The sequence below is a fragment of the Arthrobacter sp. zg-Y769 genome, from assembly GCF_020907405.1.
Classification (GTDB): domain Bacteria; phylum Actinomycetota; class Actinomycetes; order Actinomycetales; family Micrococcaceae; genus Arthrobacter_B.
This window is the reverse complement of sequence record NZ_JAJJOE010000011.1, coordinates 1-226,256: the sequence shown is the minus strand read 5'-3', so window position 1 is coordinate 226,256 and position 226,256 is coordinate 1. Positions and strand designations below refer to the sequence as shown.

Below are 226,256 nucleotides of genomic sequence, written 5' to 3'. Positions count from 1 at the left end.
CGGGTCCGCCTACCGGGAACTGGGACTGCCGGACGAAAAGCGGCTGTCCGGCCGCGGCGTCAGCTGGTGTGCCACGTGTGACGGCTTCTTCTTCAAGGGCCAGGACATCGCGGTCATCGGCGGCGGCGACTCCGCTTTGGAGGAAGCCCTGTTCCTCACCAAGTTCGCCTCCTCGGTAACGGTGGTGCACCGCCGGGACAGCCTGCGGGCCTCCAAGATCATGCAGGAGCGTGCCCTTTCCCACGAGAAGATCCGCTTCGCGTGGGATTCCGAAGTCGCCGCCATCCGCGGCGAGGACAAGGTCACCGGCCTGGTGCTGCGCAGCACCAAGGACGGCTCCGAGTCGGAGCTCAACGTAACGGGCGTGTTCGTGGCCATCGGCAACGACCCGCGGGTGGACCTGGTCCGCGGCCAGCTTGAGCTCACCGAGGAGGGCACCATCGCTGTCCTGGGGCGTACCTCCAAGACATCCCTTCCGGGCGTCTTCGCCGCCGGCGACGTCATCGATCCGACCTACCGGCAGGCCATCACGGCCTCCGGCTCCGGCTGCGTGGCCGCCGTCGACGTCGAACACTACCTCGCCGATCTGGGCGACTCCATCTCCACCGCGGCGGAGGTCCCCACCCCGCCGGCAGAGGCTGTTTCCGAACACGCAGCCCTCTAGTTCCGTTCCTCGTTTAGGAGAGCAAAAATGAGCAGTGCAAAAGCAGTAACCGATGCTTCCTTCGGTACCGATGTCCTGACCGCAGACAAGCCCGTCATCGTGGACTTCTGGGCAGAATGGTGCGGCCCGTGCCGCATGCTGTCCCCCATCCTGGACGACATTGCCGCACAGTACAGCGACAAGGTGGACGTAGTGAAGGTGAACGTGGATGAAAACCCCGCGATCGCCGCGCAGTACGGCATCACTTCCATCCCGGCGGTTTACGTGTTCCAGGGCGGTGAGGTTGCGGCGACTTCCATCGGCGCCAAGCCGAAGCAGGTCCTGGAGCAGGAATTCGCGGCCTTCCTGAAGTAAACAGCAATGACAGTGCATGGTGAAAGCCTGCGGAGGCTGGATGCCAGCCGGCGCGTGGTGGCGCTTCGTGAAGCGTTGCTGCGCGCCGGTGTCACCTTGTCCTACCTGGCACCGGACGCCGTAAACGATCCAACCATTTTCGATGACCACGTTGACGCCGCGGTCCGCGCCTTCCAACAGAGCCGCGGCCTGATTGTTGACGGCGTTGCCGGTCCGGACACCCAGCGGGCGCTGTCCGAGGCACAGTTCCGCTTCGGAGACCGGACCCTGAACTACGTTGAGGGCGGCCAGCTGCGGGGCGACGACGTCGCCGAGCTCCAGCGCCACCTGTCCCACCTCGGTTTCTACTACGGGCACATCGACGGCAGTTTCGGAGTGCGTACCCGCTACGCGGTAGCCGAGCTGCAGCAGAACCTCGGCCTGCCGGGCACCGGCGTGTGCGACGGCGACACCATGCGGTCCATGTCCCGGGTGAACCGTGCCATCTCCCCCAGCCAGGCGTTCGCCCTGCGCGACTACGAACGGCTGGACCGCTCCACCGCGGCCCTGCGCGGACGCGTTGTGTCCGTGAACGTCGGCCGTGCCCGGCTGGCGTCCCCGCACTCCACCGAGCGGCTCACCGGAGACCCGTTGACCGAGGAACTGGTCACCACCGACATCGTGGGGCGCGTGGAACGCATCCTCCGGGAGTTCGGCGCCCGGCTGGTGCCGACCGACCCGGCCCGCGAACCGGGATCCCGGCGGAACACTCCCAGCCTGAACCTGGATATCCACTGCGACTGGCTCGACCAGCAGGCCGCCTCCGGCATGGCGGCCTACTATTGGGGTCTGCCGGGCACCGGAGAGGCACGCTCCCCCATCGGCCACCGGGCCGCCATCCTGCTGATGAAGGAACTCGGCGCCCGCACCGACGTGGACAACCTGGGCGTTCATGCCCGGACCTGGGACACCTTGAAGGTTCCGGGCGTACCCTCCGTGGGGCTGGACCTGGGCTACCTCAGCAACGCGCACGACGCCGAGCGCCTCGCCGATCCTGTCTTCCGCCAGACGGTTGCCGACTCCATCGTGATCGGTATCCAGCGCCTGTACCTCCTTGAGGAGGAGGACCAGCCCACCGGAACCCTCGCCCTGGGCGATGTGCTGAAGTTCAACCCGGCCCAGACCGAAGCAAACCGTCAGGTTTCAGGACTCTAGGCCCGGCCCCGCAATCCCTCCGGAAAAAAGCGGCACCCCAGGTCAAAAGACCAGGGGTGCCGCTTTCTTTTGCCCGGAAGTAACCCGTGCCCGGCTCCCGTTGTCGGTGCGGTTCGGGATGCCTTCGTTCATTCCCACAACGTACTGTGCCGTGTGGCATGCTTCTGCCATGACGGGTCACGGGGTGCCAATGGAGACGAAAGCGCAAATGAGGGATGGCTCCCTCATGTCGCCGAACGATGCGGCCGTCTCGGCAATGCTCTCCGTGGAACCGGAACTTATCGATGTGCTGCCAGCCCTGGAGGCTGTCCCGGGCATGGGCAGGAACACCATCCTTGTCTCCGGGCCGCTGATGCCCTGGCAGGATTATGCTGGTTGCCAACGGTTAGCGGTTGTCGGTGCGGCATTATTCGAAGGTCTAGCTTCCACCCCGGACGAGGCTGACGCGTTACTGCACTCGGGTGCCATCCAGCTTGGCTCCTGCCATGAATACGGTGCCGTAGGTTCGCTGACCGGTGTCTGCTCCGCCTCAATGCCCGTGCTGGTTGTGCAGGACCGGGTATCCGGCAGGACTGCCACGTGCAGGATGAACGAAGGCCCGGGGACGCAGGCCCTGACGTTCGGGTCCCGCGGGTCGGCGGTCAATGCCAATCTGGCCGGAATCAGGGACCGGGTGGCTCCTGCCCTCGGCCGGATTCTGCGACAAGCTCCGCTGCCGCTCCTGCCGGTCATGACCCGCGCATTAGCCATGGGCGATGAACTCCACGGACGGCAGACCGCGGCGGCCCTCCTGTTCCGGAACGCCATCCTGGAACGCGTCCTCCAGAGTCCGGCCGCCGACCCGGACACGTCCGCTTTGCTGGCCTATCTCAACACTGCGGAATTCCACTTCCTGCACGTAGCCATGGCGGCAGGGAAGGTTATTGCGGACGCGGCGGAAGGGGTGGCAGGCAGCTCAATCGTCACGGCCATGGCGATGAATGAGAAGGAGTTCGCCATCCGCGTTTCCGGCGTTCCCGGCCACTGGTTCCGGGCACCGCTGCCGCCCATCTCCGGGTTCCCCGGAAAAATCATGGCACCGTGGACACCGGATGACCTGGGCTACAGCGGAGGCGACAGCCTGATTATGGAAACACTGGGACTGGGCGGTGCTGCAGCTGCAGCAGCACCCTCCTTGAGTCCCGTTTCGGTGGGAAGCCCTCGCCGGATGATGGAGCTGACAACATCCCTCTACGCGGTTGCATTGCGGGAGCATCCGCTGCTGCGGATTCCGGCGCTGGGCGGGCGCGGGATCCCCTGCGGCATGGATGCTGCCGCCATTGCGCGACTCCGCCTCGTACCGCCGGTACATATCGGAGCCACCCTACGCGGCGGCGGGCTGGCGGGGGCGATCTTTTTCACCCCTCCGCTGCAGCCCTTCGCCGATGCCTGCGAATACCTGCAGCCGACAACATAACTGGTTTCACGTGAAACAACCCGGATACCTTAGTGACGCACGCACCGCGCCTTCTGTCCGCGGATCTGCCGTGCTGTTCCGTCACGGGCTGGTGTGGCTGCTATTGTCGGGCGCCGACCCGGGTGTGCTGTCGGGGTGGATGGCCATAAAGAGCGAGTAATGGGCGCTGCCCTCGGGCGGCGTTTCCGCTTCAAATTCATCCAACAGATTCTGGACGCGTTCGACGAGCCTTGCATGACCTTCATCGGTCAGGCGGATGCCTAGCCGGGAAATTGTGACCTGCTCGGATGCGGGGACCTGTCCTACCTCGGACACAAACGCGCCAATCATCGCGCCGCGCATACGGAGATCCCGGCCGTCCAGGTTCAACTGCCACGACTTACCCGTCGCGCGGTACGGGATCTCATATGCGCCGCTCGGTCCGGACCGCGCCTCCTGCGGTTCCAGGAAACCTGCTGAGACAAGCTTGCGCACGTGATAAAGCACCGTCGCCGGGTTGGCGTCGAGCCTGGTCGCAATCTCCTTGTTGGTCAGCTGCTCTTTGCGGCACAGGCGCAGAATGCGCACCCGTATCGCCGACGCCAGGGCTTTCGCCTCTTCCTCGTTCGCTGACCGCCGAGGGGCCTGACCGCTCTCGTCTGTCATGGATGCAGACTACCAGAGCGACCTATTGACAAATATCAATCGATTGGCGAGAGTCAACCGCATGACAACAGACCATGGTGCCGGAGACCAGGCACACGCCGGGGTTCTACGGGATCACGACTTCCGCTTCCTGTTCTATTCCACTTCCCTGAGCCAGTTAGGGACGCAGATCTCCGGGCTCGCGCTGCCACTGGTGGCAGTGGTTTCCCTGGCAGCGACGGAGTTCGAAGTGGGGCTGTTGTCCGCCATGAGCACCGTTGCGTTCCTGTTGATTGGTTTGCCCGCCGGTGTCTGGGTTGATCGGCTGCGGTACCGGCGGATACTCGTCTGGTCGGATCTGATCCGAGCGGTGGTCCTGCTAACTGTTCCGACCGCCTGGTGGCTTGGAGCCCTGACCGTCTGGCAGCTCTACGCGGTGGCCCTGGTCATGGGTGTCTTCAGCGTCTTCTTCGACGTGGCCTACCAGAGTTACCTCCCGCTCCTCATAGGGCGGGACCGTCTGGTCGAAGGAAATGCCAAGTTGGAGACGGTGCGCTCAGTTGCCCAGCTTGGCGGCCCGGTTGCGGCCGGCCAGCTCATCGCCTGGCTGACGGCGCCCGTTGCCCTGGCCCTGGATGCCGTCGCTATGGGTTTGTCCGCGCTGTTCGTTGGACGCATGCGTTACCAGCAGCCCAAGCCGGCGCGAGAGTCCCGGTCATCGTTGACAGCGGACATCGCTGAAGGCCTTCGTTTCGTTCTTGGCAACCCCCTGCTGCGGGCGATCGCCGGTTCCACGGCATTGTTCAACCTCGCCTTCGCGGCCTACATGGCCATGCTGGTGTTCTTCCTGCCGCGTGAGATCGGGCTGGGTGCCCACCAGATCGGAATCGTTTTCTCGGTTCTGGGAGCTGGCGGCCTAGCCGGTGCCCTCGCCACACGGCGGCTGACCCTGTGGCTGGGTGAAGGGCCAGCCATATGGTTATCCATCGCTGCAACCGCGCCTTTTGCACTGCTGCTGCCGGCCGCCGACGGCGGTTGGTCGGTCTGGCTGGGCGCCGCCGGGCTCGGCGTAGCCAGCTTTGGCGTGGTGGTTTACAACGTGACACAGGTCAGCTTCCGCCAGCGGCTGACCCCGGATCGCCTGCTGGGCCGCATGAACGCCACCATGCGCTTCCTCGTATGGGGAACGCAGCCAATCGGGGCGCTGCTGGGCGGCATACTCGGGCAATTGTACGGAGCAGAGGCTGCCCTGTGGATTGCCGGGGCAGCCACCTGTGTGGCCTTCCTGCCTGTCGCCTTGTCGCCCCTGCGCAGGATGCGTCACTTGCCGGACGGGCAAGCAGCAGTAGCCAGCCCTCCTCCTGCGTAACGTCCGGTACGCCTCTTCCGGACATAGCCGCACCCGGCAGGCATCCCCAGTGCAGTGACCGACAGGGCTCAGTCCCTGGCACGGATCCGGAGGGGGAGGACTCTTATTGTTCCCACGACCGGCAGTAGTGAGTGTTCGGCCAACCCGGCGCACGCGCTCCACGCCGCGGCGCCAGCATCCAGCGAGGGCTCCGCCACCGGCGTGCTCTACGCGCCGTCGGCGTTTACCCTCACCCGTACATCCGTTCACGGCCTCTGGCCGGCACACCTCCTGGGCCGGGAGTTCCGACGCTGCAACGGCAATACTCGGTATCTCGGTATCTGAGGACATGAGGATCTGAGGATCTGAAGCCGGACTATCCACTCGGGGAAGCGGTTCGCCTGCAGGAAGCGTGGAGGGCCGCTGGCGCTCCCGTTCTACCCGGTACAGGTGCGTGCAACAGTTCGTCCCAACACTGCCTATGACCGCCGTCCATCAACCCGATTCACAAGGTTTCGCCCCGCTGTGAGCGTGCCGGCGACGCTGCCCACGGCGGGCAGACCAGTCTACGACTTCCCCATGGGCGGCCCGTAGACGAGCTTCTACAGCCGGGGCATGGGTAGCCCGGCCTGGCAGGCGGAGGGGCTTCCAGGGCGCCTGCAGGAGAAGGGAGGGAGCCGTCAGGGGCAGGTCGTTAGCCACGCGGGCCGTTCACGAGGACCGGCGGGTGAACTGCGTTTCACGTGAAACAGCTCGCGCAGCCGAGCAACGGCGGCCCGCTGCATGGTCCCGCCATAGGTCCTCGGTTAGAGGCTGGTCGGGTAAAGACTGGAGACGGAAGGTCAGGTGGGTTGCGGGTGGCTTGCGCCTGGTCGGAGGTGGAGGCGGGCGCTTCATTACCTATCAGGAAATGGTGACCGCGTCCCACCTCCTGCTCCTCTTTGGAGACCTGGGGCATCCAAGGTCTCTGTTCACCCATCGGAAGCGTCCGCATTCTCACCGGCCATACTCGACCGGCGACAGTGCGCCTGACTGTCCTTGTTCCAGTGAAGCCTTCGATTGATCCGTGAAGCACCTACGCCGGTCTTCTGGCGCACCGGCAGGTACATCAACGTGCCCCGAAGACCGGTGTGCCCACGTCCCTCACCGCTGCCACCTACCCAACGTGCCGCAGACCTGATACCAACCATCGAGTCCGGTGATCTCCACCTTGCGGGACTCATGGCGCTGGATGCCTAGCCGGCGGACCGGCCGAATCCGAGCCGCTGGTGTTTCACGTGAAACGACCTCCGGCTTGTAGGCGGAAGTACCCCGTTGCACATGCCGAGGACTCCCTCAAGCGTCTTGACCCGGGCATACAGTTTCTTGCGGCTCTGTCTCTCGCTCCGACGCCATACCGGAACACGGACAACACACTCACTCGGAGCTGATACGGGCGCCGTTTCACGTGAAACACTGCAGGACGGCACGGACAACCGCGCGGATTCATGTCGTCCCGGAAGCACCGCGGCAAAGGTGCGGCGACATCTGACCCAACACGAACGGATAGGACAGTGCCGGCGAGATGGGCATCAGTTGGTAGTCGACTCCTATGGATTAGCCCAGGAGTAGCGCCTCCAGGAACGCTAGGACTGGAACACCGTCCTATGGGTCGGTTATCCACTAACTGCTCTGCCCGGCTCCGGGATGAACCCCGCAAGGTCATCTTGTGCCCAAGAGTCGACCTGTAGCGATGAAGAGTTCTACGCATGGGTGCGGTCGATCGTATGCTGCACGCGCCCCTCGTGTCTTTAGCGGCCGATTCACGCTGACACGGCGGCGGCCAATCAGTGCACGGATCACTGTTTCACGTGAAACAGGGATTCTCCGTCCACGTGAAACAGAGCCACCGCCAGAGGCACAGCAGCTGACAGGCGTCCTGGCCCCCGCACTGTGCGTGTGGGCGTGAAGATCCAGGGTATGGAACATCTCTAAGAGATCACCCATCTCTGCCTTGCGAAACAACCGTGTCTTGAACTGGCAACGCAGTAAGCCCAGTGAACAACTGCTCCTTGCCGTTTCCTGGCGGGCGGAGGGTGCCATCAGCTAGAGGCTCATCTGTTTACAGGACGGCGGAACAAGAAAATCCTGGCGGCGTGGCAGCCCGCGGAAGGCTGACCTATAAGCGCAGCGGTCACGGAGTGGCTTATCCGCCAGGGTTACCTCGAGCTGCACGCGCTAGCCATCCCTGCCCGCGTTGATCCCCACGACGGTGGTGGAGCCTTTTAGTGGCGCCCGCCGCGGCGATGGGCCTCGTATGCTCTGTGAATAAACGATGTTTCACGTGAAACCGAAGGCATGGAGGCAACATAATCTGTCGGCGGCCAGCCTGTCGGCAAACCGGTGCTCGGATCGCAACAGCTACGTTCGCGGAACAGTCACGGTTTCACGTGAAACAATGCGCGACTTCGTCTTCGTGTACGACCTGCTTATAGAGTCGAACCGCGCCGGCATAGCGATCACCGCGGAGTTCCCGACATGGGGTTACCGTACCGCCCGCTTAGGCTGTGTCCGTTCTACAGCCAGTAAGGGTGGCTGACTTCTGCTAATAGCGTGCCTCGACCCTGCCGCGAGGGTCACTCGCTACTTTCACCAGCGTCGAAAGGATCCCTGGTAGTACTTCCCGAAGTCGAGGTCACCAGCGCCCCCGCCGGGCGAAGTTCTTCATATATCCATGTCATCAACTCCAGCTGGCTCTCACCGGGACGATCAGCGAGGAGGTTCTATGGCCGGCGTTAAGACGCAAAGGGCCGGTGTTTCACGTGAAACACCGACCCCTTCAGCTACACAGTTGGCGCGCGGCGTTACTCACCAGGCGCCGTGAGGACACCCATGATCCGATTCAGATCATCAACACTCGCAAACTCGATGCTCACTTTGCCCTTCCGGGCCCCGAGAGTGATCTTTACGTTCGTGTCGAGCCGGTCAGAGAGTGACGTTGCCAGGTAATCGAGTCGTTCATGCCGGGCACCGATCTTCGGCTTGGCTGCCTTGGCCGGCTTACGCAGGCCGTCGGAGAGGGACACAATCTCCTCCGTGGCCCGGACGGAAAGACCCTCGGCCACGATCTTCTGTGCCAGCTTTTCCATCTCAGCAGGATCGCCGAGCCCAAGCAGAGCGCGTGCGTGGCCCGCGGACAGAATTCCAGCCGCCAGGCGGCGCTGTACCAGCGGGGGAAGCTTCATCAACCGCAGGGTGTTGGTTACCTGCGGCCTTGACCTGCCGATTCGGTCTGCCAACTCTTCGTGCGAGCAGCCGAAGTCATCAAGGAGCTGCTGGTAGGCGGCAGCTTCTTCCAACGGGTTCAGCTGGCTGCGATGCAGGTTCTCCAGCAGGGCGTCCCGCAGGAGGTCTACATCCTGGGTGGACCGGATGATCGCCGGCACGAAGTCCAGCCCGGCCTCACGGGAAGCTCGCCAGCGACGCTCACCCATAACAAGCTCATAGGGGTGCTCCGCGTCGTCTTCGGGAGAAGGCCGCACCACAATTGGCTGCAGCACCCCGATCTCGCGGATGGAATGCACCAGCTCGGCCATATCATCTTCATCGAACACCGACCGTGGCTGCTTGCGGTTCGGGTGGATCGAGTCGATCGGGAGCTCCGCGAAGGTCGCGCCCGGAACCTGGACGAGGCCACTGTCCTCCGGCTCGTCAGTGGATGTTTCACGGGAAACATCCGCCGCTTTGTCCTGCCGGGCATCGACTGGCTGTTCCGACTCGCTGCTGTCACCGGCCGCCGGGAGGGGCGCTGACGCAGCGTCCGGGAGGGCCTCTTCAACCGCGGGAGAGTCCTTTGATGCCTTCCGGGTGCCATCCTGACGCCCAGCACCGCCTGATGAGGCCTTGGCTGCCTGCTTAGCCGCTTTGTTTACCGAAGCCGGGGTGGATTCACCTTCTGCTCCTGCACTGCCTGAGGCACGGGGTTCAGCCGCTGCCGGCTGCTTCGGGTCGTCAATCCCGTCTGCATCCGTACGGGCGTCCGTGCTGCGGGAGGTGGAGCTGCGCGTCGTCGACTTTTTCGCCGGTCCCCGAAGCGCCTCTTTATTGATCCCCGCCCCTCGGCGAGGGCCGGAACCGCCTGCAGGTGTGCGGGGTTCGTCCGCCGCAGCAAAAAACAAATCAGCCGGGCGGCCGGAAGTAACGTTTCCCTGGTTCGAGTTTTCAGTCTCCGCAGGCTCCGCACTGCTAGGAATTAAAGCTCCCAGACCGCGGCCTAAACCACGACGCTTCTCGGCCATGGGTAAGTCCTTCCCTTATGCACACACTTCAAGCTGCACGGATTGATTGTGAGAGTATTCTAAGGCGCGGCGCCGGGCTGGCAGCCGAACCCCGCCGGGGTGTCCCTAAGCGCGCTGGGCTATCTCCGCGGCTGCTTCCAGGTAGGAGAGCGCGCCGGTGGAAGACCGGTCATAGGTTATGACCGTCTGCTGGTAGCTGGGTGCCTCAGAAACGCGGACCGAGCGCGGAACGACGGCGCGCAGCACCTGCTCGGGGAAGTGCTCGCGCACCTCGGCGGCAACCTGCGCGGCGAGGTTGGTTCGGCCGTCGTACATCGTCAGCAGAATCGTGGAGACAACCAACTCCGCGTTCAAATGCTTCTGGATCATCTCAATGTTCTTCAGCAGCTGGCTTAGCCCCTCGAGCGCGTAGTACTCGCACTGGATCGGGATGAGGACTTCCCGTGCCGCAACAAAGGCATTGACGGTCAGCAGGCCCAGGCTGGGCGGGCAGTCGATGAAAATGTAGTCCAGCCGCTCCAACCCCTGCTTTTCCCGTTCAGCGGCGTAGACGTTAATAGCGCGGCTCAGCCGCTGCTCACGCGCAACCAGGGATACCAGTTCAATCTCCGCTCCGGCCAAGTGGATCGTGGCCGGCGCGCAGATGAGGTTGTTGATGTCCGGGCACTGGGCAACCACGTTGGCCAGCGGAAGGTCATCAATCAACACATCGTAGATACTCTCCACATCAGCACGGTGGTCGATGCCGAGGGCGGTCGAGGCGTTGCCCTGCGGGTCGATATCAATGACCAGGACGTTCTGGCCCGCGGTCGCCAGCGCGGCAGCCAGGTTGACCGTGGTGGTGGTTTTCCCGACGCCGCCCTTCTGGTTACTCACAGTCATGATCCGCGTCTGGGGCGGGCGCGGCAGAACGCGGCCGCGCAGCTTTTCACGGCGCCGGTTTTCACTGGCCAGTTCACGCGCCAGCGGGGTGCTCTCGTCCATCAAGTCCATAACATCTACCGATGCCGGCGCGGGAGCGGCTTCATCGGATACACCACCTTCGATAGCTTGGGGGGCCGGCACGAGTGCGGCACTGCTTTCAGTCTTGGCGGGTTCCATCGGCTCAGCCGGAGCCGTTTCACGTGAAACAACTACCGGCAGTTTCGAAGCCGCATTCAATTGCGGCTGTTTTCTGCCGAATGACGCAGACAGGGCAGAACCGAGTGCGGCGAAGGGAGGAATCCGTTTTGCGGCAGAATCACGCGCACTCACCTGGTCATGCTCACTTTCCAACATAAAGCGTTAAGGCATTAGTCCATCTAGACTATCCGCTTCAGGGCCATTCCCCGGGACCGGCGTCGGTGTGTGCATGGAAGCCAGACTGTCAGACGGATCACCCTACGGAGATGCGCACCACGGTTGTGGGTTCCTCGAGCAGGTCTCCGCCGACAGTCAGCACGGCCGTATCCCGTCCGCCCAGCTTGCGGATTGCCTTCGCGGCCTTCTGGACCTCTTCTTCGGCGCTGCGGCCCTTGATGGCCAGGACCGTGCCCCTGCCGTGCAGCAGCGGTACTGTCAGGCCGGCCAGCCCGCCGAGCGCCGACACGGCCCGGGCGGTCGCCACGTCCACGTTTACCTCGTCGACTACCTGCTCGGCCCGTCCGCGGATCACGCGGACATTGCCGAGCCCCAGGTCCGCAATGACCTCGTTGAGCCAAATAACGCGCCGCTCCAGCGGCTCAATCAGGGTCATGGTGAGATCCGGACGGGCGATGGCCAGGCACAGGCCCGGCAGGCCCGCCCCGCTGCCGACATCGGCCACCGTGGCGTTCGCCTCGATCAACTCAGCCACCACGGCGCAGTTGAGTACGTGCCGGCTCCAAAGCCGCGGAACCTCCCGCGGGCCGAGGAGGCCTCGCTCCATCCCCGACGTCGCGAGGTGCTCTACATACCTTTGTGCGAGGTCCAGGCGGTCGCCGAAGATTTTCCGGGCGGCGTCCAGTTCTGCGGGCGTTGTTTCAACCACTTACTTGATATTCCTTGTCTGCACTGCCGGGCGGGATAACTATGAAGCAGGCAGGGAAACGACGATGTGGCGGTCTGCGCCTTCACCCTCGGATTCACTGATCAGTCCAAGTACAGCCACGGCGTCGTGAACAATCTTCCGTTCGTAGGCACTCATGGGAACAAGCGCTACTTCCTGTCCGGTTTCCTTGGCACGTTTGGCAGCGTCCTCGGCAATAGCCTGCAGCTGCCCGCCACGCTCTTCGCGGTAGCCGGTAATGTCCAGGACCAGCCGGGAGCGGTTCTCAGTGGCTGTCAGCACCGACAGCCGCGTAAGTTCCTGCAATGCCTCGAGCACTTCACCGTCAGGGCCCACCAGGGCCTGGAGAGCGGTGTCGTCGCCCTCCTCCGAGACCACGGAGATGTACGTCCGCCCGTTCCGGACCTCAATATCGATGTCACCGTCAATGTCGGCGATATCCAGGAGTTCTTCAAGGTAGTCGGCGGCTACGTCGCCCTCTTCCTCAAGCCGGCCGGTGCGTCCCTGAGCAGGTTCGGAATCCTCCTCGAGCGGAGCTGCGGGATCGAGCGGAGCTACGGGATCATCAATGTGCTCAGTGCTCATTTTCTTTTCCTGTTCTTCCGCTGAGGCTGGGGGCGCTGGCCCTTCGGTGCTGCCGGTACCTCTACGGGCGTTTCACCCTTCTTCTCACCCAGGAGCGGGGCCATCGGCAGACCCTTGCGGGCACGGCGTTCAGCAAGTGCCTTTGCTGCCGGCGAGCCGGGGGTGGGCATCCGGCGGATGACGAAGAACTGCTGTCCCATGGTCCACAGGTTGGTGGTGGTCCAGTAGATGAGCACACCGATGGGGAAGTTGATGCCGCCGACGCCGAAGACGATGGGCAGTACGTAAAGCATCATCTTCTGCTGGCGCATAAAGGGGCTGGCCAGGGCCTCTTCGGACATGTTCTTGGACATGATCTGCTTCTGCGTAATGAACTGCGAAGCGGTCATGGCCAGGATCATGATGATCGAGAGCACTACTACCGAGAGGTGGCCCTCATCGCCGAACCCGTGCAGGAGCGAGGAGGACAGCGGGGCGCCCAGGATGGTGGCCTCGTCGAACTGCTGGATGGCGCTGTGGGACAGCGCGCCCTGGCCTTCGCCCCGGGCGTTCGAGGCGGAGATTCCGTTCAGCACCTGGAACAGGGCAAAGAAGAACGGCATCTGCACAAGCATGGGGAGGCAGGCAGCGAACGGATTGGTCCCGTGCTTCTTGTACAGGGCCATCTGCTCCTGCGTCATTGCCTGACGCGAGAGCTGGTCGGTCTTGCCCTTGTACTTCTGCTGCAGCTTGCGCAGGTCCGGCTGCAGGGACTGCATGCCCCGCTGAGCCTTGATCTGCTTCACGAAGACCGGAATCAACGCTGCGCGGATCACGATCACCAGGCCGATGATGGACAACGTCCACGTCCAGCCGGATGCGGCATCCATCCCGAGGAAAACGAATCCCTCGTGGAAGACCCACATGATCCATGACACTACCCACTTGAAGGGGAACAGTATCGTCTCGAAGAAACCCATTTACTCTCCTCAGGCCGCCGAGCGGCTGTCTTCGTCAGCTGGAATCACGGGGTGATTCAGCACAATGATCCTCGGGACCTTCGTTGAGTCCCAAATCCGGTGTCCATCAGGTACGTGATCCACGCCGCCGCCGTTCCACGGATGGCAGCGGATAAGCCGTCGGAAAGCCAGCCAGGAGCCTTTGACTGCTCCATGGACGGTGACTGCTTCGAGGGCATAGGCGGAACACGATGGGAAAAATCTGCAGACCTGGCCGTAGAGCGGCGAAACGGCCTTGCGGTAGGCCATAAGCAGGCCGATGAGGAGCATGCGCGGGAGGTTCCATAGAAAACGGGCAACAGCAATCAAGGCCCTCAACGGATTTGATCCGGAGTCCCTCATCGCTGGCTCATCCTCCCTCACCTGCATGTCTAAAGCTGCGAAAGTTTGGCTATACAGGCGTTCAAAGCGCTGTGGTAGTCGGCACTGAGCACGGGCCAAGACGCCGAGGCTGAAGCAGGTAGAGCCCGCACCACCACGTCCAAACCCGTTGGGTGGATGGCAAGGCTCTGCGCTGCCGCTTCCCTCAGTCTTCTCTTAACGAGGTTGCGTGTCACCGCGTTCCCGACGGATTTGGCCACAATGAAGCCTATGCGGCTCGGTTGGTCACCCGTTCGAACCGCATATAGCACTACGTTCCGGCGCCCACTTCGGGCACCGGAACGTACAGTACGAGAAAAATCTGCCGATGCCCTTACCCGGTTCCGTACGGCCAGCATTAGGACCACCTGGAATCCGGAGTAAAGCTGCTTAGGGGCAGCATCGACAAACTTTGAGGTTATTTAGGCCGACAGCTCGGTACGGCCCTTGCCACGGCGTGCGGAAAGAATGGCACGGCCGGCACGGGTACGCATGCGAAGGCGGAAGCCGTGCTTCTTGGCACGACGGCGGTTATTCGGCTGAAAAGTCCGCTTGCTCACGGTAGTTACTCCAAGACAATCTTGAGTCGCGCCGGCACTTGTTGCGACAAGGGGGAAGAACAGGCGGCGCTTTTTTCATGTGTCTGTCTGTACTCGCCCGGACCTGGACCCTGATTTCCAGAACCCCTGCAGGGCATGTGTGAGTACAGATAGCAGACACAAAGGACTACTCAACGTTAGGTGAGACAGGGGCACCAGTCAAACCGGGGTAGAAGCGCCGCCTTTTCCACATCGCACGCCGGGCTGTGTACAGGGTTGTGGATAGCCGCGCACCCGGCTGTGCACACAGATCTTTCAACAGCTGTGGACAACTGCTGTGGGTATCCTGACCTGTCCAGGCTTGTGAGACAGCCGACAGGCCCTTGTGCAGGCGGATTTCCAGCTACCACCATGGGAAATCATCCTCTAGGCTTGGCGACGGGTACTTTATCCACTATCTGTGCATAACTCTGTGGATGAAGTGCCGGGATCCCCACCGGGATCCCGAGTTTTCTTAGACAGCCGCAGGGCGTCATGAGGGGTTTTTGTGGGTACGGACGAAATCAACGATGTTGGCAGTTCTTGGCGCAAGGTCATTCGGACCTTGGAGACTGATGACCGGGTTACTCCCCGACAGCGTGGATTCGTGGTGCTTGCGCAGGCCCAGGGCCTGATCGGCACCACCCTTCTGGTCGCAGTACCCAACGAACTGACGCGCGAAGTGCTCCAGACGCAGCTGAAGAACATCCTTGATGAAGTCCTGCGCGGCGTATTCCAGGCAGATATCCAGTGTGCTTTCGTCATTGACTCTGACCTCACACCCGTGGCGGAAGCCGAACCCGAGCCCGAAGAACAGCCGGCGGCACCCAGCCCCGTACCTTCCGGCGAGAGCGGCGCCCCCTCCCCGACGCCTCCGAGCACCAGCCAGGAATTCGGCCGCCTCAATCCCAAGTACGTCTTCGAGACCTTCGTGATCGGTTCATCGAACCGGTTTGCCCACGCAGCGGCCGTTGCCGTGGCGGAAGCTCCCGCGAAGGCCTACAACCCCCTGTTCATTTACGGCGACTCCGGATTGGGCAAGACCCACCTCCTGCATGCCATCGGGCACTACGCACGCCACCTGTACACCGGAATCCGGGTCCGGTACGTGAACTCGGAGGAGTTCACCAACGACTTCATCAACTCCATCCGGTATGACGAAGGCGCCAGCTTCAAGCAGCTCTACCGCAACGTGGACATCCTGCTGATTGACGATATTCAGTTCCTGGCCAACAAAGACGCCACCCAGGAGGAGTTCTTCCACACCTTCAACGCCCTGCACAACCACAACAAGCAGGTCGTCATCACCTCGGACCTGCCCCCCAAGCAGCTTTCCGGCTTCGAAGAACGGATGCGTTCACGGTTCGAATGGGGCCTGCTGACGGATGTGCAGCCGCCGGAGCTCGAAACCCGCATCGCGATTCTGCGGAAGAAGGCAATCGGCGACAGCCTTAGCGCTCCGGACGACGTCCTGGAATACATCGCGTCCAAAATCTCCACGAACATCCGTGAGCTGGAAGGCGCGCTGATCCGCGTCACCGCGTTCGCCAGCCTGAACCGGCAGCAGGTGGATGTCGGTCTGGCAGAAATCGTCCTGAAGGACCTGATTACCGACGACGGCGCCCAGGAGATCACGGCCGCGTCAATCCTCGGGCAGACTGCCGCCTACTTCCAGATCAGCCTCGAAGAGCTCTGCAGCAAATCCAGGACCCGCACCCTGGTTACCGCCCGGCAGATCGCCATGTACCTGTGCCGTGAACTGACGGACATGTCCCTGCCGAAGATCGGCCAGGAACTGGGCGGGCGGGACCACACCACGGTGATCCACGCGGACCGCAAGATCCGGGAACTGATGGCCGAACGCCGGGCGATCTACAACCAGGTCACTGAGTTGACCAACAGGATCAAGCAGCAGCAGCGCGAGGCCTGAACACCGGGGAAAAAGAGCCCCGCAGGGGCTCGAAATTAACATTTGTGGACAAGGGTGTGGATAACCCGGTGGACAACCCCCGGTTACCCACGCTTCCCTGTGGATACGCGGAACCCTTAAAAAGTTTCCAACAGCCCCGGACACGGACGCTGCAGCGCGTCCACAGGTTATCAACAGGCTTAAACAGCAGGGACGCCCCGGCATGAGGGGTTATCCACAGTATCCACAGGAGTTATTAACACTACGGATCTTAAGAAATTGGGTTCCACCAAATAACAACTAAGCTCCGGGACACCTCGAACCACACCGACACATCCACTGAAAAGCTCATTGACCAGAGGGGCAGGCACCACCTGCCCGTTCGCCTCTCCGGGCCCGCTCCGGTGCAGTTCACCACCGGACAGGGCTAAGCTGTCACAGAGTATGGTTGTCATTCGCGTGTAAACCCGTACGGTCCGGTAGCCGGAGCTAAACACCCGTCTACCCGCTCCTACCCGGACCCGTCCGCGGATGCTTCCCCGTTTGACCCACACATAACTCACCCGAGTTCAAGACAAAATCAGTTGTACTGAGAAGTACGTTGCGAAAGGCGGCACCCTTCAGTGAAGTTTCGAGTTGAGCGGGATGTCCTGGCCGAGGCCGTCACGTGGACAGCGCGTTCCCTGTCTCCGCGCCCGCCGGTTCCGGTCCTTTCGGGGCTGCTTATCAAGGCTGAAAACGGTTCCCTGAGCATCGCCAGCTTCGATTACGAGATTTCCGCGCGTCTGCAGATTCCGGCGGATGTCAGCGAAGAGGGGACCATCCTGGTTTCCGGCCGCCTGCTGGCCGAGATCTGCCGGAGCCTTCCTTCGGCTCCGGTTGAAGTGGAGACCGACGGTTCGAAGGTCACACTGACCTGCCGCAACAGCCGGTTCAACCTCGCCACCATGCCTGAAGCCGAATATCCGGAACTGCCTGCCCTTCCCGAGGTGAGCGGCGTCGTCGACGGCGATGCTTTCGCTCAGGCCGTGTCGCAGGTGATCATTGCCGCCAGCCGCGATGACACCCTGCCCATCCTCACGGGTGTGCGGATGGAAATCGAAGATGACCTCATTACCTTCCTTGCCACCGACCGGTACCGCCTGGCCCTGAGGGAACTGTCCTGGAAGCCGGCTACCCCGGGAATTTCCACCAGTGCCCTCGTGAAAGCCAAGACCCTCAACGAAGTGGCCAAGACTCTCGGCGGCGCAGGGGACCTCAACATCGCCCTCTCCGATGACAGCGAACTCATTGGTTTTGAAAGTGGTGGACGGCGCACCACCTCGCTGCTGGTAGACGGCGATTACCCCAAGATCCGCTCTCTTTTCCCTGAAAACACGCCGATCCACGCCACCGTGGAAACCTCGGCGCTGGTGGAAGCCGTACGGCGAGTGTCCCTCGTGGCCGAACGGAACACGCCGGTCCGCCTGGCCTTCACCGATGGTCAGCTCTCCCTCGATGCAGGCACCGGTGAGGACGCCCAGGCATCTGAAGCACTGGAAGCTGCATTGGTAGGCGACGACATCACGGTTGCCTTCAACCCGCACTACCTGAGCGAAGGCCTGAGCGCGTTCCCGAGCAAATATGTCCGCTTCTCCTTCACGACGCCGCCCAAGCCGGCAGTGATTTCCGCCCAGGAAGAGCTCACCGGCGATGACCAGGCCGATTACCGCTACCTGCTGATGCCGGTGCGTCTGCCGAACCAGTAAGTCACCGCCGCCCGCCGGCCCCGGCAAAGCGTGATTGGTCCGGTGGCAGGCGAAGCGGCGGCATGGAAAAAGCGGCGTAACAATGTCGATGTAACACAATTTGACAAGGGCCTGTTGGGCAGTGGGCAGATCATCGGCCGTTTCTGCCAGCCGCTGCACAGGATCGCCGGACAGGCCCGACGAAGAGGAGAGGATCAGAACCCATGTACGTTGACCACCTCTCCCTGACGGGCTACCGCAGCTATCCGCAGCTGGATATCCGGCTCGAACCCGGAGTCACCGTCTTCGTAGGACCCAACGGCACGGGCAAAACCAACATCGTCGAGGCAATCGGCTATCTGGCCACGCTGTCTTCCCACCGGGTGAGCACGGATGCCCCTTTGGTGAACTTCGAGGCCGAACAGGCATTGATCCGGGCCCGCCTGATGCGGGGGTCCCAGGCCACCGGCGTCGAGCTGGAACTGAACCCCGGCCGCGGCAACCGGGCGCGAATCAACCGCGCCAACCCGGTCCGTGCCCGGGACATCCTCGGCCTGTGCCGGACGGTGCTTTTCGCGCCCGAGGACCTGGCGCTGGTCAAGGGCGATCCCGGCAGCCGCCGTCGTTTCCTGGACGAATTGATCGTCTCCCTGGTGCCGCGCCATGCGGCAACGCGCTCCGACTATGAACGCGTGCTGAAGCAACGGAACGCGCTGCTGAAATCTGCACGGGCAGCCGGCCGTGTCACGTCTGCGCACGAGGCCACGCTGGATGTTTGGGACCAGCACATGGCGGTGGCCGGCGCCCAGTTGGTGGCTGCCAGGCTCGAGGCGCTGCAGCGGCTGCAGCCACATCTGCAGGCGGCCTACCGTGACCTGACGGACGGGTCGAAAGCGGCGCGGGCCGTCTACCGGTCCACCCTGCAGGGGACAGTGAACGACGACGGCGCCGTGGAAGACTCCCAGGATCCGGACGAGTTGTATGCCCTGACCGTCCCGGAACTCACCGAGCGGTTCCTGCTGGCCTTTGCCGCCAACCGCAGGCGCGAACTTGAACGCGGGATCTCACTGGTGGGGCCGCACCGGGACGAACTGGAACTGATTCTCGGGCAGGCTCCGGCCAAGGGATACGCCTCCCACGGGGAGACCTGGTCCTTTGCCCTGTCCCTCCGGCTGGGGTCCTACTACCTGCTCACCAGCGACGATCCCACCCCCGGATCCGGACCCATCCTGATCCTGGACGACGTGTTTGCCGAACTGGATGTCCAGCGCCGGCAGCGGCTGGCCGGTATTGTCGCCGGCGCCGAGCAGGTGTTGGTGACCGCTGCCGTGGGAGACGATATTCCGGAGGCACTGGCAGGACGCGTCATCAATGTGGTCCCGGGAGGCGTCAGTGTCCCCGTCTCCTGAGCCCGTGCCTTCGGGCGGGGATCCCGAGGACCGGCCGGACGCGGCGCGGGAGCAGCTGAACCGCATGCGGCAGGCAGCCCAGGCCCGTGGAAACCAGCGCATCCCGGCCACCCGTCGCAAGACCGGCCGAAGCAGGCAGGTCCCCTTTGTGCCCGGAGAATATGTCGGGCGGGATCCGCAGGGCCTGGGCAATGTCTTCACCCGCTTCGTCAATGAACGCGGCTGGAACTCTCCCGTTGCCGTGGGATCCGTGATTTCCCGCTGGGAGGAGCTGGTGGGAAGCGAAGTGAGTGCCCACTGCAAGCCGGAATCGTTTCAGGACACCACAGTGCAGGTCCGGTGCGATTCGACCGCCTGGGCCACCCAGCTTCGGCTCCTGCGGGCCACCCTCATTGCCCGGTTCGACGCCGAACTAGGGTCCGGCGTCGTCACCAAGATCGAGGTCATCGGCCCGGCGGCGCCGAACTGGCGCAAGGGACTGCGGAGCGTTAAGGGTCGGGGACCGCGCGACACCTACGGGTAGGCCGCGGCTTCGTGCGGGTGCGCGCCCGGCGGGAAAGGACCGGACTTCCTGCCCGTGCAGGAGCCGGTTAGGGGCCGGAGAACCCCCGTGCCGGTATCGGTCCCTATCCGGGGCGGTCCGATTCGCTCCAAACCGTCATTAGCGGCCTGTCAGGGGGTGTTTTGGACGGGTTTGTGCCCCGCGGCGCGGTAGAATTGAGAGTGGAGATGCCTGTCCGCTGGGGAGGCTTCAATTTCTGACGAAACAAGAGGAGTCGACAGCACCTGTGGCTAACGACAATGAGATGGACAACTCAGAGGTAACACCAGAGCACCACACCGCACCGGAAAAGGCCACCCCCGTGGAGTACGGTGCGAACGAAATTACGGTTCTGGAAGGCCTCGAGGCAGTCCGCAAGCGCCCGGGCATGTACATCGGTTCCACCGGCCCCCGCGGCCTGCACCACCTGGTGTACGAAGTGGTGGACAACTCCGTCGATGAAGCGCTGGCGGGTTACTGCGACCACATTGAGGTGGTCCTGCAGGCCGACGGCGGCGTGCGCGTTACCGACAACGGCCGCGGCATTCCCGTGGACCTTCATCCCACCGAGGGCATCCCCACTGTCCAGGTCGTTATGACCATCCTGCACGCCGGCGGCAAGTTCGGCGGCGGCGGCTACGCGGTGTCCGGCGGCCTGCACGGCGTCGGCATTTCCGTGGTCAATGCCCTCTCCGAGCGCGTGGAGACCGAGGTACGCCGGCAGGGCTTCGTCTGGCACCAGAGCTTCGCGAACGGCGGGAACCCCGTCGGCGAGCTGCGCAAGGGCGAAGCGACCGAGGAAACGGGCACCACCCAGACGTTCTACCCGGACCCCACGATCTTCGAAACCACCGAGTTCGACTTTGAAACCCTGCGTGCCCGCTTCCAGCAGATGGCGTTCCTAAACAAGGGCCTGCGGATCAAGCTCACCGACGAGCGGACGCTCGAGGAGGAAACCGAGGAAATCGCCGAGACCGGCGAGCAGGATTCCGCTCCCAAGCACCGCACGGTGGACTACCTCTACGAGGACGGGCTGCTCGACTACGTCAAGCACCTGAACTCCTCGAAGAAGGTCGAAGTTGTCCACAACGACGTCATTGCCTTCGAAACCGAGGACTCGGACAAGAAGATGGCCGTGGAAATGGCCATGCAGTGGACCACCGCCTACTCCGAGAGCGTCCACACCTACGCCAACACGATCAACACCCATGAGGGCGGAACCCACGAAGAAGGCTTCCGCGCTGCCATGACGTCCCTGATCAACCGGTATGCCCGCGAGAAAAACATCATCAAGGAAAAGGATGACAACCTCACCGGCGACGACATCCGTGAGGGACTGACCGCCGTTATCTCGGTCAAGCTGGCCGAACCCCAGTTTGAAGGCCAGACCAAAACCAAGCTTGGCAACTCCGAGGTCAAGGGCTTCGTCCAGCGGGTAGTCACCGACCAGCTTGGTGACTGGCTCGAGCGCAACCCCGGCCCGGCCCGCGACGTCATCCGCAAGTCCATCCAGGCTTCCCAGGCCCGTCTGGCGGCCCGCAAGGCCCGTGAATCCACGCGCCGCAAGGGGCTGCTGGAATCGGGCGGCATGCCCGGCAAGCTGAAGGACTGCTCTTCCAAGGATCCGTCCAAGTCGGAAATCTACATTGTGGAGGGCGACTCCGCAGGCGGTTCGGCAGTGCGTGGCCGCAACCCCGAAACACAGGCCATCCTGCCGCTGCGCGGCAAGATCCTGAACGTGGAACGCGCCCGGCTGGACCGTGCCCTCGGCAATGCCGAAGTCCAGGCCATGATCACGGCGTTCGGCGCCGGGATCGGCGAGGACTTCGACGTCGACAAGGCCCGCTACCACAAGATCGTGCTGATGGCCGATGCCGACGTCGACGGCCAGCACATCACCACCCTGCTGCTGACGCTGCTGTTCCGCTACATGCGGCCGCTTATTGAAAACGGCTACGTGTACCTGGCCCAGCCGCCGCTGTACCGCATCAAGTGGTCCAACCACGCCCACGACTACGTCTACAGCGACCGTGAGCGGGATGAGGTCATTACCCGCGGCCTGGCCAACAACCAGCGCCTGCCGAAGGACAACGGCATCCAGCGCTACAAGGGCCTGGGAGAGATGGACTACACCGAGCTCTGGGACACCACCATGGACCCCGACCACCGCACGCTGCTGCAGGTCACCATGGATGACGCCGCCGCCGTGGACTCCGTCTTCTCGGTGCTGATGGGTGAAGACGTCGAGTCCCGCCGAAGCTTCATCCAGCAGAACGCCAAGGACGTGCGCTTCCTGGACATCTAGCGGATTCAGTGCCGGCGACTGGCTGCCGGAGAGCATGGACTTTAGCGACTTAGAAACGGAAGCAGAACTATGAGTGATGAGACTCCCGAGGTAACCGGGGACGAGACTCCCCTGGCCGGGACCGCACTGACAGACCGGGTTGAGCAGATTGACCTGCAGACCGAGATGCAGCGCTCCTACCTTGACTACGCCATGGCCGTCATTGTCGGGCGCGCGCTGCCCGATGTGCGGGACGGACTGAAGCCCGTGCACCGCCGCGTGCTCTACGCGATGTTCGACGGCGGCTACCGCCCGGACCGCTCCTTCAACAAGTGCGCCCGCGTGGTCGGCGAGGTCATGGGCCAGTACCACCCGCACGGCGACTCGGCGATCTACGACGCCCTGGTCCGCCTGATCCAGGACTGGACCATGCGCTACCCGCTGGCCCTGGGCCAGGGTAACTTCGGCTCCCCGGGTAACGACGGCGCTGCGGCACCCCGTTACACGGAAACCAAGATGGCTCCGCTGGCCATGGAGATGGTCCGCGACATCGACGAGGAAACCGTCGATTTCCAGGACAACTACGACGGCCGCAACCAGGAACCCACCATCCTGCCGTCCCGGTTCCCGAACCTCCTGGTCAACGGTTCCTCCGGCATTGCCGTGGGCATGGCCACCAACATCCCGCCGCACAACCTGCGGGAAGTTGTCGACGGCGTCCAGTGGTACCTGCAGAACCCCGATGCCCCGAACGACGAACTGCTCGAAGAGCTGATCCGCCGCGTCAAGGGCCCCGACTTCCCCACCGGCGCGCAGATCCTGGGCCACAAGGGTATCGAGGACGCCTACCGGACCGGACGCGGCTCCATCACCATGCGCGCAGTGGTCAACGTGGAGGAACTCCAGGGCCGCACCTGCCTGGTGGTTACTGAACTTCCCTACCAGGCCAACCCGGACAACCTGGCAGTGAAGATTGCCGAGTTGGTCAAGGACGGCAAGATCACCGGCATCGCCGACATGCGCGACGAAACCTCCGGCCGCACCGGCCAGCGCCTGGTGATCGTGCTCAAGCGCGATGCCGTCGCCAAGGTGGTCCTGAACAACCTGTACAAGCACACCCAGCTGCAGGACAACTTCGGTGCCAACATGCTGGCCATTGTGGACGGAGTGCCCCGCACCCTGAGCCTGGACGCCTTCATCCGGCACTGGGTCACCCACCAGCTCGAAGTCATTGTCCGGCGCACCCGGTACCGGCTGCGCAAGGCCGAAGAAGCCGCACACATCCTGCGCGGCCTGCTCAAGGCACTGGACGCACTGGATGAGGTCATTGCCCTCATCCGCCGCTCCGCGACTGTCGAGGACGCACGGAACGGCCTGATGGGCCTGCTGGAAATCGACGAGATCCAGTCCCAGGCCATCCTGGACATGCAGCTGCGCCGCCTGGCAGCCCTGGAACACCGGAAGATCCAGGACCAGCACGCCAAGCTGGAAGCGGAAATCACCGAATACAACGTCATCCTGGCCTCGGACGAACGCCAGCGGCAGATTGTCAGCGAGGAACTGCAGGAAATCGCCGACAAGTACGGCGATGACCGCCGTACCCACATCCTCATGGGCTATGACGGCGACATGAGCATGGAAGACCTCATTCCCGAAGAGGAAATGGTGGTCACCATCACCCGCGGCGGCTACGTCAAGCGCACCCGCAGCGACAACTACCGGCAGCAGGCCCGCGGCGGCAAGGGGATTAAGGGAGCACAGCTGCGCGGCGACGACGTCGTCGAGCACTTCTTCGTCACCACCACGCACCACTGGCTGCTGTTCTTCACCAACCTGGGCCGGGTCTACCGTGCCAAGGCGTATGAACTGGCCGAAGCCGGCCGCGATGCCAAGGGCCAGCATGTGGCAAACCTCCTGGCCTTCCAGCCGGAGGAACGCATTGCCCAGGTCCTGGCGCTGCCCGATTACGACACCGCTCCGTACCTGGTACTCGCCACCAAGCGCGGGCTCGTCAAGAAGACCAGGCTGGCGGATTACGACACCAACCGGTCCGCCGGCGTCATCGCCATTAACCTGCGCGACGGCGACGAACTGGTCTCGGCCCAGCTGGTTTCCGAAACGGATGACCTGATGCTGGTCTCCCGCATGGGCCAGTCGCTGCGCTTCACCGCCACCGACGACGCGCTGCGCCCGATGGGCCGGGCCACCTCCGGCGTCACCGGCATGAAATTCCGCGAAGACGACGAACTGCTGGCGGCCGACGTCGTCACCGAGGACTCATTTGTCTTCACGGTCACCGAGGGCGGCTACGCCAAGCGCACAAGCTCCGATGAATACCGGGTCCAGGGCCGCGGCGGCCTTGGCATCAAGGTCGGCAAGCTCGCGGAGGAACGCGGCCATCTGGTCGGTGCCATGGTGGTCCAGGAAGAAGACGAAGTCCTGGTGGTGATGCAGGGCGGCAAGGTAGTCCGTTCTTCCGTAACCGGCGTGCCGTCCAAGGGACGGGACACGATGGGCGTTATCTTCGCCAAGCCGGACAAGAATGACCGGATCATCGCCGTTGCCCGGAACTCCGAGCGTGACCTCGCCATCGAAGAGGACGCCGAAGGGGCGGACGGAACTTCCGCGGCGGCTCCGGCAGCCGCCGGTTCCGAACCTGTGGAGCCCGCAGGCGATGAAGTACCGTTGTCTACAGACGAAACGGCTGCGCCCGATGCACAGTCAGCACAAGATGGAGGTAGCGAGTGAGCTCGACCAACCCAGGCCCCAGGTCGTCCTCGGGCGGCGGGCCGCGGGTGAAAACCCCCGCCCGCCCCGCCCAGCGTCCTGGAGGGGGTCAGAGCACCTCGGGTAACCGCCAGCCGCTGGTGAAGCCGGCACCGAAGGCCAAGGCCCGCAAGGCCCGGCTGCTGGTCAGCAAGATCGATCCCTGGTCCGTCCTGAAGATGGCGTTCCTGCTGTCGGTGGCACTCGGCGTCGTCACAGTGGTGGCTGCCATCGTGCTGTGGACCGTGCTGGACCTGACCGGCATCTTTGACCGGGTCAACACGCTGCTGGGAGAGATTGCCGGCAGCGAGTCCGGCGGCTTCGACCTCCGCGACTTCGCCTCGCTGGGACAGGTGGTTTCCTTTGCCACCATCATCGCCGTAGTGAACGTCCTGCTGCTGACGGCACTGTCGATGCTCGCGGCCGTGCTGTACAACATCGCCTCCACCCTGGTGGGCGGCATTGGTGTGACGCTTACGGACGACTAGCGTTTTCCGGTTCCGGAGGTGCTTCAACAGCGTCTCCGGGACCGGAAAACAACTCGATTTGGCGCCGGGCCGAAGGTACGGTAAAGTCATATCTCGGCCCGAAGAGGTTCGGGGCGTATAGCTCAGGCGGTTAGAGCGCTTCGCTGATAACGAAGAGGTCCCAGGTTCAAGTCCTGGTACGCCCACGGAACACCTTGCAAAAGGTGGACCACAACGGCAAGGAGGATTCCGTGAAGAAGTTGCTAGCAGTTACGGCAGCAGCGGCTGCAGGAATCTTCGCTTTCAAGAAGTGGCAGGAAACTGCCGCTGAGAAGACCGTTTGGAAGGAATCGACCGACAAGGTCGACTGATCACCAAATAGTCGCACTGGTCATAACACCGGCAACGGTAGGTTATACTGGATAAGTTCTCATTTCGGGGGCATGGCGCAATTGGTAGCGCACCTGCTTTGCAAGCAGGGGGTTCGGGGTTCGAGTCCCCGTGCCTCCACCGAATACAGAAGGTCCCCGCTCTTTGGAGCGGGGACCTTCTGTGTTTCCGGTGCACCCTAGGAACCGGGACTCCGGTAAGACTCCGCACCGTGAAGGGTCCCCGCCGCGGGCGAGGTGGTGCCACGACACTGCACTAGTGTTGGCCTGTGAATGTTTTCCTTGCGGTAGTAGGCGTGCTGGGCGTCTCCGCATCCGGACCCATTATGGCGGCTACCGCAGCTCCCGCCCTGGCCATCGCCTTCTGGCGCAACGCCATCGGTGCCGTGCTGATGGGTACTCCTGCCATAGTGGGGCGGCGGCGGGACTTCGGGCAGCTCACGGCCCGGGACTACAAGTGGACCGCCCTTGCCGCCGTCGCGCTGGCGCTGCACTTCGCCTGCTTTATCACCTCGCTGCAACTGACGTCCGTGGCAGCTGCCACGGCGCTGGTCTGCCTCCAGGCAGGGTGGATCGCGTTGTTCAACGTCCTGCGGGGCATCAGTGTCCCGCCGGCGGTCCTGGCGGGCCTGGCGGCTGCATTCGCCGGCGTGCTGGTGATTTCGGGGTTCGACCTGGGGCTGTCGCAGGAGGCCCTTATCGGCGACGTGCTGGCAGTGGCCGGCGGTGCCCTTGCCGGCGTCTACACCGTTGCCGGCGGGAAGGCGCGGGAATCGATGTCCACCGGCACCTATACAACCCTCTGCTACGGCGCGTGTGCCGTTCTCCTTCTGGCCTTGTGCGCCGCCTTCCGGCAGCCGGTCGTCGGGTTCCCGCCAGCGGCATGGCTGGGAATCCTCGCAGTGACCGTTGTGGCCCAGATGCTGGGCCATACGGTGTTCAACCACCTGCTGGCGGTGATCAGCCCGCTGGTGGTGTCCATGATCATCCTGCTCGAGATCCCGGGCGCGGCCATTCTGGCAGCCGTCTTCCTGCACGAGCAGCTTCCTGCCGGCACGTATGCAGGCCTGGCGCTGATCCTCGCCGGACTGACAGTGGTTGTCGCAGGGCAAGGCAGGTTCCGCAGACAAGCCGGCCAGGGCGCACGGCCGGTATCTCCCGCTCCGCCTGCCCTGGGCGGAGACGAACTGTAGGTAGGTTCCAAACATAGAAGGAGGGCTCCGCCACAGGCGGAGCCCTCCTTCTATTCGTCCCGGTACGGTCTCGCGCCCGGACGGGTATTGCTACTTGCCGGTGTTGTTCTCCGAATGGGCGCCGGAGGGCTTTGCAGCCTTGGCGTCGCCGGCGGCATCCTTGCTGTGCTTGCCGGCATCGGAGGCCTTCTCGCCGGAACGGGCCGCAGCGCGCTCGGCTGCTTCCTTGATGCTGGCGACGGTCTCCGCAGTGTCGGAGGGAGCAGGTGCAGCGGCGTCCGTGGCCTTCGCAGCGGGCTTGGCTGCCGGCGTCGGCTTGGGTACCTCAACGACGGGCGTGGCGGCCTCGGCCGGCTTGGCCGTTGCAGCGGAGGAAGTACCGGTGCTGGCAGGAGCCGTTGCCGGGGTGGTGGCTGCCGGCTTGGGAGCGGCACCGGTGGTGGCTGCAGGCTTGGGAGCCGGCGTCTTCCACGGATCCTCGACCGGGCGGGAAGCGCGCCAGGCGGCTACGCCGGCCGTCATTGCCGCGGCAATGATGCCGAAGACCAGCCAGCCCTTGCTGCCGCCCTTCTGGTTCTTGCGGGCTTCCTTGGCAGCCTGTGCAGCGGCCTTCTGCGCCCGCTTCAGCGCCTTCTTGTTACCGGTGACCTTCGCTACGGCCGTCTGGACGGGCACGTTGGCCGCGGTCAGGCTGCGCGAAACGTTGTCTGCTGCCACCCCGATGCGCGTGGACAGGGCGGGAATGTAACCGTCAACAACCCGGTCCTTGGCCGTGTTCAGCGCCGGCGTGGCACGGTCCAGGGTGCTCTGGATGCGCGGAGCGGCTTCGTCCACTGCGTGGCTGATGCGCGGTCCAACCTTTTCGAGCCCGCCCTGAATGCGCGGTGTCACGGTAGCTACGCCCTGTGCGATTTCGTCAGCGGCGCGCTTGATGCCGTCCTGGATCTTCGGCGATGCGGTCTCGATCCCCTTCTCAATGCGCGGAACGGCCCAGCCCTTGGCTGCGTCGACCTTGGGTGTAGCCCAATCGCGGGCAGTCACGATGCCTGCTGCGACGTTGGCTTCGAGATCATGGGTGATGCGGTCCTTCTTCAAAACTACCTCCCGGGATAGTTGTCGTTTCAGCCTTAGCCTACGTGTTCCGGCGGGTCTCTGCTATCGAGGGCCCGGACAGGGCGCGGTTTTCACTGTGCGCTGAACACGGCTGATTCCGCCCACGCGTAGAAGTGCCGTGGAACAATGTCCTTATGACTGCTATTCCTACAGCAAAAGCAACCATCCACACTTCCATGGGTGACATCAGTGTCAACCTCTTCGGAAACCACGCCCCCAAGACGGTCAAGAACTTCGTGGGCCTGGCTACCGGCGAAATCGAATGGACCGATCCGGCGACGGGCGAAAAGACCACCCGTCCGCTTTACGACGGAACCATCTTCCACCGCATCATCAAGGACTTCATGATCCAGGGCGGTGACCCCCTGGGCCGCGGCACCGGCGGTCCGGGCTACCAGTTCGACGACGAGATCAACCCCGATCTGGATTTCTCCGCCCCGTACAAGCTGGCCATGGCCAACGCAGGCGTCCAGATGGGCCGCGGCACCAACGGCTCGCAGTTCTTCATCACCTCCGTGCCGACCACGTGGCTGCAGGGCAAGCACACCATCTTCGGTGAGGTTGCCGACGACGAGTCGCGCGCACTGGTTGACCAGCTCAACTCGGTTTCCACGGACGGACGCGACAAGCCGACCGAAGACGTGGTTATCAACAGCATTACCGTCGAACAGCTCTAGTCTGTTCGAAGGTGCCCCGGCCGGACTCTCCGGCCGGGGCCTTTCTTCAATCCGGGAGTCCCAGCAATGTCATATGGTGTGCCGGCCGAGGTGCCGGCTTCGCAGGTGCCCGTGTGTCCCCGCCATCCGGACCGGGTCAGCTATATCCGGTGCCAGCGCTGCGGGCGCCCGGCCTGCCCCGAGTGCCAGCAGAACGCCGCCGTAGGCGTCCAGTGCGTGGACTGCTACAACCAGCAGCGCAAGGCCCAGCCGGCCTACCGGACGCCCTTTGGAGGACGCGCTGCCCCGAACGGTAAACCGGTGGTGACCATCACCATCATGGCGGTCTGTGCCGTGGCCTACGTGCTGCAGCTCATGCTGCCGGAATTCACGCGGACCTTCTTCTACGCACCCGTGCTGACGGATTACCAGCCGTGGCGCCTGCTGACTTCGGCCTTCCTGCATTCCCAGGGCAGCCCCATCCATATTGCCTTCAACCTCTATGCCCTATGGTTCCTGGGCCGCAGCCTGGAACCCCTGTTCGGGCGCGGACGGTTCGCCTTGCTGTACCTGATCTCCGCGCTGGGCGGCTCCGTGGGCGTGATGTACCTGGCGGACCCCGCCGTGGCGGTTGTGGGCGCCTCAGGTGCGGTCTTCGGGCTCTTCGGTGCCTTGTTCGTCGTGATCCGGCAGCGGCGCGGGGAGCTGCGTTCGCTGCTCATCCTGCTGGCGGTAAACCTGGTCCTTGGCTTCGTGGTTCCCGGGATCGCCTGGCAGGCCCACGTAGGCGGCCTGCTGACCGGTGCAGCCTGTGCAGCCATCCTGGCGTATACGCCCCGGGGGAAGCACCGTACGGCCATCCAGTTTGCCGGCCTGGCCGGGGTCGTGCTGGTTCTGGTCGCGGTGGCTGTGTTCTGGCAGCCCCCGGTGGAGATTCTCCCCGGCTAGCCTCACGGGACGCCCCTGGAGGATCGAACCCTGTGCCCGCCGTCCTTGACGGCGGGCACAGGTCTTTAATGCTGGCCGTCGGCCCGGAGGTGCCGGTCCTGGGCGGTCCGCCGCAGCGCAGCTGCCAGGATCCGCAGATCCGCAAAGTTATCCACAGGAATACCCACAGTGTTAATAACCTACAACGATGTAGTTTTGGACCCGGACCGACGATCCACAGGGTTATCCATAGGCTGTGGAGACTTACACACATGTAATTCCACAGGTGTGGATAACCTCCTTCCCTTTGTTTGCAAGGAAGTTGGCAAAGTAACCCACAGAGTTTCCCACACCTGTGGATAACTCCGTGCACAACCTGTGAACAACGTGGAAAACCGGGGATAGCCGCTGTCGGGGCAAACAAAAAGGCTTCCCGGTGCCGAAACGGCACGGGGAAGCCCGGGGCAGGGACGCGGGGGCGGTCAGCGCCAGCGCGTCGTCATCAGGAAGCCCACTATTGCGATGCCGAAGCCCACCAGGATGTTACTGGCTCCGAACGAAGGCACCGGGTACTGCCCCTGGGTGATGTAGTAAGTAATGATCCAAAGCAGACCGAGGATCATCAGGCCGAACATGACCGGTTTGTACCAGACGGGGTTTTCCTTGGGCGTCGACACAGTCTGGGCCGGGGCGGCGGGGCGGGAAGGCTTCTTGCGGGATTTGGACTCAGGCACGGATCCTCCTAGCGGAACCGGCTCTGCAGACGCCGGTGGTTGTAGTCATGGGCTGGGACAACCGCGGCCCGGAGAGAAGTCTCCTTCAACGCACAGACCTGTTAGGGTCATCCCTATTCTGATTATCCTAGCGAATTCCGCGGCCGATCTGTCCGGGGTTCCCTGAGGCCGTGAAATACCGGTACCAGCTCAAGGAGAACGTTGGCTGAGCCACCCGTCACCACCATGCCGCACCGACGCAGGCGCAGCGCTTCCCCACGCCGTGCAGGAGGGAAGGGCCGGATGGCCGTCCAGGTGGCCGGAGAGCTCCTGATAACCCTGGGGATCATCCTGGCGCTGTTTGTGGCGTGGCAGCTCTGGTGGACAAACATTGATTCGAACCGGGCCCAGCAGAAGGCCATTGACGGGCTGTTTGAGGGCTTTGACCTCCCGGCAGCGCCGGCGCCGGCATCCTCGCCCCAGGACTTCGGGGAACCGGTGGTTATGGACCCTTTGAGCGAGGAAGGGGAGACATTCGCCGTCGTCTACGTGCCGCGGTTCGGGGAGGATTACGCTGCTCCGGTGACCAGCGGCGTCGGAACGGCCGTGCTGGATAACCTGGGGCTGGGACATTACCCCGCCACCGCGATGCCCGGGGCCGTGGGCAACTTCGCCGTCGCCGGCCACCGGCAGACCCACGGCAAGGCACTGGACCCTATCCACACCCTCGTGCCCGGAGACCACATCTACGTTCAGACAGCCCAGGGGTATTACGACTATGTCTACCGCAATACCCAGATAGTGCTGCCGGACCGGGTTGATGTGCTCGCGCCCGTCCCCACGGACCCCGCGGCCGTCCCCAGCGAAAGGTTCCTTACCCTCACCAGCTGCAACCCGCGCTTCGGTTCGCAGGAACGCATTATTGCGTATGCACTGCTGGACTCGTGGCAGCCCTTATCCGCGGGGCCGCCCGCGGCCGTTGCCGACGTCGTCGCCGCCAATGCCTCCGGAGGTCGCTAAAATGTACGGATGGTTGTTCCGGCACCTTCCCGGACCCTTGTGGTTCCGGATCCTTCTCTCCGCGGTGCTGATTGCCGCGGCAGTGCTGGCCCTGATGGAGTATGTCTTCCCCTGGCTTGCCGAAACCAGCTTCCTTCCCTCTTTGACGGACTCAACGATTGGCGGTTCCTAGCATCATGAGCACCCGGATTCTGGTGGTCGATAACTACGACAGCTTTGTTTATACGCTGGTGGGCTACCTTCAGGAACTCGGGGCGGAAACCACGGTGATCCGCAATGACGACCTAAGCGTCGAGGCAGCGATCGAGCTGGCTGCCGCCCATGACGGAGTGCTGGTTTCGCCGGGTCCGGGTACGCCGGGCGAAGCCGGAGTCTCGGTGGACCTGATCCGCTGGTGCGGCGCCAACGCTACCCCCATGCTGGGAATCTGCCTGGGCCATCAGGCGCTGGCAGAAGCCTACGGGGGCACGGTCACACACGCGCCCGAGCTGATGCACGGGAAGACCTCGCTCGTGGAACACGGGGGCGGGGACGTTTTTGCGGGACTGCCCAGCCCGCTGACCGCCACCCGCTACCATTCACTGGCTGCCGTTGCCGACAGCATTCCCTCCGAGCTGCGGGTCACGGCCCGGACCGCCAGCGGAATCATCATGGGCCTGCAGCATGCGTCAGCGCCGCTGTCCGGAGTACAGTTCCACCCCGAGTCCGTACTCACCGAGGGTGGCTACCAAATGCTGGGCAACTGGCTCGAGTCAGCCGGGCTGACCGGAGCGGCCGCCCACGCAGCCACCCTGAGCCCGCTGATCACGAGCGCAGCACAGGCAGCCGGACAGCCAGCGCCCGCCCGGGCCTAGTCCGGCCTAGCGCCGTCCCGGCGTGGTGCTTGGCGTACTGGACGGCGACGCGCTAGGTGTCGGGGTAGGAGTCGGAGCCGGTTCCTTGGCCACCGACAGGATCACGGAACTGCCCTGAGCCACGTTCGTGCCGCTGGGAACACTCTGACTGATGACCGTGCCGGGTGCGGCTGCGGCGTCTTCGACCTCAACCACTTTGGGTGCCAGCAGGAGTGTCGGATGGACCAGTGTCACTTTTGCCTGGTCCGCCGTCATACCTATCAGGTTCGGAACCGTTACCTGCCCGGTGGAGATCACAATGTTCACTTCGCTGCCCGCCGGAACTGTCTCGCCAATGGCCGGCTCGGTGCCGAGGACGCGCCCGTCCTCCATGGTGGGGCTGTTGCCTGCGATCGTGGCCCCGCCCTTAAGGCCGAGCCCGCGAAGCTCGTCACGGGCTCCGGATTCCGTCATTCCGACCAGGTCCTGGGGAATGGATACGCTGGAAGGCCCCTTTGAGATGTAGAGCGTGATGCCCTCATCCTTGGGAACATCCGCGCCGCCCGCCGGGGTGGTGCGGATCGCCAGATCCTCGGCCACGGTGTTGCTGAATTCCTCGGTGATCCTTGGCGGCTGGAAACCGGCACTGATGATGGCGTTCATGGCATCGGTCTGCGACTGTCCCTCGATCTGGGGCACAGTGGCCGTAACAGGGGCGGGGGGTTCGGCATTGAGCATGTTCCAGCCGACAAATCCGCCGACGGCGAGAACAAGGGCCACCAGGACGGCAAAGACCGTAATCCATGCCCGCCGGCGGGCTTTTTGCCGGGGCTCGCGGTCTCCCGTGGTGCCGATGTTCAGGGCTGAGTGGTCCTCGTCCTCATCGGGGCTGTCTTCGGTGAGCGAGCCGCCGGCAAGGACCTTGGCCATGGCGCGTGTGCGCGGTTCGTCCCCGGGAGATGATTCCATGGCGGATGTTGCAGGCGCCGCGGGACCGGGAACGGCGATCGCCTGCGTGGCAGCCGTGACCGGGCCGCCGTCGCGAGCTGACAGGAGAGCCTCCCGAAATTCCCGGGCGGTCTGATAACGGTGGTCGCGGTCCTTGGCCAGCCCGCGTTTCAAAACATCGTCCAGGGCGGCGGGAATTTCAGGGTTCAGGCTGCTGGCCGTGACCGGCTGTTCACGGACATGCTGGTAGGCCACGGAAACGGGGCTATCCCCGATGAACGGAGGCCTGCCGGTGAGCAGTTCAAACAACAGGCAGGCGGCGGAGTAAAGGTCGCTGCGGGCGTCGACGGTTTCGCCGCGGGCCTGCTCGGGGGAGAGATACTGGGCAGTCCCGACAACGGCCTGCGTCTGGGTCATGGTCGCGGCTGAATCCGCCATGGCGCGCGCGATGCCGAAGTCCATGACCTTTACACCGCCGTCGGCCGTCACCATGACGTTGGCCGGCTTGATGTCCCGGTGGACGATTCCCGAGCGGTGGCTGTAATCCAGGGCCGCGAGGACCCCGAGGGAATAGTCGATGGACTTTTCGATGGTGAGCTCGTCGGCCTTGAGCAGGTCACGCAGGGTCCGGCCGGGGACGTACTCCATCACGATGTACGGGAGCCGCACATCGTCGCGCGGCGAGGCTGACTCCTGGTCCCCGGTGTCATATACGGACACCACTGAGGGGTGGTTCAAACCGGCCACCGCCCGCGCCTCGCGTCGGAAACGGGACTGGAACAACGGGTCCCGGGCCAGGTCAGGACGCAGCACCTTGATGGCCACGGTCCGGCCCAGGCGAATATCCCGCCCAAGGTAAACGTCGGCCATCCCACCGCGTCCGATCAGTTCACCGACCTCGTACCGCCCGTTCAGGACGTTGTCGGTGTTGAGGGTGGGCTGCCCCCGGAGGAATTCTGCGCTCATGGTCTCTTAGTTACTGCCTGTAGGTCCGGTCATGCTGGCGCCGCCGGACTGGTCCAGCTCGGTGCTGGTGCCGGTGTTGTTCCTGGTGCCGACCCCGTTTGTTCCGGTGGGTGCCTCCGTTGCGGGAGGCGGGGTGGTCTGAGTCGGAGCCGGGGCTGCTTCGGCAGTGTAGTAGGTGACGGACGAACCCTGCGGCACAGTGGAGCCTTCCGTGGGATTGACCCCCACGACGGTGCCCGGTGCTGCATTGGACTGCTGGGTGCCGCCGTTAACCGGCACCAGGCCTGCATCGACGATGCTCTGCCGGGCGGCCGCTTCCGGCTGTCCCGTCAGGGCAGGAACCGAGGCGAGTTCCGGGCCGGTCGAGTAGGTAATGGTGACGGCATCTCCGCGCTCCAGTGAACCCGACGGGTTGATCTCGATAACGATTCCTTCCGGGACGCTGGCATCAGAGACCGGGAGCCGCTGCACCTGGAGGCCCAAAGCGACCAACTCCCCGTACACGTCATTGACGGGCCTGCCGGCATAGGCAGCAGAATCGACAACGATCTCCCTGGGGGTCTCCGACGGGGTCTCCGCGGGTGTCTCAGAGGGGGTAGCCGACGGGGTTTTGGACGGGCTCTTGGACGGTGTGGCACTCTTCGACGGGCTGGCAGCTGAGGAGCTTGCGGCAGGAGCCGGATCCCCATCACCCGCGGTGAGCACAAAGAAGGCCACGACGCCGGCAAGAATCAGTACGAGCAGTGCGATCAGCGGGATAGTCCAGGGGCTGCGGCGCTTTTCCTCTTCGACGTCCGCCGGAGCGCCGTCGTCGTAATCGCCATCGTCTTCGTCGGTCCACTCACGGGACGCGGCCAGCTCACCCGTGCGGACGTCGTCGGCCGCAACCGATGCGCCGGCAACAGTGGGCAGGGCCGACGTCGACGGCGAGGTGTCCACGACACGGGTGACGGAAGTACCGGTGGTGGGTACCGGAGCCGTGACCGCACCGGCGGAGGAACCGAAGAGCAGCATGCCGGGAACGGCTTCCTGCGCTGCGCTGATGTCTCCGCGGCGGATGGCGGCGACGGCCAGGGCCAGCGACTCGGCATCCGCCGGGCGGTCCGCCGGATCCTTTGCCAGCATGGACATGATCAGGGCACGCACCGGTTCCGGAATGGTTTCCGGCAGCGGCGGCGGTGTGTCGTTGACCTGTGCCAGGGCAATCGCGATCTGGGATTCGCCGGAGAAGGGACGGCGGCCGGCCAGGAGTTCGTAGCCAATGACACCAAGCGCGTAGATGTCGCTGGAACCCGTGGCCTGCTGTCCCGTGGCCTGTTCCGGAGCCAGGTACTGGGCGGTGCCCATGACCTGTCCGGTGGCGGTCAGCGGCACCTGGTCGGCGATGCGGGCAATCCCGAAGTCGGTGATCTTGACCTTGCCGTCGGGCATGATGAGCAGGTTGCCCGGCTTGACGTCCCGGTGCACCAGGCCCTGGTTGTGAGCTACGGCCAGCGCGGTGGCGACCTGGCCGATGATCGACAGGGTGCGGTCCGGCGAGAGCACCTTGTCGCGCTCAATGATGGTGGACAGCGGCTGGCCCGGAACGAGTTCCATGACCAGGTACGCGGAACCGTCCTCTTCGCCGTAGTCGAAGACATTGGCAATACCGGGGTGGTTGAGCAGCGCGGTGTGCCGGGCCTCCGCCCGGAAGCGGTTAAGGAAGCCCGGGTCCCCGGTGTACTCCTCCTTGAGGATCTTGATGGCAACAATGCGGCCCAGGACAAGGTCCCGTGCCTTCCAGACCTCGCCCATACCGCCAATGGCAATACGGTCGGTCAGCTGGAATCTGCCGCCTAAGGTGATACCCGATGTAGGCCTCACTTATTCAACACCGCCTCTAGGAGTTTCTGCGCGCTTGGAGTGGTCAATTGGGCACCGGTAGCCAGATCCACGTCTTCCATAACAACGGAAATGGCCACCTGCGGATCGTCGGCCGGTGCGAAGCCGGTGAACCAGGCATTGTCGCCCCGGCCGTCCACCTGGGCCGTGCCGGTCTTGCCGGCCACCTTGAAGCCGGGGACCTGGGCGGACTGGGCGGAGCCGTTGTCCACGACGCCCACCATCCACTCGGTGAGCTGGCGTGCGGTGTCGGGGCTGACGGAAGTGTTCAGTTCGGTCGGCTTCGGTTCGTCGATCACGGACAAATCGGGAGCGCGGACGCTGCGGACCAGGTTGGGGGTCATCTGCACGCCGTCGTTGGCGATGGCTGCGGAAATCATGGCAACCTCCAGCGGGGTGGCGGTGACGCTGCCCTGGCCGATGGAGGCCAGGGCCAGCTGGGCCTCGTCCTCGTTCTCGGGGAAATGGCTGGCCACGACGTCGTTGGGGATCTTGAGGGGGGTATCGAAACCGAACTTCTTGGCCTGTGCCGCAATATTGTCCTGCCCCAGGTCCAGCGCCACCTGGGCGAAGACGGTATTGCAGGACCAGGCGAGGGCAAAGGCAAAATCGGCCTCGGACTGGGCCGAGCAGGCACCCGTGGTGAAGTTCGGAAGGGAGATGTTGGTTCCCGGGAGCGGGAATTCAGGTGGGTTCGGGATTACGGATTCGGCGTCATACTTGCCCGATTCCAAGGCTGCCGCGGTGTCCACGAGTTTGAATACGGACCCGGGAGCCAACAGGGACTGCGTGGCCGGATTGGTGTACGGCGACAGGCCCGGCTGGGATGTGAGGGCCTCCATGTTGGTGCCGAGCACGGCCGTATCGTGCCCCGCCAGGAGATTGGTGTTATATGAGGGCTTGGAGACCATGGCGAGGATATCGCCCGTCTTCGGGTCCATCACCACGATGGACCCCTTCTGGCCGTCAGGAATGAGATCGTAGGCCAGCTGCTGGAGTTCGGGATCAATGGTCAGTTCCACCGAAGCACCCTGGCTCTGGGCACCGGAGAAGAGCTGGACCAGCTTGTCGTTGAACTGCTGGGAGCTGTTGCCGGAGAGCTCCTCGTTCATGGTCATTTCCAGCTGCGTGGTGTTGTTCAGGTTGAAATACCCGGTCAGATGTGAGTAGAGCTCCGGGCTGTTGTAGACCCGCTGGTAATTGAACTGGTCGTTCGAGGGCACGGACTCCGCAATAGCCTTGCCATCCACGAGGATGGAGCCGCGGGGTTCGCCGAAATCCCGATAGAGTGCCCGGTTGTTGTTCGGGTTGGTGTTGAGCTTCTCAGCGGCGAAAAACTGCACGTAGGTCAGCGAACCGAGAATGAGCACGAACATTGCCAGGGCCACTACCCAGCTGTTACGGATGGCCTGGTTCATTCGACTCCTTCCTTAGGGGAACGCCGGGCACGTGCGGAAGCACCCGAACGGGATTCGGACATGGCAGGAACCATGTCCGTGGCGAGCGGGCCGGTGGGCGCGGGCCTGCGGGCAGCCTCGGAGATCAGCAGCAGCAGCGCCACAATGATCCAGTTGGCCAGCAGGGACGATCCGCCCGCGGACATAAACGGGGTAGTCAGGCCGGTCAGCGGGATCAGGCGCGTGACACCCCCGATAACCACGAAGCACTGTACTGCGATGGTGAAGGACAAGCCGCAGGCCAGCAGTTTGCCGAAGCCGTCCTTCGTGCCGAGGGCGGCACGGAAGCCGCGGGACACCAGCAGGACGTACATGAGGACAATCGCGAAGATGCCGATCAGGCCCAGTTCCTCGCCGAGGGCGGCAATAATCATATCGCTGTTCGCGAAGGTCACGAGGTCCGGACGGCCCTGTCCCAGGCCGGTGCCGGTCAGCCCGCCGCTGGCAAGGCCGAAGAGGCCCTGCACCACCTGATAGCTGCCGCCGGTGCCGTTGTAGACCTCGGGGTCGAATGCGTTGAGCCAGCCGTGGATGCGCTGCTCCACATGGCTGAACAGCTGCAGTGCCACGAACCCGCCCGCGGCAATCAGCCCAAGCCCAATCAGGACCCAGCTCACCCGGCTGGTGGCCACGTAAATCATCGCCATGAACAGTCCGAAGAACAGGATCGATGACCCAAGGTCCCGCTGGAACACCAGCACCCCGATGCTCACCAGCCAGGCGGCGAGCATGGGACCCAGGTCCTGCATGCGCGGAAGCTGCAGCGGTCCCACTTTGCGGCCTGCCAGCAGAATGAGGTCACGGTTGGTGGATAGATACCCCGCGAAGAATATAGCCAGGGTGATCTTGGCGATTTCCCCGGGCTGGAACGTGCCGATGCCGACATTGATCCAGATCCGGGCGCCATTGATGGTCAAGCCCAGCGGGGTGAGCGGGAGTAGCAGCAGGATGGCGCTGACAATAAGGGAGATATAGGTGTAGCGGCGGAGGATCCGGTGGTCCTTGATGACAAACAGCACCGCGATGCCCGCGGCCACGGCCACGGTGCTCCACAGCAGCTGTTTGTCCGCAGCATCGTCACCGTTGGTGATGTCCAGGCGGTGGATCATCGCCAGGCCGATGCCGTTCAGGGCAGTGACGATCGGAAGTATGACCGGATCGGCATATTTTGCCCGGAAGCGCAGCACGATATGGAAAATGACAACCAGGGCCATCAGGGTGCCGCCCTGCACCCAGAAGTCCGAATCGAAGGCCCGGTCTTCGTCGAGGCCGACAATCATGTTGGCGCCCACGCCGACCAAAAGGGCAACGAGGAGCAGGAGTGCCTCAATATTCCGGCGCGGCTTGGGCACGGTGAGGACATCGGACATTACTGCTCACCTCCACAGGCGTTGTTCGCCTCGGCGCGCGGGGTGGCCGACCCCTGAGTGGCCGACCCCGGGGTCGGAGAGGCACTTGGCTCCACCGGCGGGCACAATACGGCCTTGGCAGTATCCCGGAGCTCGGTGACGATCTCCTCGGCATGGCCGAGGTCGCGTGCCGGAAGGGTGTCTTCGACCCGGTTGCGGTGATATTCGGAGAGGCTGTCGACCGGAATATCGGAAATGTCCGTGACGTGGGAGAGGCGGATCGGGCCCAGGGTCTGGGAGACGCCGTTGTAGATGGCGACCCGGTTGTCGTAGGACCCGACGTAGTAGCGGGTCTGCGTCCAGGTGTAGCCCAGCCACACGGCGACGGCCAGCAGGAGGGCAACCACGGTCAGGAAGGCAGGCAGCAGCCAGCGCTTCCAGCCGGTCCGGGGCCGGTCCGCAGCCGGATCCTCCTCGGGCAGGCCGGTTTCCGCCTTGTGCGTGAGCATGCGCGCAGCACGACGTTCTGCGGAACGCTTCGTGACGATGGGGATTTCACCGGTTTCGGTGGCCAGGGAAGCCGCGCCAACCAGCACGTGAGGACGGGAAGCCAGATCCTGGCGGATCAACTGGGCACGTTCACGTTCATTCTCGGCGTCATCGGCATCATCCGCGGCGGCAGGATTCTCCGTGCCGTCCCGGGCCGTGCCTTCTTCTGTTTCCGGCGGTGCCGCAGCTGCCACTGCAGCCTTGCGGTATTCGTTCTCCCCCGAGGGTACTTCGGAGAGCGGCGCGGTGGCCTGTGCCGAGCCGGCGTCGAGGTCCTCATCGACTTCGATGACCGCCACCGTGACGTTGTCCGGTGAGCCGCCGGCCAGGGTCAGTTCAACCAGGGTGTCTACGCACTCCTGCAGGTTCGGGGTGCTGCGGAGGACACTCTCGATATCGGAGTCCCGCAGGACGGCCGTGAGCCCGTCGGAACATAGCAGCCAGCGTTCCCCCGGCTCGACGTCGAAAGTAGCCAGGTCCAGCTCGGGGCTGGCATCCACATCGCCGAGCACGCGCATCAGGACGTTCTTGTGCGGGTGGACTTCGGCCTCTTCGGGCCGCAGCCGTCCTTCATCGATAAGCCGCTGCACGAACGTGTGGTCAATGCTGATCTGCTCGAACCGGCCGTCTTTGAGCCGGTACGCGCGGGAGTCGCCGATGTGTGCCAGTGCCAGCTGCTGCTCGTGCAGCAGCAGTGCAGTAACGGTGGTTCCCATGCCGGAAAGCTGGGGGCTGGTGGTCACCAGTTCGGACAGAAGTGAATTAGCCGCCTGGATTTCGTCAGCCAGAACGGTCAGGGCCTCGGTCCCGTGGACGTTGCTGTCCAGGTGGACCAGATCGAGCACGGTCGAAGCGGAGGCTACGTTGCCTCCGGCGTGGCCGCCCATGCCGTCGGCAACCACGGCAAGGTATCGGCCAACGTAAGCGGAGTCGTCATTCTTGAAACGAACCATTCCAACATCGGACCGTGCCGCATATCGAAGTACCAGGGCCACTGTCAGGGCCTCAACTCAATGACCGTCTTACCGATGCGGATGGGGACACCGGGTTCGACGGGCAGTGCCCGGGTAAGTTGGCTTCCACCGAGATAGGTTCCGTTGGTGGAGCCGAGGTCCTCAATGAACCAGCGGCTGCCCTGGGGGAACAGGCGTGCGTGGCGGCCGGAGGCGTAATCGTCCTCCAGGACGAGTGTTGCTTCCTGTGCCCGCCCAAGCAGGATGGGGCTGGCGGCCAGATCCAGGGTGGTGCCGCGCAGCGGGCCTTCTGTGACTACAAGTTCCCGCGGCGCGGCTTTGCTGGGTGCCGGCGCACGCTTTTCGAGGGTGGGGTCCTTACGGATCTGGCGGGCCGTAGGAGTCCCGGTACGGTTACGGCTGCCAACGGCGAGGTCGCGTCGAATGGCGCCGACTACGCTGACCACCATGATCCACAACAGGATCAGGAAGCCGTAGCGCAGGAGTGTTTCAGTCAGTTCGCTGAGCACTAACGTCCCCCGGTCCGGACGGGCAGCAGCCGAAAGACAATTCGGGTGCGCCCCATGGCAATTGTGGATCCGTCGGTAAGCACTGCTTCACCTTGAACTTTCTGACCGTTAACGAAGCTGCCGTTGGTGGACCCCAGATCGATGGCTCGGCTGGCTCCGTTCTCGGTGCGGATCTCCAGATGACGGCGGGAAACGCCTGTGTCGTCCACCAGGATGTCGGCTTCGGAGGAGCGTCCCAGGACCACTGAGGGTGCATTAAGGGTGTAGCGCTGGCCGTCCACGTCCAGGACGGGCTGCATCCGGGCCGAAGGGCCCTGCCTCGGAGTCGGCGGGGAAGGGACCCGGGACTGCCCTGAAGGGGATTTCTCGGTGGACGAATCCACTTCGAGTACCCCTGCCTTAAGCGAGGAATCCCGGGTAAACGAGACCCGCACCGGTCCCTGGAGCGTGTAGGACTGGCTGCGTGCGTGCTTGATGACGACGTCGCACAGTTCTTCAGCCAGGGGTGCGCCCCACTTCTGCGCCTGCGTGAAGTCCGAGGTGGAAAGCCGCACCGTAAAGACATTCGGAGCCAGGGTCCGGCCCTGGCCCAGGACCATGGAGTGCTGGTCCAGTTCCCTGCGGAGCGCGATGGCAAGCTCCAAGGGTTCGACACGGCCGGACGAACCGGTCGCGAATGCACCGCGAACAATCTTTTCAATGCCGCGTTCGACATTGTCGAGTAAGCCCAAGTCCGTCTCCTTCCGTGTCCTGTCCAATGAATTGCTGTGTCTGCCTCACCTGCCACCGACACCGCGTCGCGGGCGGAATTGTCCGCCGGGACTGGTGGATGGCTGGTTCCGGCAGGGCACAGGTACATGCGTCCACTTCGATACTACTGGTGAGCGCAGATAAATGTCTTACCGCGGTCCCGGCGTCGCCCGCGCCGTAGAGCCCCGCGTTCCCGCCGGAAGGCGGACCATGCCGGCCCCGGCCGGGTACGGAGAGCAGCCGGCGTTTCCTTGCAGGAGCGCGGTTTTTCGGCAGCTCCACGAGCCGTTTAGGTGTTTGGCCGAAATGCCGGTATGCTTGATTCTGCTGTTCCCGAGGAAACGCAACGGATGCCGTTGGAGAAGATCGATCTGGATCTTCGAAGATTATCCGCAAAACGTTGCCACGGGAAACCATTTATGCGCGAGTGGCGGAACGGCAGACGCGCTGGCTTCAGGTGCCAGTGTCCGAAAGGGCGTGGGGGTTCAAATCCCCCCTCGCGCACATAGATAGAGAATGACCCCGGCCAGATGGTCCGGGGTCATTCTTTTTTGTCTCCGGGTCCCTGACGGACCCCGCTCCCAGCCCGGCACCAAAGGAGCTGCCGGCTTACGGAGCCCCCTGCATAAGGAAGGGACCGCGCAAAGTATCCGCGCGGTCCCTTCCTTATGCCGGGCCTTCTGGCCCGATGGCTCCCTTAGGCGCCTTCGGCCTTCTTGGCTTCTGCTTCCTTTACGCGCTGGGCTTCGGCACGCACGGCAGCAAAGCTCGCCCGTTCCTCAACCAGCCAGGCCGGCGGCTGGGCCAGCAGGGCCTTGATTTCCTCGGTGGTCAGCGCCTCGGTCATGCCCGCCCGGGTCAGGCCGCCGATGGAGACGTTCAGTTTCTGCGCCACGACGGGGCGCGGGTGCGGGCCGTTGCGGCGCAGCTCGGTGAGCCACTCAGGCGGATTGGACTGCAATTCGTCGAACCGGGCCCGCGAAATAGGCCCGTCCTGGAAGTCCTGCGGCGCTGCGGGCAGGTAGATACCCAGTTTCTTGGCTGCCGTGGCAGGCTTCATGGATTGGGGAGATTTCTCGGTGGTCATATTCCAAGGGTATCCGCCCGCAGTGCCCCCGCCCGGTGGGCTAAGGTGTTCTGATGCCCACAGACACATCAGCACCCCTGCAGGGGGCGACGTCGCGGCCGCTGACCGTGGCTTACGTACCGGGCGTAACGCCGGGCAAATGGATCACCCGCTGGCGGGAACGGCAGGACCGGGAACTGCGGACCTTCCAATGCGAAGAACCCGCGGCGCTGGAGGAACTTGCCTCCGGCCGGGCGGATCTGGCCTTTATCCGTATTCCTGCCGAAGGTTTTGCACGCCCGGACGGCGTGAACATGATTCCGCTTTACGAAGAGCAGCCGGTGGCCGCTGCCTCGAAGGAGCACCCGCTGGCCGCCTTCGATGCAGTTGAGCTTGCGGACCTTGACGGCGAGACCATTCTGGACATCGGCGAAATGGGCGGTGCCGCCGTCGCACTGGAGGTGGCGGCTGCCGGCAGCGGCGTTGTGATCCTGCCCATGTCCGTGGCCCGCCTGCACTCCCGGAAGGACATTGCAGCGCGGCCGGTGAGCGGCGTTCCGGCAACACGGATCGGCATTGCCTGGCTGCAGGAGCGGGACGACGCCGAGATTGAAGAGTTCATCGGCGTGGTGCGCGGACGTACCGCGAACAGCTCCCGCCAGCCTTCCGTCCAGGCCGAGCAGAAGTCCTCGGCGAAAAAGCGGACCAAGGAACGCCAGACCCGGAGCGGGGCCAAACCTGCGGCGAAGTCCTCAGGACGTCCCGGGGGCAAGGGCAAAGGCGCCGGCAAGAGCGGCAAACCGCGCCGCAGCCGCTGAATCACCGGCAGTTGAGTCACCGGTAGCAGCACTGCTGACACCGCCCGGGGCCGGGGGTACCCTTTGGCGGATGCGGATCAAAATGAGCGGCATCCACGTGGTTGACCCGGAGCGTGCCTACGGGTTCTATACCGGCACCCTTGGCCTGGAACCCCTGATGGCCATGCCCGAATACAACTTGTTCATCGTCTGCTCACCCGAGGACCCGGGCGGACCCGGGCTGCTGCTCGAACCCAGCGACAATCCGGTTGCGGAAGCCTACCGGGCGGGGTTGTACGCACAGCATCTCCCGGTACTGGTGCTTGGTGTCCGGGACGTGCAGGCGGAGTACGACCGGCTCAGCGGCCTGGGGGTGGAGTTCATCGGCGAACCGACCCTGGATGCAATGGGTGCGCAGGCTGTTTTCGACGATGGCTGCGGCAACTACATCCAGCTACACCAGGACTGAACAGGCCATGTTGCTGCCCTGACCCGCCCGCAGCATGGGCAGTCCTCCCCATTGCCTTTACGCCAGATGCCGGTAAGTTGTTGCGCCGGCACGGGTGTTGTTCCGGCGCAACAAATCGGCGGGGGACGATGGGACCAACGGCCATATCCGGCTTCAACATAGATGTCGCGGGCTGTTCCGGCTGAGGGCTGAGGCACACCGCAACGGGGCAGAAAGCGTCGCGGAAGTGTGGATCGGAGAGGATCTGGGCTTTGGTATCGGCAGGTCCTTCGTTCTACGGTTCGTCCCTGCCGGGGGAGGGCAGGCGTGAACTGCGGTTGCTGAAATCCACCGATGCGGCATTGATCCTGGCTTCATGGGCGGGGAGGCCGGACACTATTCGGTTATTCCAGCGGACCGGGGCATCCGGCTTGATGCCCAACCCTCATCACTGGTGTGGGACGCCGTCGTCAGGGTAGTCCACACCGCCCTGACGGGAACGGAACTGGACCTGTCAACGGATGTTCCGTCCGCGTGGCTGTATGCCCGCAAAGAATCCGGCCGCGGCTAATCTCCGGAAGTCCTAGAGTTCGCCCAGCCGCGGGCGCAGCCGTGATTCCTCCAGATCCAGCAGGCGCTGCGCCTCCGCCAGCGTCCGGGATGCGTAACGCCCTTCGCGCCGGGCCAGGAGCAACTGGTCCCGTTCGGCCTCCACGACGGCGCGGCGCAGCCGGCGGTACTGCAGCTGCGGCGTCGCCTCCTCGCTCATGCCCAAGGCGCGTACCCGTTCCCAAGCCAGTTCGCTGCGCAGGAAGGTGCTCTGCCGGACCCGTTCCACCACATCCGGGTCAACGTCCTCCCGCGCACCCAGGCATTCCGCCGGTTCTTCCAGAATCGTCAGTCCGGCACCGCTGAGCTCATCCAGGAGTTTGGCCAGTTCCCGCTGGTCTGCCGCGACGTCGCGTCCCTGGACACCCAGGACCCGGATCACCCATGGCAGGGTTCCGCCCTGCAACAGCAGGGTGGCCACAGCCACGGTAAAGGCAATCAGCACCAGCTGTTCGCGGTACGGGGTCTGCTCCGGCAGGGACTGGGCGGCGGCCAGGGTCACCACGCCCCGCATGCCGGACCAGGAAATCACCATGCCGCCGCGCCAGCCCAAACCCTCGCGGTTGAGTTGCTCGACGTCGGCCCGGCGGCGTCGGTAGAGCAGTTCGGCCCGCCGGTGCCGCCGGCGCTGCCGTTCATCGGTCAGCCCGCGCGCCTTGATCCGGTCCAGGCCCAGCCGGAACCGCTGGGTCCGCAGCTCCTGGTGACGGACCTTCAGCCGGAGCAGATAGATCAGCGGAGTCACCCAGGCGAAGCGCAGAAGGATCAGCAGCACCGTGGTTGCCAGGCCGATCAGGACCGCGTCGAGGACGGGAAGGAGGCTGGCGTCGACGTTCTCCACCAGATGACGCAGTTCCAGTCCCATGAGGAGGAAAACACCGTTTTCCAACAGGAACTGGATGGTCCGCCAGTTGATGCTGTCATTGATGCGGGCCTGCGCCGTGAAAGCGGACGCGCTCCGGTGCCCGGTGTACAGCCCGGCAACAACGACGGCCAGGACCCCTGACGCTCCTGCTTCCTCCGCCGGGATGAAGGCAATGAAGGGAACCACGAAGGAGATTGCCGTATCGAGCACCGGATCGTGGAGTTTCGACCGGACATAGACCGTGGCGGCACCAACCAGCAGCCCCACCAGAACGGCAACAACGACGGCGAACCCAAAGTCGCCGATGCCGGCCCAGATGCTGGACAAACCGCCGGCAGAAGCCGCGACGGCCGAGCGCAGCAGCACCAGCGCGGTGGCATCGTTGACCAGTCCCTCCCCTTCGAGGACCGTGACCAGGCGCGGAGGCAGGCCCAGCTTCTTGCCGATCGAGGTGGCGGCAACGGCGTCGGGCGGGCTGACCACGGCGCCCAGCGCCACTGCGGCGGCAAAGTTCAGGTCCGGCAGCAACAGGTAGAGGAGCAGTCCCGTGGCGAACGCCGAAAAAAGGACGAGGAAGACGGACAACGAGGAAATGGCGCCGATGTTGCGGCGGAAGTCCACCACGGGGACGTTTACTGCGGCCGCATACAGCAGCGGGGGCAGCACCCCCATCAGGATCCATTCATGCGGAACGGAGAACTCCGGGACGCCGGGCGTATAGGACAGGGCCAGGCCCACTACCACCAGGACCAGTGGTGCAGCTATCCCGAGACGCCTGGAAAAAGCGGCAACGGTCACGACTACGGCAACGCCTACTACAGCAAACAGACCCAATTCCACACTTCAACATTAACCCCGGCCGGGCTGTGCTCCTGTGGCGGGAGCGGGTTACGTATAGGGGGACCAGCCGGTCAGCGCAGTCATGCCGTCCACGGTGACACCGTAAATCGCGTAGATGGTCACCGGCACCATCAAGGCCCATTCCCGCCAGGATCCGGCCGCGCCGATCAGCGGCAGCGAGAAGGCGCCGCTGCTCCGCCAGAGCTTGCTGACAACCGGAAAACGGACCAGGGAACGCGGGCGCTTGATCCGCAGCGGCCACAGGATCATCACGCCTTGATGGGTGAGGAGGTCACCGACAATATGCACTGCCACCCCCAGGCCCACCGCCACGGGAAGCCAGTCATTGTTTTCCGGGGCATACACGGCAATAAACACCGAGAAGGCCAGGGCGAGGGACCAGCTCCGGACCGGACCGCCGGCAATCTTCAAGGCCTTGAACGCGAATCCCATTAACAGGACGGACAGGATTCCGGCGCCCAGGGCCACTGATCCAAAGATCGGCACATCGGCGGTCACCCTGCCCAGGGCCGTCGCCAGTGCCACGAAGACGGCCAGGCCGAGCAGGGAATGCGTGCCGCGCCGGTGGCCGCCGCTGACGGCCTCCGTGAGCCGGGCGAGGATCTTGGTGAGGGGCGGAAGGGAGTAGGCAATACTCCCGCTGTGGTGATCGAGGTCCGGCAGCAGCGCGGCACCGGCGGTCAGCAGGGCACCGGTGACGACGCCGAGCGGGGTCACCGGATACCAGCCGAACGCGTGCGGAGCGGTGGAGGCGACGGCAACCCAGGCCGCAGCGCCGCTAGCGGCATGGTGGCCACCCATCATGGTTGAAAAGTCCTTCCAGGGGGCGGTGCAGGCGCCAAAGAGTGTATTGAAGCTACCTATTTTTCCACGGTTTCCCCGGGCTGCGGTTCAACCTGGTCCGCAGCTGGGCAGACTTAAGCGACGGCGAAGCCCAAATGGCGCAGAACGGCATCAACGATTTCAGCCGGAGAGTCCGTTATTTCTATGCGGATACCGGATTCCTCCGGAGAAAGCGGCTCCAGGGTGCTTATTTGGGAGGGCAGCAGCGACGGCGGCATAAAGTGGCCGCTCCGCGTTTTCATCCGCTCGGCAAGCACCTCGGTGCTTCCATCCAGATGCACGAAGGTCACCTCCCCGGACGCCTGTGACAGGACGTTGCGGTAGGTGCGTTTCAGGGCGGAACACGTGACGATGGTGCAGCGGCCGTTTTCCGCCTGGGTGCCCATCCAATCGCGGATGGCGTAGAGCCACGGCCAGCGGTCGTCGTCGTCCAGGGGAACGCCGGCGGACATTTTGGCAATGTTAACGGCGGGATGGAATTCGTCGGCCTCGGCGGCAATCCAGCCGAGGCGTTTGGAGAGTAGGTTGGCGATGGTGGTTTTGCCTGAGCCGGCGACACCCATGATGACGAGGTGCTGTGCAGTTGGGGTCATTGATATCTCCTTGGGACGCCCTTGTCGCGCGGATTCGGACCGTTTTGCCGGCCCGGGGGATCTGCGGCAAAGGTATCATCAAAGAGCCGAAGTGCCTACGATTCTTCCCGGTCCTTTGCGTCTGGACGTGGTTTAGTGGAAATGGTGCGTGACCGCCGGAAAACCACTATCGACGCTCGGCCGAAGCGGGGCGAAGGCAGGTGCCAAATATATGCAGTCAGCGGAATATACCCGGAACCCAGCGGGAAAGTTGCGGATATGAATGAACAAGCCGGCCCTCCGGCCGCAGTCCTGAACGCCCGGATCATCGAATCCCTGGGCCAGGACATCGCTTCCGGAGCGCTTGCCCCGGGGGATCGGCTCACGCTTGAGGGGCTGCAGCAGGAGTTCGGCGTTTCCCGCACAGTGGTCCGTGATTGCATGCGGATCCTCGAGTCCATGAACCTGGTGTACTCCAAACGCCGGGTCGGCATTGTGGTTCAGGCACCGGAACTTTGGAACGTGTTCGATCCGCGGATTATCAAGTGGCGGCTTGCCGGTCCGGGCCGGGCCGAGCAGTTCCGGACCCTGACCGAACTGCGGGTGGGAGTGGAACCGGTAGCCGCGGCTGCCGCCGCCCGGCACGCCGGAGCGGATGAACGAACCCGGTTAGTGGAGCTGGCCGGGGAACTCAGGAGGCTCGGCGAGGCGGGGGAGCTGGACGGGTTTCTGCAGTCCGATATCGAGTTCCATACGCTGCTGCTGCGGGCCAGCGGCAACGACATGTTCGCCTCGCTCGAGGAGGTCGTGGCCGAGGTGCTCACCGGGCGCACCCGGCAGGGCATGATGCCGGCGAACCCGACCGAAGCGGCCCTCCGGGGACACCTGCTCGTGGCCGAAGCCGTCGCTGCAGGAAACGGTGCCGCCGCGATGGCGCACATGACGGAACTGTTGGAGGAAGTACGGCAGGCCGTCGTCGGGTAGCTGGCCCCTGCGGGCCCGGTTGTTGGAAACGGCGCTCGGCGCTGATGACAAAGGCCGGCGCACCCCGTCGAAAGGGGATACGCCGGCCCGGTAACCCCAGTCCTAGCGGGTAGCTTCCAGATTGCTGTCCTGCGGGGTAACGACTTCGGCCGTGGCGGCAATGTTCTCGGCATCCACCATCCAGGCGTACTGCTCCAGCTTGGCAATGAAGCCGTGCAGGATGTCGGCGGTGGTCGGATCTTCCTCGTCCACCTGGTCGTGGACGTCGCGCATGGTCTTGACGACGGCGTCCAGCATGGCGACCACGTGGGTCACGGTGTCGCGGGTGTCAACCAGGCCGGCCGGGAACGGGGGCAGGCTGGTGCCGTTGGCTACCGCCACGCTGCGGCCGTCCGGAACGGCTCGGAGGGCACGCATGCGCTCGGCCAGTTCATCGGTGAAGATGCGGGCGTCCTCAATGATCTCGTCAAGCTGCAGGTGCAGGTCCCGGAAGTTCTTTCCCACCACGTTCCAGTGCGCCTGCTTGCCCTGCAGGTGCAGCTCGATCATGTCCACCAGGACGGCCTGCAGGTTGGTGGTCAGCTCTTCAGATGCCTTCATGTTTTCCTCCAATGTTGACGAAAAATGAGTACTGGATTCACTCGCGGAAGAAGTCCGGACATCATCTGCACGGATGGCTTCGGCGGGTGGATTGTTCCCCAGCCTAACCCCGGGGCGCGGCGCGGAACAGAATGCACCGGACCGGGGAAAGCTAATATAAGCAACCTTACTTCCAGTTGAAGTGCCTTGTCCTCCTGTGTACCGTGAGGAAATCGGGGCTAGTGGTAAACGGCCCGGCCAAACGCAGGATTCGCACTACCGGAGGGATCACATGACCACCGTAGAAGAGTCAATTAACGTAGCAGTACCGGTCACCACGGCCTACAACCAGTGGACCCAGTTCGAGTCCTTCCCGCACTTCATGGGCGGGGTTCTCTCCATCACCCAGCTTTCGGACACCACCACCCACTGGGTGACCAAGGTGGCCGGAGTCGAGCGGGAGTTCGACACCGAAATCACCGAACAGCATCCGGATGAACGGGTCGCCTGGAAGAGCACGGACGGAAAGTCCCATGCCGGCGTCGTGACCTTCCACCGCCTGGGCGACGCCGAGACCCGGGTGACCGTCCAGCTGGACTGGGATCCCCAAAACCTTGTCGAGAAGCTGGGCGCCGTTGTTGGTGCCGATGACCGGCAGGTGAAGTCGGACCTGGTGCGGTTCAAGGAGTTCATTGAAAGCCGCGGGTCCGAAACGGGCTCATGGCGGGGGAACGTGGATGCCCCGGGCAACGCGGCGACCGGAACAGCCGGCGAAGCTCCGGCAGGACCGACGTCAACCGACACGTCCCGGCTGGCAGCGGCCCCCGACGTGGATCCGGCAATGGACGATCCGGAATCCGGCGGACCCCGGGCCGGCCTCTAACCACCCGGCAGACAAACGAAGAACTGCGGATGCCCTGCAGGGCATCCGCAGTTCCGGTTTAACCGGTTCCCGCTATCAGGCGGGATCGAGGTTCTTTACCGCGGGACCTTCGAGCAGTGTCCCCTTTGCGGTGAAACGGGAGCCGTGCAGCGGGCAGTCCCAGGACTGTTCAGCGTCGTTCCAGTTCAAGACCCCCTTGAGGTGCGGGCACACGGCCGACACCCGGCTGGTCTTGCCGGCCACGGTGCAGCTACCCACCGGCTTGCCGTTTTCCCGGGACACCACGCCCTGCCCCTCCGGCGGGACCGTGTCCGTGCTGCTGACCAGTCCGGCGGCCCAGCCGGTGAGCATCGAGAGTCCAACCTCGGCGTTGTCCCGCAGGGTGGACGCGGCGTCCAGCGGAGCCACCCGGGGCTTGTACAGCTCGCGGGCCCACGGATTCTCTCCACCGAGAATCTCCGCGCTCAGGGCCAGGGAAGCCGCAACGGCATTGGTCATTCCCCACTTGTTGTAACCGGTCGCCGCGTAGATGTTCGAACCCATCAGCGGCAGCTGCCCCACGTAGGGCAGGCTTCGCGCCGGTGAATAGTCCTGCGCCGACCAGGCAAAACTTGCAGCGCTGCCCACCGCGAAGTGTTCCGCCGTCCAGCCCACCAGGTCATCAACCAGTTCCTGGGTGTGTTTTTTCCGGCCCACCGTGTGTCCGTTGCCCCCGGCGAGCAGGTAGGAGATGCCGTCCGCCTCGGCGGTCCGCAGCGAGCGGGTGGGTGACTCCACCGAAAGGTACATCCCCTGCGGCACCGTTCCCGTAACCGGCAGGGCGACGGCGTAGGAACGCTCGGGCTTCAGGACGGTGAAATAGCCGCCGCGGTCAAGGATCGGGATGCCGGTGGCCAGCACCAGGTGCCGGGCAGTCACTTCGCCCTGGCTGGTTCCGACTTTGATGCCGGTGCCGTCCTCATGGCGGGCTCCGGTGACCCGGACGCCTTCGATCAGGCTGCCGCCGTGGGAGCGGAAGTCCTTGGCCAGGCCTGCGAGCACGTTCATCGGCTGGATCTGTGCCTGGTCGCGAAGCCGCAGTGCCCCCGTGGTTTCAAAGGGCAGTTCGGTTTCCGTGGTGAACTCGACGTCGAGTCCGGCCGCCTGGGCCGCGTCGTGTTCTTTCCGCAGGCTCTTTAGCCCCTGCTCGGTGGTGGCGTAGGTATAGGCATCCCGAACCTCGTAGCCAATGCTGTTTTCATCGCAGAAGCGCAGCAGCCAGCTTTGTCCCTGCCGGTTGGCTTCCACATACTGGCGGGCAATCTCCGCGTTGTGGTGCGATGTGATGCTGGACAGCTGCGTCCCCTGCAGCAGGGAGACCTTGGCAGTGGTGTTGCCGGTGGAAACGGCGCCTACCGTGCGCGCTTCCAGGACGGCCACGCGCTGTCCGCTGCGTGCCAGCAGGGCCGCAGTCGTCAGGCCGGTAAGCCCGGCGCCGACCACCACGGTGTCGTAGGACGCACCGGGATCGTAGGGATCAGTGGGTATAACGGGCGCGGTGTCGAGCCATAGAGATTTCAAGTTATCCTTCCCGCCAAACTGACGAAGTGATGTGGGAGCCGCCCTGCGGTCCCAGGTGGAGCATGCCGCCGTCGACGGCCCGGGAAGCGCCGGTGCCGGAATCCGATCCCGTGACTATTGCCGTTTTCGGCGCAAACACCATTGGTACCCCCTCGTCGAAAGTCAGTATGCTTCCCACCTTGCCCCAATTGTGCAACAGTTTAAAGTCCTGATCACCGAATCCTCCCGGTCCGGTCCTCCGGTGCTGCGGAGCAGAGGAGTCATCATGGCATACCCCAGCTACAGTTCCGGCGGCCTTTCCGCACGCCGGACCAGTGCGCAAAAAGCCGCATTAGCCTTCGGGATTATTTTCCTGCTCCTAGGGGTCCTGGGTTTCATTCCCGGGATTACGGCAAGCTACAGCCAGCTTTACTTCGCGGGTTACGCCTCGGAAGCCGCGCTTCTGGGCATTTTCCAGGTCTCGGTGCTGCACAACGTAGTCCACATGCTGCTGGGATTCGCCGGGCTTGCCCTGGCGCGGAGGCATTCGTCGGCGAAACTCTTTTTACTGGGTGGAGGCATTCTTTACGCCCTGCTCTTCATTTACGGGCTGCTTATCCCGCTGGATTCAGATGCCAACTTCGTCCCTTTCAACACCGCGGACAACTGGCTCCACGCGGTCCTGGCCGTGGTGATGATCCTGCTGGGTATCTTCCTGGGCCGTGAGAGCGAACCCAGCTCGTACCGCAGCAACCCGAATCCCGGCGAAGGGTCAATTCCCAACTAGGAACTCCAGGGCCATCGGCGGGTGCGGCAGCCGGAATGCGCGGTTTGGCCTGCGGCGGCGGAGTGCTGGCAGACTAGGTTTATCGACACGCCCGCACCGGGCGGTTTCGCTGAAAGGAACCTGGATTGTCCGCCGCACTGATGGTCATTGACATGCAGAACGCCTATTTCGAAAGCCCCGCTCTGCAGAAGCATCAGGAACGGTTGGTGGAAAAAACCAACGAGCTCATCGGTTTGGCCAAGGCAGCCGGTGTTCCGGTGCTGATGGTCTGCACCGAACACGAGCGGGATAAGTCCACCTGGACCCTGAGCATGCTGGACGACGACCAGGGCTTCATCTTCAGCGGCAGCGACCAGGCCGACTTCATTCCGGGCCTGGATTATGAGGACCTGCCGCGCCTGGTGAAGACCCGCGACAGCGCCTTTGTAGGCACGGACGTCCTGCTGCGGCTGCGTAACTGGAATGTCGAGACCCTGGTCCTGGCCGGCGTCGCCACCCACAACTGCGTGGCACAGACCGCCGCTGACGCCTTCGCGAACAACTTCCGGGTCCGTTTTGCCCGTGAGGCGCTGGCCTCCACCAATGACGAATATGAAGAAGCCGTCCTGCGCGTGCTCTCGGATGAATACCGTCAGCCGATCGAGAGCAACGCGGATTTGAAGGACTTCTTCAACGCCCGGAAGGGCTAGCCTGCCGGTGCTGGAATCCGCCGTCCGCCTTGATTAGCGTAGGGACATGGACGCACAGGAAATCCAGCACCGGATCCAGGAACTCGTAGCGCAGGAGCAGGCCCTCCGCGAGGAGGATCCCGGTCCTGACCCGGAAAAGCATGCCGCAGAGCTGCGCCGCATCGAGGAACAGATCGACCAGCACTGGGACCTCCTCCGCCAGCGGCGCGCCAAGGCCGACGCCGGGCAGGACCCGGACGAGGCGCAGGAGCGGCCGGTCGGCGAAGTCGAGGGGTACCGCCAATAGCGGTCAGGCTTAGGGCCGGCCGGCGCGGAGACAGCCGGCCCGGCTACCGCCGGCGGCTGCCGGCTGGCTTCGACGTGCCTGCCTCAGCACCCGGATCCTCTCCGCCGGCAACCTGCCGCAGCAGGGTAGCGGCACCAATGCTGCGGCGGAAACCGCTTTCCCCCCTGAACGTTTTCCCAAGGGCCCAGAGAATCAGGCAGCCTTTGCTGAGGGTCTTCAGCAGTCCGGCGTTGCGGGGCGTCAGCGCCATCATGGATGCCACCCCAAACACGCCCCAGCCGATGAGCGGGCCGTTCGGTACCAGGAAAACGGTCTGCCGGCCCAACCGGTCGGTGAAAAAATTGCGAGATGCCATAGTGTTCAGGCGCCTTTCCGGGTTTTAGCCGTGCTCTTTGTGCTCTTTGAGTCCGCCGATTTGGACTTGGCGGACGCCTTCTCTGCGCCGTCGTCATCCTTGGTGCCCTTGGTGCCCTTGGTGTCGGATGCACCCTTTTTGCCGCGGTTCTTCTCTACGCTGCGCCGCAGGGCCTCCATGAGGTCCAGGACCTTGCCGCCCTCGTCCTCTTCGGATTCTGAACCGAAGGTTTCCTCCGTGTCGAGCGAATCCCCCTGTTCCAGCTTCGCGTCGATGAGGGTTTTGAGTTGTTCCTGGTAGTCGTCGGTGAATTCGGAAGGATCGAAGTCCCCGCTGAAGGAATCCACGAGGGCCGAGGACATTTCCAGCTCCTTGGCGGAAATCCGCACCTTTTCATCCAGCGAGGGGAAGCTTGCCTCGCGGACCTCGTCCTCCCACAGCAGGGTCTGCAGGGTCAGCACGTCGCCGCGCACGCGCAGGGCACCCAGTCGGCTCTTCTGCCGGAGCGAGAACTGCACGATAGCCGTGCGGTCGGTGTCTTCCAGGGTGCGGCGCAGCAGGACGTAGGACTTGGTCGACTTGGAGTCCGGTTCCAGGTAATAGGTGCGGTCAAAGAGGATGGGGTCCACCTGCTCGCTGGGCACGAATTCCACGACGTCGATTTCCCGGCTTTTCTCCACGGGAAGGGAAGCCAGATCCTCGTCGGTGAGGACCACGGTCTGTTCACCGTCGTCGTACGCCTTGGCAATGTCCTTGTATTCCACCACCTCGCCGCAGATCTCGCAGCGGCGCTGGTAGCGGATGCGCCCGCCGTCTTTGCCGTGCACCTGGTGCAGGCTGACGTCATGGTCCTCGGTGGCGGCATAGACCTTGACCGGTACGTTGACCAGCCCAAACGCAATGGCGCCTTTCCAGATCGCTCTCATGTAGTCCAGTGAACACTAGATTCCGGGTCCGTTGCCAGAGCCGGGTTTCCCTGCGCGTGCCTCCCGCAGATGCTCCCACAGCAGCCGATACACCCTTGGATCGGAAAAATAGGCGGTGTGGGATTCGGGAAACGGTTTGCCGGAGTCCACCTCAGTGTCGGTCACATTCACTTCCCGGCCGGCAAAAACACGCTCCGCACAGAAGGAAAGCAGGTCACGCTCGTCCCAGAAGTTCAGCCAGGGAACTGCCGGGCCCGTCCCGCCGCGGGCCGGTCCCAGATAGGCCAGTGCGTCGAGGAGATAAAACCACGGAGCGGAAGAGCCCACGGTCACCAGGAGATCCGCTCGAATGCCCCGGGCTTCGGGGGAGCTGAGCAGGTCAACGGCCGCCACGGAGCCGAGACTGTGGCCGAACAGCACCACGGGAGCGTCCTGGTCCGTGCTGCGCAGGGTGTCTGCGATGCGGGCACGGGCTGCCGGACCGTGGCGCAGGTAGAAAGCGATCTTGCCGAAGAAGCCGCCGGCGGCGTCGGTCAATCGGATCCGGTGCCGGATTCCCGCGTCCGTGAGCACTCCCAGGACCAGGTCCTGCAGCGTTTCGCCCAGGAAGGCGGCGTCCGGCCTAGCGGGCGGAGCACCGGCGACGGCGGCCCGTTTCAGCGGATCCGCCGCCCCCAGGTCCATGCCGAAAAGCGCCAGCGCGAGGGCCGCGTCGGACACGCCCGGCGGATCGTCGGCGACGTACCGCGGGGGCAGGGCCGGGACGAAGCTGACCTCATCGGGTGCGGCGGCCGCCCAGTCAACCGCCAGGACCCGGTAATCGGATAATCCCGGTACCTCGGCTACCTGCTCCCGGATCCGGTCCGCGAACTGCGGGCTGGACCGGCCGGTTCCCGGCAGGAAAACCAGCGTTCCGGGTTTCTCGGGCGGTCCGAGGGGTACGGGCTCCACACCTGCCTCCTTCGCTGCGGCGGCACCTTCACCGGCGCCGCAGGGCAGCGGCTTCGGATAGGGACACTTTCACACGCCCCGGCTCCGGCCGCCAGTGCGGACCCAACGGCGGATAATGGGTGCAGTCAAGGAAGGGCGGGGCCGTGGAAGCGAATACACCCGGGACGGTGCCGGCGCGGCTGGAACTGTCCGTGGGGCAGGTGGCCGAGCGCAGCGGCGTCAGCGTGTCCGCGCTGCACTTTTACGAACGCCAGGGGCTGCTCTCCAGCCGCCGGACACAGGGAAACCAGCGGCGCTATGACCGTTCGGTGCTCCGCCGGGTGGCCGTGATCCGCGCAGCGCAGCAGGCAGGGATCCCGCTGGCCGTGATCAACCGGGCCTTCGCGGAACTACCCCCGGACGGAGTGCCTGACCAGGCCGACTGGCAGCGGCTTTCAGCCGCCTGGCAGCAGGAACTCAATACCCGCATCCACCACCTGCAGGCGCTGCGTGACCGGCTTGACGGCTGCATTGGCTGCGGCTGCCTGTCGCTGGCCCAGTGCCGGTTCGTGAATCCTGACGATTCCGGCACCGGCACCGGCGCCCGCGCTTTCGACATCTGACCCCGCGATTTGACCTCAACTAAGGTTGAGGTTCTAGCGTTGAGGAATGCCCACGCTGGGTTGGTCTGCGGAAGGACTTGAGATGACGCGGGAAACTGCTCTGTGCGAGCGGAATGTAACGGATGCTTTCAAGGACGCCTTTCGGGCACATCCGGCGGGAGTGGCCATCATTACGGCCGACGGCGGCACCGGCCCCGTGGGCCTGACAGCCTCCTCGGTATCCTCCGTTTCGGCCGAACCGCCGATCCTGTCCTTCTCCCTTGCCTCGACCCACGGGACGGCCGGCGTGATTGCCGGGTCCGAAACCGTCGTCGTCCACCTGCTTGGCGCCGACAACGCCCCGCTGGCAGCACTTTTCGCCCGGCAGGGGGCGGACCGGTTCAGCTCCACGCCAACCCGCACGCTGCCCGGCGGCGAGCCCCTCCTGGAGGAAGCCCCCGTGGCACTGCGGTGCCGGATCGACGGCAGGATCCCCGTGGGCAGCTCCATCCTGATCGCTGCCACCGTCCTGGAAATCCTGCCCGGCCGCACGGACCAGGAGCCGCTCGTCTACCACAACCGGACCTATCACCGTCTGGGCGGGCACTCAGTACTGGGCCAGGCCGGGCAGGTTGCCGCCGCAGCCGGCCAATAGCGGATAATCGGGTTCAAGACCCGTCCGGCGGCCGCCGGCGGGAAGCAACCCACCGGAAGGCACGGCAATGGCAAAGAAAAAACTCAAGGACCTGAGCAGCGGACAGAAAAAGGGCCTCGGAGCCCTGGCCGGAGTCCAGTTCCTGCTCGCCGGAGCCGCGCTGCGGGATTTGAAGAAGCGCCCGAAGGACCAGATCCGCGGCAGCCGCGGATGGTGGATGGCCGCGTGCGGCATCAACTTCGCCGGCCCCATTGCGTACTTCCTCTTCGGCCGCCGGTCCGCCTAGGCATGGTGCGTTCGCGCAGCACCGGAACCAAACCGCCCGTCCTCGAACCGGTCCGCCTGCAGGACCTCGCCGACGGCGCGGGCGTTCCCGTAGGCAGCCACCAGGAAGCGGTTGCATACACCGGCGAATCCTTCGCCGGCCTGGAGCTGCGCGGGGCAGTGTTCACCGAATGCAGCCTCACCGGGGTCTCCCTGGACAACGCGGACCTCACCGCTGCCCGGTTCCTGGAATCAACTCTGGAAAACCTGTATGCCCCGGTGTTCCGGGCGGCACGGACCACGTTCCGGGACGTAGAGATCTCCAACCCGCGCCTGGGCTCCGCTGAGCTATACGGCGGGAGCTGGAACTCCGTGCGGGTTGACGGAGGCAAGATCGATTTCCTCAACCTTCGCGGCTGCACGCTGACCAACGTACTGTTCTCCAACTGCATCATCGGTGAACTGGATTTGGACGGCGCGCGGCTGAACCGGGTGGCGTTCCGCGACTGCCGGATCGACTCCCTGCTGCTGGGCAGCGGCGGTACGGCCGTGGACGCGGATCTGCGCGGGTCCGCGTTCCGCAGCATCACCGGACTTGCCGGATTTAAGGGCTTCACCGTGGACGAAGAGCAGCTGGTGCTGCTGGCTCCGCTGCTCGCGGACCAGCTGGGCCTGCGGGTGGAAGCCTAGGGCTGCCCGGCGTACTGGTCCCAGGGGATATTCCAGTCGCCGTAGCCGTCCCAAATGGGAACCGGCCCGGCTTCGGTGTTCAGCACCTGCACCACGTCGCCGGCGTCGAACGTGTCGTAGAAGTACTTGGCACCCTCGGCGGACATCCCTACGCAGCCGTGCGAAACGTTGATCCGCCCCAGGGCACCCACGGCGCCGTCGAGGGCCTGGTGGACAAAGACGCCGGTGTTGGTCAGGCGGCTCGCCCAGGAGGCGTCGAACGGTTCGTAGTAGTCCGGATCGCCGGGCGACAGCCCGATGCTCTCGGCGCGGAAGGGAAGCTTCTCGTGCTGGCTGACCACCACCTGGTAGCCCGAAGGCGAAGGCCAGGTGGGTTCGCCGAGGGTGACGGGGAAGGTCCGGACCAGCTGCCCGTCCAGGAACACCTGCATGGTCTTGGTGTTGTTATCCACCACGGCCAGGCGGGTGTTGTGCGTGTTGAAGGTACGGGTTTCGTTGAAGTTGCCGATCATGCCGTTGCCGAAGTCCACGCCGAACAACTGCATGTCCACGGTGACGGCGCTGTTGGGAGCCCAGAAGGCTTCCGGACGGTAGCGGACCCGGTTGTCTGTGATCCAGTAAAACGCACCGGTCTGGCCCGAGGTGCTGGTGACCTTGATGGCCTGTTCCACCGCGTCCTTGTTGGTGACCGGTTCGCTGAAGGTGATGTCGATGGGCTGGCCGACGCCCACACTGGCGGCATTCTGGGGATACATAAAGGCATTGGCTTCGTTCGCGGGAAGCACGGTTTCAAAGCCCTGCCTGCGCGTGGTCTCTTTGCCGGCGGAGTCGGTGAGCACCACTTCCATGCCGTACCTGGTGTTGAAGGCGAGGGGTGCACCCGCGGTCCAGACGGCTCCGTCTGCGGACATTACGCCCGGCACGGGATCTCCGCCTGCCTCCGGCTTCAGGATGACTTCGTCAATAACCGCGTTGGTGGCGGTTACCGAGGGAAGCTCGGCGGGGTTGACGCCCACGGCGCCGTCAGCCGGCGTGGTGGTGATGGATACCGGGGCGGCCTGCACGGACGGCGACGCCGATGCGGACGCGGATGCGCCGGCGGAGGGGGACGAACCGGTTTCGGCAGGGCCCAGACGGCCGGTGGCGAAGGCTGCGCCGAGGATTCCGCCTATGACGAGCACCGCGGCAACCGCCGCGGCTATTGGCCATTTACGGCTCTTCTTGTCCTGCACAGCCAAGTCCCCTCAAGTACAAGCCGGGGAGCCGTCACGACAGACGGAACCGGCATAGTTGCAGCTGGGCCGGCTCGACCGGCGCGTATTGTCCTACCGATGATATTAGCTTCTCTGTATATCTGGGACGTCGTTACGGAATTGTCGCCTAACCGGCAGTTCCCGGGTTCGCCGGAGCTGCCAGCCGGGCCGCCTGCCGCGTGATGTTCCTGGCCATGGAGGGAAAAACCAGGCCGTGGAAAGGGGCAATGAGCCACCAGTAGAGTTTGCCGCCCAGCCCTTTCGGGAAGTAGATGGCCCGCTGCCGGTACAGGCTGCCGCCCTGGCCGTCCGGATCCACGCGCATCTCCAGCCAGGCCTTGCCCGGCACCCGCATTTCCGCACGCAGCCGCAGCAGGGTGCCGCGCTCCAGCAGTTCCACGCGCCACCAGTCCACCACGTCGCCGGTGAACAGGGTGGTGGGATTCCGCCGGCCGCGCGTAAGCCCTGCACCTCCCACGGTTTTGTCGAGGACGCCTCGGATGGCCCAGGCCATGGGCAGCGAATACCAGCCGTTCCGGCCGCCTACCCCCTCGATAACCCGCCACACCGCGGCCGGGTCCACTGCCGCACGGCGCTGCCGGGTATCCACATACACCGTCTGGCCGGCCCAGTCCGGGTCGCTGGGCAGCGGATCGGATGCCAGATCGGCGGTTGCCGAGGCGTTGGCCCAGGTGGTCTCCACCTCCCCGCGTTTTTCCTTGCCCAGCGCCCGTTTCACGGCGTCGTGGTAGTCCGTCAATCCGCCGTCGGGCAGCGGCAGATACTGGTCAATATCATGTTCCTTGGCGACGGCGTCATGCTGCAGGGATTCCACCAGCGGCAAGGACATGGAACGCGGAATAGGGGTCACCAGGGCCACCCAGAGTCCGGCGAGCCGCGGCGCGGGCAGCGGCAGGGCATAAATGCGACGGCGGGGCAGGCCGGCCTCCTCGGCGTATCCGTTCATGATTTCCGCGTAGGTAAGCACTTCCCGTGAGCCGATATCGAAGGTGCGGTTCACCTCGCGCGGGATATCCGCTGCCCGCACCAGGTAGTGCAGCACGTCCCGGACGGCAATCGGCTCGATCCGGCGCCGCACCCAGCTGGGCGCCGGCATCACGGGCAGGGTTTCCGTCAGGTGCCGGATCATCTCGAAGGAGGCGGATCCGGAACCGATAACGACGCCGGCCTGGAACACCACCGCAGGCACCTCGCCTTCGAGCAGGATCCGGCCCACCTCGGTACGGGATTTCATGTGGGGCGAAAGCTCGCCTTCGGGATGCAGCCCGCCGAGATACACAATCCGCTTCACGCCCGCCTCCGCAGCGGCGTCGGCCACCAGATGCGCAATGGCCGACTCCTGGTCGCTGAAACCCTTGCCGGAGGCCATCGAGTGCACCAGGAAGTACAAGGTATCGATTCCGGTGAAGGCCTCTGCAGCCGACTCCCGATCCGAGAGGTCGCCCTGGACAATTTCAACCTCGGACGCCCAGGGCACATCGGAGAGCTTTTCCGGGGAGCGGGCCAGGACCCGGACGCGGTGGCCGTCCTCCAGGAGCAGCGGGACCAGCCGCCCGCCGATGTAGCCGGTGGCGCCGGTGACCAGGACGTGCTGGCGTTCTGTCATTTTTCCAACATACACACGCGGTGCCGCCGTGGTCAGGGCAGCCGGACGGTCTGCGGAAAACCGCCCGAAACCCCGTGCCGGGTGCCGGAACCCTTTCCGCGGGCGAATTGGTAAGCCCCCTGATGAACTACTGGCGTTTGTTCCGTATCCCGGTAAGACTAGGGGGCATGGCGACAGGCGGAGGAAACAAGCAGGAGACCGTCAGCGTGGAGGGGCATCGGCTCCGCTTGACCAACCTGGACAAAGTGCTTTATCCGGAAGCGGGCACCACCAAGGCGGACGTGATTTCCTACTACGCTGCCGTGGCCGACTACATGCTGCCGCACTCGCGCAACCGCGCCGCCACGCGCAAACGCTGGGTGCACGGAGTGGGCACGCCCGAACATCCCGGGCAGGTGTTCTTCCAGAAGAACCTCGAGGACTCCGCACCGTCCTGGGTGAAGCGGTTCTCGATCGAGCACAAGACCTCCACCAACACCTATCCGGTGGTGAACGACCTGGCCACGCTGACCTGGCTGGCCCAGTCCGCCGCCCTGGAAATCCATGTGCCGCAGTGGCAGTTCGGGCCGCGCGGCAGGATCGGCAACGCGGACCGGATGGTCCTGGACCTCGACCCCGGCGACGGCGTGGGACTGGCGGAGTGCGCCGAAGTGGCCCGCCTGGCCCGGGCCATCCTCTCTGACATGGGCCTGGACGCCCGGCCCGTGACCAGCGGCTCCAAGGGCATCCACCTCTATGCCGCGCTGGACGGAAGCCAAAGCTCCGACGACATCAATGCCGTGGCCCACGAGCTGGCCCGCGCCCTGGAAGCAGACCATCCGGATTTGGTGGTCAGCGATATGAAGAAGACGCGCCGCGTGGGCAAGGTGCTGGTGGACTGGAGCCAGAACAACGGCAACAAAACCACCATCTGCCCCTACTCGCTGCGCGGCCGGTTCACTCCCACGGTGGCGGCACCGCGGACGTGGAAGGAACTTGAGGATCCGGATCTGGCGCAGCTGGACTACCGGCAGGTGCTGGACCGCGTCCGCGACGGCTCCGACCCGCTCGGGGGAATGGAGAGCGGCGCCTTCGAGGAGGAGTCGCTGGAGGAGGCCACGGAGGTGTCCACGGAGGTGTCCGGGCAGGCGGCCGGGGAGGCCCCGGCCGGGGGCCGGACCGGCGCGGACCGGCTGACCAAATACCGGAGCATGCGGGACGCGGCGAAGACGCCGGAACCGGTCCCGGAGGAGCCGTCCACGCCGTCCGAGGGCAACAGCTTCGTCATCCAGGAACACCACGCCCGGCGGCTGCACTGGGATTTCCGCCTCGAGCACGACGGCGTACTGGTGTCCTGGGCGCTGCCCAAGGGGCCGCCGTCGACCTCCGGGAAGAACAACCTGGCCGTCCAGACCGAGGATCATCCGCTGGATTACGGCAAGTTTGAGGGACATATTCCCAAAGGGGAATATGGCGGCGGGGACGTCACCATCTGGGATCACGGCACGTATGAGCGGGAAAAGTGGCGGGACGGCAAGGAAGTCATTGCCGTGCTGCACGGCCAGCCCGACGGCGGCCTGGCCCGCGACGGTGCCGCCGACCGCCGCTACGCCCTGATCCACACCGGCTCGGGCGGCGACAAGGCCAACAACAACTGGCTGATCCACCTGATGAAGCACCAGCCGAAGCCGGGCGAAAAGGGAAAACCCGAAGAGCTTCCGGCGAAGGAGTCCACCGCGGCTCCCGCCGACGCGCCGGAATCCCCCACGGAGTCCGTGGCCGCTGCCGCCCGGACACAGCCTGCCACGGCGGCCGCCCCGGCAAAGACCTCGTCCGTCGACGTCGGGAAGGTGGCCCGCGACGCGGAAGACGCCTCGGTGCCCGCCGTGGAGCCGATGCTGGCCACGCTCGGCAGCCGGGCGGAGATCAACGACGACGACGAGTGGGCCTTCGAGATGAAATGGGACGGCGTGCGCGCCGTCGTAACCGTGACGCCGGAGGGCACCCGGCTGGTGTCCCGCAACGGCAACGACATGACCGCCGCCTATCCGGAACTGCAGGACCTCAGCGCGCACCTCAACGGGGAGCGGGCGGTACTGGACGCCGAAATCGTTGCCATCAGCAAGGCCGGCCGGCCGGACTTCGGCCTGCTGCAGCCCCGGATGCATTTGACCAAACCCCGGGAAATCGCCGCCGCCGCCGCGCGGACGCCCGTGCACCTGATGGTCTTTGACCTGCTCTGGCTGGACGGGAACTCGCTGGCGGACCTCACCTACGAACAGCGCCGGGAGACCCTGGAATCGGCGGTCGAAGCCACCCCGGACGGACACGTCCAGGTGCCGCCCGCACTGGACATGTCCATGGACGAGGCGGTGGCAGCCAGCAGGGAACTGGGCCTGGAAGGGGTGATGGCCAAGCGCCGCACCAGCACCTATAACCCGGGACGGCGCTCCAAGAACTGGGTGAAGCTGAAGAACCAGCTTACCCAGGAAGTAGTGGTGGTGGGCTGGCGGCCGGGGCAGGGCAACCGGCAGAACAAGGTCGGTTCGCTCCTGGTTGCCGTTCCGGACGGAGTGGACCTGAAGTACATCGGACGCGTGGGGTCCGGCCTGAGCGAAAAGGACCTCGCCACGATCGGCCCGCGCCTGAAGAAAATGTCCCGCAAGACGGCGCCGCTGGACGACGTGCCCTCCGCCGATGCCTCCGATGCCCAGTGGGTGCGGCCGGCGCTGGTGGGTGAAGTGACATTCTCCGAACGCACCGGCACCGGAAAACTGCGCCATCCCGTCTGGCGCGGCCTGCGACCCGACAAGAAACCGTCCGACGTCGTGGTGGAGACCGCCTAAAGGGCACACCACGTCAACACCGACCGGAAGGACCCACGCGATGACCGATACCAGTGCTGCCTCTACGGACCGCATCCCCGGCACGGAACCGCACCCCGACAGCGACCTGGACGGTGTGGACGCCTGGTGGCGGGCAGCGAACTACCTTTCCGTCGGGCAGATCTACCTGCGGGACAATCCGCTGCTGCGCCGCCCGTTGGAAAAATCCGACGTCAAGGCCCGGCTGCTGGGCCACTGGGGGACCACACCCGGATTGAACTTCATCTACGCCCACCTGAACCGGCTGATCCGTGAGCAGAAACGCAACGTCCTGTTCATTACCGGGCCCGGGCACGGCGGCCCCGCGAATGTCGCCAACGCCTGGCTGGAGGGCACCTACTCGGAGATTTACAGCCATGTGGGACGGGACGGGGAGGGGCTGCGCACCCTGTTCCGGCAGTTCTCCTACCCGGGCGGAATCCCCAGCCATGCGGCCCCGGAAACCCCCGGCTCCATCCACGAGGGCGGCGAACTGGGCTATTCCCTGGCCCACGCCTACGGGGCGGTCTTCGACAACCCTGACCTGGTGGCTGCCACGGTAATCGGCGACGGCGAGGCCGAAACCGGACCGCTGGCCGCCAGCTGGCATTCCAACAGCTTCCTCGACCCGGCGGTGGACGGAGCGGTGCTGCCCATCCTGCACCTGAACGGCTACAAGATCGCCAACCCCACCATCCTGTCCCGGATGCCCGAGGAACAGCTGCTGAAACTGCTTGAAGGCTACGGCTACCGCCCCTACGTGGTGACGGTGGAGGACCCGGCGGGTGTCCGGCAGGCCCACGAGGACTTCGCTGCCGTGCTGGAGACCTGCCTGGCGGAAATCACCGCCATCCAGGAGCCCTACCGCACCGGTGAAAAGACCGCAGTGACCCCGGACATCCCCGGCGCCGACGCGCTGGAGCAGCACGCTCCGCGCTGGCCGATGATCGTGTTCCGTTCGCCGAAGGGCTGGACCGGTCCCGCCGTCGTCGACGGGCTGCAGGTGGAGGGCACCTGGCGGGCCCACCAGGTCCCGCTGTCCGAAATACAGGACAACCCGGAACACCTCGCGCAGCTGCAGGAATGGCTGCAGTCCTACCGGCCCGGGGAACTTTTCGACGCCGAGGGCCGGCTGATCGAAGAGATCGCCGCGCTGGCGCCCGAGGGTGACCTGCGGATGAGCGCGACGCCGTACGCCAACGGTGGACGCCTGCTCCAGGACCTGCACCTGCCGGACTACGCCGACCATGCGGTGAAAATCGACCATCCGGGTTCCGAGCAGGTCAGCCCGATGTTTAACCTGGGCGGCTACCTGCGTGAGGTGATCCGGAAAAACCCGTCCAACTTCCGGATCTTCGGCCCGGATGAAACCGCGTCCAACCGGCTGCAGGCCGTCTATGACGTCACGGACAAGGCCTGGCAGCAGCGCATCGACGAACTGGATGAACACCTGGCCCGCAGCGGGCGGGTGGCCGAGGTGCTGAGCGAACATCTATGCGAGGGCTGGCTGGAGGGGTACCTGCTGACCGGCCGGCACGGCGTGTTCAACTGCTACGAAGCGTTTGTGCACATTGTGGATTCCATGTTCAACCAGCACGCAAAGTGGTTGAAGGTCAGCCGCGGGCTGAGCTGGCGCCAGCCGGTCGCCTCGCTGAACTACCTGCTCTCCAGCCACGTCTGGCAGCAGGACCACAACGGGTTCTCGCACCAGGACCCCGGGTTCATTGACCACGTGGTGAACAAGAAGGCCGACGTCATCCGGGTGTACCTGCCGCCGGACGCCAACACGCTGCTGGCCGTCGCCGGGAACATCCTGGACAGCCGGGACCGGGTCAACGTGGTGGTCTCCGGGAAGCAGCCGGCCCCGGTCTGGCTGGATCCGGAGCAGGCGCTGCTGCATGTGGAGCGCGGCATCGGCATCTGGGACTTCGCCGGCAGCGAAGGTGCGGGTCCGGGCTCCCGGACCGATCCCGACGTCGTGATGGCCTGCGCCGGCGACGTACCCACCCTGGAAACCGTGGCCGCCGCGGCGCTGCTGAAGGAACAACTGCCGGAGCTGAGAATCCGGGTGGTCAATGTGGTGGACCTGATGGTCCTGCAGGATCCGCGCGAGCATCCGAACGGGCTGTCCGACCGGGATTTCGACACCCTGTTTACGCAGGATAAGCCGGTGGTTTTCGCCTATCACGGCTATCCCTGGCTGATCCACCGCCTGACTTACCGGCGCACGAACCACGACAACCTGCATGTGCGCGGGTACAAGGAAGAAGGCACCACCACCACGCCTTTCGACATGGCGATGCTGAACCAGATTGACCGGTTCCAATTGGCCATCGACGTGCTGGACCGGGTAGCGTCGTTGGGATCGACGCAGGCGTCCTTCCGGCAGCATTTGCAGGACGAACGGGCACGTGCCCGGCAGTACACCCGCGACGAAGGGCAGGATCCGCCGTACATTACCGGCTGGAACCTGCAGGAAGCAGAGCAGGACACGCCCGGCTGAGTTTCGCGGGCCGGGTGCGGTGTGCACAGGCTTCGGCACGGTCCCGCGAGGGCCGGCGCCGTGGAAAAAGTACGATCCATCCATCGAAGGAGAGTTCATTGACCACTGATCAGACGAGTGTTGTAGTTTCCCGGGTCATCGACGCCTCGGCAGCAGACATTTTCAACCTGTTGTCCAACCCCGAGCGCCACCACGAGCTGGACGGCTCCGGCATGGTGGTTTCGGACGAGAAGACCGACCGCATTACGGCTTCCGGCCAGGTCTTCAAGATGAACATGCACAACGAAAAAATGGGCGACTACCAGACGGAAAACCACGTCACCGGGTACGACCACAACAAGCTGCTGGCCTGGCAGACCGCTCCGGCCGGCACCGAGCCCAAGGGCTGGCAGTGGGTCTGGGAACTGCAGGCCGAGGGTGCCGACTCCACCGAGGTCACCCTGACCTACGACTGGTCCCACGTCACCGACAAGGAAACCCTGAAGCAGGTTTCCTTCCCGATGGTGTCCAAGGACGACCTTGAGGATTCGCTGAACAAGCTCGCCGCAGCGGTTTCCGGCGCGTAGGGGCTTTCCTAAAACGTACGACGGCGGCCGGTGCCTTCCTTCGGGAGGGTGCCGGCCGCCGTCGTTGTAGGGTGGCGCAATGATTCGTGAAGGCACACCGCTGGACATCCCCCAACTCGCACGGCTCCGGGCTGTCTGGGCGGCCGAGGCCGGCGGGGACGGCCCGGCTGATGCGGGCTTTGTGGGCGAGTTCCGCACCTGGCTGGCGGCCAACCCGCGCACGTTCTTCGTCGCCGTTGCGGATGCTGACGACACCCTGATCGGCATGCTGAACCTGTCGATCTTCGAGCGCATGCCGAAGCCCGGCAAACCGGCGTCAGTCTGGGTCTACCTAGCGAATGCCTATGTGCTGCCCGCGCACCGCAACGCCGGCGTGGGCGGCGCACTGGTTGCCGCAGCCGTCGAGTACTCGCGCCGTCTCGGGGCGGCCCGGATTGTCACCTCGCCGTCGCCGGCATCGGAAAAGTTCTACGCCAGGTGCGGTTTTGAACGTGCCGAGGAACTGGCCGTCTACCGGTTCTGACCATTGCGGACCGGAAACGACAACGGCGGCCGGTGCCCTCCCATAGGAGAGAACCGGCCGCCGTCGTGCGCCTGGATAGCAGAGTGGATCAGCGGGGATTAGACCGCGGACCAGCCGCCGTCGGACGGCAGGATGGCGCCGTTGATGTTCACGCCGTCATCGCTGAGCAGGAACGTGATGGAGGCCGCGAGGTCCTCCGCCGAGGCCAGGCCCGGAATGTTCACGCGTGCCGGGCTGAGGCGGGCCTCGCCGTACTCGCTGGTCTTGCCGCCCATCGGAATGCCGGTGGCCACGCCGCCCGGAGCCACGGCGTTTACGCGTATGCCTTCGCGGGCATACATAAACGCGGTGCTGCGGGTAATGCCCACCACTGCGTGCTTGGACGCCGTGTAGGCCACACCGGAGGCGGAGCCGCGCAGGCCCGCTTCGGAAGTGATGTTCACAATCGAGCCCTTGCGTGCTTCAAGCATGGTCGGCAGCACGGCGCGGGTCAGGCGCATCACGCCCTCCACGTTGACGGCGAAGATCTTCTGCCACATGGCATCGGAAACCTCGTGCAGCGGGGAGAAGTCATCATTGATGCCGGCCACGTTGGCCAGGCCGTCAATCTTGGCGCCGGAAGCGGCCATGATGCGGTCAATGGCGGCGGCGTCGGTCAGGTCGCCTGCAACCGGAACAATGGCATCGCCCAGCTCCTCGGCGAGTTCCTTGATCCGGACCTCGGCGATGTCGACGGCGATCACGCGGCCGCCTTCGCGGGCAATGCGGCCGGCGGTGGCACGGCCGATGCCGGAGCCGGCACCGGTGACGATGATGGTGCGGCCTTCGAAGCGGCCTTCAACGGTCGGCAGGACGGTTTCGGCGATCTCGGGCATCACGCCGCCGTTGGCCTGCTTCACGAGTTCATCCACGGCAGCCTGCGGGAACTTGCCCTGGCTGAGGTCAACCAGCTGCTGCAGCTTCATGGTCAGGGCGGGGCCGAGCGTGTTCTCGTCGCTTCCGGCCTGCGCGAGGAAACCACGCATGGCGGGGCCGCCGGCGGGGTGGTCGAGCCACTGCTGGACGGTGTTCTGGGCGGTGATGGGCGAATTGGCCACGAACCGGTCCTTTCGATCGGGGAGCGGCCGTAATCTGCGGCCGCCGGTATCGGCAGCTCGCCACGATGGTTACACGTGTAAGTTGCCTGTATCGTCAGACTACCGGAGAAATCTCCAATGGATAAGGGCTGACGCCGTCGAGTTTCAGGCGGGCCGCCACGGCTGAGGCGAAAGAGGGACGGAATGAACCGCAGGGTCACGTCCAACGACGTCGCGCAGGCTGCCGGCGTTTCCCGCGCCACCGTCAGCTACGTATTGAACGGGCGCACCGGACAAGGCATCTCGGCGGCAACACGGGACCGGGTGCTGGCCGCCGCCCGGGAGCTGGGCTACACGCCGTCGACCGCTGCCCGCACCCTGCGCCGCGGCCGCAGCGACCTGGTCCTGATGCTGCTGCCGCCTGAACCACTGGGCCGTGCCCTGGCAATCATCATCGACGCCGCCTCCGAAGAGGTGGAACGGCAGGGGCTGCGGCTGGTGGCGCACCGGCTGCCCCGGCAGGGTGGAGCCGTCTCGCTGGTGCATTCGCTGGCCCCCGCGGCGCTGATCCTCGTCACCCCGCTGCCGGAGCCGGAACTGGCCGCCCTTGCAGACACAGGTATTCGGATTGCCTCCCTGCACCAGGCCCTGGATGACCCCCTGGCACCGGACCTCGGCATCGGTGCGCGCCAGGTGCAGCACCTGGCCGACGCCGGACATCAGCGGATCGGCGTGGCAGTGCCGCCGGAGTCCGGATACGCCTGGCGGGTGGACGTCCGCCTGGCCGCCATCGAGGACGCCTGCGCCCGGCTGCATTTGCCGCCTCCGGTGGTGGCGCGGCTGGGCCTGGACGCCGGGGAAGCAGCCGCCGTCGTCGGGCGCTGGCTCGAGGGTCCGCAGCCGGTAACCGCGGCCTGCGCGTTCGATGACGAGCACGCCTTTGCGCTGCTGGCCGGGCTGGCGGCGCACGGCCGGACGGCACCGCAGGACCTGGCGGTGATCGGTGCCGAGGACATTCCGCTTGCGTCGCTGGCAGTGCCGCCGCTGACCACCGTGTCGGTGGATGCCCGGTCCCTGGGGGAGCGGTTTGCGCGGATGGCCATGGCTGCGCCGGACACGGCATCGGAGCTGCAGGGAAGCGGCGCCGGGGAGCCCGCGGAACCGGCCCTTCCGCCGGTCCGCCTGGTTCGGCGCGCTTCGGCCTGACCCGGCGGGCAACACGTCAGCCGTGCGGCCAGTCCGCGACCGCCTGCTCAATGGCCCTCCGCTTGGCTGCCGAGACCCGTTCCACCAGGTCGATGACCGGTTCCGGGGCGGCCCGGGAAGTGCGGGGCAGCCGCCAGGTGCCCACTGCCACGCCGTCGTCCAGCACTGCCGGACGGAAGACGCCGTTGCCGCCCGGGACAATAGCGGCCAGCATCGCCGGACCGGCAACCAGGGAGCGGTCCGCGTAACCGAGGATCCACTCGTCGAACGCCGGCACCAGGGACACGCCGGACGGCCCCGGAATCTCCGGATTCCCGATAATCCACGCCGCCGTGCCGCCGACTTCCACTTGGACCAGATCCTCCACGCCGGCCGCCGCCCTGCGCACCACGGTTTTGGGCAGCTTTGTCCACCAGGCCAGGTCGGCTTCGGTGACCGGACCGCGGGCCAGCACGAAGCCGCGGACCACCGCCGCGAGTTCGGCGTCGGCTGCAGCGTCCGGGCCGGCAGCACCTTCGGCCGCGGTGAGCGTCAACAGCTGCTCGGCCGCGGAAAACCGTCCCCAATGGGCCAGGCCCTCCACGCAGAGGTGCATCAGCAGGTGGTATCCGCGGCCGTCCGAGGTATCGATTCCGGCAGATTCCCAGAGTTCCATGGCTTCGGAACGCCGCAGGGGCCGCTCACCGAGGGCCTCACGCAGTGTGTGCCGGCCGCGCGCGAGTACGGCTTCATCGAGGCCCAGCTCGGCCCGGCGCCGGGTAGTCATCCTGCGGATCCGCTCCGCCGTGAAGGACAACAGTGTCGCCAGATGTTCCGGCGTGGTGGCGAACAGGGTGCCCCGCATCGGCCAGCCACGCACCAGTTCGCCGCGGTCAAAGGCGTCCCGGACCTCCTGGACGGTGGTTCCCGGGCGGGAGCGGAGGGCAATGGCCCGCAGGACTGCGGGCAGATCCTGGCCCTGCAGTGCGACCGCCCGCCGCACGACGTCGGCCGGGGCAAGGTTCGAACCGCCCAGCAGCTGGGAAGAGCGCCGCATCCGCCGCGCATCCTGCCTTGAAAGTATCCCCGCCACGAGGCAAAGCTATGCGCCCCGGCGGTACCGGGCAAGGGTTACCGGAACAGGGCCGCCGGCAGCCCTACTGCCCCGACTCCGCTTCCCTCGCCCGGTAGACCTGCATCTGCCGGTAACGGCGGCCCAGGGATTCCCGGCGGGGTTTCGCCGGCGCGTCCTCCGGTTCGGCAGTGAGGTCAATGTGCTCCTTGCCGAAGCGCCAGAGCAGCAGGTCATCGAGCAGCCGGTCCGGCCCGGGGGAGTAGCGGTGGTCCAGGGCGGCACGGACCTTGGTGATGGCGTCTGCCTGCAGCAGTCCGGCCAGGTCCATGGTGGTCTTCATGCCGTGCGCAGCCAGCATTTCCGCGGCCCAGCCCCAGTCATCACCGGACTTGCGGTTCACGTGCGGCAGCAGGGTCAGCCAGATATCCCGGATCCGGTTAGGGGTCAGCGGCGCGCTGCCCTGGCCCTCCTCGTCCCAGTACCCGGTGACGGTTTCGTAGCGTTCGTGCAGCTCGGCGAAGGCGGTTTCCACCGTTTCCAGCATGGCCGCGGTTGCCGTGAACTGGCGGTCGAAGTACGGGCTCCAGGCCCGCGGATCGCCGGCCTTGAACCGGATGTCGTGTTCGATTTCGGACCAGGCGTGGGCCAGCACGGTACGGATCTGCACTTCGAACAGGTAGCTGCCGTTGGGGCGCTGGTCCGGTTCAAGCAGTTTGTGGAACTGCCGCACGGTCTCGTTCTGGATGGTCCGCAGGATCAGGTGCCGGCTCGAGTAGCCGTAGGTGCCCGATTCAATGGAGCCGATGTCCTTCTCGCGGTCGCCGCGGCAGTCAAACTCGGCCCGCTGGCGCTTGATCAGGTTGGCAGCCTCATCCACCTCGTGCGGCAGGGTCATGATGATGCGCAGGCCCACCAGATCGATCAGGTTGCGCAGGGGATCCGGGAACAGCAGGGAGGGCAGCTCCCCGGGATGCTCCGGCGGCAGCATCCGGGAAGCCTTGTCCCGGAAGGACTCCACGGTCTTGGTGCGGGACGCAACGAACAGCGGCTTGACCGGGCTGTCGGCAAAGACCGCGCGAAGATTCGCCTCCATCTCCGCGGTAACCGCTTCCAAACCCGGCCGAACCCGGGCGTACTCATCGGTACTGGCCTGGACTATGGGCCGCAGCCGCTCATCCAGTGTGTCCCACGCGCTCAAAGCTGTTCCCTTTCCCCTGCCTGCCGGCAGCCTCTGGCACTGCGTTTCCCCAACGTGCCGATAGGCTCCCTATCAGATTAAGCCCCGAGAGCTGAAGGATCGTCATGCCGGCGACTGCACTGCGTGTTTCCTACGGTCCGGACCCGGACCAGTACGCCGAACTCACCCTCCCCGCGTCCGGTTCCGCGCCGCGGGCGGTGGTGGTCATCATCCACGGCGGATACTGGCGGGCAGCCTATGATGCGGGTCTTGGCCGGCCCCTGGCTGCGGACCTGGCCGCCCGCGGTTTTGCCGCCTGGAACCTGGAGTACCGCCGGGCCGGGAAAGGCGGCGGCTGGCCGGAGACCTTCGCCGACGTCTGCGCCGGAATCGACGCGCTGGCCCGGGCGGCGCAGGAGCACGACGTCGACCTCTCCCGCACGGTCCTCCTGGGCCACTCCGCCGGCGGCCACCTGGCCGTGCTGGCCGCGGCGCGGACCGATTCCCCCGTCCTGCCGGCCGGCGTCGTCAGCTCCTCCGGGGTCCTCAACCTGGCCGAGGCCCATGAACTGGGCCTGAGCAACGGGGCGGTGCGGAACTTCCTGGGCTGCACACCGGAAGAGGATCCCCGGCGCTACCGGGATGCCGACCCCATCCACGCACTGCCGCTGCCGGTTCCGGTCTGGGCGCTGCATGGGGAGGAGGACAACACGGTGCCGCTGAGCTCCTCCAGCAGCTGGGTGGAAGCTGCCCGGGCAAGCGGAACCCGGGCACAGCTGCGCCTGATCCCCGGTGACCATTTCGCCATGATCACCCCCGGTACGCCGGCATGGGACGCCGTTGTGGAGGCGGTCTGTGAGGCCGCCGGAATTCCTGCCGGTTAAGGAAACCGAAAGACCGCTCTGTTAGGTTGGCAGGGTGCTTACAGTTATTGGCGAAGCCCTTGTGGATGAAGTAGTCAGCGACACGGCGCCGCGGCGGTTCCACCCCGGGGGCAGCCCGCTGAATGTGGCCGTGGGCGTGGCGCGGCTGGGCCGGCCGGTGCAGTTCGTGGGCCGCTTCGGCGCGGACAGCTACGGCGCGATGATCGCCGAGCACCTCCGCGCCAACTCCGTACTGACCGCCTTCGAAGCCGATGATCTGCCTACCAGCGTGGCCACGGCCGTGCTGGATCCGGCCGGCGGCGCCCGGTACACCTTCGACCTCGAGTGGCAGCTGCCGGGCCTTGCGGACGATCTTCCGGCCCTGCTGGACGGCACCACCATGCTGCACACCGGTTCCATCGCGTCCATGCTCTCGCCCGGGGCCGGCCACGTGCTGCGAGCCGTGGAACAGGCGCGGCCCGGCTGCACCATCACCTACGATCCGAACTGCCGGCCGACCATCATCACCGACGTTTCCTACGCCCGGGAACAGGCCGAAAAATTCGTGGCCCTGGCCGACGTCGTCAAGGCCTCGGACGAAGACCTGCTGTGGCTCTACCCCGACCAGCCGGTGGAGGAATCCGCCCGGCGCTGGCTCGCTGCCGGTCCGTCGCTGGTAGTTGTCACCCGCGGTTCACGGGGACCGTGGGCGGTGGCTGCGGCAGGTGAATGCGAAGTCAGCGCGCCCACCGTCAGCGTTGTGGACACCGTGGGCGCGGGGGATTCGTTTATGTCCGCGCTGCTGGTTGGGCTGATGGACCGGGAGCTCGACGGCGGTGCCCGCCGCAGCAACCTGGCCCGGATCGGCGTCGGCGAACTTCAGGAACTGCTTTCCTTCGCCGCGCGCGCCGCAGCCGTCACCGTTTCCCGCGCCGGAGCCAACCCTCCCTATCGCCGCGAAGTTCCCTGACCTGTCCCGGGCCGCCGCCCCAAATGCCAAGTATCCATTCCTGAGAGGAAATCCAGTGGAAAGCCGAGATCCGTATGAGGCACTGCCCCAGGTGCCCGAGTTCGCCGTCGACAGTGAGGAATTCACCAACGGAGGCACATTTGCGCCGGCGCAGTACAGCGCCAAGATGGGGGTCTCCGACGGCGGGGACGCCTCGCCGCAGCTGACCTGGTCCGGCTTCCCGGAACAGACCCGCAGCTTTGCCGTGACGATGTATGACCCGGACGCACCCACTGCCAGCGGCTACTGGCACTGGGCCGCCTTCAACATCCCGGCGTCGGTCACGGGCCTGGCTGCCGATGCCGCCAACACCGGGCAGATGCCGGCCGGAACGGTGCAGCTGGCCAACGACGCCGGATTTGCCGGCTTTGTGGGTGCCGCACCCCCGGCCGGGCACGGCCTGCACCGCTACTTCGTAGTGGTCCACGCAGTGGATACGGAGGAACTGGATGTGCCGGCGGATGCCTCCCCGGCAGCCCTGGGCTTCGCGCTTTTCACTCACACCCTGGCCCGCGCCGTGATGATCGGCACCGCCGAAATCCGCGAAGACTAGCGTTTCCAGGGGACCCTGCCCTGCCCTGCGGATGGACCCGCCGCCGCCCGAAGTAAGCTGGATGGCATGCAGGAACAGTGGGGGCCGGTACGGCTGATAGCAAGTGACCTGGACGGCACCATCGTGGGTGCGGACAACAGCATCAGCGACCGGACCGTCCGGGCTTTCCAGGCCTGCCTGGCGGCGGGGATCGACGTCGTTTTCGTGACCGGGCGCCCGCCCCGGTGGCTGGACCCGCTGCGCGAGCGGATCGGCCACAAAGGCACCGTGATCTGCTCCAACGGGGCCATCACCTATGACCTGGCCGCCGAGCGGGTCCTTGCCACGCAACTGCTCCCGCTGGAGCAGATGTTTGCCGCCGCGGAGGTCATCCGGGACCTGTTCCCGCGGGCACGTTTTGCGGCGGAGACGGTGGACGGCCTCCATCTGGAGGACGGCTTCGTGGACACCGGATCCGTGGAGCTCCTCGGCGGCATAGTGCCCGGCCCGCTGCACCAGTCCCTTGCCGGCTCACCGGGTGTGGCCAAGTTCCTCGCCCGTGCCGCCGATATCTCCCCGGACGAGTTCCTGCGCCGGGTGGCACCTGCGGTGTCGGGACTGGTCGAGACCACACATTCGGCACCTCGCATGCCGCTGCTGGAAATGTCCCTGCCGGGCCTGAACAAGGCGGCAACGCTGGCCGGCTACGCCAGGGGGAAGGGCATTGATGCGGCGGAAACCGTAGCTTTCGGCGACATGCCCAATGACATTTCCATGCTGGGTTGGGCAGGCCGGGGCTACGCGATGGCTTCCGGCCACCCGGAAGCACGCAGGGCGGCGGGCTACACGGCTCCGGGCTTTACGGACGACGGCGTGGCGGTGATCCTTGAGCAGCTGCTCGATGTTCGGGAAGCCGCCTCAGAAGCTGGTGCGCGGTAATCACCACCGCGAGCCAGGCCGCACCGAGCGTCCAGGCGACCAGCACATCCGTCAGCCAGTGGTGGCCCAGATAGACCCGGCTGAGGCCCACGGCAAACGTAAAGGCCCCGCCGGCGAGGGTAACGGCTGCTTTCGCCCACCGGTTAGGCACGTGCAGGATCACCAGATAGGCCAGGATCCCCGCGATCACGATCGAGTTCAGGGTGTGTCCGCTCGGGAACGAGGCGGAGGATTCGTACGGCGGAACGGCATCCGCCAGCTCCGGGCGGGTCCGTCCGATCAGGGCCTTTCCGGTGACGGTCATCAACAGGGAACCGCCGGCTGCCGCTGCCGTGAGGATCAGCGGTGTCCAGGAACGCCAGCGCAGGCACATGACGAGCACCACGAGCCCGGCAATGATCGGCATGCCGATGGTGCCCGCCAGGTTGGTGAAACCGGTGACCGCGGCATCCAGCCCCGGATTGCGCAGCTCCAGGGCCTGCTCCAGCGCCGGCCGGTCCAGCCCCGCGATCCCGTCGGCGTCGGTGACCGAGTCATAGACCTCTGCGGACACCAGGGTCAGGGCCAGTGCCGGGATCAGTCCAACGGCGAGAATCACGAGCAGGGTCACGTGCGGGGAGGACGCACGGCTGATCGCATGCAGCAGCCGCCGCAGCGGATTTTCAGTGGGGGCGTGGCGCTGCACGGGGTCCGGACTCATGGATCAAGTATGCCAAGGCGGGTGGAGAGCCAATCCAGGTTGTTCTCCAGTCCGGCCCGCCAGACCTGCCAGGAATGCCCGCCGGGAAGCTCCTGGAACTGCACGTCCACGCCGGCCGCCCGGGCCGCTTCGTACACCTGCCGGCCCTCGGGGGCGTAGACCTTGTCCTCCCGGCCCACGACGACGATGCCGGCAAGCTCCGGAAACGACATCCGGCCGAACCGGTCCACGGCATTCTGTTCGGCAAACGCCTGCTCATCGCCGCCGAAGTAGGTGTCCAGCAGGGCCTGGTGCCCGTCCACATCGGTGGGCTCGTTTTCCCCCGCGATGTCCAGGAACGTGGGATAGACATCGGGGTGGTTCGCTGCCAGCTGCACGGCGCAGGTGCCGCCGAACGAATACCCCGCGATCGCCCATTGGTGCGCCCCGGACGTCCCGGCCCCGAGCTGCTGCCGCACCCAGGCGGGAAGATCCCGGGCCAGATAGGTTGCCGAGTCGCTGACGGAAGTGTCCAGGCACAGCGGCCAGTTGGGGTTGGAGGCGTTGCTCGCATCGGGCATTACGACAACCGGTGCCAGGCCGGCGTGGCCGGCGGCAAAGCCATCCATCATTTCGGCTATGCGGCCGCTGACCAGCCAGTCGTTCGGGGATCCCGGCTGGCCGTGGATCAGGACCAGCACCGGCAGGCTGACGGCACCCGGGTCCGCCAGATAGGCCGGCGGAAGATAGATCAGCGCAGTGCTGGACGCGTACCCGGAGGCGGTCGCGGGAATTTCGTCGCGGTAGACAGTGCCCTCCTCGGGCATGTCCGACGGCGGGGACCAGCTGCTTTCGGAGGCGGCGGGCCGGTCTGCTCCTGCGTCGGCGGGACGGGGAAGGGGATCATCCGTGGCTGACGGCGGATCCACGAGGGAGCGCACGGTGGGGTACTGGGCATAGGCAAGGTTCACCGTGCAGGCCAGCGCCCCCAGCAGGGTCAGGGCTGCCAGGACAGCGGCCACCCGGCGGAAAACCGTTGTTCCGGGAGGTATCACGAGCTGCACCGCAAGCTGGAACCCCAGGACGGCCAGCGCGCTGTAGGCATAAAGCATCCGCGGCAGGGAAGCATTCCACCAGTGGAATATAACTTCGGCCACCACATACAGCAACGCGGAACTGCCCGCCGCGGCCAGGGTGCAGACCAGGATCCTGCGCAGGCCCAGCTTCCTTCCGGCGATCAGGAGCCAGAGGAGGGCTGCCACGCCGAGGGCCAGGACGAGGGCGGGGAGGATCCCGTCAACCAGGGACAATGACATCACGGGGGGCGCCTCCTCACCCGGTCCGGTCCACGATCCGGCGCGCCAGTGACAGCCCCTGCCCCAGTGACAGGCCGGGGACATAGGCCCGGGCCAGGGCATTGGCGATGGCCGGCAGGGATGCCGGGTCCGGGTAGGCCATAAACAGCGGCACATATTCCGGGGCAAACTTGGCCTTGAACGCCAGCAGGGACCGGAATCCGTACACCGGTTCCAGAGTCTCCCCCAACCGGTCCAGCAGCCGGTCCATAACCGGCGGCCCCTCCCCGGCTCCGCCGTCGTCCGTGTCCCCGGCTCCGCCGTCGTCCGTGTCCCCGGCGGCCCGGGCCAGCGGCGCCCCGGAAAGGCTGACGAAGGAAAAGCCCTCGTTCCGGAGCGACAGGGCCGCGGACGCGATGAGGAAGTCCATCCCCAGCCGGAAGCCGCTGCTCCGCCGGCGCATAAAGTCCAGGGTCCAGCCCGCCACCGCTCCGTTCCGGTACACCGGGAGCCAGGATGTCACTGCATGCACGGTCCCGTCTGAATCGACGGCCAGCAGGCAACGCACCTCCGGATCGTCCAGTTCCTCCAGCCCGCCCAGGGTGAAGCCCATTTCGGGCAGATCCTTGTCCGCCACCCACTCCTCCGAAATGGCGTAAAGCTGGTCTTTCACGGCCGGCGGCGCGGTGGGATAACTAATCCACCGTGCCGAGATCCCCTGCCTGCGGGCGGAGTTCATGGCCGTGCGGATGTCCTGGAACTTCTTGCCCCTGAAGGCCAGCGAACCCAGCGGAAGGATGGTTTCCTCGGCCACCTGCAGGGAGGAATATCCCAGTCCGGAGCTTAAGTTCCGCACCTCCGGGCCCACGGAGTAGAAGCAGGCGGTTATGCCGTTCGCGGCGCAGAACGCCGAGAAGCCTTCCAAGGCGCCGCGCAGCTCATCCCGCGGGCCCACCGGTTCCCCGACAGTCAGTGCCACACCTCTATCCATCCGGTACGCCACGTAGGACTTTCCGTCGGGGGAAAACCAGTAATTATTACCGGGCCAGAGGGTCATCCACGCCATGGTGCTGCCGCCGTGGGTTCGAAGCAGCGAGCGGGCACGGTCCGTGTCCGCGGCCCCCGGACTGTAGGGCGGCACCAGGAAGGAACGCAGCAGCAGGATGGACGTAAGAAGCCAGAAGACTACTCCCACGCCCTCATACAGCAGGACCGCGGGAAGGGTTTCCGGCACAATGACCGGGGGCCGGCTGGTCGCCTCCAGGACGGGAAGGAAACGCCCGGGCAGGTCCGCCGCGAGCAGGCCCGGCGTCGCGGCGGGTGAAAAGCCGTTCCGGTTCAACAGACCTGCACCCAGGTACAGCGCAGTGAGCAGAACCGCCGCCACGGCGACGGTGCCCGCGATCCGCCGGTACGTGCCGGCCGGTGCGCGGACCGGGAAGAGGCCGCGGGTGAAGACAAGCAGGACCAGGACAGCCAGCGGAACCGCCATGGGCAGCACCAGTGCGATGGAACTACCGGCACCGGAGGTCCCGGCAGCGGGTTCCTCTCCGGTCAGCAGCCGGCCGATCCGCACTGCCGCCAGCACCGTCATGGCTCCCTGCAGCAGCAGGGCAGCGAGCCAGGCGAACCGGCGCCCGCGCCGCAGGCCGTCCGAAAACACCGCCAGCAGCACCAATGGCAGGGTGGCCAGGAAGAATGCGGCCGGGCCCGCACGCAGCTGGATACCCGCGGCGACACACCTCGCCGAGTCCGCCGCCGCACCGCATAACTGATCCAGCTCTGCCGGAGTCCTTACTTCCACATCCGTGAACAGATACCGCAGCACCGACAGCGGCCCCACGGCCTGGCTGCTGAGGGCGCTGATCACCGGGCCCGCAGCGGAGGCCAGCACGGTCAGGGCCACCAGTACGCGCGCCTCCCGACGGCTGGTGACCAGCCTGCGGGGAATTGCGGGCCGGCGGTCCGCGAGGTAGGGCCCGGCCAGGGCGCCCGCAGCGGCGGCGCCCAGCATCGTCAGGTCGGCGAAGCTCCCACCGTAGAGCGCCAGCAAAACCAGCAACGTAAAAAGGAGAACCCGCAGGCGGCGGCGCCACAGGGTCCCGAGCCGGGCGCTGGCGGCAGCAACCGCCGCAGCCAGGAAAGCCACCGGACCAACATAGGATTCGGAGACAAGGGCGCGGGACCAGTTCCCTATGGAGGCGCTGGTCAGGGAGGCAAAGCCGGTGGCCAGCAGCAGCCCCGCGATTTGGCCGCCGAAACCGGCCAGCAGGAACCGTCCGGTTCCCAACAGCCGCTCACAGGGCAATCCGGCCAGCAGCGTTACCAGGGTGCCGCCGAGGTAGGCGGCCGTGCCGCCGGCCCAAAAGCAGCACAGGACCAAGGGGGCCGGATTCCCGGCCACGGTGTCCACGGATACGCTCACCCAGTCCTGCAGCGGTCCCTTGGGGCCGCCGCCGAGCGAGGAGGTAAGGGCCCCGAGGATCCAGAAAAGGGTGACGAAGATCAGCGTTGCGGGCGACCGGCCGGCGCTTCCCCGCAGCCGCTCCAGGGGCCAGCGGAGGAACATTCCGAAGCGGCGCCAGGCGGGAAGTGTGTCAGGCACGGTTCTGGCCTCCCCGGACTAGGCCGGCGGAAGTAACTGCTGCCGGCCGCGGTCCTGCCAGTCTAGGCGCGGGCGCCCGGGACTGGACTGCGCGCCCGCCGTCCAGTCATTGGTAGGGTACGAATGTGTTGGCAACTTATCCCTATTTCCGTGCGCCCCGAGACGAGGCGACTCCCCACCCGGGATCTTCGCCGGCACCCATCGCCCTGGCTCACCGCGGCTTTTCCCCCGACGGCTACGAAAACACGCTCCCGGCCTTCCGGGCCGCCGCGGAGCTGGGGATCAGTTACCTGGAAACAGATGTCCGCACCAGCCGCGACGGCGTCCTTATGGCCTTCCACGACGAAACCGTTGACCGGATTTCCGGCGGAGCACTGGGCAAAATCAGCGAGCTCACCCGAAAAGAGCTCGACGAGGTGCTGGTGGGCGGGGCGGAACGGATCCCCACCTTCGAAGAACTCCTGACGGAGTGGCCCCGGATGCGGCTGAATGTAGACATCAAGGACGCCGCCGGGGCGGCCCTGCTGGCCGCCCTGATCGAGAAGCACTCCGCGCACGACCGGGTTCTCGTGGCGTCCTTCTCGGACGCCCGCCGGCTTCGCGCCCTACGCCGGTTGGCGCGGCCGGCTGCAAGCTCTGCGGGCAGCACCCTGACCGCTGTGCTGCGCCTGCTCGCGCCGCTGGGCGCAGCCCGAATCCTTGCCCGGGCGGGCCGCTTCCAGTGCGTCCAGGTTCCGCTGCGGTTCGGCCCCATACCCGTGGTGACGCCGGGTTTCGTCCGCAGCTGCCACCGCGCCGGAATCCAGGTCCATGTCTGGACCATCAATGATGCGCCGACCATGAACCGGCTGCTGGACCTGGGGGTGGACGGCATCGTCTCCGACCGTGCGGACATCCTCGTGGACGTCCTCAAAGACCGCGGGCAGTGGCGGTAACAACTACTTGGACCGTCCTGTCCGTCCGGGCTGGCAGGATGAGGGCATGCGTGTAGTTATTGCTCCGGACAAATTCAAGGGAACACTCAGTGCCGCGGAGGCCGCGGCAGCCATGGGTGAAGGCGTGCTGGCGGTCTACCCGGACGCCGAGGTCACGGCCGTGCCAGTGGCTGACGGCGGTGAAGGCACCCTTGACGCTGCACTGATAGCAGGGGCGGAGCCCCGCACTGCCCGGGTCCGGGGACCGCTGGGCCGGGAGGTCACCGCCGTCTGGGCGCTCAGCGGTGACACGGCTCTGATTGAAACCGCGCGGGCCAGCGGCTTGACCCTGCTGGATCCCACGCCCGGGACCGCGCTGGCGGCCACCAGCTACGGCAGCGGCCAGCTGATCAGCGAGGCCCTGGACGCCGGCGCGCGCACCATCATCCTGGGCATCGGCGGTTCGGCTATGACGGACGGTGGCTCCGGTGCGTTGACAGCCCTGGGCCTGAAGATCCTCGACGACGCCGGTGCGCCGGTGCCTCCCGGGGGAGCGGGACTGGCGCAGGCCGCGTCCCTTGACGTTGCCGGGCTGGATCCGCGGCTGGCCGGGGTGGACCTGAGGATCGCCGCCGACGTTCGGAATCCGCTGCTGGGCCCCGAAGGCACGGTGGCCGTGTTCAGCGGCCAGAAGGGAGCCGACTCCGCCACGCAGGCAGTCCTTGAAGAGGCCCTGGGCAACTGGGCCGGGCTCTTGAAGTCCGCCACCGGCGTCGACGTCGACATCCCCGGCGCCGGCGCGGCGGGCGGGTTTCCGTCCGGGTTCCTGGCCTTCACCGGGGCATCGCTGAACCCGGGGTTTGAACTGCTCAGCGCGTTCACCGGCCTGGACGTTGCGCTCACCCGCTGCGACCTGGTGCTTACCGGTGAAGGCTCCCTGGACGAGCAGTCCCGCTACGGCAAGGCACCCCTGGAAGTGGCGGCCCGCGCCCGGGACGCGGGAATCCCCGTGGTGGCCGTGGCCGGCCGGATCACCCTTACCCCCGACCAGCTGCAGGAGTACGGAATTGTCGCGGCCGTCAGCCTCCTGGACGTGGTGCAGCGCCCGCAGGATGCCATGGACCAGGCGGCAAAGTATGTGGCCTGGGCTACCCGGCAGGCCCTGGAAGGGGCCTAGCCGAGGCGGCTTGGTTTGGCCCCGGCGTCTTCCTGCGGCTGATCCGGATCGGTTCCCCGCCAGCGGGCGATTGCCTGCATGCCGTGGTAGGCGATCAGGGTGGCGCCGGTGCCCAGGGCAATGCCGCCGAACTCCAGTCCGGCCACTATCCAGGTGAAGTTCGCGATGGCAATGATCAGGCCCAGTCCGGCGGTGGAGAGGTTGATCGGATTGGAGAAATTCACCCGGTTATCCACCCAGATGCGTACGCCCAGAATGCCGATCATTCCGTAGAGGACAATGCCTGCACCGCCCAGCACGCCGCCGGGCACCGTAGCGATCATTGCGCCGAACTTCGGGAACAGGCTGAGCAGGATGGCGACGATGCCGGCCACCCAATAGGCGGCCGTTGAGTACACCCGGGAAGCGGCCATCACGCCGATGTTTTCCGCGTAGGTGGTAGTGGCTGAACCGCCGCCGGAGCCGGCCAGCATGGTGGCAATCCCGTCGGCCATCAGTGCCCGGCCCGCGTACGGGTCCAGGTCGCGGCCGGTCATCGCGGCCACGGATTTCACATGGCCGATGTTTTCGGCCACCAGTACCAGGACCACCGGAACAAAAAGGCCGATCACCGAGAAGTGGAAGGTGGGGGACATGAATTCGGGCAGCCCGATCCAGGCGGCATCGCCGATGGCCTGGAAATCCACCTCGCCCTGCAGTATGGCCGTGATGTAGCCGGCCACCACGCCGACCAGGATGGACAGCCGGCCCAGGAACCCCTTGAACAGGACCGTGGTCAGCAGGATCACCACCACGGTGACGGTGGCAGTGAGCGGGCCCTGCTCGAAGTTGTCCCGTGCCGAGCCGGCCAGGTTGAGCCCGATCAGGGCAACGATGGTTCCGGTGACCACCGGCGGCATCAGGACCTGGATCCAGCGGGTGCCCGCCAGCTGCGCCGCAAGGCCGACCAGGAACAGCACAAAACCGGCCATGATGATGCCGCCCAGGGCGCCGCCCGGACCGTGCTGGTTGGTGGCCGCCCCGATCGGGGCAATGAACGCGAAGCTTGAGCCCAGATAGCTGGGGACCCGGCCGGCGGTGATGACCAGGAACAGGATGGTTCCGATCCCGGAGAACAGCAGGGTGGTGGCCGGCGGGAAACCGGTCAGCAGCGGAACGAGGAAGGTAGCGCCGAACATGGCCACCACATGCTGCGAACCGATGCCGATGGTCCGGGGCCAGCTCAGACGCTCCTCCGGGGCAACGTAGCTGCCCGGCCGGATGGTCTTACCGTCTCCGTGAAGGGTCCAGTCCGTACCGAATCTGCTCATGGTAGTGCCCTTCTTCGAGCCAGGGGTGTCTAGACAGAATTCTAGCCGCCGGGAATTGCCGGGATGTTACGTTGCATAGGAACAAAGCTTGGGGACAGGACAGGACCTTGATTTTCTACCGATCGGACAATGGAGCAGCATGAGCATTTCAGTTGCAGGACGCACGGTCCTTATCACGGGCGCCGCCATGGGTATGGGCCGGCTTTACGCCGAGCGTGCAGTGCGCGAAGGAGCAGCAGCGGTGGTGCTGTGGGACCTCAACACCGAGGCCCTGACGGACACAGCTGAGCAGCTGCGGGAACTGGGCGCCTCGTCGATCCACCCCTACCCGGTGGACGTTGCCTCGCTGCCGGACATCACCGCCACCGCCGAGCAGGTCATCCGGGAGGTCGGGGTTCCGGACATCCTGGTCAACAACGCCGGAATCGTGCGCGGAAAGTACTTCTGGGACCACGCCCCGGAGGCGGACATCGACGCCGTGATGCAGGTCAACACCCTGGCCCCCATGCAGGTGACCCGGGCGTTCCTGCCCGGCATGATCGAGCGGCGCACACCGGCGCGCATCCTCAACGTGGCCTCGGCCTCCGGCACACTCTCGGTACCGAAAATGAGCGTCTACACGGCCTCCAAATGGGCTGTCATCGGCTGGAGCGACTCCCTGCGGCTGGAACTCGGCGAATCCGGCAACGGGCACGTCGCCGTCACCACCCTGATTCCGAGCTACATCAAAACGGGGATGTTCGAAGGCGCCCGGGGACCGCTGCTGACACCCCTGATGGAACCGGAGTACGTGGTGGACAAGGCCTGGGAGGCCCTGCTCGCCGGGAAGGCACGGCTCCAGCTCCCATGGACCGTGGCCCTGGGCAGTGCCCTGCGCAACGTGCTGCCGCAGCCGGCCTGGGACGTGGTGGCAGGACGGGTCTTCAAGGTCTACCAGTCCATGGACCACTTCACCGGCAGGAAACCGGAAGCCCCCGCCGGCGAAGCAGCTTCGAGCGAAAGCACCGCCCGCGCATGAGCGAAATGGTTTCCGCCTTCACTGCTTCCCCCGGTAATTCCTCCCGCGGTCCCCTCGGTGGTTCCCCGGATCCTTCCCCCGCCGCCGTTCCCGCAGTGCTGGCCAAGGTGCGGGAAGCCTACGACTCCGGGCGCACCCGGCCGCTCGCCTGGCGGCGGCAGCAGCTCGAGGGGCTCGTCCGGCTGTTTCACGAGCGGGAACAGGAGCTGACGGACGCGCTGGCAGCAGATCTGGGCAAGAATCCGCTCGAGAGCTTCGTGACCGAGCTTTCGCTGGTGCGGGCCGAGGCGGAACACGCATTGAAGCATCTGGAAAAGTGGGCCCGCAGCCGACGCGTGCCCGTTCCGCTGGGCCTGCAGCCGGCGTCGGCCCGGACCGAACCGCAGCCGCTGGGCGTGGTGCTGATCATCGGCCCCTGGAACTATCCGGTGCAGCTGGTCCTGGCGCCGCTGGTTGGTGCGCTGGCCGCAGGCAATGCAGCCGTGCTCAAACCCAGCGAACTGGCCCCGGCGACGTCGGCCGTGCTGGCGGACCTGCTGCCGCGCTACGTGGACCCGGCAGCCGTTGCCGTGGTCGAGGGCGGGCAGGAGGCCAGCACCGCCCTGCTGAAGGAGCGGTTCGACTCGATCTTCTTCACCGGCGGGGAGCGCGTGGGCAGGATCGTCCTGCAGGCCGCCGCAGAACACCTGACCCCGGTGACCCTGGAACTGGGCGGGAAATCGCCGGCCGTGGTGCTGGACGGCAACTGGGCCGCCGTCGCCCGCCGGCTGGTCTTCGGGAAACTGCTCAACGCCGGCCAGACCTGCGTGGCCCCTGACTACGTCCTGGTGACGGAAGCGGCGGCACCGGCGCTGAAGAAGCAGCTGGTGCGGGCGGTCTCGGAGCAGTTCGGCAAGGATCCGTCCCGGAGCGCGGACCTGGGCCGGATCGTCAACGAACAGCACTGGGAACGGCTGGTGGGACTGCTGGACAGCGGAACAATCCTCGCCGGCGGACGCAGCGACCGCGGCAGCCTGTACCTGGAGCCGACCATCCTCACGGATGTGTCCCCGGATTCACCGGTGATGCAGGAGGAAATCTTCGGACCCATCCTGCCGGTCATCGAGGTGAGGGACCTGGACGAGGCCATGAAGTTCATTAATTCGCGCCCCGTTCCGCTGGCCGCCTACCTGTACAGCAACTCCGCGGCGGACCGGAAGGCGTTCGAAGAGGGGGTGCGGGCCGGCAGCATCAGCCACAACGCCAGCACCGTGCAGCTGGCCGTGCCCGGCCTGCCGTTCGGCGGCGCAGGTGCCAGCGGCACCGGTGCCTATCACGGCAAATACACCTTCGACACGTTCAGCCAGCTGCGGCCGGTCTTCACCAAGGGCACCCTGCTGGACACCCTCCGGTTTGCGTACCCGCCCTACACGGGACTGAAGAAACGGGTCCTGCGCCGGCTGCTGTGATCCGCTGCGGATAAAGGGAAGGGGTGCACCACCCGGTGCACCCCTTCCCTTTTTTGGCGGGTTTTTGGCGGAAACTACGAAATCACGCCGTCCACGATGGCCTTGGCTTCGGCCTGGACCTGGTGCAGGTGCTCCTCGCCCTTGAAGGACTCGGCGTAGATCTTGTAGACGTCTTCGGTACCCGAGGGCCGCGCGGCAAACCACGCATTCTCGGTGGTCACCTTCAGTCCGCCGATGGGTGCCCCGTTGCCCGGCGCCTCAGTGAGGCGTGCGGTGATTTCCTCGCCCGCCAGGGTGGTGGCGGTGACGTCCGACGGCGAGAGCTTGGCCAGCGCCGCCTTCTGCTCACGGGTGGCAGGCGCGTCCACGCGTGCATATTCGGGATCGCCGAACTGATTTGTCAGCTCGCGGTACCGCTGGGACGGGGTCTTGCCGGTCACTGCCGTCATCTCCGAGGCCAGCAGGGCCAGCAGGAGGCCGTCCTTGTCAGTGCTCCAGGGCCGGCCGTCGAGCCGGAGGAAGGACGCACCGGCGGATTCCTCGCCGCCGAAAGCGGCTTCGCCGGAAAGCAGGCCCGGTACGAACCACTTGAAGCCGACCGGAACCTCCATCAGGACCCGGCCCAGGTCGGCGGTGACGCGGTCAATCATGGAGGAGGAAACAAGGGTCTTGCCCACCATGGCGTCCGCGCTCCAGCCGGAACGGTTGCGGTACAGGTAGTCAATGGCGGTGGCCAGGTAGTGGTTCGGGTTCATCAGTCCCGCGTCCGGGGTGACAATGCCGTGGCGGTCGGCGTCGGCGTCGTTGCCGGTGGCAATGTCGTAGTCCCCGGCCCGGGAAATCAGCGAGGCCATGGCGTAGGGAGAGGAGCAGTCCATGCGGATCTTCTCGTCCCAGTCCAGGGTCATGAAGGCCCACTGCGGATCCACGTTGGGGTTGACCACGGTCAGGTTCAGCTGGTGCCGCTCCGCGATGGCGCCCCAGTAGTCCACGGAGGCGCCGCCGAGGGGATCGGCGCCGATGTGGAGTCCGGCGCTGCGGATGGCGTCCAGGTTCAGCACGGCGGGGAGGTCTTCCACGTAGTGCGCCAGGAAGTCATAGGTGCCTACCGAGTCGGCCAGGCGGGCTTCGCCGAGGGGAATGCGCAGCACCCCGTCGAGGCCGTTTTCCAGCAGCTGGTTGGCGCGGTCGGCAATCCAGTTGGTGATGTCGGAACCGGCCGGCCCGCCCGTGGGCGGGTTGTACTTGAACCCGCCGTCTGCCGGCGGGTTATGTGAAGGAGTGACCACAATGCCGTCGGCCTGCTCCGTGCGGGTGGAATTGTGTGCCAGGATTGCGTGGCTTACGGCCGGGGTGGGAGTAAATCCGTTTCGCGCGTCAATCTGCACGTTCACGCCGTTGGCAGCCAGGACCTCCAATGCGGTGTTCTGTGCAGGTTCGGACAGCGCATGCGTGTCCTTACCCATAAACAGCGGTCCGGTGATGCCAGCGGACCTGCGGTACTCCACGATTGCCTGGGTAATGGCGGCGATGTGCTGCTCATTAAAGGCACCGTTGAGGGAGGAGCCGCGGTGCCCGGAGGTACCGAACACCACGCGCTGGGCGACATTGGAAGGATCCGGTACGACGTCGTAATAGGCGTCCAAAAGCGCGGTGAGGTCTACAAGGTCGGAAGGTTCGGCACGTTGGCCGGCACGATTAGACATACCCCTAAGCATGCCAAAGAAACGGCTCCGGCGGCAGACGCACGCCCGCCGCTTACCAAAGCCGGCTGCTGGCCAGCCGGGCGCCTTCTCCCAAAGCCGACAGCTTTGCTGCCGCAATCTGCGGATGCACCCGTCCGCCCAGCCCGCAGTCGGTGGAAGCGATGACGTTTTCCCGCCCCACCAGCTGGGCGAAGCGCTCGATGCGGTCCGCCACCAGTTCCGGATGTTCCACCACGTTGGTGGCATGGGAGACGACGCCGGGGAGTATCACCTTCCCCTCCGGCAGTTTCGTGTCCGCCCAGACCCGCCATTCGTGCTCGTGCCGCACATTGCCGGCCTCGAAGCTGTACCCGCCCGCGTTGATTTGCAGCAGGGTGTCCGCCAGGTGGCGGAACTCGATGTCCGTGGTGTGCGGCCCGTGCCACGAACCCCAGCAAAGGTGGAAGCGGATCTGCTCCTCGGGCAGGCCGCGCAGGGCATAGTTCAGGGCCTCGACGCGGATCTGCGTGAACTTGAGGTAGTCGGCCACGGAGGGCTCGGGGTTGATCTGGTCCCAGTTCTCCGCGATGGACGGATCATCGATCTGGACGATCAGCCCGGCGTCGACAATCGCCCGGTATTCCTCCCGCATCGCATCCGCACAGGCGTAGATGAACTCCTCTTCCGTGGCGTAGTACTCGTTGGCGATCCGCGAGCAGGAGCCGGGAGAGAGCGAGGCCAGGAAACCTTCCGTTTCGCCCGCGGCGGCCAGGCCGGCCTTGAGGTTGGCGATGTCGCCGGCCACGGCGTCGTACCCCGTGTACTCCAGCGGTCCCGTGACCTTGGGGAAGATCTTCTGTGCGCCGGTGGTGATGCCCGAGGACGGATCGGAGTAGGCCTCGGCGAAACGCTGCCGGTCGCGGCGGTCCCCGAAACTGGTGAGGACTACGTTGCCCGGCGCCGAGCGGTGCGGTTCCATCTCCCAGATTCCGGTCTCGGCGACGCTCAGCCCGCCGAGCCGGGAAAAGGAATAGGACCACCAGGCGCCGTAGTCGACGTCGGCGGACATCGCATGCCCGTACTCGCCGTCATTCGGGATGTCGATCCCGGCTTCCTGCTGGCGGCGCACCAGATCGGCGACGGCGGCCTGCAGCAGTTCGGCGTACCCCTCGGTATCGGCGGGGTTGGCTTCCCGCGCAGCATTCGCGGCAATCAGCTCAGGGGTGCGGGGGAGGGAGCCGGCGTGGGTGGTCAAAATGCGGTCGGTGCTTTTGCGCATGGTGATCCTTACGGAAAAAAGTGCTCTTGCCCGCACCGGATGCCCAGGGGGCGGTGCAGGCCGCTTCGTCATCCGAACCACCCGCGAAGCATGGGGTTGGTGCACGGCCAAGTCGGAGCTTGGCGGCCGTGTCTCCTGAAGCTGGGACCATCCTAACCATGCCGCCGGGGTGCAGCAAAGGATGGAACGGAACGCAAAAAGGACGGCGGCACCGGAGAGTTCCGGTGCCGCCGTCCTTGGAGAGGCTCCAGGCGCTTAGCGCACGCCGCCCATGAGCTTCTTGATCGACGGTGTGGCCGCGGCCAGGGCAACGCCCAGGATGATCGCGGTGACGCCGCTGAAGGTGAAGTAGCTGACTTCGGTTGCCGGGTCGTAGAACTGGGCCAGCCAGCCGGCCAGGGTGGTGCCCAGGGAGACCGACAGGAAGAACAGTGCCACCATCTGGGTCCGGAAGACTTCCGGGGCCAGCTTGGTTGCCACGGACAGGCCGATCGGGGACAGGAACAGTTCAGCAAAGGTGAACAGCAGCAGGATGCCGGCCATGGCCAGCAGCGGCGTGCTGTTCGGGGCTCCGCCGGAGAACGGAATGAAGGCCAGGAAGGCGAGGCCCATCACGGCCAGGCCCATGGCGAACTTCAGCGGGGAGGACGGCTGCCGGTCGCCCATCTTGGTCCAGACGCCGGCGAACACGGCGGCGAAAATGATGATGAAGACGGGGTTGATGGACTGCACCCAGCTCGGCGGCATTTCCCAGCCGAAGATGGTGCGGTCCAGTGAAGTGTCCGCGTACATGGCGACCACCGTGAACTGCTGCTGGAACAGGGCCCAGAACGCAGCGCTGGCAATAAAGAGCGGCATGAAGGAGTACACCCGGCGGCGTTCCACCCGGCTCACCTTCTTGCTGCTGAGAATGATCACGAAGTACGCGACGGCGGCCACGATGGCGAGGATCGCCATCACCACCGCAAGGTTCTTGGCGGTCAGCAGGTTGAAGACAACGGCCAGCACAATAACAATCACAGCGGCAGCCGCGATGAGGCCGACCTTCGTGTACTGCTGCTTCGGCAGCGGGTTGGCTACCTGGTGGGCGGATGCGGGCAGGTTCTTGCGGGTCATCCCGTACTGGACCAGGCCGATGGCCATGCCGATGGCGGCCAGGCCGAAGCCGTAGTGGAAGCCGTACTGGCTCCAAGCCAGGCCGGTCAGGATCGGGCCGATCAGGGCGCCAATGTTGATGCCCATGTAGAAGATGGAGAAGCCGGCGTCGCGCCGCTGGTCCTTTTCGTCGTACAGGGTGCCCACCAGCGACGTCGCGTTGGCCTTCACGCCGCCGGAACCCAGGGCGATCAGGATCAGGCCGGAGCCCAGTCCGACGGCGCCGGGCAGCACGGCCAGGGAAATGTGGCCCAACATGACCAGGGCTGCAGCATAGAACAGCACCCGTTCGGCGCCGAAGACCCGGTCCGCCAGCCACGCACCGAGGATGGTGGAGAGGTAAACACCGCCGCCGTACGCACCGACCAGCGACACAGCAACGGCCTCGTTGATGCCGAGGCCGCCGTCGGTGGTGCTGTAGTACATGTAATACAGCAGGATGCCCTGCATGCCGTAGAAGGAGAATCGCTCCCACAGCTCAACGCTGAAGAGGTTGGCCAACATCCGGGGATGGCCGAAGAAGGTTTTACGCGCTTCTTTTACGCCTGAGGTACTGGGGGTATGGCTCACGAGTTTAATATTCCCACTCTCGGCAGGTGGTCAAGCAGTCAAATCCGAAAGAATCCGCCGGGGACAAGGAAGATTGCCATCCCTGAGTGCCCAAGATCACAGGCAAAACGGATGCTTTTGCCTGCATTACATGCTTGTGGGCCTGCATGACGGAAGGATTTGCACCGCCGGTCCGGAATTCCCTAGCGGGAGGCCGGGTTGGAAGGGGTATGGCCCGCCTCAGTGTTCCCGTTTCCATCCTCGACCGCGCGAACAACCGTGAGGGCTATTCGGAAGCCGATGCGCTCGGCGCCGTGCTCGAGCGGGCCGAGGCGGCCGAAAAATCCGGATACCGGCGGTTCTGGGTGGCCGAGCACCACGCGGTGGCGGGGATTGCCGGTTCCGCTCCGGCCGTCCTGATGGCGGCCCTGGCGGCGCGCACCAGGACCATCCGGATCGGGTCCGGCGGTGTGATGCTGCCGAACCACCAGCCGCTGGTCGTGGCCGAGCAGGCCGCGACGCTGCAGGCCCTGTATCCCGGGCGGATAGACCTTGGCCTTGGGCGTTCCGTTGGTTTCACGCCGGCGGTGCGGGCCGCCCTGCGGGCGGGGCCCGCCGAGGCTGAGCAGTTCGAGGAGCAGCTGGCCGAATTGCTGTCCTACCTCAACGGCACCGCACCCATCACCGCCCGTCCCCGGGACGGCGGACGGACGCCCGTGTTCATCCTTGCCACCGGGGCAGGAGTGGAGATAGCAGCCCGGGCCGGTCTCGGCGTCGTGCTGGGCGGCCCCGCCTTGTTCCGGCGGAACAGCGCCGGCCGGGCAGGCGCGTTGGAGCGCTACCGTGCCGCGTTCCGGCCCTCGGACCGGTTCCCCCGCCCCCATGTGATTGCGGCAGTCAATGTTGCCGTGGCCGGCAGCAGGGACGAGGCTGAGGAACTGCTGCTGCCCGAGGCACATGCCTTGGCCGAGTCCCGGACCAAGGGGGTCTTTCCCGCCCTGTCCCGTGCGGACATGGGCGCAGAGCCGTCCCCGCGGCGGCAGGACCTGGTCCGCGGCACCCTCGAAACCTCGGTTTACGGGACCGTTGGACAGGTGCACGGCCGCCTCGGGGAACTGGTTGCTTCCTCCGGCGCGGACGAGCTGCTGGTGACCGGCGGGGCCTTCGACGTCGACGGACAGCGGGAATCCGACCGGCTGCTGGCAACCCTCTTCTAGGCCCGCTGCAACCGGCGCTCAGTAGCCCAACTGGACCGCCACGGCCAGCAGATCCGCCTCGGCACCCGGCCGGCCGATCAGCTGGACACCCATCGGCAGCCCGGCGGCGGTGTCCAGCACCGGCAGCGTAATGGCGGGGAGCCCGCAGACATTCACCATGGACGTGAACGGCGAGTAGCGGCACTGCCGGGCGTAATCCTCGTCCCCGCGGCCCTCGGCGCCCGCGTCATCGCTGATGTACCAGCCGAGGGGACGGGGGGTCATGCCCAGGGTGGGGGTGAGGATCATGTCGTAGGCGCTGTACTGCCGGATGGTCTCCTGCTCAAAGGACCGGAGGACGTCGACGGCGGCCACCAGGTCCGCGGCGCTGCGCCCAAGTGCGCGGTGCCGCATGACCGCGGCCAGATCCGTCAGCCGGTCTTCGCCGCCGGGGGGCAGGGCCGCGGTGGCCAGCCCGGCCGTCCACACCACCTGGAACGCGTCCGGATACCGTTCGTCATAGTCCAGGTTCGTGTCCAGCAGGTCGTGGCCGGCACCGGCCAGCGCAGCAATCCCGGCGTCGAGGGCCTGCACCGCCTCGGGATCCAGCCGGATATCGAGCCGGGACTCGAAGGGCGAGCGGGTGCTGACGCCTATCCGGAACCGTCCCTCGGCCCGCAGTGCGGCCGTCAGGAAAGTTCCGTGGGCCGGGGCCGCGCTGGTGGCACGGTAGTTGGGTTCGCCGACCATCGCGTCCAGCAGCAGTGCCGCGTCGGCAGCATTGCGGGCGAGCGGGCCGGCCACCACGAACTGTCCCAAGTCCTGCTGCCCCGAGCCGGCGGGAATCCTCCCGCGGTTGGGTTTGAGGCCCACCAGGCCGGTCGCCGCTGCCGGGATGCGTACGGAGCCGCCGCCGTCGGTGCCCGGAGCGAAGGGAATCATGCCGGCAGCGACTGCCGCCGCACTGCCGCCGGAGGATCCGCCGGGGCTGAGCCGCGGATCGCGCGGGTTCCGGGCCGGCGGCCCCACCCGGTTTTCGCTGTAACTGCTGAGCCCGAATTCGGGAACCTGCGTCTTGCCCAGGCTGATTGCACCGGCCCGGCGCAGGATGGCCGGCAGCGGGGAGTCCTCCTCGGCCACCCAGGGGTCCAGGGCAGCGCTGCCCATGGTGGTCCGGACGCCCGCCACGTCGGTCAGGTCCTTGTGTGCCAGCGGCATTCCGTGCAGCAGGCCCGGCTTCTCTCCCCGGGCACGGCGCGCATCCGCCGCCCGGGCCTCGGCGACGGCGAGTTCCGGCGTCGGAGTCAGGAAGGCACCCAGTGCCGGGTTGAGCTCCTCGATCCGCCCCAGGTAGTGGTTGGTGACTTCCTCGGCGCCGAGCCCGCCGGAGGCCAGGGCATCCCGGAGTTCGACGGCGGTCATCTCGTGGGGGGCGGACATTGCATACCTTTCGGTGCGTGTGGGGTCCGGGCGTTTGTTCTCTCGGACCGCGTCCCACTATAGGCTGGACAAAACGGCCCCGTCGGGCGGGTGCGGGCGTGCCCGGACCCGCAGTTCGGGGCGACAACGCGTACGACAGTGAGGCCAGCAATGAGCGAGATGCAGAGCGTAACCGTAGACACCATTCCCGAGGGCGCGAAGATCCTCGATGTCCGGGAAGACTACGAATGGGAAGCCGGCCACGTCGACGGCGCCCTCCACATTCCACTCGACCGGCTGCCCGAGGCACTTGATGAACTGGATCCGGACCAGGACCTGGCCGTCATCTGCCGCACCGGCGGCCGCAGCGCCCGGGCCACCCAGTGGCTGGACGCCAACGGCTACTCGGCCGTCAACGTCAACGGCGGGATGGGTGCCTGGCTCGAGGCAGGCAAGCCCATGGTCTCCGACAACGGGCAGGAACCGACCGTTAAATGACGCACGCCGCTGATGCCCGCCCCGCCCCGCACCACCCCGGTCCGCTGGGGGAAGCAGTGGTTTACACCTACCTCGGCCCCGAGGGAACCTTTACGGAGGCCGCGCTGCTGAGCGTTCCGGGGGCCGTGGATGCCGTCCGCCGTCCGGCGCCGAGTGTGAACTCGGCACTGGAAATGGTCCGCTCAGGGCAGGCCGCCGCCGCGGTTGTTCCCATTGAGAACTCCGTGGAGGGCGGTGTCAGCGCCACCCTGGATGCCCTTTCCGCCGGAGCCCCGCTGCGGATCCTGCGGGAGATCCTGATCCCCATCACCTTTGTGCTGGCGGTGCGCCCGGGCATGGCACTGACGGATATCCGCACGGTTTCCACCCACAGCCACGCGTGGGCGCAGTGCAGGGAATGGGCTGCAGCGAATATTCCCGAAGCGGAATATCTTCCCGCGGCCTCTACGGCGGCGGCCGCCGTGGAACTCAGCCAGGCCGATCCGTCCTTTGATGCGGCGATCTGCGCGCCGCTGGTGGCGCGGCAGCTCGGGCTGGAAGTCCTGCAGGAAGACATCGGTGATGTGCGGGATGCGGTGACCCGGTTCGTGATGATCAGCCTGCCCGGCCTGCTTCCCGAACCCACCGGCTCGGACAAGACCACTCTGGTGGTTCCCCTGCCGGAGGACCGCCCGGGCGCCCTGATGGAAATCCTGGACCAGTTCTCCACCCGCGGGGTGAACCTGAGCCGGATCGAGTCCCGTCCCACGGGCATGTTCCTGGGCGATTACTTCTTCAGCATCGACGCCGACGGCCACATTGCGGATGCCCGGATGGCGGACGCTTTGAAGGGCCTGCACCGGATCAGCCCCGAACTGCGGTTCCTCGGCTCGTATCCGCGGGCGGACCACCGTGAGACGGAGATTTCCCGCCACACCAGCGACGATGCGTTCCGGGCCGCCGATATTTGGCTCGAGTCCCTGCTGAACGGATACTAGGGACTGGAAGCCGCGGCTGAACCGGCCGCAGCCGGTGAAAGGTGCGCACCATGGCTCGACTTCGGCGAAGCAACTGTGAACATCCCGGGTACACCCGGCGGCGTTGGGGCAAGGGTTTCAGCTATCGGGACATCCGCGGCAATATCATTACCGACCGGGCGGTCCTGGCCCGGCTCCGCTCGCTGGCGATTCCGCCGGCGTGGACGGATGTCTGGATCAGTCCCTACCCCAACGGGCACATCCAGGCCACGGGAACCGACGGCGCCGGCCGCAAGCAGTACATCTACCATCCGCACTGGCGGGAGATGAAGGACCGGGAGAAATTCGACCGGTCGCTGGCGTTTGCCCAGACACTTCCCGCGGCGCGGCGGCTGATCACCAAGCACCTGCGCGCAGACGGATGCGGCGAGGAACGGGCCCTGGCGGCCGCCCTGCGGATTGTCGACGCCGGGGCGCTGCGGATCGGCGGCACCCGGTACGCGGAGGCGAACGGTTCCTACGGCACCACCACGCTGCGCATCGAGCACGTGCATCTGGACGGAACCGAAGTGTGTTTCGACTTTCCCGGCAAGAGCGGGCAGGAATGGCACATGTCGATCAAGGACGCCGACCTCGCGGCGGCCATCGGGCCCATGCTCCGGCGCCCGGACGCAGACACGGCACTGGCGTACCTGGGGGCTGACGGCGCCTGGCACAGCGTGGACGCCGCCCAGCTGAACTCCTTCCTGAAGGAAGTCACGGGCGGGGACTTCAGCGCCAAGGACTTCCGCACCTGGCAGGCCACAGTCGTCGCGGCAATGTCCCTGGCCCGCCTCGCGCCGGCGGCAGCCACCAACCGGGCCAAACAGAAGGCCGTCGCGGCCACAGCCCGCGATGTGGCGGACCACCTGGGCAACACCCCCGCAATTGCACGCAAGTCCTACATCGATCCGCGCGTGGTGGACCGGTTCTTCGACGGCCACGTCATTCCCGTGACCGGATTCTCCTCGTCGGAGACCGCAACCCGGATGATGCTCGAGGATTAACCGGGTTTCCGCCGGGACCGGCAATAAGTATGCTGATGGAAGGCGCGCGCAGTATTGGCGCACTGGACAACCAACCCAAGAAGGAAGGTGCCGGCGTGAGCGAGTACCCCAACGAACAAGAGCAGCTCAAGGACCCGAAGCCCAGCGGTGTTTCCACCAATGACGACAACTACCGCGGCGATGTTGGCGACCAGGGCAACGACATCCGCTTTGCCGAGGAAGAGGCACTGATCCGCGAGCAGGCCTCCCCGTCCTCCCTCGACGAGGACGAAGGCAAGTACACCGCCGCCGACGGCGCCAAGACGGACGAGGACCGCGAAGGCGGTTACACCGACTCCGAGGGCACCCAGGACGGCAAGTAACGTCTTCTCCCCTTCAAGCGGCGCTGCACCATCCGGTGCGGCGCCGTTTTTTATGCCGCCGGCAGCACGGACGAGGGCGGCACCCGGACCAGCAGGGCGCCGGCGTCCACCTCTACGGTGATCGTGGTGGCGGGGCCGGTCAGGTCGCCGTCGAGCTGGGTCTGGGTGGGTTCCGCGACGGTCACCGTGATTTTCCGGACCCGGTGGTGACGGATCACCGGGAGGTCCTTGGGGTAGCGCGTCATCACTTTGCCGGCCACCCAGGCCCAGCCAAGGACGCTGCGCGGGCTAATGATGACGACGTCCAGCAGTCCGTCATCCACCACGGCGTCCGGAATGAAATCGATTCCGGCGGGCAGGCGTCCGGTGTTTGCCACCAGCACGCTGTGCACCTTCTGTGACTGCGCCGGACCGTCGTCCAGGCTGACGGTCATCCGCGTGCGCCGCCCCGGCAGCAGGCGGACGCCGGCTTCGCTGTAGGCCAGCCACCCCACCCGCTTTTTCAGCTCATCCCGCGTAGCGGCAATTACCGCGGCATCCATGCCGATCCCGCCCATCACCAGGAATGCGTTGCGGGAGTGTTCCCCGGTCGCCGAGTCTTCGAGCCGGATCTTGGCCATGTCGATCTGCCGCACGTCCCCGTGCAGCGAGTTGCGGATGTTTCCTGCCAGGTCCGCCACGGAGATGTCCAGGTTCCGGGCCAGGAGGTTGCCGGTGCCCAGCGGAATCAGTCCCAGCGCCGCGCCGGAATGCGCCACTGCACGCGAGACTTCGCGGATGGTGCCGTCACCGCCTGCGGCGAGGACGACGTCGGCACCTGCCTCCAGTGCCTGCAGCGCCTGCAGGTAGCCGGGGCTGTCCACGGTGGTTTCCAGGATCAGCGGAGGATCCCATCCGGCAAGCTCGCAGGACGTTCTCAGCAGGGCTTCAGCGTCCGGCGCCAATGCCTTGACCGGATTCACGACCATCGCCACCCGCTGGTGCGCCGCGCCGCGCGGGGCAAACACTGCGGCGTCGGCCGCTGCCCGCCGTCGGCTTCGAGTACCTGCGACGACCCAGGTTGCGGCGGAGGCCAGCAGGGCGGCGCAGAGGACCAGGAACAGCGTAATTTCAACGGGCATAATGCCTCCCAGAATAGCCGCCGCCGGGCGAACCAAACGCCCGGCGGGTTTTCGGTACTCTTGAGACGTGATCGATGTAAATGAGCTCCGCGAAAATCCCGAAAAATTCCGAGCCTCGCAGCGCGCCCGGCTGGCCGACGAGAGCATTGTGGACGCGATCATTTCCGCCGACGCTGCCCGCCGCGACGCCCGGACCCGCTACGAGACGCTGCGTGCCGAGCAAAATGCCTTCGGAAAGCGCGTCGCCGCCGCCAAGGGTGAAGAAAAGCAGGCCCTCCTGGCCGAGGTGAAGGAACTGGCCGCTGCCGTGAAGGCCGCCGGTGCCGAGGCTGACGCCGTCCAGGCGGAATCCGATGCGCTGCTGCGCCGGATCCCGAACCTGGTGTCCGACGGCGTTCCCACCGGAGGCGAGGACGACTTCGAGGTCGTCAAGACCGTCGGCAAGCCCCGCGACTTCGAGGCTGAGGGCTTCACGCCCCGTGACCATCTGGAAATCGGCGAACTGCTGGGTGCCATTGACATGGAACGCGGCGCCAAGGTCTCCGGCTCGAGGTTCTACTTCCTGCGCGGCGTGGGTGCCCGCCTGGAACTGGCACTGCTGAACATGGCCATGGACCAGGCCGTCAAGGCCGGGTTTGTCCCGATGATCACCCCCACCCTGGTTCGCCCCGAAACCATGCAGGGCACCGGCTTCGACGTGGCACACGACGCCGAGATCTACCGGCTGGCCGAAGACGATCTGTACCTGGTCGGCACGTCCGAGGTGCCGCTGGCTGGCTACCACGCCGACGAGATCCTTGAGTTGGACGGCGGCCCCGTCCGTTACGCCGGCTGGTCCTCCTGCTACCGCCGTGAAGCCGGCTCGCACGGCAAGGACACCCGCGGCATCATCCGCGTCCACCAGTTCAACAAAGTGGAAATGTTTGTCTACACCCGGCCGGAGGACGCCGCCGCCGAGCACCAGCGGCTGCTGGCCTGGGAAGAGGAAATGCTGGCCAAGGTCGAACTGCCCTACCGGGTCATCGACACGGCTGCCGGAGACCTGGGCATGTCCGCAGCACGGAAGTTCGACTGCGAGGCGTGGGTTCCCACCCAGAACGCCTACCGCGAGCTGACCTCCACCTCGAACTGCACCACCTTCCAGGCCCGGCGCCTGAACATCCGCGAACGGCAGGCTGAAGGCAAGGGCACCCGCGCTGTGGCCACCCTGAACGGAACGCTGGCCACCACCCGCTGGATCGTCGCCATCCTGGAACACCACCAGAACCCTGACGGCTCGGTGAACGTTCCGGCTGCGCTTCGGCCGTACCTGGGCGGCCTGGAAGTCCTTCCGGTCCTCTGAGTCCAGCAGACGACGGCGGGACCCGGGACCAGCCCCGGGCCCGCCGTCGTCGGCGCCGTCCTTCCGAACGGGCCCCTGTCCTTTCCGAACGGACCCGTTGCACGGCAGTCGTCCTAGCCGCCCTCCTGACCGATCTGCTTAGATAAAACGATGACAACTCTGAGTAGCGCTGGCATCGAAGACCAGCGAACCCCTGACAAGCGACACCTGGTAGCCCTCGACGTGGACGGGACCCTCGTGGACCACGACGGCCACATGTCCCCGGATGTGCGCGAGGCAGCACGGACGGCGTCGGAGGCCGGCCACCACCTGGTGGTGGCCACCGGCAGGTCCTACGGGGCCGCACTGCCCATCCTCGAACTCCTGGGCCTGACCACCGGATACTGCGTCTGCTCCAACGGCGCCGTGACCCTGCGCCTGGATCCCACCCTTGAATCCGGCTATGAAGTGATGGACCGGGTGGTCTTTGATCCGAAACCGGCGCTGGCCGCGCTGCGGGAGAAACTGCCCACGGCCAAATTCGCCCTGGAGGACGCGGACGGACGCTTCCTGTCCACCGAGCGTTTCCAGGACGCCAGCTTCGGCGCCGAAGCCTTCGCCGTGGACTTCGAAGCCCTGCTGGAGGCACAGGCCGTACGCGTGGTGGTCTTCAGCACCGACAGCACTGCGGAGGAATTCGGCTCTGCGGTGGAAGCGATCGGCCTGCACGGCGTCACGTATTCGGTGGGCTGGACCGCCTGGCTGGATATTGCCGCGTCAGGCGTCACCAAGGCCAGCGCGCTGGAACAGGTCCGCCGCCGGCTGGAGGTCGATCCCACCCTGACCGTTGCCCTGGGCGACGGCCGCAACGACATCGAGATGCTGGACTGGGCCGCCCGCGGCGTCGCCATGGGCCAGGCGCCGGACGAAGTGCTGGCAGCGGCCTCCGAGGTGACCGGCACCGTCTACGAAGACGGCGCCGCCAGCGTGCTGAGGAGCGTGCTGGAGGGCGGGTCCTAGCTCACCCCAGGTAGGGGAGTGCGGCCGGCGGAAGCGACGCCGGGCCGTAGGCCAGCCCCAGCAGCCGTGCAGCGGCCGGGCGGGTGGCCCATTCCTCGCTCCAGTGGGACCGGACCACTGCCTTGCTCACGGCCTGCGCGGTGATCCCCAGCTCCTGGGCAACAAACTTCTGCTGCCCGCGGGCTCCGGGGGTCATCAGGTCCAGCACCTTCCACTCGGCTTCGGACCGGGCGGCCACAATGAGGCCCAGCAGGCGCAGCACGGCCTCCGCCTCTGCTGCCAGTTCGGCATCCGGGCCGTCCACGGCCAGCGGGACGCGGTCACCGGTGCGCTGGGCACGCTCCACGGCGCGCCGCGAATAGACCAGCCCGTAGCCCCGCGCGTCCTTGAGATTGGCCGGTAACGGAACCTGGAGTTCCCCGACTCCCACCCCTACGTGCCAGCGGCGCTCCCGGACTGCTGTCAGTGCCGCTTCCACCGCAGTGGCTGCATCCGTCAGCACCCCCTGGGCTTCGTCACCGACGGTGCGCTGGAAGGGAACCGCAGCCGGCAGATGCCGCAGGGACCGGATCAGGTCCGGAACCAGGTCCCCGACCTCCCGGGAATCCCGTTGGTTGATGGTCAGCACAAAATGCATGGCCCCAGCATGTCAGACCTGCCCTGGAAAACAACCAAATGCGGTTGCGGCGCGCCACAGTGCCCGCCCCGGTAGAGTCGGCCGCATGATCAACCAGGAGCAAGACCCGCGCCCGGACCGCCGCCCGCTGCTTCCCCTGCTGTTTTCCGCGGGAGTTGTCCTCCTGGGACTCTGGGCAGCCTGGCTGACCTCCAGCTGGATCCTCCTCGCGGTCGCCGTCTTTGTGGCGGTCTTTCCGGCCCGGACCCATGCCGGAGACCTGCGTGCCTGGGCCCGGCGGAGGACAGGCGGCCGCTGACCGCTGCGGATAACGCCGGTTAAACGCCGACGGCGGCCGTCCCCCTGGGGGAACGGCCGCCGTCGTGACGCTGAATGCTAGTTGATCGGGTCGGCGTCGACGGCGCGGCCCTGGGCCTCGTCCTCTTCGTGGCCTTCGCCGTGCGCCTGGTAGCGGGCCAGGGAAGCGGTGACCTCGGCTTCGGCAGCTTCGCGGCCGGCCCAGTCAGCGGCTTCCACCCACTTGCCCGGCTCCAGGTCCTTGTACTTGGTGAAGAAGTGCTTGATTTCATCCAGCAGGAAGTCGGACACGTCCGAGAGGTCCTGGATGTGGTCAAAGCGCGGGTCCACCGGTACGCACAGGACCTTGGCGTCTCCGCCGCCGTCATCGACCATGTTGAATACGCCGATGGGGCGGGATTCCACCAGCACGCCCGGCATCAGGTCGAAGTCCTGCAGCATCACCAGGGCGTCCAGCGGATCGCCGTCCTCACCCAGGGTGTTCTCGAAGTAGCCGTAGTGGGTGGGGTAGGCCATGGCCGTGAACAGGACACGGTCCAGGCGCAGGCGGTGCGTTTCGTGGTCGATTTCGTACTTGACCCGGGATCCCTTGGGGATCTCGATGGTGACGTCGAGCTTCATTTCAGGCTTCATTGTGGCTCCTCACTGGCGTGGCCCGCGGAGGAACCACTGGAAAGACTTCTTACGGATCTTGCGCCGACGTGCCCCGGACCGCAAAGGTCGGGAAGGGCGCCGGCGTCGGTCTAGTCTTAAAGATATATGTCCTGCGCGGCGAACCATGCACAGGACCCGTTGGCCGGGTTTGCCGGCGCGAGTGAAAGAACCGGTGGGACATGTCTCGGATGTTCTCCGGCATGCTGCTGGCATTGGCCTTTGCAGTGCTGCTGGTTCCGCTGGCCTGCTATGCCCTCCCTCCGGTTGCCGAAGCCTGGCGCGGTGAACGGCTGCAGCGCGCCGAGGTTGTCCCCGACTACCAGGAAGCACCCGCGGAACTGGCGGACGGCGGACCGGTGTCCGCGCCGCAGGCAGCGGACCCGATGCCGGACAGGGAAGTCCTGGCCCGGCTGCTGGACGCCGCACTGGTGGTTGAGGGCAGCGGCAGTTTCTCCGCCGTGGTGCAGGACGCGCTGACCGGTACCGTGCTGTATGACCGCAACGGCGCGGCCGGAGTCGCCCCGGCCTCCAGCCTCAAGGTCCTGACCGCGGCGGCGGCGCTGTCGGCGATGGACGCCGACACCCGCTTTGCCACCGCCGCACTGCCGGGGGAGGACCCCGGAACAGTGGTCCTGCGCGGGGGCGGAGACGTGCTGCTGACTGCCGGAACTTCGGACCCGGACTCCGTGGCCGGACGCGCCGGCCTCACCACCCTGGCGGAACAGACCGCGGCGGCACTTGCCGCCGACGGGACCACCGGACCCGTCAAGGTCCTGGTGGATGATTCGCTGTTCACCGGCCCGGCGCTCTCGGATGCCTGGGGGGAGGCCGACGTCGAAGCCGGCGAGATCGCACCGATCCACTCCCTGGCGGTGAGCTCGGCGTGGGTGCAGGAGGGCACCGGGCCGGGACCCCGGGTTGACGACGCCGCCCTGTCCGCCGGGGAGTCCTACCGTGCCGCGCTCGCTGCCGCCCTGGCATCCGAGGGCATCAACGTGGACCCGTACGTAGAGCGCGGCACCGCACCGGCCGGAGCCGTTGCCCTCGCCGAGGTCCGCTCCGCGCCGCTGGCCGAACAAGTTGATTACATGCTGTTGAATTCGGACAACTACCTGGCCGAAGTGCTGGCCCGGCTGAGCGCAGCAGCTGCGGGCCGCGAGGCATCATTTGCCGGAGGAACCGAAACAGTTCAAGCAGAAGTGGCCGCCCTTGGCGTGGACACCACGGCAATGGTGCTCGGAGACGCCAGCGGCCTGTCCGGTGAAACCTCGGTGTCCGCCGCGCAGCTGACCTCGCTGATGCAGATCCTGCTGACTACTACGGATCCCGATCTTCGGTCCGTGGCGGGCAGCCTGCCCGTTGCGGCGCTAACCGGCACGCTGTCCGGACGCTACGACGAAATCTCCGATTCCTCCGCGGCGGGAATTGTGCGCGCCAAGACAGGCACCCTGCTGGCAGTCACAGCGTTGACCGGTTACGCCACGGACGCCGACGGCCGGGTACTTGCCTTCACCTTTATCGGCAGCGGATTGGACGGAAACACGCAGCAGGCACGGGACGCCGTGGATTCCGCCGCCGCGGTACTGGCCGGCTGCGGGTGCAGGTAGGGCCGCGGGGAACCGGCGGCCAGCCGTTCCGTTCCCGGGACGGTGGTGTGGCAGCGGAAGGCAATGTGGTCGAATGGAGCAATGGAGAGCAACGAGCGAACACCTGTCCCCGCGCCTTCCGCCCCCGCCGGGCGGAACTCCGCCGGGCAGAACACCGACGCCCACCAGTCCGCCGGCGCGCCGTCGCTGGTGAACTGGGACCTGGCAGCATCCACCGCCGCGGCCATGGTGGCACCCGGGCCGAAGATGTCCGCCAAGGAGATCCGCGATGCAGTCGCGGACCTGCGTGCTGCCGCAGACGCCTCCGTGGCCCACGTCCACCGCATCACCGGGCTGGAGGCCGCCCGGGACCTGCGGGACTCGGACGTGCTGATTGTGGACCGGGCCTCCTGGGCCCGCGCGAACTCGCAGAGCTTCTCCGTCCTGATGGGTCCGGCCCTGCAGCACCTGGCCGAAACCCGGCCGGAACAGCTGGCGGCCGCCAATACAGCACTGGGCGGAACCATGACCGGCGCGCAGCTGGGCACCATCCTCGCCTTCCTGTCCAGCAAGGTCCTGGGCCAGTACGATCCCTTCGCCGCCCTGGGCGGCGTCGGCAAACCCGGCGGGCGGCTGCTGCTGGTGGCGCCGAACATTGTCACGCTGGAACGCGAACTGAACGTGGAACCGGCCGACTTCCGCCTCTGGGTCTGCCTGCACGAACAGACCCACCGGGTGCAGTTTGCTGCTGCGCCGTGGCTGCGCGGGCACATGCTGGAGCAGATCAGCCAGCTCTCCAACGGCATGATGGACAAGGCGCAGACCATCTCCGAACGGCTCGGTTCCGCGGTGAAGGCACTGGCCGCGCCCAAGGGCGGCGTGGATGCGGACGGTGTGCCGAACAAGTCCGTGGACCTGCTTTCCCTGCTGCAGGATCCCGAGGACAAGGAACGCCTCTCGCACCTGACGGCCGTTATGTCGCTCCTGGAAGGCCACGCGAATGTGGTCATGGACGCAGTGGACGCCAGCATCGTGCCCAGCGTCAAGACCATCCGGCGGCGGTTCAACAACCGGGGCGCCAAGCGGGGCTGGATTGACCGCTTCTTCCGCCAGATCATGGGGCTGGATGCCAAGATGCGCCAGTACAGCGACGGCGCCCGCTTTGTCCGCGCGGTCACGGACCAGGTGGGCATGGACGGCTTCAACCGGGTGTGGGAACGCCCCGAAAACCTCCCGACAGAAGCGGAGATCCACTCCGCGGACCTATGGATTGCCCGGATGGGACTGTAACAAAAACGTGCTCGACGAAAACTCCAACAACTCCGGCTCCACAGAAGGCAGCGCGGCATCTGCCGCCGCCCGCCCCGCCCCGCGGGTACGCAAACGGCTCCTTCCGACGCTGGGGGACGCCCGCAACAGTATCCGCGACACCCTGCGGGACGCCGGCCTGGCACCGGGCGGCGGCCATCCGCCGCTGATCCTGGTTGCCTGCAGCGGTGGTCCCGATTCCCTGGCTTTGGCCCTGGCCGCCTCGTTCTTCTCCCGGCGCGGCGACTACCGCGTGGGCGCCGTCGTCGTTGACCACGGCCTGCAGCCGGGCAGCGCCGAGGTGGCCGACCGGGCCCGGGAAAAGCTGGAAGGAATGGGACTGCAACCCGTGCTGGTGCGGCAGGTGGAAGTACCCGCCTCCGGGATGGGACCCGAAGCGGCGGCACGGACCGTCCGGTACGCGGCGCTGGACGCCGCAGTGGAGGAACTGTCGGCCGATGCCGTCCTGCTGGGCCACACCCTCGATGACCAGGCCGAGCAGGTGCTGCTGGGCCTGATGCGCGGTTCCGGCACGCGCTCCCTGGCGGGGATGCCCGTTGCGCGGGGAAAATACCTGCGGCCCTTCCTGGGCCTGCGCCGGGAGCAGACGGTCGAGATCTGCGAGCACGCCGGACTGGACCCCTGGCACGATCCCAGCAACCGGGATCCCGCGTACGCCCGGTCCCGGGTGCGCACCGAAGTGCTGCCGTTCCTGGAGGACAAACTGGGCCCGGGCATCGCCGAGGCGCTGTTCCGTTCCTCACGTATCCTCTCCGCCGATGCCGACTATCTGGACGCCGTGGCAGCACAGGCCTTCGAGGACCTGCTGGCCGCTGCACCGGAAGGCAGCGACCCGGAATCGGGCGAGCTGCTGCTGCCCGAAGCGCAGCTGCGTAACCTTGCCCCCGCCGTCCGCCACCGTGTCCTGGCCCTCGCCGCGCTCGCCCTGGGCGGGGCGCAGCCGAGCTACGAACGACTCGCTGCAGTCCAGTCCCTGCTGCGCCGCACCGGGTCCGCGGGGCCGGTCCAGTTGGTGGGGAAAGTCAGCGTGTACCGCCAGCCGCGGGCCAAATCGGTTCACCACGGTGCCTCAAGCTATGGCAATCTTGTTTTTAGGAAAAAGAGCAGCACCTAACATCCAAGCTGCAACACTTCGCACCCGGGAGTCATTCGTGGATTCACACGACGTCCAGTCAGATCTCAAGCACGTTCTCTACACCAAGGAACAGATCCAAACCCGGATCACGGAACTGGCGGCCGAAATTGACCGCGACTACGCCGGCCGTGATGTCCTGCTGGTCGGCGTGCTCAAGGGCGCCGTGATGGTGATGGCAGACCTTTCCCGCGCCCTGCACAGCCACGTCACGATGGACTGGATGGCAGTGTCCTCCTACGGTTCCGGCACGCAGTCCTCCGGCGTCGTCCGTATCCTCAAGGACCTTGAGACGGACCTGCTCGGCAAGCACGTGCTGATTGTCGAAGACATTATCGACTCCGGCCTGACGCTTTCCTGGCTGCGTACCAACCTGGAATCCCGCGGCCCGGCCAGCGTGGAAATCTGCACCCTGCTGCGCAAGCCCGATGCAGCCAAGGTGGAAATCGACGTTAAGTACGTCGGTTATGAAATCCCCAACGAGTTCGTCGTCGGTTTCGGCCTGGACTTTGCAGAGCGCTACCGCAACCTGGACTTCATCGGCACCCTCGCGCCGCACGTTTACGAATAACGGTTCCGGCCCCGTTTCTCCCCGTCCCCGCCAAGGGGGCCGTCACGGACGCAATGCTCTACGCCCTGAGGGAACTAATCCCCTCCCCGGACCGTGTTCTTCTGGGGGACGGTGTATAGCTAGTAGGTAAATTCCGCGCATACCAGCGTTGTTGACCAGGAGGGACGGGGCATTAGCCCTGACGACGAATGAAATCCAAGAACTTCTTCAAGGGCCCGGTCTTTTGGATCGCGCTGGCAGTGGCCGCTCTTTTGATCCTTGTCCCGAGCCTTACTGCCACCAGGGCCACGCAAGTGGACACCAAGGAAGGCATAGAGCTTCTCGACCAGGACAAAGTCTCGCAGGCGAAGATCTATGACGGCGAGCAGCGGGTTGACCTGACATTGAATGACAGCGGCGTTGACGACAAGGGCGTCAGCGACGTCCAGTTCTACTTCAGCACTGCGCGCGGCGAGGAAATAGTCCAGGCGGTCAACGATTCCGGGGCAAATTACACCGACCAGCCGGTGCAGACCAATTGGTTCACCAGCTTCCTCGGATTGTTCCTGCCGTTCATCATCATCGGCCTGATTTTCTGGTTCCTGATGTCCCGCATGCAGGGCGGCGGCTCCCAGGTCATGAAGTTCGGCAAGTCCAAGGCCAAGCTGACCAATAAGGACATGCCGCAGGTAACCTTCGACGACGTCGCCGGCGCCGACGAGGCCGTCGAGGAACTGCACGAGATCAAGGAATTCCTGCAGGATCCGGGCAAGTTCCAGGCCGTGGGCGCGAAGATCCCCAAGGGTGTGCTGCTGTACGGCCCTCCCGGAACCGGCAAGACCCTGCTGGCCCGCGCCGTCGCCGGCGAGGCCGGCGTGCCGTTCTACTCGATTTCCGGTTCCGACTTCGTTGAAATGTTCGTTGGTGTGGGCGCTTCCCGCGTCCGCGACCTCTTCGAGCAGGCCAAGGCCAACTCGCCGGCCATTATCTTCGTGGACGAGATCGACGCCGTCGGCCGCCACCGCGGAGCTGGCGTGGGCGGCGGCAATGACGAACGCGAGCAGACGCTGAACCAGCTGCTGGTGGAAATGGACGGTTTTGACGGCAACACCAACGTCATCCTGATCGCCGCCACCAACCGGCCGGACGTCCTGGACCCGGCACTGCTGCGTCCGGGCCGCTTCGACCGCCAGATCGGCGTCGAGGCACCCGATATGCAGGGCCGCCTGCACATCCTGCAGGTCCACGCCAAGGGCAAGCCGATGGCTCCCGGCGTTGACCTCGAGACCGTGGCCCGCAAGACTCCGGGGTTCACCGGTGCGGACCTTGCCAACGTGCTCAACGAAGCGGCGCTGCTGACCGCCCGCTCCAACGCGGACCTCATTGACGACCGCGCACTGGACGAGGCCATCGACCGCGTGATCGCCGGCCCGCAGAAGCGCAGCCGCGTGATGAAGGAACTGGAACGCAAGATCACCGCCTACCACGAAGGCGGACACGCCCTCGTGGCTGCGGCGCTGCGGAACACGGACCCGGTCACGAAGGTGACCATCCTGCCGCGCGGCCGGGCACTCGGTTACACCATGGTCCTGCCCCAGGACGACAAGTACTCGGTGACCCGCAACGAGCTGCTGGACCAGCTCGCCTACGCAATGGGCGGCCGCGTCGCCGAGGAGATCGTCTTCCACGACCCCTCCACCGGCGCCTCGAACGACATCGAAAAGGCCACGTCCACGGCCCGCAAGATGGTCACCCAGTACGGCATGAGCGAGCGGATCGGTTCGGTCAAGCTCGGCTCCGGCGGCGGCGAGCCTTTCCTGGGCCGGGACATGAGCCAGGAGCGCAACTACTCCGACCAGGTGGCCTACGTGGTGGACGAGGAGGTCCGGCGCCTGCTGGACAACGCCCATGACGAGGCATACCAGATCCTCACCGAGAACCGCGACGTCCTCGACCGGCTCGCGCTGGAGCTGCTGGAGCGGGAGACGCTGAACCAGGCGGAGATCGCCGAGGTCTTCTCCGATGTCCGCAAGCGCGACGTCCGGGAGGTCTGGCTGTCCAAGCCCACCCGCCCGGTCCACAGCACGCCGCCGGTGGTCTCCCAGAAGGAACGGCGCCAGGCTCGGGAACTCGGCGCCCCGGATCCGGCGTCGGTTGCTCCCCAGGACCAGATTGCCGACGCCGACCTGCCGCAGGACTTCGATGTGTCCAGCAACGGACTGCCCCAGGGCAGCGGGAACGGCAGCCATTCCGGCCGGAGCGGAAGCAGCGGCAGCACGCCCCCCGAGGCGTAGGTTCGGGCGGTCCTGCGGGGCCGCCCGGCACCGCCGGGGAACGGAGTTCCGGCGCGATAGGATCGACCAGTGACCGATTTCGACGATGAACTGCTGACTGCCGAAGCAGCAGCCGATTCCCCCGTGGATCAGCCAAGGATTGAACGTGCGGTCCGGGAGATCCTCCTCGCCATCGGGGAGGACCCGGACCGCGACGGTTTAAGGGAAACCCCCAGCCGGGTGGCCAAGTCCTACACCGAGATCTTCGGCGGCCTGCACCAGAGCCCCTCGGACCTGCTGGCAACCACGTTTGACCTGGACCACGAGGAAATGGTCCTGGTCAAGGACATTCCCTTCTACTCGACCTGCGAACACCATCTGGTGCCGTTCCACGGCAGCGCGCACATCGGCTACATTCCTTCCCACGACGGCAAGGTAACCGGCCTGTCGAAGCTTGCCCGGCTCGTCGACGTCTACGCCCGACGGCCCCAGGTCCAGGAGCGGATGACCACGCAGATCGTGGACGCACTGATGTCCAATCTTTCCCCCCGCGGTGCCATAGTGGTTATTGAATGCGAGCACCTCTGCATGTCGATGCGCGGGGTCCGCAAGCCGGGCGCCAAGACCGTTACCTCGGCGGTGCGCGGCCAGCTGCGCGAGACCGCGACCCGCGCCGAAGCAATGAGCCTGATACTAGGACGATAGGACCACCATGGATTCACTCGCTGCCGCACCCGGCACCGGACCGGCAACCTCGCCGCTGCCCGTAGTGCGGCCCGCCCGCAGGGCGCGCACGCTTTCCGACCTTCCCGCTGACCGCACCCTGGTTATGGGCGTCCTCAACGTCACGCCGGATTCCTTCAGCGACGGCGGGCAGTTTGCCGACACCGACGCGGCAATCCGCGCGGGACTGAAGATGCATTACGAAGGCGCGGACATCATCGACGTCGGCGGCGAGTCCACCCGTCCTGACTCCGTCCGGGTTTCCCCGGAGGAGGAGCAGGCGCGGGTATTGCCCGTGGTCGAGGCCCTGGTCCGTGCGGGAGCCCTCATCAGCATCGACACCATGAACGCTGCCACGGCTGAAAAGGCCGTTGCTGCCGGTGCCGCGGTCATCAACGACGTGTCGGGCACCGACACGGATCCGGAGATGCCCGGGCTGGTTGCGCGGACAGGGGTTTCCTACATCCTTATGCACAGCCGCGGCAACGTCCGCAGCAATGACCCCAACGCCAGCTACGCCGACGTCGTCGAAGAGGTGGCCGCGGAACTGGTGAAGATCCGCGACCGGTTCTACGCCGCGGGCGTCGCGCCCGAACAGATCATCCTTGATCCGGGGCTGGGTTTCTCCAAGAACGCCGAGCAGAACTGGGAGCTGCTGCGCGGAATCGACCGCCTCGGCGCCCTGGGCCACCGGGTGCTGGTCGGGGCCTCCCGCAAGCGTTTCCTGGGCTCGCTGCTCACCAGTTACGGGAAGGCGGCCCAGCCGCTGGAACGCGACAACGCGACGGTGGCGGTGTCCGCGCTGGCGGCCTCCGCCGGAGTGTGGGCGGTGCGCGTGCACAACGTGCCGGCCAGCCTCGACGCCGTCAAAGTCGCTGCAGCCTGGAAAGGGTAGAGGCAGATGCCGAGCACCTCAGTCGCGGCCCTTCGCGGGACACAGGACCGGATTACCCTCAGCGGCATCACCGCCACGGGTTTCCACGGCGTGTTTGACGAGGAACGGCGGGACGGCCAGCCCTTCATCGTGGACCTGGTCCTGTTCACCGACCTGGGACCGGCAGCTGCCACGGATGACCTGACGCTGACGGCGCATTACGGCGAAGTTGCCGAGTGTGTGGTGCAGGCCATCACCGGGGAGCCGCTGAACCTGATCGAGGCGCTGGCAGGCAGGATTGCCGACACCGTCCTGGCGTCCTTTTCCGTCCTGTCCGCAGTGGAGGTCACGGTGCATAAGCCGAAGGCGCCGATCACGGTGGAATTCGGCGATGTGGCCGTAACCATCCACCGGGAGCGGGCATGAGCACCGTCCATTCCGTCCTGGCCCTCGGAAGCAACCTGGGCGAAAGCCGCGACACCCTCTCCACGGCGGTAGCCGACCTGGCCGACCATCCGCAGGTGCGGCTGAGCGCGGTGTCCCCCGTGGTCCGTACGCGTCCGGTCGGCGGCCCTGAGCAGCCCGACTACCTCAACCTGGTGGTGGCGATCGAAACCGACCTGGAGCCGCACGCCCTCCTGGCACACTGCCAGGTCGTCGAAGCCCGCCACCACCGCGAACGTATTGTCCGCTGGGGCCCGCGGACCCTCGACGTCGACATCATCACCTACGGCGACCTGCACCTGGCTGACGAGGACCTCACCATTCCGCACCCCCGGGCAGCGACAAGGGCCTTCGTCCTGCAGCCCTGGGCCTGGATGGAACCGGACGCGCAGCTGGATTCGGTGTCCGTGGCCGAGCTGGCGGCCCGCGCCGAGGACCTTCCCGGACTCGAAATCTTCGAAGGAGAATGAGCCCGTGAGCACCATCCGCTATCGGTGGCTGGCCGTCATCGGTCTCGCCGCCGGCCTTGTGGGGTGGGCCGCGAACTCCTTCCTGTCGCAAAACGGCTACCCCGCACCCGTGCTGAGCCCGGTGGCGCTGGTGGCCATCATCCTGGTGGCCGGTGCCACCCTCTTCCTCGGACTGCGGGTGCGCAGCTGGCGCAACGGCCGGCGGGACCGGGAGCTGGACCCCATTGCCGCCGCCCGCACGGTTGTCCTGGCGCAGGCACTTGCCTACGCCGGTGCCCTGCTGCTCGGCTGGCATGCCGCCATCTTCCTCACCCAGCTGCCCCTGTGGTCGCTGCGGCCGGGGCACGCGGGCACGTGGGCATCCCTGGCCGTCAGCGCAGGGGGAATCCTGATGATCGCCACGGGGCTTACCGTGGAGCGGTTCTGTAAACTGCCCCCCGTTGACAAGGACGGGAACGGCAGCGGCTCCGCGGACGGCGCGGGGGAGGGCGGAGAATATGCCTAGTGAGGCAATTGACCCGGCAACGGTGCAATGGCAGCACGTCTCCCCGAAGTATCTGCGGCTGCGGCTGCTGAGCTGGGGCCTTGAAACGGTGATCACGCTGCTGGTGACCGGCCTTCCGCTGGTACTGCGCCTCACTGGAATCTGGCCCGGGTATCCGGCGTGGCTGGCCTGGGGGCTGCCGATCTTCTTTGCCGCGACCCTGCTGTGGCGCGGGCTCCTGCTTCCACGGCAGGTCCGGGCCATCGGTTATGCCGAGCGCAATGAGGACCTGCTGCTTCGCCGGGGCATCTTCTTCCAGCGCACCCTGGTGGTTCCCTATGGCCGGATGCAGTACGTGGATGTAGCTGTGGGACCCCTGGAACGGGCCTTCGGGCTGTGCACCCTGAAACTCCACACCGCCGCCCCCGGTACCAATGCCGGCCTTGCCGGACTGCCGAGTGCCGAAGGCGCACGCCTGCGGGAGCATTTGTCCGCCCGCGGCGAAGCGCAGCTGGCCGGACTGTGAGCGCCGGCGCCACCCGGGGCCCGGGAGAGGAGCCGGAAGCCGCCGGCCCGGATCCGGCAGTAGGGACCGAACCCGAATGGAAACGGGTTCATCCGGTATCTCCGCTGGTCCGCGGCTGGATAGCACTGGCTGCCCTCGCCTATTTTGTCGGCAGGGACCAGGTGGAGTCGGGCTTTGCCGGCGGCGGCATGGACCTCCCGGCTGGTTCCGCACTCTTCTGGACCCTCCTGGCTTTGGGGGTTGCCCTGGTGGTTATTGCCGGCGCCTTCTTCCTGTCCTGGTGGTTTACCCGTTATCAGCTCACCCACGACCACATCCGGGTGCATTCGGGCGTGGTTGTACGCCGGCAGCGCCAGGCCCGGCTGGACCGGGTGCAGGCCATCGATATAGTCCAACCCCTGCTTGCCAGGATTTTCGGGCTGGCGGAACTGCGCTTCGAAGTGGCCGACGCCGGTGAGTCGGCGGTGCGCCTGGCGTTCCTCCGGCTCCGGGATGCACAGCAGCTACGCGCGCAGATCCTCGAGGACGCCTCCGGAGCCGAAGAAACGCACCCCGACGGCGACGGCGACGCCGGGGACGCGACAGTGCCGGGCGAACAGCAGGTGCTGGCACTGTCGGCCGGACGCGTGATCGCTTCCGTCCTGTTGTCCGGAACCACCGTCCTCCTGGTGCTGGCAGTCGCCGGCGTTATTGCCCTGACGGCGCTCACCGGCGAGGCCGCCTCCATCGCCGCCATGGTGCCGATCATCTTTGGATTCGGCAGTGCGTACTGGAACCTGTTCAGTTCCGGCTTCAACTTCCGTGCCTCCGTGTCGCGGGAGGGGATCCGGCTCCGCTCCGGGCTGCTGGACACCCGCGCCTCCACCGTTCCGCCGGGTCGGATCCAGGCCCTGGCCGTCCGGCAGCCACCCCTGTGGCGGATTCCAGGGTGGTATTCGATTTCCGTGAACGTTGCCGGATACGGCGCCGGCACCGACGGCGCGTCAACCGCACGCACCCGGCTGCTGCCCGCCGGAACCTCCGAGGAGGTCCTGCGCATGCTGGCCCTGGTCCTTCCCGACCCCGGAACCGGGGACCCCGTGGAGGTGTTTGCCGCCGGTATCAGCGGGACCGGCCCGGCAGCGGGTTTCACTGTCTCGCCCCGGCGTGCACGCTGGCTTTCCCCGCTTTCCCGGCGGCGGAACGGCTACCTGGTCACGGAAACCGCTCTCCTGTCCCGGCATGGCTTCCTCTGGCGGTCGCTGCAGGTGGTTCCGCACAGCAGGACCCAGTCCCTCGCCCTGGAACAGGGGCCGGTTGCGCGCCGGCTGCGCCTGGCGGACCTGGTCCTGCACTCCACACCCGGACCGGTTTCCCCGCGAGTGGTGGAAATCGATGCGGACACCGCACGGCAACTGCTCCACGAGCAGGCGCTGCGTGCCCGGACCGCCCGCCGCCGTGACCTCCCGGAACAGTGGCTGCGCGGGTCCGGCCCGTCCCTGGCCAAGTCCCCGCCCGCCGGCACGGCGCCGGTTCCGCCGTCGCCCACCCCAGTTGCCCCACCCTCCACCCCTGTTTCCCCGCCACCCACGCCTGTTTCCCCACCCTCCGCCCCAGTTGCCCCACCACCCGTCTCCAAGGAGGAGCCTCCCCATGAACACCGCTGATTCAGCCAGCGTCGAAGACCGCAGGCGCCGCGGCCGGCTGGGCGTCGGCGTTATCGGTGCGGGCCGGGTCGGCGCCGTCCTTGGCGCTGCCCTGCGCGCAGCCGAGCACGCCGTCGTCGGCGTGTCCGCGGTGTCCGATGCCAGCCGGGAACGGGCCGAAAACCTCCTTCCCGGAGTGCCGATCCTTGAGATCCCGGACATTGTGGAACGCTCCGAACTGGTCCTGTTGGCAGTTCCGGACGACGCCCTGGGCCCGCTGGTGTCCGGACTGGCGAAAACCGGTGCCTGGCAGGCCGGCCAGCTTGTGGCCCACACGTCCGGCCGGTTCGGCACCGAGATCCTTGCCCCGGCCCGGGCTGCCGGTGCCATCCCGCTGGCCCTGCATCCGGCCATGACCTTCACCGGCATGAGCCTGGACCTGACCCGCCTGGCTGACTGCTCGTTCGGCATCAGCGCCCCTGCCGCCGTCCTGCCGATCGCCCAGGCGCTGGTGGTGGAGATGGGTGCCGAACCGGTGGTCATCGACGACGCGGACCGCGAGCTCTACCACGCAGCCCTCGCCCATGCCTCCAACCATCTGGTCACCCTCGCCGCCCAGTCCACGCAGCTGCTGGCCGGCCTCGGAGTCGAATACCCGGACCGGCTGCTGGGCCCGCTGATGCGGGCGTCGCTGGAAAACGCGCTGGCCTCCGGCGAAGGCGCCCTCACCGGTCCGGTGGCCCGCGGCGACGTCGGTACCGTGTCCGCGCATACCCGTGCCCTTGCCTCGGCAGGTACGGAAGACCTCCGCGCCGCCTATGCCGCACTCTCTGCCGCCACAGCCTCCCGGGCCGTTGACCGCGGACTGCTTACCCCGCAGCAGGGCGAAGCCATCCTGGCCGCCCTCCGGGACCCGCAGGATCCCTGAAAAACCTAAAAACCGAAGAACCGAAAAAACAGAAGGACAGCGTTGAACACCCCCCGCCTCGTCACCACTGCCGCCGAACTCCGCACCGCCACGGAAGAGCTGCTCGAAAAAGCCGCTGCCGCGAACCCCTCCCGCCCGCCCTCCCTCGCGTTGGTTCCCACCATGGGGGCCCTGCACGAAGGTCACGGCGCCCTGATGGGCGCCGCCCGGGCGGACAACGACGTCGTGACTGCGTCCGTGTTCGTCAATCCCCTCCAGTTCGATGATCCCGCGGACCTGGAGCGGTACCCCCGCACCCTCGACGCGGACCTGGAGCTCCTGGGCCGGGCCGGCGTGGACCTGGTTTTCGCCCCGTCCGAGGAGGAAATGTACCCCGGCGGCGCTCCGCTGGTGCGCCTGAGTGCCGGCACCATGGGCACCCGGTGGGAGGGCGCCGTCCGGCCGGGCCATTTCGATGGCGTACTCACTGTGGTGGCCAAGCTTTTCCACCTCGCGGCCCCGCCGGTTCCGGCACGTTTCCGGGCCTACTTCGGCCAGAAGGACGCGCAGCAGCTGGCCCTGATCCGGCGGATGGTGTCGGACCTGAACTTCGACGTGGAGGTCACCGGTGTGCCGATTGTCCGGGCCGCCGACGGACTCGCCGAGTCGAGCCGGAACCGTTTCCTGGACGCCGGCCAGCGGCAGGCAGCGCTCGTGCTGTCCCGGGCGCTGAACCTGCTGAAGGAACGCTCTGCAGCGGGCAGGCCGCTGGACCCCGCCTCCGCCGTCGAACTCGTCGCGTCGCAGCCCGGCGTGGAACTGGATTATTTCGAGGTGGTGGATCCGCAGACCCTTGAGCCGCTTCCCGGCGCCGCCGCCGAGCCGCTGGCAGGGACCGCGCTGGCACTGCTGGCCGCACGGGTTGGTCCGGTCCGCCTGATCGACAACACCCTGCTGCCCTAGCGAAAGTACCTGTACTCCGTGCGCCCCACCCGGAGGGCGTACGGAGCGCAGGAACCGGGAGCGGCGCTTTGCTCTGTAAACTTAATAACCGTGACCACATCTAACCCCGTTCCCGAAGCCGCAGACACCTCCGAACAAATGCGCATCCGTGCCGAGAAGCGTGCGCGGCTGATTGACCGCGGGGACGAGGCCTACCCGGTAGGGGTGGAACGCACCGCCTCGCTGAAGGAAGTCCGCGAAAAATTCGGCCACCTGCAGGCCGACGAAGCCAGCGGGGAAACCGTGGGCGTTACCGGCCGTGTGGTCTTCATCCGCAACACCGGAAAGCTCTGCTTCGCCACCCTGCAGGAAGGCAACGGAACCAGGCTGCAGGCCATGCTCAGCCTCGCCGTCGTCGGCGAGGAATCCCTCGCGGACTGGAAGTCCCTGGTGGACCTGGGCGACATTGTCTTCATCCGCGGCGAGGTCATCTCCTCCCGCCGCGGCGAGCTCTCGGTGATGGCGCAGTCCTGGTCCATGGCGTCCAAGGCCCTGCGGCCGCTGCCGGTGCTGCACGCCGGACTGAGCGAGGAAACCCGCGTCCGCCAGCGCTACGTGGACCTGATGGTGCGCGACGAAGCGCGCGACATGGTTTACAAGCGGGCCGCAGTCATCCGCGGGGTGCGTGACACCCTCCACGGCCACGGCTATGTGGAGGTGGAAACCCCCATGCTGCAGCTGGTGCACGGCGGTGCCGCGGCACGGCCGTTCGAAACGCACCTGAACGCCTTCGACCAGAAGATGACACTGCGCATCGCCACCGAGCTGTACCTTAAGCGGGCGGTAGTCGGCGGGATCGAGCGGGTGTTCGAGATCGGACGCATTTTCCGCAACGAAGGCGTGGACTCCACGCATTCCCCCGAATTCACCACGCTGGAATGCTATGAGGCCTACGCGGACCAGTTCGTGATGGCCGAGCGGATGAAGGAAATCATCCTGCACTGCGCTGACCTCATGGGCAGCCGAAAGATTGAAACCGCGGCCGGCACCATTGACCTCGACGGCGAGTGGCGCTGGCTAAGCGTGTATCCGGGCCTGTCCGAAGCGGTGGGCACGGAGATCACCCCCGATACCGACGCCGCAGCACTGAGGGACATTGCAGAAAAGCACGGCGTGAAAGTGGATCCGAAGTGGGACGCGGAAAAGCTGGTTATTGAACTGTTCGGCGAGATTGTGGAGCCGACGCTGCTGCAGCCGACCTTCGTCTACGACTACCCGCCGTCGGCACAGCCGCTGGCCCGCCCCAACCGCGAGGACCCCCGCCTGATCGAGGCCTGGGACCTCATTATCGGCGGCATGGAACGCGGCACGGCCTTCTCGGAACTAATTGACCCGGTTATCCAGCGCGAACGCCTCACGGAGCAGTCCCTGCTGGCGGCGGGCGGCGATGACGAAGCCATGGCCCTGGATGAGGACTTCCTGCGGGCGTTGGAATACGGCGCTCCTCCCATGGGCGGCATTGGCCTGGGAATTGACCGCCTTGTGATGCTTTTCACGAATACAGGAATCAGGGAAACAATTCTGTTTCCCCTCCTAAAGCCGGAAATGGGTTAGCCATGGAATATGTAGAAGTTCTCCTGCCTTCAGTTTGTGTTGCAGCTCTCTTTTATTTCGTGATGAGGGCACTGCTTAACTCAGACCGGTCGGAGCGGCAGGCGCTTGCGGAGGCGGAACGGGAAGCTGACCAGAGTGTAGCCCATGAAGCTTTGAAGAAACCGAGTGAAGAAGAGAATAAATAGCCAAGTACTTTGACGGGGCTTTACTAATTGCGTCATACTCTAAGTGGTCTCATAATTAGTCTTCCCATATTTAGCTGCTTAGGAGCCTGTCATGGCGCAAAAAGTAAAAATCATTCTCGTGGATGACGTCGACGGCGGAAGTGCCGATGAGACCGTACGGTTTGCCCTGGACGGGTCACAGTACGAGATTGATCTGTCGAAAGACAATGCGAAAACTCTCCGCGATGCACTGAAGCCCTATGTCGATGCCGGCCGCAAGGTTGGCGGCCGTACCGGCCGTCCGCGCAGCACCGGATCCGCACGTAGCAATGAAGCGGCACAGATCCGCGAATGGGCCCGTAAGAACGGCTACACCGTTTCCGAGCGCGGCCGTGTCAACAGCGAGATCATCGACGCCTACCGGGCAGCGCAGGGCTAGGCATACCGCTTAGGTCTCACGCCCATGGCGAACAAGCTCCTATTGCACCCCTGGGGCACGTAGCATCGAATTACGCGTTAGCTAGGAGTGTGCCTCATGTTTGAAAGATTTACCGACCGTGCCCGTCGCGTTGTCGTGCTTGCCCAAGAAGAGGCCCGCATGCTCAACCACAACTACATCGGCACCGAGCATATTTTGCTTGGGCTCATTCATGAGGGTGAAGGTGTCGCTGCTAAGGCCCTTGAATCCCTGGGCATCTCGCTTGGTGCTGTCCGCGAGCAGGTGCAGGAGATCATCGGTCAGGGCCAGCAGGCCCCGACCGGCCACATCCCCTTCACCCCGCGGGCCAAGAAGGTGCTGGAGCTCTCGCTCCGTGAAGCCCTGCAGCTCGGCCACAATTACATCGGCACCGAACACATCCTGCTCGGCCTGATCCGTGAAGGTGAAGGCGTGGCCGCGCAGGTGCTGGTCAAGCTTGGTGCTGACCTGAACCGCGTCCGCCAGCAGGTCATCCAGCTGCTTTCCGGCTACCAGGGCAAGGAGCCCGTCTCCACCGGTGGCCAGCAGCAGGAAGGCCAGCCCGCCGGATCCGTGGTGCTGGACCAGTTCGGCCGCAACCTCACACAGGCCGCGCGTGAATCCAAGCTCGACCCGGTCATCGGGCGCGAGCATGAAATGGAACGCGTGATGCAGGTGCTTTCACGCAGGACCAAGAACAACCCTGTCCTGATCGGCGAGCCCGGCGTCGGCAAGACCGCCGTCGTCGAGGGCCTGGCCCAGGCGATCGTGCGGGGCGACGTGCCCGAGACCCTCAAGGACAAGCAGCTGTACACCTTGGACCTTGGTTCACTGGTTGCCGGTTCGCGGTACCGCGGTGACTTTGAGGAACGCCTGAAGAAGGTCCTCAAGGAAATCCGCACCCGCGGCGACATCATCCTGTTCATTGACGAGATCCACACCCTTGTGGGTGCGGGTGCCGCCGAGGGCGCTATTGATGCCGCGTCGATCCTGAAGCCGATGCTGGCCCGGGGCGAGCTGCAGACCATCGGCGCCACCACGCTGGACGAGTACCGCAAGCACATCGAGAAGGATGCCGCGCTGGAGCGCCGCTTCCAGCCGATCCAGGTTGCCGAGCCCTCGGTGGCGCACGCCATCGAGATCCTCAAGGGCCTGCGTGACCGCTACGAAGCGCACCACCGCGTATCCATCACCGATGCCGCACTGGCTTCCGCAGCAACGCTGGCCGAGCGGTACATCAGTGACCGGTTCCTTCCGGACAAGGCAATCGACCTGATTGACGAGGCCGGCGCCCGCCTGCGGATCCGCCGGATGACGGCTCCGCCGGAGCTGAAGGAAATCGACGAGCGGATCTCGGCGCTGAAGATGGAGAAGGAGTCGGCAATCGACTCCCAGGACTTCGAAGGTGCCGCGTCGCTGCGCGACAAGGAGCAGAAGCTCCAGGACCAGCGCGCAGAGAAGGAACGCCAGTGGAAGTCCGGCGGCCTGGATGACATTGCCGAGGTGGATGAGGAACTCATCGCCGAGGTGCTTGCCAACTCCACCGGCATCCCCGTGGTCAAGCTGAACGAGGAAGAGTCCACCCGCCTGCTGCGGATGGAAGACGAACTGCACAAGCGGGTCATCGGCCAGGACCAGGCCATCAAGTCCATCTCGCAGGCCATGCGCCGTACGCGGGCCGGGCTGAAGGACCCCAAGCGTCCGGGCGGCTCGTTTATCTTCGCCGGTCCCACCGGTGTCGGTAAGACCGAGCTGGCCAAGGCCCTTGCCGAGTTCCTGTTCGGTGACGAAGACGCCCTCATCACCCTGGATATGTCCGAATACGCCGAGAAGCACACGGTCTCGCGCCTGTTCGGTGCCCCTCCCGGATACGTGGGTTACGAAGAGGGCGGGCAGCTGACCGAGAAGGTCCGCCGCCGTCCGTTCTCCGTGGTGCTGTTCGACGAAGTGGAGAAGGCCCACTCGGACCTCTTCAACTCGCTGCTGCAGATCCTGGAAGACGGCCGCCTGACCGACGCCCAGGGCCGGATGGTGGACTTCAAGAACACCATCATCATCATGACGACCAACCTTGGTACCAAGGACATCTCCAAGGGCGTTATGACCGGCTTCCAGTCCGGCACGGACACCAAGACCGGTTACGACCGGATGCGGGCACGGGTCACGGAGGAGCTGCGCCAGCACTTCCGCCCCGAGTTCCTCAACCGTGTTGATGACACCGTGGTCTTCCCGCAGCTGACCCAGGAAGAGATCGTCCAGATTGTGGACCTCTTCCTGAACCGCCTGGGCCAGCGCCTGGCCGAGAAGGGCATGAGCATCGAGCTCACCCCGGCCGCCAAGGTGCTGCTGGCAACGCGCGGCTACGATCCCGCAATGGGTGCCCGGCCGCTGCGCCGGACCATCCAGCGCGAAATCGAGGACCAGCTGTCCGAGAAGATCCTCTTCGGCGAGCTGAAGCCCGGCGAAGTCATCTCGGTGGATGTCGAGGGCGAAGGCGACGAAGCGAAGTTCACCTTCGTCGGCAGCGGCGTTCCGAAGGCCATTGAGGAAGCCGCCCCGGCAATCGAAGCCGGCGTCAGCGAGTAACATCGTCTGGCAACCAAGGCATGGGTAAAGGACCCGGCGGGCAGACAGCCCGCCGGGTCCTTTCGTATTCCGCCAGCCGTCCGGCGTCGAACGGGGCGGCGAAGTTTGGGCGCGGCAGCCCCGGCAGCCCTAGACTGGGCCGGTGACTTCCGTACCCGCCATCACCATCCGCCGAGCCCGTACCTCCGACGTTCCCGGCATCCGTGCCCTCGTTGCGCCCCTGGCCGAGGATCGGATCCTGGTGGCCAAGGAGGCAGTGGCCTACTACGAGGCGCTGCAGGAATTCCGGGTGGCGGAGGACGCCGACGGGAGAATTGTCGGCTGCGGGGCCCTGCACGTGATGTGGGAAGACCTGGCCGAGGTGCGCACGCTGGCCGCGGATCCGGCCCTGCGCGGCAGCGGAATCGGCCACCGCCTGCTGGAGCAGCTTCTCGCGGACGCAGTGGAAATCGGCGTCACCCGTGTTTTCTGCCTGACCTTCGAAGTGGACTTCTTCCGGCGGCACGGGTTCGACGTGATGGCCAACCAGTCAGCCGTCGATCCGGAGGTCTACTCCGAGTTGCTGCGCTCCTCCGATGAGGGTGTCGCTGAATTCCTGGACCTCGCCCGGGTGAAACCCAACACCCTGGGGAATACCCGGATGATCCGCTCGTTCTAGGGCGGCGGCCGCCCCGCTGCGCGTTCGCAGAGAGAGGAACCGAGGGGACTCTGCTGGCCATTTCTCGATGAAGCTGGATAGGCTCAGGGTACTTAGCATCATCAACGGTCCCGCCGCAGCACAGCAGGGAGCAGCTGCGAACCAGCAGCAGTTCCGCGCTGCGACGGGCCACGATCAGAAAGCGGGTTCAGTAATGGGCGCAGATGACAAGATGCAGAACAAGGCAGAAAACCTCGGCGGCAAGGTCAAGGAAGGCGTAGGCAAGGCAACCGGCAACGAAAGCATGGAAGCCGAAGGCCACGGCGACCAGGCCAAGTCGAGCCTGAAGGACGCCGGAGAAAACGTCAAGGACGCTTTCAAGGGCAAGTAAAAGCTTTTTTCCAAAAGCGGGAGGGGTACGCCCCTCCCGCTTTTGTGTGCCCGGACGGTTTTTGCGCGGCCAAAGCGATGCCGGTGCGCGATGCACGCGAACCCCCTGTTGAACTGCTTCCCGCGCGGGTAGGGTCGTTGGGGGAGAGGGAGCCTTGGCGTGCCCGCGGGGCTCAGGAGCCGTTCGCAAAGGAGCCCAGCGCCATGAAGAAACTCATCAACAATCCCCGTTCGGTGGTAGCCGAATCACTCGAAGGCTTCGGGATGGCCCACCACGACCTGGTCCAGATCCATTTGGACCCGGATTATGTGCTCCGGCGGGACGTTCCGGTGCAGGGCAAGGTGGGCCTCGTTTCGGGCGGCGGCAGCGGACACGAACCCCTGCACAGCGGTTATGTGGGGCGGGGCATGCTGACCGCAGCCGTTCCCGGTGCCGTGTTCACTTCCCCCACTCCGGACCAGATCCTGCCGGCGATCGTGAAGAGCGATTCGGGTTCCGGCGTGCTGCTCGTGGTGAAGAACTACACCGGCGACGTCCTGAACTTCGAGACCGCTGCCGAACTTGCGGGTGTCGAAGGCATCGACATCCGCACAGTAGTGGTGAACGACGACGTCGCGGTGGAAGACTCGACGTACACGGCGGGCCGCCGCGGGGTGGCCGGCACCGTGCTGCTGGAGCGGATTGCCGGGGGCGCCGCGGACCGCGGGGACGATCTCGGCAAGGTGGCGGAAATCGCCGAGAGGGTGAACGCGAATGTCCGTTCGATGGGTGTTGCCCTCGCACCCTGCACGGTGCCGCACGCCGGCGAGCCGAGCTTCACCCTGGCCGAAGACGAGATCGAAATGGGTGTGGGGATCCACGGAGAGCCCGGCCGGCACCGGGTGGCAATGACCACTGCGGATTCCATTACGGACCAGCTGATGGAACCGGTGCTGAGCGACCTCGGGGTCGCCTCCGGCGATAGGGTGCTGCTCTTCGTCAACGGGATGGGAGGCACCCCGCTGAGCGAGCTGTACATCGTGTACCGCCGGGCGGCGCAGATCCTCGAAGGGCGCGGTGCCACGGTGGAACGCTCACTGGTGGGCAACTACATCACCGCCCTGGAGATGGAGGGAGCGTCCGTGACGGTTCTCCGGCTGGACGATGAACTTACGGACCTGTGGGACTCGCCGGTGAACACCCCGGCCCTGCGGTGGGGAGTGTAGGGATGGAACTGGATGCAGCCTGGGCGGATAAGTGGATGCGCCTTAGCGCCACTGCGCTGAATGAGAACCGGCAGCGGCTGACCACTTTGGACCGGGAAATCGGCGACGCCGACCACGGTGAGAATATGGAGCGCGGATTCAGTGCGGTCGTGGAGAAACTGGATGCCGACGGCGTGCCGGAGACTCCCGGAGCGGTGTTTAAGACGGTTGCCATGACCCTTATGTCAAAGGTCGGCGGCGCCGCCGGTCCGTTGTACGGGACAGCCTTCCTGCGGGCCTCCACCGCGGCGGGCAGCGCATCCGTCCTCGATCCGGCCGGGCTGGTGGCGGTCCTGACGGCCGCCCGGGACGGAATAGTAGCCCGCGGCAAGGCCGAGCCCGGTGACAAGACCATGATCGACGCCTGGACGCCCGCGGTGGATGCAGCCGTGACGGCGGAGGCCGCCGGCTCCGGTCCGGTGGAGATCCTCACGGCCGCCGCCAACGCTGCCGAGGCCGGACTGGCCGGTACCGAGCCGCTTGTCGCCCGCAAGGGCAGGGCCAGCTATCTGGGGGAACGCAGCGCCGGGCACCTGGATCCCGGGGCCGCGTCCACGGCCCTGATCCTGCACGCAGCGGTTTCGGCGGCGGAGACGGCAGCGTGAGCGTCGGCCTGGTAGTTGTTTCGCACAGCCGGAAGCTGGCCGAGGGTGTCTGCGAGCTCGCGGCCCAGATGGCTGCCGACGTCCGGATAGTTCCGGCGGGCGGCACCGACGACGACGGCATCGGCACCAGCCTGGAAAAAATCATGACCGGTATTAGCGCGACTGACTCCGGCGAGGGCACGGTCCTTCTGACGGACCTTGGATCGGCAGTGATGACGGCGGAATCAGCGCTGGAGTTCCTCGAACCGGAGCAGCAGCATCGGGTACTGATGGCCGATGCGCCTCTGGTGGAGGGCACGGTGGCAGCGGCAGTCGCGGCACAGACCGGGAAGAACGTTGCCGAGGTTACGGCGGCCGCGGAGTCGGCAGGGGCGTCCTACACCCCGGCAGGCACACAGCCCGACGACGGATCCGCCGGGCCGCCTGCCTCCGGGGCGTCCGCTGAAGACTCCGCCAGCGGTGCGTGGACGCTGGTAAACCCGATGGGACTGCACGCACGTCCGGCCTCGGTCGTGGCGCAGCTGCTGGCGGACCTGGACGCGGAGATCACCATCAACGGCGTGGACGGGAAATCGGTCATGATGCTGATGACGCTGGGCCTGCGGCCGGGCGAGACGCTCAGTGCCACCGCCACCGGACCCGATGCGGCCAGGGCCGTGGAGCTCCTGGCCGAGCAGGTGCGGAACGGGTTCGGGGAAATCTGATCCCGCCGGTCACAGCGGCAGCGACACTCCGCTGGCATTTTCCGACGCCAGCCGGTCAGCAATCAGGCCGGTCAGGGCGCGCTCCATCTGTTCCTGCACCGCCTGCAGGCGGTGCAGGGCCTCCAAGGGGTCCAGCTCGGCTGCCGGCCGCGGGGCGGCCAGATCCACCGGGGCGTGCAGGAGCAATTCCCGGCGGACCGGGCCTTCCGCGGAGCGCAGTACCGCCATCATGGCCCCGCGGACCTGGCGGTCGGTTCCGGCCCAGGCCTGGCCCTTTGCCGTGTAATGCGGTTCCGGCCTCCCCTCGGCCACCCAGGCACAGCGGTCAAGTATCGGACACTCTGCGCACCGGGGGCTGCGGGCGGTGCACACCACTGCGCCGAGCTCCATGACTGAGGCATTCCAGGCTACGGAGTCGCCGGCGTCGGCGGGCAGCAGGGAGGCTGCGAGCCGCATTTCGGCTGCGGTCAGGGAAGGTGAGGGCAGGGCGTTGCCGGTCACCGCGCGCGCGTGTACCCGGCGGATATTCGTGTCCACCACTGTTTCCCGCCGCCCGAAGGCAAACGCAGCCACGGCGGCGGCGGTGTAGTCGCCCACTCCCGGCAACCGCAGCAGTTCCGGGTAGGTGGAGGGCACTTCACCGCCGAAGTCCTCGACAATGGCCTTCGCGGCGGCGTGCAGCCGCAGCGCCCGGCGGGGATAGCCGAGCCTGCCCCAGGCCCGGACGGCTTCCCCGCTGGGCTCCGAAGCCAGCCCGGCCGGCGTCGGCCACCGCTGCAGCCACGAAACCCAGACGGGCAGGACGCGGACCACCGGGGTCTGCTGGAGCATGATTTCGCTGACCAATACGCCCCAGGGCGTGCAGCCGGAGTCCCGCCAGGGCAGCTCGCGGGCATTGCCGGCGAACCACTCGGGGATACGGCGGTGCAGTTCTACCGCCTGTGAATTCATGCTGCACTCCCTTGCGTATGACCAGCAATACTCTACTAACCGGCGTGGTGTGGCCGTAATCGAGGTGCTGGTCCCTAGCCTTGAACCATGGATGGGATGGGAACACAACAGCCGGCCGGAAACAGCCCCCGCCCGCGCCGCCCAAGCCCCGCCGTCTATCGTCGTCGGCGGCTGGTTGCCGGGCTCCTCGCGGTGCTGCTCCTTGTGGGACTCGGCTTCGCAGTGGCCCTTGTGGTTGGCGCTTTGACTCCGGAAAAACAGACAGTGGCCGACGCCACCGTCCCGGCTCCGACCCTCACCGCCCCGGCTGCCACGCCCGCCGCAGCCGGTGCCAAAACGCCGGCCGCACCGAAACCGGCGGCAACTCCGTCGGACGCCGCCTGCCCGGCAGACTCCGTTTCGGTTACTGCCGCCACCGATGCCCAGGTCTACCCGGCAGGCGCGGCACCAATCCTGACGCTCACCGTCACCAACACCGGGAAATCTGCCTGCGAAATCAACGTGGGCACTTCCCAGATGGAATTCTCGGTAGCCAGCGGCTCGGACCGGATCTTCTCTTCGACCGACTGCCAGGACGGCGGCGAGGACTACCTCAAGAAGGTGGAGCCGGGCGCATCGGAGACGGCAAACTTCACGTGGAACCGGAACCGGTCGGCACCGGGCTGCGCTGCCGTGTCTTCCAACCCGAACCCGGGCTACTACGTGTTCACTGCCAGGCTAGGCGAAGCCAGCAGCGAAACTGCCGTTTTCGAACTGGAGTAAGGCTACATAAACCGGTCGAGGAGGCTGGTCTCCGCGATCCGGGAGAGGCCTTCGCGGACGGTGCGGGCGCGCTGCTCGCCAATGCCGTCCACGGTCATCAGATCATCGATGTTCGCCGCCATCAGGTTCTGCAGGCCGCCGAAGTGGTCCACCAGCCGGTTGGACACCGCCGGGGGAACGGACTTGATGTTGCTCAGGAGCCGGTAACCCCGCGGCTGCACCACGGCTTCCAGGGAGTCCTGCCCCGGCTGGAAGCCCACTACCGAGGCGATCTTGCCGAGGTCCACCATTTCGGACGAACTCATGTTCTGCAGCGTGGAGATCTGCTCCTCGATCTTGCGCTTTCCGTCATTCAGGTCGGCGTAGTCCCGCAGGATCATTTCGCTTCCCGGCCCAAGGCCGGTGGTCAGTTCCTCCAGCTGGAGGGACAGCAGGCGGCCGTCGACGCCGAGTTCGAGGACGTACTGCGAGATTTCCTCGGAAATCCGGCGGACCATTTCCTGGCGCTGCAGCGTGACCGCTACGTCGCGGACCGTCACCATCGCCTCGATTTCCAGGGCGGAGAGTGAATTCGTGACCTGGTCCAGCCGGGCACGGTAGCGCTCGAGGGTCGCCAAGGCCTGGTTGGCACGTGCCAGCACCGGCTCGGATCCTTCGAGGACATGGCGGAGACCGCCTACGTAGAGCTGGATGATCCGCATTGACTGGCTGACCGAGATGACGGGGAAGCCGGTCTGGATGGCCACGCGTTCGGCGGTACGGTGCCGGGTGCCGGATTCGTGGGTTTCGATGGTGTGGTCCGGGACCAGCTGCACCGCCGCCCGGAGGATGTTGCTGGCGTCGCGGTCGCAGACAATCGCGCCGTCCATTTTCGCCAGCTCCCGCAGCCGGGTGGGGGAGAAGTCAATGCCGATATCGAACCCGCCGGAACAGATGCTGTCCACCGCGCGGTCAAAGCCGAGAACGATCAGGGCGCCGGTACGACCCCGCAGGATGCGCTCGAGTCCGTCGCGGAGCTCGGTCCCGGGTGCTACCCGCGCCAGGGTTGCTTTCAGCGCGTCTTCGGGACTGCGGGCCATGGTCACTTCCTTCCGGCCCGGGGGCCTGGACGATCTGGGCTAAGGCTTGCCCGTCCCTATACTAGTGGGGAATCCCGGTACGCTATCCAACTCGTGAACCACGGCACGTCACCGCCCGGGCCCCGCAGGTAAGCCTCCGCCGGCACCCAGTGACTACGCTCACCGGCTGTTTCCCGGGATCTTCGGAAACGGCCGCGCTAGAAGAGCAGTTCCAGCGCCTCGGCCAGGGTGGAGACCTCCCGGACCTTGAAACCGGACGGGACGTTCCCCGGTCCGTTGGGGGAGGCCGGCACGACGGCGTGGGTGAAGCCCAGCCGTTCGGCCTCGTTGATGCGCCGGGCGATACCGGGTACCGGACGCACCTCCCCGGCCAGTCCAACCTCCCCGAAGGCAATGAGCTGGGCCGGCAGGGGCTTGTTCATCTTCGCCGACGCGACAGCCAGCGCCACCGCAAGGTCCGTGGCCGGCTCGCCCAGTTTCACGCCGCCCACGGTGGAGACATAGCTGTCATCCTTGGCCAGGCTCATGGAGGCACGCTGCTGCAGGACGGCGAGCAGCATGGCCACCCGGGAGGCATCAACTCCGCTGGTGGCGCGGCGGGCCTGGGCATTGCCGGTTTCGGCGACCAGGGACTGCACCTCGGCCACCAACGGTCGCTTGCCCTCCAGCGTCACGGTAATGCAGGTGCCCGAAACCGGGTCCTTGGTCCGTGAAACGAACAACCCGCTGGGATCGGCAAGCCCTTCGATGCCGTCTTCGGTCAGATCGAAGCACCCCACCTCGTCCGTGGGTCCGTAGCGGTTCTTCACCGCACGCAGCAGCCGCAGCCGCGAGTGCCTGTCGCCGTCGAACTGGCAGACCACGTCCACCAGGTGCTCGAGCAGCCGGGGACCGGCGATGGAGCCGTCCTTGGTGACGTGGCCAACCAGCAGGGTGGTCATGTTCCGGGTCTTCGCGGCGTTGATCAGGGATGCCGCCACCTCGCGGACCTGGCTGACGCCGCCGGCGCTGCCGTCCACGGCGGTACTGCTCAGGGTCTGGACGGAGTCAACGATGAGCAGCCCGGGGGAGACCTGTTCCACCTGGCCCAGGGCCTGGCTGAGGTCCGTTTCCGCACTGAGATACAGGTTCTCCGACACGGCTCCGATGCGCTCGGCGCGCAGTTTCACCTGCGCCGTCGATTCCTCTCCGGTGACGTACAGGACGTCGCGGCCCAGGCCGGCGACACGGGCGGCCACGTCCAGCAGCAGGGTGGACTTGCCCACGCCGGGCTCCCCGGCGAGCAGGATCACCGCACCCGGCACCAGGCCTCCACCCAGGACGCGGTCCAGTTCGCCTACACCGGTGGCCTGGTAGGCGGCAGTGGTGGCGTCTACCTCGCCGATCCGCAGCGCCGGGCGGGCAACCACGGCGGCGGCGGTGGTCCGGGCCAGGACTTCGCCGGACTCCTCCACCGTTCCCCAGGCCTGGCACTCGCCGCAGCGTCCAACCCATTTGGCCGTAGTCCAGCCGCATTCCGAGCAGCGGAAGTTGGCGGTCTTGGGCCGTGCAGTCTTTGTTGCCATGGAATCAGGCTATCCCGCGGCACTGACACTTTTTTCCGCAGGGCTCAGACCTCCGAGAGGTAGGTAACCGCCTCTTCGTGGGTGAGTCCGGTGGATTCCAGCAGGTCCACCACGAGGGGGCGGAAGAGCATGATGAGCGCGTCGCCCTGCAGGTCCGTGATGCCCAGTGATTTCGGATGCAGGCGGGTCCCCACGGCCGCCAGCTCGTTGCGGGCCTGGCGAAGGTGCCGGAGCCGGGCGTCCGGGCCCTCACCGCCGCCCAGCGCACGGGCCAGGACATCCACGGCATCGGCGGTCTCGTTCAGCACCTCCGACACGTTCTCGATGGCCTCGTCACCCAGCGATGCATGGTTAATGACCGACGTCGTCCGGCGGGCGAAGACCCGGCTGTTGCGGACCGCCAGGTCCAGGTAGCCGATGGAGCCGCGCAGATCCCCCAGTTCCGCCAGGTACCGCCGGTAGGCGGGCGAAATCCGGGCGACTTCCCGTGCGTCCCGGACGCTGCGGGCCAGGGTGTCCAGCTGGGGCTGTGTGTTGCGGGCCCGGACCAGGGCATGCCAGGCAATGGTGGAATCGCTCTTGGCGATGGCTTCGGAACACTGGCGCAGTACGGCAGACAGTTCGTGCAGGAGCTCGCGGATGTTGGACTTCGGTTCCCGGCGCGGATCCCGCGGCGCAAGCATGGTCACCACCAGGGCAAAAACACCGCCGACTATGGCGTCCACGCTGCGGGTGAAGACACCGCCGTCCGGGGCGGGCAGGAGCACCACCAGCAGGGACTGCAGTCCCAGCTGAGTGGTGAAAATGACGCCGCGGTCCAAAAAGCGGGCCAGCATCACGGAGAAAAAGAGGACGACGGCGGCCTGGGCCAGACCGTTGCCCAGAAGGGTGAGCAGGATTTCGCCGATGGTGATGCCAAGTGTGCAGCCGATTCCCACCTCCAGCACGCGGCGGGTCCGCGGTTCCCGGGAGAACCCCAGCGATATCAGGGCGGCCGTCGCGGCGAACAGCGGGCCCTCGTGTCCGAGCACGTACTCGGCGAAGGCGTACGCCCCGACGGCGCAGATGGTCATTTGCAAGGCCGGAACCACGGAATTGCGGCTGCGCTGCAGCCCTACGCGGGCCCGGTTCAGCAGGAAACCCCGGCTTTTGGCGAAGGAGCTGCGTTGGGGCATGAAACCAGTCTAGGGGGAGCCGGGGACAACCTGTATCCGGCGTTACATTCGGGCGGTAACGGATGTTCCGCGGCTGCCCGGCGGGCGTTAACTTTCCGTTCACCTTGGTTCGCCACCCTAGGACAGGAACGTGTTGGAGGTTCCACGTGCTCGACTGCTGTTTTTGCATTCAGCTTCCCGGCGCACCCGCGCCGAACAACCCCTTGAAAGGGATCCGATGGTGAAGGTTTCGAATTTCGGCCGCACTGCATCCGTTCTAACCGTTTCGGCTGCCGTTGCCCTGGGCCTCGCGGCCTGCGGCACCGACAGTGCGGCGCCGGTCCCGGCCGGTACCGGCGCGGAAAGCTCCGTCACCGGCACGCTTTCCGGCGCCGGTGCGTCCTCCCAGGACGCGGCCATGCAGGCCTGGATTGCGGGCTTCGGTGCCGCCAATCCGCAGGCATCCGTCCAGTATTCACCGGACGGGTCGGGTGCCGGCCGGGAAGCGCTGCTGGCCGGGGGTGTCCAGTTTGCCGGGTCCGATGCCTACCTTGATGAAGAGGAAACCGCTGCGGCCGTGGAGGTCTGCGGTCCCGACGGCGCCATCCACGTTCCCGCCTACATCTCGCCGATCGCGGTGGCCTTCAATCTTCCCGGCGTAACGGATCTGAACCTCGATGCGGCCACCATTGCAGCGATTTTCCGCGGCGAGGTCACCGCCTGGAATGACCCGGCCATCACCGGACAGAACGAAGCAGTGGAGTTGCCGGACACTGCCATCACGGCGGTGCACCGCGGCGACGAATCGGGCACCACCAAGAACTTCACCGAATACCTGGCCGAAGCAGCATCGGAAAAGTGGACGGATAAGGCGTCAGGTGAATGGCCGGCCGGACTGCCGAACGGGGAAAGCGCCTCCGGCACCGGCGGCGTCATTTCCACGGTGGCCTCCACCGAGGGCGGCATCACCTATGCCGATGCCTCCGCAGCCGGTTCCCTGGGCAAGGTCAGCGTCTTGGTGGGCGATACCTACGTCCCGTTCAGCGCCGACGCCGCCGCACTCGCCGTCGAATCCTCCACCGCTGTGACAGGGGAGGGTCGTCCGGAAGCGGATATGGCCATGGACCTGGACCGTGACACGGCAGAATCGGGTGCCTATCCCGTGGTGCTGGTGAGCTATCACGTGTTCTGCACCAGCTACGGGGACCAGCAGACCGTGGACCTGGTCCGTGCCTTCGGGAACTACGTAGTCAGCGACGAGGGCCAGGCTGCGGCGTCCGACGCCGCGGGCAGCGCGGCGCTCTCCGAGAGCCTCCGGAGCCGGGCCCAAGCGGCACTGGAAACCATCCGGGTGCGTTCGTAGCGCACCTATCCTGTCCTCCCCGGCTCTCTGCAGGGGAGGACAGGGTCCGCTCCAAGGCGGAGTACCTACACTGATAAAGAGTCTGCACCAACGCATTTCGAAGGGTTGAGCAGTGTCCAGCAAGTCCATAACGGGAGAAGGCGGCGCGGGCCGTGCCGGAGACAAGATCTTCTCCGGCATTACGGTGACAGCCGGCTGCCTGATCCTGTTCGTCCTGTTCTGCGTGGCGGTTTTCCTGATGTGGCAGGCGCTGCCCACGTTCATGGCCGATCCGGCGGATATCTCCGGCGGCGGCGGGTTCGGCCGGTACATCCTGCCGCTGGTCATCGGCACCGTCATTGCGGCACTTATCGCGCTGCTGATCGCCACACCGGTGGGAATCGGCGTCGCACTGTTTATCTCGCACTATGCCCCGCGGCGGCTCGCACAGGGACTGGGTTACCTGGTGGACCTGCTCGCGGCCATCCCGTCGGTGGTTTACGGCGCCTGGGGCATGACGGTGCTGGCCCCCGCGCTGGTGGGTCCGTACAACTGGCTGGCCGAAAACGCCGGGTGGATTCCGATTTTTGCCGGTCCCGCCAGCCAGACCGGCAAAACCATGCTCACGGCCGGAATCGTGCTTTCCGTAATGGTCCTGCCGATCATTACCTCCCTTACCCGGGAAATCTTCCTGCAGACGCCGAAGCTGCACGAGGAAGCGGCCCTGGCCATGGGCGCCACCCGCTGGGAAATGATCCGGATGGCCGTTTTCCCCTTCGCCCGTCCCGGCGTCATCAGTGCCGTCATGCTGGGCCTGGGACGTGCCCTGGGCGAAACGATGGCGGTGGCGCTGGTGCTTTCCTCCGGCGGCCTGATTGCCAGCCTGATCCGGCCGGGCAACCAGACCATCGCCGCCGAGATTGCCCTGAACTTCCCTGAAGCGTTCGGGCTCCGGCTCTCGGAACTGATCGCTGCAGGACTCGTGCTGTTCCTGATCACGCTGGCGGTCAACGTGGTTGCCCGTTGGATCATCAGCCGCCACAAAGAATTCTCGGGAGCCAACTGATGCTCGATACAACCTCCGCCCTCAGCCGTCCCGGGTCCCTGCTGACCAAGAACAGGCTGCCCCGCTATACGCCCTGGATCGTGCTGGCCGCTGCCTTGATCCTGGGTGCGGCGCTGTCCGCGCTCATCGGTTTCTCCGTCACGTCCTTCGCAATCTTCACCGCCGTGCTTTTCGTCCTCGGCGGCACGGTCGTCACCTGGATCGTGGAGGGCCGGCGGCATGCCGTGGACCGTCTCGCCACGAACCTGGTCTGCGGCGCGTTCCTGCTGGCGCTGCTGCCCCTGGTCTCGGTCATCTTTACCGTCCTGGTCCGCGGCCTGCCGGGTCTCAGCCCGGACTTCCTGCTGACCTCCATGGGCGGCATGACCGGTGCCGTGGACAACGCCACGACGGACAACGGGACGGCGGTGCTCGGCGGTGCCTACCACGGCATTGTCGGCACGCTGCTGATCACCTTCTGGGCCACGGTCATTTCCGTTCCGGTGGGCCTGCTGGCCGCCGTCTACCTGGTGGAATACAGCCGGGGCGGGACACTTTCGCGGGCCATCACGTTCTTTGTCGACGTAATGACCGGCATCCCCTCGATTGTGGCAGGCCTGTTTGCGGCGGCGTTTTTCGGACTCGTTTTCGGGCCGGGCACCCGCACCGGCTTCGTTGCCGCCGTCGCCCTGTCCGTCCTGATGATCCCGGTGGTGGTCCGCTCCACCGAGGAAATGCTCAAGATCGTCCCCAACGAACTCCGGGAGGCCTCCTACGCCCTGGGTGTGCGTAAGTGGCGGACCATCCTGAAGGTAGTGGTTCCCACCGCGATCTCCGGCATTGCCTCCGGCGTCACCCTGGCCATTGCGCGCGTGATCGGCGAGACCGCCCCGCTGCTGGTTACGGCCGGCTTCGTCAACACCATCAACTTCAACGCGTTTGCGGGCTGGATGAGCACGCTGCCCACCTTTATCTACCGGCAGCTGATGAGCCCGACTTCCCCCACCAACACTGACCCGAGTACCCAGCGGGCCTGGGCGGCCGCCCTGATCCTGATCGTCATGGTGATGCTGCTGAACCTCGGCGCCCGCCTGATTGCCCGGATCTTTGCACCCCGGACCTCCCGCTAGCCCTGCAACCGGTTTACCAAGAAGGAATCCATGTCCAAGCGCATCGATGTCAAAGACCTGAATGTCTATTACGGGAATTTCCTCGCCGTCCAGGACGTCAGCATCAATATTGAGCCCCGCTCCGTTACGGCCTTCATTGGCCCCTCGGGCTGCGGCAAGTCCACCTTCCTGCGTACCTTGAACCGGATGCACGAGGTGCTCCCCGGTGCCCGGGTGGAAGGCGAAGTGCTGCTGGACGGGGAGAACCTTTACGGCCCCGGCGTGGATCCGGTGACCGTCCGCAGCCACGTGGGCATGGTGTTCCAGCGGCCCAACCCGTTCCCCACCATGTCCATCCGGGACAACGTCCTGGCCGGCGTGAAGCTGAACAACAAGCGGATCTCCAAGTCCGACGCGGATGACCTGGTGGAAAGGTCCCTGACCGGCGCCAACCTCTGGAAAGAGGTCCGGGACCGCCTGGACAAGCCCGGCTCCGGACTCTCCGGCGGCCAGCAGCAGCGCCTGTGCATAGCCCGCGCCATAGCGGTGTCCCCGGAGGTAATCCTGATGGACGAGCCCTGCTCGGCCCTGGATCCCATTTCCACCCTGGCCATCGAGGACCTCATTGAGGAACTCAAGAGCGACTACACGGTGGTTATCGTTACGCACAACATGCAGCAGGCGGCGCGGGTGTCGGACAAGACGGCGTTCTTCAACATTGCCGGCACCGGCAAGCCCGGCCGACTGATCGAATACGCGGACACCCCGGTTATCTTCAGCAACCCCGCGGAACAGGCCACCGAAGACTACGTTTCCGGGCGTTTCGGGTAAGCGGTACCTACAGCAGAGGGCTGAGGGCCAGCAGCAGGATCCCGCCGAGCACCGCGGTCACCGGCGCTGTGACCAGCCAGGTGACGAGGATTTCCCGCAGCGGGATCAAGCGCACGGTGGAAAAGCGCTGGTTGGTGCCGGCACCGACGATGGCCGATGTCATGGTCTGGGTGCTCGAGAGCGGGATGTGCAGCCAGAGTGCACCCAGGAAGAGCATGGTGGAGCTGACCGCCTGGGCGCTCATGCCGCGCAGCGGGTCCATCCGCACCAGCCGGTAGCCCAGCGTGTGCGTGATCCGCCAGCCGCCGAAGAGCGTGCCGCCGGCCAGGGCAAGCGCTGCGAACAGCTGTACCCAGAGGGGGATGTCTGTCTCCGGCGTCTGGCCGGCCGCCAGCAGGGCGAGCACCACAACGGCCATGGTCCGCTGCCCGTCCTGGATGCCGTGGCCCAGGGAGAAGGCGGAAGTGAAAACGGACTGCGCTATCCGGTTTCCGGCGTCGCCGCGGCGCGGAGAGCTGTAACGCATAAGCCAGGTTGCCGGAAAAACCAGCAGATACGCCAGCGCGAAGGCGATCACGGGGGAGAGCAGCAGCGGCAGGGCCAGCTGCTCCCAGATCAACCGGTTGGACTCCGCGATGTTCTGTCCGCCCACCAGGGTCGAAGCCGCTCCGGAACCCACCAGTCCGCCGACCAGCGCATGGGTGGATGAGGACGGCATCCGCCGCCACCAGGTCCACACACCCCAGCCGCAGGCCGCCAGCAGCCCGGCAACCAGGATGCCCAGCCCCTCCGGCCCGGCCGGGAGATCCACAAACCGCACGGTCAGTGCAACGGCCAGGGCGGTGCTGACCAGGGCGCCCAGGAGATTGAAGGCGGCGGCCAGCAGAATCGCCACAGTGGGGGTCAGGGCGCGGGTACGGACAGAGGTGGCCACCGAGTTGGAGGCGTCATGGAAGCCGTTCAGGAAGGCATAGGCTCCGGCGAGCAGGACGACGCCGGCCAGGAGGAAGGTGGCCACGCTAGGATTCCCGGACGAGGATGCCGCCCACAAAGGTGGCTGCACGGCGGAGCTGGGCGGTGGTTCCCGATAGCTGGTCGGCCAGGTCCCGGTGCCGGGCATAGGCCATCGGCTTGTACTCCCGCATCAGTTCCGCCACCCAGATCCGGCGGGACCGCTCGGCCCGCCGGGCCAGGCGGAGCATCTCGATCCAGTACTCTTCCAGATCCTCCAGCGAGGCAAGCCGGCGCATGGCGGAGGCGGTGAGTTCAGCCTGCCGGCCGATGACCTCCAGCTGCTCGGAAGCGCGGCGGGAAACGCCGGTGAGTTTATAGAGGGCAATGGTTTCCGCTGAGGCATCCAGGCATTCCATCGCGGACATCAGGACCAGGGACAGTTCGTACAGGTCTTCACGGGGAAGGGGATTGATGAAGCTGGTCCGCATCTGCGTCATGAGTGCAAAATGCAGGTCGGTGGTTTCGGCATCAATCTGATGCAGCTGCTCGGTCAGCCGGTCGAATTCCTCCGGGTCCGCTCCGAGGATCTCCGCCAGCACCGCGGTGCCGCGCAGCAACTGTGATGCCATGCGGGAGAGCAGCTCAAGGCCTGCATTTTCCTGGGGGAAGAGGTGAAGCTTCACGCTGTGCGCAACGCAGGGGCAGGAGGACTATCGAAGGTTCTCACAGCCCCAAGAATATCCGATGGCGGCAGCGGCCGTAGGGAACTCGGGGGATAGGTACCGCAGATTGCGGTGGAAAAGTAGCGGTGCCGGACCGGGAGCGCCTCTCGGCGGAAGGCCGCTCGAAGCGGCTCAGAGTTGAAGCCCGGGGGTTCCGCAGTCCGACACCAATTTCAGTTTTCTACGCTCTGCCGGTGATGTCAACACGGCCGCACCGACAGCTGCGGGACTGTGGGGAGCGACACTATGTGTTCCGCCACCGCATGTTCTGCCACTGTGCGTGCCGCCACCGGCCGGCGTTAGTCGAGCTCGCCGCGCCGCCAGGCGGCTGCGGAGTGCTCCAGGTCCTCGGCCGTGTGTACCAGCTGGCGCGCATTGCGGGTCAGGAGGGTGGCGCGGTCCCCGTTGGAGGCATCGGAGGAGTCGGCGTGGTTGGCCTGGCCCAGGGCGACCACCCGGCAGAACGCGGCGAAACGCTCCAGCGCGACGTCGAAGTCACCCTCGAAGGCGCCGGAAAGGATGGTGTCTGCCATGGTCCGCACTTCGTCCGCCCCCAGCGGTTCGGCCACTCCGGCGACCACCTTCGATACCTGTGCAACGTCCTTGCCTGCAGCGTAGAACGAAGCGATCCGTTCCGGGTTCCGCTGGATGGAGGCCCGCAGGGCATAGAGGCGCCAGAGTGCGCCGGGCAGGGACCGGGCGGGACTTTCGGCCCACATCTCGGCCACCGCTTCCACTCCCTGCTGATCGGTCAGTTCCACCAAACGGCGGGTGACCTCCGGGTCGGTGCTTTGGCGGCCGTGATGGACCAGTGCCTGGGCAGCCAGATGGGCTGCCTCCGAAACGCGTGCCGGATCGGCACCGCCGGGGAAATTGGCGAAGTCCACGGGTGCAAGAGGCTTTGGCTTGTGATGGCGCGGCGTTGAATTGGACTCACTCATATTGGAAGAATACTCCGGGATCTGTGCGGAATCGAGGCGGTCTCCGGGGCGCCGGGGCGTGCGGAGGGGCAGGTGTTTTCCACGATCTGTGTGGTGTGCGATAAAGTGGGACAGTCGGTCCGAACGCTGTGAAAAGCCGCGGCCCGTGGAGCGCCTATAGCTCAGTTGGTAGAGCAACGTCCTTTTAAGTCGTGGGTCGCAGGTTCGAGCCCTGCTGGGCGCACCAAAATAAGAATGGCTTGCCTTCATTGAAGGCAAGCCATTCCTGTTTCTCCAGCGCCGCTCCGGTTACCCGGCGGCTTCTTCCGCACGTGCCGGTTTCGGAACCGGACGACGGCGGGTGGTATCGAATTTCATCAACTTGTGGGTGCCGTCGCAATACGGTTTGATCGCCGAGCCGCCGCAGCGGCACAGGGCCACCGTTTCCCGGTCCCGGGGCACGGGAACCCCGTCCGGAGTGACGATTTCAAAATCGCCTCGGACCAGCAGGGGACCGTTGGGGCAGGCCACGATGGACGCCGGAGCGTTGCCTTCCCGGTGCTGCCAGGTGTCCGCGCCGGCCTCCGGCTCGACGGACCCGGCCTCCGGCATCCCCTCGGGCATGCTGCCTTCTTCCTCTGCGCCGGCGGCGGGGACCGTCACGCTGTCACTCCGCCGGCAGCGGCTGTGGCTGCCAGTGCTGCTTCGGCGGTGCCGCCGTCGTTTCCGAGGGGTGCGAGCAGTGCGGACTCGCCCGCCTGCCAGGCACGAAGCTGCTCTTCGCCCAGCAGGGCGTCGATGGCCAGGACCGTCGCAGCGCCGAAAATGACGTCTGCCAGCAGATCAGGTTCCGCTTCGGCCAGGCCGCCGGCCAGGTCCCGGGCGGCAATCTGTTCGTGCACGGCATCCGCTTCCACGTGCTCGTCGAAGTAATAGGTGACATCGTCAGTGAAGCCGTGCCGGCGGAACCCGCGGGCGTAGAACGAGTTGGGAATGGAAGACGTCATCTCGAACGCGGCCAGGTGTCCGGCAATGGCGCCGCGCAGCCTGCGGTTCAGTCCGAAGAGGGACATGGCGTTGGAGGAAGCGAGGGTCAGGGCGGGAACCTGGTCAATGTAATACCCGTAGCCGGAATCCAGGCCAAGGCCTTCCATGGTGGTGCCGAACAGCTTCGAGTGCATCCGTTCGACGCGCCCGCCGCCGTACTCATCGGCCTGGATTTCGATCAACGCTGCCTTTGCCCGGCCCACCGGCAGGCGGGGAATGGCCCAGCTGTGCGGATCCGCTTCCTTCAACTGGTAGACCGAGCGCAGGATCAGGAACTCCCGCAGCTGCTCAACGCTCGCCTTGCCGGCGACATAGCGGGAGACGCTGGCACCGTCGTCGTCGGCTGCCAGGCGGAAGAGCGTCTCCGCGACGGCTTCGCTGTCCGGGGCAGGCAACTCGGGGACGGGCACCGTCCGGCGCAGCAGGTTTTCGAACGCCGCTTCCAGGCGTGCCCGCACGCGGATCAGCTCGGGGTCCCACTCGGCTGCGTCCTCGACTCCGTCCAGCCCGCTGTAGTGGAGCTCGTACAGGCAGAACAATGCCAGCTGGAGGTCCTCGTCACGCAGCAGGTCCGGGGTGGCTGCAAGCGCTTCGTCCACCAGCAGGTTCAAGGAGCCATAGGCGTTGGCATGTCCTGAACCGCCGCGGTTCTGGAGGAGGTCAATCAAAGTGGCGCTGACGCGCCCTCTCGGGGCGGGAATCTTCATTGCTTTCCTTACAGGGCGCTTTTTTCGGCGGGGTTTTGGAACGAATCCACACGTCAGCATACTTGTTATGGTCTTCAGGAACCGTTTTGCGGGGCGGGCAGGGCCGGCATTGACCTTTGCCGCGGGGTTCGGTGCAATGGAGGCAGCAGGCGCTACGAGGGGGAGGAACAGTTATGGCCGGGTCGGGTTTGTCGATGGCTCTTCCGGTGCTGCTGGTGCTGCTTGTATTGGTTGGCGGTGCTGTCGGCATTGACCGGTCCCTTCGGACCCGGGACGGGGAAGGCCTTTTCTGGACCGGCTTAACCGCTTTCCTGGCAGTTCTCCTGACGGCTGCGTGGGCGTTGACCACCACGTCGGCCGTCGCCGTCGGCTCGGTTGTGGTGGCAGGCAGTATCGCTGCGTCGTTCTGGGTAGGGAGACGGTACCGGCGTCGTCGGCGGGACACACAAAACCGGCAGCTTGAGGCTGCAGTGGATGCCGCGGCAAGCCGCCACCGGGAGGTCCTGTCCCGATGGAGTGCTTATGAACTGGATCCCTGGCTCGCGGCGCAGCACCCGCAGATGCTGGACGTCCGCACGCCGGAAACGCGGAATTTCATCCGGGCGTTGAAGGTTGCTGAGCAACTGCGCCCGGAAGCAGGAAGTCCAACTGAGGCGGCGGCCTACACCGAGGCAGTCACAAAACTGGAAGACTCGCTTCGCCGTGCGGAAGAAGCGGCCGGCGGCGGGCGCGCGGCCTGACACGGGAGCGCTGGACCGCCGCTGAATTGCGTGGCAGTCTCGGCCCATGACTAGCAAAGACATCAGCGTCTCGCGCAATGACGGGCTGGACCGGTATGAACTGCGGCTGGACGGCACACTCGTGGGGGTTGCCGAATACCAGGTGGAACCAGCCTCTGTTGCGCTCACCCACACGAATATGGAACCGGACTTCCGGCACCAGGGCTACTCGTCCCGGCTGGCGCGGTTCGCGGTCGAGGACATCATTAGCGGTGGGCGGAGAATCAAGCCGTACTGCAGCTACATGGCCGCCTACCTCCGCAAGCACCCGGAATACAGCCACCACGTTTCCTGGCCCCAGGAATGAGCTCCTGATGCAGTGCCGGCGATGCCGCCGGGCGGCCGTGCGCGCAGCTGCGGCAGTGCGGTGCGGTGCCGTGCGGTGTGGTGAGCTGGCGGTGCGTTAATTGAAGCTGGCTTCCCGCTCTGCATATGGGGGGAACGCAGAAGGGGAAGCCAGTTCCAACAGTATAATTCCATTTGTCCGGGGAAATCCAATCGAGGGGGCCAAAATTGGCGGTGTCTGCCAGGTCTTTCCAAAATTGGCGCTCCGCAGTGGCTCCGGGCGAATCGAACGCTGAACTCTGCCGCCGGACGGGCATCAAGCGCTCCACCCTCGGCCAGCAGATAGTCCGGGGCAAGGTTTCGGAGATTACCGTGGTCCGGGTGGCCCGGGCATACGGGAAGAATCCGGTTGAAGCCCTCTCGGATTTCGAGGAGTATTCGGATCTGCTCGGCGGGCCCTGGCGTCCTTCCCCGGCGGAACTGATCAGCCAGGTCTCCTATATCTGCATCCTGCAGGTGATCCTGGCCAGGGCCACTTCCAGCGGAGCGCCGCAGCGTCCGGACCTGGATAAGCATCCGCACCAGAATGCGATCCGCTCGTGGTTCGAAGCAGTGGATCCCGGCGACCTGCGCCAACGCCTGAGTACCAAGACCGGCGTTGCACCCCAGAATATTTCGGCCCAGCTTTCCGCCGGACGCCTGGCGCCCGAATTGGCCGTGGAGGCCGCCCGGATTGCGGGCGCTTCGCTGCCGGGCGGCTTGGTGGCCACGAAGCTGGTCACCCCGGGCGAGGCAGGCTGGCCCCGGAACGGCCAACAGGAAGCGCTGGCTGCGCTCACCGATTCCGAACTCTTGTTCCTTGCCCGTGACCGCTTGGACGGGGTGGGAAAGCAACTAAGGAAGTTTGAACACGACGTGGAAAATGATCTAACGCTCTTGGAGAACCTGGGATGAGTATTACCTCCGCCTTTCAATTCGGGGCGCTGGTCGCTGCGGCTGTTTTTACCTTGATTCGGCTGCCGCCGGCAATGAAGGGCCGCAATCCGGTGCTCTTCTGGGGACTGGCCGCCACCACCGTTGGAGTGGCGCTAAGTATTCCCTCGATTTACTTACCGGTGGACGCGTTGCTGGGCGGAGAAAACCGGGCCAACCTGATTCTCCGTTATGCCACTTACGCTGTCGTGACCCTTATTGGCAGCAGCGCCGCGGCGGCGTTCCGTGCACCCATGGCGCGAAGCATGATTGTGGGACTACCCGGACTGTCAGTGCTGGCTGCGACGGTCATTGCCACCACCGTGCTGTTCAGCATGTGCGACATGCCGGTCTCTTCGCCGGGCCTTAACGGCTACATGAACCAGGAATCCGTCTGGGCGTACGCCGTGATCGGACGCCTCTACCCCGCCTACGTGGCCGCCTGCCTGATTATCCCGGCGTTTCGGGTGGCAGCGACCGTACGACGGCCCGTACTCCTGCGGATCGGCTCCGCCCTGATCGGCCTTGCGCTGGCCGAAAATCTTATCTGGTCGGCACTGTGGGTCACCGGGCAGCAGACGGGCGTATGGGACTACATCCTGCCCCATTCCTCGGTTATTGTGCTCGCGGCGGGACTTGGTTCGGTGGCCCTCTACGGGCTCGCCTTGAAACAGCGGAAAAAGCAAAGCCTACTGACTTCCAACTACATAAGGTGACAATTAGATAAACGTGTTCACGTTTTCATGTTTGTGTGCCAGAATAATGAATATGTAACGTCCGCTGCCTGTGGGGGGTCAGCGTGAAGTTACAACGAAGCCAGCGGCACTGCCGTTGGCTTCGTCATTTCCGGGAAAGCCCGGTACTGAAAGCAAGGGCGGGACATTCATGGAACGGATGAGTGCCCCGCCGCTTGCCTGGACTGCCTAGGTCGCGTCCAGATCCGTCTCCAGAATCTTCGCCAGCTCTTCCAGGGCGGCCTCCGCCCCCTCATCGTCCGAGCGCAGCACCACCACATCTCCGTGCGATGCGCCCAGGCTCATCAGGGAGAGCATGCTCGAGGCGTCCATCGCCTCTTCGGCCGGATCCCCTTCCATCGCAATGGTTACTTCAACGGGCGCTGCCGCTGCCGCTTCCGCGAAGATCGATGCCGGCCGGGCGTGGAGTCCTACCCGGCTGGCCACTGTGGCTTTGCGTTCTGCCATTTCTCGTTCCTTCCGTGGTTTGCGCTGCTCAAAGGCCAAGCTGTTCGAGGATGGGCAGCCGGCTGTGCACAATGGTCTGCGCATCGGCGGCGGAGTGTGCCGCCAGCGCCCTCGCGGCGAGTTCCTTGGCCTGCTCCAGCGTCACCGAACCCAGGACAGCCCCGACGCCGGCCAGCGCCCGGGGAGTCATCGACAGCGTGTTCACCCCCATACCGGCGAGGACGACGGCGAGTGCGGGGTCCGCGGCTGCCTCGCCGCAGACGCCCACGGTCCTGGCTCCGGCAGCCGGCTCGAGGGCCGTGGCGCGCGCGGCCCCGGCAACGGTGGCGGAAATCAGCTGAAGGACGGCCGGCTGCCACGGGTCGTTAAGCGATGCCAGCGAACCGAGTTGCCGGTCCGAGGCCATGGTGTACTGCGTGAGGTCGTTGGTGCCCAGACTGGCAAACCGCACCCGCGAGAGGATGGCTTCGGACATGATTGCCGCTGCCGGCACCTCCACCATCACTCCCGGCATACCCAGCCCCGCTCCTGCGCACATAACGGCGAAGTCGGCGGCCTCCTCGGCGGTGGAGATCATCGGTGCCATCACCCAGACATCGGCAGCGGAGGCGCCGGCGGCCGCGGCGATAGCCTCCAGCTGGCGGGCCAGGACGCCGGGGGTGGTCCGGTCCGTCCGGAATCCGCGTACCCCCAGTGCCGGGTTCGGTTCCGATGCGTCCGTCAGGAACGGCAGCGGCTTGTCAGCACCGGCATCGAGGGTCCGGATAACCACCTTCCGGCCCGGAAACGCTTCGAAGACCGCCCCGTAGGCAGCAACCTGTTCCTCGATGGTGGGTTCCGCATCGCGGCCCAGGAAACAAAACTCGGTACGGAGCAGGCCGATTCCCTCGGCGCCGGCCTCCGCGGCGGCCCGGGCGTCCTTCCCCGAACCCACATTGGCCAGCAACGGCACCAGGAAACCGTCAGAGGTCGAGCCCGTGCCGTTGAATACCGGGAGCGAGGAGCGTGAGGCGTATTTATGCGCCGCTTCCCGTTCCTCGTTGCCGGGTTCCACCACCACGGTGCCGGCAGTGCCGTCGAGATAGATTTCGGCCCCGTCAGGGACCTCGTCAGCGCCGGGCGCCCCGACCACGGCGGGCAGGCCTAGGGACCGGGCGAGAATGGCGGTATGGGACTGCGGCCCGCCCTCGCTGGTGACCAACCCGATCACCATGGCCGGGTCCAAGGTCGCAGTATCGGCAGGTGCCAGTTCCACCGCCGTGAGGATGAAAGGAACGTCGGAGGCCGGAATCCCCGGTGCGGGCAGTCCGTTGAGTTCGGCCACAATCCGGGCCCGGACATCAAGCACGTCCTGCGTCCGCTCGGCCATATAGCCACCCAGGCTTTGGAGCATGGCGGCTACCTCCATGCCCGCTTCCCAGATGGCCCGGTCCGTCGCCATGCCGGCGTTGATGTGTTTGCCCGCGGCTTTGAGCAGCATGGGATCGGAGGCCATCATGGCCGTGGCATCCAGCACCGCCTTGGCGTCTCCCGAGGCGGTTTCCGCCCGGCGCTTGAGATCTTCCCGAACTGCTTCGGCGGCATCCTTGAGGCGGGTTTTCTCCCCGTCCACGGTGCTGCCCGGAGCCGGCTTCGCGTCGGCGTCGGGTTCGGGCACGGGGGGAGGCATTCGGAGCGAGGGGCCGAGGACACGTCCGGTGCTGACTCCGATTCCCTGGATGGTCCGCATTATCTAAGCCTTCCTTTCATCGACGGAGCCTTACGCAATGGCCGGTTCCTCCGCTTTCTTCCGGGGCTTCACATACCGTTTGAGGGCCACATAGACGAACCCGGTGACGGCCGCGCCGGCCAGGATGGCAACAATGAACATCAGGAGGTTGCCGATGGCGAAGAAGACGAAGATCCCTCCGTGCGGTGCCTGAGAGGTTACCCCGGTTCCCAGGCAGATGGCACCGGCCACCGCCCCGCCCAGCATGGTGGAGGGAATGACCCGGAAGAAGTCGGAGGCGGCAAACGGGATGGCACCCTCAGAGATGAAGGCCGCACCCAGCAGCCACGCCGCCTTGCCGTTCTCCCGCAGGGCCATGCTGAACTGGTTTTTCGCCAGCACTGTTGAGGCAAAGGCCATGCCCAGCGGCGGGACCATGCCGGCGGCCATGACCGCTGCCATGATTTCCCAGGGCACCTGGTTCTCGAAACTGCCTTCCCCAAGTCCTGCGACCGCGAAGGCGTAGGCAACCTTGTTGATCGGACCGCCCAGGTCCGAGCCCATCATCAGGCCGAGGATGATGCCCAGTCCGATGGCCGCAACACCGGTGAGGCCGGTCAGCCAGTTGTTCAGTCCCTGGGTCAAGGCGGCTATGGGTCCGCCAAGGACCAGCATCATCAGGCCGGAGGCTATGATCGACGCCAAAAGGGGAATGATGACCACAGGCATCAGGCCCCGCATCCACGATGGAACGTTCCAGGAGCCGATCCACCGGGCCGCGTAGCCGGCCAGCAGGCCGCCGATAATGCCGCCGATAAAGCCGGCATCCATAAACACCGCCACGGCTCCCGCGGTGAAGCCCGGTGCAATGCCCGGGCGGTCGGCGAGGGCATAGGCAATGTACCCGGCCAGGGCCGGTACCAGGAAGCCCATGGAGAGGGAACCGATCTTCCAGAACACGGCCCCGAGATAGGCGATGACGCCTTCGGGCGGTGGATTCAGGATCGAGGTGCCGTCCAGCATCCGGTCGCCGTTGGCGACGTCGTCGACCGAGAGCGCGAGTTCGTAACCGCCCAGCAGGAAACCGAGGGCAATCAGCAGGCCGCCGCCGGCGACGAACGGAATCATGTAGCTGACACCGGTCAGCAGCGCCCGCTTGAGCTGCCCGCCGAATCCTTCCCCGCCGGATCCGGAGCCGCCTTCATTCTCGTCTCCGCCTCCGCCGCCGCCCGACACCCGCCGGGCATTCGGGTCATTGACCGCGTTGAGGGCTTCATCGATCATGACGCCCGGCTCGTCGATCCCGCGTTTCACGGGTCCGCTGATCACCGGTTTTCCGGCGAAGCGCCCCTTGTCCCGGACGTCGACGTCGACGGCAAAAATAACCGCTTCCGCGTTGCGGATCACTGTGGGGTCCAGCGGAGTGGACTTGGCGGATCCCTGCGTTTCCACCTGCAGGTCGACGCCGCGCTCGGCCGCCGCTGCGGCCAGGGAGTCAGCCGCCATGTAAGTGTGCGCAATGCCGGTGGGGCACGCGGTGACGGCAACCAGGTGACGGGACCTGGAGGTGTCCGTTTCGGTGGCTCCGGTGCCGCCGGCGGACGCGGGAGCATCGGCTCCGTGTCCGCCGTCGCCGGTTCCATCCGGTTGCCTGCCGCCGCTGGAGCCGACGTTGCTGCCGGCCGCCGTCGCACCCGCCGCACCCGCTGCACCCACGGCTGTGGCGCCGGTAGTCGTGCCGGCCGCAGCGGCACCGCCCGAACCGGCTGCGCTTCCGGAGCCCTCCGGTACGGGACCGAGCCCGAGGGCCCCGTCAACGAGTTCCACGATCTGGACCGGCGACGTGGCCGAACGCAGGGAAGCGGTGAAGTCCTTACGGATGAGGGACCGGGCCAGCTTGGCGAGCAGTTGCAGGTGCTCCTGGTCCGCTCCCTCCGGTGCGGCGATAAAAAAGACGATATCGGCGGGACCGTCCTTGGCTCCCCAATCCACGGCAGGGCGGATCCGTGCCATGGCAAGGGTCGGCTGGGTGACCGCCGCGGACCGGCAGTGCGGGATGGCAATGCCGCCCGGCACGCCGGTGGCGGTCTTCGACTCGCGGGCCATCCCGTCTGCGTAGAGGTCCTCGTAGCTGGTGGCGCGGCCCGCAGCTACCACCCCCCGCGCCAGATGGCCTATAACCGTGCCTTTGTCCGTGCCGAGATTCTCGTCCAAAGTGACCAGATCCGGCGTAATGAGGTCCGACATCAGCTTTCCTCCTTTGATGACGACGACGGTGAAGCGGTGGCGCTTCCGGTACCTGCAGATCTGTGCGGGGCTGCAGGTCCCCGCGGTACGCCGCCGGTACCGTTTAGGGCAGTGACCGTTACAGCTCCCGGATCAGTTGCTGCCAGGGCGGGAACGGTGGTTCCGGGAAGGGACGCCGCGGCGGCCCCGTGGGCCACGGCCTGGCGCAGGCAGTCCGGCGGCGCTGCACCGGCAACCTCGGCCAGCAGGTATCCGGCCAGGGCTGAATCCCCAGCGCCCACCGTCGAACGGGCCTGCACCGGCGGCCGGGTGGCCAACCAGCTTCCGTTGGCCGTGACCAGAAGGGCGCCCTTGGCGCCGAGGGTGGCAAGCACCGCGCCGACGCCGCGTTCAATCAACATCCCCGCCGCCCGCGCCGCCAGCAGGGGGTCTGCTTCCAATGCCCCTTCAGAGGAAAATCCAGTGGCCTCGGAAAGTTCCTGTGCGTTGGGTTTGAGCAGGTCCGGCGCTGCTCCGTGGAGCAGGGCGCCCATTAGGGGCGGGCCGGAGGAATCGATGGCTATGCGCGGAGCTCCGGCCCCGAGCCGCTCCCTCACAGCGTGGGCCACTGATGCGTAGAAGTCCGGCGGCACCTCCGGCGGCAGTGAGCCGGCCAGCACCAACCACGAACCCTGCCCTGCACCCCCGGCCGTGCAGGCCCCCACCAGCAGAGCGATAAGGGCTTCCTGTTCCACCGGCTTCAGCGGGGGACCGGGCGCATTGACCTTGGTGGTGGTGCCGTCCGGCTCCGTGAGTGTGATGTTGCTGCGCAGCGGTGCCTCGATGGGCAGGTTCAGGTACTCGACTCCTGCCTGCCGCAGTCCGGCCATCACCGGATCGCTGTCGGCGCCGGGAAGGACAGCAACGGACCGGACGCCGGAGACAGTCAGGGCCCGGGACACGTTGACGCCTTTCCCGCCGGGTTCTTCTCCGGCGGAAACGGCCCGCTGGACCGCGCCCCGCTCCAACATGCCGGGGAGCTGAACGGTGCGGTCAAGGCTGGGATTAGCGGTAAGGGTGAGGATCATGAAGGGGATCCGTCCAGGCCGTGCCTGACAGGGCCGGCCGGTGTTGGGAGGAGAACGGCTTGCCGGTGCGGTTCCCGGTGTTTTTGGCGGCTTGTTCTTTGGCGGCTTCTACACATGCACACCCGCGATCTGTGGCAACCGCCACTGTTTATGCGCTGATGCGACTTTACGTTTGGTGCACCACCCGTGGCAATGGCAGCCGGTCGGCACCGCGTCGGCGGCATGCAAACCGGGGCGCGGCGCTAGGCTGATCCGATGGAAAACGTGACGTGGTCCGCGCGTGTCGACCGACGCCGGGGACGCGAACTGGTGGTCCTGCTGCACGGCTACGGATCCGGCGAGCAGGCAATGGAACGGCTTTTCATCGCCTTACCGGAATCTGCGGTGGGGGCTGCCGTCCGGGGACCGTTGGACGTGGGCGGAGCCAGCGGGTGGTTCCTGCTGGACCCGCTGTTGAATTCGGATACCACCGAGGTCTTGGAAGCGGCGCTCTCGCTGCTGGCCTGGCTGGACCGGGCACGGACGGAATACGGGTTCACCGGAATCACGCTGGCGGGCTTCTCCCAAGGCATGGCCATGGCCGGGACACTGCTGCGGCTGAGGCCGCGGGACTTCCGTGCCGTTGTAGGCCTTTCCGGCTTTATCGCCCGCAATGAGCTCCTGGCCGCCAGTGAACCGCTGCCCGTCCGGGTGCCGTTCTTTTGGGGCCGGGACCGCCAGGACTGGGTCATCAATGCCGACGCCGTGAATTACACCGCGCAGTGGCTTGAGGAGAATGTGGCGCTGACGGCACGGACCTATTCCGGAATGGGACATTCCATCGGTGCGGACGAGATCTCCGATGTGGCGGTTTTCCTCCGCCGGTACCTTGCCTCCGACACGCCGTAGAGGACAATGGGTGGAAATGGGGCCATACGCCCGCAGTACCTAACACAGTTCCGGACGAATGGAAATCTGCTGCGGACTACGTGCTAAGTAAGCTGATCAAGTAGTCTGGAGGAAAGCGTGGCTCATAAGGCCGTGCTCTAAATCACTGTCACTCACACAGCAAGGAGAATCTAATGAGTTTCATTGCGTTCCTTATCCTGGGTCTCATCGCAGGTGCAATTGCAAAGATGGTCCTCCCGGGTCGTCAGGGCGGCGGCTGGATTGCCACTCTGGTTCTGGGTGTAATCGGCGCCCTTCTGGGCGGCTGGCTCGGCGGTCTTCTGTTCAACGTCAGCCTCGAAGAGTTCTGGTCCATCCAGACCTGGCTCGTGGCCATCGTCGGCGCAATTGTCGTCCTCGTGATCTACGGCTTCGTAACCCGCAAGAGCGGCAACCGCGCCTAGTGCGCTGATGCGCCGCTGACGCGGCGTGTTGATTTAGAGGGCGGGGCCCCGGCGGAATCTTCCGCCGGACCCCGCCCTTTGCTTTAGGTAAAACCCGTTGGTGTTGAAGTAATACCGTAGGTGTGAAGCCTGTACCGGATTTCCCCAAGGAGAGTTCTGTGAAGCGACGTAAGTTCAATCCCGCAGCCAAACTGGCCGGACGAGCCACGATGGGCGCGGACGGCAAGCCCAAGCCGCAGGTCGTGAAGGCCATCGAGCGTGCGGTGGAAGTGCAGCGGCCCCTGGTGCTGGCGAACATCCGCAGGATGCAGCGCAGGAACCCGTCCGCCAACGCCGCCGAACTGATCAGCGTCCTGGACCGGCACTACCTCAACGCGGTGACCGGCGGCGGCGCAGCCATCGGTGCCACCGCCGTGGTTCCGGGCGTGGGAACCGTCGCGGCGCTTGGCCTGTCGGCAGCAGCGACGGTCGGTTTCCTCGAAGCCACAGCCCTGTACGCACAGTCGGTGGCTGAACTGCACGGTGTCCGGCTGGCCGATCCGGAGAAGTCCCGGACCATGGTTATGGCCATCATGCTGGGCGAGGAAGGGACGTCCATGATGCAGTCCCTTTCCGGCCGCGGAACCGCGCAGGCCTGGGGCAGCAGCATGGGCAGCATGCCTTCGGGCCTGATGGGCTCGGTGGGTGGCAGCATCCGCAAGCAGTTCCTCAAGCGGGTCATGGCACGCCAGGGCACTGCACTGCTGGGACGCGCCCTGCCGCTGGGTGTGGGCGCCGTCGTCGGCGGCGTGGGCAACCGCGCCATGGGCAAGGGTGTCATCAACGCCACCCGGACCGCGTTCGGTGAGCCGCCGACGTCGATCCCCGGACAGCTCGCAGGAGAACTGGACCAGCTGGATAAGTCCGCCTAGGAAACCTCCGCAGGAACAGGGAAAGGCCCGTCGGCATTGAGCCGGCGGGCCTTTCCGTTTGTTTACTGCTTTTAGCCGAACACGGCCGTAGCGATGGTGAAGATCGCCAGCCCGGCGAGCGATCCGACCACCGTGCCGTTGATCCGGATGAACTGCAGGTCCTTGCCGACCTGCAGCTCGATCTTCTCCGAGGTTTCCTTCGCGTCCCAGTGTTCCACCGTCTCGGTGATGACGGCGGCAATATCGTTGCTGTAGGTGCGGACCAGGTAGCCCGCTGCGTCCGCCACGTAGCCGTTCACCTTCGCCGCGAGTTCCGGTTCATTGATCAGGCGCGTGCCGAAGTCCTGCAGTGCCGACTTGAAGTTGCGCGTAAGTTCGCTGTCCGGGTCATCGGCAGCCGTCATCAGCGCGTTCTTGATGGTGGTCCATGTGGAGGTCATCAACTCGCGCACGCGCGGGTCGTCCAGGACCTGCTCCTTGACCGCGTCGGCCTTGGCCATGGTCTTGGGATCCTCCTGCAGGTCCCTGGCCACTCCGGTGAGGTAGTTGTCCAGCGCCACGCGCAGCTGGTGGTTGGGGTTTTCCTGCACATCGAACAGGAACCGCTCGGCCTGGATCTGGACACGCTCGCCCACCAGGTCATCCACGAAGGCGGGAACCCACGACGGCGACCGCTCGGTTACCAGCCGGCTGATTACTTCAGGGTTGGCCAGCACCCAGTCCGCGAGGCTGTCCACCACCAGGTCCACCAGCTGGTGGTGGTGGCCCTCCTCGAAGATCCGCTGGGCCATTTTTCCGGCCGGCGGTCCCCACTGCGGATCCACCACGTGGCGGCGGAACATTGACTCCAGGACGTCCCGGACGGCGTCGTCATCGAGTACCCGGAGCGCTCCGCGGATTGCTGCGGCACCCTCGGTGGCCACGCGTTCGGCTCCCTCGGGGCGGGCCAGCCAGGTGCCCGCCTTCGCAGCGACCTGCATGGAGTCGAGCTTGGCCCGGATGATGTCTTCGGCCAGGAAGTTCTCCTCCACGAACTGGCCCAGGGATGCCCCGATCTGGTCCTTCTTCTCCGGGATGATGGCCGTGTGCGGGATCTTCACCCCCATTGGATGCTTGAACAGGGCGGTTACCGCGAACCAGTCGGCAAGGGCGCCTACCATGCCGCCCTCCGCGGCGGCGCGGACGTATTCCAGCCACGGGTACCTGTCCTGCAGGGCGAAGGAAAAGAGGAAGATGACCGCCAGGAGGATCAGCAGCCCGGTGGCCAGCATCTTCATGCGCCGCAGGGCATAGGCACGCTGCTCGTCGGTAGGCTGGGCAGCCACGCTCACGCGTGCACCTCCTTTGCGGAAAAGGACATCTTCGAGGTTGACGCGTGTTTCAATACCGCTCCCTTATCCAGTGCCGGTCCCGCTGCCGCTCCGCTGTAAGGAACTTCTGCGCGGGACACCACCAATCTAATCAGTGATTGCCGCGGCTGCGCTACGAACCGAAGCGTCCGGGCCGGCACCGTGTGGTTGAGTAGTGCCATGGCATCCCCCATAGAGGATTATGCGCTGGTTTCGGACCTGCATACCGGAGCCCTCATTTCCCGGAGCGGCAGCATGGACTGGCTCTGCCTGCCGCGGTTCGATTCACCGTCGGTCTTCGGGGCACTGCTTGGGAACAGCGATCACGGCAGGTGGCTGCTGGCACCGGAACATGCTTCCGCGACCGTTACGCACCGCGGCTACATTGAGACCACCTTCGTGCTCCGCACGCACTGGCACACGCCCACGGGGGCGGTCCGGGTCACGGATTTCATGCCGGTGAAGGACCGGCGTGCATCCCTGGTGCGCCGGATCGAGGGCCTGAGCGGCAGCGTCGACATGAGGCAGGAACTGAAAATCCGCTTCAGCTACGGCACGGTCATTCCCTGGGTCTTCCGCGGCTGGGACGACGCCGGCGAACACCTTTCGGCCATCGCCGGGCCCGGAGCGCTGGTGCTGCGCGGTCCCAACCTGCCCATTGCGGAGAACCATAGCCATGTGGGGCGCTTTGCGGTCCGGGCCGGGGAATGCGTGGACCTGGAACTCACGTGGTATCCCTCGCACCGGCCCGTGCCGCCCCGGCGGGATGTGGAGGCCGCCCTGGTGAAGACCACGGCCTACTGGCAGGACTGGGGGCGGCGCTGCCCCCGGGACGTCCCCTATGAACAGGCGGTACGCCGGTCTTTGCTGGTCCTGCGGGCCCTGACCCACGAGGACACCGGTGGAATTGTTGCCGCTCCCACCACGTCGCTGCCTGAAAAGGCCGGCGGGGACCGGAACTGGGACTACCGGTACTGCTGGCTGCGGGATGCGGCCCTGACGCTTGAAGCGATGTTGACCCACGGCTACGAGGATGAGGCCCTTCACTGGCGCAGCTGGCTGCTGCGCGCCGTCGCCGGGGATCCGGAGGACCTGCAGATCATGTACGCAGTGGACGGCGGCCGGGAGCTGCCCGAGCAGATCCTCCCGCAGTTTCCGGGCTATGCCTCAGCTGCGCCCGTGCGCATCGGAAACGGGGCCGTCGGGCAGTACCAGGCCGACGTCGTGGGTGAAGTGATGGTGGCGCTGGATAAGCTGCGGGACCTGGGCGTCCCGGAAGACCACTTTTCCTGGCCCCTGCAGCGGGCACTGCTGACCTTCCTGGAAAAACACCTGGAGGAACCGGACCGCGGCATCTGGGAGATGCGGGGAGAGCCCCGGCACTTCACCCACTCGCGGGTCATGATGTGGGCTGCTTTCGACCGGGCGGCCAAGGCGGCCCGGACCTACGGCCTGGACGGACCGGTGGAGGTGTGGGAAGGCCTGCGGGACGGGCTTCGTGACGAGGTGATGGAGCGGGGCTGGGACCCCGCCCTGAACTCCTTCACGCAGTTCTACGGCAGCGGCACCGTGGATGCGGCCCTGCTCCAGTTGCCGCACGTGGGTTTCATAGCCTATGACGACGAAAGGATGCTGGGTACGGTTTCCCGGCTGGAAAAGGAGCTGCTCAACGGCTCCGGACTCCTGCTGCGCTACTCCACCGAGTCCGGGGTGGACGGATTGTCTGCCGGGGAGAATCCGTTCCTGGCATGCAGCTTCTGGCTGGTGGAGCAGTACGCCCACAGCGGCCGGCTGCCCCAGGCACGGCGGCTGATGGACCAGCTGGTGGGATACGCCAACGAGCTCGGACTCCTCAGCGAGGAATATGATGCAGACAACGGCACGATGGCCGGGAACTTCCCGCAGGCGTTTTCCCACCTGGCCTTGGTCCGCGCAGCTGACGCAATCGCCGTCGCGGTAGCCGGCCAGACCTCGCCGCCGCCCCCGAGGGCAGTCCCCACAACCGAAGGAACCCGATGAACCGACAGACGCTTTCAGCGGTGGCCATGGCGGCCCTGCTGGCCACCAGCGCCGTCAACCACTTCCGCAACCCGCGCTTCTACAATGCAGTGGTCCCGCGCAGCATCAGCACGGATACCGACGGGAAGTTCGGGGTGCTGACCCGGCGGCAGTGGACGCACGTCAGCGGAGTAATCGAGTTTGCGGCGGCGGCCGGACTGCTTCTGCCGGGTACCCGGCGGCTGGCGGCAACGGGTACCGCAGCCATGTATGTTGCTTTCATTTCAGGGCATATAACTGCGCTGCAGCGTGCCTTCGGCCCCCGCGGCGGGAACAAGGAGAAGCTGATCCACAGCCTGCGCCTGCCGCTTCAGCTGCCGCTGATCCTCTGGGCGTGGAATCTGCGGAAATAGCCAATGGCCACCAGGCTCCTGCTGCTTTCCGACACTCACCTGCCCAAACGGGCCAAGGTGCTGCCCGACGTCCTCTGGGCGGATATTGAAGCCGCCGACATTGTTGTCCACGCGGGCGATTGGGTGAACGAGGAACTGCTTGATGAGCTCCAGTCCCGCTCCCGGCAACTGATTGCCTGTTACGGCAACAACGACGGCGCCGGACTGCGTGCCCGGCTGCCGCTGGTGGCCCGGGCGGTGGTCGAGGGGGTCCGGCTCGCCGTCGTACATGAGACCGGCCCCTCCCTGAAGCGTGAAGCACGCATGGATGCCCAGTTCCCGGACACGGACCTGCTGGTCTTCGGGCACAGCCACATCCCCTGGGACTCGGTGACGCCGGCCGGCATGCGCCTGCTGAATCCCGGGTCCCCTACGGACCGGCGCAGGCAGCCGTTCTGCACCTACCTGCGCCTGGAGATTGACGGGGTAACAGTAACGCCCGATCTCCGGCGGCTTCCACCGCGGGAGATCGGGCGTTCCTGAGCACCCGGCTCCGGGCGCCGGCCGGACGGGTCAGTCTCCTCGAGGCGCGCGACCATTCCCGGCAGCCATCCGCCATAGCGGTCTCCGATAAAAACCCGCAGCACCCCGCACAGCAGGCCGCCAACTTGGCAGCGGGGATTGGCAAACGGTTGCCATTAAGTTGCTCCTGCACCATGATCTGGTCATGGTTGATTCCGGTGAAGTGATGGGGCGGCTCCCTACCATCCGAGATATCGCTGCACGTGCCGGTGTTGCTGTTTCCACCGTTTCCCGGGCGTTGTCCAATCCTGCTCGGGTGAGCACTCGAACGAGAGAGAAGATCGAACGGATCGCTGCAGAGCTCGAGTACGTTCCGAGTACGCAGGCGCGCAGCCTGAGTTCAGGTAGAACCGGCACCGTAGCCCTGCTGGTGCCGGACGTCACGAACCCTTTCTACTTCGACATCGTCCGCGGTACGCAAGCCCAATTGAAAGCTGGGGGATATACGCAGCTGCTCGTCGATACCGAAGAGGCGACGGATGTCGAACTTCAGACACTGCAACGCCTGCGGCGCAGTACAGACGGCATTATTCTTGCGGCTTCGCGCTTAACTGATCAGCAGCTGACCGGCGTGGCCCATCAGCACCCGTTGGTGACGATCAATCGACCATCCGCTGATGCGCCCACCGTCTTGCTCGATACCGCGGAGGTCATGGTTCAGGCCATTGATCATCTTGCTTCTTTGGGGCACACGTCCGTCGCATATGCAGCAGGCCCAGTCAGTTCATGGTCAAACCATCGTCGATGGCATGCGATCGAGCAGGCAGCTTTGAAGCGGAACATGGTGCCCCACAGGCTTGGACCATATGCCCCAAAGCGCTCGTCCGGTGCCGCCGCAGCCGACGCTGCACTGGGCGCGAAAGTCACTGCCGTCATCGCCTTCAATGACCTGTTGGCCATCGGAATGCTGCAGCGTCTGGCGGAACGTGGAGTGGGCGTGCCGCGAGATATCAGCCTCGTTGGATGTGACGACATCTTCGGTGCAGACTTCTGCAACCCGCCGTTGACTACTATCTCCTGTCCCATCGAGCAGGCCGGGCGAGTGGCCGTCTCGATGCTCATGGCTCAGCTGAATCCCCTTGCCGGCAGTACGCTTCGCAAGATGGCCAAAATCCCAGGTCACCTTGTCATTCGGTCATCCACCGGCGACGCCAGGCAGGAAGCATAGACACAAGCTTCAGCGATGATCATGGCAACAAATGGCAAACGGTTGCATTCCGATACGGGGGGTCTCTAGCCTCTAGAGGAACTGGGTTTGTGAGAACCGTCACTCAGAAGTGGTGAGGTCCCAAACCATTGGTAGAAGGAATCTGGACAATGACGTTGAGAAAACCTGTTCTCGCAATTGCCGCTATCGCTTCGCTCACCTTGGCTGCATGTTCCTCGAATAACACCTCTACGGAGGGCGAAGGAACACAGGCCCAGACCCTGACCCTTGGCATCATTGGCGAACCTCGCTCGTGGGATCCCGCCCAAGCACATGTCGGCCACGTGCTGCAGCCCTACCAGGTCACATACGATTCCCTGCTGCTGAGGGAGCCCGACGGTTCCCTGAGTCCGATGTTGGCTACGGAATGGGAGTACAACCAGGAAAACACTGTTCTTACCGTCGATCTGCGGACCGATGTCACCTTCAGCGACGGTGAAAAGTTCGATGCCGCAGCGGCGAAGGCAAACCTGGATCATTTCAAGCAGGCCAACGGCCCGCAGATGAACCAACTCCGCGCAGTCGAGGCGGTGGAGGCTGTCGATGCCGACACGATCACAATCACGTTGACTGCCGCCGATCCTTCACTGGAGTTCTATCTCAGCCAGGCAGCCGGCTTGATGGGAAGCCCGAATGCACTTGGCTCGGAAGGCATCTCGACTGTCCCCGTCGGCAGTGGCCCCTACGTCATGGACGAGGCTTCGTCAGTCGCGGGTTCACAACTTGTGTTCACCGCCCGCGAGGACTACTGGAACAAGGATCTGCAGAAATTTTCGAGTGTCACTCTGAAGACGCTCACGGATATTACCGCCCGTACCAATGCTGTGGTCTCAGGACAGGTTGACGCAGCAATCCTTGACCCGAAAGCCGGGCAGCAAGCTGAAGCCGCCGGGTTGGAACTCGTGTCGAACCAAGTGGATTGGACGGGTCTGCTGCTGATGGACCGTGGCGGAGAAGTGATTGCGCCGCTGGCTGATGTCCGTGTCCGTCAGGCCATCAACTACGCGTTCGACCGCGAAACCATTCTGGAACAGGTGCGGCTGGGCCGCGGAACCGTGACCAGCCAGCCGTTCGGACCTGACAGTGGAGCGTGGGTTGAGGAACTCGAAGACACCTATACCTACGATCCGGAGAAAGCCAAGGAGCTTCTGGCTGAGGCAGGCCACAGCAGCGGTCTAACTATTGACATCCCTGCGCTGGCTGCCGAAGAACCAACTCTTCAGGCGATCCTCAAGCAGCAACTCGCTGATGTCGGAATCACTCTCAATATTGGTGCGCCCATAACCAGCACGTTCACCGCTGACGTCGCTGCCAAGAAGTTCCCGATTATTCAGTACAACCTGTTCCAGGGTGAACCGTGGGTGGCCATCAATCAGCTGATCTCCACCCAGGCGCTCTATAACCCCTTCAAAACGACCACTCCAGAGTTGCAGGCGATGATCGACGAGGTTCAGACAGCCGGTACCGAAGCCGGGGCGAAGGCGCAGGAAGTGAACCGGTACGTGGTTGAGAACGCCTGGTTCGCACCTCTCTTCCGCATCGACCAAATGTATTACCACAACGCGAAGATCACGGTGGAGCCCCAGGTGCAGCAAGCGGTTCCCTCTATCTACAACTACGCACCCGCCAACTAGCAGTCACCGGTGGGCGGCACCAACAAGGTGCCGCCCACCGAACGTATTCTGCACATCCTCAGGAGTTAGCCGATGATGTCGTTCATCCTGAAGCGGTTGGCCAATGGCCTCGCCGTGCTATTCGCCGTCTCGGCGCTCACCTTCTTCCTCCTCTACTTCTCCAGCGGATCAATCGCCCGGAACATCGTTGGTGATCAAGCCAGCCCTGAACAGGTAGCCGCCAAGGAAGTGGAGCTTGGCTTGGACCAACCCATTGTGATCCGGTACTTCTCCTGGCTCGGTTCCGCGCTAACGGGAGATCTGGGAAACTCCTGGTTCAGCTCGCAACCGGTAACCCAGGCACTCTCAACACGGGTTCCAGTCACCATGGCCATGGTGTTCACTGCCATGATTCTCATTGCGCTCCTGGCAGCGCTCGTGGGCGTCATCGCAGCAGTCAGGCGCGGCTGGGTCGATAGGATCGTCCAGATCGCAGCGGTGGTCGGCGACGCCATCCCCGGCTTTGTCATCGGTATCCTGCTCGTCACGTTCTTCGCGATCCAACTCGGATTGTTCCCGGCGACCAGCACCATCTCGCCAGGCGCGAACGCCAACGCGTGGCTGATCTCCCTGACACTTCCCGTGATCGCCCTTGTCCTCAACGGCGTCACCGGCGGAGCCCAGCAGATTCGCTCCGCCGTCATCAAGCAACTCGAGCGCGACTACGTCCGCACCCTCCGCAGCCGGGGGATAGGGGAAAAGGAAATCCTCTTCAGGCACGTCCTGCGCAGCGCTGCTCCTGCCGGTTTGACGGTGCTTAGCCTGCAGCTGATCGGCATGCTCGGCGGGGTCGTCATCATCGAGTCGATCTTCGCCCTTCCGGGCCTCGGTCCGCTCGCCGTTCTCTCCACGGCCCAGGGCGATCTGCCCGTGGTCATGGGTGTCGTCATTTACACCGTCGCCGTCGTCATCGTCGTCAACCTCATCGTCGACCTCCTGAACGGCTGGCTCAACCCCAAGGTGCGTGTCTCATGACGCAGGCAGCTGATATTCCTCCAAACAATCCTGCGAAAGGACAATCCGGCTCCCTCGTCCAGTCGAGTCCTCTTCGCCGGCTGTTTAAGAATCCAATGGGCATCCTCTCCATCGGGGTTCTGGCCGTCATCGTCCTGCTGGCTCTGCTGGCTCCCGTACTCGCCCCTTTCGATGAGAATTTCGCGAACATCGGGAAGACGCTCTCTTCCGCGGATGGTGTCAACATCCTGGGGACTGACGGTGCAGGCCGCGATGTCTGGAGCCGGCTTCTTTACGGGGCCCAGCTGACCCTGTCATCTGCACTCCTGTGCGCCGTGGTGGCAATAGCGATCGGTCTTCCTTCCGGCCTTATTGCCGGGTACTACGGCGGGACCTTCGACACGATGTCGAATTGGACGGCTTCGGTCCTCATGAGTCTTCCCGGCCTGATCGTGCTCCTGGTCGTTCGAGCAGCCTTTGGACCTTCGGTTTGGATCGCGATGATCGCCTTCGGCATTCTGATCAGCCCCAGCTATTTCCGTTTAACCCGCAGCGCGGTGCAGGCGGTTCGCGACGAGCTTTACGTCGACGCTGCCCGGGTCTCGGGCGTCTCCGACCGAAGTATCATCGGCCGTCACGTCTTTTCGGTAGTCCGCGCCCCGATCATCATTCAGACAGCAGCTGTGTGCGGCGTAGCCATCGCCGTTCAGTCAGGGCTTGAGTTCCTCGGGCTGGGGGATCCTTCAAAAGCAACCTGGGGCGTCATGCTTAGCGAGGGATTCAGGAACATTTACCTGACACCTTCGCTCCTGCTCTGGCCAAGCCTGGCAATCGGCCTGACCATCGGCGCGCTCGTCCTGCTCGGTAACGCGGTGCGCGACGCACTTGAGGACCAGGAAAAGACCCGGAGGGTCAAACTTGCGACCACCGGCGATCCCGCCACCACGGGTGCGATCGGAGCGACCTCAGTCGGCACCAGCGCCAGCCCCGTCAAAGTCCCTAAGGCCCGTCGTACGCCCAAATCCATTCCCCCTGTGGAGGCAGGCACTGAACACCACCTCGTTAAGGTGTCCCATCTGGGAATCGGTTACCCCCAGGCCGATGGGTCCATAAAAAAAGTTGTTGACGATGTCTCGTTCCACGTCGACCGAGGCGAGATTCTGGGCGTGGTCGGGGAGTCAGGCTCCGGAAAGTCCCAAACGGCTTTCTCGGTTCTTGGACTGCTCCCCGACACCGCGCGGATCGTCGCAGGCTCGATTCAGTTTGATGGGTCCTACACGGTGCCTCCGGCGAGCGATCACGTGGACCAGCGACAGCTTGCAGCCCTTAGGGGGAAGCGCATCGGATACATCCCGCAGGAACCGATGAGCAACCTTGATCCGGCCTTCACCATCGGTTACCAGCTCGTTACACCCATGAGGCGGGTTCTGGGCTTATCGAAGAGAGCTGCAAAAGACCGTGCCCTGAAGCTCCTTGCTGACGTCGGGATCCCGAACCCTGCACGTACCTTCGCCGCCTACCCCCATCAGGTTTCCGGAGGCATGGCCCAGCGCGTTCTCATCGCGGGAGCCATCAGCTGCGATCCGGACTTGATCATTGCCGATGAACCGACCACGGCACTCGACGTGACGATTCAGGCCGAGGTACTGGACCTGATCCGGGAACTCCAGCAGCGTCTTGAGGTCGGTGTCCTACTGGTCACCCACAACTTCGGCGTCGTAGCAGATTTATGCGACCGCGTAGTCGTCATGCAGGACGGCCGTGTGGTCGAAGAAGGGCCCGTCCGCCAGATTCTTCGCTCTCCCCAGCACCCGTACACCCAAATGCTGCTGTCGGCCATGCTCGAGGGGAAGGAACCCCTGTCGCGGCTTAGCGCCCCAATAGTGCCGACTGCACACGCCAATGATCAGGAGGTTACGCGGTGAGCATCCAGACCCTGCTTCAAGTAAATGACCTGGTGGTCGACTACCCCGGCAAAGGGTTTCGTGCGGCACCTTTCCGCGCCCTTGACGGGGTGAGCATCGAAATCGGAGCGGGAGAGACCTTGGGGCTGGTGGGGGAATCAGGATCAGGAAAAACAACCTTGGGACGGGCTATTCTCGGGCTCGCGCCCGTTACGAAAGGACGGATTCAATTCGAGGGCGAGGACATCGGCTCTGCTTCCGGAAAGAAACGCAGGTCCCTATCCAAAGACATCCAGGTGGTTTTCCAGGATCCCTACACCTCGTTGAACCCGTCCATGGAAGTCGGCGATATCCTCGCCGAGCCCTTGATCGTGCAGGGAAGAAGCCGAATCGAAGCACGAGCGCGAATCGTCGAGCTTCTGGAGCAGGTCGCCCTCCCCAAGGACGCGCTGCATCGCCTTCCCAGGGATTTCTCCGGTGGGCAGCGGCAGCGTATCGCCATCGCACGGGCTCTGGCCCTGTCACCCAAGCTCATCGTCTGCGATGAACCGGTGTCCGCCCTGGACCTCTCGACACAGGCCCGTGTGCTGGACCTCTTCCTCGATATCCAGCAGGCAACCGGCGTCGCCTACCTCTTTGTCTCCCATGATCTGGATGTGGTCCGCCACATCAGTCACCGGGTAGCCGTCATGTATCGCGGCGAGATAGTGGAGCAGGGCGACGCCCTGCCGGTCACCACCACTCCCCGCCATCCGTACACCCGCAGACTGCTGCTGGCTTCCCCCGTACCGGATCCGGACCGCCAGGCATCGCGCAGGGCGGAGCGAAAAGCTCTCGCTACCGCCGAAGCGACCACAGCCACTCTTTGAACTGATATCCGTGCGTTACCCACTATTGGAAGAACCGGCACCGTGAACCAATCTGTCCAAGAACCGTCCATCGCTTCGCATCCTGACCGGCTGCTTCCCACCGAAACCGGAGCCCGCAACGTAGCGCGCGAGCTTCTTGCAGATGTCGAAAACCTGCCCATCATTTCACCACACGGTCATGTACCGGCAAGTCTCTTCGTCGACGATGCTGCCTTCCCCGACCCAACCGCCCTGCTTATCACTCCCGATCACTACGTGACCAGGCTCATCCACTCCAGCGGCATTCCGCTACATGACCTTGGTGTGGGCAATCCATCCGTGGACTCGCGCGAGGCATGGCGGCGCTTCGCCAAAGCATGGCCCCTTTTCGAAGGGACCGCCTCCGGGTATTGGTTGCGCGGCGAGTTCGAGCACATCTTCGACATTCCCGGGTCTCTCATCGATCTGTTGCCTTCGGGTGGAGGCGACGCGGTCTACGACGCGCTCACCACGAAACTCACGGACCCGGAATTCCGTCCCCGGCAGCTGTTCACAGGCTTCGGACTGGAGGTTCTAGCCACCACGGACGATCCTTTGGACAGTCTCGGGGACCATGCAACGCTGGCCGCTGACCCGACGTTTAGCGGTCGCGTGCTACCCACATTCCGTCCAGACGCGTACCTAAACCCCTCCCAACACGGATGGCAGGAACGCGTCTCGCGGCTCATGGATGAAGCGGCAGAAGGCCTGACGGGTTTCGCCGGCTACCTCCGCGCCCTCGAAAACCGCCGGGCCCATTTCATCGAGCATGGGGCCGTCTCGGCCGACCACGGCGTACGAACTCCCCGAACCGTAAGACTCGAAGCACAGGAAGCTGCTTCCCTTTTCTCACGCGCACAATCCGGGCTTGCCACAGCCGCGGACCAGGAGCTCTTCGAGGCGCACATGCTGTACGAGATGGCTCGTATGTCTGTTGAGGATGGGCTCGTTATGACGCTCCACCCCGGGTCCTTCCGTAACCACCACACACCAAGCCTCGAACGATACGGTCCAGACACGGGCCATGACATACCGATCGCGATCAACTACACAGAGGGGATTCGGCCCATCCTCCAGCACTTCGGCGATGCCGAAGGATTCCATCTCGTCCTTTTCACCCTTGATGAGACCGTTCTCTCCCGGGAAATCGCCCCCATGGCGGGGTTTTACCCTTCCGTCTTCATCGGGGCGCCCTGGTGGTTCCTCGACGCACCGGACGCCATGCTTCGTTTCCGCTCAGCCATCACCGAAACGGCAGGGTTCTCCCGAACGTCCGGGTTCATCGACGACACCCGTGCCTTCTGTTCAATTCCGGCCCGTCACGATGCGTCCCGTCGTATCGAAGCATCATTCCTGGCACGACTCGTCACTGAACACCGCATCAGTGAAGAACGCGCCCACGAGCTCATCGTCGATATCGTCGACCGGGCACCACGCCGGGTGTTCAAACTATGAGCACTGCGAAAGCGACGGCCGTGCAGAGTTCCTCCTCGGCCATTAAGCCGGGCGGGCACCGCGCAGCAAGCCGAGCGGCATTGTTGACCCGCACCTCACCGCCGCCGCCGATCCGAATCGTTCATTTGGGGCTTGGGGCATTCCACCGTTCCCACCAAGCGTGGTTCACCTGGCATGCACCCGATGCGCAGGAATGGGGAATAGCCGCGTTTACGGGACGGCGCCCGGATGCGGCGCTGGCCCTGTCCCAACAAGGGTGCCTGTACACCTTGGTAGAGCGGGATGCAGACGGTGACAGCCTCGAAATAATCGGATCGATCAGCGAGGCACATGACGGTGCAGACACGGCTCGACTAGGAGAGCTGCTCTCGGCTTCGAGCACTGCCATCGTGACGCTGACGATCACCGAAGCTGCCTACGACCTCGACGGCTCCAACACCCCGCTGGTTCGCCTCGTCGACGGGCTGCGGCTGCGGCAGGCTTCAGGAGCCGGGCCCATAGCCGTCGTGAGCTGCGACAACGTGCCCAGCAACGGGAAGATCACAGGGGAAGCCGTGCTCCGCATTGCGGAGCGGGACGACGACACAGAGCTCTCTCTGACCACCTGGATCAAGGAAAACGTCAGCTTCGTCAACACGTCTGTAGATCGAATAACTCCCCGGGTCACCAAACAGGACATCTCCGACATAGAACAACGTGAGCGCTACCGCGACGAGTCCCCGGTCATTGCGGAACCCTTCAAAAGCTGGGTTCTTAGCGGCGGGTTTCCTGCAGGCCGACCCGCCTGGGAAAGTGCGGGAGCACAATTCGTCGATGACATCACGCCCTACGAAAATCGGAAACTATGGCTCCTCAACGGAGCCCATTCGATCCTTGCCTATACCGGGCAGCTGCGAGGGCACCACACGGTCGCCGAGGCCCTTGCAGATCCAGGGTGCTCAGAACCGGTCAACAGGTTCTGGGATGAGGCGCAACGACACCTTCCCGCACAGGAATTGGATATCGCTGCGTATCGAACTGCACTCCTTCGGCGCTTCCAGAACGCTCGCATATCACATCGTCTTGAGCAGATCGCAGTTGATGCGACAACCAAACTGCGCATGCGGATCGTTCCTGTGCTCCTCGCGGAACGGGCGGCAGGAAGGGCCGGCCTCGCAGCAGCCTTCGCCCTCGCTGCATGGATTGATTTCGTTGCCCACCATGGCAGCGCCCAAGATCCACAGTCCGAGCAGGTTGGCGATGCCTCCTCCCTGAAAGGACTTGATCGAACCGCTGCACTCCTCGCCCTGCTTGAACCATCACTGGCTACCGATGCAGCGATCGTTCACGAGGTCCATTCGCTTCAGGAAATCTCCTTCGACGAGTGAGCCGCACTCACCCTCCGCACGCACATGCCAAGAGAAAGACACCATGAAAATCACAGCAGCAGACGTCATCGTGACGAGTCCGTCCCGGAACTTCGTCACGCTGAAGATCACCACCGACGAAGGACTGACAGGTCTGGGTGACGCGACACTAAACGGGCGCGAGCTGGCCGTCGCGTCCTACCTCACGGAGCACGTAACGCAGCTGCTAATTGGCCGGGATCCGCATCGCATCGAGGACACCTGGCAGTTTCTGTACCGCAGCGCGTACTGGCGGCGAGGACCGGTGACCATGGCAGCAATCGCCGCGGTGGACATGGCCCTATGGGATATCAAGGGCAAGGCTGCGGGGATGCCGGTGTACCAGCTGCTGGGAGGGGCCTCGCGGACGGCCTTGCGCACCTACGGGCACGCTTCGGGGCGAGACATCCCAGAGCTGTTCGACTCCATCCGGCAGCACCTCGAGGAGGGCTATAAGTCCATTCGAGTGCAGTCCTCGGTGCCGGGGATCAAGGCGCTGTACGGAGTGGCCGCGCAGGCGCAGGCGACGGGTGAGCGCTACGACTTCGAACCGGCCGGCCGAGGCGCGCAGCCGACGGAGGAGGACTGGGACACCCGCGCGTACCTGCGCCATGTACCCACGGTCTTCGAGGCGGTCCGTAACGAGTTCGGGCCCGAGCTGCCGCTGCTGCACGACGGTCATCACCGAATGACACCCATCCAGGCGGCGAAGCTCGGCAAATCCCTGGAGCCCTACGATCTGTTCTGGCTGGAGGACGTGACGCCGGCGGAGAATCAGGAGGCGTTCCGGCTGATCCGCCAGCACACCACCACTCCGCTGGCGGTGGGCGAGGTGTTCAACACCGTCTTCGACTTCCAAACACTCATCCGAGAGCAGCTGATCGACTACGTGCGCGCCGCGTCGACGCACTTCGGCGGGATCTCGCCGCTAAAGAAGGTCATGGACTACGCAGCCCAGTACCAGATCCGTTCCGGGTTCCACGGCCCCACGGACGTCTCGCCAGTCGGCCTCGCCGCGCAGTCCCATGTGGGACTCGCAATCCACAACTTCGGGATCCAGGAGTACATGGAGCACAGCAAGAAGACCAACACCGTGTTCGAGCAGTCCATGACGTTCGTCGACGGATACCTCCACCCCGGTGATAGCCCGGGGCTCGGCGTTGAGCTCAACGAGGAAGCCGCGGCGTCGTTCCCCTACCAGCAGGCCTACCTGCCCTACAACCGCCTCACCGACGGCACGGTTCATGACTGGTGACTAATCAAGCGTGACCTCATCCGTGCGGCTGCTCCCGAACGGCGATCAACCACTACAGCAAAGGAACTTGACGTGCTCAAACAGCAAAACAGCCCCACCCGGGAGATTATCAATCTCGACGGGCTGTACCACTTCAAAGTCGATACCGATCGGAGAGGCCTGACAGAACAGTGGCAGCGATCACGGCTCGAAACGACTCTCGAAATGGCTGTGCCCGCCAGCTACAACGATGTCTTCGCCAACAAGGCAATCAGGGACCACGTGGGCTGGGTGTGGTACCAACAGGACATCCACGTGCCGCGGGGATGGAAGGACGAGCGTATCCACATCCGCCTCGAATCCGCGACCCACGAGGGCAGGGTCTTCGTCAACGACGCCCTCGTCGCCGAACACAGCGGAGGCTACACCCCCTTCTCCGCTGATATCACCGACCATGTCGAACCGGGATCGACCTTCCGCCTCAGCATCGCCGTTAACAACGAGCTGACACAGGAAACCATCCCTCCGGGAACCATCAACGTCACCGCAGCTGGCCGCCGGGAGCAGCGGTACCTGCACGACTTCTACAACTACGCAGGAATCCACCGCAGCATCTGGCTTTACTCCACTCCCGCGATGAGGGTCGAGGACATCACAGTAGTCACGGGATTCGAGGGCCCAACCGGAAGCGTGGACTACAGGGTGGACGTCGCCGGCAGCACAGGGAGGGAACAGATCCTGGTGAAGGTCCTCGATGCCCTCGGAGAGGAAGTTGCCGCAGGCGAAGGTGCTGAAGGACGTCTCAGCATACCGAATGTCAATCTTTGGAAGCCAGGCCAGGGCTATCTCTACGATCTCGAGGTGGCCGTACACGAGAATGGCCAGCTGGTAGATGTGTACCGCCAGCCTTTCGGTGTTCGTACCGTCGAAATCCGGGGTGCACAGTTCCTCATCAACTCAGAACCGTTCTACTTCACCGGTTTTGGAATGCATGAGGACCACGTGACGATCGGCAAGGGTCACAGTTCTGCGCTGATGGTGAACGATTTCCAGCTTCTGGAATGGGTTGGGGCGAATTCATTCCGAACATCTCACTACCCTTATTCCGAGGAGGTCATGGACTTTGCCGACCGCCATGGAATCGTCGTCATCGACGAGACCGCCGCCGTAGGGATGAACGCAGCCTTCGCGGGCTTCTTCGGGGAAGGTGGAAAGAAAACCTACGCAGAGGACTTCGTCAATGACGCCACGGCGGCAAGTCATAGACGAGCAATTCAGGAGCTGGTGGCACGAGATAAAAACCATCCCTCCGTAGTGTTGTGGTCGATTGCCAATGAGCCCGATATCTCCGAAGCTGGAGCCAGGGATTATTTCCTGCCCCTGGCGGCGCTGACACGCGAACTCGATCCGACCAGGCCAGTCGGCCTGGTCAGCGAGCTGCGCGGCACACCGGAAGCGAACACTGTCTCCGATCTCTTCGACGTACTGATGCTCAACCGCTACTACGGCTGGTACACCCAGACCGGCGACCTCGAATCGGCAGAGCTGGTCCTCGAGGAAGAACTGCTTAAGTGGCAGGAAAAGTACGCAAAGCCAATCATCATCACCGAGTACGGCGCTGACACGATGTCGGGCCTCCACTCCCTGTATGACCAGCCATGGAGCGAGGAATACCAAGCCGCGTTCCTCGACATGTACCACCGGGTTTTTGACCGCGTCGATGCGGTAGTCGGCGAGCATGTGTGGAACTTTGCCGACTTCCAGACATCGAAGGGCATCATCCGCGTCGACGGGAACAAGAAGGGGGCCTTCACCCGCGATCGTCGTCCTAAAGCTGCTGCACACCTCCTGCGCCGCCGATGGACGGGAGAGTCGGGAAAGTAACCTGCCGGACTCGACTCCCCGTCATCCGCTGGAGCACCGGCCTTGCCATTGCCCGTGCTCCAGCGGAGCCACACGCTCTTGAAAGGACCTTTGATCATGTCCGTCTCCGCCAATGCACCCGTCCTTGTTGACACCCGCATTCGTAAACTCGCCGAGAGCCTGACCCTCGAGCAGCAGGTGAGCCTGCTGACCGGTGCCGACGTCTGGAGCACTATCGAGATTCCCGAGATCGGCCTGCGCCGCATCGTCGTCAGTGACGGCCCTGCGGGCGTCCGTGGTGAGGACTTCGACGAACGGCATGACTCGATCAGCCTCCCGTCGTCGTCCTCCCTCGCCGCCGCATGGTCGGTGGATCTTGCCCGCCGATACGGGCAGGTGCTGGGCCAGGAGGCGCACCGTAAGGGCGTCCACGTGGTCCTCGGGCCAACCATCAACTTGCACCGCTCGCCGCTGGGCGGCCGGCATTTTGAATGCATGAGCGAGGACCCGGTCCTAACGGCACAGCTAGCAGCCGGCTATGTCACCGGTGTGCAGTCCACGGGCGTCGGTGCCACGCCCAAGCACTACGTCGCCAACGACGCTGAGACAGACCGCTTCACCGCCGACTCCATTGTCGCCGACCGGCCCCTGCGCGAGCTGTACCTCGCAGCGTTTGAGCAGGCCGTCACCGAAGCGAAAGCGTGGCTCGTCATGAGCTCCTACAACTCCATCAACGGGACAACGGCGAGCGAGAACAAGCTGCTCGAGACGCCGCTGTCCACCGACTGGGGTTTCGACGGAGTCGTGGTTTCCGACTGGACCGGTATCCGCTCCGTCGAGGCTGCCAAGGCCCGTCAGGACCTCGAAATGCCAGGCCCCAGAGGCCATTGGGGTCCCAATCTCGTTGCTGCCGTCGAAGCCGGTGATATCTCCCGCGAGGCAATCCTCGAAAAGGTTGCCCGCATCCTCCGCCTCGCTGCGAGGGTCGGCGTTCTCGATGGATTCGAACCCGCCGTCACCGAAATGCCCGAAGAGATCAACGGGCGCGCCTTCGCCCGCGAGGTGGCCGTACGAGGTTCCGTGCTCGTTCGAAACGACGGCAACCTCCTGCCGCTCGACGCCTCGATGCTCAAGCGGGTGGCCGTGATCGGCCACCATGCCTCCGAGGCGCGCACGCAGGGCGGCGGTAGTGCCACCGTCATGCCGCTGCAGGTCATCTCCCCGCTCGAAGGCCTGCGGGAGGCCCTGCCCGACGACGTCGAGGTCACGTACTCACGCGGTGCCCAGGTAGTCGACGGCCTGCAGGAGTTTCCCCGGTCCGCGCTTCACAACCCCGTGGCCGGCGTCCCGGGCGTCCGCGTGACGTTCCTCGACGCCGAGGGCGCGGTACTCTCCGCCGAGGACCGCCTCGCCTCCCACCTCATCTGGTTTGGCGTCGGTATCCCCGAGGGCACCAACAGCATCCGCATCGAGACCGAGTGGACCGCGCCGGACGACCGCGTACACCACCTCGGTGTCGGTGCCGCGGGCCGGGTCAGTCTGATCCTCGACGGTGACACGGTCTTCGACGACGAGCTTGTGGATGAGCATGACGTCCTCGGTGCGGCCCTGTTCTCGCCGCCGCAGGTGACTTTCCCGGTCACTACGGCGGCCGGGCAACGTGTGTCCGTCAGCTCGGTTTTCACCCTGCCCGAAAATCAGGGCATCCCGTTCTCAGCCATCCTGCTGGGCGAGGAGGCCGTTGTCGATGACGCGGAAGGCGAGATCGCCGCCGCCGTCGAGGCCGCACGCGGCGCGGATGTGGCCGTCATTGTCGTCGGCACAACCGCGGCCATCGAGTCCGAGGGCTTCGATCGGAAGGACCTCGACCTGCCGGGGCACCAGGACCGGCTCGTCGCCGCCGTGGCTGCCGCGAATCCACGCACTGTCGTTGTCGTGAATTCCGGGTCGCCCGTGCTTATGCCGTGGCGCAACGATGTCTGCTCGGTCCTGCTCGGCTGGTTCGGCGGCCAGGAGTTCGGGGCGGCCATCGCCGACGTACTGCTCGGGGCAGCAGAGCCGGGCGGACGCCTCCCGACCTCGTGGCCCGCCGCACTGGAGGAAGTGCCGGTCCTCAGCACCACGCCGGTGGGCGGGAAGGTGCTTTATGAGGAGGGGATCCACATGGGCTACCGCGCATGGCTCAAGCAGGCCGCTGCCGGCGGTGCCAGCCCGGCCTACCCTTTCGGCTTCGGTCTCGGCTACACATCCTTCAATCTCGGTCCGGTGTCAGCAGACTCGTCTATTCCGGCAGGCGAGGGTCTCGCCGTCCGCCTCCCCGTAACCAACACGGGCATAAGGTCCGGCCGGGAGGTGGTGCAGGTGTATGTCGCACGTCCAGACTCGGCAATTGATCGGCCGATACGCTGGCTTGCGGCCTTCGCCTCCGTGGAACTCGCCCCCGGCACCTCGAAAGAGGTGGATATCCAGATTCCGGCCCGCGCCTTTGAGCACTACGACGGCGGCTGGCAGGTTGAATCCGGCGAGTTCCGGATTCTCGTCGGGCGCCATGCCGAGGATGAGTTCCAGACCCTCGTCGTACAAGTGGAGTGAGAGTGGCAGCCGTTCTGCACCTACCGGCGCCTGGAGGTTGAGGGAAAAACAGTAACGCCCGATCTCCGGCGGCTTCCACCGCGGGAGATCGGGCGTTCCTGAGCACCCGGCAGGCGCCGGCCGGGTCAGGCCGGGACGGTGTCCCTGCGGACGGCCGCCGGTCCGGCCGCCTTCCGGCGGTTGTTGCCGCGCAGGCAGGCAATGGCGGCGCCGCCCACAAGCATCGGGACGATGAAGAGGAAGTAGAGGTTGCCGGGTTCCCAGCCGCCGTCGATCAGCGAGCCCGCCACGATCGGGGAGATGATGGCACCCACCCGGCCCATGCCGGTGATGAACCCGACCGCCGTGGCGCGTACGTCCGAGGAATAGTAGACGGGGCCGATGGAGAACATGCCGGCGATGCCTGCATTGACCAGGAAGCCCAGCAGGGCCGCCGCCAGCAGAGCCGTGGGCAGTGCGCCGGTGGAGACTGCGTACACGCCGAAGCCGCCTGCGGCGAGGACAAAGAACGTGACCAGGACCCACTTCACGGCGAAACGGGCGGCGATCAGTCCGAAGACGATGGAGCCGATGATCGCGCCGAGGCTGAAGAGCACACCGGCGTCGATGCCGTCCTGCGCCGTGAAACCGCTGGCAGCGACCAGCTTGGGCGTCCAGGAGTTCGCGAAGTAGAAGCTGGCCATCAGCATCATGAATGCGATGGACAGGAAGACGGTGGTCGCCGCGTATTTGCCGGAGAACAGTGCCTTCCAGCGGGAGCCGACCGTCAGCGCCGTGCCCGTGGGAATGAGGGGCAGTTCGGTGATCTGCGGCTGGTCCAGGCGGGCCAGGATGCGGTTGGTCTTGTCCAGGGCGCCGGCCGGGCGCCGGGTCATGAGGTAGTCCAGGGATTCGGGCAGGAGCTTCAGGATGAACGGAATCATGGCCAGCGTGATGATGCCGCCGAAAATGAACGCCGCGTGCCAGCTGTAGGCCGCGATGAGGATGCCCGCAATGATGCCGCCCAGCATGCCGCCGATGGGCTGCCCGGCGCTGTAGAAGCTGATGGCGGTGGAGCGCCGTTTGGCCGAGGAGTACTCGGAGACGAAGACGTTGAGGCTCGCCTGCATGGTGCCGATTGCCAGTCCGGTGATGAAGCGCAGGACGAAGAGGACTTCGTAGGTCGGAGCGAACGCGGAGGCGAACATACCCGCGGAAATCACCAGGGCACAGATCAGGATGGTCTTCTGCCGGCCGATGATGTCGGCCACCTGGGCCACCAGGATGGATCCCACGGCCATGCCGAAGAGCGCCGAGGAGAGCAGCATGCCCAACTGGGCGCCGCTGAGGTCCCAGTGCTCGCTGATTGAATTGGCGCTGAATGCCATAACCAGGACGTCAAAGCCGTCGATCATGTTCAGGGCGACACAGATGGCGACAATGCCGACCTGCATGCGCTTCATAGGAGCCGCTTCGATGCGTTCCTTGATTTCCATGGGCCTTACCTAACTTGCTCTTGAAGTGGGGGGTGCCCGGCCTGCTGTACGCATGCCGAACGTATGTTCGTGTGAAGAACCTCAATGAGTGTAGGGCCACATGGGTGTGTGGTGCGAATTACACCCCGGGTTAACCCAGGAAGCCAGGCCCGCGCCTTGCGGCGGGTCCTGGCTTCCTGGGTTAACTCGGGTATCGGTTAGTTCTGGATACCCGGCTGGAACACGACCTTGATGCAGCCGTCTTCCTTCTTCTGGAACTTCTTATACAGCTCCGGTGCGTCGTCGAGGCTGGCCTGGTGGGTCACCAGGTTGGTGACGCCCAGGGGATCGGCCGGGTCCTCGACCAGCGGGATCAGGTCATCCACCCAGCGCTTGACGTTGCACTGGCCCATCCGCAGGTTCAGCTGCTTGTCGAACATGCTCATCAGCGGCATCGGGCTGGCCTCGCCGCCGTAAACACCGCTCAGGGAGACCGTTCCGCCGCGGCGGACCGCGTCGAGGGCGCCGTGCAGGGCGGAGAGCCGGTCCGTTCCGGCGGCTTCCATGGCCTTCTGGGCCAGCTTGTCCGGCAGGAGGCCAACCGCGGTCTGGGCGGCCTTGCCGACGGGGGAGCCATGGGCTTCCATGCCCACGGCGTCCACCACTGAGTCGGGGCCGCGGCCGTCGGTCATTTCGCGCAGCTCATCGGCCACGTCCTTGTGCAAGTCCAGCACCTCGACGCCGTACTGTGCAGCGAGCTGCCGGCGTTCCTCGACCGGCTCCACGCCGATAACGCGGTAGCCGAGGTGGGTGCCGATCCGCGCGGCAAACTGGCCAACCGGACCCAGGCCGTAAACGGCCAGGGTGCCGCCGTCGGGCACGTTGGCGTACTGCACGCCCTGCCAGGCGGTGGGCAGGATGTCGGAGAGGAACAGGTAACGGTGGTCAGGCAGTTCGGAGCCGACCTTGATGGGGCCGTAGTCTGCGTGGGGAACGCGCAGGTATTCGGCCTGGCCGCCGGGGACGGAGCCGTAGAGCTCGGAGAAGCCGAAGAGCTGGGCGCCGGAGCCCTTTTCGCGGACCTGGGTGACTTCGCACTGGGTCTGCAGGCCCTGGCGGCACATGAAGCAGTTGCCGCAGGCGATCTGGAAGGGAATGACCACGCGGTCACCCTTCTTCAGGTTGGTGACGGCCGAGCCGACCTCTTCCACGATGCCCATGGATTCGTGACCGAGGATGTCGCCCTCCTTCATGTACGGCATCATGACGCCGTACAGGTGGAGGTCCGATCCGCAGACCGCGGTGGAGGTGACGCGGATGATCGCGTCAGTGGGCTCCTGGATCACCGGATCCGGAACCACCTCTACGCTGACGGACTCTTTACCCTGCCATGTAACTGCTTTCACGTGCGATCCTCCTGCTGGTTGCATTCTGAGTGCGTTGAAAGAACTAACTCCCATTGTGTCAACTCATAAGCGTACTGACAAAACGGGTTTTTGTCCGGGCAGAATGCGTCGCCGTCGGGCCGGAGGGTGCGCGGGGAGCCGGCTAGGAACGCCGGCCCGGCAGGACGGGCCACTGCGGAGCGGCGGCGGCCGGCACTGCGGCGTCGCGGGGATCGGGGGCGTGGAACCCGGCAAGGACCCGGGTATCCCGGCGAAGGATCATTTCCAGTGCAGTGTCGTTATCCAGTGCTTCCCGGCTCCCCGGGGCAAGGCTGTCGGCCCGGCCGGGCAGGGCATCCGGTGGAAGCTGGATGCGTACCCGCAGCTGCAGGTTGGCGGGCGCCGAGCGCTCGACGTCGTCCGCTACCCGGGTCAGCACCTCCAGGGCGGCGGCTTCGATCCGGGCACTGCGCGTGAGGTTGACGCAGATGTCGGCGCCCAGGGTGGCGGTGTGCCGGAGGATCTTGAGCAGGGTCTCGCAGCTGGAGCCGGTGAGTGCTCCGCGGACTTCAATTGAGGCGGCTGTATTCCGCGTATCTATCCGGACCAGGACACGCAGCGGCTTTTCCATGTCTTCTCCACGCAGACAGGTAGGCCCGGCCGCTGCTTAACCGGGATGCAACCGTACCAACGCGCATGTCCCGCTGTCTGCCGTTCTTTCCCTATTGGCGGATTTCGGGTGCAGACGCTCAGAACGCAGCAGCGGATTCCTTGTTCCGTGCGACGACGGCGGCCGTCGCCTCCGCGATGGCTTCCTCTTCGTCGGTGGGGACCACCAGCGCGGGAATGGCGGAATCGGCCGTACTGATTCGGCGCGCCTGCCTGCCGGTTGCCAGATTGGCTTCGGTGTCGAGCCGGATGCCGAGCGGACCGAGCTGGTCCACCACCAGCTGGCGGAACTTCCAGGCGTTTTCGCCGATGCCCGCCGTGAACACCACTGCCTGCGCACCGCCGACGGCCACGTGGTACGCGCCGATGTACTTGGCCAGGCGGTAGGCAGCTACGGTCAGGGCCAGCCGGGCCTGCTCGTTGCCGTTGTCGGCCGCTTCCTCGATACCGCGCATGTCCGACTCGCCGGCCAGGGCACGCAGCCCCGACTCCCGGTTGAGCAGGTCATCCAGGGCGTCGGCGTCGTAACCCTGCCGGGCAAGGAAAATGAGGATCGAGGGGTCAACGTCTCCGCTGCGGGTGCCCATCACGAGGCCCTCCAAGGGAGTGAATCCCATGGACGTGTCGATGCTTTTGCCGCCCTTGATGGCCGCCACGGAGGCGCCGTTGCCCAGGTGCGCGATGACGCCGTCGAACTCTGCGGGGTTGATGCCCAGATAGGCTGCCGCTGCCGGCGCAACGAAGGCATAGCTGGTGCCGTGGAAGCCGTAGCGGCGGATGCCGTGGCGCCGGTACAGGCTGTCGGGCAGGGCGTAGCGCCAGGCGTGTTCGGGCAGGGTGCGGTGGAAGGCGGTGTCGAAAACGGCCACCTGCGGGGTCTTCGGCCACTTGTCGTGGACGGCGCGGATACCCATCGCGCTCGCCGGATTGTGCAGCGGAGCCAGCGGGCTGAGCCGCTCGATGGAACGGACAATCTCGTTGTTGATCAGCACGGGTTCGCTGAAGCGTTCCCCGCCGTGCACTACCCGGTGCCCGACGGCGTCGATCGAGCGTCCGTCCAGCTCATCCCGCAGCCGGCTGCTGAGTTCTTCCAGCGCCGCGGCATGGTCGGGAACCACGTCGCCGATCCGGTCGATGATTCCCTTTGCGAGCAGTTCCCGGGTGTCGGTTTCCCGCACCTGGTACTTCAGGGAAGAGGAGCCGGAATTGATGACCAGAACCCGCATTTAGTCCTCCTGTGCCTGAACGGCGGTGATCGCTACGGTGTTGACGATGTCCTCAACGGTGCAGCCGCGGCTGAGATCGTTGACGGGTTTGCGCAGGCCCTGCAGGATCGGCCCCACGGCCACGGCGCCGGCGGACTGCTGCACGGCCTTGTAGGTGTTGTTGCCGGTGTTCAGGTCCGGGAAGATGAACACCGTGGCCTGGCCTGCAACCGAGGAACCGGGTGCCTTGGAAGCGGCCACGGAGGCGTCGACGGCGGCATCGTACTGGATGGGTCCTTCCACCGGCAGGTCCGGGCGGGCACGGCGGACCAGGTCGGTGGCCCGGCGCACCCGGTCCACCGAGCCGCCGGTGCCCGAGGACCCGGTGGAGTAGGAGAGCATGGCCACCCGGGGCGTGACTCCGAACTGTTCGGCGGTAACCGCGGAAGCCATTGCGATGTCCGCGAGCTGCTCCGCATCCGGGTCCGGATTCACCGCGCAGTCGCCGTAGACAAGGACACGGTCCTCCAGCAGCATCAGGAACACCGAGGAGACGATCTTGACGCCTTCCTTGGTCCGGATGAACTCCAGTGCGGGCCGGATGGTGTTGGCGGTGGTGTGGGCCGCGCCGGAGACCATTCCGTCCATCCTTCCCAGCTGGACCATCATGGTGCCGAAGTATGCTCCGTGAAGCATACGTTCATGGGCGTCTTCCAGTGTGACGCCCTTGTGCTTGCGGAGCGCGGCGTATTCGCGGGCGAATTCCTCGCGCAGCCCGCTGGTAGCCGGATTGATGAGGTTGATGTTGGACAAATCGATGCCTTCGCTGGCTGCCAGCTCGCGGATCTGTCCCTCCGGCCCCAGCACCGTCAGGGCGCAGACATCCCGCCTGTTGAGGATTTCCGCAGCCTGCAGGACCCGCAGGTCCAGTCCTTCAGGGAGCACGATCCGCTGCCGGTGGGCGCGCGCCCGCACAATCAGCTCGTTGAGGAAGCGCAGCGGAGTGGTGGTGGCAGGGCGGGGGAGGGCCAGGCGTTCCAGCAGTTCGGCCTCGTCCACATGGCGGGACCAGGTGCCCAGGGCGGCTGCCACCTTCCGCCGGTTGCCGCTGGAGATCTCTCCGCGGACCCGGCTCACCCGGCGCGCGGTGGTGTAGGTGTCCGTTTCGACGTCGAACACCGGAAAGGGGGCCGAAGCCAGCAGCTCCAAGATGGCAGGTTCCACTTCGAGCCCGCCGGTGAGGATCATGCCGCTGGCGACCGGAAAGTCGGAGGAGAAGGAAGATGCCAGGGTGGCGACCATAACGTCCGCGCGGTCTGCCGGGACAATCACCAGCGTGCCGTCCGAGAGCTGCGGGATGAAGTTCCCCACCGTCATGGCGGCCACCTTGACCGCTGAAACATCGCGTTCAAGGGAGGAGCTGCCCGCAACCTGGCGGGCCTGCAGTGCATTCTGCACCTCGGCGATGGAGGGCTGGGAAATCTCGCTCTGCTCGGGAATGACGTAGACCGGACGCCCGCTCTGCCCGGGACGGATGGAGGCGTTGACCTCCTCGACGTCGGCCGGCGCCGCACGGTTCACCATCACGGCCAGCAGGTCGCATTTTGCTTCGGCAAGCTGGCGCCGGGCCACGTCCACCGCGTCCGCCGTTTCCGCAGCACTGCTTTCCTGGGCATTAACGACGGCGAGCACCACGGTGCCGAGGTCATTGGCCAGCCGGGCGTTGAGATCGAACTCCAAGGCGACGTCGTGCCCGGACAGATCGGTGCCTTCGACAATCACGACATCGCAGTTCGCGGCGATTTCGCTGTAGACGGCCAGGCAGCGCGCGTCGACCTCGCCGCGCTCACCGGCCACCAGCAATGCACGCAGCTGTGCCCGGGTCAGGCCTCCGCGGCAGGTGGACGGGCCCAGGTTGAAGCGGCTCTGCATCAGCTCCACCATGGGATCCTGCGCCGGGTCGTCGCCCTCCACGATGGGCCGGAAGAATCCCACCCGGTCTGCGTGCCGGCCCAGCATGTCCGCCAGCCCCAGGCTGATCAGGGCTTTGCCGGATCCGGGCGTCATGGCACTTACATAGATTCCGCGGGCCATAGCTGCTTGTCCGTTCGTTGCCGGATGGAAAACCTGGTTCATCACGTCCGTCACAAGCGGAAGTGACCCAAGTCATATCCATCCTCGCAAAAGGCTGCTGCACTTGCCAGCCAGCACCCCGTTGAAGGTCCGGCGCCCGGCCCTTCATGAATTCCTATGTCTCAACATATGAGACTAAAATTAAACCCGCTGAGTGCCCAGCCTACGATTGATCGGTTAGTTTTCCCTCAGACAAGGCGAGGAACCCCGTGAGTCTCTTCCGTACCAAACCCATCGAGAGCTCCCTGGCAGATGCCGATGAGCCGGGCCGCCGGCTAAAGCGCTCCCTCAGCACATGGGACCTGATGATCATGGGTGTCGCGGTGGCCGTTGGCGCCGGCATCTTCTCGGTGGGCGCCAAGGCCGCCGCCGAGTTCTCCGGACCGGCCGTCACCGTCTCCTTCATCCTTGCGGCCATCACGTGTGCGCTGGCCATCATGTGTTACGCGGAGTTCGCCACAGCCATCCCCGTTGCAGGGTCGGCGTATGTCTTCAGTTACGCGACCATGGGCGAGTTGGTGGCCTGGATCATCGGCTGGAACCTGATCCTGGAGCTGTTCACCGCCGCGGCGGTAATCGCCAAATACTGGGGCATCTACCTCAGCGAGGTGTTTGGCCTCATGGGGGTGGATCTTCCCGCCACCCTGCACCTCGGACCCATTGACCTGACCTGGGGACCGTTCCTGATCGTCACCGCGTTCACCATCCTGCTGGTCATGGGCACCAAGCTGTCCGCGCAGGTGGGCAACATCTTCACGCTCATCAAAGTGGGCGTGGTCCTCTTCGTCATCGTGGCGGGCTTCTTCTATGTCAAGGCAGAGAACTACACCCCGTTCATCCCGGACGCCGTGGCCACGTCCGGCAGCGGTGCCGAAGGTGTCCTGCAGCAGTCCCTGTTCTCCTTCCTGACCGGTGCCGCTCCCGCGCAGTACGGCCTGATGGGCGTGTTCGCCGGTGCCGCCGTCGTCTTCTTCGCCTTCATCGGCTTCGACGTAGTGGCTACCTCCGCCGAGGAGGTCAAGGATCCGGGCAAGACCCTCCCCCGGGGCATTTTCGCGGGTCTGGCCCTGGTCACCCTGCTTTACATCGGTGTCTCCCTGGCACTGACCGGCATGGTTCCCTACACCGACCTGGCTGCCGTCGAGTCACCCAACCTCGCCACGGCCTTCACCCTGGTGGGCAACACCGGGGCGGCGACGGTCATTGCCTTCGGCTCGCTGATCGGCCTGACCACCGTCATTATGGTGCTGCTGATGGGCCTGGCCCGCGTGGTGCTGGCCATGAGCCGCGACGGTCTACTGCCCCGCGGACTGTCCAGGACCAGCGACAAGCACTCCACCCCGGCCCGCCTGCAGATCCTCTGCGGCGTCCTGGTGGCCCTGGTTGCCGGGTTCACGAAGGTGGACGTGCTGGAGGAAATGATCAATATCGGCACCCTGTCCGCCTTCGTGGTGGTTAGCCTGGGCATCCTGGTGCTGCGGAAGAAGCGTCCGGATCTGCGCCCCGCCTTCCGGGTACCCTTCGGGCCGGTGATCCCGGTCCTCTCAGCCCTGCTCTGCCTGTACCTGATGACCAACCTGACCGTTGAGACGTGGATCTACTTCGCGGGCTGGCTGCTGGTCGGCTTCCTGTTGTACTTCGCCTACGGCCAGCGGCATTCCCGCCTGAACGAGAAGTTCCATGATGTCGCTGCCGTCGGAGCCGGCCGGGACACTGCAGTCTGAGTCCGGCCGTCCGGGACTGGAGGCCCGCGTACGCTGCTGCCCCGCAGCGTACGCGGGCCTTTTTATGCCTGCGGTGGCACACTGGGCAAATGCTTGCAGCCTTCTCTGTTGCTCCGTCCGGAACCGGCCCGGCCGGCGGTCCGTCCGCGGAGGCCTCGGTGCACGACGCCGTGGCCGCCGCCGTCAAAATTGTCCGTGAATCCGGCCTCCCGAATTCCACCGATGCCATGTTCACCACCCTTGAGGGCGAGTGGGATGAAGTGATGGACGTAATCCGCCGGGCCACGGAAGCGGCCGGCCAGTACGGCAGCCGCGTATCCCTGGTGCTCAAGGCGGATATCCGGCCCGGCCACACCGGAGAGCTGGCCGGCAAGGTGGAACGGCTGGAAAAGGCGCTGGGCGAACTGGATGAGTACAGGGGACACGCGTAGCCAGGTAGCAGCCGGACGCACCGGCGGAACGGGAGCAGCAGATGGGGCAGTGGGAGCAGGTCGAGGAATACCTGGCCAGCCGGGTGGTGCAGCCGGATGACCAGCTGAAGGCCATCGTGGCTGCGACCGGTGCAGCCGGGCTTCCGCCCATTGAAGTGTCCGCGGCCCAGGGGAAGTTCCTGATGCTCCTGGCCCGCATCTCCGGCGCGCGGCGCATCCTGGAGATCGGCACCCTGGGCGGGTTCAGCACGGCCTGGCTCGCCCGGGCGCTGCCCGACGGCGGCGAGCTGGTTACGTGCGAATACGAGCCCCGCCATGCCGAGGTGGCACGGGCAAACCTGGCTGCGGCCGGCCTGCTGGACCGCGTCACCATCCGGGTGGGTGCCGCACTGGACACGCTGCCGGACCTTGCCGATGGGGAGCCCTTCGACCTGTTCTTCATTGACGCCGACAAGGTCAACAACCCCGCCTACCTGGACTGGGCGGTCAAGCTCTCCCGCCCGGGGAGCGTGATTGTGGTGGACAACGTGGTCCGGGGCGGCAGCATCCTGGACCCCGACGGCGACGAAGCGGTGCAAGGCACCCGCGCCGCCCTGGACGTCCTGGGCTCCCATCCGCGTCTGGACGCCACGGCCCTCCAAACAGTGGGATCCAAGGGGTGGGACGGGTTCGCGCTCGCACTGGTGCTGTGATGTCCCCAGTGATCTGCCCCGGGATGTCTCCCGCGGCGTCGGTGCCGGTTCAGACGTGTCCGGGACGCAGCCGGTGCCGACTTAAGCTGGAGGCATGAGCTTTAACATCCGGCGCGCAGCCCCCGGCGACGCCGAGGATTTTGTGTCCGTCCACCTGCAGTCCTGGCGGGAGAGTTACGCCCACGTGCTGGGGGAGGACGTGTTCCTACGCCGCGAATCGGACCGCAGCGCCGCCGTCGAACACCGCAGGGCCGCCCTGGCCGAACAGGCAGCGGACCCGGCCATCCGAAACTGGCTCGCCCACTCAGAAGACGGCCGGCTCCTTGGTTTTGCCTCCGCCGGCCCGGCACGGGACAGCGACGTGGATGTGCTGCTGGAGCTTTGGTCCATCTACATCCTGGCCGAAGCGTACGGAAAGGGAGTTGGCCAGGCGCTGCTGGAGCACGCCGTGGGCACGGAACCCGCATACGTCTGGGTGCTCGAGGATAACGCACGCGCCCAGTCGTTTTACCGGCGCAACGGCTTCGTGGCCGACGGGACGTCCAAGGACCTGCCGCAGGTCTGGGCCGGCACCGGCATGGTTGAAATCCGGATGGTGAGGCGCTGATGGGACGCAAGCGTCCCGGCAAGGACCCGGTGGAAGCAGTTGCCGGAACCGGACCGGCGGCCGGCACCTATCCGATCGATACGGGAACGTGTGAACTGGTCCCGGACTCCTTCAACCCTGACGGCTGGATCCTGATGGTCAACGGTGTGCACAGTTCGCATATCGACCTCTCCGACCCGCGCCACCTGGACTTTGAATACATGCGCTGGATCGCCGCCCTGGTCGAATCGCGCTGGCGCCCGGACGCATCACTGCGGGCCCTGCACCTCGGCGCAGCAGCGTGTTCGCTGGCCCGCTATCTCGCGGCCGGCTATCCAGGTGCCCGCCAGGTGGCCGTCGAGCTTGACGGCCGGCTCGCCGAGCTGGTCCGCGGCTGGTTTGACCTGCCCCGGGCGCCGCTGCTGCGGCTGCGGGTGGGGGAGGCGCGGGCGGTCACCGAAACCCTGCACGAGGACAGCCGCGACCTGGTGATCCGGGACGTTTTCGCCGGTGCCAAGACGCCGGTCCCCCTGACCACTGCGGAATTCACCGCCCAGGTGGCACGCGTGCTGGCGCCGGGCGGCGTCTACGTGGTCAACTGCGGTGACACCCCGGACCTGCGCGGTGCGCGGGCCGAAGCCGCCACCATCTGTGCGGCCTTCCGATACACTGCCGCGATTGCCGATCCCGCAATGCTTAAGGGCCGGCGCTACGGCAACATCATCCTGGCCGGCAGCGACACCCCGTTTGCGGAGGATCCGTCCCTGCCCCGCACCCTGCTGGGGGGAGCGGTGCCCGCCCATTTGTGGGCGGACGAAAAGGTGCGCAGCTTCGCGGCCGGTTCCCGGCCCCTGCATGACGACGCCGCCCAGGACGTGCCGGCGGGAGAGTCGGCCCGGACCCGCCGCGTGTAGCGCCGCGAGGTGCCGAAGGGGGCCGGTCCGGCAGCCCCGGGTTAACAGTCAGCATGCTTACATCAGTAGGGTAGTGGGACGGCTGCCGCCTCCGGGCGATGCCTGGACCAACCACGATGGAGGCTACATGTTCAGCAAGAACACATCCGAAACCGATCCCCCCGTCCCGGGCGCCCCGGCGCCGCAGGCCCCGGAACTGGCCGAACCGACGCAGCCGCGCGAACCGCTGCCGCCCAAGCCGGACCAGGATGGACCGGAGACCGTTTCTGCCACAGGTGTGGCCACCGGGGCGCCGAAGGCCTCCACCGCGCAGAGCGGACAATTCCTCACAACTGCCCAGGGTGCGCGGTTGCGGGACACTGATCACTCCCTGAAGGCCGGCCCCCGGGGCCCGGTGCTGCTGCAGGACCACCACCTCCGGGAAAAAATCACCCACTTCGACCACGAGCGCATTCCCGAGCGCGTGGTCCACGCCCGCGGCGCTGCCGCCCACGGCGTGTTTACCGCCAACGGCGCTGCCGAAGGAGTCACGCAGGCCGGCTTCCTGGCCAAGGGTGTGGAAACCCCCGTCTTTGTCCGCTTCTCCACTGTGCTCGGCTCCCGCGGTTCCGCGGACACCGTCCGGGACACCCGCGGATTCAGCACCAAGTTCTACACCGCTGAAGGCAACTATGACCTGGTCGGCAACAACATACCGGTGTTCTTTATCCAGGACGCCATCAAGTTCCCCGACGTAATCCACGCCGGGAAGCCGCACCCGGACCGGGAGATTCCGCAGGCCCAGAGCGCCCACGACACCTTCTGGGACTTCGTCTCGCTCCACACCGAAGCGCAGCACCACACCATGTGGAACATGTCCGACCGCGGTATCCCGCGGTCCTACCGCACCATGGAGGGCTTCGGTGTCCACACCTTCCGCCTGGTCAACGCCAAGGGCGAAACCACCCTGGTGAAGTTCCATTGGAAGCCCCGGCAGGGTGTGCACTCCCTGGTCTGGGAAGAAGCGCAGATCATTAACGGCATGGATCCGGACTTCCACCGGCGCGACCTCGCAGACGCGATTGAAGCCGGCGCGTTCCCGCAGTGGGATCTGGGTATCCAGGTCTTCCCCGATACCGAAGACGAGATGTTTGAGGGCATCGACCTGCTGGACCCGACCAAGCTCGTCCCCGAGGAACTGGCACCGGTGCAGGTCATCGGCACCATGACCCTGAACGCCAACGTCACGAACTACTTCGCGGAAACCGAACAGGTGGCCTTCCACCCCGGACACCTGGTGCCGGGCATCGACGTCACCAATGACCCGCTGCTGCAGGGCCGGTTGTTCTCCTACATCGATACGCAGCTGACCCGGCTGGGGGGCCCGAACTTCAGCCAGATTCCCATCAACCGCCCGCATGCACCGGTCAACGACATGCTCCGGGACGGGTTCCACCAGAGTGCGGACCATTCCGGCGTGGCGCCGTACCAGCCCAACTCCCTCGACGGCGGCTGCCCCTTTATGGCCGGAGCCGATATGGGTGCCTTCATTGACGTTCCCGTCGAGGTGCCCGCGGCCCGTAAAGTGCGCGAGAATCCCGCCACCTTTGATGACCACTACAGCCAGGCGCGGATGTTCTTCCGTTCCCTGACTCCGGTGGAGCAGGACCATGTAGTCCAGGCCTACACGTTTGAACTGGGCAAGTGCTACGAGGAAAATATCCGGCTGCGCCAGCTCCAGTCGCTTGCGAATATCGACAAGCGCCTTGCCGACGATGTAGCCGCCGGCCTGGGTCTTACGGCCCCGGCTCCTGCCCTCGACGTTGCCGACACCGCCCCCAGTCCTGCCCTCAGCCAGCTCGGCGGCTCCTGGCCGGTGGCTGGCCGGGTGGTCGGTGTTGTCGCCGATGAAGCATCCGACCTTGCCTCGGTTTCCGAGGTCCTGGCAGCTGTCCATGCAGAGGGCATGGTCCCGCTGGTCATTGCACCGCACGGCGGCAAGCTGGGCGCTGAAATCACGATTCAGCGGACCTACCTGACGGCCCGCTCCACCGAATTCGACGCAGTGATCGTAGCGGCCTCGGGCGCCGCGGCACCGGATGCGGCGGACAGCCTGGATGCCAAGGCGGGTAACCCCGGCGGGCACCCCTCGCTTGACCCGAGGGTCACCCTGCTCCTGGCCGAAGCCTTCCGCCACGCCAAGGCCATTGGTGCCTGGGGGGACGGCGGTTCGGTTCTTGCGGCCGCCGGAATCCCCGTGGAAACGCCCGGCGTTGTTGTAGGCGGAGCCGCCGAGGTTGCGTCCGGCGTTACCGCACTCCTGGCGAACCACCGGGTGTGGGAGCGTTTCCCAACTGCCTAGCTGACGCGGTTGCCGGTGCCGAAACCGGATAAAACACGAAGGGATCCGCGGCCGCGGATCCCTTCGTGTTTAGCAGTACCGGGCAGCCGGTCCCGAAGTCGGCCTAGATTCCCGCCATCTCCCTGATGGGACCGATGCCGAAGAACAGGGCGAAGGCCGCAGCCACCACGTACATGAGGGGATGGACTTCACGGCCCCGGCCCTGGAAGAGGCGGATGACGGTGAAGGAGATGAATCCGGCACCCAGGCCGTCGGCGATCGAGTAAGTGAACGGCATCATCGTGAAGGTCAGGAAGGACGGCAGGGCGAGCCCGATGTCGGTCCAGTCGATCTTGCCCACCTGGGAGACCATCAGATAGCCCACCACCACCAGGGCGGGTGCCACGGCCTCGAAGGGAACCAGGTAGATCAGCGGGGTCAGGAACGTGGCCACGATGAACAGCAGGCCGGTCACTACCGAGGCCAGGCCGGTGCGTGCGCCCTCGCCGATGCCCGCGCCGGACTCCACGAAAATCTGGTTGGAGGAGATGCCGGCACCGCCGCCGGCCACAGCGCCCGCGGCGTCGACCAAAAGGACACGCTCCACGCGGGGGATATTGCCGTCCTTGTCGATGCTCCCGGCCTCGGCGGCAAGGCCCACCATGGTGCCCATCGCGTCGAAGAAAATGCTGAGGAGGATCACGAAGACCAGCAGCGAGGCGGCAACTCCGCCCAGGGTCTGGAAGGGGCCCACCAGGCTGACGTCGCCGATCAGCGAGAGGTCCGGCGCGGCCCATTGGGGCATGCTCGGGGTCACCAGCGACCAGCCGGTAGCCACGCCCGCACCCTGGCTGCCCGGCTCGGCGAGCCATTCGACAATGACGGCGAAAACGGTGGAGGCGACAATCCCGATGAGGATCGCGCCGCGGACCTTGCGCGCCATCAGCACAATAGTCAGCAGCAGGCCGAAAACGAACACCAGCGTTGGCCACCCCAGCAGCTGGCCGCCGTTGCCCAGGCCCAGCGGAACGGTGGTGCCGGCGGCGTCCGGGTTACGCCGGACAAAACCGGCATTGACCAGGCCGACCAGCGCCACGAACAAACCGATGCCAACCACAATCGCGGTTTTCAGGCTCGGCGGCACAGCACGGAAGACCGCCGTTCGGAACCCGGTAAGGACCAGGATCACCATCGCCAGGCCGGCAATCACCACCAGGCCCATCACGTCCGGCCAGGTCAGGCCCTCATTCGAGGCAACCGTGACGGCTACGAAGGCGTTGACGCCCAGGCCGGTGGCGATGGCGAACGGGTGCTTGGCCCAGATGCCCATGATGAGGGTCAGGATGCCCGCCACCAGTGCGGTGCCTGCGGCGATTGCCGGGCCGGGCATGGTGTTGCCCATGGAGTCCTCGCCGCCGAGGATCAGCGGGTTAAGGACCACGATGTAACTCATGGCGAAGAAGGTAGCCAGGCCGCCGCGTACTTCGGTTGCTACGGAGGAGCCACGCTTCGTGATTTCGAAGTAGCGGTCCAGCTTTGAACCTTGTTTGAGCATGGTGCGTCCTCTGAACTGGCCAAACGTGGAATGTGAGGGAATCCTGCTCTTAGATCTTATCGCGGGAGGGCGTCCGTGCCCCGGACCGGGGGCGGCTAGGCTGAACCGGTGATGAATCTTGTGCGCAATTACCTCACCAAGTCCGGTTTCGCCGTTGCAGCCGCTGCGTTCCTGCTGGCTCTCTGCGCCGCAATGCTGGTCTCTGCTCCGCCTGCTGCAGCGCATGACGAACTTACCGGCAGCACCCCGGCAGACGGGGCGCAGTTGGAAGCGGCGCCGGAGGCCGTGGAGCTGACGTTCTCAAGCGTTCCGGCAGCCATCGGTTCCCAGGTGCAGGTCCTGGACGGGGAAGGGGCGGACTGGGCGGAGGGTCCGGTGCGGATCCTGGATAACACCGTGACCCAGCAGCTCCGATCAGGGGCGCCCGCCGGCACCTATACGGTCCAATGGCGCGTAGTGTCCTCCGATGCCCATCCGATCGAGGGCACCTTTGGATTTACTGTCTCCGGCGGCAGCACCGCCGCTGCATCCCCTGCTCCGTCTACTGCTGTACCGCTGCCGCCCGGAACAACCCAAACCCCGGTGCTGAACCAGTCCGACGACGCCGGATCCCCGTGGCCGGTGATCGTGTCCGCCGCGGTGGTACTGCTGGCCGTGGCAGTGCTGATTGGCCTGATCGTCCGCCGGAGGCTGCGGGAGAACTGACGGTTAGGTCTGGATGGGGTACCGGGGAGCGGGAATCCCGGCGTCCGCAATTGCCTCGCCGGCCGACTTGGCCTGCCGCATGAGTCCGTGGAGGGACGGGAGCAGGTTCCCGCCAACGCCTACCAGGTACACGCCGACGCCCCGCAGTGCCGCTACCGCTTCGGGTCCCGCCCGCACCCCCAGGGCGCGGGCCAGCTTCCGCAGATCCGACCGGGAACAGCTGGTCAGCACCACAAAGTCGGCCAGCAGCAGGTCACTGCCGGTGCGTACGGCCCATTTACCGGAGCCGGCCACGGGTGAGGGCAGCAGGCCGGCGGCAGCCGCCGGGATCATCTCCTGCGCGGCCGAATCCTCCCGGACATCAAGGCCGTGGCTGGCCGCATAGGCGTGCAGCACGCGGAGCAGTTCCGCCCGCTCCGGGAACACCTCCGGCTCGGCTGCAGCCTCCCTGATAGTGGCTGCGGCCGGTGCCGGCCCTTGGACCACTATGGAATCCACCCCCTGCCGGCACAGCTCGGTGGCCACAGCCAGGCCGCTGAGCCCGCAGCCGATGACAACGGCGCCGGTCAGCTCCGTTGCCGTTGTGCCGTGTCTGGTTTCCTCATGCCCGGCGGGACCGGTGTGCGCGTTCCTCACAGCATCCACGCAGGCGTTCCTTCCGACGGTCTTGGGAACCCCCCCACACAAGGCGGAACCATATAGCCACTTCCGTTACAGCGGTAGCGTAGTGCAGCACCCGGCGCGGTACGCTACTGCCAAGGACAGCCGGAAGGTGATTTCCGGTCGGGACCGGAAGGAGCGGCATATGACTGATTCAACCTGGGGTACAGGAGCCGGCGCGGACGGACCGGCGGGCATCGTTGTGGGCGTGGACGGTTCCGACCAGAGTATCTGCGCCCTGTTCTGGGCCGCCCGGGAGGCACGGCGGCGGCAGTGCCCGCTGCACGTGGTGACGGCGTACACGGTCCCCATCTTCGCCGCATCCTCCATGGACGCCGGGTACACCACGGTGGACGACGCGATAATCCGGGACGGCGCCCGGCAGGTGCTGGATGAAGCCGTGGAGCGGATCGGCCACTACGGAATTGAAGTCATCCCCCGCGTGGAGACCGGAGATGCGGCCGCTGTCCTGCTGGAGCTCTCTGAAGATGCCGACCTCATGGTGGTGGGATCGCGCGGCCGCGGCGGTTTTGTCGGGCGCCTGTTGGGTTCCGTCTCCAGTGCCCTGCCGGCGCACGCGAAGTGCCCTACGGTCGTGGTGCCGCTGCGGACCGCCGGAAGGCTTCCCGACTCAGGCGTGCGGCCGCCGGCGAACTCTCCGGATCCGGACGCGGTGCACCGCGCCGTCGTCGTTGGTGTGGACGGTTCGGAGCAGGGGCGTGCCGCATCGCTGGTTGCCGCCGAACAGGCGCAGAGCATGGGTCTGCCGCTGCGTATCCTGTGCGCACTGCCGCCGTTCACGGGCTCGCTGGCCTGGGTGCCTGCTCCATTGGACATCGAGGCGCTGCACGCGGAACTGCATGAACAGCTCGACGCCGGCCGGGACTGGCTGCAGAGCCACTTCCCGGGACTGGAAATGACCGTGGAACTGGTGGACGGCGCCCCGGGTGAGATCCTGATCGAACGCACCGCCAAAGTGGAACTGCTGGTGATGGGTACCCGCGGCCGCGGCGGCTTCGCGGGGATGCTGCTCGGGTCCACCAGCCAGAGCGTGATGCACCATGCCAAGGGTCCGCTAATGGTGGTACCGGACCGCGATGATCCCCGGCTGCTGGACCGCCCGAACTTCGGCCCCATGGTTGCCGAGTAACGGCCCACCGGGCATTTTTAGGAGTACTTAGGCGTGCTGCTGGCCTTCGTGCACGGCGTGGCTGGCCGGTTCCAGCTGGAAGGTGCAGTGCTCGGTGTCGAAGTGGCTGCTCAGGCAGCGGGTGAGCCGGTCCAGCACCGTGTCCAGGCCGTCCGGAGTGAGGTGCTCCTCCTCCACCACCACATGCGCGGAGAACACCGGCACCCCCGAGGTGATGGTCCAGATGTGGATGTCATGGGCGTCGGACACACCGTCCACGGAGACAATGTGATCGCGGATCATGCCCACATCCACACCCTGCGGAGTGGCTTCAAGCAGCACGTCGATCACTTCCCGCAGCAGCGACCAGGCCCGCGGGGCGATCATCAGGGCAATCAGGAATGAAGCCCAGGTGTCCGCCTGCTGGTAGCCGGTGGTCATGATGACGACGGCGGAAACCACCACCGCGGCCGAGCCCAGTAAATCGCCCAGCACCTCCAGGTAGGCCCCGCGCACATTCAGGGATTCCTTGCGTCCGGCATGCAGCACCAGCAGGGAAATGAGGTTCGCCAGCCCGCCCGCGACGGCGAACGGCAGCATCAGCCCCGTGTCGACGTCGGGCTCGCTGCCCAGCCTGCGGACCGCCTCGACGAAGATGACCACGGCAATCACAATCAGCAGCACCGCATTGGCCAGGGCAGCCAGCACTTCGGCCCGCTGATAGCCGTACGTCCGCCGGGAGGTGGCCGGGCGGGCGGCGATCCACGCCGCGAACAGGGCAATGGAGACGCCGGCGGCGTCCGAAAGCATGTGGCCGGCGTCGGCCAGCAGGGCCAGCGATCCCGAGAGCAGGGCGCCGGCAACCTGGATCAGGACCACGGAGATGGTGATAAAGAAAACGATCAGGAGGCGCCGCCGGTGCTTGCCGGTGGCGGTGACTGTGCCCAGTCCGTGGCTGTGCCCGTGATGTTCACCCATGTTTAAAGGCTAGCCCCAGCCCAGTTCGTGCAGCCGCTCGTCGTCAATGCCGAAGTGATGGGCCACCTCGTGGATGACGGTGATGCGGACCTCGTCCACTACTTCCTCCCGGCTGTCGCACATCCGCAGCAGCGGTCCGCGGAACACCACAATCCGGTCCGGCAGCGAACCGGCATCCCACCAGGAATCCCGCTCGGTCAGCGGGGTCCCTTCATAGACGCCCAGCAGTTCGGTGCCGGGATCTTCATGCGGGCCCGGTACATACTCGTCCTCGATGAAGACCGCCACGTTGTTCATGGCGCGGGACAGGTCCGCGGGAATGGAGTCGAGGGCTGCTTCCACACAGGCGTCGAACTCGTCCGGGTTCATCTCGATTGGCACCCCTCCACTGTAGTGGCGCAGGCCTCACCGGAAGCGTTTTGGATATTCCGGAAATAAGCCCTATAGTTTTAGAGTCCACAACGGAGCGAAACGACTGGTTCTCCAGCCGCTTCAATCCATGTGTGTTCTGTTGGCCCCCATCGTCTAGCGGCCTAGGACACCGCCCTTTCACGGCGGCGGCACGGGTTCGAATCCCGTTGGGGGTACTCAGGAGTGGTAAATGAGCCGGTGAGAATCTGGTAGAGTTTACACTCGTGAAATGCAAGGCCCTGTAGCGCAGCTGGTTAGCGCGCCGCCCTGTCACGGCGGAGGTCGCGGGTTCAAGTCCCGTCAGGGTCGCTCAGATTTTCTGAAGCGATTTGGAAGATCTCGGTGATCATCGGTTGATGATGCCAGGCTCTGTAGCTCAGTTGGTAGAGCGTTCGACTGAAAATCGAAAGGTCACCGGATCGACGCCGGTCGGAGCCACCAGCTAAAACCCCGTAGCTGTCTCGCAGGAGACAGGACGGGGTTTTTCTTTTTGCCCCGGCGGCCGGCAATGCCTGGTAGGAAATCGGTGCACCGCCGTGCTGGGCAGCCGCCCTGCAAAACGTCCCGCCCCCGGGATACGCTGAACCCATGGATGAGCCCCGGAACACATCAGCACCCCAGGCCACAGCGGCGAACGCTCCCGTCACTGCCGTACCGGTTACCCCCGTACCTGCTGCATCGGTGCATCCAGCTGCCGGTGCCGGCGTCCCGGCTGCCGTTGGCGGCCGCACATCCATCAGTGAGCAGGCCGTGGCGAAGGTCGCCGCAATCGCAGCGCGGGCCGTTCCCGGCGTCTTCAACCTTGGCAATACTTCGGGGCGGGCGCTCGGCGCGGTGCGCGACGCCGTCGGCGGCACCAGCGCCACCTCAGGTGTGCACGTTGAGGTCGGGGAACGTGAGGTTGCCGTCGACATCAGCCTGGTAGCCGTCTACGGCAATGCCCTGACCGTCGTAGCGAACAATGTCCGTGCCGCCGTCTACGGGGCAGTGGAGAAACTCGTGGGCCTGCGCGTTGTCGAGGTCAACGTGGAAATTTCCGACGTACACCTTCCCACCGATCCGGCCGGACCCGCACCGGTTGGCGGCGCCAAAGCGGTATAGGCTTCAAGTCACGTTCTCCGCAGGATGCACAGGTGTCGTGGCAGGTAAGCGGGCAGGAAGAAGGCAGGGGAAATGAAACCGACAGTGGTGGGAATGGCAATCGGGGCCGTACTGGCTTTCGCCGCACTGATATTCGACTTTTGGGGCTTTCTGCTGACCGCCCTGTTCATTGCGGTTGGGGCGTTGCTGGGCCGCGCTGCGGAAGGCAAGATCGACTTCCGCAGCGTTTCAGATGCGCTGACCGGCCGCCGCTCCTCTTCGTGAGCGCCATGACCGCGCCGGTGGAGGCAGGTGCGGGGCTGGCCGGACACAACCGGATCAGTACCCAGGCGCTGACCGGCACTGCCAAGGCCGCCGCAGCTGAATACTTCGGCGTGCCCGCCCAGCAGGTGCGTGTCCAGTGGACCGATGACCGGGGGCTGCTTGCGCTCTCGGTATCCCTGCCCATTGCCCTGCCGCCGCTGCAGGCACTCACCCCGGCCATGCTGCAGCGCGCCGGGGGAACCGTCTGGGAGCGGGCACACGCCGCCAAGCCGGTCCTGCTCCAGCGGGTGGCCGAACTCACCGGGTCACGGCTGTCCCGGGTGGACATCCGTATCACCGGCGCATTGCCGGCTGAAGGCAGGCGTGTGCAGTGAAGCAGGCTGATAAGGAAGCAACCAACAGAATAGTCCGGCGCGAAATCCATTCGGGCCGCACCGCCGCGGCGGCCCTCGCGGCTGTCCTGGGCATCCTCTTTTTTGCCTACGTCCTGCTGGAATCCGTGCTCCAGGCACTGGGCCAGGACGCATGGCTGATCGATCCGCCTACCTTCGGCCGGTGGCTGGCTGACCTGCCGGCGGACTCGGACCCGTTGATTCTGGGGCTGTCCGGGGCATTGGTCTTCCTTGCCGGGCTGCTGTTCTTCCTGCCGGCAGTGCTTCCCGGCCGGCGCGCCCGTTATGCGCTGCCCAACCCGCGTGCCGCCGTCGTCGTGGACGGTGAAGTCCTGGCCGCATCGTTGGCCCGGTGCGCGCGTATGCGCGCTGATGTCACGCCGCAGCAGGTACTCGTCACGGTGGGAAGGACTCTGGTGGAGGTGCAGATCCGCCCGACGTCGGGCACTCCCGTGGATGCCGACGCGGTGCGCGGCGCAGTGGAGGACGAGTTGCTGCTGACCAAGCTGGATCCGCAGCCGGCGGTCCGCGTACGCGTCGCCGAAGCCGGGGTGATCGGACAGTGAATGCCACACCGCGGGCACTGAACCGATTCCTGCTCGGCCTGCTCGGGCTGGTGCTGATGTGCATCGGCGCCGGACTGACGCTCATCTCCGCCTGGCCGGCGGCCGCACGGGCCTGGAACGCGTACGCCGCCGACGCCGGGACCGGCATTTCGTCCGCCCTCTCGGCGTCGGCGCTGCCCGGGAGCGGCGGCAGTTGGATCTGGGTGGGACTTGCCCTGCTCAGTTTCCTGGGCATCGTGCTGATGGCTGTGTGGATGGCCGTCCAGGGCGGCGGCCGGACGGGAACGCTTGTCTCCGAATACGACGACGACGGCGCTCCCGGCCGGGTGGCCATCAGCGGCACAGTTGCCGAGCAGGCCCTGCGCAGCGCGCTGCAGGAGAACCCGGACGTCACCGCCTCCGCCGTGAGCACGTACTCAGTAAAGGGCCGCAGCGCCCTGCGGGTGCGGATCACACCGCGCCAAGGAGCCGCGCCGCACCTGATCGCCGCCGACACCACCGCCCTGTTGGAAACCCTGGACACTGTCCTCGGACACCAGACACCGGTGCTGCTGAGCCTGGAGGCGGGACGCCGGCTGCGCTTCAGTCGGGAGGACCGGGTCCGCTAGGACTTCCTAGGAGGCCCGGGCCAGCTGCCGGATGGGAATCCAGCGCGAGGCCAGCCGCCGGTACGCGGCGGCAGCGCCGGTCATATCGCCGTCGGCCAGGGACTCGATGCCGAGCCGAACGTCGGAAGGGGAGTCGTCCGGGAAAACCAGGTCCGCCACCGGGCCGTAGTCCAGTTCCAGCACGGCATCAGGATCAAAGACTTCCAGCCAGGCGGTCAGCTCGGCCAATTCGTCCAGCAGGTCCAGCTCCGGAGCGGCCATGGCCAGGGCAGCCGAGGCCGCGCGTGCCCGGTCGATGCATTGCAGCACCGGGGCGGAGAGGCGGACGGTCTGGACGTGGCCCTCATCCTCCACCACCTCGGTGTGGTCCTCTTCGTGCAGCAGGACAAACCAGCCGAAGGGCACGCCCCAGGTGGCGGAGCGGGTATGCAGCTTAGCCAGGGAGTCGGCAAAGGAATCCGGATCCAGCCGGGCGGCGTGCGCTTCCCGGGCTACTTCGGGGACCAGCACGTCCACCAGGGGGCCGCGGATGGACTCGCCCAGGGATTCCGCTGCCAGGGAGGTGCGCACGGCCAGCTGGTTCGGGCAGTACAACCGGTTGGTGACCCCTTCCTGCGCCGGGTAATGCAGCACCCGGACCAGGTCCGTGGCATTGTGCGGGAACGGGTCCGACACCACCCGCACCAGCCGGCGGACGGCGTCGGTGCGTTCCAGGACTTCGGTTTCGTGACGTCCGCGGGAGCGCTGTTCCATGATGGCCAGCTGCTGGCTGTCATCAAAGGCGTCCAGCGGCTCGTAGACGCGGAGGTAGGAGACAAACGGGAAGGTGCGGTACAGCGACTGCTGCGGATGCCGCGCCACGGCTAATCCAGTTCCACAATCACGGGTGCGTGGTCCGAGGCGCCCTTGCCCTTGCGTTCTTCCCGGTCGATCACCGCGCCGGTGACCCGCTTCGCCAGGGCCGGGGAGCCCAGGACAAAGTCGATGCGCATGCCCTGGCGCTTGGGGAACCGCAGCTGGGTGTAGTCCCAGTAGGTGTAGACGCCGGGGCCGGGGTGGAAGGGACGGACGACGTCGGCGAATCCGGCATCGAGGAACTCGTTGAAGGCCTGGCGCTCGGGATCGGTGATGTGCGTGGCGTTCTGCGCCCGGAACCAGTCGATGTCCCACACATCGTCATCCTGGGGGGCAATATTCCAGTCACCCATCAGGGCCAGTTCCAGGGACGGGTTCTCCGTGATCCACTCGGCGGCGTGGTCCTTGAGGGTCTTGAGCCACTGCAGCTTGTACGGCATATGCGGATCTTCAACGGCCCGGCCGTTGGGTACGTACAGGCTCCACACCCGCACGCCGCCGCAGGTGGCACCGATGGCACGGGCCTCGGCCACCGTGGTTTCTTCCGTCTTGCCGAACTTCGGCTGGTCCGGGAAGGTGCGTTCGACGTCGTCGAGCCCCACGCGGGAGGCAATTGCCACGCCGTTCCACTGGCTCAGCCCGAAGTGCGCCACCTCGTAACCGTTCTTTTCGAACAGCTCCCAGGGGAAATTGTCGTCCTTCGCCTTGGTTTCCTGAATGGCCAGGACATCGACGTCGGAGCGCTGCAGCCAGGCCTCAATGCGGTCGGCTCGGGCGCGGATGGAGTTCACGTTCCAGGTAGCTATCTTCACACTGCTACGTTACCGAATCCCGTCGGCCTCCACACTGCGCACCGCCATCCCCGCTGCGGGCGGAACACACCGCCCGCAGCGGGGATGGCCGTTTCTGCAGCGGGGCTATTTCCACCAGGTGTCGGAAACGGTGACCGGTACGGTGCGCTTGTGCCGGGTCATCACAAAGCGCGCCTCGATCTTTTCGGCAGCTTCGGCGGGGGTGTCCTCGCCTTCCAGATACCCGTCGATGGTGTCGTAACTCAGGCCCAGCTCGGTTTCGTCGGTCTGGCCGGGCCTGTCATCCAGCAGATCAGCGGTGGGCGCCTTGCCGATGAGCTTCCCGGGAGCACCCAGTTCGGCCAGCAGTGCCCGGTTCTGGCGCTTGTCCAGGCCGGAGAGGGGCAGCAGGTCCGCGCCGCCGTCGCCGAACTTCGTGAAGAATCCCGTGACGGATTCGGCGGCGTGGTCGGTACCGATCACCAGCAGGTTGTGCTGGCCGGCCACCGCGTACTGTGCCGTCATCCGCACCCGGGCCTTGATGTTGCCCTTGTTGAAATCGGTGATCTTCTCACCGGTCATTTTCACGTACTCGGCCTCGAAACCGTCCACGGCCGGTCCAACGTTGTAGACCAGGGACTCGGACGGGGCGATGAACTCGAGGGCGGCCTGGGCGTCCGCTTCGTCATGCTGGACCTTGTAGGGCAGCCGCACGGCGATGAACCGTGCCTGGGTGCCTTCGGCGTTCAGCTCGTCCACAGCCAGCTGCGCAAGCTTGCCCGCGAGCGTGGAATCCACGCCGCCGCTGATGCCCAGAACGTACCCCTTGGAGTGCGAGGCGTGCAGATAGTCCTTGAGGAAGTCCACCCGGCGGCGGATTTCCGCGGCCGCATCAATAGTGGGCTGAACTCCCAGTTCGGCAATGATTTCCGCTTGTAGTTTCCGCATGGATCACAGCCTATATCCGACTGCCGCGCCGTGCCCGGGGAAAGCCGCGTGAGTCAGGGCCGGGCAGGGTCAGGGACCGAATCGACCGGCGCCGCCAACGCATAAGGGAGCAAAGCCGTGTCCTCCCGTTGCCCGTGGCTAGGATTGAGCCATGACTTCGCCCGCGATTGCCCCGTCACGCGCCCGGCTGCTCGAACTGATCACGGAGCTGGCGGTGGTGCGCGGCAAAGTGGTGCTTTCCTCCGGTGCCGAGGCGGACTACTACATTGACCTGCGCCGCGTCACGCTGCAGCACGAAGCGTCGGTGCTGGTCGGCGAGGTGATGCTGGAACTGCTCGACAGTGCGGGCATTGAGTTCACCAACGCAGGCGGACTGACCATGGGCGCGGACCCGGTGGGCACTGCCGTGATGCATGCGGCCACCCGGGCCGGCCGCGCCGTGGACGCCTTTGTAGTGCGCAAGGCGCAGAAGTCCTACGGCATGGGCCGCCAGGTGGAAGGCCCCGACGTCGCCGGCCGCAATGTGGTGGTTCTGGAAGACACGTCCACCACCGGCGGATCGGCGCTGACCGCCGTCGAGGGCGTACGCAGCGCCGGAGGCAACGTGGTGGCCGTGGCGGTGATTGTGGACCGGGACACCGGGGCCAAGGAACGCATTGAGGCCGAGGCCGGAGTCCCCTACCTGTTCGCGTTTGGCAAGGATGAACTCGGGCTCGGATAGCCGCAGCAACCCGCGCGGCACAGGTTCGTCGGGGCTGGAACCTCCTGATCCGTTGGACCTCCTGCGGACCACATCAGACCTGCGCCGGGTATCCCGGCGCCGCTTCCTTGCGGGTTCGCTCGCGGGAATCCTGCTGAGCACCGATCTGGTGGCCACCGACCGCATCCAGCAGTACCGGGAAGAGCTGGAGATCCTGCAGGTGCCCGACGACGACGCCGACCGCCGGTTTCCGCATGCCATGTGGTTCCTGTTCCCCGGTTACAAAACGAGCTGGGAGGAAACCCGCTGGCTGCTGGGCTCCCTGTGCCCGGCAATGGCCACACGGGGGCGGTTGGCCGGAATCGGCTATTCGAACCTTGGCCTGAACGTTCCGGAAATACTGGAAGCGGTGCACGCAGCCATCCGGGAACACTCGCTGAAGCGCGTCTACTTTTACGGGCACAGCTTCGGCGGAATGCTGGCGGTACAGGTGGCCGCCGGGCTGGCCGACCGGGGCGTCGTCGTCGACCTGATTGTCCTGGACTCCAGCCCGTCCGGACGGAATGCGGTCCGCGACCAGGCCATGTTCAAGGGTGCGGTGTTCCTCTATGACAACGGCTACCGGATCACCACCGGCCTGCGCGGCGGCTACGAACTGGGCGAACGCGTGCTCCACAGGAACGAACGGTCCTGGCGCACGGTCGCGGAACAGACCCTGGAACAGCTTTCGCCGCTGGCACCGTCCAGCCGGCTCATCCAGGCCCAGGCGTCCTATATCTACCACTTCACGGCGCCCCGCTTCTCGGGAGCACTGGGCCGGACAAAGATGGCGTTTATTGGAAACCCGGAGGACAGGACAGTGGACTATGCCGTGGCCCGGGCCGGCTGGGAGGCCGCATTCGGGGACATCCTGCTGACCAGTTCGCTGGTCACCCTCGGCGCCCTCCCGGCCCACGCCAGCCCGCAGTGGAACCCTGCAGTCTATGAGGACGTGCTGTTCGAGGTTCTACGGCTCTTCGACCCGGCCGAATCCGCAGCGCGAGTCCGGCCGGAGGAATAACGGCACCGGGCAGGGATCCGGGAGGGATCAGATGGTGTTGATCAGGTCCGCCACCGAGTTCATGATCTGCGTGGGCCGGAACGGATACCGGTTGATGTCCTCCCGCTGGGTGATGCCGCTGAGCACAAGCACGGTGTGCAGTCCCGCCTCGATGCCGGCCACGATGTCGGTGTCCATCCGGTCGCCGATCATGGCCGTGGTTTCGGAGTGGGCATCGATCTTGCGCATGGCGGACCGGAACATCATCGGGTTCGGCTTGCCCACAATGTAGGGCTCCATCTTGGTGGCCGCCGTGATCAGTGCCGCAATGGCGCCGGTGGCCGGGAGCGGGCCCTCCTGCGAGGGGCCCGTGACGTCCGGGTTGGTGGCGATGAAGCGGGCGCCGTCCAGGATCAGGCGGATTGCCTTGGTGATGGTGCCAAAGGAATACGTGCGGGTCTCGCCCAGCACCACGTAGTCCGGAGTGGTGTCGGTGAGGATCATGCCTGCCTCGTGCAGCGCCGTCGTCAAGCCTGCCTCGCCCACCACAAAGCAACGCCCCGGAGTGCCGGAGTTCTTTACCTGGTCCTTGAGGAACTCGGCCGTGGCCAGCGCGGAGGTCCAGAGGTTTTCCTCCGGCACTTCCAGTCCCGAGGCACGCAGGCGTGCAGCGAGATCGCGCGGGGTGTAGATCGAATTGTTGGTCAGCACCAGGAAGCGCTTGGACGTGGACACCCAGCGGTCGATGAGTTCGGCCGCGCCGGGGATGGGGTGGTTTTCGTGGACCAGCACCCCGTCCATGTCCGTCAGCCAGCATTCAATGTTCTCGTTTTCGCCCACGGTCTCTCATTTCTCGCGTACTTCGCTGCCTGAAACGTGCGTGCCGTGCCGCGGCCGGGATCTAGGGGCGGAGGGCCGGAAGCGGGCGCTGCCAGTCTTTCACCTTAGGCTGGAAGGGTGATAGACAGCCCCTCAGAACTCAGTGACGACACCGCAGATGAACCCGCAGCCCCGACCCACCAGGTAGGCGTTGGTCCCTGGAAGGGTCCCGCGCCCGAGGGGGATCACTGGGACCCGGAACTGCTGGCCAACGGCGACGCCCGCAACGTGGTGGATGAATACCGGTACTGGAAGCATGACGCGATTGTGGCGGACCTGGACACGCGCCGGCATCCGTTCCACGTGGCAATCGAGAACTGGCAGCACGATTTCAATATCGGAACGGTGGTCCGCACGGCCAATGCCTTTATGGCGAAGGAAGTGCACATCATCGGACGGCGCCGGTGGAACCGCCGCGGGGCCATGGTCACCGACCGCTACCAGCACGTGCGCCATCACCCCACGGTGGAGGACTTCGTCGAATGGGCGCGCGGCGAGGGACTGCGCATCATCGGGATCGACAACTTTCCGGACTCCGTGCCGCTGGAGACCTACGAGCTGCCGGAAAACTGCGTGCTGGTCTTCGGTCAGGAAGGGCCGGGCCTCAGCCCGGAAGTCCACGCCGCTGCGGACGCCACCCTGTCCATTGCCCAGTTCGGCTCCACCCGTTCCATCAACGCCGGTTCCGCTGCCGCCATCGCGATGCACGGCTGGATCCGCCGGCACGTGTTCGGCCAGAAGGTGGGCTAAGGGCGGGGCCGGAAGCCGCCGTCGTAATCCGGCCGCGGTACCTGATGCCGCAAGGACACTTGTGGCTAGGATGTAAGGAGCCAATGAGGGCTGAAGGCCCTGCCGCAATCGACCTTGGAGTCAGCATGCCTATTGCAACCCCGGAGATTTATGCCGAGATGATCGACCGAGCCAAGGCAGGGGGCTTCGCGTATCCGGCGGTCAACGTCACCTCCTCGCAGACCCTCAACGCTGCGCTCGCAGGTTTCGCCGAAGCAGGTTCGGACGGCATTGTGCAGGTATCCACCGGCGGCTCGGCCTACTGGTCCGGCGCCTCGGTGAAGAACATGGTCACTGGTTCGCTCGCGTTCGCTGCCTACGCCAAGGAAGTAGCCAAGAGCTACAACGTGAACATTGCGCTGCACACCGACCACTGCCCCAAGGACAAGCTGGACGACTTTGTCCTGCCGCTGCTGGCCGCCTCCGAAGCCGCCGTCAAGCGCGGCGAGGACCCGATCTTCAACTCGCACATGTGGGACGGCTCGGCCGAAACCCTGGACGACAACCTGCGCATCGCGCAGGAACTGCTGGCGCGCACGGCGGCCGCCAAGATCATCCTCGAGGTGGAAATCGGCACCGTGGGCGGTGAAGAGGACGGCGTGGAAAACGCCATCAACGACAAGCTCTACACCACGGTCCAGGACGGCATGGCCACCATCGAAGCCCTCGGCGACGGCAGCAAGGGCCGCTACATCACGGCCCTGACCTTCGGTAACGTGCACGGCGTGTACAAGCCCGGCGGCGTGAAGCTGCGCCCGGAGATCCTCAAGGAAATCCAGGACTCCGTGGGTGAATCCATTGGCAAGGACCGTCCGTTCGACCTGGTCTTCCACGGCGGCTCGGGTTCCTCCGCCCAGGAGATCGCCGACGCCGTCTCCTACGGCGTCGTCAAGATGAACATCGATACCGACACCCAGTACGCCTACACGCGTCCGGTGGTGGACCACATGCTGCGCAACTACGACGGCGTGCTGAAGGTGGACGGCGAAGTGGGCAACAAGAAGATGTACGATCCGCGCGTCTGGGGTGCCTCCGCCGAAAAGGGCATGGCCGCCCGCGTGGTCGAAGCAGCACAGAACCTTGGATCGGCAGGTAAGGCACTCTAATGTCAGACGAATTCCGCAAGAACCTCCTCGGCCCGGACGCCACCTACCTGCCGGAGGAGACCGACGTCGTCGCCCGCCTGGAAGCAGGCGACGAGCCGGTGGACCTCGCAGCACAGTTCCCCACCTCCTCGCAGGTGTGGGCCGCGCTCGCGGACGAAGCGTTCGAGGAGGGCCAGAACGTCGAGTCCTATGCGTACGCCCGGGTGGGTTACCACCGCGGACTGGATTCCCTGCGACGTGCCGGCTGGCGCGGCATCGGCCCCATCCCGTGGTCGCACGTGCCTAACCGCGGTTTCCTGCGCTCGCTGTACGCGCTGGGCCGGGCCGCAGCCGCGATCGGCGAGACCGAGGAAGTGGACCGGATCCGCAAGTTCCTCGACGATTCCGATCCGCAGGCCAAGGCAGCCATCGAAGGCCTGTAGGCTCCTCTTCCATTACGACGACGGCGGTCCCCGGTTTCCGGGGGCCGCCGTTCTAGTGCCTGCTGGTGCTTTTGACCTGCCGGGCCGTACTCAGGGACCGGGCCTCCCCGTATCCGGGCGCGGGCGCCTACGCTGGAAAGCCGCTCGAAAGGTGGACAGCGCATGGAAAAGTTCGACCTGAAACGGTCTTATCCGGAACTGTATGCGCCCCGCGGCGGCGACTTCACACTGGTGGACGTGCCGATCATGCACTACCTCGCCGTCGACGGGCACGGCGACCCCAACACCTCGGCCGAATATACCCGGGCCCTTGAGTGCCTGTATCCGGTGGCGTATTCGCTGAAGTTCGCCTCCAAGGACGAGTTGGACGCGGACTTCACGGTCGGCCCGCTGGAAGGTTTGTGGCGGGCCGAGGACCCGGAGGCGTTTATCCGCCGGGACAAGGGCGCCTGGGACTGGACCATGCTGATTGCCCAGCCGGAGTGGATCACTACGGACATGGTGGACGCGGCCGTGGCCTCCGTGGCGGCGAAAAAGAAGCTTCCCGGCCTGGAACAGGTGCGGCTGCAGACACTCACGGAGGGTCTTGCGGCGCAGATCCTCTTCGTTGGGCCCTACGACGCGGAAGCGCCGGTCCTGGACCACCTGCACTCCACCTGGATGCCCGAGCGCCACTTGACGTTTAACGGCGACCATCACGAGGTGTACCTCAGCGATCCGCGTCGTGCGGCCCCGGAGAAGCTGCGGACGGTGCTGCGCCAGCCGGTGCGTCCTGTGACGGGCTAAGCCGGGTCCCTTGTCCGTGGCGGATGCGGCTCCGGTACCGATGCTGCAGTGAAGAGTGATTCGAACATCCCCACAACGAGGAGCAGAACAGTAACGCCAAGGGGAGTGGGTCCGTAGCGTGCCCGGAGTTTTTCCACTACTGCTTCCTCCGGGTCGGTAAACGGATCGTAGGAGACCGTGACGGTTTCCCCTGCCTTGGCCTTCGGACCCTCTTCGTATGAGCCTCGTACGCTCTGTTCAAACCGGGCGGAGGTGCCGTCCGGATGGTCGTATCTCACCCATACGGTCGTTTCATAACTGTGCTTGCCGGCATGGTGGAAGTCCGCACTTTCGACGATTCCCTCGACCCGCACACCGTGGTCAACGATGTGGCGGTCCGTCTCCACCTCGAAAACCATCATGCATCCCCCGATGATGGAGAGAAGCACACACAGTTTGGTGAACATAAGCCGGGGAGTGGGTTTGTCCCGCCACCTTTTTGGTTCCCCGGCGCCGTTGCCGCCACCGGAACCCTTTGTCGGTTTCACTCTGCATCCCCCATATCAGCGGCACGGTTCGGGCCGATCCCACGGGAAAACCCTAATGCACAGGTCGGGTCGGGTTACGGCCCGCCGTTCGGAGCCAGCTCCGCATAAACCACGTAATTGTCATCAAAGTGTCCGGTCTTCGGGTCATAGCCGTCACAGGTAATCATGCGAAGTTCCGGACCGGCGGTATTTCCGTACACCTTGGACGTGGGAAATTCGTCCTTGGGATACTGCTCGCCGCTGCGCACCGTGAAGACCGCCGTGCTGCCGTCCTCCCGGACGACCTCAATGCGGTCACCGGGGGAGAGCCGGCGGAGGCCGGCGAAAATCCCGGGACCGCCTCCCTCGGCATTCACGTGCCCCAGCAGCACGGCCGGACCCGTCTCGCCCGGTGTGGGGGAGTGCTCGTACCAGCCCGCAGGCGCACCCGGTTTGCCCGGGGGGACCTGCAGCGCGCCGTCGTCGTCCAGGCCCAGGCGGATAAGTTTCGACGTCGCCCCGATCGAGGGGATGCGCAACGTTGCCGGTGCGGATTCCGGCATTCCCGCGGGCAGGGCGTTCGATGCAGGGGGCGCTGGGGCAGGCGCTGACGGCGACGGCGACGACGGCGGCGGCGCGGGTACCGGCGGGGCTGTTGCCGTGCTGGTTGGTACGGGGATTGTTGGTGCGGAGGCAGCGGGAGCGGGAGCCGGGACTAACGCTGTTGCGGCCGGAGTGCCGCGAACGCTTGTCGGCCCGGCGCTGCTGACCCCTGCGAGGAGAAGCGCGGCCGCCACAGCCGCACCAAAGCGTCTGCGGCGGCTGCCCGGAGTGTTCCCCATGTCTATCCGCTCACCGGGTTCCGCTTATTCCTGGCCGGCGAGGCCCCGCCGGACCACGAAGGTGCCGCCTGCTGCCATCGCCAGCACCAGGCCGCCGCCAAGGGCCAGGGCTCCGGCGTTGGATTCCTCCGGCTCCTGCGTGATGCCTGTGTTGGCGCCGCCTGCGGGCACTCTGCCCACTTGGGCGGGCATCTGCTCGACGTAAGACGGAGTCCATTGGCCGTTGCTGTCGAGGTGTCCCTGCGGCTGGGGCATGGGCCGGGAGGAATCCTCACATCCGATGCCGTCCATGTCGTTGTCCAGATGGGCGCCGTAGCGGGGATGGGTAGAGGGAATGTTGTAGACGTTTTCCGAGGCTGCCTCGGTGCAGTTCGCGTAGGGGGGAAGTGGGGGACCTGGAGGCACTGGCGGCTGCGCGGCCAGCGCCGGTGTTGCCGAAAGGAGTCCGAATCCGGTGAGGGCCGTGAGTGCGAGGCCTGCTGCCGTCTTTTTCATGTGATTCCCTGCTTTCTGAGTAAAGAAGGGCATCCAGGTGTTGGATGACTCTGAAAGCGTAGGGATCCGGGTAATCGGCGCGCTTCCCCTGAGTCCGAAATTGGGTCCGGCGAACTCGAAATAGTTCGCAGGGGCAAAGGTTGCCTCATACAACAGCTTCGGAAGGAGAGCCCCTACCGGCCCGCGCGCGGGCGCCGATGGATTGGGAAAACCCTCCGGTTTGTCACAATCCCTGCAGTTTGTGGCATTCCCTGCGCTGCGCGGCGCAGGGATCCGGACAAACCGCAGGGATCCGGACAAACGGGAGGGATCGGGCAGGAGGAGACCAGGCAAGCCCGCTCAGGGCAGGATCGTGGTGGTGACAGCGACAATCCGCGGGGCACCCGGAACGGAACTGAAGCCGAAGTTCACGGGCGGTTCGACCGGGGTCAGCGGTCCCAAGTCAGCGCCGTCCCATGTGGCCGTTGCACTTGTCAGCGTACGGATGGACCGGACGCCGTAGAACTCCCGCCGCCCGCCGCCCGCCGATCCGGCGGTCACTACGCCCGGAGCCAGCATCCCGGCCACGGGATTGATCAGCCGCAGCCACCACGGGGCCACGGCCAGCGGCGCCGGCACGTGTTCCAGGACCCGGCCCAGGAAGGTGACCGGCCCCAGCATGGCCTCCAGGCGCAGCGGCCCTGCGGCCACCCGGAGTGCCTCACGGGAAAGGACCGCGTCCACCGGAGACACCACTGTCCGGTCGAACCTGTAGATTTCCCCGATGTACCGGGCCGCCGCGTCGGACGGGGCCAGCAGTGTCCGCACGCCGGCGTCGTCCTCCGCCATCACATCGGTGAAGGCACCCAGCGGGGAATCGAGCCAGTGCCCAATCACCAGCCTCGTCCCGGAGCCCGTACCAAGCCCGGCAATATAGCCGCGTAATCGGTCCATGCGCCCACGCTACCCGCGAAGCACCGCAGATAGATGCCCCTGCAGCGCATTCTTGAGTGAGCAACAGCATGATCGGCTAAACTTGGCAGGTAAGAGCCCCGCAACTTGCGCCAAGGTACGCCGTAACGGCAGGACCTGCGAGTTCAGGGGCGTTCTCATGCACGGTAGCGGATCTGCAACCAAGCAGCTCCGTCCCGTATCTAATGGGGGAGGATCCCATGCCCGCTATTGTCATCGTCGGCGCCCAGTGGGGCGACGAAGGTAAAGGTAAGGCCACCGACCTGCTCGGCGGCCGCGTCGATTACGTCGTCAAACCAAACGGCGGAAACAATGCCGGCCACACCGTCGTCGTCGGCGGTGAAAAATACGAACTCAAGCTGCTGCCCGCCGGCATCCTCAGCCCCAACGCGATTCCGGTGATCGGCAACGGCTGCGTGGTGAACCTGGAGGCGCTCTTCACCGAGATTGACGGGCTCGAATCCCGCGGCGCAGACACCTCCAAGCTCCGGATTTCCGCCAACGCGCATCTGGTGGCACCGTTCCACCAGGTGATGGACAAGGTCACCGAACGCTTCCTGGGCAAGCGTGCCATCGGCACCACCGGACGCGGCATCGGCCCGGCGTACATGGACAAGGTCGCCCGGCTGGGCATCCGCGTGCAGGACATCTTCGATGAGTCGATCCTGCGCCAGAAGGTCGAAGGCTCCCTGAAGCAGAAGAACCAGCTGCTGCTGAAGGTCTACAACCGCCGCGACATCGACGCCGAAGAGGTAGTCCAGTACTTCCTCTCCTACGCGGACCGGCTGCGACCCATGGTCATCGACTCCACCTACGAGCTGAACTCCGCGCTGGACGAGGGCAAGGTCATTCTCATGGAGGGCGGCCAGGCCACGTTCCTGGACGTGGACCACGGCACCTACCCGTTTGTCACCTCCTCCAACCCGACCGCCGGCGGCGCGTCCGTCGGTTCGGGCATCGGCCCCACGCGGATTACCCGTTCCGTGGGCATCATCAAGGCCTACACCACCCGCGTCGGTGCCGGCCCGTTCCCTACCGAGCTCTTCGATGACATGGGCCTGTACCTGCAGAAGACCGGCGGCGAGTTCGGTGTGAACACCGGCCGTCCGCGTCGCTGCGGCTGGTACGACGCCGTCCTGGCCCGCCACGCTTCCCGCGTCAACGGCTTCACCGACTACTTCGTGACGAAGCTGGACGTGCTCACCGGCATCGAGAAGATCCCGGTCTGCGTCGCCTACGACGTCGACGGCGTGCGGTTCGACGAGATGCCGATGACGCAGACCGATTTCCACCACGCCAAGCCGATTTTCGAGTACTTCGACGGCTGGACCGAGGACATCACCGGGGCCAAGACCCTCGAGGACCTGCCCGAAAACGCCCGGAACTACGTGCTGGCACTGGAAAAGATGTCCGGTACGCGCTTCTCGGCCATCGGCGTCGGCCCGGACCGCGACCAGACCATCGTGGTGCGGGACCTCATCAACGAGTAAAGCCACCACGCACGGAAGGCCCCGCAGCCCTTGAGGCTGGGGGCCTTCCTTGCGTCTACCGGGCTACCAGCGGTTGCGGGCCTCCTCGATCCAGCCGCCCAGCCCGTCCAGGGAATACTCGGTGCCGTCCGGGGTCCGGGCCGTTCCGGCCCAGGTGCCGAAGGCCTGCCAGGTCCGGGCACTGATCACGACGGCGTTCGTTGCCGCGGTGCGGCGGTGGAACGGGGTGAGCACGGCATCGATCCAGGGCCCGCGCACCCGCCAGGCCGACGCCGGATCGGCGAGATCGTACGCAAACTCCAGTTCGCCGTCGTAATGGTGCAGCCGCCCGTCCACAATCAGGGCGTTTTCCGTGGCCGGGGTGCCGGCGGTCCACTTGCCGCCGATCTGCAGCCCCAGCCGGGTGCCGTCCACCGTGCCGGAGCCGACGCCCCAGTTCCAGCGCTGCGAGTACGGCCACCGTCCGCGGCCGCGGTCCAGCACGGCAAACGAATCCGCTCCGCCGACCGAATACTTCCGGCCGTCCACCGTGACGGTGCCGGAGACCCGGCGGGCCACGTCCTTCAGGGTGTACTGGTACCGGTTCGCTGACCACGGCACCACCACCCCGAGGACATCTCCGTCCGCTTCCGCGAACAGGTCCGCCGAGATCCGGGAAGACGAGGCCTGCAGGCGGGTGCCGCCGTCGGCGTCGTGAAAGCGCAGGCCGGCACCGCCGAAGGCACCGAAGGCGGTAAGCGGCGGCAGCGAATCCGGCAGGGAAACATCTGCATACGAGGGCAGGATCTTCAGCGGCTCCAGGCTCGTCTCCTTGCCCGTGCTGCGCTCGAACACGTACAGCTGCAGGGTGGAGGCGTAATCCAGGTGGGCAATGGTCAGGCCGACGGCAAGTTCGGGCGTGAGGATGCCCCAGTACTCCCAGCGCTTGGTCCGCCAGCCGCCTTTGGCGCCGGAGGGAACGACGGGACGGTGCAGGGCGCTGCGGGCAAAGCCCACGGCTGCCGGATTCAGCACCCCGGCAGCCGAGCCGAGGTCAACGGGGGCAGTGATTTCATCCATGCGGCCCAAGTCTAGGGGAGCGGAGGGATAAGCCTTGACGCCGCAGCCGCACGGTCTATCCGTTGCCGGCCGGCCGTCGAGTTGCGTCCAGAATGTCCTGGAGAGTCCACATTGCTGCTTCGAAGTGCTGCTCTCCCGCGTATGTTCCCCACAGCTGTTCCAGTTCACGAACCTTGTCCGAGGCATCGCTGAGCAGCTGCAGCCCGCGCGGAGTTGGCAGGATCAGTTTTGCCCGTGCGTCAGCGGGGTCGGGCTTGCGCATCAGGTATCCCAGGCTCTGCAGCTCATTCACCAGTTCCGATGTGGCGGCGAGGCTGAGCTGCGCCCTTGCGGCGAGCGCCGTCAGACGGATTCCCTTCGTGCCGATATTGCCGGTGATCTGCAGGTGGGCGGGGCGGAGATCCCCGTATCCGTGCCGGTCTGCCTCTTCGAGCAGGACACGTCTGAATTCGGCCAGGAGGCGGACCAGAAGCTGGCCGACCGGGAGCCGCCTCCGGTCAGGATTTTCGGTAGCGGAACCTCTTGACGGCGGCAGTGACATGGTGGAAAGTCTAGGGCACAAGCTTCGGAATCCGAAGCATTCCAAGGATCCGTTCTTAGGAGGCGGGCATGGATACGAAAACAACGTCGACCGTGGTCCCTACGGCCGTTGGCCCCATCAAAATCCGCCGGATCGGCGAGGGCCCACCGGTGTTCCTGTGGCACAGCATGTTCGTTGATTCGGAGACTTTTGACCTCGTCACCCAAGAACTGGGGGACGGGCGCGAACTCTTCCTGGTGGACGGTCCCGGGCATGGAGACAGTCCCGGTCCCCGAAGGCTCTACTCCCTGCAGGATTGCGCCACAGCGGCGGCGCAGGTCATGGACGCCCTACAGGTTGCTGCCCCGGTTGACTGGGTCGGTAATGCCTGGGGAGGGCATGTGGGCCTACTCCTGGCGGATAGCTTTCCGGCCCGCATCAGGACTCTGGTGGCCATCGGCACCCCGGCCTATCCGCTGCAGGGGGCGGATCGCCGGAAGACCGCACTCCTGGTCCCGCTGTACCGGATTCTGGGCCCGCGGCCACTCAGCAAAGTCGTGGTGGACGCGCTGGTTGGGCAGGGATCCGCCGGGAACGCGCCTTCAGCTGCCTCAGTTGTTGCCGCCGCCTTTCAACGCGGCGACAGGCGGGGAAAATACTGGGCCATGCGCTCCCTGATGCTCCGCCGTCCGGATCTTCGTCCCCTCCTGCCGCGGCTGCAGGTGCCGACCCTGTTAATGGCCGGCCGGGACGATGCCATGAACGATGCCGGTGAGGCGGAACGGGCGGCCCGTTCGTTGCCTGACGGACGGTTCGTTCCGGTGACCGGCGGTGGGCATGTCGCGCCGCTGCTCGTGGCTCCCGCTGAAGTTACCCGGAACATTCTGGACTTCTGGGCCGCTCAGGGCGACAGATAGCCGCCGGGGTTGGTGCGGCTGCGGCACTGGTCCGGTCACCGATCTGCCGCTTCGCGGAGGATCCTGCAGAACTACGCTCACCTGCTCTAGGCTGGGAGCAACCAAGCCCGAAGCGAAGGTGGTTTCCCGTGAAAGTCAGCGTCGGTCAGTTCAGCCCCGCCGGTGAGGTCCGGGAGAACCTGGACACCATGCGCTCCCTGGCCGGCAAGGCCCGCGCCGAGGGTTCCGAACTGATCATTTTCCCCGAGGAATCCATGTTCAGCATCGGGAAGGTGGAGGGACCGCTCGCCGTCGCCGTCGATGCCTCCTGGACCACCTTCGTCTCCCATCTGTCCCTACTCGCCGCCGAGCTGGAAATCGCGGTGATCGCCGGCGGGTACGAATCCAGCGGTGAGGAACGCCCCTTCAACACCCTGGTCCTCATCGATGCGACCGGACGCATAGTGGACACCTACCGCAAGCTGCACCTGTACGACGCGTTCAGCTACGCGGAATCCACCCGGATCAAACCGGGCGACGGCGGCGTCAAGGTGATGCAGGTAGGGGACCTCCGGGTGGGGGTTATGACCTGCTACGACCTGCGCTTCCCGGAACTGGCCCGGGCGCTCGCCGATCTCGACGCGGACCTGCTGGCTGTGCCGGCGGCCTGGTTCAAGGGTGAACACAAGATCGATCATTGGGAAACACTGCTCAAGGCCCGCGCCATCGAGAACACCCTGTGGGTTGCGGCGGCCGGTACCTCCAGCCGGCATACCGTGGGCCACTCCGCCATCCTGGACCCCATGGGAGTGCCGCAGGCGGCATTGGAGGACGAGCGTGAAGCGGTGGTGACGGCGGATGTCACGCGCCAGCGGATCGACGATGTGCGGGAGTTCCTGCCGGTGTTAAGGAACCGACGTTTCGCCGAAAACACGCAGATTGTGGAGGCCCACTAGGGGTCGGAAAAACCCCGGGAAAAGAATTCCGCCCGCCTGCGTAACTTTTTCGTACCTAGGGGCGATTACCTGTTTGTAACGGCCGCGCCGAGGCTTATCCCCCCAACAAGCATCGGTGCGGCCGTTGCGCACGCGTCTACGGCGGCGGGCACGGTAGCATTTGGACCACTCCGCATCCCAGGAAAGTGATTCCGCCGTGCCAACACCGCTTACTGAGCAAACGCTCCGTGATGCGTGTGCCCGGAAACCGGAGGCCTTGCGGAAGATTTACGACGACTTCGCGCCGGGCGTGCTCGGTTACCTCCGCTCCAAGGGGTGCGAAGACCCCGAAGCACTCACGCAGGAAGTTTTCCTGACGCTGTTCGCCAAACTGGAGACGGTCAAGGGCGGGCTGCACGGTGCCCGCACCTTCGCATTCTCCGTTGCCCACGCCCGTATGGTCGACGACGTCCGACGGCGCGAACGCGAGCCGGTAACGGCCGTGTTCGATCCGGAGCTGGACCGCCGTGCAACGGAATCCGCCGAGGAAACCGTCCTCGGCGCCGGTGCCGGAGCCGCCGCCCTCCTGGAAGGGCTAACGCCCCAGCAGAAGGAAGTCCTGCTCCTGCGCGTGGTGGCTGATCTTTCCATTGAAGAATCGGCAAAGATCATGGGACGCAGTGCCGGAGCGGTCAAGCAGCTCCAGCGCCGCGCCCTTGAAGTACTCAAAAACCAATTGGAACGGAAGGAGGCACCGAACAATGAGCGAGCATCTTGATGAACAGGACAGACTCTACGTCCGCGGCCTCCTGGCCGAATCCGGAGTAGAGGAAACCCCCGAGCTGGTGGAGGAGTTGCTGGCCCTGCGCAGCGAATCCCGTGCACCCGCGCCGGAGCCGGTCGGAGAACTCGCCGCCCTTCTTGCGGGGACCCCCGTGCCGCTTCGCCCCCGCGCCCGGGGCGGACGAGGCATTATTCTCGGCGCAGCCCTGATCGGGGCAATGGCCGTCGGTGCAGGCGGGGTGGCGGCCTACCCTGACTTCCTGGTCCGGGCGGATCCGGCTCCCGAAGTCACCTTCACGCCGGAGGCACCCACCCTGGATCGGGCCGAACCGGCTGGCCCTAAGGAAACCGCGGAGCCGGTGCTTCCCGCCGCAGTTACGGCACCGGAGCCCGCACCGGTTGTGGAAGCCGTCCCGGTTCCCGCTCCCGCCCCCGAGCCTGCTCCCGCTCCGACGCCTGCCCCGGCGGTAGTTCCCGCTCCACCGGCGGTCCCGGACAATCAGCACGAGGCGCGTCCGGGTCCCGGTGACGACGGTACCCGCAGGGACCATGCCGGTCCCGGCGGGCAAACTGGCTTCGGCCCGCATACCGGCTACGTCCCCAACGAGAACCGGCGGTCCGACGGCCTGGTCCGCGACACGATGGGACCGGGAGCCGGCGCTGCAGCATACGGTGGACAGGTTTCCTCGCGGGATAGCAACGGCCGGGGCACTGGCTGGGGCACTGGCGGCGGAAACTCCCTGGGCCGTGACCCGTCCGGCCGGGACCGGTAGGACGGCGCTCCTTTCCGCGAACGGGCGGATTGGGTCCGTTCCCGTTGCGTTTTGGGCCGCCCATGGGCTTAGGTTGCGGATAGGACGCGTACGCCGCAGGCACCCAGGAGGCCGGAGTGGACGAATACGTGATTGTGGTCGAGACGGGCTACAAGATGGCCTCGGCCGCCCACCGGGTGACCTTCACCGAGGCAATGTCCCGGAGAGAGGCCACCCGGCTGTTCCTCGATCTGATAGAGGGCCTGCGCGAGGACCTGCTGCCTGCTCGGGCGGACAGCTCCATTCTGGAGGTCTCGCCCACCGAATTCCTGCAGGTCCATCAGGCCATGGGCGGCTCCGTAGTGCTGGACCGGGTTACGCTCACTCGCCGCCTGCACTGAGCCGCCGACCCGCAGGGGGCGCGGTCCCGCGGGTCCGCCGGTCAGCCCTGGAACTGCCGTCTGCAGTACTTCGGTGCACCTGCCGGCAGAGGGCATTGACCTCCCGCGCCGTCGACTCCTAATTTTGAAGCAGGGTGCGGCGAGTGCTGTCAGGTCCCCGCATCCTCCTACCCCCCCCAACAAGCAGGAGCCGGCCATGGAATCAGCTTCGGGTGCCTCCGGAATCGCGATGTCCGCAGATGGAACGCCAATTGCGTGGTCCCGCCAGGGCAGCGGCCCGCCGCTGGCGATCGTAGGGCCCCTGCTGGCGCACCGCAGCAGTCCCGCAACGGTGGTCCTGGCGGACGCCCTGAAGCAGAACCACACCGTCTACACCTATGACCGCCGGGGCATCGGTGAAAGCGGCATGGGTGAGGAATACACCGCGGAGTCGGACGTTGATGATCTGCTGGCAGTCCTCCAGGTCGCCGGGGAATCCACGGACCTTTACGGCTTTGACGAAGGGGCCTTCCTGGCCCTCCGGGCGGCCGAGGAATCCACGGTGGTCAGCCGGGTCGTCGCATTGGAGCCAACCCTCTCCCTCGCGGACGGCGAGGACGAGTTGCTCGTCCTGCAGACCGAAATCGAGGGGCTCAGCGGTATCCGCATCCCCGTCCTCGTTATGGCCGGCAGCAGCAGCGGCGAAGACACCCAGGACCTGGCGCGGCAGACCGCCGATGCCCTGGAATCGGGCGAGTTCCTGCTGCTCGAATCCGACACCCGTGGCATTCCGGATGCCGCCCTGACCGATGCCATTGAATCTTTCCTGAGCTGAGTGCTTCCGGCGTAAGCTGGAGCCCAATCTTCGAGCTCTCAGCAAAGGACGGCAGATGTCCCAGTTCAACGGTGCCGGCACCGCACGCGTCAACGACCCTGAGGTTATCGAGCGGTTGCTTCGGAACAAAACCGCCAGGTGGGCGATCGTGGGCCTGTCCAACAACCCGCTCCGCCCCGCCGTCGGCGTCTCACGCTTCATCCAGGATCACCTGGGCATGGAGATCATCCCGGTGAGCCTGAAGGGCGACGACGTACACGGCAACAAGGGTTACCGCCGGCTCAGCGAGATCCCGGGGAGCATCGACGTGGTGGACTGCTTCGTGAACTCGGACCGGGTGGGCGACATCGTGGACCAGGCCATTGAAGCGGGTGCAAAGGCCGTGTGGATGCAGCTCGGCGTGGTGGACGAAGCCGCCGCAGCGCGCGCGGCAGCGGCAGGGCTCGACGTCGTGATGGACGCCTGCCCGGTGATCGAAGCGCCAAGCTACGGGCTCTAGAGCTTGGCGAACCGGGCGCGGATAATTCCGATGTACAGCCCGTAGAGCATCAGCCCTATTCCCACCGCTGCCAGCAACACCATGCCGAAGGGCTGGCCGCGCAGCGTATGCAGGGCGCCGTCGAGCCCGGTGGACTGCTCCGGATTCGCATTCACGGCAGCCACGGTGAGCAGCACGCCCAGGATGCCGAGCGACACTCCCTTGGCAATGAAGCCCGCCACACCGGTGATGTCCACGGCCTTCGGCCAGAGCGTTCCGGGAATGCCGGTCAGGTCCCGACGGAAGCGGCGGGTGGCTCCCTTGAAGATGAAGTAGCCGCCGATGCCCACCACCACCAGCCCGGCCAGTCCCAGAATCCATTGGCCGGCGGGAACTGCCAGCAGGCGGGCGGTCCAGCCGACCGAGGAAGAACTGCCGTCATTGCTGCCGCGACCCAAGGCAAAGGAGGCGAAGGACGTGCCGATGGCCGCGTAGACAACCACCTGACCGGCGTTCCTGGCCCGGTCCTTCCACAGCTCCTTGTCCTTGAGCTGCCTGCCCGGGAGGAAGATCCGGGTGAGCTGGAACAGCGCCAGCGCGTAGCAGCCGAGGAAACAGAACCAGACCAGCACATACCCGGCGGGCTGTTCAGCCACGGCGGCCACGGCGCCGCTGGTGTCCGCGTTGCCGGAGCCGCCCGCGTTGATTTGCAGGGCAATGGCGCCGATGACAATGTGCACGATCCCGCTGGCCACATAACCAACGCGCGCGAACCGCTCGAAGGCCTTGGAATCGGCGGCGCGCTCCGCCGCCTCGCTGACGGGCCGGGCACCGTGGTTATTCTGCTTCACAACCGTAAGTCCTTCGCTCCGCTGCCGGCACGCCCGCAGCAATTTACCTGTTCCTTCCTATCCTTGCACCCATAGGCTGCGGCAGTGCCACGGCAGGGGAGGCGGGGATAGGCTTTGGAGCATGGATGCGGGTGAACTTCGGCGGTTGTGCCTTGCCCTGCCCGGCGCGTTTGAAGACTTCCCCTTCGGCCCGGAGTCTTCGGTCTTCAAGGTGCGGGCCGCCGACGGCAAGGCGAAAATGTTTGCCCTGGCGGCGCTTGCGGATGAGCCCCTGATGATCAGCCTGAAGTGCGAGCCGGAACTGGCACTGCAGCTTCGGGCCGCGCATCCGCAGATCTCCGGGGCATGGCACATGAACAAGACGCACTGGAACCAGGTGGAGGTGGCCACGGGCCTGCCCCGGGAAATGATCCGGGACCTGGTGGAGGACTCCTATGACCTGGTGGTGGCCTCGCTGCCGCGCAAGGACCGGGAATCACTGTCCTGGAAGGGCCTGGCCGGCGGGTGAGGGGCTCGGCAGGCTTCACCTACGCGGAGCAGGGGAGGACCGAGCGGCCCTATCCGGCACCGATGACAGACCGTTGGCCGGCGGGTTACCGGCTGGTGCTGCGCAAGGAAGAACTGACCGTCACCGATCCGCAGGCCGCGTTCCTCCGTCTGACCACCGGGCTGCTGGACTGGGACCTGCACCGCCGGGCGGGGCTGTACGTGGCGCCCGGGACGCCGCGGGCCGCCCCCGGTGTGGATATGGCCTCGGGCGTGGGGTTCGGGCGGGTGCGCTACTACGCGCCGTGCCGGGTGATCTGGTCAACGCAGGCAGTGCTGGACGACGACGGCGTCCCGGTCCGCGGGCAGCGCAGCGGTTTTGGGTATGGAACCTTGCCGGGACACCCGGAGAGGGGTGAAGAGGGCTTTTATGCCGAACTCGGCGAGGACGGCCGACTGTATTTCCGGATCGCGGCGTACAGCCGCCCGGGCAATCGGGTGGTCGGTGCCGTGAACCTGGTCAACGTGCGGATCCAGCAGTTCTACACCAACCGGTATTTCAGGGCAGCCTATCAACTGGCTTCCGGAAGCTGATCCCGCCTAAGGCTGAACCGCAGCACCATCGTACTTTCCTCCTCCGGAAGGAATCCGGCAGTGAGCAGCACGGACTGAGACGCCTCGTTGGCGGGTTCGGTGTACGCGGTGACCTCCTCCACTCCTGGCTGGTCCAGGATGAAGCGTGTCAGGGCAATAAGCGCCTCGGCCGCGTATCCCTGCCCCCGGCGGGACGGCACGACGTTATAGGTGACCTCCACGGCGTTCTCCAGCGGGACCCCTTCAAAACCAATGGTGCCCACCACCAGGGATGTGGAGCACTCACGGATCAGCCGCATCCCGAAGGATGCCGCCGCCGGCGTCAGGAGGCCCGCCTCAAAAGCCCGGCGGGCGGCGTCGTAATCGGTGGGCTGGGGGAAGTCCTCGGCCCAGTCCGGCCGGCGCGTCTGGATAATGAGGGCGTCCACTTCGGCCGCGGTCATCACGTCAAGCGACAGGCGCTGGGTGGGGATGCCTGCGTTTGCTGCGAGGCTCTCGGGGGTTATGCTCACGAGCCAATTTTGCACGTACTTTCGGGTTTTGCATCATTCAACGCACCCGGACCCGGAGGGCGCTACCTGGTTTGGTGCCCAACAGGTACGAAGAGCATCCGAAACGAGTTCGCCAGGAGGAATCCGAATAGCCCCGTGGACGTCGTGGGCTGTTGGAGCAGCAGCAGCGAAGTAATGAGCATTACCGCGCACAATACCGCGATCGCCGCCATGAATTTTACCCGTCCCCGATCCGCAGTCAGCACCTGTTCCCGGCCCCGGCTGCGGGCCCCCGCCAGCAGCCACACCCCGGTGCCTGCTGCCAGCAGCCCGGCCGCAACGGTGAGACCGGCCGTCAGCCGGTCATCCCCGCTGAATAGATACGGCAGGCTCATGATTAGTGGGACGGCGCCCGCCGCCAGGCTTAGTACTCCGCCAATCTGGCGGACCTGCTGCGTTCGGTTAGGCTTCTCCATGCCTGAGGAGCCTACACGGACCCGGCAGGCCATGCCGGGCCGCGTGCAGGCGGCCGAACTAGCCGAAGTAGCGGGGCAGGGTCCCTTCGTGGGCAGCCTTCAGCTCATCCAGCGGCAGGGTGAAGTTGCTCTGGAAGTCCAGGGCGCCGATCTCCGTATCCACCACACCGATCCGGGCATGGGCGAAACCTCGCGCCGAGCACATGTCCTTGAACCGGACTTCCTCGCTCCGGGCCACTGCGACGACGGCGCGGGCCTGGGACTCGGAGAACAGCAGGGTGAACAGGTCCACCCCGTCACGTTCGCACACCTCGCCGAGGCCAATCCGGGCGCCGACGCCGAAGCGCAGGGCCATCTCGGACAGTGCGGCGGCGAGGCCGCCTTCGGAGAGGTCATGCGCGGCGTCGATCATGCCGTCACGGGAGGCGTTAACCAGCAGTTCCCCGAGCAGTTTCTCCGCCTGCAGGTCCACCTTGGGCGGCTGTCCGCCCAGGTGGCCGCGCAGGTTCGCGTATTCGGAGCCGTCCAGCTCGTCCTGCGTGGTGCCCATCAGGTAAATGGCCTGGCCGTCCTGCCGCCAGCCCGACGGCGTGCGCCGGGCGACGTCGTCGAACACGCCCAGCACACCCACCACGGGGGTGGGATGGATGGCGACGCCGCCGGTCTGGTTGTAGAGCGAGACGTTGCCGCCGGTGACGGGCACGCCGAGTTCGCGGCAGCCGTCAGCCAGCCCGCGCACGGACTCGGCGAACTGCCACCTGACCTCCGGGTCCTCCGGGGAGCCGAAATTCAGGCAGTCGGTGACCGCCAGCGGCTTGGCGCCGGCGGTGGACACGTTGCGGTAGGACTCGGCCAGGGCCAGCTTCGCGCCCTCGTACGGATTGAGGTAGGAGTAGCGGCCGTTGGCATCGGTGGAAACAGCGACGCCCAGGCCTGTGGTTTCATCCACGCGGACCACACCGGCGTCGTCCGGCATGGCCAGGGCGGTGTTGCCCTGCACATAGCGGTCGTATTGGTTGGTGACCCAGGACTTGTCGCACATATTCGGCGAGGCCATGAGTTCCAGGATGGCGTCCTTGACCGCGGCGCTGCCGAAGGGCCGTTCCGCGTTGAAGGAGTTGGCCTGGATGCTGTCCTGCGCGGCCGGCCGGGACATGGGGCGCTGGTACACCGGGCCCTCATGGGCCACCGTGCGCGGATCCACGTCCACAATGGTTTCGCCGTCCCAGTCGATGATCAGCCGGCCGGTGCCGGTGACTTCGCCGAGCCAGGAGTACTCCACGTTCCACTTGTCCATGATGGCCTCGAACGCTTCCACGTTCTCCGGCGTCACCACGGCCATCATGCGTTCCTGGGACTCGGACATCAGGATCTCGCCGGGGGTGAGCGTGGGATCGCGCAGCAGCACGTTGGTCAGTTCCACGTGCATGCCGCCGTCGCCGTTGGAAGCGAGTTCCGACGTCGCGCAGGAAATGCCGGCCGCGCCCAGGTCCTGGATGCCCTCCACCACGGAGGACTTGAACAGTTCCAGGCAGCACTCGATGAGCACCTTTTCGGCAAACGGATCGCCCACCTGGACGGCGGGGCGCTTGGAGGGTTTGTCCGCATCGAAGGACTCGGAGGCCAGCACGGAGGCGCCGCCGATGCCGTCGCCGCCGGTGCGGGCACCGAAGAGCACCACCTTGTTGCCGGCGCCGGAGGCGTTGGCCAGGCGGATATCCTCGTGGCGCATTACGCCCACGGCCAGGGCATTGACCAGGGGGTTGCCCTGGTAGACGGAGTCGAAGACCAGTTCCCCGCCGATGTTGGGCAGCCCCAGGGAGTTGCCGTAGCCTCCGATGCCGGAGACGATGCCGTGCACCAGGCGGGCGGTGTCCGGGTGGTCGATGGCGCCGAAGCGCAGCGGATCCATCACGGCCACCGGGCGGGCGCCCATGGAGATGATGTCGCGGACAATGCCGCCGACGCCGGTGGCGGCACCCTGGTAGGGCTCCACGAAGGAGGGGTGGTTGTGGGATTCGACCTTGAAGGTCACGGCCCAGCCCTCGCCGATGTCGACGACGCCGGCGTTCTCGCCGATGCCCACCAGCAGGTGTTCCTTCATTTTGTCGGTGACCTTGTCACCGAACTGCTTCAAATGCACCTTGGAGGATTTGTACGAGCAGTGCTCGGACCACATCACGGAGTACATGGCCAGTTCCGCCGCGGTGGGGCGGCGGCCCAGGATCTCCACCACGCGGTGGAATTCGTCTTCCTTCAGGCCGAGCTCAGCCCAGGGCAGCTCGGTGTCAGGGGTGGCGGCGGCATGCTCAACGGTGTCGATGCGGAACTTCTTCTGCTCAGCGGCAGCACTGGGGGAAACGGTCATGACTTGCCTCCGGCAACGAGCGAGTTGAGGACAGAGCTGAAGATGCGCAGCCCGTCGGTGCCGTAGCCCAGGCCGACCTCGCCGTAGGCGGAGGAATCCGGGCCGAAACCGGGTTCGACGGCGTGTTCGGGGTGGGGCATCAGCCCGACGACGTTTCCTGCGGCGTTGGAAATGCCGGCGATGCCGCGGCGGGACCCGTTGGGGTTCTCGCCGTCGTAGCGGAAGACCACCCGGCCCTCGCCTTCCAGCTCGTCCAGCGTTTTCTCGTCTGCGACGTACTGCCCGTCCTGGTTCTTGAGCGGAACAACCATCCCGGCGGCGGGTTCGTAGGCGTTGGTCCAGGCGGTGGTGTTGTTTTCCACGCGCAGCAGCTGGTCCGCGCAGGAGAATTTCAGGTGGTTGTTCTTGATCATGGAACCGGGCAGGAGGTGCGCCTCGGTGAGGATCTGGAAGCCGTTGCAGATGCCCAGCACGGGCATGCCGCCAGCCGCGGCGTCCACTACCTTTTCCATCAGCGGGGCAAAGCGGGCAATCGCTCCGGCGCGCAGATAGTCGCCGTAGGAGAACCCGCCGGGGATGATTACGGCATCCACCGACTGCAGGTTCGCTTCGGCATGCCAGAGTCCGACGGCGGTGCCGCCGGCGATGGTCACGGCGCGGGCGGCGTCGCGGTCGTCCAGGGTGCCGGGGAAGGTGATGATACCTATCCGGACGGCGCGCAGCGCGTCGTTTTCGGGGGCGACGGAAAAGTCGCCGATCAGGGGTGTGCTCAAGATCAGGCCTCCGGGATTACTTCAACGCGGGTGACGTCTTCGATCACGGGATTGGACAGCAGCGTCGCGGCGGCGGTGCGGGCCTGCTCCAGGATTTCGGGGGTGACGTCTCCGTCTACGGTGAGCTCGAAGCGCTTGCCCTGGCGGACTCCGGCAAAACCGGTCAGTCCCAGGCGGGGGAGCGCCCCTGCAATGGCCTTGCCCTGCGGATCGAGGATTTCAGGCTTGGGCATAACATCAACAACGATCCGGGGCATCCGGCAGCTCCTCTAGACGAGATGGGTGGCCGCGGACCTTGCCGTCTCACGCTGATTCAGCGCTCCGCGAGCTTGCACTTGCCATTCTAGCGGCGTTACCTGCGTTACGGTGACTGGTCTGGCCTAGGCCGGGATCTCCAGCTGGAAGCCGCAGGCGCAGCGGAGCACAGTGGTCTCCAGCTGTACGTCCACCGGTTCCTGCGGCATGGATTCCACGGTGATCGGTTCGAAAATGGAGCGCTGCCGGCTGTCCCGGGGCTGCATGGGTTCGCCGCAATGCATGTATTCCGCGTCATCGGACTCCAGGAGCCCGCGTGCCCAGAGGTATTGGTCCTCGGGGCTTGCTTCAATAGACAATTTTTGTGCTTTCAGTTGAGACCGGAACATCGTCGTCCGGAAGATACTAAGCATGCTTACTCAATAATATGCCATGAGGTGCCGGGGTATGTACAGGGTTGCCGGTGACGTGGTCCGGATCACCTCCGGTTACAGTGAAGCGTGAAATTGATGCAAGCGAAGCCGGCCACGGTCCGCCGGTTCATGAACATTTGGCCGCCCTTTGCCTTCACCGGCATTCGGGTCACCCGACTGGATCCTGAATATCTGGGTGTTTCCGTGCGGCTGCGGTCCTACTGGTGGAACAAGAACGTGGCGGGGGTGCATTTCGGCGGTTCGCTGTTCGCCATGACCGATCCGTTCTGGATGATGCTGCTGCTCCATCACCTCGGCAGTGACCATGTTGTCTGGGACCGCGCCGCCGAGATTGAGTTCATGAAGCCGGGGAAGGGCGAGGTACGGGCAGAGTTTGTCCTGGATCCGGCCGACGTCGAACGCCTGCGCGGGCTGGCCCGGGACGGAGAGAAGGTACTCGAGTGGTTCTCCGTGGACGTGACCGACGGCAGCGGCGAAGTGGTGGCCCGGATACGCAAGCAGGTCTACGTGCGGCGGAAGCGGGACCAGGCCGGCGTGCCGGAGCCCAGCGGAACGGCGGCGGTCCGTGAATAACGGCGCCAACCCGACCATCCCGACGGGCGACACAGTCCTGGTTTCCGGCATCGCCGCAGCACTGCTGCTTTTGCTGGTGTGGGCGGTCATCCGTCTGGCCCGTTCGAGCGCAGTCACTGCCGGGGAGCGGCTTGGGCTGCTTCTCTTCTGCCTGATATTCCCCGTGCTGGGGCCCATCTGTACATTGGTGATCCTGGCCCGGCGGGAAAGCGTGCGTCGTAGCTAGAGGGTGCCGTCCGCAGGTCCCAGCAGGGCCGTAAGCCGTTCCCAGCGCGAAATCTGGCAGCCGTCCTTCAGCGAGAAGCTCGTGTCCACGGCCTCGCCGCGAACCATTCCGGTGACGTGCGCACGCTGCATCCCGCGGATCTGCTGGGTGCAGAGCTGGTCCGCTGCCGGCTCCGCGAGGGCGGCCGCGCCCTGTTCCGCGAGCAGGGCACAGGCCCCTGCCGGATCCGGGACGTTCGAGCCCTCCCGCGGCACGGCGCCGTCGCACTGCAGTGTCCAGGTGCTGCTCGGCGTTGTCCCGTCCACACTGAACTCGATGGTCAGTGAAACAGGTGCTTCGGTAGCGGTGCTGCCGGGCTCCGGGGGAGAAGCCGGGGGGACGGACGGAGTGGGGGAGGCGCCGGGTGTGGGGGAGACGCCGGGTGTGGCCGGGGATGATTCGCCGGGGGACTGCGGGGAGTCCGGGGACTGGCCGGAGTCGGCACCGCAGGCTGCCAGCAGGGCGGCAGTGCACAGCAGCAGGGGAACTAGTACGGTTCCTGAAATGTTGCGCACTGAACGGCCTCCATTGGTTGCGGAGCCACCAGCCTAGCCAACCCTGTCAAGCAGGACCCGCCGAATCCTCAGCAGCCTCTGCCTGTGCCGAGAAGTAGGGTCCCTGGCTCGGGAAGTAGTTATTGAAGTCCGGTGCCGGGTCGCCGCTGCGGGCGGCCAGCAGCCGGTCCAGATAGTATTCCCAGCCCGGCCCAACGCTCGAAACGGCCTGCGGATCCTCCAAATGGTGGATGAAGTCCAGTACGCTTCCGGCCGGATCGTCACGGAGGCGGATTTCCAGGTCCCAGCTGCCGTATTCGTCCTCAACCAGCAGGCGCAGCAATTCCGGCGAGACACAGTCGGCAATGCGGACCCGGCTCCAGGGCAGTCCCTCTTCGAAGAGCATCTGCAGGTCAACGGTGCCGCCCCTGCCCGGGGTTCCTTCCCAGCGGCCGAACCACTGGGCCGTCTGGTCCGGGTCGGTGAAGCTGGGCCACACTGCTGCCGGCGGCTCCGTGAACCGGCGGTTCAGGATTAGGTCGTAGGTATCGGGACCGGTGCGGATAACCCGGCCGGTTGGCTCTGGCTGCATAGCTGCCCTCCAAAGGGTTCCAGCAGGCTCAGGATGCGGGCCCGCACCAAGCGGCGATCCACCGTCCATTATCGGTCTTGGACGCGTCTTGGGCTACACCGGCAACCGAGTGCGCCGGTCCCCTTCTGCGGTGGTGCCCTCGGCTAGGGTAGGCCGGAACGAAGGGGCGTGCACGTGATCATCACCGAGTTTCCGCGGGACCTGCTCATGACAGGGGCAATCTTCGGAGTGGCCGCTTTCGCGTGGGCAGGGTGGGCCCAGGAGCGTCCGCCGCAGCACCTGAGCTGGCGCATCCTCCTCGGCGCCCTGGGCCTGGGCGGTGTTGCGCTGGCGGCCGTCACTATTCCGGCCGTGATCAGCAACTGGGCTCAGCCAACCGCAATCGTTTTCGGGGGGCCGGCCTTCGCCTGGTACGTTGCCGTGTTCTGGCTGGAAGTGGCCTCGATGATCGTCCTCGTCATTATTGCCTCACGCCGGAAGCGCCGTGACCTTGTCGCACCGATAATCCTCGCGATCGTTGGCATCCATTTCATCCCGCTGGCGTGGGTATTCATGCAGCCGATCTTCATCCTCACCGGAGTGGTGCTGACAGCCGTTGCGGTGATAGCGGCCCTCGTGCCGGACCGGTCGGCGGCACGCAGCTTCTGGTGTGGTCTATTCGGCAGCGGGACGCTGCTCATCGTCGGAGCGGCCTGCACGGCAGCCGGCTTCGGAGAACTGGGCTGATACAGCGGTCGAAATCAGTTCACCGGTCAGCTAGGGGCCGAACGACGGGTTCCAGCAGACTCAGGATGCAGGACCTCAGCTGCTGCGATTCCTCGGCAAAGCCGCGTTGTGCGGCTGCATACTGTGCCCGGCCGGCGGGAGTCTCCACGGCGATCGGCGTGTAACCCCAATCCGCCAGGTCGTAGGGGGAGGCGCACATGTCCATTTCCCGGATGCGCCAGGACAGTTCGAAGGCGTCCATCACCACTTCGCTGGGCAGCAGCGGGACCAGCTTGTAGGCCCACTTGTACAGGTCCATGTTTGCATGCAGGCAGCCGGGCTGCTCGAGGTCCCGCTGGTTTTCGCGAGTGGGCGTGAGTTCGTTCAGCGGCACCGCCTCCGGCGTGTAGAACCGGAAGGCATCGAAATGGGTGCAGCGGATGCGGCTGCGCTCCACCAGCTCGTCGGTCCCTTCCGCACCCAGCCGAAGCTGCAGGTAGTCGTGCCGGATGCCGTTGTCCTCCGACTTGTACGCCATGGCCCACTCGTGCATGCCGAAGCAGCCCAGCACGGGCTTACGGGCGGCCGTGCGGGAAAGCAGCATGGTGGTAAACCCGAGGGCATCGCCGCGCACCGCTGCGAACCCGTCGACATCAACGGTGACGGCGGGTGCGTCGGCGTCGAGTCCCGCGGCTTCCCGTTCGGCGTCCGTCAATGTCCGGTAGAACTTCCAACCGGTGCGCTCGAGCGCGGAAGGGCCGGTGAGGACGACGCCGGCACCCGGGTGCCAGCGCAGCAGCTGTCCGGGTTTCTGGGAGTAGTAGGTGAACAGGAAATCTTCCACCGGGTGCTTCCGGCCGGCCGAGCGCCGGGCAAGGAAACCTTCGGTGAAGGGCCGGACGCGGTTTTCGTGCGCCGCCTGGCGGGGCAGCCACTGGTCCTCGGTCAGGACGGCGGGGCGGGCGGAAGCAATCACCGTTCCATTATCCTGCCTCGCCGGGTGTCCGTCACCCGGTGCCTGCGCTGGCTCCCGTGCGGCCCCGGCGGCCCCAAGGCAGCCGACCAATCCTTAGTACGATAAGAACGGCAATGCCCGTTGGAAAGGTGCAGCATGGTTGAGAAGGAAAGCTTCGTGTCCCGGTTCATGCGGACCACGGGCAAAGTGCGGCTGATCTTCGGACCGGCGCAGCAGGGGTCGCTGGACCATCCCATGACCGAGGAGAACCAGGCCCTGCTCAAGGTGCAGCAGGAGCAGGAGAAAGCCATGTGGGAAACGGTCACCCGCGCGGACGGCAGCAGTTACATCGTCTCCCGCGAGCGTCATTAGCCACTTCCTGGGCACCCATATGTGACTGGTGCAGACCGTGTTCGTAGCGCTCGTCATCGTAGGACCCCTGCTGGGGGCGTGGCTTATACCCCGGGTGCGCGCGGCCCGCGTACTACATCGTGCTCTTTGGTCCGCTGGTCCTGCTGGCCGGCATCGTGACCCGCCGGCCCGTGGCCATGTTCCTTGCCGGTGTCGCCTTGTCGGCACTGATCGAGGCGGCAGCCGCCCTGTGGATCCACCGGGCCCGCAGCAGGCGGGGCCTGTCGGCGGATTCCCCGCTCCAGCCGGTTAGGCCGGAACCCTAGCGGCCGGTGCCGCCGTACACCGTGGCCTCACTGTCGCCGTCGAGCTCGAAGGCCGCATGTACCGCGCGCACCGCCGTGTCCAGAAGCTGGGCGCTGGTGACCACGGAGATGCGGATCTCCGAAGTGGAAATCATGTCGATGTTGACTCCGGCGTGGTGCAGGGCTTCAAAGAAGCGGTGCGAGACGCCCGGGTTGGAGCGCATGCCGGCGCCGATGAGGGAGAGCTTGCCGATCTGCTCGTCGTAGTCGATGGTGTCGAAGCCGACCTCGGCCTTGGCTGCGTTCAGCGCATCGATGGCTTCCTTGCCGTCGATGATGGGCAGCGTGAAGGAAATGTCCGTCCGGCCCGAACCCTGCGTGGAGACGTTCTGCACGATCATGTCGATATTGGAGTTGGCGCCGGCCACGATGCCGAAGATCTCTGCGGCCTTGCCGGGGATATCCGGGACGCCCACCACGGTGACCTTGGCTTCGGAGCGGTCATGGGCGACGCCGGAGATGATGGGCTGTTCCAAGGGTTCTCCCTCTTGAATCTTGATTTTGTCATCGGGGCTGGGCAGGACCCAGGTTCCCTCATGTGAGCTGAAGGACGAGCGGACATGCAGGGGCACACCGAAGCGGCGGGCGTATTCCACGCAGCGCAGGTGCAGGATCTTGGCGCCGGATGCCGCCATTTCCAGCATTTCCTCGCTGGAAATCTTCTCGATTTTCTGGGCGCTGGCAACCACCCGGGGATCGGCGGTGTACACGCCGTCGACGTCGGTGTAGATCTCGCAGACGTCCGCTGCCAGGGCCGCTGCCAGGGCCACGGCCGTGGTGTCCGAACCGCCGCGGCCGAGGGTGGTGATGTCGTGGCTGTCCTGGCTGACGCCCTGGAAACCGGCAACGATCGCAATGTCGCCCCGCTCGATGGCGGTCTTGATGCGGTGCGGGGAAACGTCGATGATCCGGGCCTTGCCGTGGAACGCATCGGTGATCATGCCGGCCTGGCTGCCGGTGAAGGACTGCGCGGAGCCGCCGAGCTGGTTGATGGCCATCGCCAGCAGTGCCATTGAGATACGCTCCCCGGCACTGAGCAGCATGTCCATTTCCCGGGCGTTGTTCAAAGTGGTGATCTGGCCGGCCAGGTCCAGCAGCTCATCGGTGCTGTCACCCATGGCGGAGACCACAACCACCACTTCGTTTCCGGCGGCATGGGTATCCACCACGCGCTTAGCCACGCGCTTGATGCCTTCGGCGTCCGCTACGGAGGATCCGCCGAATTTCTGCACTATCAGGCTCATGCGTACACTTTCTCAAGTTTCATTGCGGTTGCTGGTGCCCGGCATCTTCGACGCGGCTTCGAACTGTTCCCTGAGGAAAGCGGGCGGTACTACCCACGCGTCCGTCCAGAAAGTCTATCGCCGCCGTCGTGCAGTGCCGAAATACATTCACGTAACCTGAGGCCGCCGACGAACCCGACGTACCGCCGAGCTGCCGGAACCCGGATCGGCCAGGCCCCGAAGGAGCGTCCTGGCTTAGGACATGCTCCGGCGGCCCTCAAAGGCGCGGCCGAGGGTGATCTCGTCCGCGTATTCCAGGTCTCCGCCTACGGGCAGGCCGGAGGCCAGGCGCGTGACCTTGATGCCCAGGGTCTTCAGCATCCGGACCAGGTAGGTGGCCGTGGCTTCGCCCTCGAGGTTCGGGTCGGTGGCGATGATGATTTCGGAGATCTGCTCATCCGACAGCCGGCTGAGCAGTTCGCGGATGCGCAGCTGGTCCGGGCCGATGCCGGCAATGGGATTAATGGCCCCGCCCAGCACGTGGTAGCGGCCGCGGAAGGACCGCGTACGCTCCACCGCAATCACGTCCTTGGACTCTTCGACCACGCAGATCATGGTCGGATCACGCCGCGGGTCCCGGCAAATGGTGCAGGTTTCCTGCTCGGTGACGTTACCGCAGACGCTGCAGAACTTGACCCGGTCCTTGACGGTGACAATGGCGGTGGCCAGTTTCTTCATGTCATCGGGATCGGACTCGAGGATGTGGAACGCGATGCGCTGGGCGGACTTGGGCCCGACGCCGGGAAGACGGCCTAGTTCATCAATGAGTTCCTGAACGGCACCTTCGTACACGTAACCTTCTCTGCTGGGTTGGACTGCGTTTATAGCTGGTAGTTGCTTGGGTTTTTATGCTGTTTCACCGGTGGTGTGCCGGGCAGGGAACCAATGCCGGTCAGCGGCCGTCCAGGCTGCGTTCCTCGATCAGGCGGCCCCCCAGAATCCGTTCGATCGCCTTACGCCCCACCATCCCGGAGTCCTCAAGCGTGATGTCATCCGCGCTGGGAACATCTTCGACGTAGGTCGAGTCTACTGGCCGGTTCCCCCGGGCGGGCGCTCCGCCGCCGCGCTGGGCAGCCTCATTGAGCAGTTTCTGATAGCGGCTCAACGGCTGGTTGGGGGCGCCGCCGGCCGTGGCTGCAGTTCCGGCCGCCGGGGGAGCCGACGTCGGGGCGCCCGGTGCCGTTGCGCCGCCCTGGCTGGGCGCGGTCTTGGTTCCGGGCCGAGCCGTCAAGGCGGTGGGTGCGGCCGACGCCGGCACCCCGGCTCCGGGGGCACCTGCGGGTGCGCTTGCTGCCGGTGATGTCGCTGACGCCGATCCGTTGGCGGCGCGGGGATCCGGCGTTCCATTTGCCGGCCGGGTGGTGGACCCGGTGCCGGCCCAGTCGGTGCTGGCCCATTCGGAGTCCGAAAGGTGCCCGCCGGAGTACACGTCCACGGGTGCCTCGGCGGTCTCCCAGGCATTGCTTTCCGGTGCATCGTTGAACGGGTCGCTGGGTTCGTCCGGCCACGGCTCATCCGACGGCCGGTTTCCGCCGGACCGCCCTGCGGTGCGTCCGCCGGTGCTGCCGTTCCTGCCGGAGGTGCCTCGGGCGGCATGTCCGGGGCCGTTGGAGGGACTTCCGTTGCCAGTGCTGTTTGCACCACCGTTTGTGCTGGCGGCTCGACGCCGGAGGGCGGCCGTAGCTGCATTGACGGGTGCGCCGGCTGCTGGTCCGGGCACGCGTGCGTCCGGTGCCGCCGGTTCCTTGGGGGAAGCAGCCTCCGCCGGTGTAACCGATGCGGGTGCTGCCACCGGTGCCGCCACTGGCTGCGCCTGCTGCGCCGCTGGCGCCGCCGCCGGCTGCGTTGAAGGTGCCGGCGTTGGCTGCGTGGGAGCGGCGTGAGCCTGCTTGGCTGCCTGCGCCGTCGGTTCCGGAGCAGAAGGGGCCTGCGCCGACGGCGCCGGGGCCACCGGTGCCTGCGCTACAGGTGCCTTGGCGGCCGGTGCGGATGCCGGCGCTTGCCGGCTATCGGCTTTTGGGCCCGACTCACCCGCTGACGCCGAGCTGTCATGGATCGGATTGATCTGGCAGTCCAGCGCCAGGACCTGATGGATCGCCTTGCGCAGGTTTTCCAAATGGTCGGGGCGGTTGAAGTTGGTGGCAGCGCCCGGGTTGGTGAAGGCAAGTTCAAGCACCTTGCCGTCGAAGGCGCGCGGGCTGGAGTTTTTGCTGACGTTCAGCCAGGTGGCACGGCGGATGCTGGTCAGGGCGTCCATGATTTCCGGCCAGGCGCGGCGGATCATCTCGATCTGTCCGCTTCCGCCGGCGGTGGGAGCCGAACCGGGGCCGGCTGGTCCTTGCTGGGCCGGAGCCTGCCGCTGCTGAGGCTGAGCCGGTGCCTGCTGCGTCGGTGCTGTCTGAGTCGGCGCAGGCTGGGACGGTCGGCCGGCGGCAGGCCGCGAACCGTTGGATCCCGCTGCGGGCGCGGAGCTTGACGCGGAAGGGGCATCCGCAGGGGAAGGCGCCTGCGTAGGCGTGGACCAGGTTCCGCCCCAGTCCAGGGAACTCCCGGCAGGCTTGCTGTCCTCACGTGCGGCTTCGGGAGCAGCGGTGTCCGCTGCCGCCGCTGCGTTGGGGACGGGAGTTGCTGCGGTGTCGATTCCCCGGGGTGCCGACGGGGCTTCGTCAACGGCAGGTGCCGAGCCGGCCTGCGAAGCCGTGGGTGCGGCTGCAGGAATGGTGTTCACCGGAGACGCGGCAGCGGCGGCGCGGCCCATGGCCTCGGTGGGATCGCCTGCATAGCTGAGCCGGCGCTCCAGCCGGTCCACACGGGCGGCCGTTCCGCGTTCGGCCTGGTCCGCGGCCGGAAGCAGGATGCGGGCGCAGAGCAGTTCGAGGTGCAGCCGCGGCGACGTGGCACCGGTCATCTCGGTCAGTGCGGTGTTGGTGATGTCTGCAGCGCGGGAAAGTTCGCTGCCGCCCAGCTGGGTGGCCTGGGTCTGCATCCGGCTGATCTGGTCTTCCGGCATACCGCGGAGCACGGTGGCCGCACTGTCCGGCATCGCGTTGACGATAATCAGGTCACGGAAGCGTTCCAACAGGTCTTCGACGAATCTGCGCGGGTCCTGGCCCGTCTGGATGACACGGTCCACGGCGCGGAACACCGTAGCTGCGTCTGCGGCGGCAACTGCGTCGACGACGTCGTCGAGCAGGGACACCGGGGTGTAACCGAGCAGCGAGACAGCCAATTCGTAGTCCAGGCCGTCGGGGCCGGCGCCGGCCATGAGCTGGTCAAGGACGGAAAGGGTATCCCGCACGGATCCGCCGCCGGCACGGATGACGAGGGACAGTACGCCGGGGGCTACCGCAACGTTCTCCTGGGTACAGAGCTTTTCAAGGTAAGCCAGCAGCGGTTCCGGCGGAACGAGACGGAACGGATAGTGGTGGGTACGGGAACGGATGGTGCCAATGACCTTGTCCGGTTCCGTTGTGGCGAAGATGAACTTGATGTGTTCCGGCGGCTCTTCGACGATCTTCAGCAGGGCGTTGAAGCCGGCGGACGTGACCATGTGGGCCTCGTCGATGATGAAGATCTTGTAGCGGTCCCGGACCGGGGCGAAGGTGGCGCGCTCCCGGAGGTCACGGGCGTCGTCGACGCCGCCGTGGCTGGCCGCGTCAATCTCGATGACGTCGAGGCTTCCGGAACCGTTGCGGGCCAGCTCAACACAGCTGTCGCACTTGCCGCAGGGGACGGGAGTGGGGCCTTCGGCGCAGTTCAGGCAGCGGGCCAGGATGCGCGCAGAGGTGGTTTTGCCGCAGCCGCGGGGGCCGGAGAAGAGGTACGCGTGGTTCACGCGGTTCTTTTGCAGGGCCGCCATCAGCGGCTCAGTGACGTGCTCCTGGCCGATCACGTCTGCGAAACTCTCGGGACGGTAGCGGCGATAAAGGGCTGTACTCACAGATAGAAGCCTATCGGTTGGCACTGACGGTTTTTCCTCCGGCGGCAGGCACGGCGGAAACTCCACTTCCTCAAAAAAATTAAAGACCCCCCATGCACCTGCCAGAGCCCGCTTACCCTTGCTACCTTCCGGTCCTGGGGGAGTTCACAGGATGACACCACATGAGGGGCCGGGAACCAGTCTACCCGAAAATTCCGGGCCTCGACTCGCGGCGGATTCCGGGCGTTTTCCACCGGGCATGGAGCCCCGGCCGGGGCACGGGCCATACTGGAAAACCGTTGGACCAGGAGCGGGGAGTGCCGTTCCCAACTGATGCTGGTCTATCGGGCGGCCCCGCCTCTGACCGCCCCAACCGGAGGCAACATTGAGCCTTGCCCTATATACAGTTCTAAATCCCGCCCTATATACAGCCGGTGTTGCACCAAGCAACGCCGGCGCGGGGGCAGTGCCGTGAGCCTCGCCCTGTATACAGTGCCCGACGCCGCCGGGCTGGGTGAGCTTGGCGCCTCCTTTATAGAGGTACTGGTTCGGGACCGGCCGGCGTCCGTGCTCGGACTGGCCACGGGATCCTCGCCGCTGCCGGTCTACCGTGCCCTGGCGGCGCACGAACTGGACCTGTCCCGCGTCAGCGCCTTTGCACTGGATGAGTATGTAGGGTTGCCGGCCGGCAGCCCCCAGTCCTATGCCGCGGTCATTGACCGGGAAGTCACCCGTCCGCTGGGGCTGGACCCGGACCGTGTGGCAGTACCGGAGGGATGTGCGCAGGACCCCGCACAGGCTGCCGAAGCATTCGAGGCCAGGCTGGAAGACGCCGGAGGAGTTGACCTTCAGCTGCTGGGGATCGGACACAACGGCCATCTGGCCTTCAATGAGCCCGGTTCGCCGCTGGACTCCCGCACCCGGGTACAGCGCCTGTCCGAAACGACGCGAAGAGCCAATGCCCGGTTCTTTGCCTCGCCGGCCGAGGTTCCCCGGTTCTGTATTACCCAGGGGCTCGGAACCATCCGGCGTGCACGGCACCTGTTGCTGCTGGTCCGGGGCGGGGACAAGGCTGGAATCCTGAAGCGCGCACTGACCGGACCCGTGACTACTGACTGCCCGGCTTCCATCCTCCAGCTGCATCAGCGGGTCACCGTTATTGCGGACGAGGCCGCCGCCTCCGGGCTGGCGGGCCTGGAAGAAGCCCTGTTGCCCCCCGTCTAGGGCGGAGCGCAGATTCGACCGGCACTTTCGGGTGGCCGGTGACCGGTTTTAACCCGCCGGAAACGGTGCCGGATTCCGACGTCGAATGGGTGTCCGGGGTCACCCCTAATCCGATTTGCGGCTACGGGCAAAGGTGTGTAAAGTTTTAGAAGTCGCCGCGGCCGGGACGCTGGAAAAGCGCCCGAGCATGGCGGCCAAACCCCAACAAAAAACAGAGTCCAACCAGTGCGTGCCCTTTGCGGGGCCGGTGGGAAAGACTCCGGTTGGTGCTGGGTCGGGAACGGCGGAAACGCTTTCCTGGAAAACACTGCAGCGAAGAAGAAAGGGAAAACATTGTTTTCCCGAGTATTTTCGGATTGCGTCTGTTGTTTGAGAACTCAATAGTGTGCCAAGTTTATTGATACCAATTTATTTT

222 protein-coding genes, 7 tRNA genes, 1 other RNA gene, 2 pseudogenes and 1 riboswitch (1 of these 233 running past the window's edge) are annotated in these 226,256 nt (G+C 65.6%); of the genes and pseudogenes, 141 read left to right on the top strand and 91 right to left on the bottom strand.

What is annotated here, in order from left to right; translation table 11 throughout:
• The 4 genes from trxB to LOC60_RS11800 all read left to right on the top strand — a co-directional run.
• Positions 1 to 664, top strand: partial view of a thioredoxin-disulfide reductase gene (gene trxB, locus LOC60_RS11815; protein WP_230025364.1) — the 3' portion only. It extends 380 nt beyond the left edge of the window; 664 of the gene's 1,044 nt are visible here — the last part of the coding sequence; its start codon lies beyond the left edge, outside the window; it ends in the stop codon at positions 662 to 664.
• A 27-nt stretch (positions 665 to 691) separates the two neighbouring features.
• Positions 692 to 1,018: a thioredoxin gene (trxA, locus tag LOC60_RS11810; protein WP_229951243.1), complete on the top strand. Its 327-nt coding sequence runs from the start codon at positions 692 to 694 to the stop codon at positions 1,016 to 1,018.
• Between the two features lie 6 nt (positions 1,019 to 1,024).
• Positions 1,025 to 2,212 carry a peptidoglycan-binding protein gene (locus tag LOC60_RS11805; protein WP_230025363.1) on the top strand — a complete coding sequence of 396 codons (1,188 nt, stop codon included), beginning with the start codon at positions 1,025 to 1,027 and terminating at the stop codon, positions 2,210 to 2,212.
• Positions 2,213 to 2,438: 226 nt separating this feature from the next.
• Positions 2,439 to 3,668, top strand: a complete 1,230-nt coding sequence (locus LOC60_RS11800; RefSeq protein ID WP_230025362.1) for a DUF1116 domain-containing protein — start codon at positions 2,439 to 2,441, stop codon at positions 3,666 to 3,668.
• A gap of 81 nt (positions 3,669 to 3,749) precedes the next feature.
• Here LOC60_RS11800 and LOC60_RS11795 read toward each other — a convergent pair whose 3' ends face one another.
• Positions 3,750 to 4,313, bottom strand: coding sequence for a winged helix-turn-helix domain-containing protein (locus LOC60_RS11795; RefSeq protein WP_230025360.1), 564 nt, complete (start codon positions 4,311 to 4,313; stop codon positions 3,750 to 3,752).
• A gap of 61 nt (positions 4,314 to 4,374) precedes the next feature.
• Between LOC60_RS11795 and LOC60_RS11790 the strand changes: the two genes are divergently transcribed.
• Positions 4,375 to 5,661, top strand: a complete 1,287-nt coding sequence (locus LOC60_RS11790; protein ID WP_230025359.1) for an MFS transporter — start codon at positions 4,375 to 4,377, stop codon at positions 5,659 to 5,661.
• Positions 5,662 to 8,483: 2,822 nt separating this feature from the next.
• On the opposite strand, the gene LOC60_RS11785 is transcribed toward LOC60_RS11790, so the two are convergent.
• The 8 genes from LOC60_RS11785 to rpmH form a co-directional block, all read right to left on the bottom strand.
• Complete coding sequence (locus tag LOC60_RS11785) at positions 8,484 to 9,917, bottom strand: ParB/RepB/Spo0J family partition protein (RefSeq protein WP_230025358.1); 1,434 nt, start codon at positions 9,915 to 9,917, stop codon at positions 8,484 to 8,486.
• A 105-nt stretch (positions 9,918 to 10,022) separates the two neighbouring features.
• Positions 10,023 to 11,171 carry a ParA family protein gene (locus LOC60_RS11780; protein WP_331460814.1) on the bottom strand — a complete coding sequence of 383 codons (1,149 nt, stop codon included), beginning with the start codon at positions 11,169 to 11,171 and terminating at the stop codon, positions 10,023 to 10,025.
• Positions 11,172 to 11,292: 121 nt separating this feature from the next.
• Positions 11,293 to 11,925, bottom strand: coding sequence for a 16S rRNA (guanine(527)-N(7))-methyltransferase RsmG (rsmG, locus tag LOC60_RS11775; protein ID WP_230025357.1), 633 nt, complete (start codon positions 11,923 to 11,925; stop codon positions 11,293 to 11,295).
• A 39-nt stretch (positions 11,926 to 11,964) separates the two neighbouring features.
• Positions 11,965 to 12,528, bottom strand: a complete 564-nt coding sequence (locus LOC60_RS11770) for a Jag family protein (protein WP_230025356.1) — start codon at positions 12,526 to 12,528, stop codon at positions 11,965 to 11,967.
• Positions 12,525 to 13,487: a membrane protein insertase YidC gene (yidC, locus tag LOC60_RS11765; protein ID WP_230025355.1), complete on the bottom strand. Its 963-nt coding sequence runs from the start codon at positions 13,485 to 13,487 to the stop codon at positions 12,525 to 12,527. The genes LOC60_RS11770 and yidC overlap by 4 nt, the downstream gene beginning before the upstream one ends.
• A 9-nt stretch (positions 13,488 to 13,496) precedes the next feature.
• Positions 13,497 to 13,868 carry a membrane protein insertion efficiency factor YidD gene (yidD, locus tag LOC60_RS11760; RefSeq protein ID WP_230025353.1) on the bottom strand — a complete coding sequence of 124 codons (372 nt, stop codon included), beginning with the start codon at positions 13,866 to 13,868 and terminating at the stop codon, positions 13,497 to 13,499.
• A gap of 29 nt (positions 13,869 to 13,897) precedes the next feature.
• A complete protein-coding gene (gene rnpA, locus LOC60_RS11755; protein ID WP_230025352.1) occupies positions 13,898 to 14,245 on the bottom strand; it encodes a ribonuclease P protein component in 348 nt (115 codons plus the stop codon).
• A gap of 63 nt (positions 14,246 to 14,308) precedes the next feature.
• A complete protein-coding gene (rpmH, locus tag LOC60_RS11750) occupies positions 14,309 to 14,446 on the bottom strand; it encodes a 50S ribosomal protein L34 (RefSeq protein WP_022892375.1) in 138 nt (45 codons plus the stop codon).
• Positions 14,447 to 14,972: 526 nt separating this feature from the next.
• Here rpmH and dnaA point away from each other — a divergent pair.
• The 11 genes from dnaA (at position 14,973) to LOC60_RS11695 (ending at position 27,149) form a co-directional block, all read left to right on the top strand.
• Entirely contained in the window at positions 14,973 to 16,394 is a 1,422-nt protein-coding gene (gene dnaA, locus LOC60_RS11745) for a chromosomal replication initiator protein DnaA (protein ID WP_146359770.1), read from the top strand.
• 602 nt (positions 16,395 to 16,996) lie between these two features.
• A complete protein-coding gene (gene dnaN, locus LOC60_RS11740) occupies positions 16,997 to 18,121 on the top strand; it encodes a DNA polymerase III subunit beta (protein WP_230025351.1) in 1,125 nt (374 codons plus the stop codon).
• 203 nt (positions 18,122 to 18,324) lie between these two features.
• Positions 18,325 to 19,509 (top strand): DNA replication/repair protein RecF, encoded by a 1,185-nt coding sequence (gene recF, locus LOC60_RS11735; protein WP_230025350.1) that lies wholly within the window; start codon positions 18,325 to 18,327, stop codon positions 19,507 to 19,509.
• Positions 19,493 to 20,032: a DUF721 domain-containing protein gene (locus LOC60_RS11730; RefSeq protein ID WP_230025349.1), complete on the top strand. Its 540-nt coding sequence runs from the start codon at positions 19,493 to 19,495 to the stop codon at positions 20,030 to 20,032. The genes recF and LOC60_RS11730 overlap by 17 nt, the downstream gene beginning before the upstream one ends.
• A 283-nt stretch (positions 20,033 to 20,315) precedes the next feature.
• Positions 20,316 to 22,355: a DNA topoisomerase (ATP-hydrolyzing) subunit B gene (gene gyrB, locus LOC60_RS11725; RefSeq protein ID WP_230025613.1), complete on the top strand. Its 2,040-nt coding sequence runs from the start codon at positions 20,316 to 20,318 to the stop codon at positions 22,353 to 22,355.
• Between the two features lie 69 nt (positions 22,356 to 22,424).
• Positions 22,425 to 25,082 carry a DNA gyrase subunit A gene (gyrA, locus tag LOC60_RS11720; protein WP_230025347.1) on the top strand — a complete coding sequence of 886 codons (2,658 nt, stop codon included), beginning with the start codon at positions 22,425 to 22,427 and terminating at the stop codon, positions 25,080 to 25,082.
• A complete protein-coding gene (locus LOC60_RS11715) occupies positions 25,079 to 25,588 on the top strand; it encodes a DUF3566 domain-containing protein (RefSeq protein WP_230025346.1) in 510 nt (169 codons plus the stop codon). Before gyrA ends, LOC60_RS11715 begins: the two co-directional genes overlap by 4 nt.
• Before the next feature lie 111 nt (positions 25,589 to 25,699).
• Positions 25,700 to 25,773 (top strand) — tRNA-Ile (locus LOC60_RS11710).
• A 45-nt stretch (positions 25,774 to 25,818) separates the two neighbouring features.
• On the top strand, positions 25,819 to 25,938 hold the full coding sequence (locus LOC60_RS11705; RefSeq protein WP_230025345.1) for a DLW-39 family protein: 120 nt from the start codon (positions 25,819 to 25,821) through the stop codon (positions 25,936 to 25,938).
• A 66-nt stretch (positions 25,939 to 26,004) separates the two neighbouring features.
• A tRNA-Ala gene (locus LOC60_RS11700) sits at positions 26,005 to 26,077 on the top strand.
• 148 nt (positions 26,078 to 26,225) lie between these two features.
• Positions 26,226 to 27,149: a DMT family transporter gene (locus LOC60_RS11695; RefSeq protein ID WP_230025344.1), complete on the top strand. Its 924-nt coding sequence runs from the start codon at positions 26,226 to 26,228 to the stop codon at positions 27,147 to 27,149.
• Between the two features lie 90 nt (positions 27,150 to 27,239).
• On the opposite strand, the gene LOC60_RS11690 is transcribed toward LOC60_RS11695, so the two are convergent.
• Positions 27,240 to 28,244 carry a hypothetical protein gene (locus LOC60_RS11690; protein WP_230025343.1) on the bottom strand — a complete coding sequence of 335 codons (1,005 nt, stop codon included), beginning with the start codon at positions 28,242 to 28,244 and terminating at the stop codon, positions 27,240 to 27,242.
• A 152-nt stretch (positions 28,245 to 28,396) separates the two neighbouring features.
• On the opposite strand from LOC60_RS11690, the gene LOC60_RS11685 reads away from it, so the two are divergent.
• Both LOC60_RS11685 and LOC60_RS11680 read left to right on the top strand, forming a co-directional pair.
• The gene (locus tag LOC60_RS11685) at positions 28,397 to 28,939 is read left to right on the top strand and encodes a peptidylprolyl isomerase (RefSeq protein ID WP_230025342.1); all 543 of its coding nucleotides are present in this window, start codon (positions 28,397 to 28,399) and stop codon (positions 28,937 to 28,939) included.
• A 66-nt stretch (positions 28,940 to 29,005) separates the two neighbouring features.
• Complete coding sequence (locus tag LOC60_RS11680) at positions 29,006 to 29,866, top strand: rhomboid family intramembrane serine protease (RefSeq protein ID WP_230025341.1); 861 nt, start codon at positions 29,006 to 29,008, stop codon at positions 29,864 to 29,866.
• 461 nt (positions 29,867 to 30,327) lie between these two features.
• Here LOC60_RS11680 and LOC60_RS11675 read toward each other — a convergent pair whose 3' ends face one another.
• The gene (locus LOC60_RS11675; protein ID WP_331460813.1) at positions 30,328 to 30,579 is read right to left on the bottom strand and encodes a cell division protein CrgA; all 252 of its coding nucleotides are present in this window, start codon (positions 30,577 to 30,579) and stop codon (positions 30,328 to 30,330) included.
• Between the two features lie 225 nt (positions 30,580 to 30,804).
• On the opposite strand from LOC60_RS11675, the gene LOC60_RS11670 reads away from it, so the two are divergent.
• The 3 genes from LOC60_RS11670 to LOC60_RS11660 are packed head-to-tail and all read left to right on the top strand — an operon-like array spanning position 30,805 to position 32,432.
• Positions 30,805 to 31,578, top strand: coding sequence for a class E sortase (locus LOC60_RS11670; protein WP_442860414.1), 774 nt, complete (start codon positions 30,805 to 30,807; stop codon positions 31,576 to 31,578).
• Between the two features lies 1 nt (position 31,579).
• Complete coding sequence (locus LOC60_RS11665; protein ID WP_230025339.1) at positions 31,580 to 31,750, top strand: hypothetical protein; 171 nt, start codon at positions 31,580 to 31,582, stop codon at positions 31,748 to 31,750.
• A 1-nt stretch (position 31,751) separates the two neighbouring features.
• Entirely contained in the window at positions 31,752 to 32,432 is a 681-nt protein-coding gene (locus LOC60_RS11660) for an aminodeoxychorismate/anthranilate synthase component II (protein WP_230025607.1), read from the top strand.
• A 6-nt stretch (positions 32,433 to 32,438) separates the two neighbouring features.
• On the opposite strand, the gene pknB is transcribed toward LOC60_RS11660, so the two are convergent.
• Genes pknB through LOC60_RS11625 form a run of 7 tightly spaced genes read right to left on the bottom strand, consistent with a single transcriptional unit; the run spans position 32,439 to position 41,775 of the window.
• On the bottom strand, positions 32,439 to 34,325 hold the full coding sequence (gene pknB / locus LOC60_RS11655; RefSeq protein ID WP_230025338.1) for a Stk1 family PASTA domain-containing Ser/Thr kinase: 1,887 nt from the start codon (positions 34,323 to 34,325) through the stop codon (positions 32,439 to 32,441).
• 6 nt (positions 34,326 to 34,331) lie between these two features.
• Positions 34,332 to 36,188, bottom strand: coding sequence for a protein kinase domain-containing protein (locus LOC60_RS11650; RefSeq protein WP_230025337.1), 1,857 nt, complete (start codon positions 36,186 to 36,188; stop codon positions 34,332 to 34,334).
• Positions 36,185 to 37,624, bottom strand: coding sequence for a peptidoglycan D,D-transpeptidase FtsI family protein (locus tag LOC60_RS11645; protein ID WP_230025336.1), 1,440 nt, complete (start codon positions 37,622 to 37,624; stop codon positions 36,185 to 36,187). Before LOC60_RS11645 ends, LOC60_RS11650 begins: the two co-directional genes overlap by 4 nt.
• Complete coding sequence (locus LOC60_RS11640) at positions 37,621 to 39,033, bottom strand: FtsW/RodA/SpoVE family cell cycle protein (RefSeq protein WP_230025335.1); 1,413 nt, start codon at positions 39,031 to 39,033, stop codon at positions 37,621 to 37,623. Before LOC60_RS11640 ends, LOC60_RS11645 begins: the two co-directional genes overlap by 4 nt.
• Complete coding sequence (locus LOC60_RS11635; protein WP_230025334.1) at positions 39,033 to 40,514, bottom strand: PP2C family protein-serine/threonine phosphatase; 1,482 nt, start codon at positions 40,512 to 40,514, stop codon at positions 39,033 to 39,035. The genes LOC60_RS11640 and LOC60_RS11635 overlap by 1 nt, the downstream gene beginning before the upstream one ends.
• Positions 40,515 to 40,558: 44 nt before the next feature.
• Positions 40,559 to 41,044 carry an FHA domain-containing protein FhaB/FipA gene (locus LOC60_RS11630; RefSeq protein WP_442860411.1) on the bottom strand — a complete coding sequence of 162 codons (486 nt, stop codon included), beginning with the start codon at positions 41,042 to 41,044 and terminating at the stop codon, positions 40,559 to 40,561.
• Positions 41,044 to 41,775: an FhaA domain-containing protein gene (locus LOC60_RS11625; RefSeq protein WP_230025333.1), complete on the bottom strand. Its 732-nt coding sequence runs from the start codon at positions 41,773 to 41,775 to the stop codon at positions 41,044 to 41,046. The genes LOC60_RS11630 and LOC60_RS11625 overlap by 1 nt, the downstream gene beginning before the upstream one ends.
• A 440-nt stretch (positions 41,776 to 42,215) precedes the next feature.
• On the opposite strand from LOC60_RS11625, the gene LOC60_RS11620 reads away from it, so the two are divergent.
• Positions 42,216 to 42,298: transfer RNA gene (locus tag LOC60_RS11620), tRNA-Leu, on the top strand.
• Positions 42,299 to 42,491: 193 nt separating this feature from the next.
• On the opposite strand, the gene LOC60_RS11615 is transcribed toward LOC60_RS11620, so the two are convergent.
• Positions 42,492 to 42,854: a DUF5997 family protein gene (locus tag LOC60_RS11615; protein WP_230025603.1), complete on the bottom strand. Its 363-nt coding sequence runs from the start codon at positions 42,852 to 42,854 to the stop codon at positions 42,492 to 42,494.
• Between the two features lie 80 nt (positions 42,855 to 42,934).
• Between LOC60_RS11615 and LOC60_RS11610 the strand changes: the two genes are divergently transcribed.
• From LOC60_RS11610 to LOC60_RS11600, 3 genes are all read left to right on the top strand, one after another.
• Complete coding sequence (locus tag LOC60_RS11610; protein ID WP_230025331.1) at positions 42,935 to 43,678, top strand: LysR family transcriptional regulator substrate-binding protein; 744 nt, start codon at positions 42,935 to 42,937, stop codon at positions 43,676 to 43,678.
• A 70-nt stretch (positions 43,679 to 43,748) separates the two neighbouring features.
• Positions 43,749 to 44,126: a VOC family protein gene (locus tag LOC60_RS11605; protein ID WP_230025330.1), complete on the top strand. Its 378-nt coding sequence runs from the start codon at positions 43,749 to 43,751 to the stop codon at positions 44,124 to 44,126.
• Between the two features lie 355 nt (positions 44,127 to 44,481).
• On the top strand, positions 44,482 to 44,676 hold the full coding sequence (locus LOC60_RS11600) for a hypothetical protein (RefSeq protein ID WP_230025329.1): 195 nt from the start codon (positions 44,482 to 44,484) through the stop codon (positions 44,674 to 44,676).
• A gap of 12 nt (positions 44,677 to 44,688) precedes the next feature.
• Here LOC60_RS11600 and LOC60_RS11595 read toward each other — a convergent pair whose 3' ends face one another.
• The 3 genes from LOC60_RS11595 to LOC60_RS11585 all read right to left on the bottom strand — a co-directional run bounded on the left by LOC60_RS11595 (position 44,689) and on the right by LOC60_RS11585 (position 47,876).
• A complete protein-coding gene (locus tag LOC60_RS11595; RefSeq protein WP_230025328.1) occupies positions 44,689 to 46,419 on the bottom strand; it encodes a cation:proton antiporter in 1,731 nt (576 codons plus the stop codon).
• A 48-nt stretch (positions 46,420 to 46,467) separates the two neighbouring features.
• The gene (locus LOC60_RS11590; protein WP_230025327.1) at positions 46,468 to 47,244 is read right to left on the bottom strand and encodes a metal-dependent hydrolase; all 777 of its coding nucleotides are present in this window, start codon (positions 47,242 to 47,244) and stop codon (positions 46,468 to 46,470) included.
• 113 nt (positions 47,245 to 47,357) lie between these two features.
• Positions 47,358 to 47,876, bottom strand: coding sequence for a gluconokinase (locus LOC60_RS11585; protein WP_230025326.1), 519 nt, complete (start codon positions 47,874 to 47,876; stop codon positions 47,358 to 47,360).
• 258 nt (positions 47,877 to 48,134) lie between these two features.
• On the opposite strand from LOC60_RS11585, the gene LOC60_RS11580 reads away from it, so the two are divergent.
• Positions 48,135 to 48,839, top strand: a complete 705-nt coding sequence (locus LOC60_RS11580) for a FadR/GntR family transcriptional regulator (protein ID WP_230025324.1) — start codon at positions 48,135 to 48,137, stop codon at positions 48,837 to 48,839.
• 102 nt (positions 48,840 to 48,941) lie between these two features.
• Here LOC60_RS11580 and LOC60_RS11575 read toward each other — a convergent pair whose 3' ends face one another.
• A complete protein-coding gene (locus tag LOC60_RS11575) occupies positions 48,942 to 49,439 on the bottom strand; it encodes a Dps family protein (protein ID WP_230025323.1) in 498 nt (165 codons plus the stop codon).
• A gap of 271 nt (positions 49,440 to 49,710) precedes the next feature.
• On the opposite strand from LOC60_RS11575, the pseudogene LOC60_RS11570 reads away from it, so the two are divergent.
• A pseudogene (locus LOC60_RS11570) lies at positions 49,711 to 50,154 on the top strand (SRPBCC family protein); the annotation flags it as partial.
• Between the two features lie 222 nt (positions 50,155 to 50,376).
• On the opposite strand, the gene LOC60_RS11565 reads toward LOC60_RS11570, so the two are convergent.
• Together LOC60_RS11565 and LOC60_RS11560 are read right to left on the bottom strand one after the other, a co-directional pair.
• A complete protein-coding gene (locus tag LOC60_RS11565; RefSeq protein ID WP_230025321.1) occupies positions 50,377 to 51,861 on the bottom strand; it encodes an FAD-dependent oxidoreductase in 1,485 nt (494 codons plus the stop codon).
• A gap of 1 nt (position 51,862) precedes the next feature.
• Positions 51,863 to 51,955: pseudogene (locus LOC60_RS11560) on the bottom strand (SDR family oxidoreductase); the annotation flags it as partial.
• 171 nt (positions 51,956 to 52,126) lie between these two features.
• Here LOC60_RS11560 and LOC60_RS11555 point away from each other — a divergent pair.
• The 3 genes from LOC60_RS11555 to LOC60_RS11545 all read left to right on the top strand — a co-directional run bounded on the left by LOC60_RS11555 (position 52,127) and on the right by LOC60_RS11545 (position 53,602).
• The gene (locus LOC60_RS11555) at positions 52,127 to 52,627 is read left to right on the top strand and encodes a DUF4383 domain-containing protein (protein ID WP_230025319.1); all 501 of its coding nucleotides are present in this window, start codon (positions 52,127 to 52,129) and stop codon (positions 52,625 to 52,627) included.
• Positions 52,628 to 52,752: 125 nt separating this feature from the next.
• The gene (locus LOC60_RS11550; protein WP_230025317.1) at positions 52,753 to 53,316 is read left to right on the top strand and encodes a cysteine hydrolase family protein; all 564 of its coding nucleotides are present in this window, start codon (positions 52,753 to 52,755) and stop codon (positions 53,314 to 53,316) included.
• Between the two features lie 46 nt (positions 53,317 to 53,362).
• Entirely contained in the window at positions 53,363 to 53,602 is a 240-nt protein-coding gene (locus LOC60_RS11545) for a DUF2630 family protein (protein ID WP_230025315.1), read from the top strand.
• Between the two features lie 43 nt (positions 53,603 to 53,645).
• Here the strand turns inward: LOC60_RS11545 and LOC60_RS11540 are convergent, their stop codons facing one another.
• The 3 genes from LOC60_RS11540 to LOC60_RS11530 are packed head-to-tail and all read right to left on the bottom strand — an operon-like array spanning position 53,646 to position 55,834.
• Positions 53,646 to 53,957 carry a hypothetical protein gene (locus tag LOC60_RS11540; RefSeq protein WP_230025313.1) on the bottom strand — a complete coding sequence of 104 codons (312 nt, stop codon included), beginning with the start codon at positions 53,955 to 53,957 and terminating at the stop codon, positions 53,646 to 53,648.
• Between the two features lie 5 nt (positions 53,958 to 53,962).
• On the bottom strand, positions 53,963 to 54,883 hold the full coding sequence (gene ku / locus LOC60_RS11535; RefSeq protein ID WP_230025311.1) for a non-homologous end joining protein Ku: 921 nt from the start codon (positions 54,881 to 54,883) through the stop codon (positions 53,963 to 53,965).
• 15 nt (positions 54,884 to 54,898) lie between these two features.
• Positions 54,899 to 55,834 carry a thioesterase domain-containing protein gene (locus LOC60_RS11530; RefSeq protein WP_230025309.1) on the bottom strand — a complete coding sequence of 312 codons (936 nt, stop codon included), beginning with the start codon at positions 55,832 to 55,834 and terminating at the stop codon, positions 54,899 to 54,901.
• 143 nt (positions 55,835 to 55,977) lie between these two features.
• Between LOC60_RS11530 and soxR the strand changes: the two genes are divergently transcribed.
• From soxR to LOC60_RS11510, 4 genes are all read left to right on the top strand, one after another.
• Positions 55,978 to 56,436 (top strand): redox-sensitive transcriptional activator SoxR, encoded by a 459-nt coding sequence (soxR, locus tag LOC60_RS11525; RefSeq protein ID WP_230025307.1) that lies wholly within the window; start codon positions 55,978 to 55,980, stop codon positions 56,434 to 56,436.
• An 82-nt stretch (positions 56,437 to 56,518) separates the two neighbouring features.
• Positions 56,519 to 57,070 carry a flavin reductase family protein gene (locus tag LOC60_RS11520; RefSeq protein ID WP_230025305.1) on the top strand — a complete coding sequence of 184 codons (552 nt, stop codon included), beginning with the start codon at positions 56,519 to 56,521 and terminating at the stop codon, positions 57,068 to 57,070.
• A 67-nt stretch (positions 57,071 to 57,137) separates the two neighbouring features.
• Positions 57,138 to 57,356 carry a PLDc N-terminal domain-containing protein gene (locus tag LOC60_RS11515; protein WP_230025303.1) on the top strand — a complete coding sequence of 73 codons (219 nt, stop codon included), beginning with the start codon at positions 57,138 to 57,140 and terminating at the stop codon, positions 57,354 to 57,356.
• Between the two features lie 2 nt (positions 57,357 to 57,358).
• Positions 57,359 to 58,024, top strand: coding sequence for a pentapeptide repeat-containing protein (locus LOC60_RS11510; RefSeq protein WP_442860410.1), 666 nt, complete (start codon positions 57,359 to 57,361; stop codon positions 58,022 to 58,024).
• Here the strand turns inward: LOC60_RS11510 and LOC60_RS11505 are convergent.
• Together LOC60_RS11505 and LOC60_RS11500 are read right to left on the bottom strand one after the other, a co-directional pair.
• Complete coding sequence (locus LOC60_RS11505) at positions 58,021 to 59,256, bottom strand: L,D-transpeptidase (RefSeq protein ID WP_230025299.1); 1,236 nt, start codon at positions 59,254 to 59,256, stop codon at positions 58,021 to 58,023. The two genes, LOC60_RS11510 and LOC60_RS11505, sit on opposite strands and share 4 nt — an antisense overlap.
• A 148-nt stretch (positions 59,257 to 59,404) precedes the next feature.
• Entirely contained in the window at positions 59,405 to 60,904 is a 1,500-nt protein-coding gene (locus tag LOC60_RS11500; protein ID WP_230025297.1) for an SDR family oxidoreductase, read from the bottom strand.
• Between the two features lie 167 nt (positions 60,905 to 61,071).
• Here LOC60_RS11500 and LOC60_RS11495 point away from each other — a divergent pair, with 167 nt between their 5' ends.
• The 4 genes from LOC60_RS11495 (at position 61,072) to LOC60_RS11480 (ending at position 67,339) form a co-directional block, all read left to right on the top strand.
• Complete coding sequence (locus LOC60_RS11495) at positions 61,072 to 63,729, top strand: ATP-dependent DNA ligase (protein WP_230025295.1); 2,658 nt, start codon at positions 61,072 to 61,074, stop codon at positions 63,727 to 63,729.
• 40 nt (positions 63,730 to 63,769) lie between these two features.
• The gene (locus LOC60_RS11490; protein WP_230025293.1) at positions 63,770 to 66,250 is read left to right on the top strand and encodes a phosphoketolase family protein; all 2,481 of its coding nucleotides are present in this window, start codon (positions 63,770 to 63,772) and stop codon (positions 66,248 to 66,250) included.
• Positions 66,251 to 66,348: 98 nt separating this feature from the next.
• A complete protein-coding gene (locus tag LOC60_RS11485; protein WP_230025291.1) occupies positions 66,349 to 66,816 on the top strand; it encodes an SRPBCC family protein in 468 nt (155 codons plus the stop codon).
• A 79-nt stretch (positions 66,817 to 66,895) separates the two neighbouring features.
• Positions 66,896 to 67,339: a GNAT family N-acetyltransferase gene (locus LOC60_RS11480; protein ID WP_230025289.1), complete on the top strand. Its 444-nt coding sequence runs from the start codon at positions 66,896 to 66,898 to the stop codon at positions 67,337 to 67,339.
• A gap of 98 nt (positions 67,340 to 67,437) precedes the next feature.
• On the opposite strand, the gene LOC60_RS11475 is transcribed toward LOC60_RS11480, so the two are convergent.
• On the bottom strand, positions 67,438 to 68,436 hold the full coding sequence (locus LOC60_RS11475) for an SDR family NAD(P)-dependent oxidoreductase (RefSeq protein ID WP_230025287.1): 999 nt from the start codon (positions 68,434 to 68,436) through the stop codon (positions 67,438 to 67,440).
• Between the two features lie 183 nt (positions 68,437 to 68,619).
• Between LOC60_RS11475 and LOC60_RS11470 the strand changes: the two genes are divergently transcribed.
• Positions 68,620 to 69,621 (top strand): LacI family DNA-binding transcriptional regulator, encoded by a 1,002-nt coding sequence (locus LOC60_RS11470; protein ID WP_230025285.1) that lies wholly within the window; start codon positions 68,620 to 68,622, stop codon positions 69,619 to 69,621.
• 16 nt (positions 69,622 to 69,637) lie between these two features.
• Here LOC60_RS11470 and LOC60_RS11465 read toward each other — a convergent pair whose 3' ends face one another.
• Complete coding sequence (locus LOC60_RS11465; protein ID WP_230025283.1) at positions 69,638 to 70,657, bottom strand: winged helix DNA-binding domain-containing protein; 1,020 nt, start codon at positions 70,655 to 70,657, stop codon at positions 69,638 to 69,640.
• Between the two features lie 100 nt (positions 70,658 to 70,757).
• Entirely contained in the window at positions 70,758 to 71,873 is a 1,116-nt protein-coding gene (locus LOC60_RS11460) for a GTP pyrophosphokinase (protein ID WP_230025281.1), read from the bottom strand.
• Positions 71,874 to 71,977: 104 nt separating this feature from the next.
• On the opposite strand from LOC60_RS11460, the gene LOC60_RS11455 reads away from it, so the two are divergent.
• From LOC60_RS11455 to LOC60_RS11440, 4 genes are all read left to right on the top strand, one after another.
• Positions 71,978 to 72,736 carry an alpha/beta hydrolase family protein gene (locus LOC60_RS11455; protein WP_230025279.1) on the top strand — a complete coding sequence of 253 codons (759 nt, stop codon included), beginning with the start codon at positions 71,978 to 71,980 and terminating at the stop codon, positions 72,734 to 72,736.
• Between the two features lie 34 nt (positions 72,737 to 72,770).
• Positions 72,771 to 73,685, top strand: coding sequence for a carbohydrate kinase family protein (locus tag LOC60_RS11450; protein ID WP_230025277.1), 915 nt, complete (start codon positions 72,771 to 72,773; stop codon positions 73,683 to 73,685).
• A 55-nt stretch (positions 73,686 to 73,740) separates the two neighbouring features.
• Positions 73,741 to 74,277: a YbhB/YbcL family Raf kinase inhibitor-like protein gene (locus tag LOC60_RS11445; protein WP_230025275.1), complete on the top strand. Its 537-nt coding sequence runs from the start codon at positions 73,741 to 73,743 to the stop codon at positions 74,275 to 74,277.
• Positions 74,278 to 74,343: 66 nt separating this feature from the next.
• Positions 74,344 to 75,195: an HAD family hydrolase gene (locus tag LOC60_RS11440; RefSeq protein ID WP_230025274.1), complete on the top strand. Its 852-nt coding sequence runs from the start codon at positions 74,344 to 74,346 to the stop codon at positions 75,193 to 75,195.
• Here the strand turns inward: LOC60_RS11440 and LOC60_RS11435 are convergent.
• From LOC60_RS11435 to LOC60_RS16340, 3 genes are read right to left on the bottom strand one after another with little or no spacing between them, the layout of a single operon-like run.
• Positions 75,116 to 75,895 carry a phosphatase PAP2 family protein gene (locus LOC60_RS11435; protein ID WP_230025272.1) on the bottom strand — a complete coding sequence of 260 codons (780 nt, stop codon included), beginning with the start codon at positions 75,893 to 75,895 and terminating at the stop codon, positions 75,116 to 75,118. The genes LOC60_RS11440 and LOC60_RS11435 overlap by 80 nt on opposite strands.
• Positions 75,892 to 77,190 carry an alpha/beta hydrolase gene (locus LOC60_RS11430; RefSeq protein ID WP_230025601.1) on the bottom strand — a complete coding sequence of 433 codons (1,299 nt, stop codon included), beginning with the start codon at positions 77,188 to 77,190 and terminating at the stop codon, positions 75,892 to 75,894. The genes LOC60_RS11435 and LOC60_RS11430 overlap by 4 nt, the downstream gene beginning before the upstream one ends.
• 16 nt (positions 77,191 to 77,206) lie before the next feature.
• The gene (locus tag LOC60_RS16340) at positions 77,207 to 79,774 is read right to left on the bottom strand and encodes a bifunctional lysylphosphatidylglycerol flippase/synthetase MprF (protein WP_230025271.1); all 2,568 of its coding nucleotides are present in this window, start codon (positions 79,772 to 79,774) and stop codon (positions 77,207 to 77,209) included.
• Positions 79,775 to 79,902: 128 nt separating this feature from the next.
• Here LOC60_RS16340 and LOC60_RS11420 point away from each other — a divergent pair, with 128 nt between their 5' ends.
• Both LOC60_RS11420 and LOC60_RS11415 read left to right on the top strand, forming a co-directional pair.
• Entirely contained in the window at positions 79,903 to 80,709 is an 807-nt protein-coding gene (locus LOC60_RS11420) for a glycerophosphodiester phosphodiesterase family protein (protein WP_231713413.1), read from the top strand.
• A 46-nt stretch (positions 80,710 to 80,755) separates the two neighbouring features.
• The gene (locus tag LOC60_RS11415) at positions 80,756 to 81,865 is read left to right on the top strand and encodes a glycerate kinase (RefSeq protein ID WP_230025267.1); all 1,110 of its coding nucleotides are present in this window, start codon (positions 80,756 to 80,758) and stop codon (positions 81,863 to 81,865) included.
• On the opposite strand, the gene LOC60_RS11410 is transcribed toward LOC60_RS11415, so the two are convergent.
• Entirely contained in the window at positions 81,862 to 83,175 is a 1,314-nt protein-coding gene (locus LOC60_RS11410; RefSeq protein ID WP_230025265.1) for a uracil-xanthine permease family protein, read from the bottom strand. The genes LOC60_RS11415 and LOC60_RS11410 overlap by 4 nt on opposite strands.
• Positions 83,176 to 83,314: 139 nt before the next feature.
• Here LOC60_RS11410 and LOC60_RS11405 point away from each other — a divergent pair, with 139 nt between their 5' ends.
• Both LOC60_RS11405 and LOC60_RS11400 read left to right on the top strand, forming a co-directional pair.
• Positions 83,315 to 84,193: an SDR family NAD(P)-dependent oxidoreductase gene (locus LOC60_RS11405; protein ID WP_230025263.1), complete on the top strand. Its 879-nt coding sequence runs from the start codon at positions 83,315 to 83,317 to the stop codon at positions 84,191 to 84,193.
• Positions 84,190 to 85,641 carry an aldehyde dehydrogenase family protein gene (locus tag LOC60_RS11400; protein ID WP_230025261.1) on the top strand — a complete coding sequence of 484 codons (1,452 nt, stop codon included), beginning with the start codon at positions 84,190 to 84,192 and terminating at the stop codon, positions 85,639 to 85,641. The genes LOC60_RS11405 and LOC60_RS11400 overlap by 4 nt, the downstream gene beginning before the upstream one ends.
• 74 nt (positions 85,642 to 85,715) lie before the next feature.
• Here the strand turns inward: LOC60_RS11400 and pgm are convergent, their stop codons facing one another.
• The 3 genes from pgm to LOC60_RS11385 all read right to left on the bottom strand — a co-directional run bounded on the left by pgm (position 85,716) and on the right by LOC60_RS11385 (position 90,330).
• Positions 85,716 to 87,347 carry a phosphoglucomutase (alpha-D-glucose-1,6-bisphosphate-dependent) gene (gene pgm / locus LOC60_RS11395; RefSeq protein ID WP_230025259.1) on the bottom strand — a complete coding sequence of 544 codons (1,632 nt, stop codon included), beginning with the start codon at positions 87,345 to 87,347 and terminating at the stop codon, positions 85,716 to 85,718.
• Between the two features lie 52 nt (positions 87,348 to 87,399).
• Positions 87,400 to 88,605, bottom strand: a complete 1,206-nt coding sequence (locus LOC60_RS11390; RefSeq protein ID WP_230025257.1) for a cobalamin-independent methionine synthase II family protein — start codon at positions 88,603 to 88,605, stop codon at positions 87,400 to 87,402.
• A gap of 17 nt (positions 88,606 to 88,622) precedes the next feature.
• Positions 88,623 to 88,746, bottom strand: a riboswitch (SAM riboswitch).
• 114 nt (positions 88,747 to 88,860) lie between these two features.
• The gene (locus LOC60_RS11385; RefSeq protein WP_331460812.1) at positions 88,861 to 90,330 is read right to left on the bottom strand and encodes a peptide MFS transporter; all 1,470 of its coding nucleotides are present in this window, start codon (positions 90,328 to 90,330) and stop codon (positions 88,861 to 88,863) included.
• Between the two features lie 209 nt (positions 90,331 to 90,539).
• On the opposite strand from LOC60_RS11385, the gene LOC60_RS11380 reads away from it, so the two are divergent.
• Positions 90,540 to 91,526, top strand: coding sequence for an MsnO8 family LLM class oxidoreductase (locus tag LOC60_RS11380; protein ID WP_230025255.1), 987 nt, complete (start codon positions 90,540 to 90,542; stop codon positions 91,524 to 91,526).
• An 18-nt stretch (positions 91,527 to 91,544) separates the two neighbouring features.
• Here LOC60_RS11380 and LOC60_RS11375 read toward each other — a convergent pair whose 3' ends face one another.
• Entirely contained in the window at positions 91,545 to 92,945 is a 1,401-nt protein-coding gene (locus tag LOC60_RS11375; protein ID WP_230025253.1) for an amidase, read from the bottom strand.
• A 150-nt stretch (positions 92,946 to 93,095) separates the two neighbouring features.
• Here LOC60_RS11375 and LOC60_RS11370 point away from each other — a divergent pair, with 150 nt between their 5' ends.
• From LOC60_RS11370 to LOC60_RS11355, 4 genes are all read left to right on the top strand, one after another.
• Positions 93,096 to 93,422 carry a rhodanese-like domain-containing protein gene (locus tag LOC60_RS11370; RefSeq protein ID WP_230025251.1) on the top strand — a complete coding sequence of 109 codons (327 nt, stop codon included), beginning with the start codon at positions 93,096 to 93,098 and terminating at the stop codon, positions 93,420 to 93,422.
• Complete coding sequence (gene pheA / locus LOC60_RS11365) at positions 93,419 to 94,399, top strand: prephenate dehydratase (protein WP_230025249.1); 981 nt, start codon at positions 93,419 to 93,421, stop codon at positions 94,397 to 94,399. The genes LOC60_RS11370 and pheA overlap by 4 nt, the downstream gene beginning before the upstream one ends.
• Positions 94,400 to 94,449: 50 nt before the next feature.
• On the top strand, positions 94,450 to 95,424 hold the full coding sequence (locus LOC60_RS11360; RefSeq protein WP_230025247.1) for a DNA topoisomerase IB: 975 nt from the start codon (positions 94,450 to 94,452) through the stop codon (positions 95,422 to 95,424).
• A 95-nt stretch (positions 95,425 to 95,519) separates the two neighbouring features.
• Entirely contained in the window at positions 95,520 to 95,786 is a 267-nt protein-coding gene (locus LOC60_RS11355) for a hypothetical protein (protein ID WP_230025245.1), read from the top strand.
• Between the two features lie 50 nt (positions 95,787 to 95,836).
• Here LOC60_RS11355 and LOC60_RS11350 read toward each other — a convergent pair whose 3' ends face one another.
• Positions 95,837 to 96,907 carry a diacylglycerol/lipid kinase family protein gene (locus LOC60_RS11350; RefSeq protein ID WP_230025243.1) on the bottom strand — a complete coding sequence of 357 codons (1,071 nt, stop codon included), beginning with the start codon at positions 96,905 to 96,907 and terminating at the stop codon, positions 95,837 to 95,839.
• Between the two features lie 67 nt (positions 96,908 to 96,974).
• On the opposite strand from LOC60_RS11350, the gene serS reads away from it, so the two are divergent.
• Together serS and LOC60_RS11340 are read left to right on the top strand one after the other, a co-directional pair.
• Complete coding sequence (serS, locus tag LOC60_RS11345) at positions 96,975 to 98,249, top strand: serine--tRNA ligase (RefSeq protein WP_230025241.1); 1,275 nt, start codon at positions 96,975 to 96,977, stop codon at positions 98,247 to 98,249.
• A gap of 150 nt (positions 98,250 to 98,399) precedes the next feature.
• Positions 98,400 to 99,248 carry an HAD family hydrolase gene (locus tag LOC60_RS11340; protein ID WP_230025239.1) on the top strand — a complete coding sequence of 283 codons (849 nt, stop codon included), beginning with the start codon at positions 98,400 to 98,402 and terminating at the stop codon, positions 99,246 to 99,248.
• 1 nt (position 99,249) lies between these two features.
• Here LOC60_RS11340 and LOC60_RS11335 read toward each other — a convergent pair whose 3' ends face one another.
• A complete protein-coding gene (locus LOC60_RS11335) occupies positions 99,250 to 99,885 on the bottom strand; it encodes a hypothetical protein (protein ID WP_230025237.1) in 636 nt (211 codons plus the stop codon).
• An 85-nt stretch (positions 99,886 to 99,970) separates the two neighbouring features.
• Here LOC60_RS11335 and LOC60_RS11330 point away from each other — a divergent pair, with 85 nt between their 5' ends.
• A complete protein-coding gene (locus LOC60_RS11330) occupies positions 99,971 to 100,183 on the top strand; it encodes a hypothetical protein (protein ID WP_230025235.1) in 213 nt (70 codons plus the stop codon).
• Between the two features lie 77 nt (positions 100,184 to 100,260).
• Here the strand turns inward: LOC60_RS11330 and LOC60_RS11325 are convergent, their stop codons facing one another.
• Positions 100,261 to 100,803, bottom strand: a complete 543-nt coding sequence (locus tag LOC60_RS11325; protein WP_230025597.1) for an inorganic diphosphatase — start codon at positions 100,801 to 100,803, stop codon at positions 100,261 to 100,263.
• Positions 100,804 to 101,015: 212 nt separating this feature from the next.
• On the opposite strand from LOC60_RS11325, the gene dacB reads away from it, so the two are divergent.
• The 22 genes from dacB (at position 101,016) to dhaM (ending at position 123,103) form a co-directional block, all read left to right on the top strand.
• Complete coding sequence (gene dacB / locus LOC60_RS11320) at positions 101,016 to 102,443, top strand: D-alanyl-D-alanine carboxypeptidase/D-alanyl-D-alanine endopeptidase (RefSeq protein ID WP_230025233.1); 1,428 nt, start codon at positions 101,016 to 101,018, stop codon at positions 102,441 to 102,443.
• 81 nt (positions 102,444 to 102,524) lie between these two features.
• The gene (locus LOC60_RS11315; protein WP_230025231.1) at positions 102,525 to 103,712 is read left to right on the top strand and encodes a zinc-dependent metalloprotease; all 1,188 of its coding nucleotides are present in this window, start codon (positions 102,525 to 102,527) and stop codon (positions 103,710 to 103,712) included.
• 7 nt (positions 103,713 to 103,719) lie between these two features.
• On the top strand, positions 103,720 to 104,865 hold the full coding sequence (gene tilS / locus LOC60_RS11310) for a tRNA lysidine(34) synthetase TilS (protein WP_442860409.1): 1,146 nt from the start codon (positions 103,720 to 103,722) through the stop codon (positions 104,863 to 104,865).
• 37 nt (positions 104,866 to 104,902) lie between these two features.
• Entirely contained in the window at positions 104,903 to 105,454 is a 552-nt protein-coding gene (hpt, locus tag LOC60_RS11305; protein WP_227912540.1) for a hypoxanthine phosphoribosyltransferase, read from the top strand.
• A gap of 188 nt (positions 105,455 to 105,642) precedes the next feature.
• Entirely contained in the window at positions 105,643 to 107,727 is a 2,085-nt protein-coding gene (gene ftsH / locus LOC60_RS11300) for an ATP-dependent zinc metalloprotease FtsH (protein ID WP_230025229.1), read from the top strand.
• Positions 107,728 to 107,796: 69 nt separating this feature from the next.
• On the top strand, positions 107,797 to 108,411 hold the full coding sequence (gene folE, locus LOC60_RS11295; RefSeq protein WP_230025227.1) for a GTP cyclohydrolase I FolE: 615 nt from the start codon (positions 107,797 to 107,799) through the stop codon (positions 108,409 to 108,411).
• A 7-nt stretch (positions 108,412 to 108,418) separates the two neighbouring features.
• Complete coding sequence (gene folP, locus LOC60_RS11290; protein ID WP_230025225.1) at positions 108,419 to 109,324, top strand: dihydropteroate synthase; 906 nt, start codon at positions 108,419 to 108,421, stop codon at positions 109,322 to 109,324.
• 6 nt (positions 109,325 to 109,330) lie between these two features.
• Positions 109,331 to 109,729, top strand: a complete 399-nt coding sequence (gene folB, locus LOC60_RS11285; protein ID WP_230025223.1) for a dihydroneopterin aldolase — start codon at positions 109,331 to 109,333, stop codon at positions 109,727 to 109,729.
• Positions 109,726 to 110,217, top strand: coding sequence for a 2-amino-4-hydroxy-6-hydroxymethyldihydropteridine diphosphokinase (folK, locus tag LOC60_RS11280; protein WP_230025221.1), 492 nt, complete (start codon positions 109,726 to 109,728; stop codon positions 110,215 to 110,217). The genes folB and folK overlap by 4 nt, the downstream gene beginning before the upstream one ends.
• 4 nt (positions 110,218 to 110,221) lie before the next feature.
• Positions 110,222 to 110,722, top strand: coding sequence for a DUF3180 domain-containing protein (locus LOC60_RS11275; protein ID WP_230025220.1), 501 nt, complete (start codon positions 110,222 to 110,224; stop codon positions 110,720 to 110,722).
• Complete coding sequence (locus LOC60_RS11270) at positions 110,715 to 111,227, top strand: PH domain-containing protein (protein ID WP_230025218.1); 513 nt, start codon at positions 110,715 to 110,717, stop codon at positions 111,225 to 111,227. Before LOC60_RS11275 ends, LOC60_RS11270 begins: the two co-directional genes overlap by 8 nt.
• Positions 111,224 to 112,873: a PH domain-containing protein gene (locus LOC60_RS11265; protein WP_230025216.1), complete on the top strand. Its 1,650-nt coding sequence runs from the start codon at positions 111,224 to 111,226 to the stop codon at positions 112,871 to 112,873. Before LOC60_RS11270 ends, LOC60_RS11265 begins: the two co-directional genes overlap by 4 nt.
• The gene (locus LOC60_RS11260) at positions 112,860 to 113,780 is read left to right on the top strand and encodes a Rossmann-like and DUF2520 domain-containing protein (protein ID WP_230025214.1); all 921 of its coding nucleotides are present in this window, start codon (positions 112,860 to 112,862) and stop codon (positions 113,778 to 113,780) included. Before LOC60_RS11265 ends, LOC60_RS11260 begins: the two co-directional genes overlap by 14 nt.
• A gap of 42 nt (positions 113,781 to 113,822) precedes the next feature.
• Positions 113,823 to 114,722: a pantoate--beta-alanine ligase gene (gene panC, locus LOC60_RS11255; protein WP_269440194.1), complete on the top strand. Its 900-nt coding sequence runs from the start codon at positions 113,823 to 113,825 to the stop codon at positions 114,720 to 114,722.
• Positions 114,723 to 114,860: 138 nt separating this feature from the next.
• Positions 114,861 to 116,315 carry a lysine--tRNA ligase gene (gene lysS / locus LOC60_RS11250; protein ID WP_230025591.1) on the top strand — a complete coding sequence of 485 codons (1,455 nt, stop codon included), beginning with the start codon at positions 114,861 to 114,863 and terminating at the stop codon, positions 116,313 to 116,315.
• Positions 116,316 to 116,591: 276 nt separating this feature from the next.
• Positions 116,592 to 116,918 carry a histone-like nucleoid-structuring protein Lsr2 gene (locus LOC60_RS11240; RefSeq protein WP_230025210.1) on the top strand — a complete coding sequence of 109 codons (327 nt, stop codon included), beginning with the start codon at positions 116,592 to 116,594 and terminating at the stop codon, positions 116,916 to 116,918.
• Positions 116,919 to 117,014: 96 nt separating this feature from the next.
• Positions 117,015 to 119,522: an ATP-dependent Clp protease ATP-binding subunit gene (locus LOC60_RS11235; RefSeq protein WP_230025207.1), complete on the top strand. Its 2,508-nt coding sequence runs from the start codon at positions 117,015 to 117,017 to the stop codon at positions 119,520 to 119,522.
• A gap of 142 nt (positions 119,523 to 119,664) precedes the next feature.
• Positions 119,665 to 120,180 (top strand): amino-acid N-acetyltransferase, encoded by a 516-nt coding sequence (locus tag LOC60_RS11230; RefSeq protein WP_230025205.1) that lies wholly within the window; start codon positions 119,665 to 119,667, stop codon positions 120,178 to 120,180.
• A gap of 67 nt (positions 120,181 to 120,247) precedes the next feature.
• Positions 120,248 to 120,550: a CsbD family protein gene (locus LOC60_RS16425; RefSeq protein WP_442860408.1), complete on the top strand. Its 303-nt coding sequence runs from the start codon at positions 120,248 to 120,250 to the stop codon at positions 120,548 to 120,550.
• 203 nt (positions 120,551 to 120,753) lie between these two features.
• Complete coding sequence (gene dhaK, locus LOC60_RS11220; protein ID WP_230025203.1) at positions 120,754 to 121,755, top strand: dihydroxyacetone kinase subunit DhaK; 1,002 nt, start codon at positions 120,754 to 120,756, stop codon at positions 121,753 to 121,755.
• 2 nt (positions 121,756 to 121,757) lie between these two features.
• Positions 121,758 to 122,399 carry a dihydroxyacetone kinase subunit DhaL gene (gene dhaL, locus LOC60_RS11215; RefSeq protein ID WP_230025201.1) on the top strand — a complete coding sequence of 214 codons (642 nt, stop codon included), beginning with the start codon at positions 121,758 to 121,760 and terminating at the stop codon, positions 122,397 to 122,399.
• Entirely contained in the window at positions 122,396 to 123,103 is a 708-nt protein-coding gene (dhaM, locus tag LOC60_RS11210; RefSeq protein ID WP_230025199.1) for a dihydroxyacetone kinase phosphoryl donor subunit DhaM, read from the top strand. Before dhaL ends, dhaM begins: the two co-directional genes overlap by 4 nt.
• A 9-nt stretch (positions 123,104 to 123,112) precedes the next feature.
• Here the strand turns inward: dhaM and LOC60_RS11205 are convergent, their stop codons facing one another.
• Positions 123,113 to 124,054, bottom strand: coding sequence for an A/G-specific adenine glycosylase (locus LOC60_RS11205; protein ID WP_230025197.1), 942 nt, complete (start codon positions 124,052 to 124,054; stop codon positions 123,113 to 123,115).
• 96 nt (positions 124,055 to 124,150) lie between these two features.
• On the opposite strand from LOC60_RS11205, the gene LOC60_RS11200 reads away from it, so the two are divergent.
• Positions 124,151 to 124,816, top strand: a complete 666-nt coding sequence (locus LOC60_RS11200) for a hypothetical protein (protein ID WP_230025195.1) — start codon at positions 124,151 to 124,153, stop codon at positions 124,814 to 124,816.
• Between the two features lie 2 nt (positions 124,817 to 124,818).
• On the opposite strand, the gene disA is transcribed toward LOC60_RS11200, so the two are convergent.
• From disA to LOC60_RS11185, 3 genes are all read right to left on the bottom strand, one after another.
• Positions 124,819 to 125,895, bottom strand: coding sequence for a DNA integrity scanning diadenylate cyclase DisA (gene disA, locus LOC60_RS11195; protein WP_230025193.1), 1,077 nt, complete (start codon positions 125,893 to 125,895; stop codon positions 124,819 to 124,821).
• A 197-nt stretch (positions 125,896 to 126,092) separates the two neighbouring features.
• Positions 126,093 to 127,460 carry a DNA repair protein RadA gene (gene radA, locus LOC60_RS11190; protein ID WP_227920644.1) on the bottom strand — a complete coding sequence of 456 codons (1,368 nt, stop codon included), beginning with the start codon at positions 127,458 to 127,460 and terminating at the stop codon, positions 126,093 to 126,095.
• Between the two features lie 44 nt (positions 127,461 to 127,504).
• On the bottom strand, positions 127,505 to 128,635 hold the full coding sequence (locus LOC60_RS11185; RefSeq protein ID WP_229951406.1) for an FUSC family protein: 1,131 nt from the start codon (positions 128,633 to 128,635) through the stop codon (positions 127,505 to 127,507).
• A 220-nt stretch (positions 128,636 to 128,855) separates the two neighbouring features.
• Between LOC60_RS11185 and pstS the strand changes: the two genes are divergently transcribed.
• From pstS to pstB, 4 genes are all read left to right on the top strand, one after another.
• Positions 128,856 to 129,977, top strand: coding sequence for a phosphate ABC transporter substrate-binding protein PstS (pstS, locus tag LOC60_RS11180; protein WP_230025191.1), 1,122 nt, complete (start codon positions 128,856 to 128,858; stop codon positions 129,975 to 129,977).
• A 112-nt stretch (positions 129,978 to 130,089) separates the two neighbouring features.
• Positions 130,090 to 131,022 (top strand): phosphate ABC transporter permease subunit PstC, encoded by a 933-nt coding sequence (gene pstC / locus LOC60_RS11175; RefSeq protein WP_229951408.1) that lies wholly within the window; start codon positions 130,090 to 130,092, stop codon positions 131,020 to 131,022.
• Positions 131,022 to 132,131, top strand: coding sequence for a phosphate ABC transporter permease PstA (gene pstA, locus LOC60_RS11170; protein WP_230025189.1), 1,110 nt, complete (start codon positions 131,022 to 131,024; stop codon positions 132,129 to 132,131). The genes pstC and pstA overlap by 1 nt, the downstream gene beginning before the upstream one ends.
• 30 nt (positions 132,132 to 132,161) lie before the next feature.
• Complete coding sequence (pstB, locus tag LOC60_RS11165; protein ID WP_230025187.1) at positions 132,162 to 132,941, top strand: phosphate ABC transporter ATP-binding protein PstB; 780 nt, start codon at positions 132,162 to 132,164, stop codon at positions 132,939 to 132,941.
• A 7-nt stretch (positions 132,942 to 132,948) separates the two neighbouring features.
• Here the strand turns inward: pstB and LOC60_RS11160 are convergent, their stop codons facing one another.
• The 3 genes from LOC60_RS11160 to LOC60_RS11150 all read right to left on the bottom strand — a co-directional run bounded on the left by LOC60_RS11160 (position 132,949) and on the right by LOC60_RS11150 (position 135,558).
• A complete protein-coding gene (locus LOC60_RS11160) occupies positions 132,949 to 133,959 on the bottom strand; it encodes an inorganic phosphate transporter (RefSeq protein ID WP_230025185.1) in 1,011 nt (336 codons plus the stop codon).
• A 1-nt stretch (position 133,960) separates the two neighbouring features.
• Positions 133,961 to 134,578, bottom strand: coding sequence for a DUF47 domain-containing protein (locus LOC60_RS11155; protein WP_230025183.1), 618 nt, complete (start codon positions 134,576 to 134,578; stop codon positions 133,961 to 133,963).
• A 338-nt stretch (positions 134,579 to 134,916) separates the two neighbouring features.
• Complete coding sequence (locus LOC60_RS11150) at positions 134,917 to 135,558, bottom strand: hypothetical protein (RefSeq protein ID WP_230025181.1); 642 nt, start codon at positions 135,556 to 135,558, stop codon at positions 134,917 to 134,919.
• A gap of 150 nt (positions 135,559 to 135,708) precedes the next feature.
• On the opposite strand from LOC60_RS11150, the gene LOC60_RS11145 reads away from it, so the two are divergent.
• A tRNA-Lys gene (locus LOC60_RS11145) sits at positions 135,709 to 135,784 on the top strand.
• A 62-nt stretch (positions 135,785 to 135,846) separates the two neighbouring features.
• Here LOC60_RS11145 and LOC60_RS11140 read toward each other — a convergent pair.
• Complete coding sequence (locus LOC60_RS11140) at positions 135,847 to 136,200, bottom strand: CDGSH iron-sulfur domain-containing protein (protein ID WP_442860407.1); 354 nt, start codon at positions 136,198 to 136,200, stop codon at positions 135,847 to 135,849.
• Entirely contained in the window at positions 136,197 to 137,291 is a 1,095-nt protein-coding gene (locus tag LOC60_RS11135) for an iron-containing redox enzyme family protein (protein ID WP_230025179.1), read from the bottom strand. Before LOC60_RS11135 ends, LOC60_RS11140 begins: the two co-directional genes overlap by 4 nt.
• 173 nt (positions 137,292 to 137,464) lie before the next feature.
• Between LOC60_RS11135 and LOC60_RS11130 the strand changes: the two genes are divergently transcribed.
• The 4 genes from LOC60_RS11130 (at position 137,465) to LOC60_RS11115 (ending at position 140,043) form a co-directional block, all read left to right on the top strand.
• Positions 137,465 to 138,031 (top strand): hypothetical protein, encoded by a 567-nt coding sequence (locus LOC60_RS11130; protein ID WP_230025177.1) that lies wholly within the window; start codon positions 137,465 to 137,467, stop codon positions 138,029 to 138,031.
• Between the two features lie 46 nt (positions 138,032 to 138,077).
• Positions 138,078 to 138,377, top strand: a complete 300-nt coding sequence (locus tag LOC60_RS11125) for a GNAT family N-acetyltransferase (RefSeq protein WP_230025175.1) — start codon at positions 138,078 to 138,080, stop codon at positions 138,375 to 138,377.
• A gap of 248 nt (positions 138,378 to 138,625) precedes the next feature.
• Complete coding sequence (locus LOC60_RS11120; RefSeq protein WP_230025173.1) at positions 138,626 to 139,309, top strand: hypothetical protein; 684 nt, start codon at positions 138,626 to 138,628, stop codon at positions 139,307 to 139,309.
• Positions 139,306 to 140,043, top strand: a complete 738-nt coding sequence (locus LOC60_RS11115) for a hypothetical protein (protein WP_230025171.1) — start codon at positions 139,306 to 139,308, stop codon at positions 140,041 to 140,043. Before LOC60_RS11120 ends, LOC60_RS11115 begins: the two co-directional genes overlap by 4 nt.
• Positions 140,044 to 140,250: 207 nt before the next feature.
• Here the strand turns inward: LOC60_RS11115 and LOC60_RS11110 are convergent, their stop codons facing one another.
• Genes LOC60_RS11110 through LOC60_RS11095 form a run of 4 tightly spaced genes read right to left on the bottom strand, consistent with a single transcriptional unit; the run spans position 140,251 to position 145,551 of the window.
• Positions 140,251 to 140,529, bottom strand: a complete 279-nt coding sequence (locus LOC60_RS11110; RefSeq protein WP_230025169.1) for an HPr family phosphocarrier protein — start codon at positions 140,527 to 140,529, stop codon at positions 140,251 to 140,253.
• A 28-nt stretch (positions 140,530 to 140,557) separates the two neighbouring features.
• A complete protein-coding gene (gene ptsP, locus LOC60_RS11105) occupies positions 140,558 to 142,258 on the bottom strand; it encodes a phosphoenolpyruvate--protein phosphotransferase (protein WP_230025167.1) in 1,701 nt (566 codons plus the stop codon).
• 30 nt (positions 142,259 to 142,288) lie between these two features.
• The gene (locus tag LOC60_RS11100) at positions 142,289 to 144,484 is read right to left on the bottom strand and encodes a PTS fructose transporter subunit IIABC (protein ID WP_230025165.1); all 2,196 of its coding nucleotides are present in this window, start codon (positions 144,482 to 144,484) and stop codon (positions 142,289 to 142,291) included.
• Positions 144,484 to 145,551 (bottom strand): 1-phosphofructokinase family hexose kinase, encoded by a 1,068-nt coding sequence (locus tag LOC60_RS11095; protein ID WP_230025163.1) that lies wholly within the window; start codon positions 145,549 to 145,551, stop codon positions 144,484 to 144,486. Before LOC60_RS11095 ends, LOC60_RS11100 begins: the two co-directional genes overlap by 1 nt.
• Positions 145,552 to 145,806: 255 nt before the next feature.
• On the opposite strand from LOC60_RS11095, the gene LOC60_RS11090 reads away from it, so the two are divergent.
• The 3 genes from LOC60_RS11090 (at position 145,807) to LOC60_RS11080 (ending at position 147,793) form a co-directional block, all read left to right on the top strand.
• The gene (locus LOC60_RS11090) at positions 145,807 to 146,439 is read left to right on the top strand and encodes an alpha/beta hydrolase (RefSeq protein ID WP_230025161.1); all 633 of its coding nucleotides are present in this window, start codon (positions 145,807 to 145,809) and stop codon (positions 146,437 to 146,439) included.
• Positions 146,440 to 146,612: 173 nt separating this feature from the next.
• A complete protein-coding gene (locus LOC60_RS11085; RefSeq protein ID WP_230025159.1) occupies positions 146,613 to 146,882 on the top strand; it encodes a GlsB/YeaQ/YmgE family stress response membrane protein in 270 nt (89 codons plus the stop codon).
• A 158-nt stretch (positions 146,883 to 147,040) separates the two neighbouring features.
• Positions 147,041 to 147,793, top strand: coding sequence for a hypothetical protein (locus LOC60_RS11080; RefSeq protein WP_442860406.1), 753 nt, complete (start codon positions 147,041 to 147,043; stop codon positions 147,791 to 147,793).
• A 71-nt stretch (positions 147,794 to 147,864) separates the two neighbouring features.
• Here the strand turns inward: LOC60_RS11080 and LOC60_RS11075 are convergent, their stop codons facing one another.
• Positions 147,865 to 149,124 carry a DUF445 domain-containing protein gene (locus tag LOC60_RS11075; protein WP_442860405.1) on the bottom strand — a complete coding sequence of 420 codons (1,260 nt, stop codon included), beginning with the start codon at positions 149,122 to 149,124 and terminating at the stop codon, positions 147,865 to 147,867.
• A 180-nt stretch (positions 149,125 to 149,304) separates the two neighbouring features.
• Between LOC60_RS11075 and LOC60_RS11070 the strand changes: the two genes are divergently transcribed.
• The 13 genes from LOC60_RS11070 (at position 149,305) to LOC60_RS11010 (ending at position 167,268) form a co-directional block, all read left to right on the top strand.
• Positions 149,305 to 151,161 carry a glycoside hydrolase family 15 protein gene (locus LOC60_RS11070; RefSeq protein WP_331460811.1) on the top strand — a complete coding sequence of 619 codons (1,857 nt, stop codon included), beginning with the start codon at positions 149,305 to 149,307 and terminating at the stop codon, positions 151,159 to 151,161.
• Entirely contained in the window at positions 151,158 to 151,553 is a 396-nt protein-coding gene (locus tag LOC60_RS11065; RefSeq protein WP_230025155.1) for a DoxX family protein, read from the top strand. Before LOC60_RS11070 ends, LOC60_RS11065 begins: the two co-directional genes overlap by 4 nt.
• Before the next feature lie 3 nt (positions 151,554 to 151,556).
• The gene (locus tag LOC60_RS11060; RefSeq protein WP_230025153.1) at positions 151,557 to 152,075 is read left to right on the top strand and encodes a metallophosphoesterase family protein; all 519 of its coding nucleotides are present in this window, start codon (positions 151,557 to 151,559) and stop codon (positions 152,073 to 152,075) included.
• A 184-nt stretch (positions 152,076 to 152,259) separates the two neighbouring features.
• Positions 152,260 to 153,282, top strand: coding sequence for a LacI family DNA-binding transcriptional regulator (locus tag LOC60_RS11055; protein WP_230025151.1), 1,023 nt, complete (start codon positions 152,260 to 152,262; stop codon positions 153,280 to 153,282).
• 149 nt (positions 153,283 to 153,431) lie between these two features.
• Entirely contained in the window at positions 153,432 to 154,955 is a 1,524-nt protein-coding gene (locus LOC60_RS11050; protein WP_230025149.1) for an ABC transporter substrate-binding protein, read from the top strand.
• A gap of 72 nt (positions 154,956 to 155,027) precedes the next feature.
• Positions 155,028 to 155,969, top strand: a complete 942-nt coding sequence (locus tag LOC60_RS11045; RefSeq protein ID WP_230025147.1) for an ABC transporter permease — start codon at positions 155,028 to 155,030, stop codon at positions 155,967 to 155,969.
• Positions 155,966 to 157,873, top strand: coding sequence for a dipeptide/oligopeptide/nickel ABC transporter permease/ATP-binding protein (locus LOC60_RS11040; RefSeq protein WP_230025145.1), 1,908 nt, complete (start codon positions 155,966 to 155,968; stop codon positions 157,871 to 157,873). Before LOC60_RS11045 ends, LOC60_RS11040 begins: the two co-directional genes overlap by 4 nt.
• A 2-nt stretch (positions 157,874 to 157,875) precedes the next feature.
• Entirely contained in the window at positions 157,876 to 158,721 is an 846-nt protein-coding gene (locus LOC60_RS11035) for an ATP-binding cassette domain-containing protein (protein ID WP_230025581.1), read from the top strand.
• 42 nt (positions 158,722 to 158,763) lie between these two features.
• Positions 158,764 to 160,194 carry a glucuronate isomerase gene (uxaC, locus tag LOC60_RS11030; protein WP_230025143.1) on the top strand — a complete coding sequence of 477 codons (1,431 nt, stop codon included), beginning with the start codon at positions 158,764 to 158,766 and terminating at the stop codon, positions 160,192 to 160,194.
• Entirely contained in the window at positions 160,191 to 161,561 is a 1,371-nt protein-coding gene (locus tag LOC60_RS11025) for a mannitol dehydrogenase family protein (RefSeq protein WP_230025141.1), read from the top strand. Before uxaC ends, LOC60_RS11025 begins: the two co-directional genes overlap by 4 nt.
• Positions 161,562 to 161,604: 43 nt before the next feature.
• Positions 161,605 to 162,834, top strand: coding sequence for a D-mannonate dehydratase ManD (gene manD / locus LOC60_RS11020; RefSeq protein ID WP_230025139.1), 1,230 nt, complete (start codon positions 161,605 to 161,607; stop codon positions 162,832 to 162,834).
• Positions 162,835 to 162,906: 72 nt separating this feature from the next.
• A complete protein-coding gene (gene uidA / locus LOC60_RS11015; RefSeq protein ID WP_230025137.1) occupies positions 162,907 to 164,697 on the top strand; it encodes a beta-glucuronidase in 1,791 nt (596 codons plus the stop codon).
• A gap of 96 nt (positions 164,698 to 164,793) precedes the next feature.
• The gene (locus LOC60_RS11010; RefSeq protein WP_230025135.1) at positions 164,794 to 167,268 is read left to right on the top strand and encodes a beta-glucosidase family protein; all 2,475 of its coding nucleotides are present in this window, start codon (positions 164,794 to 164,796) and stop codon (positions 167,266 to 167,268) included.
• A gap of 125 nt (positions 167,269 to 167,393) precedes the next feature.
• On the opposite strand, the gene LOC60_RS11005 is transcribed toward LOC60_RS11010, so the two are convergent.
• From LOC60_RS11005 to pta, 5 genes are all read right to left on the bottom strand, one after another.
• A complete protein-coding gene (locus LOC60_RS11005) occupies positions 167,394 to 168,743 on the bottom strand; it encodes an MFS transporter (protein WP_230025133.1) in 1,350 nt (449 codons plus the stop codon).
• Positions 168,744 to 168,940: 197 nt separating this feature from the next.
• Positions 168,941 to 170,128, bottom strand: coding sequence for a zinc-dependent alcohol dehydrogenase (locus LOC60_RS11000; RefSeq protein WP_230025131.1), 1,188 nt, complete (start codon positions 170,126 to 170,128; stop codon positions 168,941 to 168,943).
• Positions 170,129 to 170,270: 142 nt separating this feature from the next.
• Positions 170,271 to 170,738, bottom strand: a complete 468-nt coding sequence (locus LOC60_RS10995; RefSeq protein WP_230025129.1) for a hypothetical protein — start codon at positions 170,736 to 170,738, stop codon at positions 170,271 to 170,273.
• Positions 170,739 to 170,856: 118 nt separating this feature from the next.
• Entirely contained in the window at positions 170,857 to 172,002 is a 1,146-nt protein-coding gene (locus LOC60_RS10990) for an acetate/propionate family kinase (RefSeq protein ID WP_230025127.1), read from the bottom strand.
• On the bottom strand, positions 172,003 to 174,075 hold the full coding sequence (gene pta, locus LOC60_RS10985; RefSeq protein WP_230025125.1) for a phosphate acetyltransferase: 2,073 nt from the start codon (positions 174,073 to 174,075) through the stop codon (positions 172,003 to 172,005).
• A gap of 248 nt (positions 174,076 to 174,323) precedes the next feature.
• Between pta and LOC60_RS10980 the strand changes: the two genes are divergently transcribed.
• From LOC60_RS10980 to LOC60_RS10955, 6 genes are all read left to right on the top strand, one after another.
• A complete protein-coding gene (locus tag LOC60_RS10980) occupies positions 174,324 to 175,838 on the top strand; it encodes an amino acid permease (protein ID WP_230025123.1) in 1,515 nt (504 codons plus the stop codon).
• A gap of 89 nt (positions 175,839 to 175,927) precedes the next feature.
• Positions 175,928 to 176,269: a thiamine-binding protein gene (locus LOC60_RS10975; RefSeq protein WP_230025121.1), complete on the top strand. Its 342-nt coding sequence runs from the start codon at positions 175,928 to 175,930 to the stop codon at positions 176,267 to 176,269.
• 41 nt (positions 176,270 to 176,310) lie between these two features.
• A complete protein-coding gene (locus LOC60_RS10970; RefSeq protein ID WP_230025118.1) occupies positions 176,311 to 176,961 on the top strand; it encodes an O-methyltransferase in 651 nt (216 codons plus the stop codon).
• Between the two features lie 94 nt (positions 176,962 to 177,055).
• Positions 177,056 to 177,568, top strand: coding sequence for a GNAT family N-acetyltransferase (locus LOC60_RS10965; protein ID WP_230025116.1), 513 nt, complete (start codon positions 177,056 to 177,058; stop codon positions 177,566 to 177,568).
• On the top strand, positions 177,568 to 178,461 hold the full coding sequence (locus LOC60_RS10960; protein WP_230025114.1) for a spermidine synthase: 894 nt from the start codon (positions 177,568 to 177,570) through the stop codon (positions 178,459 to 178,461). Before LOC60_RS10965 ends, LOC60_RS10960 begins: the two co-directional genes overlap by 1 nt.
• A gap of 127 nt (positions 178,462 to 178,588) precedes the next feature.
• Positions 178,589 to 180,802 (top strand): catalase, encoded by a 2,214-nt coding sequence (locus LOC60_RS10955; protein WP_230025112.1) that lies wholly within the window; start codon positions 178,589 to 178,591, stop codon positions 180,800 to 180,802.
• A gap of 103 nt (positions 180,803 to 180,905) precedes the next feature.
• On the opposite strand, the gene LOC60_RS10950 is transcribed toward LOC60_RS10955, so the two are convergent.
• A complete protein-coding gene (locus LOC60_RS10950) occupies positions 180,906 to 182,336 on the bottom strand; it encodes an NCS2 family permease (RefSeq protein ID WP_230025110.1) in 1,431 nt (476 codons plus the stop codon).
• A gap of 111 nt (positions 182,337 to 182,447) precedes the next feature.
• On the opposite strand from LOC60_RS10950, the gene LOC60_RS10945 reads away from it, so the two are divergent.
• Positions 182,448 to 183,041 (top strand): copper resistance CopC family protein, encoded by a 594-nt coding sequence (locus LOC60_RS10945; RefSeq protein ID WP_230025578.1) that lies wholly within the window; start codon positions 182,448 to 182,450, stop codon positions 183,039 to 183,041.
• Between the two features lie 3 nt (positions 183,042 to 183,044).
• Here LOC60_RS10945 and LOC60_RS10940 read toward each other — a convergent pair whose 3' ends face one another.
• Positions 183,045 to 183,686, bottom strand: a complete 642-nt coding sequence (locus tag LOC60_RS10940; RefSeq protein ID WP_230025108.1) for an FAD-binding protein — start codon at positions 183,684 to 183,686, stop codon at positions 183,045 to 183,047.
• Positions 183,687 to 183,846: 160 nt separating this feature from the next.
• Between LOC60_RS10940 and LOC60_RS10935 the strand changes: the two genes are divergently transcribed.
• The gene (locus LOC60_RS10935; RefSeq protein WP_230025106.1) at positions 183,847 to 184,851 is read left to right on the top strand and encodes a universal stress protein; all 1,005 of its coding nucleotides are present in this window, start codon (positions 183,847 to 183,849) and stop codon (positions 184,849 to 184,851) included.
• Between the two features lie 27 nt (positions 184,852 to 184,878).
• On the opposite strand, the gene LOC60_RS10930 is transcribed toward LOC60_RS10935, so the two are convergent.
• Both LOC60_RS10930 and LOC60_RS10925 read right to left on the bottom strand, forming a co-directional pair.
• Positions 184,879 to 185,808: a cation diffusion facilitator family transporter gene (locus tag LOC60_RS10930; protein WP_230025104.1), complete on the bottom strand. Its 930-nt coding sequence runs from the start codon at positions 185,806 to 185,808 to the stop codon at positions 184,879 to 184,881.
• Between the two features lie 9 nt (positions 185,809 to 185,817).
• On the bottom strand, positions 185,818 to 186,177 hold the full coding sequence (locus LOC60_RS10925; RefSeq protein ID WP_230025576.1) for a metallopeptidase family protein: 360 nt from the start codon (positions 186,175 to 186,177) through the stop codon (positions 185,818 to 185,820).
• Positions 186,178 to 186,322: 145 nt separating this feature from the next.
• Between LOC60_RS10925 and LOC60_RS10920 the strand changes: the two genes are divergently transcribed.
• The 8 genes from LOC60_RS10920 (at position 186,323) to LOC60_RS10885 (ending at position 189,150) form a co-directional block, all read left to right on the top strand.
• Positions 186,323 to 186,395: transfer RNA gene (locus tag LOC60_RS10920), tRNA-Glu, on the top strand.
• A gap of 59 nt (positions 186,396 to 186,454) precedes the next feature.
• A tRNA-Asp gene (locus tag LOC60_RS10915) sits at positions 186,455 to 186,528 on the top strand.
• Positions 186,529 to 186,584: 56 nt separating this feature from the next.
• Positions 186,585 to 186,660, top strand: a tRNA-Phe gene (locus LOC60_RS10910).
• Positions 186,661 to 186,807: 147 nt separating this feature from the next.
• Positions 186,808 to 187,320 (top strand): Asp23/Gls24 family envelope stress response protein, encoded by a 513-nt coding sequence (locus LOC60_RS10905; protein ID WP_230025102.1) that lies wholly within the window; start codon positions 186,808 to 186,810, stop codon positions 187,318 to 187,320.
• 72 nt (positions 187,321 to 187,392) lie between these two features.
• On the top strand, positions 187,393 to 187,584 hold the full coding sequence (locus tag LOC60_RS10900; RefSeq protein ID WP_230025100.1) for a DUF2273 domain-containing protein: 192 nt from the start codon (positions 187,393 to 187,395) through the stop codon (positions 187,582 to 187,584).
• Positions 187,585 to 187,589: 5 nt separating this feature from the next.
• Positions 187,590 to 187,958 carry a hypothetical protein gene (locus tag LOC60_RS10895; RefSeq protein ID WP_230025574.1) on the top strand — a complete coding sequence of 123 codons (369 nt, stop codon included), beginning with the start codon at positions 187,590 to 187,592 and terminating at the stop codon, positions 187,956 to 187,958.
• Complete coding sequence (locus tag LOC60_RS16335) at positions 187,955 to 188,542, top strand: DUF6286 domain-containing protein (RefSeq protein ID WP_230025098.1); 588 nt, start codon at positions 187,955 to 187,957, stop codon at positions 188,540 to 188,542. The genes LOC60_RS10895 and LOC60_RS16335 overlap by 4 nt, the downstream gene beginning before the upstream one ends.
• Positions 188,539 to 189,150, top strand: coding sequence for a hypothetical protein (locus LOC60_RS10885; RefSeq protein ID WP_230025096.1), 612 nt, complete (start codon positions 188,539 to 188,541; stop codon positions 189,148 to 189,150). Before LOC60_RS16335 ends, LOC60_RS10885 begins: the two co-directional genes overlap by 4 nt.
• A gap of 6 nt (positions 189,151 to 189,156) precedes the next feature.
• On the opposite strand, the gene LOC60_RS10880 is transcribed toward LOC60_RS10885, so the two are convergent.
• The 3 genes from LOC60_RS10880 to nadE form a co-directional block, all read right to left on the bottom strand.
• Positions 189,157 to 190,011: a hypothetical protein gene (locus LOC60_RS10880; RefSeq protein ID WP_230025094.1), complete on the bottom strand. Its 855-nt coding sequence runs from the start codon at positions 190,009 to 190,011 to the stop codon at positions 189,157 to 189,159.
• Positions 190,012 to 190,013: 2 nt separating this feature from the next.
• Positions 190,014 to 190,817, bottom strand: coding sequence for an exodeoxyribonuclease III (locus tag LOC60_RS10875; RefSeq protein WP_230025092.1), 804 nt, complete (start codon positions 190,815 to 190,817; stop codon positions 190,014 to 190,016).
• Positions 190,818 to 190,922: 105 nt separating this feature from the next.
• The gene (gene nadE / locus LOC60_RS10870; RefSeq protein WP_230025090.1) at positions 190,923 to 191,744 is read right to left on the bottom strand and encodes an ammonia-dependent NAD(+) synthetase; all 822 of its coding nucleotides are present in this window, start codon (positions 191,742 to 191,744) and stop codon (positions 190,923 to 190,925) included.
• Between the two features lie 151 nt (positions 191,745 to 191,895).
• Between nadE and pyrE the strand changes: the two genes are divergently transcribed.
• Positions 191,896 to 192,465: an orotate phosphoribosyltransferase gene (gene pyrE, locus LOC60_RS10865; RefSeq protein WP_230025088.1), complete on the top strand. Its 570-nt coding sequence runs from the start codon at positions 191,896 to 191,898 to the stop codon at positions 192,463 to 192,465.
• Positions 192,446 to 193,504 carry an alpha/beta fold hydrolase gene (locus tag LOC60_RS10860; protein ID WP_230025086.1) on the top strand — a complete coding sequence of 353 codons (1,059 nt, stop codon included), beginning with the start codon at positions 192,446 to 192,448 and terminating at the stop codon, positions 193,502 to 193,504. Before pyrE ends, LOC60_RS10860 begins: the two co-directional genes overlap by 20 nt.
• Positions 193,505 to 193,531: 27 nt before the next feature.
• Here the strand turns inward: LOC60_RS10860 and LOC60_RS10855 are convergent, their stop codons facing one another.
• A complete protein-coding gene (locus tag LOC60_RS10855; RefSeq protein ID WP_230025572.1) occupies positions 193,532 to 194,284 on the bottom strand; it encodes an HAD-IIA family hydrolase in 753 nt (250 codons plus the stop codon).
• Between the two features lie 159 nt (positions 194,285 to 194,443).
• Between LOC60_RS10855 and LOC60_RS10850 the strand changes: the two genes are divergently transcribed.
• The 4 genes from LOC60_RS10850 (at position 194,444) to LOC60_RS10835 (ending at position 197,465) form a co-directional block, all read left to right on the top strand.
• The gene (locus tag LOC60_RS10850; RefSeq protein ID WP_230025570.1) at positions 194,444 to 195,112 is read left to right on the top strand and encodes a TrmH family RNA methyltransferase; all 669 of its coding nucleotides are present in this window, start codon (positions 194,444 to 194,446) and stop codon (positions 195,110 to 195,112) included.
• A 125-nt stretch (positions 195,113 to 195,237) separates the two neighbouring features.
• On the top strand, positions 195,238 to 196,257 hold the full coding sequence (fbaA, locus tag LOC60_RS10845; RefSeq protein WP_230025084.1) for a class II fructose-bisphosphate aldolase: 1,020 nt from the start codon (positions 195,238 to 195,240) through the stop codon (positions 196,255 to 196,257).
• Positions 196,257 to 196,679, top strand: coding sequence for a DUF3151 domain-containing protein (locus LOC60_RS10840; RefSeq protein WP_230025082.1), 423 nt, complete (start codon positions 196,257 to 196,259; stop codon positions 196,677 to 196,679). The genes fbaA and LOC60_RS10840 overlap by 1 nt, the downstream gene beginning before the upstream one ends.
• A gap of 162 nt (positions 196,680 to 196,841) precedes the next feature.
• Positions 196,842 to 197,465, top strand: a complete 624-nt coding sequence (locus LOC60_RS10835) for a GyrI-like domain-containing protein (RefSeq protein ID WP_230025080.1) — start codon at positions 196,842 to 196,844, stop codon at positions 197,463 to 197,465.
• Here the strand turns inward: LOC60_RS10835 and LOC60_RS10830 are convergent.
• From LOC60_RS10830 to LOC60_RS10815, 4 genes are all read right to left on the bottom strand, one after another.
• Entirely contained in the window at positions 197,462 to 197,911 is a 450-nt protein-coding gene (locus LOC60_RS10830; RefSeq protein WP_230025078.1) for a DUF3592 domain-containing protein, read from the bottom strand. The genes LOC60_RS10835 and LOC60_RS10830 overlap by 4 nt on opposite strands.
• A 155-nt stretch (positions 197,912 to 198,066) precedes the next feature.
• Positions 198,067 to 198,534: a class F sortase gene (locus tag LOC60_RS10825; RefSeq protein WP_230025076.1), complete on the bottom strand. Its 468-nt coding sequence runs from the start codon at positions 198,532 to 198,534 to the stop codon at positions 198,067 to 198,069.
• 303 nt (positions 198,535 to 198,837) lie between these two features.
• A complete protein-coding gene (locus LOC60_RS10820) occupies positions 198,838 to 199,308 on the bottom strand; it encodes an excalibur calcium-binding domain-containing protein (protein ID WP_230025074.1) in 471 nt (156 codons plus the stop codon).
• Between the two features lie 339 nt (positions 199,309 to 199,647).
• Positions 199,648 to 200,241: a hypothetical protein gene (locus LOC60_RS10815; protein ID WP_230025072.1), complete on the bottom strand. Its 594-nt coding sequence runs from the start codon at positions 200,239 to 200,241 to the stop codon at positions 199,648 to 199,650.
• 218 nt (positions 200,242 to 200,459) lie between these two features.
• On the opposite strand from LOC60_RS10815, the gene LOC60_RS10810 reads away from it, so the two are divergent.
• Complete coding sequence (locus tag LOC60_RS10810) at positions 200,460 to 201,749, top strand: adenylosuccinate synthase (protein ID WP_230025070.1); 1,290 nt, start codon at positions 200,460 to 200,462, stop codon at positions 201,747 to 201,749.
• A 63-nt stretch (positions 201,750 to 201,812) separates the two neighbouring features.
• Here LOC60_RS10810 and LOC60_RS10805 read toward each other — a convergent pair whose 3' ends face one another.
• Together LOC60_RS10805 and LOC60_RS10800 are read right to left on the bottom strand one after the other, a co-directional pair.
• On the bottom strand, positions 201,813 to 202,808 hold the full coding sequence (locus tag LOC60_RS10805; protein WP_230025068.1) for a DUF2804 domain-containing protein: 996 nt from the start codon (positions 202,806 to 202,808) through the stop codon (positions 201,813 to 201,815).
• 55 nt (positions 202,809 to 202,863) lie between these two features.
• Entirely contained in the window at positions 202,864 to 203,349 is a 486-nt protein-coding gene (locus LOC60_RS10800; RefSeq protein WP_230025066.1) for a MarR family winged helix-turn-helix transcriptional regulator, read from the bottom strand.
• Positions 203,350 to 203,417: 68 nt separating this feature from the next.
• Between LOC60_RS10800 and LOC60_RS10795 the strand changes: the two genes are divergently transcribed.
• The 7 genes from LOC60_RS10795 to LOC60_RS10765 all read left to right on the top strand — a co-directional run bounded on the left by LOC60_RS10795 (position 203,418) and on the right by LOC60_RS10765 (position 208,408).
• Positions 203,418 to 204,245: an alpha/beta fold hydrolase gene (locus LOC60_RS10795; RefSeq protein WP_230025064.1), complete on the top strand. Its 828-nt coding sequence runs from the start codon at positions 203,418 to 203,420 to the stop codon at positions 204,243 to 204,245.
• A gap of 128 nt (positions 204,246 to 204,373) precedes the next feature.
• Positions 204,374 to 205,180: a carbon-nitrogen hydrolase family protein gene (locus LOC60_RS10790; RefSeq protein ID WP_230025062.1), complete on the top strand. Its 807-nt coding sequence runs from the start codon at positions 204,374 to 204,376 to the stop codon at positions 205,178 to 205,180.
• Positions 205,181 to 205,436: 256 nt separating this feature from the next.
• Positions 205,437 to 205,937, top strand: a complete 501-nt coding sequence (locus LOC60_RS10785) for an RNA polymerase sigma factor (RefSeq protein ID WP_230025060.1) — start codon at positions 205,437 to 205,439, stop codon at positions 205,935 to 205,937.
• Positions 205,921 to 206,715, top strand: coding sequence for a hypothetical protein (locus LOC60_RS10780; protein WP_230025058.1), 795 nt, complete (start codon positions 205,921 to 205,923; stop codon positions 206,713 to 206,715). The genes LOC60_RS10785 and LOC60_RS10780 overlap by 17 nt, the downstream gene beginning before the upstream one ends.
• Before the next feature lie 116 nt (positions 206,716 to 206,831).
• The gene (locus LOC60_RS10775; RefSeq protein ID WP_230025056.1) at positions 206,832 to 207,095 is read left to right on the top strand and encodes a hypothetical protein; all 264 of its coding nucleotides are present in this window, start codon (positions 206,832 to 206,834) and stop codon (positions 207,093 to 207,095) included.
• A gap of 196 nt (positions 207,096 to 207,291) precedes the next feature.
• Complete coding sequence (locus LOC60_RS10770; protein WP_230025054.1) at positions 207,292 to 207,909, top strand: alpha/beta fold hydrolase; 618 nt, start codon at positions 207,292 to 207,294, stop codon at positions 207,907 to 207,909.
• A gap of 55 nt (positions 207,910 to 207,964) precedes the next feature.
• Positions 207,965 to 208,408 (top strand): CoA-binding protein, encoded by a 444-nt coding sequence (locus LOC60_RS10765; RefSeq protein WP_230025052.1) that lies wholly within the window; start codon positions 207,965 to 207,967, stop codon positions 208,406 to 208,408.
• On the opposite strand, the gene LOC60_RS10760 is transcribed toward LOC60_RS10765, so the two are convergent.
• Positions 208,405 to 209,238, bottom strand: coding sequence for a DUF1206 domain-containing protein (locus LOC60_RS10760; RefSeq protein WP_230025050.1), 834 nt, complete (start codon positions 209,236 to 209,238; stop codon positions 208,405 to 208,407). The two genes, LOC60_RS10765 and LOC60_RS10760, sit on opposite strands and share 4 nt — an antisense overlap.
• Positions 209,239 to 209,359: 121 nt before the next feature.
• Between LOC60_RS10760 and LOC60_RS10755 the strand changes: the two genes are divergently transcribed.
• Together LOC60_RS10755 and LOC60_RS10750 are read left to right on the top strand one after the other, a co-directional pair.
• Positions 209,360 to 209,746: an MmcQ/YjbR family DNA-binding protein gene (locus LOC60_RS10755; RefSeq protein ID WP_230025048.1), complete on the top strand. Its 387-nt coding sequence runs from the start codon at positions 209,360 to 209,362 to the stop codon at positions 209,744 to 209,746.
• Positions 209,743 to 210,318 (top strand): DUF1990 family protein, encoded by a 576-nt coding sequence (locus tag LOC60_RS10750; protein ID WP_331460807.1) that lies wholly within the window; start codon positions 209,743 to 209,745, stop codon positions 210,316 to 210,318. The genes LOC60_RS10755 and LOC60_RS10750 overlap by 4 nt, the downstream gene beginning before the upstream one ends.
• Here LOC60_RS10750 and LOC60_RS10745 read toward each other — a convergent pair.
• The 6 genes from LOC60_RS10745 to LOC60_RS10720 all read right to left on the bottom strand — a co-directional run bounded on the left by LOC60_RS10745 (position 210,297) and on the right by LOC60_RS10720 (position 215,040).
• The gene (locus LOC60_RS10745) at positions 210,297 to 210,830 is read right to left on the bottom strand and encodes a GNAT family N-acetyltransferase (protein WP_230025044.1); all 534 of its coding nucleotides are present in this window, start codon (positions 210,828 to 210,830) and stop codon (positions 210,297 to 210,299) included. The genes LOC60_RS10750 and LOC60_RS10745 overlap by 22 nt on opposite strands.
• A 62-nt stretch (positions 210,831 to 210,892) precedes the next feature.
• Entirely contained in the window at positions 210,893 to 211,285 is a 393-nt protein-coding gene (locus LOC60_RS10740) for a hypothetical protein (protein WP_230025042.1), read from the bottom strand.
• A 58-nt stretch (positions 211,286 to 211,343) separates the two neighbouring features.
• Positions 211,344 to 213,653, bottom strand: coding sequence for a phosphoribosylformylglycinamidine synthase subunit PurL (gene purL, locus LOC60_RS10735; RefSeq protein ID WP_230025040.1), 2,310 nt, complete (start codon positions 213,651 to 213,653; stop codon positions 211,344 to 211,346).
• Entirely contained in the window at positions 213,650 to 214,429 is a 780-nt protein-coding gene (purQ, locus tag LOC60_RS10730) for a phosphoribosylformylglycinamidine synthase subunit PurQ (RefSeq protein ID WP_442860413.1), read from the bottom strand. Before purQ ends, purL begins: the two co-directional genes overlap by 4 nt.
• Positions 214,429 to 214,683, bottom strand: coding sequence for a phosphoribosylformylglycinamidine synthase subunit PurS (purS, locus tag LOC60_RS10725; RefSeq protein WP_227920839.1), 255 nt, complete (start codon positions 214,681 to 214,683; stop codon positions 214,429 to 214,431). Before purS ends, purQ begins: the two co-directional genes overlap by 1 nt.
• A gap of 123 nt (positions 214,684 to 214,806) precedes the next feature.
• Positions 214,807 to 215,040 (bottom strand): hypothetical protein, encoded by a 234-nt coding sequence (locus LOC60_RS10720; protein WP_230025038.1) that lies wholly within the window; start codon positions 215,038 to 215,040, stop codon positions 214,807 to 214,809.
• A 150-nt stretch (positions 215,041 to 215,190) separates the two neighbouring features.
• On the opposite strand from LOC60_RS10720, the gene LOC60_RS10715 reads away from it, so the two are divergent.
• Both LOC60_RS10715 and LOC60_RS10710 read left to right on the top strand, forming a co-directional pair.
• Positions 215,191 to 215,688, top strand: coding sequence for a DUF4442 domain-containing protein (locus LOC60_RS10715; protein WP_230025036.1), 498 nt, complete (start codon positions 215,191 to 215,193; stop codon positions 215,686 to 215,688).
• On the top strand, positions 215,681 to 215,914 hold the full coding sequence (locus tag LOC60_RS10710) for a hypothetical protein (RefSeq protein WP_230025034.1): 234 nt from the start codon (positions 215,681 to 215,683) through the stop codon (positions 215,912 to 215,914). Before LOC60_RS10715 ends, LOC60_RS10710 begins: the two co-directional genes overlap by 8 nt.
• Here the strand turns inward: LOC60_RS10710 and LOC60_RS10705 are convergent.
• The gene (locus LOC60_RS10705; RefSeq protein WP_230025032.1) at positions 215,911 to 216,468 is read right to left on the bottom strand and encodes a hypothetical protein; all 558 of its coding nucleotides are present in this window, start codon (positions 216,466 to 216,468) and stop codon (positions 215,911 to 215,913) included. The two genes, LOC60_RS10710 and LOC60_RS10705, sit on opposite strands and share 4 nt — an antisense overlap.
• 46 nt (positions 216,469 to 216,514) lie before the next feature.
• The gene (locus tag LOC60_RS10700) at positions 216,515 to 217,039 is read right to left on the bottom strand and encodes an SRPBCC domain-containing protein (RefSeq protein WP_230025030.1); all 525 of its coding nucleotides are present in this window, start codon (positions 217,037 to 217,039) and stop codon (positions 216,515 to 216,517) included.
• Positions 217,040 to 217,213: 174 nt separating this feature from the next.
• On the opposite strand from LOC60_RS10700, the gene LOC60_RS10695 reads away from it, so the two are divergent.
• The gene (locus tag LOC60_RS10695; protein WP_230025028.1) at positions 217,214 to 217,765 is read left to right on the top strand and encodes a DUF7010 family protein; all 552 of its coding nucleotides are present in this window, start codon (positions 217,214 to 217,216) and stop codon (positions 217,763 to 217,765) included.
• A gap of 19 nt (positions 217,766 to 217,784) precedes the next feature.
• Here the strand turns inward: LOC60_RS10695 and LOC60_RS10690 are convergent, their stop codons facing one another.
• Positions 217,785 to 218,717, bottom strand: coding sequence for a 3-methyladenine DNA glycosylase (locus tag LOC60_RS10690; protein ID WP_230025566.1), 933 nt, complete (start codon positions 218,715 to 218,717; stop codon positions 217,785 to 217,787).
• Positions 218,718 to 218,855: 138 nt separating this feature from the next.
• Here LOC60_RS10690 and LOC60_RS10685 point away from each other — a divergent pair, with 138 nt between their 5' ends.
• Both LOC60_RS10685 and LOC60_RS10680 read left to right on the top strand, forming a co-directional pair.
• Positions 218,856 to 219,071: a hypothetical protein gene (locus LOC60_RS10685; RefSeq protein WP_230025026.1), complete on the top strand. Its 216-nt coding sequence runs from the start codon at positions 218,856 to 218,858 to the stop codon at positions 219,069 to 219,071.
• 119 nt (positions 219,072 to 219,190) lie between these two features.
• A complete protein-coding gene (locus tag LOC60_RS10680) occupies positions 219,191 to 219,376 on the top strand; it encodes a hypothetical protein (protein ID WP_230025024.1) in 186 nt (61 codons plus the stop codon).
• On the opposite strand, the gene LOC60_RS10675 is transcribed toward LOC60_RS10680, so the two are convergent.
• The 4 genes from LOC60_RS10675 to ffs all read right to left on the bottom strand — a co-directional run bounded on the left by LOC60_RS10675 (position 219,373) and on the right by ffs (position 224,812).
• Complete coding sequence (locus LOC60_RS10675; RefSeq protein WP_230025022.1) at positions 219,373 to 220,659, bottom strand: aspartate kinase; 1,287 nt, start codon at positions 220,657 to 220,659, stop codon at positions 219,373 to 219,375. The two genes, LOC60_RS10680 and LOC60_RS10675, sit on opposite strands and share 4 nt — an antisense overlap.
• Before the next feature lie 234 nt (positions 220,660 to 220,893).
• Complete coding sequence (gene recR / locus LOC60_RS10670; protein WP_227920863.1) at positions 220,894 to 221,490, bottom strand: recombination mediator RecR; 597 nt, start codon at positions 221,488 to 221,490, stop codon at positions 220,894 to 220,896.
• A 100-nt stretch (positions 221,491 to 221,590) separates the two neighbouring features.
• A complete protein-coding gene (locus LOC60_RS10665) occupies positions 221,591 to 224,638 on the bottom strand; it encodes a DNA polymerase III subunit gamma and tau (protein ID WP_230025020.1) in 3,048 nt (1,015 codons plus the stop codon).
• A 78-nt stretch (positions 224,639 to 224,716) separates the two neighbouring features.
• An RNA gene (gene ffs / locus LOC60_RS10660) (signal recognition particle sRNA small type) lies at positions 224,717 to 224,812 on the bottom strand.
• A 276-nt stretch (positions 224,813 to 225,088) separates the two neighbouring features.
• On the opposite strand from ffs, the gene LOC60_RS10655 reads away from it, so the two are divergent.
• Positions 225,089 to 225,841 (top strand): glucosamine-6-phosphate deaminase, encoded by a 753-nt coding sequence (locus tag LOC60_RS10655; RefSeq protein ID WP_230025018.1) that lies wholly within the window; start codon positions 225,089 to 225,091, stop codon positions 225,839 to 225,841.
• Positions 225,842 to 226,256 lie beyond the last annotated feature (415 nt).

Coding starts and splice junctions, on each gene's coding strand:
- yidC (WP_230025355.1), bottom strand. CDS start 13,487: ATGGGTTTCTTCGAGACGATACTGTTCCCCTTCAAGTGGGTAGTGTCA.
- LOC60_RS11575 (WP_230025323.1), bottom strand. CDS start 49,439: ATGAAGGCATCTGAAGAGCTGACCACCAACCTGCAGGCCGTCCTGGTG.
- LOC60_RS11055 (WP_230025151.1), top strand. CDS start 152,260: ATGGTTGATTCCGGTGAAGTGATGGGGCGGCTCCCTACCATCCGAGAT.
- LOC60_RS11380 (WP_230025255.1), top strand. CDS start 90,540: ATGGCCCGCCTCAGTGTTCCCGTTTCCATCCTCGACCGCGCGAACAAC.
- LOC60_RS10800 (WP_230025066.1), bottom strand. CDS start 203,349: ATGTCACTGCCGCCGTCAAGAGGTTCCGCTACCGAAAATCCTGACCGG.
- lysS (WP_230025591.1), top strand. CDS start 114,861: ATGCGCATCCGTGCCGAGAAGCGTGCGCGGCTGATTGACCGCGGGGAC.
- LOC60_RS10715 (WP_230025036.1), top strand. CDS start 215,191: ATGCAAGCGAAGCCGGCCACGGTCCGCCGGTTCATGAACATTTGGCCG.
- LOC60_RS11095 (WP_230025163.1), bottom strand. CDS start 145,551: ATGATCCTCACCCTTACCGCTAATCCCAGCCTTGACCGCACCGTTCAG.
- LOC60_RS10995 (WP_230025129.1), bottom strand. CDS start 170,738: ATGGAAAAGCCGCTGCGTGTCCTGGTCCGGATAGATACGCGGAATACA.
- LOC60_RS10945 (WP_230025578.1), top strand. CDS start 182,448: ATGAATCTTGTGCGCAATTACCTCACCAAGTCCGGTTTCGCCGTTGCA.
- LOC60_RS11085 (WP_230025159.1), top strand. CDS start 146,613: ATGAGTTTCATTGCGTTCCTTATCCTGGGTCTCATCGCAGGTGCAATT.
- LOC60_RS11610 (WP_230025331.1), top strand. CDS start 42,935: ATGCCCACAGACACATCAGCACCCCTGCAGGGGGCGACGTCGCGGCCG.
- LOC60_RS10960 (WP_230025114.1), top strand. CDS start 177,568: ATGGGACGCAAGCGTCCCGGCAAGGACCCGGTGGAAGCAGTTGCCGGA.
- LOC60_RS11555 (WP_230025319.1), top strand. CDS start 52,127: ATGGCATACCCCAGCTACAGTTCCGGCGGCCTTTCCGCACGCCGGACC.
- LOC60_RS10755 (WP_230025048.1), top strand. CDS start 209,360: ATGGATGCGGGTGAACTTCGGCGGTTGTGCCTTGCCCTGCCCGGCGCG.
- LOC60_RS11645 (WP_230025336.1), bottom strand. CDS start 37,624: ATGAACCAGGCCATCCGTAACAGCTGGGTAGTGGCCCTGGCAATGTTC.
- LOC60_RS10795 (WP_230025064.1), top strand. CDS start 203,418: ATGGATACGAAAACAACGTCGACCGTGGTCCCTACGGCCGTTGGCCCC.
- LOC60_RS10860 (WP_230025086.1), top strand. CDS start 192,446: ATGAACTCGGGCTCGGATAGCCGCAGCAACCCGCGCGGCACAGGTTCG.
- trxA (WP_229951243.1), top strand. CDS start 692: ATGAGCAGTGCAAAAGCAGTAACCGATGCTTCCTTCGGTACCGATGTC.
- LOC60_RS10780 (WP_230025058.1), top strand. CDS start 205,921: ATGAGCGAGCATCTTGATGAACAGGACAGACTCTACGTCCGCGGCCTC.
- LOC60_RS11605 (WP_230025330.1), top strand. CDS start 43,749: ATGCGGATCAAAATGAGCGGCATCCACGTGGTTGACCCGGAGCGTGCC.
- LOC60_RS11150 (WP_230025181.1), bottom strand. CDS start 135,558: ATGAGTGAGTCCAATTCAACGCCGCGCCATCACAAGCCAAAGCCTCTT.
- pstB (WP_230025187.1), top strand. CDS start 132,162: ATGTCCAAGCGCATCGATGTCAAAGACCTGAATGTCTATTACGGGAAT.
- LOC60_RS11515 (WP_230025303.1), top strand. CDS start 57,138: ATGGCAAAGAAAAAACTCAAGGACCTGAGCAGCGGACAGAAAAAGGGC.
- pstA (WP_230025189.1), top strand. CDS start 131,022: ATGCTCGATACAACCTCCGCCCTCAGCCGTCCCGGGTCCCTGCTGACC.
- LOC60_RS10925 (WP_230025576.1), bottom strand. CDS start 186,177: ATGAACCCGGACGAGTTCGACGCCTGTGTGGAAGCAGCCCTCGACTCC.
- LOC60_RS10930 (WP_230025104.1), bottom strand. CDS start 185,808: ATGGGTGAACATCACGGGCACAGCCACGGACTGGGCACAGTCACCGCC.
- LOC60_RS11405 (WP_230025263.1), top strand. CDS start 83,315: ATGAGCATTTCAGTTGCAGGACGCACGGTCCTTATCACGGGCGCCGCC.
- LOC60_RS11340 (WP_230025239.1), top strand. CDS start 98,400: ATGACAACTCTGAGTAGCGCTGGCATCGAAGACCAGCGAACCCCTGAC.
- pgm (WP_230025259.1), bottom strand. CDS start 87,347: ATGTCTAATCGTGCCGGCCAACGTGCCGAACCTTCCGACCTTGTAGAC.
- LOC60_RS11065 (WP_230025155.1), top strand. CDS start 151,158: ATGAACCGACAGACGCTTTCAGCGGTGGCCATGGCGGCCCTGCTGGCC.
- LOC60_RS11615 (WP_230025603.1), bottom strand. CDS start 42,854: ATGAAGCCTGCCACGGCAGCCAAGAAACTGGGTATCTACCTGCCCGCA.
- purL (WP_230025040.1), bottom strand. CDS start 213,653: ATGACCGTTTCCCCCAGTGCTGCCGCTGAGCAGAAGAAGTTCCGCATC.
- LOC60_RS10900 (WP_230025100.1), top strand. CDS start 187,393: ATGAAACCGACAGTGGTGGGAATGGCAATCGGGGCCGTACTGGCTTTC.
- LOC60_RS11545 (WP_230025315.1), top strand. CDS start 53,363: ATGGACGCACAGGAAATCCAGCACCGGATCCAGGAACTCGTAGCGCAG.
- LOC60_RS11090 (WP_230025161.1), top strand. CDS start 145,807: ATGGAAAACGTGACGTGGTCCGCGCGTGTCGACCGACGCCGGGGACGC.
- nadE (WP_230025090.1), bottom strand. CDS start 191,744: ATGCGGAAACTACAAGCGGAAATCATTGCCGAACTGGGAGTTCAGCCC.
- LOC60_RS11330 (WP_230025235.1), top strand. CDS start 99,971: ATGATCAACCAGGAGCAAGACCCGCGCCCGGACCGCCGCCCGCTGCTT.
- LOC60_RS10895 (WP_230025574.1), top strand. CDS start 187,590: ATGACCGCGCCGGTGGAGGCAGGTGCGGGGCTGGCCGGACACAACCGG.
- LOC60_RS11260 (WP_230025214.1), top strand. CDS start 112,860: ATGAACACCGCTGATTCAGCCAGCGTCGAAGACCGCAGGCGCCGCGGC.
- LOC60_RS10700 (WP_230025030.1), bottom strand. CDS start 217,039: ATGCAGCCAGAGCCAACCGGCCGGGTTATCCGCACCGGTCCCGATACC.
- purS (WP_227920839.1), bottom strand. CDS start 214,683: ATGCCCCGGATCGTTGTTGATGTTATGCCCAAGCCTGAAATCCTCGAT.
- pknB (WP_230025338.1), bottom strand. CDS start 34,325: ATGAGCGCAGAATTCCTCCGGGGGCAGCCCACCCTCAACACCGACAAC.
- LOC60_RS11350 (WP_230025243.1), bottom strand. CDS start 96,907: ATGCCCGTTGAAATTACGCTGTTCCTGGTCCTCTGCGCCGCCCTGCTG.
- recF (WP_230025350.1), top strand. CDS start 18,325: ATGTACGTTGACCACCTCTCCCTGACGGGCTACCGCAGCTATCCGCAG.
- folK (WP_230025221.1), top strand. CDS start 109,726: ATGAGCACCGTCCATTCCGTCCTGGCCCTCGGAAGCAACCTGGGCGAA.
- LOC60_RS11495 (WP_230025295.1), top strand. CDS start 61,072: ATGGCGACAGGCGGAGGAAACAAGCAGGAGACCGTCAGCGTGGAGGGG.
- LOC60_RS11455 (WP_230025279.1), top strand. CDS start 71,978: ATGCCGGCGACTGCACTGCGTGTTTCCTACGGTCCGGACCCGGACCAG.
- LOC60_RS11470 (WP_230025285.1), top strand. CDS start 68,620: ATGAACCGCAGGGTCACGTCCAACGACGTCGCGCAGGCTGCCGGCGTT.
- LOC60_RS11480 (WP_230025289.1), top strand. CDS start 66,896: ATGATTCGTGAAGGCACACCGCTGGACATCCCCCAACTCGCACGGCTC.
- LOC60_RS11185 (WP_229951406.1), bottom strand. CDS start 128,635: ATGCCCCAACGCAGCTCCTTCGCCAAAAGCCGGGGTTTCCTGCTGAAC.
- LOC60_RS10905 (WP_230025102.1), top strand. CDS start 186,808: ATGGATGAGCCCCGGAACACATCAGCACCCCAGGCCACAGCGGCGAAC.
- LOC60_RS10675 (WP_230025022.1), bottom strand. CDS start 220,659: ATGAGCCTGATAGTGCAGAAATTCGGCGGATCCTCCGTAGCGGACGCC.
- LOC60_RS11240 (WP_230025210.1), top strand. CDS start 116,592: ATGGCGCAAAAAGTAAAAATCATTCTCGTGGATGACGTCGACGGCGGA.
- LOC60_RS11410 (WP_230025265.1), bottom strand. CDS start 83,175: ATGAGCAGATTCGGTACGGACTGGACCCTTCACGGAGACGGTAAGACC.
- LOC60_RS16425 (WP_442860408.1), top strand. CDS start 120,248: ATGAAGCTGGATAGGCTCAGGGTACTTAGCATCATCAACGGTCCCGCC.
- gyrA (WP_230025347.1), top strand. CDS start 22,425: ATGAGTGATGAGACTCCCGAGGTAACCGGGGACGAGACTCCCCTGGCC.
- ptsP (WP_230025167.1), bottom strand. CDS start 142,258: ATGCGGACCATCCAGGGAATCGGAGTCAGCACCGGACGTGTCCTCGGC.
- LOC60_RS10975 (WP_230025121.1), top strand. CDS start 175,928: ATGCTTGCAGCCTTCTCTGTTGCTCCGTCCGGAACCGGCCCGGCCGGC.
- LOC60_RS10685 (WP_230025026.1), top strand. CDS start 218,856: ATGGTTGAGAAGGAAAGCTTCGTGTCCCGGTTCATGCGGACCACGGGC.
- dhaK (WP_230025203.1), top strand. CDS start 120,754: ATGAAGAAACTCATCAACAATCCCCGTTCGGTGGTAGCCGAATCACTC.
- LOC60_RS10950 (WP_230025110.1), bottom strand. CDS start 182,336: ATGCTCAAACAAGGTTCAAAGCTGGACCGCTACTTCGAAATCACGAAG.
- LOC60_RS11580 (WP_230025324.1), top strand. CDS start 48,135: ATGAATGAACAAGCCGGCCCTCCGGCCGCAGTCCTGAACGCCCGGATC.
- LOC60_RS11685 (WP_230025342.1), top strand. CDS start 28,397: ATGACTGCTATTCCTACAGCAAAAGCAACCATCCACACTTCCATGGGT.
- LOC60_RS11640 (WP_230025335.1), bottom strand. CDS start 39,033: ATGTCCGATGTCCTCACCGTGCCCAAGCCGCGCCGGAATATTGAGGCA.
- LOC60_RS11680 (WP_230025341.1), top strand. CDS start 29,006: ATGTCATATGGTGTGCCGGCCGAGGTGCCGGCTTCGCAGGTGCCCGTG.
- LOC60_RS11795 (WP_230025360.1), bottom strand. CDS start 4,313: ATGACAGACGAGAGCGGTCAGGCCCCTCGGCGGTCAGCGAACGAGGAA.
- rnpA (WP_230025352.1), bottom strand. CDS start 14,245: ATGCTGGCCGTACGGAACCGGGTAAGGGCATCGGCAGATTTTTCTCGT.
- LOC60_RS10965 (WP_230025116.1), top strand. CDS start 177,056: ATGAGCTTTAACATCCGGCGCGCAGCCCCCGGCGACGCCGAGGATTTT.
- LOC60_RS11540 (WP_230025313.1), bottom strand. CDS start 53,957: ATGGCATCTCGCAATTTTTTCACCGACCGGTTGGGCCGGCAGACCGTT.
- pheA (WP_230025249.1), top strand. CDS start 93,419: ATGACGCACGCCGCTGATGCCCGCCCCGCCCCGCACCACCCCGGTCCG.
- LOC60_RS11050 (WP_230025149.1), top strand. CDS start 153,432: ATGACGTTGAGAAAACCTGTTCTCGCAATTGCCGCTATCGCTTCGCTC.
- LOC60_RS10770 (WP_230025054.1), top strand. CDS start 207,292: ATGGAATCAGCTTCGGGTGCCTCCGGAATCGCGATGTCCGCAGATGGA.
- LOC60_RS11635 (WP_230025334.1), bottom strand. CDS start 40,514: ATGGTTCGTTTCAAGAATGACGACTCCGCTTACGTTGGCCGATACCTT.
- LOC60_RS11025 (WP_230025141.1), top strand. CDS start 160,191: ATGAGCACTGCGAAAGCGACGGCCGTGCAGAGTTCCTCCTCGGCCATT.
- pyrE (WP_230025088.1), top strand. CDS start 191,896: ATGACTTCGCCCGCGATTGCCCCGTCACGCGCCCGGCTGCTCGAACTG.
- LOC60_RS11670 (WP_442860414.1), top strand. CDS start 30,805: ATGCCGCACCGACGCAGGCGCAGCGCTTCCCCACGCCGTGCAGGAGGG.
- dacB (WP_230025233.1), top strand. CDS start 101,016: ATGTCTCGGATGTTCTCCGGCATGCTGCTGGCATTGGCCTTTGCAGTG.
- LOC60_RS10935 (WP_230025106.1), top strand. CDS start 183,847: ATGACTGATTCAACCTGGGGTACAGGAGCCGGCGCGGACGGACCGGCG.
- LOC60_RS10820 (WP_230025074.1), bottom strand. CDS start 199,308: ATGAAAAAGACGGCAGCAGGCCTCGCACTCACGGCCCTCACCGGATTC.
- LOC60_RS10810 (WP_230025070.1), top strand. CDS start 200,460: ATGCCCGCTATTGTCATCGTCGGCGCCCAGTGGGGCGACGAAGGTAAA.
- LOC60_RS11430 (WP_230025601.1), bottom strand. CDS start 77,190: ATGTCATTGTCCCTGGTTGACGGGATCCTCCCCGCCCTCGTCCTGGCC.
- pta (WP_230025125.1), bottom strand. CDS start 174,075: ATGGCCCGCGGAATCTATGTAAGTGCCATGACGCCCGGATCCGGCAAA.
- LOC60_RS10835 (WP_230025080.1), top strand. CDS start 196,842: ATGGAAAAGTTCGACCTGAAACGGTCTTATCCGGAACTGTATGCGCCC.
- LOC60_RS11045 (WP_230025147.1), top strand. CDS start 155,028: ATGATGTCGTTCATCCTGAAGCGGTTGGCCAATGGCCTCGCCGTGCTA.
- LOC60_RS11800 (WP_230025362.1), top strand. CDS start 2,439: ATGTCGCCGAACGATGCGGCCGTCTCGGCAATGCTCTCCGTGGAACCG.
- LOC60_RS10740 (WP_230025042.1), bottom strand. CDS start 211,285: ATGGAGAAGCCTAACCGAACGCAGCAGGTCCGCCAGATTGGCGGAGTA.
- gyrB (WP_230025613.1), top strand. CDS start 20,316: ATGGACAACTCAGAGGTAACACCAGAGCACCACACCGCACCGGAAAAG.
- LOC60_RS11400 (WP_230025261.1), top strand. CDS start 84,190: ATGAGCGAAATGGTTTCCGCCTTCACTGCTTCCCCCGGTAATTCCTCC.
- LOC60_RS10855 (WP_230025572.1), bottom strand. CDS start 194,284: ATGGACGGGGTGCTGGTCCACGAAAACCACCCCATCCCCGGCGCGGCC.
- LOC60_RS10830 (WP_230025078.1), bottom strand. CDS start 197,911: ATGTTCACCAAACTGTGTGTGCTTCTCTCCATCATCGGGGGATGCATG.
- LOC60_RS11805 (WP_230025363.1), top strand. CDS start 1,025: ATGACAGTGCATGGTGAAAGCCTGCGGAGGCTGGATGCCAGCCGGCGC.
- radA (WP_227920644.1), bottom strand. CDS start 127,460: ATGGCAACAAAGACTGCACGGCCCAAGACCGCCAACTTCCGCTGCTCG.
- LOC60_RS11010 (WP_230025135.1), top strand. CDS start 164,794: ATGTCCGTCTCCGCCAATGCACCCGTCCTTGTTGACACCCGCATTCGT.
- ku (WP_230025311.1), bottom strand. CDS start 54,883: ATGAGAGCGATCTGGAAAGGCGCCATTGCGTTTGGGCTGGTCAACGTA.
- LOC60_RS11110 (WP_230025169.1), bottom strand. CDS start 140,529: ATGGCAGAACGCAAAGCCACAGTGGCCAGCCGGGTAGGACTCCACGCC.
- LOC60_RS11325 (WP_230025597.1), bottom strand. CDS start 100,803: ATGAAGCTCGACGTCACCATCGAGATCCCCAAGGGATCCCGGGTCAAG.
- LOC60_RS11205 (WP_230025197.1), bottom strand. CDS start 124,054: ATGAATTCACAGGCGGTAGAACTGCACCGCCGTATCCCCGAGTGGTTC.
- fbaA (WP_230025084.1), top strand. CDS start 195,238: ATGCCTATTGCAACCCCGGAGATTTATGCCGAGATGATCGACCGAGCC.
- ftsH (WP_230025229.1), top strand. CDS start 105,643: ATGAAATCCAAGAACTTCTTCAAGGGCCCGGTCTTTTGGATCGCGCTG.
- disA (WP_230025193.1), bottom strand. CDS start 125,895: ATGGCCCGCAGTCCCGAAGACGCGCTGAAAGCAACCCTGGCGCGGGTA.
- LOC60_RS11785 (WP_230025358.1), bottom strand. CDS start 9,917: ATGGCCGAGAAGCGTCGTGGTTTAGGCCGCGGTCTGGGAGCTTTAATT.
- LOC60_RS11335 (WP_230025237.1), bottom strand. CDS start 99,885: ATGCATTTTGTGCTGACCATCAACCAACGGGATTCCCGGGAGGTCGGG.
- LOC60_RS10765 (WP_230025052.1), top strand. CDS start 207,965: ATGTCCCAGTTCAACGGTGCCGGCACCGCACGCGTCAACGACCCTGAG.
- folP (WP_230025225.1), top strand. CDS start 108,419: ATGGATTCACTCGCTGCCGCACCCGGCACCGGACCGGCAACCTCGCCG.
- LOC60_RS11500 (WP_230025297.1), bottom strand. CDS start 60,904: ATGACAGAACGCCAGCACGTCCTGGTCACCGGCGCCACCGGCTACATC.
- LOC60_RS11770 (WP_230025356.1), bottom strand. CDS start 12,528: ATGAGCACTGAGCACATTGATGATCCCGTAGCTCCGCTCGATCCCGCA.
- LOC60_RS10825 (WP_230025076.1), bottom strand. CDS start 198,534: ATGCCGGAATCCGCACCGGCAACGTTGCGCATCCCCTCGATCGGGGCG.
- folB (WP_230025223.1), top strand. CDS start 109,331: ATGCCGAGCACCTCAGTCGCGGCCCTTCGCGGGACACAGGACCGGATT.
- LOC60_RS11100 (WP_230025165.1), bottom strand. CDS start 144,484: ATGTCGGACCTCATTACGCCGGATCTGGTCACTTTGGACGAGAATCTC.
- LOC60_RS11200 (WP_230025195.1), top strand. CDS start 124,151: ATGGGAACACAACAGCCGGCCGGAAACAGCCCCCGCCCGCGCCGCCCA.
- LOC60_RS11370 (WP_230025251.1), top strand. CDS start 93,096: ATGAGCGAGATGCAGAGCGTAACCGTAGACACCATTCCCGAGGGCGCG.
- LOC60_RS11415 (WP_230025267.1), top strand. CDS start 80,756: ATGCGTGTAGTTATTGCTCCGGACAAATTCAAGGGAACACTCAGTGCC.
- LOC60_RS11590 (WP_230025327.1), bottom strand. CDS start 47,244: ATGATGGGTGGCCACCATGCCGCTAGCGGCGCTGCGGCCTGGGTTGCC.
- LOC60_RS11235 (WP_230025207.1), top strand. CDS start 117,015: ATGTTTGAAAGATTTACCGACCGTGCCCGTCGCGTTGTCGTGCTTGCC.
- LOC60_RS11490 (WP_230025293.1), top strand. CDS start 63,770: ATGACCGATACCAGTGCTGCCTCTACGGACCGCATCCCCGGCACGGAA.
- dhaL (WP_230025201.1), top strand. CDS start 121,758: ATGGAACTGGATGCAGCCTGGGCGGATAAGTGGATGCGCCTTAGCGCC.
- LOC60_RS11060 (WP_230025153.1), top strand. CDS start 151,557: ATGGCCACCAGGCTCCTGCTGCTTTCCGACACTCACCTGCCCAAACGG.
- LOC60_RS11520 (WP_230025305.1), top strand. CDS start 56,519: ATGACGCGGGAAACTGCTCTGTGCGAGCGGAATGTAACGGATGCTTTC.
- LOC60_RS11790 (WP_230025359.1), top strand. CDS start 4,375: ATGACAACAGACCATGGTGCCGGAGACCAGGCACACGCCGGGGTTCTA.
- LOC60_RS11600 (WP_230025329.1), top strand. CDS start 44,482: ATGGGCGGGGAGGCCGGACACTATTCGGTTATTCCAGCGGACCGGGGC.
- LOC60_RS11510 (WP_442860410.1), top strand. CDS start 57,359: ATGGTGCGTTCGCGCAGCACCGGAACCAAACCGCCCGTCCTCGAACCG.
- LOC60_RS10955 (WP_230025112.1), top strand. CDS start 178,589: ATGTTCAGCAAGAACACATCCGAAACCGATCCCCCCGTCCCGGGCGCC.
- LOC60_RS11360 (WP_230025247.1), top strand. CDS start 94,450: ATGGCTCGACTTCGGCGAAGCAACTGTGAACATCCCGGGTACACCCGG.
- LOC60_RS11435 (WP_230025272.1), bottom strand. CDS start 75,895: ATGAGTCCGGACCCCGTGCAGCGCCACGCCCCCACTGAAAATCCGCTG.
- yidD (WP_230025353.1), bottom strand. CDS start 13,868: ATGAGGGACTCCGGATCAAATCCGTTGAGGGCCTTGATTGCTGTTGCC.
- LOC60_RS11130 (WP_230025177.1), top strand. CDS start 137,465: ATGGCCGGGTCGGGTTTGTCGATGGCTCTTCCGGTGCTGCTGGTGCTG.
- LOC60_RS11125 (WP_230025175.1), top strand. CDS start 138,078: ATGACTAGCAAAGACATCAGCGTCTCGCGCAATGACGGGCTGGACCGG.
- LOC60_RS10840 (WP_230025082.1), top strand. CDS start 196,257: ATGTCAGACGAATTCCGCAAGAACCTCCTCGGCCCGGACGCCACCTAC.
- LOC60_RS11440 (WP_230025274.1), top strand. CDS start 74,344: ATGCAGGAACAGTGGGGGCCGGTACGGCTGATAGCAAGTGACCTGGAC.
- LOC60_RS11665 (WP_230025339.1), top strand. CDS start 31,580: ATGTACGGATGGTTGTTCCGGCACCTTCCCGGACCCTTGTGGTTCCGG.
- LOC60_RS11315 (WP_230025231.1), top strand. CDS start 102,525: ATGGAGAGCAACGAGCGAACACCTGTCCCCGCGCCTTCCGCCCCCGCC.
- LOC60_RS10990 (WP_230025127.1), bottom strand. CDS start 172,002: ATGCGGGTTCTGGTCATCAATTCCGGCTCCTCTTCCCTGAAGTACCAG.
- LOC60_RS10805 (WP_230025068.1), bottom strand. CDS start 202,808: ATGGATGAAATCACTGCCCCCGTTGACCTCGGCTCGGCTGCCGGGGTG.
- LOC60_RS11270 (WP_230025218.1), top strand. CDS start 110,715: ATGCCTAGTGAGGCAATTGACCCGGCAACGGTGCAATGGCAGCACGTC.
- LOC60_RS10970 (WP_230025118.1), top strand. CDS start 176,311: ATGGGGCAGTGGGAGCAGGTCGAGGAATACCTGGCCAGCCGGGTGGTG.
- LOC60_RS11390 (WP_230025257.1), bottom strand. CDS start 88,605: ATGCGCAAAAGCACCGACCGCATTTTGACCACCCACGCCGGCTCCCTC.
- LOC60_RS11585 (WP_230025326.1), bottom strand. CDS start 47,876: ATGACCCCAACTGCACAGCACCTCGTCATCATGGGTGTCGCCGGCTCA.
- LOC60_RS11115 (WP_230025171.1), top strand. CDS start 139,306: ATGAGTATTACCTCCGCCTTTCAATTCGGGGCGCTGGTCGCTGCGGCT.
- LOC60_RS11135 (WP_230025179.1), bottom strand. CDS start 137,291: ATGAAGATTCCCGCCCCGAGAGGGCGCGTCAGCGCCACTTTGATTGAC.
- LOC60_RS11005 (WP_230025133.1), bottom strand. CDS start 168,743: ATGGAAATCAAGGAACGCATCGAAGCGGCTCCTATGAAGCGCATGCAG.
- LOC60_RS11375 (WP_230025253.1), bottom strand. CDS start 92,945: ATGTCCGCCCCCCACGAGATGACCGCCGTCGAACTCCGGGATGCCCTG.
- LOC60_RS11465 (WP_230025283.1), bottom strand. CDS start 70,657: ATGCGGCGCTCTTCCCAGCTGCTGGGCGGTTCGAACCTTGCCCCGGCC.
- manD (WP_230025139.1), top strand. CDS start 161,605: ATGAAAATCACAGCAGCAGACGTCATCGTGACGAGTCCGTCCCGGAAC.
- LOC60_RS10815 (WP_230025072.1), bottom strand. CDS start 200,241: ATGGACCGATTACGCGGCTATATTGCCGGGCTTGGTACGGGCTCCGGG.
- LOC60_RS11040 (WP_230025145.1), top strand. CDS start 155,966: ATGACGCAGGCAGCTGATATTCCTCCAAACAATCCTGCGAAAGGACAA.